This window comes from Massilia agilis, from assembly GCF_024756255.1.
In the GTDB taxonomy this organism is placed as follows: Bacteria; Pseudomonadota; Gammaproteobacteria; order Burkholderiales; family Burkholderiaceae_D; genus Telluria; species Telluria agilis.
The window spans coordinates 455,119-683,541 of the sequence record NZ_JANUHB010000001.1 but is presented as its reverse complement, the minus strand read 5'-3'; the positions used below and the strand labels follow the sequence as shown (position 1 = coordinate 683,541).

The window sequence follows — 228,423 nt, the reverse complement described above, 5'->3', positions numbered from 1 at the left end:
AGCGGGGTGGCGGTGTCGCGCGGGATCATCATGCCGATCGTGGACATGCGCGCCGCGTTTTCGGTACGGCCGGCGCAGCCACCGAGCCCGCTCACCGATGTGATCATTCTCAAGCTCTCGTCCGGAACCATCGGGATGGTGGTGGACGGGGTGTCCGGGGTGGTGAGCTTTGCGGTTGAGCAGATCACGCCGATTCCGGGCGCGAACGGGCAGGTCGAGTACCTGCTGGGACTTGGAAGGATCGAGGGCCGGCGCCTGATTTTGGTGGACATCGACCGGCTGATGTCGATTCATCGCGCCGCAAAGCAGCCCGAGAAGGTGGTGGCGTAGCGCCGGTAAAGGTAGGGTGGGCACTTGTGCCCACGCCGTAATGCCGTGCCGCGTGCTTATCGCGTGGGCACAAGTGCCCACCCTACGGCATCAGGCAGCCGCGGTTAAGCCTTCGAGCTGCTCCTGTAACTCCAGCCACTCGCCTTCAAGCTGCTCCAGGTCGCGGCTGCAGAACGCCTGGTCGGCCACCAGGTTCTTCAGCTCGTCCTTCTTGTCCGCTTCATAGATGCCTGGGTCGAGCAGCCTGGCGTCGACGTCGGCCTTCTTCGCATTGAGCTTGGCCATCTGCTCTTCCAGCCGCTTGATGCGCGACTCGATCGGCTTTCTCAATGCCGACAGGCGCTGGCGCTCCTCGGCCTCGAGCCGCTTCTGCTCCCTGCGATCTACTGCAGGAGCCGGCGTTGGCTCGGCCTTGGCGGCCACCGACGGCAAAGGCACGGCTTCTGCCTTGCCCAGCTTGGTCTGGAACAGCCACTCCTTGTAGTCGTCCAGGTCGCCGTCGAAGGGCTGCAGGCGGCCGTCGGCCACGATCAGGAACTGGTCGGTGGTGGCGCGCAGCAGGTGGCGATCGTGCGAGACCAGCACCAGCGTGCCCTCGAACTGCGCCAGCGCCAGCGTCAGCGCCTCGCGCGTTTCCAGGTCCAGGTGGTTGGTCGGCTCGTCCAGCAGCAGCAGGTTGGGCCGCTGCCATACGATCAGCGCCAGCGCCAGGCGCGCCTTCTCGCCGCCGGAGAACGGCGCGATCGGGCTGGTGACCATATCACCCGGGAAGTTGAAGCCGCCCAGGAAGTTGCGCAGCTCCTGCTCGCGCGTGGTCGGCGCGATCTTCATCAGGTGCCACAGCGGCGATTCGTCATGCCGCAGCATCTCCACCTGGTGCTGCGCGAAATAACCAATCGACAGGCCCTTGCCCAGCGTGGCCGTGCCCGACAGCGGCGCCAGCTCGCCGGCGATGGTCTTGATGAGGGTCGATTTGCCCGCGCCGTTCACGCCCAACAGGCCAATGCGCTGGCCGATCTGCAGCGAGAAGTTCACGCGGTGGACGATCGCCTTGCCGCCCACCTTGTCGCCATGCGCGTCCAGGATCGGGTAACCGGCTTCCACGTCCTCCATCACCAGGAGGGGATTGGGCGCGGACAGCGGCTCGCGGAACTCGAACGAGAACTCGGCCGCTGCGCGCAGCGGCGCCAGCTCCTCCATCTTGGCCAGCGCCTTCATGCGGCTTTGCGCCTGGCGCGCCTTGGTGGCCTTGGCCTTGAAGCGGTTGATGAACGATTCCAGGTGCGCCTTGGTGCGCTGCTGCTTTTCGTACGCGGCCTGCGCCAGCACCAGGTGCGCGGCGCGCTGGCGTTCGAAGTCGCTGTAGTTGCCCGAGTAGCGCTTGAGCTTGCGCTCGTCGATGTGCACCACCACGTTCACGATCCCGTCCAAGAAGTCGCGGTCGTGCGAGATGATGATCAGCGTGCCCGGGTAGCGCTTGAGCCAGTCCTCGAGCCAGATGATCGCGTCCAGGTCCAGGTGGTTGGTCGGTTCGTCCAGCAGCAGCAGGTCGGAAGGGCACATCAGCGCCTGCGCCAGGTTCAGGCGCATGCGCCAGCCGCCGGAAAAACTCGCCACCGGCTGCTGCATTTGTTCCAGCGTGAAGCCAAGGCCCAGCAGCAGCTGCTCGGCACGCGACTGCACGGTGTAGGCGTCGGCGTCGGCCAGGGCGCTGTGGACTTCGCCCATCGCGATGCCGTTCTCGGTCGTGTGCGGCGCCGCCTCCAGCTGTTCGAGTTCGGCCTGCAGCCGGCGCAGGTTGACGTCGCCGTCGATCGCATATTCGATCGCCGGGCGAGGCAGGGCAGGTGTCTCCTGCGCCACGTAGGCCATGCGCCACTTGGCGGGAAAGTCGATCTGGCCCTGGTCCGGATGCAGTTCATTGCGCAGCATCGCGAACAGGCTCGATTTGCCGGCGCCGTTGGCGCCGACCAGGCCAATCTTGTCGCCCGGGTTGAGCGTGAGGTCGGCATCCTCGAGCAGCGGCTTGGTGCCGCGCATGAGGCTGACGTTCTGGAATCGGATCATCGTGCTTTACTGGAGCTGGTCGGCGGTGAGCAGGAACACCTGGTCGTCGCCCGCGCTGGTGGACAGCCAGGTCAGGCCAAGGTGGCCGAATGCGGCTTCGGCGAATTCGCGCTCGTTGCCGATCTCGACCACCAGCACGCCGTCCGGCGTGAGCCGTTCGGCGGCACCGGCGACGATCTTGCGCACCAGGTCCATGCCGTCGGCGCCGCCGGCCAGCGCGATCTGCGGCTCGCGCAGGTACTCGGGCGGCAGCTTCTTCATCGACTCGGCATTCACGTACGGCGGATTGGTCACGATCAGGTTGTACTTCTTGAACGGCACGTTCTCGTACAGGTCCGACTCGATCGGGTTGACCCGGCCTTCCAGCTTGTAGTCGCGGATGTTACGCTCGGCGACCGCCAGCGCGTCCTTCGAAATGTCCACCGCATCGACCACCGCGTTGGGGAAGGCGTCGGCCAGCATGATGGCCAGGCACCCGGAACCGGTGCACAGTTCGAGCACGTTTTCCACCGCATCCGGATCGTTGACCCAGGGGCTGAACTGGTTGGGGATCAGCTCGGCGATGAAGGAGCGCGGCACCAGCACGCGTTCGTCGACGTAGAAGTTGTAGCTGCCCAGCCAGGCCTCGTTGGTGATGTATGCGGCCGGCACGCGCTCGGTGACGCGGCGCTCGATCACGGCCAGCACCGCCAGCACCTCGTCGTGCAGCAGCTTCGCGTCCAGGAAGGGTTCGAGCTTGTCGAGCGGGAGCTTGAGCGTGTGCAGGACCAGGTAGGCCGCCTCGTCGAAGGCCTCGGCGCTGCCGTGGCCGAAGAACAGCTTGGCGGCATTGAAGCGGGTGACGGCATAGCGCAGCAGGTCGCGCGGCGTGGTGAAGGAGTCGGTAGTCATGGCCATGTTCTCGTGTTATGACGCGCCGGACAGCAGGTTTTCCAGTGTGCGGCGGTAGATGTTCTTCAGCGGATCGATCGAGCGCAGCTCGATGTGCTCGTCGATCTTGTGGATGGTGGCGTTCGTCGGCCCGAATTCTATCACCTGGGGGCAGATGCGGGCGATGAAGCGCCCGTCGGAAGTGCCGCCCGTGGTGGACAGTTCGGTCTTGATGCCAGTCTCGGCCAGGATGGCCTCGCAGACCGCGGTGGACAGCGTGCCGTGCGGCGTGAGGAAGGGCAGTCCCGAGAGCGTCCATTCCAGGTCGTAGTCGAGCTGGTGGCGGTCGAGGATGGCGTGCACGCGCGCCTGCAGCGATTCGGCGGTGCTGGCGGTGGAAAAGCGGAAGTTGAAGTCCACCGTCAGCGTGCCCGGGATGACGTTGTTCGCGCCCGTGCCGGCATGGATGTTCGACGCCTGCCACGAAGTCGGCAGGTAGTATTCGTTCCCTTCGTCCCAGCGCTCGGCAGCCAGGTCGGCCAGGGCAGGGGCCGCCAGGTGGATCGGGTTGCGTGCGAACTGCGGGTAGGCGATGTGGCCCTGCACGCCTTTGACCACCAGTTTACCGGACAGCGAACCGCGCCGCCCGTTCTTGATCATGTCGCCCAGCACGTGTGCAGAGGTTGGCTCGCCGACCACGCAGTAGTCGAGCTCCACGCCACGCTCTTCCAGCAGGTCCACCACCACCGCGGTGCCGTCCACGGCCGGGCCTTCCTCGTCGCTGGTGATGAGGAAGGCGATCGAGCCTTGGTGATCGGCGTGCTCGGCCAGGAATTCTTCGGTGGCCACCACCATCGCCGCGATCGAGGTCTTCATGTCCGATGCGCCGCGCCCGTACAGCTTGCCGTCGCGCCGGGTCGGCGTGAACGGGTCCGACTGCCACTGCTCGCGCGGGCCGGTGGGCACCACATCGGTGTGGCCCGCGAACACGAACAGGGGCGACGCGGTGCCCTTGCGCGCCCACAGGTTGGTCACGCCGTTCGATTCGATGGTCTCGCAATGAAAACCGAGCGGCGCCAGGAGTTCGGCCAGGCGCTGCTGGCAGCCGGCATCCGTGGGCGATACCGACGGCCGCGCAATCAGCTCTTCCGTCAGCTGCAGGGTGCGCGAGGGCTTCATGCCGGCGCGCCTTCGAAGATGGCACGGTACTGCGCGTCCGAGAAGCCGACCGAGAACTTGCCATCATTATCGAGCACCGGCCGCTTGATGACGGACGGGTTGGACAGCATCAGCTCGAGCGCGCTGGCCTTGTCGGTCACGGCCGCCTTTTGTGCGTCGGTGAGGTTCCGCCAGGTCATGCCCTTGCGATTGACCAGCACTTCCCAGTCGAGCTGGCCGAGCCACTGCTGCACGGTGGCGCGTTCCAGTCCCTGCTTCTTGAAGTCGTGGAAGGTGAAGTCATGGCCGTGGTCCGCGAGCCAGGTGCGCGCTTTCTTGACGGTGTCGCAGTTGGGGATGCCGTACAGGGTTCGTTTCATGGGCAGGAATGGCTGTGCTGCCGGGGCGTGCGGGCGCGCCGGCGCGAGTGATTTGGGAAGCCGCGAGGATAGCACAGGTGCCTGTTTGCCAACGGATGCTTGTCATTGGGCGGACACATCTGTAGCCTATGCTACCTCCCACCCTTGTTTCTCTGTCAATACAGCATGTTCCGTCCCGCACCGCTCCTCCGCCTGCTCGCGCTCACCGCGCTGGTTGGCTCCGCTGTCACGTCCGCCTATGCAGCGGCTCCCGTCAAGTACGAACAACCCAAACTCGTGGTGGTCATGGTCGTGGATGGCCTGCCCAACGAACAGGTGATGCGCTACCGCGACCAGTTTGGCCAGGGCGGCTTTCGCCGGCTGATGGAGCAGGGCGCGTGGTTCACCAACGCCTTCCAGGCGCACGGGGTGACGGTGACGGCGGTGGGCCACACGGCCATTTCGACTGGCGCCTACCCGTACCGCCACGGCATCATCAACAATTACTGGTACGACGCCAATGGCAAGAAGGTGTACTGCACCGAGGACGGCCGCTACCACTACCTGGGCGACGGCGAAGAGACCCAGGAGCACGACGGCACCTCGCCTGCTAACCTGCGCGTGGACACCATCGGCGACCAGCTGCGCTATGCGACCGGCAACCAGTCCAAGGTCGTCACCGTGTCGGGCAAGGACCGCGGCGCGATCCTGCTGGCCGGGAAGACCGGCACCGCCTACATGTACATGGAAAAGACCGGCGCGTTCGCGACCAGCACCTTTTACATGAACGCATATCCCGCCTGGGCCGAACACTTCCGCGCCGCGCATCCGCAGGACCGCTACTACGGCCAGTCGTGGACAAAACTGCTGCCCGACGCCGCCTACGCGGGCGACGCGCCGTATGTGGAACTGGCCAACGGCAAGCAGAGCCGCTTCCCGTTCGTCTTCAAGAGCGACAGCGGCAAGCCGGACGCCAAATACTACGAAAGCCTGAAGGGCTCGCCGGCGGTGGACGAGCTGACGCTCGAATTCGCGCGCGCCGCCATCGAAGGCGAGAACCTGGGCCGCAACCCGGCCGGCGTACCGGACCTGCTGGGCGTGAGCCTGTCGGCGCACGACATCATCAACCACTCCTTCGGGCCGGAAAGCGTGATGTCGCACGACCACCTGCAGCGGCTGGACCGCATGCTGGCGAAGTTCTTCGGCTACCTCGACAAGCGCATCGGCCTGTCCAACGTGCTCGTGGTGCTGACCGCGGACCACGGCTTCACCAACTCGCCGGCGTTCTCGCAGGCGCGCCACATCGACGCGCTGCGGATCGATCCGGACAAATTGGTCTCGGGCCTGGACAAGACGCTGGCCGACGCGTACCACGTGAACAAGCTGGTCAAGAGCTCGATGCTGCCGGAGATCTGGCTGGATGATGGGCTGGTCGAGAAGAACGGCCTGTCGCGCGCGGACGTGGAGGCGCGCGCGGCGCGCTACCTGCTGGCGCAGCCGGGCATCGCGCAGGTGTACACGCGCACGCAGTTCGAGAACGGCGGCGTGGGCCCGACGCGGCTTGGCCTCTTGATGCAGCGCGCCTGGAACCGCCAGCTCTCGGGTGACCTGATGGTGGTGCCGCAGCCGTATTCGCTGTTCACCAAGTCGCTCACCAACGCGTCGCACGGCGCGCCGTACAACTACGACGCCAACGTGCCGCTGCTGATCATGGGCAGCCGCTGGATCAAGCCGGGCACGTACGCGGGCTACACCGAAATCGTGGACGTGGCGCCGACGCTGGCGCACCTGCTGCGTGTGCGCCCGCCCGCCGCGGCGGAAGGGCGCGTGCTCGAACAAGCGCTGCGCTGACAGGGGCATGCGGCTCTCGTTTTCGCGGAATGCTCGATTTCGCACGATTCCAGCCGATTACGCCCGATAGCGCTACGAAAGCGCGCGATTTGCGCTCGAAATCGCACGCTTTGACGCCGCAACCAGCCGATTTCAGCACGATTTCGGACGATACTCAGGCCACGATATCGGGTATATCGGTTCGGATATCGTTCGACTTCGCGCTGCGTTCGAGCGTTTTCGGGCCGGGAGCGCGCGATTGCGCAGCCAAATCGGGCGCTTTCGCAGGCATATCGCGCAAAATCGTCCGGAATCGTGCGTTATCGGGCGATTGAGAGAAATCCCAGGCCCGCACCCCGCAGGACAGGCTCAGTCCAGCGCGAGGATGTGGGGGACGAAATCACCGCGCTTGAGCACGGCCGTGCACGCCGCTACAACGGCCGGGTCGAGCTTGGTGCCGCTCATGTTGGCGATTTCGCTGGCCGCTTGTTCAATGCCGAGGGCGGGGCGATAGGGGCGGTCCGACGACATCGACTCCACGATGTCGGCCACGGTCAGGATGCGCGATTCGAGCAGGATCTGGTCGCCGCGCAGGCCACGCGGATAGCCTGAACCATCCAGGTACTCGTGGTGCTGGCGGATGATCTCCGCGATCGGCCACGGGAAGGTGATCTTCTTGAGCACGTTGTAGCCGGCCTCGGGATGCTGCTTGATGAGGGCAAACTCGGCAGCGTTCAGTCGCGCTGGCTTGGACAAGATCTCCGTGGGTACCTGGATCTTGCCGATGTCATGCACGATCGCACTCAGATACAAGGCCCGGACGCGTTCCTCGTCCAGCCGCATTTCTTTTGCGATCATCACAGCCAGCTCCGCCACATGCTGCTGGTGGCCGGCCGTGTAAGGGTCGCGTTGTTCCAGCACGGCGCCGATGCCGGCAAGGGACTCCTCCAATGCCCGTTCCAGCTTGTTGGCCTGGACGGCGACGTCGCGCAACGACTGGTCGTACGCTGCCTGCGTCCGGCGGGCCTGTACGCCGTAGGCGATCGAGTCGGCCAATTCTTCGAACAGGCGCGTCTCTTCGGCGTCGAAGGCTTCCTCGTCACCGGAATAGATCGTGAGCGCGCCGACCGTTTCCCCATCCATTTTCAGCGGGATGGCCGCCGACGAATGGATGCCGAATCCGGCCGCACGTTCGCGCCAGGGCGCAAAGGCAGGCCGGGCCCGCACGTGATTGGCGATCTGCGTGGTACCTGCCTGCAGCGCGAGGCCGGACGGGCCGTTGCCGTATGGCCCCGGCGCCCAAGTGACGACCAGGCCTTCGGCGTAGGGCGACGCCACGCCTGCGGAGGCGACGATCTGCACCGAGTGCGCCTCGTCATGCACTTTCCATCCGATCCAGCTCAGGAGATAGCGCGATTCGGAGGTGATGGCTTCGCATACTGCCTGCAGCATCTCCTGCTCGCTTTTGGCATAGACGATGGCCTTGTCACTAAGACTAATCGCCCGCAATGCCCAGTTGAGCTGCTTCGTTTCTTCGAGCAGGCGCCGTTGTTCGGTGATGTCGGCGTAGATGCCGACCACCCCTTCGACATTGCCGTCCGCATCGATCACCGGGGCCTTGGTGGTTTGCACCCAGCTCTGCTTCCCGCTCGGTGACACGTACGGTTCTTCCATCGTGATCGACGTCTTCTCGTCCATCACCTTGCGGTCAGCGTTGCGATAGCTTTCAGCAAGCTCTTTCGGGAAGAAATCCAGGTCCGTCTTGCCGTGGACATCCTCAGGCGTCACGCCGATGTCGGCGGCAAAGTTCGCATTGCACGCGACGAACACGGACTTCGCGTCCTTGATGAAGATCCGTTGAGGCAGATGGTTGACCAGCGCGTAGAACTTGTTTTCGTTCAGCTCCTTGGACTGCGCCACGATGACGGCGCGGAGCATGCGGATGTACTCGCCCTCGTAGTGGCGCACCAGCTCGTCCTCGCCAAAGACTCCGACCAGCTCGCCCTGGCTGCCGAGGATGGGAATGATGGCCACGCCAGGTTCGCGCAAGAGGCGCGCGGCTTCCGCGGACGACGCGCTCTCGCGCAGGGTAGCGGTGCAGGGGTGCATGAGATCGGCGATGCCCAGGCCAGCTTCGCCACGGCCAATGGTGCGCACGACATCCTTCTCGGTGATGATGCCTGCCGGAGCGTCGCCATCGACCACGATGAGGTAGCGCTCGCCGCTGGCGGCCATTTGCTTTAACGCGTCCTCCAGCGTCGAGGCGGGCGGCAAGCGGCCGAAGCGGGTGTTCATCAAGTCCCCGACGGTGGCCATCCCCAACAGGCCGGCAACGCCGTCGATCTTGCGGAAGTCCGACTCGCTCAGCATGCCGGCTGGCCGGCCGTGCTTGTCCACCACGGGCAGGTGGTGGATGCCGTGCGCGAGCATCAGCTGGAATGCCTCGTGGACTTCAGCGTCTGCGGCGACCGACATCACCTGGCCACTCATCAGCTCGGCCACCGCTTGCTGCGGCGCGATGCCTTTCGCCAGCTGGCGCACCAGGTCGTGCTCGGTCAGGATGCCGGCCACCTCCTCGCCGCGCATCACCAGCGCGCTGGAGGCGCCGGCGGCGGTCATCCTGGACGCCGCGTCGGCGAGGGTGGTGGTGTCGTTGACGATGACGAAGTCATCGCTCATCAGCGATGCGACCTGGTGTTCGGTAAATTTTTCCGAGAGCTTCATGGGTGAGTCAAAAGTTTTTCGTCGGCGCCGCCGGCCGGGCGGGCCAGCCACTGCCAGTCGCGCTCGATGAGCCTGACGCAGGCGTTGACGACATCGGCGTCGTATTGCAGGCCCTTGCCGGCACGCAGTTGTGCGATCACGCTGTCGATGCTGGCGGCACGCCGGAAGGGCCGGTGTGACAGCATCGCTTCCACGCTGTCGGCCACGCGAATGATCCTTGCCTCGGGCAGGATCTGGTCGCCCACCAGGCCGCGCGGGTAGCCGGAACCGTCCACGTTCTCATGGTGCTGGTACACGATTTCGGCAATCGGCCAGGGAAACTGGATGTCGCGCAGGATGTCGCGCCCTGCCTGTGCGTGCAGCTTGACGAGATCGAACTCTTCGGGCGAGAGCCGCCGTGGCCGCGTGAGGATTTCGGCCGGCACCTGGATCTGGCCAACGTCATGGATCATCGCGGCGATGCCAAGTCCTTCGAGGCGATGTTCGTCAAAGCCCAGCTCCCTGCCGATGGCAACCGCCAGTTCGGTGATGCGGCGCTCATGGCCGGCGGTGGACAGGTCGCGGTGCGCCATGGCCGAGGTCAGCGCGCCCACGGTCTGGTTCAAGGTCTGGCGCAGGGCCGCGTTGGTGTCGTCCAGCGACTTCTGTGCGCAGACCAGGTTGGCGAGCATGCTCTCCAGCTCGGCCGTCTTGGCCGTCACCTGCTGGCGCAGGCTGCGGTTCCATGCGGCCAGCAGCGCGCCGCCAACGCCGAGCGCGAGCAGGATGTATCCGGCGTAGCGCAGATAGATCGGCAATGCGGACGGTTCGATCCGGGTGCCGTACCAGCGCTTGTCGATCGCCTCGCGTTCCTGCGCGCTGATGTTGTCAAACCCCTGGCTCACCTGGCGATACAGCGCCTCGTTGCCTTTGCGGACGACCCAGTGGGCGCGGGCGGAGTACAGGGGCGGGGAGTGGCGAAATGCGTCCGTTTTGCGTAGCCTGTTCAGGAAATAGTCGGCTACCGGCTGCTGGGCGCAAAACAAGCGAATGTCGCCCTTCACGGCGGCGGCAATCATGGCCTGGTGGTTGGGGTAGCGCTTGAGCGTGTCGCCCTGTGCCGCGAGCTTCTCGCCGCAGGCGTCGCCTTGCGCGACGCCGACGACGAAACCGCGCGCGGTCGCTGCGTCCACGATGCCGGTCAGCTCCTGGCTGAAATACAGCATGACCTGGGTTTCGAAGTGCGGCGCCGAAAAATCGAAGCGCGCCTCGCGCGACGGGGTACGGATCAGCGCGTCGCCGATATCGGCCTGGCCGGACGCCACCGCTTCCTGCAACTGGTCAAATGGCAGCGGCAGCAATGTGACCGAGATGTCGTTGCGCTCACCCCACAAGGTCCACAGGTCCTTGAGGATGCCCGTGACGCCGCCGGCCTGGTCGGGAATGACCCAGGGCGGGAAATTGACGGGAACCGCGACCACCACCGCCGCTTGACGCGGCGCGGCAGGTTCGGGGGCGCTGTGCGCCGCAGCAGGAACAATCCCAAATAGAAATAAGGCGACGACGGCAGCCAGGACGGCTTGACCCAGGCGCCGTGGTTGGTGCGCGTACCAGCGCATTGGTTCACTCCCTGCACGCGTATCAAGCAAGCGCTTGAATAGGATGGCTTTCCGTTGAGATATGTTTCATCATAATCCGCGGGCGTACATATGGGCAAGTTTCTGTACATCGGGACAATACTTTTGGGTCAGTTCCGTGACAATCACGGCACAAGGGCCGCGAAACGGCGCCCGGCTGCGGTGCAGGTGCCGAACCACTGCGCACCCGGGCTGGTCTTAACCTGTGTGGAAGCAGGCGAGGCAAGCATGACATGCTCGGTATTGGCAGCGGCGGCGCTGTGCGCACTCATCGCTGGCTGCAGCGCGCCGGGGCCGCGCGAGGGTTACTACGTCACCCCGGTCGACATGCTGGATGTACTCGGCACGTATCCCTTATCCAACGGTGACACCTTGCGGATCACCCGCGAGCACAACCGGTACTGGGCGCAGACCGGGCGCATCGGCAAGGTGGAGATCGTGCCGGTCGATTCGCTCGTGTTCGCGGAAAAAGCAGGCATCCTGCGCTACACGTTCACGCCGCTGCCGTTCACGACCGAGGTGCGCATCGACGGCATGGCGCCGCCGAATGCGGTACGTGCGCTGACGCGGCGCCCCACCCCTTAGGTGTTGAGGGTGAACTCGGTGAACGAGGCGCCGTCCGGCTGGGCGTCCGGCTGGCTTTCTTCCTGCTTCTTTTCCGGCCCGTTGTTGAGCAGCCAGAGCAAGTTGGTGGCCGAGTCGGCGTTGGCGATCGCTTCTTCCTGCGCCACCTTGCCTTCCTTGACCAGGTTGTAGAGCGCGGTCTCGAAGGTCTGCGAGCCCGGCGACAGGCTCTTTTCCATCGCTTCCTTGATCTCGCCGATGCTGCCTTTTTCGATCAGGTCCGCGATGTAGCGGGTGTTGACCATGATCTCGACTGCCGCGTGGCGCGGGCCGCCACCGGCCGAGCGGACCAGGCGCTGCGACACGATCGCCTTGACGCTTGATGACAGGTCCTGCAGCAGCGCGGCGCGGTTTTCAATGGGGTAGAAGCTGATGATGCGGTTGAGCGCGTTGTAGCTGTTGTTCGCGTGCAGGGTGGCCAGCACCAGGTGGCCCGACTGCGCGTAGGCCAGCGCCGCCGCCATGGTTTCCTTGTCGCGGATCTCGCCGATCAGGATGCAGTCCGGCGCCTGGCGCATCGAGTTCTTCAGCGCGGTGTAAAAGCTCTTCGCGTCCGCGCCGATCTCGCGCTGGTTGACGATCGACTTCTTGTTCTTGAACAGGTATTCGATCGGGTCCTCGAGCGTGAGGATGTGGCCGGTCTTCTGCTCGTTGCGGTGGTCGAGCATGGCCGCGATGGTGGTGGACTTGCCCGATCCGGTGGCGCCGACCAGCAGCAGCAGGCCGCGCTTTTCCATGATCAGTTCGGCAAGCACCGGCGGCAGGCCCAGTTCGCCCAGCGGCGGGATGTTGGCCGGGACGAAGCGGAACACGGCCGAGATCGAGCCGCGCTGGCGGAACGCCGACAGGCGGAAGCGCCCGAGGTTGGGGACCGACACGCCCATGTTCAGCTCGTTCTCGTTCTCGAGCTCGGCCATCTGCTCGGGCGTGCAGATTTCGGACAGGAGGGAGTGGATGTTTTCCGGCTCCAGCTTGTGCTGGTTGATCGGGATGAGGTTCCCGTTGATCTTGATGTGCACCGGCGAGTTCACCGCGAAGAACATGTCCGACGCGTTTTTCTCTTTCATCAGCTGGAACAGGCGGTCCATTGCCATTGTCGTCTCTCCCTCGTTGTCGATTCTTGTTGTGTTCGTACCGCGTGGGCACAAGTGCCCACCCTACCGGCCCACGCGGTCAGCCAGGCTCAGAACCCGCGCAGCAGCTCGTTGATGCCCGTCTTGGCGCGGGTCTTGGCGTCCACCTGCTTGACGATCACGGCGCAGTACAGGCTGTACTTGCCGTCGCTGGACGGCAGGCTGCCCGACACCACCACCGAGCCGGCCGGGATGCGACCGTAGCTCACTTCGCCGGTTTCGCGGTTGTAGATCTTGGTGGACTGGCCGATGTACACGCCCATCGAGATCACCGAGTTCTCTTCGACGATCACGCCTTCCACGATCTCGGAGCGCGCGCCGATGAAGCAGTTGTCTTCGATGATGGTGGGGTTGGCCTGCATCGGTTCGAGCACGCCGCCGATGCCCACGCCGCCGGACAGGTGCACGTTCTTGCCGATCTGCGCGCACGAGCCGACCGTGGCCCAGGTGTCGACCATGGTGCCTTCATCGACGTAGGCGCCGATGTTCACGTACGACGGCATCAGCACCACGTTCTTGCCGATGAAGCTGCCGCGGCGGGCCACCGCAGGCGGCACCACGCGAAAGCCCCCCTTGGCGAAGTCCTCGGCGCTGTAGTTGGCGAACTTGGTGGGCACCTTGTCGTAGAACTGAATGTCGCCGCTGGCCACCGGCACGTTGTTCTCGAGGCGGAACGAGAGCAGCACCGCCTTCTTGATCCACTGGTTCACGAGCCAGCCGCCGGCTTCTTTCTGGGCCACGCGCAGGCTGCCGTCGTCAAGGCCGGCGAGCACGTGGGCGACGGCGTCGCGCAGTTCGGCGCTGGCGGACGATGCGTTGATCTCGGCGCGCTGTTCCCACGCGGTGTCGATGATGGTCTGGAGTTGTTGGGTCATGATGGATCTACAAGTTGAAAATGCTGGTGCGCCCGGCGTCAGGCGCGAATCGATTGGCAGTACTGGACGATGCGGTTGGCCGCTTCCAGTCCTTCGTCCACCCCGGCCACCAGGGCCATGCGGATGCGGTTGCGGCCGGGGTTGACCCCGTGCGCGTCGCGCGCGAGGAAGCTGCCGGGCAGAACCGTCACATTATATTCGGCGTACAGGCCGCGGGCGAATTCGGTGTCCGACAGGCCGGTGCGGCGCACGTCGGCCCACAGATAGAAGCCGGCGTCGGGCAGCTCCACGTCCATGACCGGCTTGAGCAGGGGCGTGATGAGGTTGAATTTTTCGCGGTACAGCGCGCGGTTCTCGGCCACGTGCGATTCATCGTTCCACGCCGCGATCGACGCGGCCTGGATCGGCGGGGACATGGCGCCGCCGCAGTAGGTGCGGTACAGCAGGAAGCGCTTGAGGATGGCCGGGTCGCCGGCCACGAAGCCCGAGCGCATGCCCGGCACGTTGGAGCGCTTGGACAGGCTGGAGAACACGACCAGGTTGCGGTAAGGCCGCTCTCCGCCGCTGCGCCCGAGCGCATGCGCCGCTTCCAGCGCGCCCAGCGGCGCCGTGGCGCCGTGGTAGATCTCGGAATAGCATTCGTCGGCCGCGATCACGAAGCCGTAGTGGTCCGACAGCGTGAACAGCGCTTTCCAGTCGGCCTGCGACAGGGTGGCGCCGGTCGGGTTGCCGGGCGAGCACACGTACAGCAGCTGCACCCGCGCCCACACGTCTGCCGGCACGCTTTCGTAATCGCAGCCGAAATTGCGGGCCGGTTCGGAATTGACGAAGTAGGGCTCGGCGCCGGCAAGGTAGGCCGCGCCTTCGTAGATCTGGTAGAACGGGTTGGGGCAGGCCACCAGCGCACCGGGGCGGCTGCCGTCGATGACGCACTGGGCAAACGCGAACAGCGCCTCGCGCGAGCCGTTCACCGGCAGCACCATGGTGGCCGGGTCGAGCGTGGGCACGCCGTAGCGGCGCTCGATCCAGCCGGCGATGGCCGCGCGCAGCGGCTCGCCGCCATGGGTGCTGGGATAGTGCGCCAGCCCCTCCAGGCCCTGGACCAGGGCTTTCTGGATGAATGCGGGTGTCGGGTGCTTCGGCTCGCCGATGCCCAGGCTGATCGGCGCGTAGCCGGGATTGGGCACGACGCCGGAGAAAAGTTGACGCAGTTTTTCGAACGGATAGGGGTGGAGCTTCTCGAGGTTTGGATTCACGACTGGTACCGGATCTTGGGCATGCGGATGGTTTGTTAATTATAGCGCCGATAAGTTCGGGCCAACGGCCCCCTTGTTGGTGTGGATTTGCAGTAAGATGTATGTGTCCAGAACGTAGTCACCCCAGAAGCAGACCCACCGTGCCGATCAAATACGCGAGAAGCCTCACCGGCCACCGGCGCACCGTCAGCGCCAACCGTCACCTCGGACTCACCCTGGCCTTCGTGGCCGGGGCTACCAACGCGGGCGGGTTCCTCGCTGTCAAACAGTACACATCCCACATGACCGGCATGGTGTCGTCCATGGCCGACAACCTGGTGCTGGGCGGCTATGAGCTGGTGTTCGACGCGGCCGGGGCGATCCTGTCCTTCCTGCTCGGTGCGGCGTGCACGGCGCTGATGGTCAATTACGTGCGGCGCCAGCGCTTGTACAGCGAATACGCGCTGCCGCTGCTGCTCGAGGCGACGCTGCTGCTGGTGTTCGGCGTGCTCGGCGCGCGGCTGCAGAGCGTGCAGGGGCTGTTCGTGCCGATCACGGTCATGCTCCTGTGTTTCATCATGGGTTTGCAGAACGCGGTCATCACCAAGCTGTCGCATTCGGAGATCCGCACCACGCACATGACCGGCAACCTGACCGACATCGGCATCGAGCTGGGCCGGCTGATTTACTGGAATGCGGACCGCGACCAGCCCAAGGTGCTGGCCAACCGGGCGCGCTTGCGCTTGCTGGGCTCGTTGGTGGTGTGCTTCTTCACCGGCGGTGTGGTTGGCGCGATCGGCTTTGCGCGCATGGGCTTTGTCTCGACCGTGCCGTTGGCGGCGCTGTTGTGCGTGATGGCGATCGTGCCAACGGTCGACGACCTGCTGCGCGTGATCGCCCGCATGCGGAAAAAGCGCGGACCGGCGCGCGGCTAGCCCGGCTCTGCCACCTCGACCGGCGCCGTGGCCACCACCCGGTTGCGGCCGGCGCGCTTGGCCTCGTAGAGCCGCCGGTCGGCCGCCAGCAGCAGGCCGCACAGGGATGCGTGGCGCGAGGGCAGCACGCTCGCCACGCCAATGCTCACCGTGACCCAGTTCGAGGTGGGCGAGCGCGGGTTGGAGATGTGCAGCGATTCGACATCCGCGCGGACCGCCTCGGCCAGCCGTGCCGCCGCCTCGGCCGGCGTCTCCCCGAACAGCAGCACGAACTCTTCGCCGCCGTAGCGCGCCGCCAGGTCGGTCGCGCGCGCCGCGTGCCGCTGCAGCACACCGGCCACCTGCTGCAGGCAGGCGTCGCCGGCGGCGTGGCCCAGCGTGTCGTTGTACAGCTTGAAATGGTCCACGTCGAGCATCAGCAGCGACAGCGGGGCGCCGCTGCGCAGCGCGCGTTGCCACTCCTTTTCCAGGAAGCGGTCGAACTGGCGGCGGTTGGGGATGAGGGTGAGCGGGTCGGCCATCGCGGCGCATTCCAGCGCCCAGGCCGAACGCTTGGACTGGAGCTGGGCACGCAGGCGGGCGCACAGTTCGGCCACCCGGGCGGGCTTGGTGACGTAATCGGACGCACCGGCCTCGAAGCCCGCCACGATGTCGTCCGTGCCCGCGCGCGAGCTCACGAAGATGACCGGGATGGTGGAGGTGGCCGGATTGGCTTTCAGGCGGCGGCAGGTTTCCAGCCCGTCGATGCCGGGCAAGGCCAGCTCCAGCAGCACCAGGTCGGGCTGGGCGCGCACGGCAAGGTCCAGCCCTTCCTCGCCGCTGCCGGCGGCAATGGCGTTGTAGCCGCGTTCCTGCAGCAGGCTGCGCAGGGCGTCGCGGCAGGCTGGCGCATGGTCGATCACCAGCACCGTTGCTTGTCGCGCAGTGGACTCGGTCCCCAGAACCGCCATGCCGTTGCCTCGCTCAGCCGTTGGTTTTGCGTCGAGAAAATCATACCGCGACGAAACCCGGTGCGGCGGGCAACCTATAAGAACTGATAGGGAATTGTTGCGGCGCGGGTAGCGGCGCGGGGAAGGCGGCGGACGCCGGGTGGCGTCCGCGCGGGGAGGGCTGGCTTACAGCATGTCCTTGATCAGCTTGCCGAGGATGGCGACACCCTCGCGGATGCGCTCCGGCGGCACCGTCACGAACGACAGGCGCAGCGTGTTGGTGGCGGCTTCGTTGGCGTAGAACGGCGCGCCCGGCACAAAGGCCACGCGGGCCGCGATGGCCTGGTCGAGCAGCTTGAGCGCGTCGATCTGCTTGGGCAGGGTGACCCAGATGAACATGCCGCCTTCGGGGCGGGTCCAGGTGGCCTCGGCCGGGAAGTGCTCGGCCAGCGCGTCGAGCATGACCTGGCACTGGTTGCCGTACAGCTCGCGGATGGTCGGGATGTGGCGGTCGAGGAAGCCGTCCTTGATCACCTCGTGCACCACCATCTGGGTGATCTGGGCGGTGTGCAGGTCGGCCGCCTGCTTGGCCAGCTCGAGGCGGCGCACCAGCGGCAGCGGGGCGCACACGTAGCCCAGGCGGATGCCGGGGGTGAGCACCTTGGAGAACGAGCCCATGTAGATCACGCCGTCCGGGTTCATGGCGACCATGCGCGGCATCGGCTCGCCCTTGTACGACAGCGCGCCGTACGGATCGTCCTCGATCAGCGGCAGGCCCAGGCGCGCGCAGGTTTCGACCAGTTCGCGGCGGCGCTCGACCGACAGCGTGCGGCCGGTCGGGTTCTGGAAGTTCGGCAGCGAGTAGAGCAGGCGGGCGCCTTGCGCCACCGCCTCGATCGACGAGGGCACCAGGCCATGGTCATCGGTGTCGACCGATTTGAATTCGGGGCGGTACACCGAGAACGCCTGCAGCGCGCCCAGGTAGCTGGGGGTTTCGACCAGCACGCGGCTGCCTTCGTCGATCAGCACCTTGCCCAGCAGGTCCAACGCCTGCTGCGAGCCCGAGACCATCAGGATCTGCTCGGGGACGATCTTGGAGCCTCCGGTGGAGAGATAGTTGGCGATCCACTCGCGCAGCGGCGGGTAGCCATCCGTGGGGCCGTACTGCAGCGCGACGCGGCCGTTGTCGGTCAGGACCTTGTCGTACGCCTCTTTCATGCGCTCCACCGGGAAGGTGGCGGGCGAGGGCAGGCCGCCAGCAAAGGAGATGATCTCCGGGCGCTGGGTGATTTTCAGGATTTCGCGGATGAACGAGCTTTGCAGCTGTTGGGCGCGCTCCGAAAAATGCCACTGGATGGGGTTGGGATTCTCGATTTTCATACTCATCTCACAGAAGGGACCGCAGGTGGTGCTGGGCCATTATAAGCCACGCTGGATAAGCGGGCTCGGGAAAGGCCGGCGCCTGGTGGGCTCCGGCCCGGGTTATTTATGCACTGCCATCACTGCGTTGAACGTACCACCGTCGTCCCGGCGCAGGCCGCCGAGGATTCGCCGGGACGACGAAGCTGGCTAATTAATTAAGCAATTTCCACGATCATTTCGATCTCGACACACGCGCCGCGCGGCAGCGAGGCCACGCCGAACGCCGAGCGGGCGTGCTTGCCGGCATCACCGAACACCTCGCCCAGCAGCTCGGAGCAGCCGTTGGTGACCAGGTGCTGCTCGTTGTAGTCCGGCGTCGAGGCCACCAGGCTCATGACCTTGACGATGCGCTTGACGCGGTCCAGGTCGCCGCCGCAGGCTTCCTGCAGGGTGCCGATCAGGTCGATCGCCACGGCGCGCGCCGCTTCCTGGCCCTGGGCGGTGGTCTTGTCCTTGCCCAAGGTGCCCGTGTTCGGGCTGCCGTCCGCGTTCTTGGCGATGTGGCCGGAAATGAAGACCAGGTTGCCGGTCTGTACATACATGACGTAGGCGGCGGCCGGGGTTGCCGGCGCGACCAGGGTGATGTTCAGTTCTTTGAGCTTGTCGTAGACGGACATGTGCTGTTCCATTGGGTTGAGGGTTGATGCAAAAGCGATATTGTACCTGCCCCGGGCGCGCCTTCGCAGCCGTTACGCTTGACGCAGGACGGCGCCGAACAGCGCCGCGTCCACGTTGCCGCCGGTGAGCGGCAGGCCGAGGCGGCTCGCCCGCAGCCGGCCCTGGTCGCGCAGCTGCAAGGCGCCTGCCAGCGCGGCCGCGCCGGCGCCCTCGGCCAGGTTGTGGGTGCAGGTGTAATACAGGCGCATCGCCCGGGCTATCTCGTCGTCGGTCACGGTGATGATGTCGTCCACCTCGCGCAGGATCAGGTCCAGCGAGGACTGCTCCGGCACGCGGCAGGCCACGCCGTCGGCCAGCACGGTCGAGACCGGGGCATCGACGCTGCGCCCGGCTGCGAACGACAGCGCATAGGCCGGCGCGTGGGCCGAGACCACGCCGACGATCTTCATGGCCAGCCCGAGGGCGGCGCGCGCGGCGATGGCGGCGCTGATGCCGGAACCCTGGCCGATCGGCACCAGCACCAGGTCGATGTCCGGTTGTGCGCGGAACAATTCGAGCCAGTAGCTGGCCACGCCCGCGACGATGTCCGGGTGGCAGGACGGGACCATGTGCAGGCCGTCGCGCTCGGCCAGGGCAAGCGCGTGTTCCCGGCTCTCGTTGAAATCGTCCCCGTGCTCGACCAGCGTGGCGCCAAAGCCGCGCATGGCCGCGTTCTTTTCCACGCTGTTCCCGCGCGGGACGACGATGGTTGCGGCCAGGCCGTTGCGGCGCGCGCCCAGCGCCACCGACTGGCCATGGTTGCCGCGCGTGGCTGCGATCACGCCCTTCACGCCGGGCTCGCGCCCGAGCAGGCGCTCGATATAAACGAGCGGCCCGCGCGCCTTGAACGCGCCGGTGGGGGTGTGGTTTTCGTGCTTGATCCAGGCCTGAACGCCCAGTTCCTGGTTCAGCAAGGGCCAGGTGTATTGCGGCGTCGGCTGCATCATGGCATAGACGATGGCGGCGGCCTGGTCGAGTTCGGGCAGGGTAGACAGTTGCATGGGCGGTTGCGGGCTCGTTGTTGTACAGGTATCCTAGCCGTAAATACCAGTACAGTCCCATTACACTTTTTCGGATAATTCTCGTGCTGTAACGGCGAAATGGCCAGTACACCTTGGCGGATCATCATGTTCATCATCGTCGCACTTGCATCCTATCTGGCGTTTTGGCCGGTGCCCATCGAGCCGCGGGCCTGGCAAGCGCCGCAGTCGCCGGGTTACACGGGTGTGCACGCCGCCAACAGCAAGCTGGCTGGCTTGCAACGCATCGCGCTGGACGGGGAAGCCGGCCCTGAACACGTTGCGGTTGGTCCGCACGGCAAGCTCTACGCGTCGGTCGCCAGCGGGCACATCTTGCGGATGAATGCCGACGGCAGCGGCAAGGAAGTGTTCAGCACCACCGGCGGCAGGCCGCTGGGCATTGCGTTCGATGCGTCGGGCGGCATGGTCGTCGCCGACTCGGTCAGGGGACTGCTGTCGATTGCGCCGGACGGCAGCCCGACGCTGCTGGCGAACGAGGCGGCCGGACAGGCGATCGGGGTGGCCAACGGGGTCACCGTGGCCGGCTCCGGCAAGTTCTATTTCACCGATACGTCGTCGCGCTTTCCTGGCGCGCAGTGGGGGCAGGAGGGCGCGTTGCTGGACGTGTTCGAACAGTCATGCACGGGCCGGGTGCTCGAATACGATCCCGGCGCCAGGGCGGCGCGCGTGGTCGCGCATGGCCTTTGTTTTGCCAACGGCATCGTGCTTTCCGCCGACGAGCAGTCGCTGTTCGTCAGCGAATCGACGCGCTACCGCGTGCTGAAAATCGCCGTAGCGGCCGCGCAGCTCGACGTGTCCGCGCCATCAAGCCAGGCAAGCGTGGTGCTGGACAAGCTGCCGGGCTATCCCGACAACCTGACGCGTGGACTGGACGGGCGGATCTGGCTGGGGCTGGCGGGCCCGCGCAACATGCTCGACCAGATGGCCGGCCACCCGTGGATGCGCAAGCTGGCGCTGCGCATCCCGCGCGTGCTGTGGCGCATGCCCAAGCCATACGGGCACGTGATCGCGTTCACCGAAGACGGCAAGGTGGTCGCGGACCTGCAGGACCCGAGCGGCGAAACGCGGACCACCACCGGGGCGACCGAAACGGTGGATGGGCTCTACATCCACAGCGTCGATGCAACGAGCATTGGCTGGCGCCCGCGGCAATAGGAGGACGGCAGATGGACAAGGTCGCATCGGCACTGGGCGCGCCGCTGTCGCGCGAATCGGGCGAATCGCTGTCGGACCAGATCGTGCGCGCGGTGGCGGCGCGCATCGACGACCGGCACCTGAGGAGCGGCGCGCGCATGCCGTCGATCCGCCAGTTCGCCAAGGCGCATGGCGTGTCGGCCTTCACCGTGGTGAACAGCTACGACCGGCTTGTGGCGATGGGCTACCTGGAATCGCGGCGTGGCGCCGGCTTTTTCGTGCGCGAGCGCGCGCCGCTGGCGCCGGAGCGCAAGCCGGCCGAGGCCAGTGCCCTGGGCCGGCCGCTCGATGTCGTCTGGCTGATCCGCAACCTGTTCCGCCAGGCGCCGCCGCAGTTCTCGCCTGGCTCGGGCGTGCTGCCGGCCGAGTGGCTTGCCGGCCCGGCCGTGTCGAACGCGCTGCGCGCCATCGGCCGCCAGAACAGCCATGGCCTGCTGGCCTACGGCACGCCGGCCGGCTTCCTGCCGCTGCGCCAGCAATTGCAGCGCAAGCTGGCCGAACTCGAGATCGCGGCCGGGCCGGATCAGATCGTGACCACCGTGGGCGTGACCCAGGCCGTGGACCTGGTCGCGCGCGAACTGTGCCAGAGCGGCGATGCCGTGTTCGTTGACGATCCGGGATGGTTCCTGATGTTTGGCTCGCTGTCGATGCAGGGGCTGAAGGTGATCGGCATTCCGCGCCTGGCGGACGGGCCGGACATTGCCCAGCTCGCGGCGCTGGCGGCGCAGCACAAGCCGCGGCTGTACATCATCACCTCGGTGCTGCACAACCCGAGCTCGACCTCGCTGTCGGCGGCCAAGGCGTTCCAGGTGCTGCGGCTGGCGCAGGAGCACGGCTTTACGATCGTCGAGGACGACGTCTACTGCGACCTGCACCCGGGAGCGCCCACGCAGCCGGTGACGCGGCTGGCGGCGCTCGACCAGCTGCAGCAGGTGATCTACCTGGGCGGATTCTCCAAGTCGATGTCGGCCAACCTGCGGGTCGGCTTCATCGCCACCTCGCGCGAGCGCGCGCAGCGGCTCACCGACCGCAAGATGCTGTCCACGCTGACCACCAGCGAGCTGACCGAACGGGTGGTGTACAAGATCCTGTCGGAGGGCGTGTACCGCAAGCACGCAGACCGCCTGCGCGCGCGGCTGGACGCGGCGCGGCCCAAGGCGCTGCGCGAGATCGAGGCGGTTGGGCTGCGCGTACCGACCGCGCCGCCTGCCGGCCTGTTCGTGTGGGCGGATGCCGGACGCGATACGAACGTGCTGGCCGAGCGGGCCATGGCCGAGGGCATCCTGCTGGCGCCGGGCAGCTTGTTTTCGCCCAGCCAGCTGCCGTCCACCTTCATGCGCTTGAACATTGCGGCGCTGGGAGAGCCAACGGTGTGGCGCTTTCTCCAGCGCGAGCTCGATCGGCAGCCGTAGGGTGGGCTCTCGAGCCCACGCGGATTTGTCACGCATCGCTTGCAACGGCGTGGGCTCGAGAGCCCACCCTACGAAGCGGCGCCGGCGCGCTGCCTGAACCAGTTGGCGCTTGCCTCGTCGGCCGGGAAGAACGACTCCAGCCGCAGTTCGTGCACGGTCACGTCGTGCGGCGTGCCGAGGGTGGTGATGGTGGTGAACAGGTTCAGCTCGACCCCGTCCTTGCGCAGCGTGAGCGGCAGGAAGGGCAGGGCGCGGCGGTCCAGGTTGGGCACGGCCGACGCTTCGCGCATGCCCGGCAGCGCGGTCAGCTCGGCCAGCAGCGCGGCCGCTTCGCTGCCCGGGCCGTCGCCCATCGCCTCGCGCTGCACCCACTGCAGCAGGTCGGCGCCCACTTCCTCCCAGTTGGCCAGCCACGGGCGCAGGCCGTTCGGGTCGAGCGTGAGCCGGATCACGTTGACCGAGCCGTCGCGCGGGATCGGGGCGTGCGCCGGCATGCCCAGGAACCAGCGCATCATCGCGGCCGCCGGTTCGTTGGCCATGACCAGGTTCCACAGCCGGTCCACCACCAGCGCCGGGTAGGGCGCCGCTTGCCGCAGCATGAAGTCGAGCGCCTGCTTGACCGCGCCCATCTCGGGATCGGACAGCTTGCGTTCCTGGTACGCGGGCGCGAACCCCGCCGCGAGCAGCATCACGTTGCGCTGCCGTAGCGGCACGTCGAGCGTGATGCCGAGCTTGAGGATGAGCTCCCGGCTTGGCTGCGCGCGGCCGCTTTCGAGGAAGGACAAGTGGCGCTGCGAAATGCCGCTTTCGGCCGACAGCCGCAACTGGGAAAAGCCACGCTTGGTGCGCCAGTAGCGCAGGGCGGCGGCAAAGTCGCTGAAATACTGGTCGGCAGGCGCCCTGGTGGCAGTGTCCATCGTGTCCCCTTTGCGGTTGTGGCAGCCATTCTCGCGCCTATTGCCGGATGAATTCAAGCAGGTCGGCGTTGACCCGGTCCATGTGCGTGATGAACATGCCGTGCGGTGCGCCTTCGTACACCTTGAGCGTGGCGTGGGGCAGCAGCGCCGCGCTGCGTTTGGCCGTCAGCTCCAGCGGACAGGTGGCGTCGGCGTCGCCCGCAATCAGCAGCACCGGAATGTCGATGCGCGGCAGGTCGGCCCGGAAGTCGGTGTGCGTCAGCGCCGCATGGCATTCGCGCAGCGCGTGCAGCGAGGCCGTGAAGACGAGCTGGCGCAGCCACCCCTTCATCCCCTGCGGCGTTTCCTCGTACACGAAGGGCACCATGTTGTCGTCCACCCACTGCGGCAAATCGCGCACCAGTTCTTCGTTGCGGAAGGTGTCGAAGTACGCCTGGTCGATGCCGTCCGGGTTGTCGGCGGTTTGCGGCAGGTAAGGTGTCACCGTACCCAGCAGGGCCGCGCGGGCGACGCGTGCGGTGCCGTGGCGGGCGAGGTAGCGCACGATCTCGTTGCAGCCCATCGAGTGGCCGACCAGGGTCACGCCGCGCAGGTCGAGCGTTTCGATGACGGCGGCGATGTCGTCGGCCAGGGTGTCGAAGTCGTAGCCGCGGCCCGGGTCGCCGGACCTGCCGTGGCCGCGCCGGTCGAAGGCGATGACGCGCATGCCGCGGTCGAGCAGGTGCATCATCTGGTACTGCCACGATTCGGAGGGCATGGACCAGCTGGCGACAAACAGCACCGGGCGGCCCTCGCCCCAGTCGCGGTAGAACAGTTCGGTGCCGTCGGCGGCGCGGATGGTGTTGGGGCGGCAAGTCGTGGTCATGGCTGCCTCCTTACGCCACGTTGTCCAGGAAGCCGGTGACGCTGGCAAGGCGTCCGTCACCGTCCAGCAGGCCGACGTCGGTCCCGCGTGCCACCGCCGCGCCGTCGGGCGCATGCAGCGTCCACGAAAAGCGCACCGCGTCGTGATGGCCTTCCGGCTGGCCGGCCAGCTGGAAGCGAAAGCCCGGGAACTTGTCCTGCACCGCGCCGATCAGCGTGTCGATGCCCAAGTGGCCGCTGCTGGCCGCCATCGGGTCGGTGTAGGTGGCCTCGAGCGTGAAAACCCGGGCCACCTGCGCGCGGCGCGCGACCGGGTCGCGCTCGTTCCAGGCTTGCAGGTATTGTTCGGCGATGCGGTTGGCGCTGTCCATCGTGATCTCCTTTGAGAGTGGGTTGTCGATGCAAGCCATTCTCCGGAGATCCGCGCGGTGCGGCGATTACGTCCCAGGTAATAGGATTTGGCGGCGAGCGCTCAGGCAATGCCGAGCTGGCGTGCCTGCGCGGCCGAGTCGCGCGCGCCCCAGCGGCGGGTGATCTTCTCGCCACTCACCTCGAACCACTCCATCGCCACCAGTTCGTAGGACTTGCCGGTCGGCTCGTGGCCGAAGGCGGGCGCCTTGAAGGTGCCGGTCTCGGTGAAACGCGCCACCACGGTGTTGCCCTCGGCGATCATTTCCTCGATGCGCAGCTGCATGCCGTAGCCCTCGATCAGCTGGCGCCAGATGGGCGACACTTTCTCGAACACCCCTTTGCCCATCACGCCCTGGATCTGCGCGTCCTCGGTGAACAGGGCACCCAGTGCGGCCAGGTCGCCACGGTTGAAGGCGTCCACATAGCGGCGCACGACGTCTTTTGGGTCTTTGCTCATCTCGTCTCCATGGTAAATACAGCAATTTTAGGGCATTCGCCTTTCTCGCGTGCAAACACCCCTTGAAACCGCTGTTGCCATCCCCATATCGCAACGGTCCGTTTAACCCGACATTACCACGAGGAAAACATGGCTGTTGCCGAAAAAGAAACTCTTGGCTTCCAAGCGGAAGTTAAACAACTGCTGCACCTGATGATCCATTCCTTGTATTCGAACAAGGAGATCTTCCTGCGCGAACTGATTTCGAACGCCTCCGACGCGGCCGACAAGCTGCGCTTCGAGGCGATCAACAACGACGCCCTGTACGGCAACGACCACGAACTGAAGATCAAGGTCACGTTCGACAAGGCGGCCCGTACCATCACCATTTCCGACAACGGCATCGGCATGAGCCGCGAGGAAGCGATCGCGCACCTGGGCACCATCGCCAAATCGGGCACCAAGGAATTCTTCAGCAAGCTCTCGGGCGACCAGCAGGCCGACGCGGCCCTGATCGGCCAGTTCGGCGTGGGCTTCTATTCGGGCTTCATCGTGGCCGACCGTATCACCGTCAACACCCGCAGGGCGGGCGTGGACGCGTCGCAGGGCGTGCGCTGGGAGTCGAGCGGCGAGGGCGACTACAGCGTGGAGCAGATCGACAAGCCGAACCGCGGCACCGACGTGATCCTGCACCTGCGCGAGGGTGAGGACGAGCTGCTGTCCGCCTGGAAGCTCAAGTCCATCATCCGCAAGTACTCCGACCACATCTCGATCCCGATCGAGATGCAAAAGGAAGAGTGGGACAAGGACAAGCAGGAGAGCGTGCTCCAGGACGAGTTCGAGACCGTCAACCAGGCCAGCGCGCTGTGGGCACGTTCCAAGTCCGACATCACCAAGGAGCAGTACGAGGAGTTCTACAAGCACGTTTCGCACGACTTCCAGCCGCCGCTGGCCTACACCCACAACCGCATGGAAGGCCGCAGCGAGTACACGCAGCTGCTATACGTGCCGAGCCACGCACCGTTCGACCTGTGGGACCGCAACAAGCGCGGTGGCATCAAGCTGTACGTCAAGCGTGTGTTCATCATGGACGACGCCGAGCAGCTGATGCCGACCTACCTGCGCTTCATCAAGGGCGTGATCGACTCGGCCGACCTGCCGCTGAACGTCTCGCGCGAGATCCTGCAGGAGTCGCGCGACGTGCGCGTGATCCGCGAGGGTTCGACCAAGCGCGTGCTGGGCATGCTGGAAGAGATGGCCAATGCGGACGAGCAGGAACAGAAGGACAAATACAAGACCTTCTGGACCGAGTTCGGCCAGGTGCTCAAGGAGGGCATCGGCGAGGACTTCACCAACAAGGACCGCATCGCCAAGCTGCTGCGCTTTGCCTCGACCCATAACGACAGCGACGTGCAGGACGTGTCGTTTGCCGATTACGTGGGCCGCATGAAGGAAGGCCAGGACAAGATTTACTACGTGACCGCCGAGAGCTTCAACGCGGCCAAGAACAGCCCGCACCTCGAAATCTTCCGCAAGAAGGGCGTGGAAGTGCTGCTCATGACCGACCGCGTGGACGAGTGGATGCTGTCGTTCCTGAACGAGTTCGAGGGCAAGGAGCTGGTGTCGGTGGCCAAGGGCGGCCTGGACCTGGGCAAGCTCGAGGACGAGGCCGAGAAGAAGGAACACGAAGAGACCGAAACCCAGTACAAGGAGCTGGTCGAGAAGATGAAGGGCGTGCTGGGCGAAAAAGCCAAGGACGTGCGCGTGACCTTCCGCCTGACCGATTCGCCGGCCTGCCTGGTGGCGGACGAGAACGAGTTGTCGGGCAACCTGGTACGCATGCTCAAGGCGGCCGGCCAAGAAGCGCCGGAATCCAAGCCCATCCTCGAGATCAACCCGAACCACCCGCTGGTCACGCGCCTGAAGTACGAGGACGCGGCAAGCCCGCGCTTTGCCGACTGGTCGCACATCCTATTCGACCAGGCGATGCTGGCCGAGGGCGGCAGCCTGAGCGACCCGGCGGCGTTCGTGAAGCGCCTGAACGAGATCCTGCTGGCGACGCCGGCGAAGTAAGTCATCTCGCAGTAAGTGAAACGGCCGGGCAGCGATGCCTGGCCGTTTTTTTGTTTGTGTCCCCCGAAACGTGTGGAAGCAGGCGCTGTTTGCGTGTTGGCCCAAATACGTCGTCCCGGCGCAGGCCGGGACCCATGCCGAGCTTGCCGCCACGCAGCTACCTCTGCCTCACGCGCAAGCTAACTACCGGCAAGTTCAGCTTGTTCCAGATCGAAGCGTGGCGCACGCCTGACGCCGCGCAGACTCCCGCCGAGCGGCTTCCCTATGCTTCAAGCGGCTGGTTCGCATCCACTTCACCCGCAGGAGACAGACATGCAGCTTGTTGCCGCCCTCAAGAAACTCTCGGCGCTCGTCGTGTGCAGCTTGCCGCTGCTCGCGCTTGCCGACCCGCGCTACGGCGTCACCGTGATCGGCACCACCGAGGGCTCGGCGCGCGGCATCAACAGCGCCGGGCAGGTGGTGGGCAATTTCAGCATCTCGGGCGGCACCACCCATGCTTTCCTGTACTCGGGTGCCAGTTTCTTCGACCTGGGCACGCTGGGTGGGGCCAGCAGCGCTGCGTGGGGCATCAACGATGCGGGGCAAATCGTGGGCTCGGCCGACAATGGCAGCGGTATCGGGCGCCCCTTCCTCTACAGCGGCGGCTCGATGAACGACCTGGGAACGCTGGGCGGGCAGGGCGGTTTCGCGTGGGCGATCAACAATGCGGGGCAGGTTGTCGGTGGCGCAGACACGGCAGGCGGTTCACAGCATCCATTCCTGTTCTCGGGCGGGACGATGCAGGACCTGGGCACCTTGCCGGCATCGTATGACCCGCCGGCCGCTGCGTTTGCGATCAACAACCACGGCATGATCGCAGGCGCCTCAGGCACGGGCGACTTCACCCCGCCCGAAACCGCGTATCACGGCTGGGTTCGCCAGGGGAGTGGCCCGCTGGTCGATGTTGGCACCTTCGGCGGCCAGTACAGCCGTGCCTATGGCATCAATGACCTGGGCGATGTCGTTGGCGTGGCCGCCACGGCAGAGCTGCATTTCGACAACGCCTTCCTGTATTCGAACGGCATCCTGACGCCGCTTGGCGTGCTCGGAGGAGGGTATGCGGAGGCATACGACATCAACAACCTGCGCCAGATCGTCGGTGCGGCCAGCGGTTGGGGCGTGAGCGGTGGCTTTTTGTACGAGGGCGGGGCCATGCTCGACCTGACTTCGCTGATCGACCCGGCATCCGGCTGGAGTGTCTTCGGCGCCTACGGAATCAACGATCTGGGACAGATCGCCGCCACGGTCTGCAAGAACCGGGAATGCTTTGCGGCGCGGCTCGACCCGCTCTCGCCCGTGTCGGAGCCGGGGCAGCAGGCGATGCTGTGGACGGGAGTGGCGCTGCTGGGGGCCGGGGCGCTGCGCCGGCGTGGCCGCGCCATGCGCCGCTGCGCGTAGGGTGGGCGGATTCCGCCCACGCGTTCAGTCGCACGCTGCTGCGCCGCGCTGTTCGGCCTTGCCTCGAACGCGTGGGACGAAGCTGGGCAGCCGAACGAGCTGCCCACTTGCCTTTATAACTCGGTGCGCAGCGCAAACAGCTCCGGGAACAGTACCACGTCGAGCATCTTGCGCAGGTAGCTCACCCCGGCCGTGCCGCCGGTGCCGGTCTTGAAGCCGATGATGCGCTCCACCGTGGTGACGTGGCGGAAGCGCCAGAAGCGGAACGACGTTTCCATGTCCACCAGCTTTTCCGCCAGCTCGTACAGGGCCCAGTGCTTTTCGGGCTCGCGGTACACTTCCAGCCACGCGGCCTTGACCGATTCGTCGGCCTGGGTCGCCTGGGTCCAGTCGCCCTCGAGCCGCTCGCGCGCGATCGCAAAGCCGCTGCGCGCCAGCAGCATCACCGCTTCGTCGTACACCGACGGCGCAAGCAGCTCGCGCTCGAGCGCCGCATGCACCTCGGGGTTCTTCTCGTGCACCGCCAGCATGTGGCGGTTCTTGTTCCCCAGTATGAATTCAAGCTCCCGGTACTGGTAGGACTGGAAGCCCGAGGACGCGCCCAGGTAAGGCCGGATCGCCGTGTATTCCGGTGGCGTCATGGTGGCCAGCACGTCCCATGCGTGCACCAGCTGGTCCATGATGCGCGCCACCCGCGCCAGCATCTTGAACGCCGGCTGCAGATCTCCCGCGCGGATCTGCGTGCGCACGGCCTGCATTTCGTGCAGCATCAGCTTCATCCACAGCTCGCTGGTCTGGTGCTGGATGATGAACAGCATCTCGTTGTGGTTGGGCGAGAGCGGGTGCTGGGCGCTCAGGATCTGGTCCAGGCCCAGGTAGTCGCCGTAGCTCATGGCCGAGCTGAAGTCCATCCGGGCGCCGTGCCACTGGGCCGGCTGCTGCTTGTCGCTACTGGTCATGGCATTCCTTTCAGGTGACGGCGCCGCGCGCGGCAGTGATGTCGTAGGCTTGGCGGTCGAGGATGTCCTTCAGTATCGCGACCGCGTCCCACACGTCGGCAAAGCGGGTGTACAGCGGGGTGAAGCCGAAGCGCATGATGCGCGGCTCGCGGTAGTCGCCGATCACGCCACGCGCAATCAAGGACTGCATCACCGCGTAGCCGTGCGGGTGCGTGAAGCTGACCTGGCTGCCGCGCCGGTCGGGCGCGCGCGGGGTGACCAGCTCCAAAGGGTGGCCCGCGCAGCGTGCTTCGACCAGGTCGATGAACAGGTCGGTGAGCGCGAGCGATTTGGCGCGCAGTGCCTCGATGCTGGTGCGCTCGAAGATCTCGAGTCCGCATTCGACCAGGGCCAGCGAGACCACCGGCTGCGTGCCGCACAGCGCGCGCTTGATGCCCTCGCCAGGCGCAAAGCCAGGCGCCATCGCAAATGGCGACGCATGGCTCCACCAGCCCGACAGCGGGTGCGAGAACGCGGCCTGGTGGCGCTGCGGCACCCAGGCGAACGCAGGGGCGCCAGGGCCGCCGTTGAGGTATTTGTAGGTGCAGCCCACCGCAAAGTCGGCGTTGGCGGCGTGCAGGTCCACCGGCACGGCACCGGCCGAGTGGGCCAGGTCCCAGACTGCCAGCGCGCCACGCTCGTGCGCCAGGCGCGTGAGCGCCGCCATGTCATGCATGTAGCCGGTGCGGTAGTTCACGTGCGTGAGCATGAGCACCGCGCAGTCGGCGCCGATCGCGGCCGGGAGCTCGTCTGGCGAGTCCACCAGCAGCAGGCGGTAGCCGCGGTCGAGCCACGCGGTCAAGCCTTCGGCCATGTAGATATCGGTCGGGAAGTTGGAGCGCTCGGTGACGATCACGCGGCGCCGCGGGTCGGCCCGCTCCTGCATCGCGAGCGCACTGGCCAGCACCTTGAACAGGTTCAGCGAGGTGCTGTCGGTGACGACGACTTCACCTTGTCGTGCGCCGATCAGCGGGGCGAGCCGGTCGCCCAGGCGGCCCGGCAGGTCGAACCAGCCGGCGGTGTTCCAGCTGCGGATCAGGTCCTGGCCCCATTCGCGCGCGACCACGGCCGCGGCGCGCTCGAGTGCGGCGCGCGGGCGGGCGCCGAGCGAATTGCCGTCCAGGTAGATCACGCCTTGCGGCAGGTCGAAGGCGTCGCGTAGCGGCGCGAGCGGGTCGGCGCGGTCAAGCGCCAGGCAGTCTTCGCGGGTGGTCGTGGTCATGCCGGGTCTTTCGATGCAAGTGGGCGCAGGATCGCGCGCACCGGGCTCGCGTCCATGCGGGCCAGTTTCAGGGGCAGGGCGATGAGCTCATAGTCGCCTTGCGCGATCTCGTCGAGCACCACGCCTTCCAGGATCGCCAGGCCGTGCGTGCGCACCGCGTGGTGGGCGTCCAGCGTCTTGGAGTCCTGCGGGTCGAGCGAGGGCGCGTCCGTACCGATCAGCGCCACGCCGTGCGCGGCGAGCAGCTCGATGGTGGCCGGCGCGATGGCCGCAAAGCGATCGTCCCACTGGCGTTGCGGCGCCTTGTCGTAGGTGCGCAGCAGCACGCGCGGCGGAATGGCCTCAAGCCAGGGCGCCACGTGCGCGGGCTCCACGCGCGCCACGCCGATGCAGTGGATGACGCGGCACGGGCCAATGTAGGGCGCCAGGCCCACCGCATCGATCGCCAGCCCGGCCGGATCGTAGTGCGAGGGCGCGTCGGTGTGCGCACCCAGGTGCGTGGTCATCGTCATGCGGCTGACGTGCACCGGGCAGCCGTTGCCGATTTCCCAGGTGGCGCTGGCCGCGAACCGGGTATCGCCGGGCCAGACCGGGAGATCGGCCGAGATCGTCGGGCTGATATCCCAGAGGGGAGGTGTGTGCATGCAGGACCCTTTTTTGAATGCTTGAAGCCTCAACAATCCGGCTTGAGGGATGCAAGTGTAGCAAGAAACCGCGCGGCAAAGGCAAGCGTCCGGGCAAGGCGGGCCAGGTGCACCGCCGAGTTCGGGAGTAAACTGCCATGTCAGCAGGAAGCCGGGCCGCGGTGCGGTCAATGGTTCGCACATGGTAGCCGCTGCCTTGCACATATCGACCGGCTTGCAAGGCAGCTCGACTTGGTACAGACCTTATTTCAACCCCACCCGGGTATTCGTGACACGCGGGTGGGGTTACGTGACGCGGTAAACCGCTTTCATCCCATTGTCGAGCGCGACCATCGCAGCCCGGCTAGAGTCGTGCCCGTCCCAACCACTACATTCGAATCCATGAAAGCAATAATCAGCGGCATTGCCGTGACCATCGCAATGTCGGCCGACTACGCTCACGCGGAAGACGCACAGGGCTACTGGAGTGGCAACATCGGTGGCGTGTTGCAGGTCATCGTACAGTTCGACAAACCCGCGAGCGGACCTTGGGAAGCGTCAATCTCGGTGCCGGCGCAAAACCTCAAGAGCAAGGTCGAGGATGTGGTCGTCACGCCCGACCGGATCGCGTTCGCGCTGCCGCGATTCAAGGCCAGCTACCAGGCCACGTGGAACGAGCAGGCGCAAGTCTGGACCGGCACCTGGACGCAGGGGCGCACCGCGCCGCTAGAACTGAAGCGAACCAGCGCCGACGCGTTGAAGCGGAAGCGGCCCCAGGAAGAAGCGATCGCTACGAGCCCGCCGCCATATAGTAGCCAGGAGGTCAGCTTCGACAACGAGACTGCCGGCGTCAAGCTGGCGGGCACGTTCTCCGTTCCGCACGGCCACGGGCCTTTCCCGGCGGTCGTACTGGTCCACGGTTCCGGCTCGATCAACCGTGACGCGGACGTCTTCGGTCACAAGCTCTTCCTGGTCCTGGCCGATTACCTCAACCGCCAAGGTATCGCGGTACTGCGCTACGACAAGCGCGGCGTCGGCAAGTCCACCGGTAAGCTGCGGGATGCGACCATGGCGGATCTGGCCGCCGATGCCGAAGCGGCGGTTCGATATCTGCGTGGCCGGCACGAGGTCGACACCCGGCACCTCGGCATTATTGGCCATTCGGAGGGCGGCATGATCGCGCCGCTATTGGCCTCGCGCGATCCGGCGCTCGGCTTCGTCGTCATGCTGGCCGGGCCCGGCATCCGCGGCGACCGCCTGCTGGTCGAGCAACTCGAGTTGCTGGCCAGGGCGCAGGGTCAGCCGGAACGAGAAATCGCCAGAGACCGCAAGCTGCATGAGGAGGTCTTCGCGGCGATGCTTGCCGAACCAAGCTTGGAAGCGGCGAACGCGAAAGCCCGTGCCATCGTGGAGGCAGCCGAGCGCCGGGGCGAGCAGGCACCCGGGCGCGGCGAGCTGTTCGTGCGGCGCTTCGGCACGCCGTGGTTTCGCGCGATGCTCGATTATGACCCGGCGCCCGCACTGATGGCGGTGCACCAACCCGTCCTGGTCCTGAACGGGACCCTCGATCTGCAGGTTCCGGCGTCGATCGACCTGGCCGCGATTCGCACCGCGCTGCGCGACAACCCACGCGCCGTCGTGAAGGAGATGCCGGGCCTGAATCATCCGTTCCAGATGGCGAAGACCGGTGCGCCGGCGGAGTACGTCGAGATCGAGGAAACGATGGCGCCGGTCGCGCTCGACACGATCGGCAGCTGGATCGCCGCGACGATACGCTGAGCGGACCGGCTAAAATACGGCAATGGAAACAATCACACGATCGCACCGAGACGACCAGCCACTGCCGGCCGGCATGGCGACGAAGCTCGGCGGATGGTCGGGCATCGCACGCCAGTATCCGGTGTTCAGCCGGACCTGGTTCGTCTACCGCATGCGCTCCTTCCTGGTGCCGATGGTGCTGCTGACACTGGTGCTGGCGCTCGTTGGTGCTACGTCGTCGGCGCGCTTGCAGCAGCTCAGGCTCTACGTCATGCTGGCGGCCGTGTGGGTGGTGGTGGCGCTGGGATTGTCGGTCGGCCGCGCGCTCGCGGTGCTCGTGTGCCGGCGGGGATGGACGGCCCAGCGCGAGGCTGCGGGCATCGTATGCGCGCTGCTGTCCGGCGTATTGCTCGTGCTGCCACTGACGCCGTACACGCGCGCTTCTCCGCCGCCGAATGCAACCACCCTCCCCAGGCTACAGGATGCCGGACGAGAGAGTGTGGCCGGGCTGATCAACCTCTTCAGCTGGTTCTTGATTCTGGTGTGGCTGGGCGGCGGCACCGACCTGCTGGCCTACTTCAAGCAGCGGCGCATGCTGCGCGAGGCGCACCTGCTGGGCGAAATGGCGCGATACAGGCACGAACGCAATGAGGTCGAGATGCAGCTCGCCGTGCTGGCGAGCCAGGTTGAGCCGCACTTCCTGTTCAACACCTTGGCGGGAGTGCGCGCCGCCATGCTATCCGATCCGGCCCGGGGCGTCGTCATCATCGACCACCTGGTCGACTACCTGCGCTCGACGATCCCGCAGTTGCGTTCGGATCGCGCCCACCAGTTCGTATCGCTCGGTTCGCAGATTGATGCGGCACGCGCCTATCTCGGCATCATCGAGGCGCGGCTGCCGCGGCTCAGTACCCGCATCGACTGTCCGGCCGAGCTGCGCGGCGTTGCGATGCCTCCGTTGATGCTCATCTCACTGGTCGAAAACGCTGTCAAGCACGGCATCGAGCTGAAGAAAGGTCCCGGGCTGATCGAGATCGCCGCCGCGCGCAGGACGACGGATCTTGCGGATGTGCTCGAGCTCTCGGTTGCCGACAATGGCCCCGGCTTCGGCGACGGTTCGACGGGCAACGGCATCGGCCTGGTCAATATCCGCCAACGGCTGAAGCACCTGTATGAAGGCGAGGCATCGCTGGCGCTGCGCATGCGCGAAGAAGGCGGCGTGGTGGCAACCATCGTGCTGCCCATCCGTGCCATGCTCGAAGGAGCGACCTGACATGCCCACCGCGATCATTGCCGACGACGAGGATCTGCAGCGCAGGGATCTGCAGCGCCTGCTCGCATTGGCCTGGCCAGAATTGGAGATCGTCGCCAGTTGCGAGGACGGCAGCGAGGCCCTCGACGCCATCGCGCGCCTACGCCCGGATGTCGCTTTTCTCGACATCCGCATGCCCGGCGCCAGCGGACTGGAAGTCGCCGGCGCGAGCGGCGGCGGATGCCGCACCGTGTTCACAACGGCCTACAACAGCCATGCGATCGAAGCGTTCGACCTGGGCGCCGTTGACTACCTACTCAAGCCGATTATCCCGGAACGGCTGGCGCAGACTGTTGCGCGCTTGCGCGAGCAGACGGGCCGCAGTCCCGATAGCGCCGATCTGCTGCGGGCAATGGCCGAGCTCGACCAGCATCTGCGTGCGGCCGCGCGCAAGCAGCGCATCCGCTGGATCAGTGCCACGAGTGGCAACACGATCAAGGTGATCGCGATCGACGAGGTGCTGTTCTTCGAGTCAGATACGCGCTACACGCGTGTGGTCAGTGCGACGGACGAAGGCCTGATCCGCAAGCCGCTCAAAGAGTTGCAGGCGGGCTTGGACCCGGACCAGTTCTGGCAGATCCACCGCGGCACGCTGGTCGCCGTACGCGCCATCCGACGTGCCCGCCGTGACGATTTGGGCAACATCACCGTCGATCTGCGTGACCATCCGGAGCAGCTGAAAGTTAGCCAGACCTACACCTGGCGCTTCCGTAACGACGTCATTTTTCGCGCACCTTAGGGCGTTGCACTCGCGAGTACCTGGCCCAAGCAGATATTCGCCAAGCGAACCTTTCACTCGCCTGTTCGCTCATCTGCTGTACGTCGAGAGCTTGCGGGGGGGGTAAGTCATTGAAATTAAACGAAATAAAAAAAATTCAAATTTTTTTTCAAAAAACCCTAAAGTTCCCGAAACTGGTGCCGTAAATGATCCCAGATGCCCCGGAAAGGGGTGTCAACACGGTTGAGTTGCAGAGTCACCTACAATTATTCAAAAGACTCTCTCGTCCAAGTACGCTCGCCGCACACCAACGGGTCACCAATAAATTTTCAAAAGACCCCTAAAGTTCCCGGACACGGGACCGTTTACCTCAGCAAGACGCCCCAAGGGTGACGAAAAATTTTTTGGCGCAACACTCAAGTTGGTCAAAAATTTGACGTAAATCAAAAAATTCAGCGATCGCAGGACGGCCCAAGGAGTTCATTCCGCCGTGTTGCGCACACTCGTTTTCCGTCCCTTTTCATAGGGGCGCGACCACGATCCGGCAGGGTTTGTCAGACAAACTCCTACGGGTCTTCTTCGTCTTTGCCGGACGAAAAATACAGACCGCAGCCTATAGCCCAAAAGTTTCCACACAGTCAGAATGTATCTCACTGGCAACACCAAGAACGCCAGACCAACACGGATACCGGAGAGAACAATGACTGCGAACGACATGATGGCTGAAATTCGCGACGCGAACCTGAGCTACCTGATGCTTGCCCAGCAAATGATCCGCGCCGACAAGGTCACCGCGATCTTCCGCCTGGGTATCTCGGCTGACATCGCCGACCTGATCGAAGGCATGAGCAATGCCCAGATCCTGAAGCTGGCTGGCGGCAACATGATGCTGGCGCGCTTCCGCTTCGACGACAGCGCCATCCTTTCCATGCTCACCAACTACAACAAGGACCGCGCGCTGGCCCAGTCGCACGCCGCCATCCTGATGGCCGGCCAGCCGGTCGAGGAAATCGCTTAAGCCATCACTTAAGTCGTCCTCGTTACGGAGCCTGCAATGAGCAAGAAAAGCGTCGTGTCGGAAGCGCAGGAGATTCAGCTCGCGATCGAGTTGATCCAGCTGGGCGCGCGCCTGCAACTGCTCGAGAGCGAAGTGTCGCTGTCGCGCGAACGCCTGCTCAAGCTGTACAAGGAACTGAAGGGCGTGTCGCCGCCGAAGGGCATGCTGCCATTCTCGACCGACTGGTTCCTGACCTGGCAGCCGAACATCCACTCCTCGCTGTTCATCAATATCTACAAATTCCTGGTCGATCACGCGGGTGCCACCGGCATCCAGGCGGTGATGAAGGCCTACAAGCTGTACCTGGAACAGATGCCGCCGGAAGCGGGCGAGGAGCCGCAGCTCTCGCTGACCCGCGCCTGGACGCTGGTGCGCTTCTTCCAGAGCGAGATGCTCACGCTGGCCCCCTGCAGTACCTGCAAGGGCAAGTTCGTGGTCAACGCGCTGGACCTGAACAAAGATTACCAATGCGGCCTGTGCCACGTGCCTTCGCGCGCCGGCAAGACCCGCAAATCCAAGGAAGCCGCGGCGCTGGGCGCGGCGTGATTCCTGCATCCCCACCGCGGGGCGAGCGATCCGCCCCGCGCCGCCTGCTTTCCATTCCGGCGCTGCGTGCGCTGCTGATCCAGTGTGCCTGCTTCCTGCCCACGCTTGCGGCGCTGTTCGTGCTCGCGCGCCTGGGCGCCGCTCCCGGCTACTGGCATGCCGCAGTGCTGCAAGGCGGGTTCGCCGCCATCGTGACCGCGCGCGCCGGCATGGCGCGCTGGTGGGTCCTGATCCAGTTCCTGTTCCCGGTGGCCGTGCTGCTGGCGCAGGCGCTGGCGCTGCCGCCCGCTGTGTTCCTGGCCGGCTTCGTGGTGCTGCTGCTCGTGTTCTGGTCCACCTTCCGCACCCAGGTGCCCTACTACCCGTCGGGCAGGGCGGTACGCGCCGAGGTGCTGGCGCTGCTGGCCGGGCGCGAGGCGCCGCGCGTGATCGACATCGGCAGTGGCCTGGGCGGGCTGGCGCTGGCGCTGGCGCGCGCGCGGCCCGATGCGCGGGTCGAGGGCATCGAGCTGGCGCCGCTGCCGTGGCTGGCAAGCCGCCTGCGCGCGCTGGTCTCCGGCAGCCGTGCGCGCTTCCTGCGCGGCGACTACGAGCGGCTCGACTTTGGTGACTACGACCTGGTGTATGCCTACCTGTCGCCTGCCGCGATGGATGGCTTGTGGCGCAAGGCGCGGCGCGAGATGCGGCCTGGCAGCGTGCTGGCCAGCTACGAATTCGCGATCGCCGGACAGGCGCCGGACCGGGTGCTGGTCCCGCAGGGCAGCACGCGCGCGCTATACATATGGTGTTTTAAACAGATTGACGGTCAGTAACTAATCGCTATTCTTGCGGCTGTGTCTCAATAACAAGGAAAAGCATGAAACTTCGTCAGTTTGTCGCGCTTGCGGCCATGGCCGCCGTTTCCCCTTTGTATGCGGCCGATGCGGCCAGCACCGCGGTGCTGAAGCAGGCCCTCGAAGCCCAGGGCGGCGAGCAGAAGCTGCGTGCGGTAAAGACCGTGGCCTTCGAGTCGTCCGGCTACCGCAACATGCTCGAGCAATCGGAGCGCCCGGAAGGCCCCTACCTGGTGGCCTTCCTCGACATCACCGAGCTGCACGATCACGAACACAGGGCACTGCGGCGCGACGTGAAGATGGCCGTGCCGCCGGCCCAGCAATGGAACACCAGCCTGGTCGTTTCCGGTGACATGGCCATGAACACGTTCGGCGCCAACCAGGTTCCCGGCAACAGCACCGACGTGAAGCGCGCCGGCGAATCGATGGCACTGAGCCCCGAGCGGGTCCTTCTTGCCGCCCTCGATGCCGCCGACACGCACCTGGAGGCCAGGCAGGTCCTCCACGGCGTGCCGCACCAAGTGCTCGCGTTCACGCTCGACGGCGCTCCGGTGCGCATCTACCTGAACCAATTCACCCACCTGCCGTTTGCGGTGGACTACGCGGGGCCGCTGGCGCACGCGGCCTACGGCGCCTACATTGGCGACGTCGTCCAGCGCGTCACCTGGACCTTCTGGCGGCTGGACAAGAGCGGCTTGCGCTACCCGATGCAATGGGACTACCAGCTCAACGGCCTGGCTGACCGCACGCTGATGCTGCGCAAGCTGAAGGTGGACGCGCCGTTCGATCCGGCGCTGACCGCGATTCCCGAGACCGTGGCGGCGCGGTACAAGCCCCAGGCGCCGGTGCCGGGGCCGGACACCACGCCGCTGGGCGCCAAACGCACCGAGATCGCGCCCGGGATCGTGCAGATCGAAGCGTCGTGGGACGTGGCGATCGTCGACCAGGGCGACGGCCTGGTCGTGATCGAGGCGCCGATTTCGTCGAACTACTCGAAGCAGGTGCTGGACGAGGCGGCGCGCCGCTATCCCGGCAAGCGCGTCAAGGCGGTGGTCAGCACCTCCGATTCATGGCCGCACCTGGCCGGCATTCGCGAATATGCCGCGCGCGGCATCCCGATCTACGCGCTCGGGCTGTCCGAGCCGATCGTGCGCCGCACCCTGGCCGCGCCGCACACCCGGCAGCCGGACAGCCTGCAGCGAGCGCCGCGCAAGCCCGAGCTGCACTGGGTGCGCGGCAAGACCGTGATCGGCTCCGGCCCCAACCGGGTCGAGCTGTACCCGATCATGGGGGCGACCACCGAGCGTCAGATGATGGCGTATTTCCCGCAGCATCGCCTGCTGTACGGCAGCGACCCGTTCCAGAAACGGCAGGACGGCAGCTATACCGCGGCCCAGCCGGTGAGCGAGCTGGTGCAGGCGGTCGCGCGCGAGCAGCTGGCCGTGGACCGCTTCTTCATGATGCACCTGCCCCCGGCGCCGTACAGCGAACTGCTGGCGGTGGAAGGCGAGGCGGATTGAAGGCTGTCAAGAGAGGGGTAGGAAAAGCTTTACATATGGCACTTTTAGGCGACATCCCGGCCAGTTTTGCTTGCCGGGAAGCCGTTCTCAAGCTATTGTATTTCCCTACCGTAAATATTTTTTGAATTCAATACAATTTCCGGCACCAGAACGGAAAACAATGCGTAGCGGGAGCAAGGGCACTTGTTAGTCATTATCGGATACGTCATCGTGCTCGGCGCGGTGTTCGGCGGCTTCGTGATCGAGGGTGGCCACCTCGCCGCGCTGTTCCAGCCGGTGGAGCTGCTGATGATCGGCGGCGCGGCCCTCGGTGCCTTCTTCGTCGGCAATAACGGCAAGACCGTCAAGGCGACCCTGAAGGCGCTCCCGGACATCTTCAAGGGCTCGCGCTACACGCGCGAGCTGTACATGGAGCTGATGTCGCTGCTGTTCGACGTGCTGTCCAAGGTGCGCAAGGAAGGCCTGATGTCGATCGAGGGCGACATCGAGGCGCCGGCCGAGAGCCCGCTGTTCTCCAAGTACCCGGCAGTGCTGGCCGACCACCATGTCATCGAATTCATGACCGACTACCTGCGCCTGATGGTCTCGGGGAACATGGACGCGTTCCAGATCGAGAACCTGATGGACAACGAGATCGACACCCACCACCACGAAGGCCTGGTGCCGGCCACCGCGCTCACCAAGCTGGGCGACGGCCTGCCGGCCTTCGGTATCGTGGCCGCGGTGATGGGCGTGGTGCACACGATGGAATCGGTGGGCATTCCGCCGGCCGAGCTGGGCATCCTGATCGCCAAGGCGCTGGTCGGCACCTTCCTCGGCATCCTGCTGGCCTATGGCTTTGTCGGCCCGCTCGGCAGCCTGCTCGAGCAGAAGCTGGAAGAGTCGTCCAAGATGCTGCACTGCGTGAAGGTGACGCTGCTGGCAAGCCTGAACGGCTACGCGCCGGCGCTGGCAGTGGAATTCGGCCGCAAGGTGCTGTACTCGACCGAGCGCCCGACCTTCGCCGAGCTGGAAGAGCACATCAAGAAGGCCAAGGCCAAGTAAGGGCGGCAGCGTGAACCACATGATCCTGCGGAGGACATATGGCCGATGAGGGACTGCGGCCGATCATCGTCAAGCGCGTGAAGAAGGGCCACGGCGGCCACCACGGCGGCGCTTGGAAGATCGCGTACGCCGACTTCGTGACCGCGATGATGGCGTTCTTCCTGCTCATGTGGCTGATCGGTTCGACCACCAAGGGCGACCTTGAAGGCATTGCGCAGTACTTCAAGACGCCGCTCAAGGTGGCCATGTCGGGCGGCTCGGGCAGCGGCGACAGCTCGTCGATCCTGCAGGGCGGCGGCAAGGACCTGACCAAGCGCGACGGCCAGGTCAAGCGTGGCGATGTCCCGGCCGACAAGAAGACCTACGACCTGGCCGCGGCCAAGGCCGCGCTCGAGCGCGAGGAGAACGGGCGCCTGCAGTCGCTCAAGGGCCGCATCGAAATGACCATCGAGACCAACCCGGCGCTGAAGAAGTTCAAGAACCAGCTGCTGCTGGACATCACCAGCGAGGGCCTGCGGATCCAGGTGGTGGACGAGAAGAACCGCCCGATGTTCCAGCTGGCCAAAGCCGAGCTGGAGCCGTACACGCGCGAGATCCTGCGCACCATCGGCGCCGTGCTCAACGACGTGCCCAACAAGATCGGCCTGTCCGGCCACACCGACGCCACCCCGTACATGATGGAAACCGGCTACAGCAACTGGGAACTGTCGGCCGACCGCGCCAACGCCTCGCGCCGCGAGCTGGTGATCGGCGGGATGAAGGACGACAAGGTGCTGCGCGTGGTGGGCCTGGCGTCGGCCGCGCCGCTGAACCGCCAGGACCCGTTCGACCCGATCAACCGCCGCATCAGCATCATCGTGCTGAATAAGCGCACCGAGGAGGCGATCATGCGTGACGCCGGCAAGCTCGAAGTGCCGGTGCAGGAAGCGGGCCAGGTGGCGGCGGCTGCCGCCGTGGCCGCGCCGGCAGCGAAGAATTAGGCCGGAGGAGACCCGGATGACGACCAGGAAGAAAATTTTGGGATCGCACGTGAAGCGCCTGCTGTCGGGCGTGTCGGATCACGGCCGCCGGCACCTCGCCGAGGTCGAGACCGACCTGCTGCAGACCGAGCTGCTGCTGGAGGAGGCGATCGACAAGCTGACCGCCGCCTTCCTCGCGATCCACGGCGCGGTCAGCGCGCGCCAGGCGTTGGTGGACCGGCTGCTGGCGGGCGAGCAGTTGTCCGAGGAAGAGCGCGGCGCGCTCGCGCGCATGTCCGACGAGATCGGCCAGCACGTGAACCGGGCCGTGACCAGCATGCAGTTCCAGGACATGACCGGCCAGCTGATCGAACGCAGCATCCGGCGTGTCATCGGGCTGTCGGAATTCCTCGGTACGCTGGGCGCCCATGGCGCCGGCATTGTGCCCGAGAGCGGCCACGAAGAGATCGTCGACCGGCTCGGCAAGGTCAGCACGGCGCTCGCCATCCAGTCGCTCGAGCTGCGCAGCGTGCTGCGCAAGTCGGTCGAGCAGAAGCACATGGAAAGCGGCGACATCGAGCTGTTCTGAAGACGCACGAAATAACAGAAGTGACAGAAGAATCAGGAGCAAACATGGCAAAAACAATTCTCGCGGTCGACGACTCCAGCTCGCTGCGCCAGATGGTGGCGTTCTCGCTGAAGGCGGCGGGCTACCAGGTGGTGGAGGCGGTCGATGGCCAGGACGGCCTGGACAAGGCCAAGCAGCAGGCCGTGGACCTGGTGCTGACCGACCAGAACATGCCGCGCATGGACGGCCTGTCGCTGATCAAGATGCTGCGTGGCCTGCCGGCCTACCAGAAGACGCCGATCCTGATGCTGACCACCGAATCGTCCGACGAGATGAAGTCCAAGGGCCGCGCTGCCGGCGCCAATGGCTGGCTGGTCAAGCCGTTCGACCCGCAACGCCTGATCGAGGTGGTCAAGAAAGTCATTGGCTAGCCGTGCGGCCGGCCATACACACGGACGTATCATGACCATCGACATCAGCCAGTTTTACCAGGTCTTCTTCGACGAGGCCGAAGAGCTGCTCGCCGAGATGGAGCGATTGCTGCTGGGCGTCGATGTCGAGGCGCCGGACGCCGAAGACCTGAACGCGATCTTCCGCACGGCGCACTCGGTCAAGGGCGGCGCGGCCACCTTCGGCCTGAACGACATGAGCGAAGTGACGCACGTGCTCGAGTCGCTGCTGGACCGCATCCGCAAGGGCGAGATGACGCTCACCGCGCAGCACGTGGACGCCTTCCTGTCCGCCAAGGACACGCTCAAGATGATGCTGGACGGGCACAAGAGCGGCGGCGAGGTGGACCAGGAGCAGGTGGCCAACGTGCGCATGGTGCTGCACGACCTGGCCGACGGCGTCGTGCCCGGCTCGAACCACCACGCCACGCCGTCGTTCCTGCATGCCGAAGCCAAGGTGGAGCACCAGGTCGAGGGCGCGCACCGCTACAAGATCGAACTGCCCGAGGTGCCGCAGCGCGACGTGAACGCGCTGGTGGACGAGCTGGGCCTGATGGGCCGGGTCCAGGTGACCCCGATCGAGGGCGGGCGCAGCGCGCTCGTGATCACCACCCGCGAAAGCCTGGACGACATCATCGCGATCTGCTCGTTCGTGCTCGAGCCGGAAGACCTGAAGGTGTTCGAGGCGCCGCCGCTCACCCCCGAGCAGCGCCGCATCGAGCAGGAAGAGCGCGCGCGCATCGAGAACGCGCAGGGCTACGGCTTCTTCGACCCCAGCGACGAGGTCGAGCAGGTGCAGGCCGAGCTGTCCGACGACGAGCGCGGCTACGGGTTCTTCCAGCCGATCGAGGTGATCCGCGCGCAAGCGGGCATCAAGCCCGAGGAACCCAAGCACACCGCCAGCACCGCGCCCGAACCGCTCGAGATTTCCGAGGTCGCGGCCGAGAAGAAGGCCGCCGCCAAGAAGGACGACAAGGCCGCGCACGCGCACGCCGAGTCGTCCTCGATCCGGGTCTCGGTCGAGAAGGTGGACCAGCTGATCAACCTGGTGGGCGAACTGGTCATCACGCAGGCGATGATCGAGCAGCGCACCTCGACCCTGGACCCGATGCTGCACGAGCGCCTGCTGGCCTCGGTGGGGCAGCTGACCCGCAACACGCGCGACCTGCAGGAAGCGGTGATGTCGATCCGGATGATGCCGATGGACTTCGTGTTCTCGCGCTTCCCGCGCATGGTGCGCGACCTGGCCAGCAAGCTTGGCAAGAAGGTCGATTTCATCACCCACGGCGCGGCCACGGAACTGGACAAGGGCCTGATCGAGCGCATCGTCGATCCGCTCACGCACCTGGTCAGGAATAGCATCGACCACGGCATCGAACTGCCGCAAGCGCGCCGCGACGCCGGCAAGACCGACGCCGGGCGCCTGTTCCTGTCGGCCGGCCAGCAGGGCGGCAACATCGTGATCGAGGTCGCGGACGACGGCGCGGGCCTGAACCGCGAGAAGATCCTGGCCAAGGCCAAGGCCAACGGGCTGGAGGTGTCGGACACGATGAGCGACGCCGACGTGTGGCAGCTGATCTTTGCCCCGGGCTTCTCGACCGCCGAAATCGTCACCGACGTGTCCGGCCGCGGGGTCGGCATGGACGTCGTCAAGCGCAACATCACCGCGATGGGCGGGGTGGTGGACATCCGTTCGGCCAAGGGCTTCGGTACCACCATCTCGATCTCGCTGCCGCTCACGCTGGCGATCCTGGACGGCATGTCGATCCGCTGCGGCTCCGAGATCTACATCCTGCCGCTGGGCTTCGTGGTCGAGTCGCTGCAGCCGGCGCGCGAGGACATCAAGGATATCGCCGGCCAGGGCCGCGTGCTCAAGGTGCGCGGCGAGTACCTGCCCCTGATCCCGCTGTACCAGATGTTCGGCATCGAGCCGCGCTACACCGACCCGTCCGAGGCGATCGTCGTGATCCTCGAGACCGAGGGCCGGCGCGCCGCGCTGTTCGTGGACGAACTGGTGGGCCAGCAGCAGGTCGTGGTCAAGAACCTGGAATCGAACTACCGCAAGGTGGCCGGGATCTCCGGCGCCACCATCCTCGGCGATGGCGGCGTGGCGCTGATCCTGGACGTCGCGGCGTTGCTGCGTTCGTCGCGCCAGCTCACCGACGACACCGTCGTTTTATAACTCTCTGCTTGTCAATCAAAGGAAGAAAGCCATGTCCACAGTCACCAACACCTCGTCGGCCGAAGCCCACGCACGCGACGGCGCCGGCAGCGAGTTCCTGGCCTTTACCCTCGGGTCCGAGGAATACGGCATCGACATCCTGAAGGTGCAGGAGATCCGCGGCTACGAAGCGGTCACCCGCATCGCCAACGCCCCCGAATTCATCAAGGGCGTGATCAACCTGCGCGGCATCATCATCCCGGTGGTGGACATGCGCATCAAGTTCAAGCTGGGCACCCCGGTGTACGACCAGTTCACGGTCGTGATCATCCTGAATATCGGCGGGCGCATCATGGGCATGGTGGTGGACAGCGTGTCGGACGTGACCACGCTCACCCCGGACCAGATCAAGCCCGCCCCGGAAATGGGCACCGCCTTCAATTCCGACTACCTGATGGGCCTGGGCACGGTGGACGAGCGCATGCTGATCCTGATCGACATCGACAAGCTGATGTCCTCGGGCGAGATGGGATTGATCGACAAGCTGGCGGCGTAAGCGCCGCAGGCGGCAGGCACAAGGCTTGGCCCTGGCCCGCCGGCCAGGGCAGGGGCGCATGCGGCCCCGATTGAAGAAGGTAAGGCAAAGTGCCGCAACAGACACACGAGACGACCAAGGAATTCGACTTCACGCGCCGCGACTTCGAGCGGGTGCGCGCGCTGATCTACAAGCGCGCCGGGATTTCGCTGGCCGACAGCAAGCAGGAGATGGTGTACAGCCGCCTGGCGCGGCGCCTGCGCGCCACCGGCATCGGCGCGTTCCACACCTATCTGGACGAGCTGGAGGCGGGACGCATGGACCACGAGTGGGAGTCGTTCACCAACGCGCTCACCACCAACCTGACCTCGTTCTTCCGCGAGGCGCACCATTTCCCGCTGCTGGCCGAGCACGTGCTGGCGGTGCGCGCGCGCGAGGGCGGGCAGCTGAACATCTGGTGCGCGGCCAGCTCCACCGGCGAAGAGCCGTATTCGATCGCCATGACGCTGTGCGAGGCGTTCAATACGCTCACGCCGCCGGCGCACGTGATCGCCACCGACATCGACACTAACGTGCTGGCCACCGCGAGCGAAGGCATCTACGGGCTGGACCGCATCGAGAAGATGGCGCCCGAGCGGCTGCGCCGCTTTTTCTTGCGCGGCAAGGGCAGCCACGAGGGCATGGTGCGGGTGCGCCCCGAGCTGCGCCAGCTGGTCACCTTCAAGCAGCTGAACCTGCTGGAGGCGAACTGGCATCTGCAGGGGCCGTTCGACGCGATCTTCTGCCGCAACGTGATGATCTACTTCGACAAGGCGACCCAGCGCGGCATCCTGTCGCGCTTCGTGCCCCTGATGAAACCGAGCGGCCTGCTGTTTGCCGGCCACTCGGAAAACTTTTTGTACGTGTCCGACGCGCTGCGACTGCGCGGCAAGACGGTGTACGAGCTTAACCATGCGTAGCCGGACCTGGACATGAACAGCAATTTCGCCACCAATGTGTACTACGACCGCACCTTCGACTGCGACGCGGCCAAGATCCTGCCGGGCGAGTACTACTACACCAACCGCGACATGCTGATCGTGACCGTGCTCGGCTCGTGCGTGGCGGCCTGCATCCGCGACCGCGTCACGGGCCTGGGCGGCATGAACCACTTCATGCTGCCCGACGGCGGCGACAACGGCCCGGTATCGGCCTCGATGCGCTACGGGACCTACGCGATGGAGGTCCTGATCAACGACCTGCTCAAGGCCGGCGCGCGGCGCGAAAGCCTGGAGGCGAAGGTGTTCGGTGGCGGCGCGGTGCTGCGCGGCTTTACCGCGATGAACGTGGGCGAGCGCAACGCCGCGTTCGTGACGCAGTTTCTCAAGACCGAAAAGATCCCGGTGCTGGCCGAGGACCTGAACGACATCTACCCGCGCAAGGTGTACTTCTTCCCGCACACCGGCAAGGTGCTGGTCAAGAAGCTGATGCAAACCCATAACGACACGCTGGCACGGCGCGAAGCCGACTACGCCAGCAGGCTTAAGGTCGCGCCGGTTGCCGGCGACATCGACCTGTTCTGACCTGAAAGGGACTGGAAATGAAGACCAAGGTGCTGATCGTCGACGATTCGGCGCTGATCCGTGCGGTGATGAGCGAGATCGTCAATTCGCAGCCGGACATGGAGGTGGTGGGCGTGGCGCCCGACCCGCTGGTGGCGCGCGACCTGATCAAGCGCACCAACCCCGACGTGCTCACGCTGGACGTCGAGATGCCGAAGATGGACGGCCTGGATTTCCTGGAAAAGCTGATGCGCCTGCGCCCGATGCCGGTGCTGATGGTCTCGTCGCTGACCGAACGCGGCTCGGAGATCACGATGCGCGCGCTGGAACTGGGCGCGGTGGACTTCGTGACCAAGCCGAAGATCTCGATCCAGTCGGGCATGCGCGAGTACACTGATGTCATTTGCGACAAGATCCGCGCCGCCGCGCGCGCCCGCATCAAGCCGCGCACGCTGCACCCGAACGCCCCAAGCCCGGTGCTGCCGGCCTTGAGGAGCCCGCTCACGTCGTCGGAAAAGCTGATCATCATCGGCGCCTCCACCGGCGGCACCGAGGCGATCCGCGAATTCCTGATGCAGATGCCGTCGGACTGCCCGGGCATCCTGATCACCCAGCACATGCCGGAAGGTTTCACCACCTCGTTCGCCAAGCGCCTCGATTCGCTGTGCAAGATCAGCGTGTGCGAGGCCGCCGGCAACGAGCGCGTGCTGCCCGGCCACGCCTACATCGCGCCCGGCCACTCGCACCTGCTGCTGGTGCGTTCGGGCGCGAACTACATGACCCGCATCGAGCAGAGCCCGCCGGTGAACCGGCACCGGCCGTCGGTGGACGTGCTGTTCCGCTCGGCGGCGCAGGCGGCCGGCAAGAACGCGGTCGGGGTGATCCTGACCGGCATGGGCAAGGACGGCGCGGCCGGCATGCTCGAGATGAAGCAGGCCGGCGCCTACAACTTCGCCCAGGACGAGGCGTCGTGCGTGGTGTTCGGCATGCCGCGCGAGGCGATCGCGGTCGGCGCGACCCATGAAGTGGGCGCGCTGTCGGCGCTGCCGGGGATGGTGCTCGGCCACCTCGCCGCGCAGGGCGGCCGGGCGTTGCGTGTTTGATCCGTGTGCGTCATTTCGCCCGCCATTTATGGCTTGAGGGCAACAAAAATGCTATCCTTTAGCCTGCTTCCCGGCAGCGCCGAAGTCCCCACCTAACCTGAGTAAAGAGAATCGACGGAGTATTACATGGCAGATCCCAAATTGCGTTTCCTGGTGGTAGATGATTTCTCGACGATGCGCCGCATCGTGAAGAATCTGCTCAAAGAACTGGGTTACGCCAACGTCGACGAGGCCGAAGACGGCGTCCAGGCGCTCGCCAAGCTGCGCAGCGAGCCGTTCGACTTCGTGGTGTCGGACTGGAACATGCCCAACATGGACGGCCTGACCATGCTGCAGAACATCCGCGCCGATCCCGCGCTGGCCAAGCTGCCGGTGCTGATGGTGACGGCGGAAGCGAAGAAGGAAAACATCATCGCGGCAGCCCAGGCGGGCGCCAACGGTTACGTCGTCAAGCCGTTCACGGCCGCGACGCTGGACGAAAAGCTGAACAAGATCTTCGAGAAGCTGGAAAAGGCTGCGTAATGGGTGAGCAAAACGGCGTCTCGGGCTCGAACGACGAGGTCCTGAGCCGCATCGGCCACCTCACGCGCGCGCTGCATGACAGCCTGCGCGGGCTGGGGCTGGACAAACTGATCGAACGCGCGGCAAGCGAGATTCCCGACGCGCGCGATCGCCTCGACTACGTGGCGCGCCTGTCGGAACAGGCCGCCCAACGCGTGCTGAACGCAACCGACGCAGCCAGCCCGCTGCAGGACCGGATCGACGCGCAGGCTGGCGAGCTGGCCGGCAAATGGCAGGCCCTGCTCGACGGCGGGACGGAAGGCGACTGGCGCGCTCTGGCCGCGCAGACCGTGGCCCAGCTGGGCCAGGCCAGGGAGGACGCGGCCGCAACGCGCAAGCACCTCATGGACATCATGATGGCGCAGGACTTCCAGGACCTGACCGGCCAGGTGATCGGCCGCGTGACCTCGATCGCGCAGAACCTGGAGCAGCAGCTGGTGGAGGTGCTGGTCGATTTCGCGCCGGCCGAGATCAAGCGCGACCTGGACAATGGCCTGTTGAACGGCCCCCAGATCAACCCCGAGCGCAACAGCGAGGTGGTGTCCAACCAGGGGCAGGTGGACGACCTGCTCGAGAGTCTCGGCTTCTGATTCGCGCCGGGCGACCAGCTCCTTCAAGCGATGCACCAGACTAACTTCATTGTCCGCGAACCGCTGCTCGATCCCAAGCAGCGCGTGATCGGCTACGAGCTGTCGTGGCAGCAGAACGGCCAGCAGGTGACCGAGGCCGACCTCGAGTCGCTGGTCGGCTTCGTCGCCGCGCACGTGGTGGACGAGGACGACGGCTGGCTGCTGCGCGAGAAGGTGCTGTTCCTGGACGCGGTGCCGGCCATGCTGTCCACCGACGCGCTGCACGCGCTGCCGCCGCAGCACACGGTCCTGACCATCCGGGCGCAGGAGCTGAACAACCGCGATACGCTCACCGCCATGCAGGCACTGCGCGCGGGCGGGGTGGGCCTGTCGATCCGCGGCGGCGACGCCGCGCTGCTGTCCAAGAACCTGTCGCGCATCGCTTCCTACGTCGAGGTGCGCTTCACCGGCGCGGACGTGGGTTCGCAGGCGCGCGCCTACGCTGCGGCCAAGCAGTCGTCGGTGCGCATGGTGGGGCGCCCGGTGACCACCTGGGCCGACTTCGACGCCTGCGCGGCGCTGGGGCTGGATGCATTCGTCGGCAAGCTGCACCTGACGCCGCGCGAGGGCATCGAAGTCAAGGGCATGAACCCGGCCCAGACCATCATCCTGCAGCTGATGCAGATGGTGCAGAACAACGAGGACATCCCGCGCCTGGAAGCGGTGCTCAAGCGCGACCCGGCGCTCATCTACAAGCTGCTGCGCTTCATCAACTCTGCCGGTTTCGGCGCCGGGCGCGAGGTGCAGTCGCTGCGCCAGGCGATCACGCTCCTGGGCTATGCGCCGCTGTACCGCTGGCTGACGCTGCTCCTGGCCACCGCCAGCAACAGCGGCTATTCGCCGGTGCTGATGGAGACCGCGGTGGTGCGCGCGCGCCTGTGCGAACTGCTGGGCATGAAGTTCCTGGCGCGCGGGGAGGGCGAGAACCTGTTCGTGGCGGGCATGTTCTCGCTGCTGGACCGCCTGCTCGGGCTGCCGATGAAGGAAGTGCTGGACACCGTGATGCTGCCGGACGAGGTGGTGCGCGCGCTGCTCACGCGCGGCGGCGTGTACGGGCCCTACCTGGCGCTGGCCGAGGCTTGCGAGCTCAATTCCAACCTGGTGGCGTCGCTGGCGCAGTCGCTGTCGATCAGCCCGGAAGACGTCAACAAGGCGCACCTGTCGGCGCTGGCGTGGGCGCAGAACGTGGCAGCCTGAGGCCGGCTGCGGGGCCTCTGCCCAATATCGCCTGAAACGTCGTCCCGGCGCAGGCCGGGACCCATGCTGAGTGTCCGTGCACTGCACAAGCCGCGTGAAGGTAGCTTCAGCATGGGTCCCGGCTTTCGCCGGGACGACGGTTTCGAGTTAACGGTATAAACGGTTTTGCGTGGCGCAGCGCACTTACTGGTGCGCCGTCGCGCGCCGGTGCGCCGCGTCGTGCTTTTCCATGATCGACTTGATCTGCTGCTGCTTCTCCGGCGTCATGTTCACGAACTGGCATCCGATCTGCACCTGCTCGCCCAGCAGGAAGGTGCGAAAGCGCCGCGCCAGCCGGATGACCAGGTCCACCACCATCGTGTCGTCGCCGATGTCCAGCCGTACCGCGTCGAGCTTCTTGCCGACCCTCAGGCCCATCGCCTGCTGCGGCGCCGCGCGCATGCCGACGCCGCCTGTCGAAAAATCGTACAGCTGCAGCACGCGCTTCTGGCTCATCAGGATGAAGGTGGCGGTGTAGTTGCCGCCCACCGGTGTCTCGTGGCGGCGCTCGGCGCGGCGGTTGAGCACCAGGCAGGTTTCGGGGAAGGTGGCCTGTACCAGCTGGCCGGTGGCGGACAGGTCGTGCCAGTCGTCGGGCAGCTCGAACTGCAGCTTGGCGTTGTTGCCCAGCGAGGCGACCAGCACCAGCTTGTGGTCGCGCGGCAGGGTGGCGCCGCCGGCCAGGTCGAGCACGAAATGCGGCAGCTCGGGATCGACCGACTCGATGCGCGCCATGACCGGCTCGCGCGCACGCGCCGCGTGGATGGTGATCGGCTCGCCCGATTCGGCCAGTTGCGTGAGCACCTCGCCAATGTCGAACGGGTCCCGCATCTCGTGCGGCTCGTCGGATGCGGCGATCAGGCCGACCGCGTCCGACGGCCGGGGCGGGCCCTTGCGGGTGGCGATGCGGGCGGTTTCGCTGTCGATCATGGTCGCGCCTCCTTCAGATTGAACCGTGCACAGCGCAATCGTGTCTCGATTTGACACTATTGCGCTTTCCTTAACGAATTGTATTACTTCCAGGAACTTTTCGGTGCACGGTTTTGGCGCGGGCGCTCAGATTTCGAGGTTATCGATCAGGCGGGTATTGCCCAGCTTGGCTGCGGCCAGCACCACGAGCGGGGTGCCCTGGGCCAGGTCGCCGGCTGAAGGCGGCTGCAGGTCGATGCGCTTGCGGATCGACACGTAGTCCGGCTTCCAGCCGCGTTTGGCCAGGTCGTCCATGGCCTTGTGCTCGAGCTGGAACACGTCCAGGTGGCCGGAACGCATCTCGTCGGCGACAAACTGCAGGGTGCGGTACAGCACCGGGGCCTCGGCGCGCTCGGCCTCGGACAGGTAGCTGTTGCGCGAGGACAGCGCCAGGCCATCCTCGGCGCGGAAGGTCTCGGCGCCGATGATTTCGGTGGGCAGGGCGAACTGGCGCGCCATGTTACGCACGATCATCAGCTGCTGGTAGTCCTTCTTGCCGAACACCGCCACGCGCGGCTGCACGCACGAGAACAGCTTGAGCACGACGGTGGTCACGCCGGTGAAAAAGCCGGGGCGGAACTCGCCTTCCAGCGTGTTGCCCAGGTCGTCCGGCGGGCGCACGCGGTATTCCTGCGGTTCCGGGTACATGTCCTTCTCGGTCGGCGCGAACAGCACGTACACGCCTTCCTTTTCCAGCTTCTCGACGTCGGCCTGGAAGGTGCGCGGGTACTTTTCGAAATCCTCGTTGGGGCCGAACTGCAGGCGGTTGACGAAGATCGACGCGACCACCGGGTCGCCGTGCTTGCGCGCCAGGCGCATCAGCGACAGGTGGCCCTCGTGCAGGTTACCCATGGTCGGCACGAAGGCGGTACGCAGTTGGCCGCGCAGCTGGTCGCGCAGTTCGTCAATGGTGGAGATGATTTTCATGGTGATGGTGTTGCGGTGAGATGGCGCGCTAGGCCGGCGAATAGGCCAGACGCACGTAGATAGGCGCGAACGGTTCGGCCTGGGTAATTTCGATCAGCGTTTCCTTGGCCAGTTCGAGCATGGCCACGAAGTGCACCACGACCACCGGCACGCCGGCGCCGGCCTCGAACAGGTCGGCGAACTCGACGAAACGCTCCGACTGCAGGGTCCGCAAAATCGCCGACATGTGCTCGCGCACCGACAGTTCCTGGCGGCTGATCTTGTGGTGCTGGGTCAGGCTCGCGCGCCGCATCACGTCCATCCAGGCGCGCTGCAGGTCCCACGGATCGACGTCGGGCCACACGGGCGCGTTGCCCTGCTCGACGAACAGGGAAGGGCGCCACAAGTCGCGGCCCTCCTGCGGCAGCTTGTTCAGTTCCAGCGCGGCGATTTTCATCTGCTCGTAATCCAGCAGGCGCCGCACCAGTTCGGCGCGCGGGTCGTCGCCCACGTCCTCGACCAGGTCGTCCTGGCGGCGCGGCAGCAGCATGCGCGACTTGATCTCGATGAGCATGGCGGCCATCAGCAGGTATTCGGCCGCCAGCTCCAGGTTGCTGCGCCGGATCTGCTCGACGTATTCGAGGTACTGCAGGGTGACCTGCGCCATCGGGATGTCGAGGATGTTGAAGTTCTGCTTGCGGATCAGGTACAGCAGCAGGTCGAGCGGACCTTCGAACGCGTCAAGGAAGACCTCGAGCGCATCGGGCGGGATGTACAGGTCGCTCGGCAGCTTGAGCACAGGCTCGCCGTACAGGCGCGCGATGGCCTCGGCGGCCACGTCGCCGGCTGCCGCCAGCGCCTCGGGCGGGGCGCCGGGTTCAAGCCCGTCGTCCGGGCCGGGGCCGGCCGGCGCGTCGAGCGCGGCCTGGTCGGGCAGCATGGCTGTGCTCCGCCGAAGGTGCTTAGACCTTGGTCTGGTACGGGTAGGCCTGCTGGCGGATGCGCGATTCGGCGATGCGGCGCTGCTCCTCCAGCGTGATCGGGGCTTTGTCCCACAGCAGGGCGCGGCCGGCCTGCTGGCGCTCGTCCATGCCCGGGGTCTTGGCCTTGAGCTCCTTGATGAACTTGGTGTGATCGGATTCGTACATCGAGTGTTGTTTAAACAGTGCCATGATTCGAAACAGTTGTGATGCGTTGGTTGGGGTTCGCAGGGTGGGCGGGTCTCCCGCCCACGCGTTCGGGCGGCGCATGCTCTGTTTGAACGCGTGGGCAGGAAACCTGCCCACCCTACGGGAAAGCGTTTATACCGTTATTTGTGCAGCGCGTTCAGCTGGCGCGCGATGATGTCGTGGTTCAGCCACAGCACCGGTGCGATTTTTTCGGACGCGCCGTGGAACATCAGCGGGCCGGCGCCTTCCAGCACCAGCGCCGACAGGTGGTCGGTGATCAGGGTCTTCTTGTCCTTGTGCAGGGCGGTGATCTCTTCCGATGTGCCGATCGCGATGTCGGCCAGCTCCGGCGTGTTATCCATCGGCCAGGCTTCGAAATTGCGGAACTTGGCGCTGACCGCGTCCTGGTTGAAGCGCTCGATCATGTCGAGCACCGACTGCAGAGTCACGCCTTCTTCCAGGCGCTCCTGGCAGATGGCCCACTGCTGGTCGGCCCAAGCGCCGCCGCCTTCCTTCTTCAGCGCGAGCAGCAGCGGGAACAGCGGCAGCTCGACGCCGACGAAGATGTCGGACGAATTGGTGCGGATCTCCGGGCAGTTGAACACGGTGACCGGCACGCCCTGCGCCCACGCCGCCTGCGCGATCGACTCCAGGCGCATCTTGGCGTAGCCCTGGGTGTAGTTGGTGTAGGTCTGCCAGGTGTACTGGCCGCCGATCAGGATCTCGGTGCCGTGGTAGCCGTAGGCGCTGTAGCGGACCTGGCCGCCGGCGCGGGTCACGCGCTCGCGGATCGGGGCGGACGCGTCGATCAGGTACTTGAGCGTGTTGGCCGTGACCTCGTCGAAGTTCATCAGGATCAGCTTGCCCAGGTCGCTGTCGAGCAACGCGCGCGAGGACACGAAGCGCTCGCCGCGGCCCTTGTAGATGCGGTTGGCGATGGCCAGGAAGGCCTTGATCTTGGGGATGCCGCCGGCCATGGTGTGGGCGAAGAAGACGTTGGCGCCTTCCGGCACCAGCTTGTCGATTTCGGCCATGACGGTTTTTGCCGATTCGGTGAAGCGGCGCACGCCGGCCTCGCGGCAGCGCTCGATGCGCGACCAGTCCAGCTTCTCTTCCTGCCAGTTCTTGAGGGTGACCCCGGACAGCTGCTCGGTCGGGTTCTGTTCGCCCTCGGGGGCGTCCATGTCGAAGCCTGCCATCAGCGGCACGTTGATGATCTTGCCGCCGAGGCGCTCTTGCGCTTCGGCCAGCTCTTCGTCGTTCAGTGCGCGCAGCACGCCATTGTCGTCGCGGCGGCCCACCGTGATACCGATGATCGTCATGCCGGCTTTGCGCGCCTCGTCGATCAGGCCGTTCACATAGCCGCGCCCGAACAGCTCGCCGAACAGGACGAAGACGTCGCCCTTGCGGAAGACGTTCGCTTGCGGAATGTGTCGCAGTGAGGTCAATTCGGTCATAGATTAATTACCACTCAAAAGGATGAAAGACCGGGAACGGCGGTACGGAGCCCCGGATTGTTATTCTTAAAAAAGCGCATTATAACGCCCATTGTCGCGCTCGAATTGATATCGCTTTGTTAATACAGGCGCCTGCCGGCAGGCTGCATGCCGCCCCGTCCGCCATCAGCGAATGCGCATGCCCGGCTTGGCGCCGGCGATCGGCTCGAGCACGTACAGGCCCGGATCGGCCTTCTCGTCCGCCGCCGAGGCGCACAGCACCATCCCTTCCGACACCCCGAACTTCATCTTGCGCGGCGCGAGGTTGGCCACCATCACCGTCAGCTTGCCGATCAGGTCTTCCGGCTTGTAGGCCGACTTGATGCCGGAGAAGACGTTGCGGGTGCGGCCTTCGCCCACGTCCAGCGTCAGGCGCAGGAGCTTGGTCGAGCCTTCGACTTCCTCGCAGTTGACGATCTTCGCCACGCGCAGGTCGATCTTGGTGAAGTCGTCGATGCTGATTTCCGGGGCCAGCGGCTCGATGCCGCCAGCCGGCGCGGCGTCGGCGGCGGCCGGCGCGGGGGCTTCGGCGGCAGGTGCCGGCTTGTCGAACAGGTCTTCGATCATCTTGGCGTCCACGCGCTGCATCAGGTGGCTGTAGGCGCCGATGGTGCGGCCGAGCATGGTCTCGTACACGGCGGCGCCGCGGGTATCGTTCCAGGTGAGCTTTTCATCGCCCAGGAATTCGGTCACACGCGCGGCCACGTTGGGCAGCACCGGCGCGAGCATGATGGTCAGCTGGCGGAACAGGATCAGCGCGGCGGTGCACACGTCGTGCAGCTCGGCGGTCTTCTCGGGGTCCTTGGCCAGCACCCACGGCTTGTACTCGTCCACGAACTGGTTGGTCACGTCGGCCACTTCCATCACTTCGCGCAGGGCCTTGCCGAATTCGCGGCTTTCAAACAGCGCGGCGATGCTGGCCTGGCGCTCGGCGCCCTCAACGGTCAGCGCGCGGGCGATCCACTGCTTCGCGTTGTCCGACAGGGTGGTGGCAAGCTTGCCGTCGAAGCGCTTGGCGATGAAGCCGGCGCAGCGGCTGGCGATGTTGACGTATTTGCCGATCAGGTCGGAGTTCACGCGGGCGACGAAGTCCTCGCCGTTGAAGTCCAGGTCCTCGACCTTGGAATTGAGCTTGAACGCCAGATAGTAGCGCAGCCACTCCGGGTTCATCTTCAGGTCGAGGTAGCGCAGCGGCGAGATACCGGTGCCGCGCGACTTGGACATCTTTTCGTTATTGACGGTCAGGTGGCCGTGCACCGCGACCTTGAGCTTGTCGATGATCGGGTGGCCCGAGAAATTGAGCATCGCCGGCCAGAACAGCAGGTGGAACGAGACGATGTCCTTGCCGATGAAGTGGATCTGCTCGGCGGCCGGGTCGCGCAGGAAGGCGTCGTAGTCCACGCCGGTCTTGCCGAAGTAGTTCTTCAGGCTGGCCAGGTAGCCGACCGGCGCGTCCAGCCACACGTAGAAGAACTTGCCCGGCGCGTCAGGGATCGGGATGCCGAAGTAGGGCGCGTCGCGCGAGATGTCCCAGTCGGCCAGCTTTTCGCCGTGCTCGCCCAGCCATTCCGAGACCTTGTTGACCATCTCCGGCTGCAGGCGGCCCGGGGTGTTGAGCCAGTCCTTGAGGAAGTGGAAGCAGCGCGGATCGGACAGCTTGAAGAAGTACTGCTCCGACGGCTTCAGGATCGGGGTCGAGCCGGTAAATACGGAGTACGGGTTGAGCAGCTCGGTCGGCTCGTAGGCCGCGCCGCACACCTCGCAGTTGTCGCCGTACTGGTCCTTGGCATGGCATTTGGGGCACTCGCCCTTGATGTTGCGGTCGGCCAGGAACATGCCCTTGACCGGGTCGAAGAAGCGGTCAACGGTGCGGGTTTCGATCAGGCCGGCGTCGCGCAGCTTGCGGTAGATGGATTGCGACAGCTCGACGTTTTCCGGCGAATCGGTCGAGTACCAGTTGTCGAACGCGATGTGAAAGCCGTCCAGGTACTGCTTGCGGCCGGCCGCGATCTTGGCCACGAATTCCTGCGGCGTGATGCCTTCCTTTTCGGCGGCGATCATGATCGGCGTGCCGTGGGTGTCGTCCGCGCCCACGAAGTGGACCTCGCAGCCCTGCATTCGCATGAACCGCACCCAGATGTCGGCCTGGATGTATTCCATCACGTGGCCAATGTGGAAGGGGCCGTTGGCGTAGGGCAGGGCGGTGGTGACGAACAGCTTGCGGGTCATGGTCGAAACGCTTATTTGGTTAGATGAAAAAAACATTTTACCAGCAAGATGGCCCTTTCCGCGCTGTGGGCATTGCCGCATTTTGCCATTCGGTCAAGGGCGGCGGGGCCGATTTGCGCTACACTTCGCGACAATATCATCCGGAGATTTCCATGAGCATCACAGTAGAAGACGTCAAGGCAGCCCTGGGCACCGTTATCGACCCTAACACCGGCAAAGATTTCGTGTCGTCCAAGGAGGTCAGGAACCTCAAGGTCGAAGGTGGCGCCGTCTCGCTCGACATCGAGCTGGGCTACCCGGCCAAGAGCCAGCACGCGGCCATCAAGGCGGCCGTCACCGAGGCGCTGGCCAAACTGCCGGGCGTATCGAGCGTGAACGTCAAGGTCGGCTCGACCATCCTGTCGCACGCAGTCCAGCGCGGGCTGAAAGTGATGCCGAACGTGAAAAACATTATCGCCGTGGCCTCGGGCAAGGGCGGCGTGGGCAAGTCGACCACGGCCGTGAACCTGGCGCTGGCGCTGGCCGCGGAAGGCGCCAGCGTGGGCGTGCTGGACGCGGATATTTACGGTCCGTCGCAGCCGATGATGCTCGGCATTAGCGGCCGCCCGGAAACCCTGGATGGCAAGACCATGGAGCCGCTGGAAAACCACGGCGTGCAGGCAACCTCGATCGGCTTCTTGATCGACCCGGACGAGCCGATGGTCTGGCGCGGCCCGATGGTCACGCAGGCCCTGCAGCAGCTCCTGGACCAGACCAACTGGAAGGACCTCGACTACCTGGTGGTGGACATGCCGCCCGGGACCGGCGACATCCAGCTGACCTTGTCGCAGAAGGTGCCGGTCACCGGCGCGGTGATCGTCACCACGCCGCAGGACATTGCGCTGCTGGACGCGCGCAAGGGCCTGAAGATGTTCGAGAAGGTCGGCATCCCGATCCTGGGCGTGGTGGAGAACATGAGCACCCACATCTGCTCGAACTGCGGCCACACCGAGGCGATCTTCGGCGAGGGCGGCGGCGAGAAGATGTGTCGCGATTTCGGCGTGGACTTCCTCGGCAAGCTGCCGCTCACCTTGTCGATCCGCGAGCAGACCGATTCCGGCCGCCCGACCGTGGTGGCCGACCCGGACGGCCCGGTCGCCCAGGTGTACAAGGAGATCGCGCGCAAGGTGGCGATCAAGGTGGCCGAAAAGGCCAAGGACATGTCCGCCAAGTTCCCGACCATCGTCGTCAAGAACGACTGACGGAGTGCGCGTTGCGGAACTGCGGGAGCGCCTGCTGGGCCTGGGCGCGCTGCCCGAGCACGCCCAGCGCGTGCTGCGCGACTGGGTGCAGTGCGCGCCGCACGAGCGCGGGCGGCGCCGCCCGGCGGACTACCTTCCCAAGCCGGTGCGCGAGGCGCTGCCGGCCATCGACGCCGAGCTGGCAAAGCTGGCGCGGGTGGTGAGCGAGCATCCCGGCGAGGACGGCTCGGCGCGCCTGCTGGTGGCGCTGGCCGACGGCCAGACGATCGAGAGCGTGCTGCTGCCGCGCGATGGCGTGTGCGTGTCGAGCCAGGTCGGCTGCGCGGTCGGCTGCCGCTTTTGCATGACCGGCCAAAGCGGGCTGCTGCGCCAGGTGACCAGCGGCGAGATCGTGGCGCAGGTGGTGCTGGCGCGGCGCCGGCGGCCGGTGAAGAAGGTTGTCTTCATGGGCATGGGCGAGCCGGCGCACAACCTGGACAACGTGATGGAGGCGATCGACCTGTTGGGCGTGGAGGCCGGCATCTCGCACAAGAACCTGGTGTTCTCGACGGTGGGCGATGCGCGCGTGTTCGAACGCCTGCCGCAAGGCCGGGTGAAACCGGCACTGGCGCTGTCGCTGCACACGACCAAACCCGCGCTGCGCGCCGAGCTGCTGCCGCGCGCGCCGCGCATCGACCCGCGCGACCTGGTGGAAGAGGGCGAGCGCTACGCGCGGCTGTCCTGCTATCCGATCCAGTACCAGTGGACCCTGCTCGATGGCGTGAACGACGGCCAGGACGAGCTGGACGCGCTGGTTGCGCTCTTGCGCGGCAAGTATGCGGTGTTGAACATGATCCCCTACAACGCCAACGACGGCCTGCCGTTCAGGCGTCCGTCGTGGGAAAAGGCGCGCGCGATCGCGGCGCATTTGCACGGCCGCGGCATCCTGACCAAGCTGCGCGATTCGGCCGGGCAGGACGTCGATGGCGGCTGCGGGCAGCTGCGGGCGCGCGCGCTCGATGGCGGCGCGCAGCCGGTGCGCCTGGCGCGCATGCGCTAGGGACGGGCCGGGCGGGCGGCGCCAAGCCCGCCCGTTACCTGGGGCCCGCGACGTGTGGGCTCAGAACTCTTCCCAGTCGTCGCCGCCGGCCACCACGGCCAGCTTCGGCTTGCGCGCCGGCGCGGCCAGCGCACTGGCGCGCGCGCCTGCGGGCGCGACCTTGCGCCCTGTCTTCGGCGCGGCGCGCGTCGGCAGGGACTGCACCTGCGCCTGCGCCTGCGCCTGGTTGATCTTGAAGACGCTCACCAGGTCCGCCAGCTTGGCCGCCTGGTCCTGCAGCGCGGTGGAGGCGGCGGCGCCTTCCTCGACCAGCGCCGCGTTTTGCTGGGTCGCCGCGTCCATGTCGGAGATCGCCTGGTTGACCTGGTCGATGCCGCTGGTCTGCTCCTGGCTGGCCGAGGCGATCTCGCCCATCAGGTCGGTGACGCGCTTGACGCTGGCGACGATGTCCTTCATGGTCGCGCCGGCCTGGTCCACCAGCTGGCTGCCGCGCTCGACCTTGTCGACCGAGTCGTCGATCAGCGCCTTGATCTCCTTGGCCGCCGACGCTGAGCGCTGCGCCAGGTTGCGCACTTCCGATGCCACCACGGCAAAGCCGCGGCCCTGTTCACCGGCGCGCGCTGCCTCCACCGCGGCATTCAGGGCCAGGATATTGGTCTGGAAGGCGATGCCGTCGATGACGCCGATGATGTCCACGATCTTGCGCGCCGAATCGTTGATCGCACCCATCGTATCGACCACCTCGGACACCACCTGGCCGCCCTTGCTGGCGACTTCGGAAGCGGTAGCGGCAAGCGTGTTGGCCTGGCGCGCGTTGTCGGCGTTCTGGCGCACGGTGCCGGTCAGTTCTTCCATCGACGAGGCGGTTTCCTCCAGCGAGCTGGCCTGCTGTTCGGTGCGCGCGGACAGGTCCAGGTTGCCGGCGGCGATCTCGCTCGACCCGTGGGCGATGGCCTCGGCGCCGGTGCGCACCTGCGACACGATGTCGGCCAGGCTGTTGTTCATGTGGCCAAGGGCGGTGAGCAGTTGGCCGCACTCGTCGCTCGAGGTGGCGCGGATTTCCTGGGTGAGATCGCCTTCGGCCACGCGGCTGGCCGCTTCGACCGCATTGCGCAGGGGGCCGGTGATGGCCTTCGCCTGGCGCCAGGCGAACAGCACGCCCAGGGCCAGCACCAGCGCGGTCAGCGCGACAATGCGGTTGACGCTGGCCTCTTCGATGGTGGCGATGTGGGTCGCTTCCGCGTCCATTTGGGAGCGCTGCAGGGCGATGAAATCACCCAGCATCTTTTCGTAGTCCTGGGCGGCGGGGACGAAACGCTTTTCGAAAATGGCGGCGGCTTCCTCGACCTGGCCGGCGGCCTTGGCCTTCATGATCTCGTCGCGCGCGCTGATGTAGGACTTGCGGATCGAGGAGACCTTGGCGTACAGGTCTTTTTCTTCCTGCGTGGTCAGCAGCGGCTCGAGGCGCTTGACGATCTCGGTGGACTTGCGCGAGCCCTCGGCCGCGCTCTTGCTGAAGTAGCCGGACAGCGAGGGGTCGGCGCTGCGGGCGATGGCGGTGGTGCGCATGATGCCCACCGAAATGATCTGGGCCCAGTCGCTCACCAGGCGTTCCTTTTGCACCGGCAACTCGGCCATGTTGTGGCTGGCATCGGCGATGCCGTTCAATTGCCACAGCCCGACGCCGGCGATAATGATTGCCATGAGCAGCATGGTCCCGTAGCCCATGGCAAGCCGTGCGCCGATTTTCAATCTCGAAAAGCTGTACATCACTCTACCCTTTGTCTTCGTTGTTCTGCCGCGCAAGCGGTGCCAGCGGATGGCTGCCGGTGCGCGTTGTCTCTCTCTTGGCGGAAGCGGGGAGGGCGGCAGCCCGGCCTGGCCGCTTGGCGCCGGCTGGCTGACGATTTCCCTGGTTCCTGTAGGGAGACTAGCTAAAGAATTTCCGTAGCGCAATCTCTGTGACTTTTGTGCCACTGTTTCCTTTAAGAATTGCGCTTTTGGCAAGGGTGGCTGGCGCCGGGTTTTCTGATGAGTTTCTGCGCGAAAATAAACTGAGCCGGAATTTCCGTACATAAACTGGCCACTGGCTTCCACATGCCGTGCCAGATCGGGATCCCGGATGAGCAAAGCGAGTGCGCAGTGGGCCGAGCGGTACCTGTCGGCCGTCCATTGGTTCATTCCCGCGCAGCTGCACGGCGCGGCGGTGCCATTTGGGCGCGCGCAAAACGTGGTCAACGCGGCGCTGGTGGCAGCCATGTCCGGGCCGTTCTACGCGCTGGCCTACCACCTGCTGGGCTTTGACGCGGCCGCCGCCGAGATCCTGGCCTGCTGCCTGCTGATGCTGGGCGCGCCGCTGGTGCTGCGCACCACCGGCAGCATCGTGGCCGCGCGCGAGACCTTCCTGTGCGGCGTGTTCTTCAACTTCAGCTGGCTGACCTGGCACCTGGGCGGCATCGGCGCGCCCACGGCCAGCTGGCTGATCACCGCGCCGGTGGTCGCCATGTTCCTGGGCGGCGCGCGCACCGCGCTGTTCTGGCTGGCGATGAGCTGCGCGGCGGCTGGCCTGGCCTACCTGCTGCCGGCGCTGGGCACGCCGCTGCCGCCGCATCCGGTATCGGAGATGGGACTGTTGTACCTGATCTGCGACCTCGGCCTGTACCTGGTGGTGGTGGTGTTCGTGCTGCTGTTCGAGCTGACCAAGAACCAGGGCTTCGAGAAGCTGGAGCAGGCGCTTGCGCTGATCAAGGAACTGGCGATCCGCGACGAGCTGACCGGCGCGCACAACCGGCGCCGGGTGCTGGAGCTGATCGCCAGCGAAAAAGAGCGCAGCGACCGCAACGGCCGCGGATTTTGCCTGTGCCTGCTCGACATCGACTTCTTCAAGCGCATCAACGACACCTATGGCCACGCGGCCGGCGACACGGTGCTGCGCGAGTTTGCGCGCACGGTGCAGTCGATGGTGCGCGGCACCGATACCTTTGGCCGCTACGGCGGCGAGGAATTCATGCTGATGCTGCCGGAGACGCGCGCCGAGGACGCGCTGATGCTGGCCGAGCGCGTGCGCGGCGCGGTCGAGCGCATGCGCGCGATCGACGGCGCGAGCGAGATTGCGGTCACGGTCTCGATCGGCGTGACCGAGTACCGCGCCGGCGAGGAGGTGGGGCAGGCGGTGGCGCGCGCGGACGAGGCGCTGTACATGGCCAAGTCCACCGGCCGCAACCGGGTGGTGCGGCACGGCAGCGACTGCACGGTGATGCAGCCGGGCGGGCCGGCGCGCCAGAGCAAGGCCAACCAGCACGACATGGGGCTGACGGTGGCGCGCCTGATCGACAGCGCGCAGTACGACCAGCTCACCGGGCTGCTCAACCGCAGGCTGCTGCGCGACCGCTTGCGCCACGCGATGGAGCGCGCCGACCGCAACCGGCACACGGTGGCCCTGATCCTCATGGACATCAACAACTTCAAGGAAGTCAACGACGCCCTGGGCTACGAAGCAGGCGACGCGGTCCTGGCCCAGGCCGGGGCGACCATTCGCGGCTGCCTGCGCGACAGCGACAGCGTGGCGCGCTGGGGCGGCGACGAGTTCGTGGCCCTGCTCGAGGACCTGGCGGTCGAGTCGGATGCGCAGGCCGTCGCCGACAAGATCCTGGCGCGCTTTGCGCAGCCGTTCAGGACCGGCGCGCACGAGTGCCTGATCACCATGTCGGTCGGGATCGCGCTGTACCCGGCGGCGGATTGCGACCTGGATGCGCTGCTCAAGCGCGCCGACATCGCGGTGCGCCTGGCCAGGCGCTGGGGCGAGAACAGCGTGCGGGTGTACTCGGCCGACGCCAGCGAGCCGCAGAGCGAACGGCTGGCGCTCAAGACCGGCATGCGCGAGGCGCTGCGCGAGGGCCAGCTGTTCATCGAGTACCAGCCGCAGGTGGAGCTGGCGAGCCGGCGCATCGTCGGCGTCGAGGCGCTGCTGCGCTGGCAGCATCCGGTGTACGGCCGGATCGCCCCCGACCGTTTCATCCCGCTGGCCGAGGAGACGGGCCTGATCGTGCAGATCGGCGAATGGGTGCTCAGGACCGCCTGCGCCCAGAACCGGGCCTGGCGCGAAGCCGGGCTGCCGGAGGTGCGCACGGCAGTGAACCTGTCGGCGCGCCAGCTCAAGGACCCCGACATCGTCGCGCGCGTGCTTCAGATCGTGGCCGACAGCGGCGTGCCGACGCGCTGCGTGGAGATCGAGATCACCGAGGGCACCCTGATCGAGGACCTGGCGGTGAACCGGGTGTTGATGAACGAGCTGCGCCAGGCCGGCGTGCTGGTGTCGATCGACGACTTCGGCGCCGGGTATTCGAGCCTGAACTACCTGTCCGAGCTGCCGGTGGACATTTTGAAAATGGACGGCATGTTCGTGCGCCGCCTTGGCGCCACTTCGGGGCGCGCGCGCTCGTTCGCGCTGGCCGAGTCGATCGTGGACATGGCGCACCGGCTGCAGCTGAAAGTGATTGCCGAGGCCGTGGAGACCGGCGAACAGCTGGCCGACCTGTGCGCGATGCGGTGCGACGCGGCGCAGGGCTACCTGTTCGCGCGGCCGCTCCCGCCCGACCAGTTGGGCGCGCTGCTGGCGCGCCAGTATGCCGTTCCCGCCGCGCCCGCGCTTGCCTGAGCCGCGCGCGGCCCCTGCCAAGGAGAGTCCCGTGCAAGAACCATCCGTGATCGACGAGGACGATGACGATATCGAAGCGCTGGCCGCATCCGGCGCGCTGGCCGGCACCGCAGCCCAGTTCGCGCAGCCGCGCGGGGCCGACCTGGTCCGCCGCACCGAGGCGCTGGAGGCGTGGTGCGCGACGCGCGCGGCCCACGGCGTGTGGCAGTACGCGCGCGCGCTCGACGGCGCGCCGGAGCCTGTGGCCAGCGTGCGCGAGGAGGGGCTGCCTGCCGCGCGCGGGATCAACTTCGCCTCGCAGGACTACCTGTCGCTGGCGTCGCACCCGGCGGTGGTGGACGCCGCCGCCCGGGCGCTGCACGACGCCGGCCCGCACAGCGCCGGGTCCGCCGTTTTGCTGGGGAACAGCCGGCTGTCGCTGGCGCTCGAGCAGGTGCTGGGCGCGGTGCTGCAGGCGCCGCACGTGACGCTGTTCCCGACCGGCTGGGGCGCGGCGTTCGGCGCGGTCACCGCGCTGGTGCATGCGCGCGACCACGTGGTGATCGACCAGCTGGCGCACGCATCGCTGCGGCAGGGCGCCGCGGCGGCCACGCGCAACGTGGCCCCGCACCGGCACCTCGATTGCGGCCACGTGCGCGAGCTGCTGGCGCAGATCCGCGCGCGCGATCTTGAAAACGGCATCCTGGTGGTGACCGAAGGGCTGTTCAGCATGGATTCGGACAGCCCGGACCTGCCGCTGCTGCAGCACCTGTGCCGCGATTACGGCGCCACGCTGCTGGTGGACGTGGCGCACGACCTCGGCGCGCTCGGGCCGAACGGGCTTGGCGTGCTGGGGCTGCAGAACATGGTGGGCAAGGTGGACATTGTGCTGGGCGCGTTTTCGAAGAGCTTTGCGTCCAACGGCGGCTTCGTCGCGAGCAGCTCGCGCGCGCTCAAGCGCCAGCTGCAGCTGTTCGCCGGCCCGCACCTGTTCTCCAACGCGCTCTCGCCGGTGCAGGTGGCGGTGGTGCTGGAGTGCCTGCGCATCGCGGCCTCGGGCGAGGGCGATGCGCTGCGTGCCGACGTGATGCGCAACGCCTGCGCCCTGCGCGCGCACCTGGCCGAAGCGGGCATCAAGTGTGGGGGTACGCCTTCGCCGATCGTGCCGGTGGTCGTCGGCAGCGAGCAGGTGGCGCGGCTGTCGGGCAAGCTGCTGGCGCGCCAGGGCGTGTTCGTGAACCCGGTCGAATACCCCGGCGTGCCGTTGGGCGCGGCGCGGCTGCGCCTGCAGCTGATGGCAAACCACAACCTGCAGCAGGTCAGGCGCGCCGCGCAGCAGATCGAGTCGGCACTGCACCGCGCCGGCGCCCTCGTGGACGGGGTGCGGCGGCACCAGGTAGCGGAGGTGCGGCGTGCTTGACCACAGCGGCAGTGGCGTACCTGTGCCGGTCTCGCGCCGGCTGGCGCTGCACGCGCGCGCAACGCCCACGCGCATCGCCTTCACTTTCCTGCGCGAGGACGGGCGGGCCGAGGACCTGGGCTATGGCGATCTGGCGCGCCAGGTCGAGCTGCTGGCCGGCCACCTGGCAGCGCGCGTGGGACCGGGCGCGCGCGCAGTGCTGCTGTACCCGCCGGGGCTGGAATTCGTCGTCGCCTTCTTTGCCTGCCTTGCGTCCGGTGTGGTGGCGGTGCCGGCGGCGATGGCCGATCGCCGGCATGCCGCACGGCTGCGCGCCTTGCTCCAGGATGCCGATCCGGCGGTGGTCCTGACCACGGGCGACTGCGCTGGCGCGGTTGGCGCCAGCGTGGCGCAGGCCGGGGCGGCGACGCTGGATTGCCTGGCCACCGACACCGTGAGGGCAGACGCGGCGGGGCCGCTGGCGGAACCCGATCCGGACGCGCTGGCGCTGATCCAGTACACCTCGGGCTCCACGGCGCAGCCGCGCGGGGTCGAGGTGACGCACGCGAACCTCGCCTGCAATGTCGATGCGATCGGCCAGGTGTTCGGCTTTGGCCCGGACAGCGTGATGGCCAGCTGGCTGCCGCTGTTCCACGACATGGGACTGGTGGGCAGCGTGGCCGCGCCGGCGGCGCTGGGTTTTCGCAGCGTGCTGATGGCGCCTGCCCAGTTCCTGCGCAACCCGGTGCGCTGGCTGCGCGCGATCGACGACTATCGCGCCACCTGCGCCGGCGCGCCGGACTTTGGCTGGCAACTGTGTGCGCGCCGGGTAAGCGAGGAGCAGAAGGCGGGGCTGGACCTGTCCAGCCTGAAGCTCGCGTACAACGGCGCCGAACCGGTGCGCGCGGCCACGTTGCGCCGCTTCGTGGATGCGTTTGCCGGCTGCGGCTTCCGGCCCGATGCACAGTTTGCTTGCTATGGCATGGCCGAGGCGACGCTGCTGGTGGCGGGCGGCCCGCGTGGCCGCGCGCCCCGGGTGCGCACGCTGTCCACGTCGGCGCTCGAACACAACCAGGTGCGCGAGGCGGCGCCCGGCACGCAGGATGCGCGCGAGATCGTCAGTTGCGGCCCGCCGGCGCCCGGGGTGACGCTGCTGGTGGTCGACGCCGACAGCTGCCTGCCGGTGCTGCCGCGGCGCGTGGGCGAACTCTGGGTCGCCGGGCCTTCGGTCGCGCGGGCGTACCGTAACCAGCCGGACCAATCCACGCAGGCGTTTGGCGCAATGCTGGCCGAGCAGCCCGGCGCCCCGTTGGCGGGCGGTTCGAGCCGATCCGGTGCGCTGACTGCCGGGCCGTTCCTGCGTACGGGGGACCTTGGATTCGTGCTCGACGGCGAGGTGCATGTCACCGGCCGCCTGCGCGACCTGGTCATCATCAACGGCAGGAACATCTATCCGCAAGACGTGGAGGAAGCGGCCGAGCGAGCGGCCGGCTGCGGCGCGCCGAACCGCTGCGCGGCATTCGCTGTGGAGACGCAAGGGCGCGAGCGGCTGGCCGTGGTGATCGAGGCCGACCGCGCGCTGGCACGCGCGCTGCAGGGCGGGCACGGCGAGGCCACGGCCGAGGCGCTGGCGCAGCAGGTGCGCGCCGCGGTGACCCGCCAGTTCGGGGTGGCCGTGGCGACGGTGGCACTGGTGGGGCCGGGCTGTTTTCCGCGCACCACCAGCGGCAAGGTGCAGCGCGCGCGCTGCAAGGCGCTGGCGCAAAGCGGCGCGCTGCCGCTGCTGTTTGCGCGCGGCGAGCGCCTGGGGCCCGCGCCTGCACCCGCGCCGCGTGTAGCAGCGCCGCCGCCGGGCAGGGCGCGGGCCGACGCCATGATCGCCTGGCTGCGGCGCTACGCGGCGCGGCGCCTGGATTCGCGGCTGATGGACGAACGCCGGACGGTGTCGCCGCACCTGGTGCTGGACCTGGGCAACGAAGGCTTCTTCGGCTTGCAGGTGCCGCAGGCGTATGGCGGGTGTGCGCTGTCGTGCGCGGACACGATGCGGGTGCTGCAGCAACTGGCCGCGATCGACCTGACGCTGGCCACCATGGTCGGGGTGCACAATGGACTGGGCCTGCGCCCGCTGCTGCAATACGGGCCCGAGGCACTGCAGCGCGAGCTGCTGCCGCGCTTGGCGAGCGGGCGCCAGCTGGCGGCGTATGCGCAGACCGAGCCGCAGGCCGGCTCCAATCCGCTGGCGATCCGCTCGCGCGCCCGGCGCGTGGACGGCGGCTGGCATCTGGACGCGGAAAAGCACCTGATCGGCTTGGGCGCCTGGGCCGGCGTTCTCACGGTGCTGGCCAAGGGCGTGGACCGCGACGGCTCACCGCTGGGCCCGATGGTGCTGCTGGTGCCGGAGGATGCGCCGGGGCTGGCGCACGGCCCCGAGGCGCTGACGATGGGCATGCGCGCGATGGTCCAGAACACGGTGCGCTGCGAGGGCGTGTTCGTGCCGGACGCGCGCGTGTTGCTGGCGCCGGGGGAGGGCATGCAGGTCGCGCACGACGCGATGGGCTTTGCGCGCCTGGGCGTGGGCGCGCTGTGCGTGGGCGCGATGAAGCGCTGCGCCCAGCTGATGGCCCGCTACGCGGCCCGGCGCGAGGTGGCCACCGGCAGGCTGCTGGACAACCCGGTCAGCTGCGCGCGCTTGCACGAACTCACCTGCGCGGTGTGGGCGCTCGAGGCGCTGGTGGAGGCGATTGCCGCGGCACTGGACGCGCGCGAACCGCTACCCCGGCATGCCTGCCTGGCCTGCAAATGCGTCGGCTCTGAACTGCTGTGGGAGGCGGCCGACTGGCTGGTCCAGATGCTCGGCGGGCGCGGCTACCTCGAAAACAACGCCGCGCCCCAGATGCTGCGCGACGCGCGCGTGCTGCGCATCCTGGAAGGCCCGACCGAGACGCTGTACATGCACCTGGGCGGTGCCGCCGCGCCCGACAGCGGCGCCGAGCGCTTCCTGGCCCACGGCCTCGGGCGGCCAAGGCTCGCGGCCGAACTGGGGCGCACGGTGGCGTCGATCCGCGAGCGCGCCGCCGGGGCGCGCCGGTTCGCCGGGGACGGCGCGCAGGTGCAAGGGCTCGACTACCGCATCGGCGAGCTGTGCGCGTTCGCCATTTTGCTGGGCGCCGCCGAACGCCGCGCGGCGGGCGACGAAGGCGGCGCGCAGGCCAGCGCGGCGCTGGAGTGGGCGCGGGCCCGCTACGACCGGGTGCGGCGCGCCATCGCGGCCGAGCAGGACGCGGCGCACGGCTACCCGTCGGCCAGCGTGCTGCTGGAACGGATCGGCGCGTACGCGCAAGCGATCGGCGACGTCGACCAGCAGCCGGCCGGGGTGGAGCAGTTGCCCGACCCGATGCTGCGCGCGGCGGACCTGCCGCAGCCGCCGGCGCCGGCCGCAAGTCCTGCTCTGGCGCCGCGCGCGGCGGGCGACGCCATGCGCCGGCTGGTGCGCGAGAGCGTGACCCGCTGGCTGGCCAGCGACGGCCGCCCGTCCATGCCCGCGTTCGGCGACGATACCCCGTTCGCGGAGTTGGGCATCGACTCGCTGGCGACGGTGCCGATCGCGCTGGAGATCGAACAGCGCGCCGCGGTGCCGGTGGTGCCGGAGCTGCTGTACGACTACCCGACCGTCAACGCGCTGGCTGCCTGGCTGGAGGCGCAAGGCGCGCCCGCCCAGGCGGGTATTTAGCAGGCCGCAAGGGCGGGTACGGCGCGGCAGCGCAGCTGCGGCAGGGTCGCGGTAAAATAGGCGTTTTACCAATTTGCATTACGCCATGACTGTCCGCACCCGTTTCGCACCGAGCCCGACCGGCTACCTCCATCTCGGCGGCGCGCGCACCGCGCTGTATTCGTGGGCCTACGCCCGCCATTTCGGCGGCACCTTCGTCCTGCGCATCGAAGACACCGACCTCGAGCGCTCCACGCCGGAAGCGGTGCAGGCGATCCTGGACGGCATGAAGTGGCTGGGCCTGGAACACGACGAAGGCCCGTTCTACCAGATGAAGCGCATGGACCGCTACCGCGAGGTGATCCTGACCATGCTGGAGCAGGGCACCGCCTACCTGTGCTACTGCTCGCCGGAGGAAGTGGAAGCGATGCGCGAGCGCATGCGCGCAGCCGGCGAAAAGCCGCGCTACGACGGCACCTGGCGCCCCGAGCCGGGCAAGGAACTGCCGCCGGTGCCCCCCGGCGTGCAGCCGGTGGTGCGCTTCAAGAACCCGCTCGAGGGGGAGGTGACCTGGAACGACGTGGTCAAGGGCCCGATCACGATCGCCAACAAGGAACTGGACGACCTGGTGATCGCGCGCCCGGACGGTACGCCCACCTACAACTTCTGCGTGGCGGTGGACGACTGGGACATGGGCATCACGCACGTGCTGCGCGGCGACGACCACGTGAACAACACGCCGCGCCAGATCAACATCCTGCGCGCGCTGGGTGCGCCGCTGCCGGAATACGGCCACCTGCCGATGATCCTGGGCGCGGACGGCGAAAAGCTGTCCAAGCGCCACGGTGCGGTGAGCGTGATGGAATACCCGGCCCAGGGCTACCTGCCCGAGGCCATGCTGAACTACCTGGCGCGCCTGGGCTGGAGCCACGGCAACGACGAGATCTTCTCGATGGAGCAGTTCACCGAGTGGTTCAACCTGGAGCACCTGACCGCTTCGGCCGCCCAGTTCAACAACGAGAAGCTGGCGTGGCTGAACAACCACTACATCAAGCAGGCCGACAATGGCCGGCTGGCCGAGCTGGCGCGCCCGGTGCTCGAGCGCGAGGGCGCGCGCCTGCTGTCCGGCCCGGATCTTGCGGCCGTGATCGGCCTGATGAAGGAGCGTGCCAACACCGTCAACGAACTGGCGGACGCGGCCATGCTGTTCTACCGCGAGCCGAAGTCCGACCCGGAACTGGTTGCCCAGCACTTGACCGACGCGGCGCGCACCGCGCTGGGCCAGTTTGCCGAGCGCGCAAAGAGCGTGGAATGGACGCGCGCGGCGATTTCGGCCATGGTCAAGGAAGTGCTGGCTGCCAACGGGCTGAAGATGCCGCAGCTGGCCATGCCGCTGCGCCTGGCCCTGACCGGGCAGCTGCAAACCCCGGCCATTGATGCGGTCGTGGAACTGTTTGGCCGCGACACCGTGGTCGAGCGCGTGGAAAAATTCATCTAAACGCAGGATGGCTATTTGCAGATTGCAAGACTGACGCTATAATCCTGCTTCTTCGCCGGTACGGGGGTATAGCTCAGCTGGGAGAGCGCTTGCATGGCATGCAAGAGGTCAGCGGTTCGATCCCGCTTACCTCCACCAACGTCGAAGAAGCAGTTAGCAGTCCAGGGTCCCCATCGTCTAGAGGCCTAGGACATCACCCTTTCACGGTGAGTACCGGGGTTCGAATCCCCGTGGGGACGCCAAGAATGATGTGGGCATGGCCCACGCGGCTGGAAAGAAGCGTAGGGTGGGCAGATTCTGCCCACGCGTTCAACCAGCCACAAAGTAGTCGTAGTAAAAGCAGTACCATGGGGGGTATAGCTCAGCTGGGAGAGCGCTTGCATGGCATGCAAGAGGTCAGCGGTTCGATCCCGCTTACCTCCACCACGAACAAATAGCAGTCCAGGGTCCCCATCGTCTAGAGGCCTAGGACATCACCCTTTCACGGTGAGTACCGGGGTTCGAATCCCCGTGGGGACGCCAAGAATTTGGCAGCCGCAAGGCGTAGGGTGGGATTCAGGCCCGCGTCTTCAGCCAGGGCGTAGGGTGGGCAGATTTTCTGCCCACGCGTTCAAGCGGCGGCAAAGCAGTTGTAGTAAAAGCAGTACCAAGGGGGGTATAGCTCAGCTGGGAGAGCGCTTGCATGGCATGCAAGAGGTCAGCGGTTCGATCCCGCTTACCTCCACCAAGGTTTTAGGTCCCCATCGTCTAGAGGCCTAGGACATCACCCTTTCACGGTGAGTACCGGGGTTCGAATCCCCGTGGGGACGCCAGGTTTGGCAGCGTGGGCAGTGAAGCCCGCGACGCAGTAGAATAGAAGCAGTAACAGTTTTAGGTCCCCATCGTCTAGAGGCCTAGGACATCACCCTTTCACGGTGAGTACCGGGGTTCGAATCCCCGTGGGGACGCCAGTTAAAAACCGGAGCAGACCACCGTGCATGCGCGGATAGGTGCTCCGGTTTTTCTTTGCCCGTTTGCCGCCGTGTAGCGCGCTACCAGCCGCCGCGCACGGTGCCAATGCCGAACGGCAGGCCGGGAATGCCGGGAATGCCGCCCTGCGCTGCGCCCAGCCCGACCGGCTGCCCGAACGCCGCCTCGCCCATGAGCCCGACCCCGCCGATGCCGCCGAGTGCGCCAAGGCCCATGCCGGCCATGCCCTGCAGCGACTGCTGTCCGCGCCGGTCGGCGGCCATCACCGACCACCCCAGGGCCACCAGCGCGTCCGGCAAGCCGTAGCCAATGCGCGTCTGTTCGCCCAGCGTGACCCGGCGCGCGCTCATGCGGATGACCTGGAACAGGCGCTCGACCCGGTCGGCGTTCGGCGCCCGGCCCGGCCCCTGGAACGCCGGATGATGGGCCAGCACCAGCGCGGCCAGGCCGGTCACGTGGGGCGCGGCCATCGAGGTGCCGTCCCAGGCCGCGAAATTGTTTGGCGGCACCGACGAGACGATGGCCACGCCCGGTGCGCACACGTCCACGCGCGGTCCGTAGCAGCTGAACCGCGCCGTGAAGAAGCCGTCCGCATCGACGTCGCCGTTCATGGTCTGGCTGTGGTAGCTGTCGGGCGGGAACTCGCCGGCCTTGCCGATCGCGGCCACCGCCAGCACATGCGGCGACGAGGCCGGGTACTGGACCGCGTCACCGCTGTTGCCCGCCGCGGCGATGCAGGCCACGCCGAAGCGCTTGGCGCGCAGGATCTGCTGCTCCAGCGCCTCGGACGGTTCGGTGCCGCCCAAACTCAGGTTGGCCACGTCGATCTGGTGTTCGATGCAGTATTCGAGCGCCTCGATCAATTGGCTCACCTGGCCGCCGGGGAACAGCTTGCAGACGTGGATTTCCGCTTCCGGTGCAAAGCCGCGGATGCCGAAGGTGGGGTCGGCGCCACCGATCACGCCCGAGCAGTGTGAGCCATGCCCAAGCTGGTCCTGGTTCCAGGCGCCCGGATCGGTGTCTTTATCGATGATGTCGAAGCCCACGCCGATCTGCCGCAGGTTGGTGTGGCTGGTGGCTACGCCCGAATCGATCACCGCGATCCTGACGCCGCGGCCGCGGAACTCGGGTGGCAGCTTGTCCATGCGCATGGCGCGCTGGCCCCAGCCGATGGTGTTTTGGCCCGGAAAGCCTGACAAGCCGCGCCACGCGGACAGCGGGCGCAGCGTGACAACGTTCGGCTCGGTCGCGGACAAGTCGGGGTCGCGCTGGTACAAGCTCCAGAAGTCCGATTTGGGCTTGACGTACAGGCCGCGCACCGTGTGCGGGTTTTCGCCGTACATGGTGATGGTGGCGGTGCCGTCCTGCCCGGTGACGCCGCTTGCCGGCAGCAGGCTGCCGAACAGCGAGACCTCGGCCTCGGGCACGGGCGCGCCGCTGCCGTCCAGCACCAGCACGGCAAGCGACATTGCCGGGCCGGCGGTCGGAGTGAGCGAGGCGACCAGGTTCGGCTGGCGCAGGGCCGGCTCGAACAGTTGCAGGTGCTGGTCGCGCTCGACCAGCAGGCGGCCCTGGCCCTGCAGGTGCAAGTCCTGCGCCTTCTGGTCGGTCATGCGCGCCACCAGCACGCCCTCGGCGTGGCCGCCGCCCATGCCCTCGGCCAGCGGGCTGGCCGCGCGGCGGTCGCCCACCAGGCCGACCACCTCGATATCAGGCGCGGCGCGCAGGGCTTGTTCGACCGTGCTCAGCGACAGCGGCTGGAAGGCCATCGGCAGCATGCCGAGCGGGCCCATCTGGACCATCGGCTGGCGTGGCGCGACCAGGAAACGCTTCTTGCGTTCGCCCACCACGTGGCCGCGCGGCTGCCGGCTGGCGGCCGTGCCGCTCTCGGGCGGCGCACCGGCGCCTTGCGGATTCTGCGGCGCCGCGCCTTGCCCCGGCTGCGCGCCCTGTCCGCTGGTTGGTTCCTTTGGCATGTGTATTCCTTTCGATTCAGGCCGGACCGTGACCGAACAGCGACAGCGGCCGGTCCGGTTCGATCATCAATTGGTTGGTGCTGCTGAAGCGTTGCGCGAGTTGTTGCGCGGTCGCCTCGTCGGTCTGGATGACCACCGTGTGCGGCTGCTGCGCCGGGCCGATGGCTTCGACCAGCTCGATGGCAGGCTCGCCCTGCAGGCCGGCGATGAAACCCTGTAGCGGCGCGCTGTCGCCGGCGGCGCGCACGATGTAGCGGTGCTGGTTGGGTGCTTGGGGCATGGCGTATTCCTCTGGTTTGAAAAACCTCCCGCAAGCACCGCGGGAGGCCCGGTTCAGTCTGCGATCAGTGCAGCGTCTGGCCGCCTTGGCCCTGCTGGCCGGCCTGCATGCCCTGGCCGATCCCCTGGCCCGGCTGGTACTGCTGCATGCCGCCCATGCCCCGGTATTGCGAGGCGATGGCCTGTTGCTGCAGCCAGTTGCTGTACGGGTCCGCGCCGAACGGCAGCATCTGGCCGAGCTGGCCGGCCGCGCCGCCGATCGCGCTGCCCAGCCCTTGCTGGCCGAGCCAGCCGCCCACGGTGGAGCCGATCGGCTGCGCATACTGGCCGAGCAGGTTGCCGAACCAGCCCTGCGGCTGCATCTGGCCGCCGCCCATGCCCGGCTGCTGGAATTGTTGTTGCGGTTGCTGTTGCTGTTGCTGTTGCTGCTGTTGCTGGATCTGCTGCAACTGCTGCATCAGCTGTTGTTGCAGTGCCTGGTGCAGCAGCGGGTGCGACTGCATGACGGTGTGCGCCAGCAGCGGATGCTGCAGCGCTTGCTGGAGCATGGGGTGCTGCTGCACCAGCTGTTGCGCAGCCTGGGGGTTCTGCAGCGAGGCCTGCAGCAGCGGGTGGGTGGACAGCAGCTGCTGCGCCAGCGCCGGCTGCTGCGCGATGGCCTGCAGCAGCGGATGTTGCTGGAGGAACTGACCGACGATCTGTGCGCCTTGCTGCCCGCCGCCGATGCCGCCGCCATAGCCCTGCATACCTTGCATGCCTTGCATGCCTTGCGGCTGGGCGCTGAACGGCAAAATGCCGCCGAGGAAGCTGCCGGCTGCCTGGCCGATCTGGCCGCCCAGCTGGGCGTTGCCAAGCCAGCTGCCGATGCCGCTGCCGATCTGGCCGCCGAGCGGAGCGCCGAAGGTGCTGCCAAAGAAGCCTTGCGGCTGGAACTGTGGTTGTCCGTACCCTGCTTGTTGGAACTCGTTCATGATTCACCCCTTCTTGTTCAATGTGAGTGCAGCCGCCGGCCATGGGGCCTGTCACGGTCGGTCACAAGCAGCTGTGCCCGACTCGCGTTCCCTTACGCACCACGGCAAACGGCAGCGTGCGATCAAGCGCCTCACCCATCCGGTAAGGTCAGGTGTGTCAGGCGGGAGGAAGAACGCTCAAGCGGACGAATCCGCCAAAGCGCAGCTGGTACGGGGTCTTGGACAGGGTGGGGTAGGTGAAGTTTTTCGACGGGCAGGGCAAAATCGTGCTTGCCTGCCGCTGCTTGCGATGCCGCAGATGAACGGCTGCCGGCCCTTGCGCGGCGGCGCGGCAAGCGTTAATCGCGCGCGGGTCGGGTAGAATGGCGGCCCGCGCTGCCCTGGCTCCATCGACATGTCCCACACTCCACGTACCCTGGTCATCTTTTGCAAAGTCGTCGACAACTACGGCGACATCGGCATCTGCTGGCGCCTGGCACGCCAGCTGCACCACGAGCACGCGCTTGCGGTCACGCTGTGGGTGGACGACCTGGCAAGCTTTCGCCGCATCTGCCCCGAGGTGGACACCGGCGCCGCGCTCCAGCAGGTGCAGGGCGTGGCGGTGCGCCACTGGCAAGGACAGGACGGGCAGTTCGATCCGGGCGAGGTGGCCGACATCGTCATCGAATTTTTCGGCGTGGACATTCCGCCCGGCTATGCCGAAGCGATGGCGCGGCGCGCACCGCGGCCGGTCTGGATCAACTACGAGGGCCTGAGCGCCGAGGAGTGGGTCGAAGGCTGCCACCGGCTGCCGTCGATGCATCCACGCCTGCCGATCACGAAGTATTTCTTCTTCCCTGGCTTTACCGGCAAGACCGGCGGCCTGCTGCACGAGGCCGGCCTGGACGAGGCACGCCAGGCGTTCCAGTCCGATCGCGCCGCCATGGCCGCGTTCCTGGCGCGCTTTGGCGTGACCGATGAGGAGATGGACACGCTCAAGGTCTCGCTGTTCTGCTATCCGCATGCGCCGGTCGCGGCATTGCTCAAGGCGTGGGAAGAGGAGGGCACGGCGCTGACCTGCCTGGTGCCCGAGGGCGTGGCGCGCGACGCGGTCGAGGCCTTCCTCGGCCAGCCGGCGGTGGCCGGCGCGTGCGGCAAGCGGGGGCCGGTCACGGTCCGGGTACTGCCGTTCGTGCCGCAGCCGGACTACGACAGGCTGCTGTGGGCCTGCGACATCAATTTCGTGCGCGGCGAGGATTCGTGGGTGCGCGCGCAATGGGCGGGGCGCGCCTTCATCTGGCAGATCTACCCTCAGGACGAGAACCTGCACCACAAGAAGCTGCGCGCTTTCCTGCAGCGCTACGCCGGCGGCCTCCCGAGCGTGGAGCACTTCATGCTGGGCTGGAACGACGCGGCCGCGGTCGGCGACTGGCAGGCCGCGTGGCTGGCGCTCAAGGAGGACTTGCCGGCCATCGCGCGGCGCAACGCAGCGTGGCAGCACGAGGTGTTGGAAAACGGCGACCTGGTCACGCAACTGCTCAGCTTTGCGCGCTCGGCCGGGTAGGCTGGCGCCGAAAAACATGGTATGATGCCCGGTTACTGCAACCTACAAATAAACGCATACACCCTATGAAACCCGCAAAAGAAATTCGTGTTGGCAATATCATTATGGTTGACGGCAAGCCCTTCATCGTGCTGCGTTCCGACGTCAACGGTTCGAGCCGCACGGGCTTCACGTACAAGTGGAAGATGAAGAATCTTCTGACGAACGCGCCGCTGGAAAACGTGTTCCGCGGCGACGACAAGTTCGACGTCGTCATTCTCGACAAGAAGCCGGTGACCTACTCGTACTTCGCCGACCCGCTGTACGTCTTCATGGACGAAGAGTACAACCAGTACGAAATCGAAGAAGAAAACCTGGGTGATGCACTGCACTACCTGAAGGATGGCATGGAGTGCGAGGCCGTGTTCTACGACGGCAAGGCAATCTCGGTCGAACTGCCGACCACCATCGCGCGCCAGGTCGTGTACACCGAGCCGGCCGTCAAGGGCAACACCTCGGGCAACGTGCTGAAAGACGCCCGCATCGAGAACGCCATCGAGTCGAAGCAGCACACCGTCCAGGTGCCGCTGTTCGTCAGCAACGACGACGTCATCGAAATCGACACCCGCACCAACGAGTACAAGCGCATCGTCCGCGCCTAATCTCGCCGCGCGCCGGCTTGCCGGCGTAAAGACACAAGAAAGCACGCCCGGTTCGCCGCGCGTGCTTTTTTCTTTGGTGGCCGCCGCGCCTCGCTTGGACCGACAATTTTGCTGCTATTCTGTTGCCTCTACAAAATTGGAGGCAGGAATGGATCGCAGGGATTTCGTTCGAATTGGACTGGCTGCCGGCGCCTTGGCTGGCGTGGCGAATGCGGACGCGGCGGCATTGCCGGCAGCAGGCAACGGCGCGCTGCTGGATGCGGGCGTGGCCGAACAGCAGGCGGCCATGAAGGCCGGCAAGCTGACTTCGCGCGCGCTGGTGTCGCAATACCTGGCGCGCATCGCCGCGATCGACAAGGCTGGCCCCAAGCTGCACGCAATCATCGAGCTGAACCCGGATGCGCTGGCGATTGCCGAGTCGCTGGACCGCGAGCGCGCCGCCGGCAAGCTGCGCGGCCCGCTGCATGGCATTCCTGTGCTCCTGAAGGACAACATCGCCACCGCCGACAAGATGTGCACCAGCGCCGGCTCGCTGGCGCTGGACGGCGTGCGCGCCAGCCGCGACGCGCATGTCGCCGCGCGCCTGCGCGAGGCCGGCGCGGTCATCATCGGCAAGACCAACCTGTCGGAGTGGGCCAACATGCGCTCGACCCATTCGATCAGCGGCTGGAGCGGACGCGGCGGGCAGACCAAGAACCCGTATGCGCTGGACCGCAACACCAGCGGTTCCAGCTCCGGTTCGGCGTCGGCCATTGCGGCTGGCCTGGCCACGCTGGCGGTGGGCACCGAGACCGATGGCTCGATCGTGTCGCCGTCCTCGACCTGCGGCATCGTCGGCATCAAGCCCACGCTGGGGCTGGTCAGCCGCAGCGGCATCATCCCGATCGCGCATTCGCAGGACACGGCCGGCCCCATGACCCGCACCGTGGCCGACGCCGCGCTGCTGCTGGCCGCGCTGGCCGGCAGTGACGCCAGCGACGCCGCCACCAAAGAGGCGAACGCGCGCGCCGCCGACTACGGAGCGGCCTTGCGCCGCGACGGCCTGCAGGGCAAGCGCATCGGCGTGGCGCGCAACTTCTTCGGCAGTAACGACGCGGTGGACGCGATCATCGAAAAGGAGCTCGAGATCCTGAAGGCGCAGGGTGCGACCCTGGTGGACGTGCAGGTACCCAACATCGACAAGTACGGCGACAGCGAGACCACGGTGCTGCTGTACGAATTCAAGCCGGACCTGAACGCCTACCTGGCCAACTACGCGCCGCACGCGCCGGTCAAGAACATGGCCGACGTGATCGCGTTCAACCAGCAGAACGCCACGCGCGAAATGCCTTACTTCCAGCAGGAGCACCTGGTTGCGGCCGAGGCCAAGCCCGGGCTCGACGCGAAGGAATACCAGGAGGCGCTGGCCAACAACCTGCGCTATTCGCGCGAGGAAGGCATCGACCAGGTGCTGCGCGAGCACAAGCTCGATGCGCTGGTGGCGCCGACCGGCGGCCCGGCCTGGGTGACCGATTACATCAACGGCGACCATTACGGCGGCAGCTTCTCGTCGCCGGCGGCGGTGGCGGGCTACCCGCACATCACGGTTCCGGCGGGCTACACGCACGGCCTGCCGGTCGGCATTTCGTTCGTGGGCACGGCGTGGAGCGAAGCGGCGCTGATCGGCATGGCCTACGCCTACGAGCAGGCGAGCGAGCGCCGCCGCGCGCCGACCTTCCAGGCAACCGTCACCATCAAACTCTGATCCGTCGTCCCGGCGCAGGCCGGGACCCATGCCGAGTCTCCAGGCCTGCAGCCCGGTTGGAAGCCTCTTCTAGCGACCGTTCTTCGCCTTGGCGAACACCGGCCCCCACAACGGGTGCCCGTGTTCGCCCGGCTCCAGGTCGAATTTCGGATCCAGCCTGATTGCGCGTTCGAACGCGCGCTGGCACTGCGTTGGCCTGCTGGTGACGCAGTAACTGAAGGCCGTGTACTTGAGCGCGGTGACGCGTGCGTTCACCGAGCCGTTGGCGATCTCGCGCGAGGACAGCCGCTTGATCGCGCCATTGAAATCGCCTTCGTTGTACAGATGGATTCCCTCGCGCAGGGCGGCCGGCTCGCGCGTGGCGGACAGGCTTTCGGCGCGCGGGTGCGGCTGGGCCGGCGTGCTGCCGAACAGGTCGGGCATGTCGGCACAGCCGGCCAGCAGGCTCGCCGCAAGCAGCGTGGGCAGGAAGATGATTCTCATGACATACACCTCAACGTGACCGTTGGCCAAAATCGACGTCGATGCGGCCGTTGCGGTTGTTTTCCGCATCGATGCGCAGGACGCGGTCGCGGTAGTTCGGGTTCACCACGCGCACGGTGTGCTGTCCCGGCGCCAGCCGCAGGTGCTTGAGCGGCGGGCTGATGCCGCGTTCGGCGCCGTCCACGTACACGGTTCCCCACGGCTTGACCACTAGTTTGTAGGTGACGGAGGGCGCTTGCTGCGCGTCGCGCGCAGGCGCTGCCGAGGGCGCAACGGGGCGGGCAGGGGGGCTGGCGGCTGGTTCCGGTTCGATGGAGCGCGTTGTCGGAGCCGGGGGCAGGGCCGTCGTGGCGTGGTCCGGCACGGCTGGCGTGGCGGCCGGCGAGGCTGGCGCAACCGGCGCGGAGGGAGCGGGCAGCACGTGTGCCGGCGCCGCGCCGGGGCTGGCGCTGTGCGACGCTGGCACCGTCTCCGGCAAGGTCAGCGCGACGTTGTCGCCGCCATCCGCGTCGCGCAGCAGCATCCACAGCGCCGAGGCTGCGGCCAGCAGCACCACGGCCGCCAGGCAGATCAGCATCCAGCGCTGCCATTTGTCGGGGCCGAAAATGCTCGTCGTGCGCGTGGTTTCGACGGGCGCAAAGATTGGCTCGGGCGTGGCATGCGGTATGACGGCCCCCAGCGCGACGATGCCGAGCAGGTTGCGCAGCTCGGCGATCGACTGCGGCCGCTCGGCCGGGTCGGGCGCGATGCACTTGTTGACGGCGCCAACCAGCGACTCGCTGAAGCCGTCCAGGGCCTGGGTGCGCAGCAGCGTGAGTGGCTGCGGCTCCCAGGTGATAGCGTAGTGCACGACTGCGCCGAGCGCCTGCACGTCGGCCGCCTCGCCCGGCTCGGTTGTGGCGCCGTCAGCGGGCAGCAGGACCGGGTCGCCGTGCGCGTCAAAGCCGATGGTGTCGGGCGAGATGGGCGCGTGCGGCTGCCTGAGCGCGTGGTGGCGTTCGAGCGCCTGCAGGATGTTGCGGAAGATCTTGCGGCACCAAACTTCGTTCACCTGCTCCGGCTGCTGCGACACCACCTGGCGCACCGTGCGCGCAAGCGTGGGAGATCGGATTGTGCTTGGACTGGTCATCATGCAAACCTCATTTGTTGCAAATAATGCCAGATTCCAGGCGGGCGTGTCGGTGGCCCGCTCAACCGTGCGCGCCTAGGCCTCGATGAAACGCATCCGGAAGTAACGCCCCTTGAACGCCCCGTATTCCGGACCCAGCGGGCTCCCGGCGGAAAGGCGCTCGAACGCCTGCGCCGCGGCCGGGCGCGCCAGCGCAACGTAGCTGGCGAACTGGGTGATGTCGATCTTGCCGACCTGCTCGCGCGTCAGGCCCGCTTCGCCGGTCAGCGCGCCCAACAGGTCGGCGGGGCGCAGCTTGTCCTTCTTGCCGCCGGCAATGCACAGCGTGACCATCGGGGCCGGCCCGGGCGGGGCGGCATCAGGCGGGGACGGCAGCGGGTGCCACTGCGCGGGGCTGCCCTGCAGTTCCTCCACGCGCGCCACCCACTTCTTGTCGCCCGGCGTGCACACCGAAACCGCCAGGCCCTCGCTGCCGGCACGCCCGGTGCGGCCGATGCGGTGCACGTACACTTCCGCGTCCTTGGGCATGCCGGCGTTGATCACCAGGTCCAGGTCCGCGATGTCCAGGCCGCGCGCAGCCACGTCGGTGGCCACCAGCACCTGGCAGCTGCGGTGCGCGAACAGCAGCAGCGTTTCGTCGCGTTCGCGCTGTTCCAGTTCGCCGAACAGGGCGCGCGCCGAAAAACCTTGCGCGCGCAGCGCTGCCGCCAGCTCTTCGCAATGCGCCTTGGTATTGCAGAAGACGATGGCGGAAGTGGGGCGCAGGCTTGCCAGCAGCGTCGCCACGGCGGCATCGCGCGCGTCGAAACCGACTTCGTAAAAGCGCTGTTCGATGCGCGCCGCCTGCTGGCCGCCTTCCACCGCCACTTCGAGCGGATCGCGCAGCAGCGCCGCGGTGGCGGCGCGAATGTCGTCGGGGTAGGTCGCCGAATACAGCAGTGTCTGGCGCCAGGCGGGGCAGTCGCTCGCGATCGCCGCGATATCCTCGTAAAAGCCCATGTCCGTCATGCGGTCCGCTTCGTCCAGCACCAGCGTGTTCACGCGCTTCAAGTCCAGCGTGCGCTTGCCCAGGTGGTCGCGGATGCGTCCCGGGGTGCCGACCACGATGTGCGCGCCATGTTCGAGCGAGGCCACCTGCGGGCGGAATGCCACGCCGCCGGTCAGCGTCAGGATCTTGACGTTGCCCACGCCGCGCGCCAGCCGGCGCAGCTCGCCCGCGACCTGGTCGGCCAGTTCGCGCGTCGGGCACAGCACCAGGCCCTGCACCGAGAACAGCGCCGGGTTGAGCCGGTGCAGCATGCCGATGCCGAACGAGGCCGTCTTGCCGCTGCCGGTGTGCGCTTGCACGATCAGGTCGCGCCCGGCCAGCGCGTGCGGCAGGCTGGCGGCCTGCACCGGCGTCATGGCGTGGTAGCCGAGATTGTTCAGGTTCGAGAGGAAGGGCGCCGCAAGCGGCAGTGTGGAGAAGGAGGTGGACATGCGGTCAGGCTGGTGCCCAGACCGGCAAGCCGGTCAGGTCGAGGTTGTCGTCGCGCTTCCACACCGGCAGGCCGGTGGCGTCGGTCTCTTCGAGCAGCTGGAGCTGCTCTTGCTTGAGTGCGACGCGGCGCGGGCGGGTGCCGGGCTTTTTGGGTTCAACGGATTGCGGCGGCAGCGCGAAGGCGTCTTCGAAGCCAGGCAGGTCGAATGTTGCGTTGTCTTTCTTGTCTCTCATCGGGCCGCGCTGCCACACAAAACAAAAGCCCGGCTGCGAGGGACAGTCGGGCCCAGTATTTGGTTGCGGGGACAGGATTTGAACCTGTGACCTTCGGGTTATGAGCCCGACGAGCTGCCAGACTGCTCCACCCCGCGTCTGATGCCCAAATTGTATCGCGTATGCGGCCCCGGCGCAAATCGGGAACGCGCGCCGGTCATACGGCAGCGTTGCGTTTTGCGCGCAAGCGCCACAGCGACGTCACTTCGCGCGAGCGGGCCGCGTGCAGCGGGTCGTCGGCGTCGCTGGCCTTGCCGTGCACCGGGCGCGTGTCCAGCCGCGCGATCACTTCAAGGCCGGCGGCATCGATCCAGCCCAGCAGCTGCTCGCGCGTGCGCAGGCCCAGGTGCTCGGCCAGGTCCGACAGGATCAGCCAGCCCTCGCCGTGCTCGGCCAGGTGCGCCGCCAGGCCGTCGAGATACGTGCGCAGCATGCGGCTATCCGGGTCGTAGATCGCGTATTCGATGGACGAACTGGGTTTGCCCGGCAACCACGGCGGATTGCAGACGACCAGCGGCGCGCGCCCTTCCGGGAACAGGTCGGCCTTGATGAGTTCAACCTGCGCGCCAACGCCCAGCCGTTCGATGTTCTCGCGCGCGCAGCCTAGCGCCCGCTCGTCCATGTCGGTACCCAGCACCCGCTTGATGCCGCGCTTTGCTAGCAGGGCCGCCAGCACGCCGGTGCCGGTGCCGATGTCGAACGCATGCTCCGCGCCCGGCGGCAGCGGCGCCTGCGCCACCAGGTCCACGTACTCGCCTCGCACCGGCGAAAACACGCCGTACCACGGGTGGATGCGCTCGCCGAGCGCGGGAATGAAGACGCCCTTGCGCCGCCACTCATGCGCGCCGATCAGGCCCAGCAGCTCGCGCAGCGAGATCACGAGGCGCTCGCCGCTGGCCGGCCCATACGCTTCAAGGCAGGCCTCGCGCACGTCCGGCGCGCGGCGCAGCTGGATCGCAAAATCGCCTTCGATCGGGATTAGCAGCATCGCCAGCAGGCGGGCGCGCTGCAGCTGGGTCAGGCGGTGGCGGTGGAACAGTTCGGCAGGGCTGGCGGCCGGCTTGGCGGTCCTGGCACGCTTGGCGCGTGCACCCTTGTGCTCGATGCGGCGCACCAGTGCCTGCAGCAGCTGGCGCGCGTTCTGGAAGTCGCCGCGCCACAACAGGCCCGTGCCCTCCAGCGCAAGCCGGTAGGCCACATCGGCCGGCATGGTGTCGTCGGCCAGCACCACCTTTTTGGGCGCGGGCCAGCCGCTTTCGGAGTGCCACAGGGCCGAGCGGTCTTCGCCCCCCTCAGTCCAGTGGATGCGCGCGGGTTCGCTCATCAATGGTGGTGGTGCCAGTCGATGCCGCCGGATTCGAGGAAGGACTTGACCGCGTCCGGGTTGCCGGTGGCGTGCAGCTTGACCTCGCCGCAGTCGCACACGCCCAGGTAGGGCTGGATGTGCGAGCAGGCCGACACTTTCTGCAGTTGGACCTTGACCGGCTTGGCGCACTTGGCGCACTTGAAGGTCAGGAAGCGTGCTGGTTTGGTCATGATGGATGAATGCGGAAAAGGGCGCATTGTAGCATCGGCTACTGCACCGAGATGGCGCTCGCGCCGCCGCCGGCCGGGCGCACCACGATCTTCGCCGCGATCCGCTCGGTCATCTCCTGCACGTGCGAGATCACCCCCACCTTGCGGCCCTGCGCCTGCAGCGCGTCCAGCGCATCCATCGCCACCCCGAGCGTGTCGCTGTCCAGGCTCCCGAAGCCCTCGTCGATGAACAGCGATTCGACCCGCACGCGGTTGGACGAGAGCGACGCCAGCCCCAGCGCCAGCGCGAGCGACACCAGGAAGGTCTCGCCGCCGGAGAGCGAATTGACCGGGCGGACCTCGCCGCCCATGTCCTGGTCGCGCACCATCAGCGCGAGCGAGGGACCGCCCGTGTTGACCACCCGTTCGAGCCGGTAGCGGCGCGCCAGTTGCGCCAGGTGGTGGTTGGCGTAACCGAGCAGCACGTCCAGCGTGAACTGCTGTGCGTAATTGCGGAACTTCTTGCCGTCGCTCGATCCGATGAGCTCCGACAGTTTGGCCCATTTTTGCTCCTCGGCCTGCTGGCGTTCGATCTCGGCCAGCAGGGCCTGGCCCTGCGCTCGCCGCTCGTCGTCCTGCGCGGCCTGCATGCGCAGCGCCGTGGCGCGTTCGAGCAGGGCGCCGCGTTCGAGATTGACCACCGCCAGCGCCGCTTCCACGTCGTCGGCGCTGGCCAGCGCATCGGGCAGCGCGCTGCCGGCGTGCAGCTCGCGCTGTGCACGGCGCTCGGCAAGCACGGTGCCGGCGCTTGCGGCCTGCGCGTCCAGTTCGGCCAGCGCGGCGCGCGCCCGGGCTACGTCCTCCTGCGTGGTGTGCAGCAGGGCGGCCAGGGCGGCGCTGTCGGCAACCGGTTCCAGGTCCGCATGCTGCCGGGCATAGTCATCGAGCCATGCGGACAGCTGCGCCGTGGCGGCGGTGGATGCGGCATGCAAGGCCGTGCGGCGTTCGTCGCACTGGATCACGCCGGCACGCGCGGCGGCTTCGCGCTGGGCGGCTTGGGCACTTGCCGCCTGCCGCTCCGCGAGCTTGGCGCGGGCCTGCCCGATCGCCTGTGCCAGGGTCTGTTCGACTTGCTGCACTGGCTTGCCGTCGAAGAGTGCGGCGCGCTCGCCCAGCTTGTCCTTGACCTGTGCGTCGGCACGCCGGAACTGGGCCGCAGCCTCGCTGGCCAGCCGCGCCGCCTGCCCGGCATTGGCTGCTGCGGCGGCAAGCTGGACCTCCAGCGTGGCGATCTCGTTGTCGCTGCGGGTGAGCCGGTGCGACTGTTCGGTCCACGCCTTTGCCTCGGCGGCGCGGCTCGCGCGGTAGGCGTTCGGGTCCTTGCGCCATCGGGCCTGCCAGCCGTCGCTGTCGGCCTGCGACAGTGGCTGCTCCAGTTCGCGCAGGATCGCGGCCAGGGCGCTTGCGGCGGCTTCCCGCTTTGCAGCAAGCGTGTCCAGCTCTGCCTTCAGGCGCGCCGCTTCCGCTTGCGCCGCATGGGCCGCTTCCAGCAGCCGGGCATGGCCGGTGCGCGCCTTGTCGCATGCTTGCTGGGCGTTGTCGCGCGCCGCGCGTGCACGCTGTGCCGATTGTTCGTGCCGGTCCAGTTCTGCGGCTTGGTCCCGCAGTGCCTGCTGTTGTGCGGCCAGCCAGCCGGTGCGCTCGTCTTCGCCCGGCGCGGCGTGTGCAAGCGGGTGTGCCTCCCACGCCCGCGACAGCTCGTCCAGGGCCGGGACAAGGGCCGCGCGCTCGGTGTCCAGCGTGGACAAGCGCTCGCGTGCGCCCGCTGCCGCCGTGCGCTGCGCCGCCTGCGCGGCCAGGTTGTCCTGTGCCGCAGCCCGGCAGCGCACCACCTCGGCGCGCAGGCCGTCGAGCACGGCCTGCAAGCGCTCGTCCTGGTGATGGTAGGGATGCTCCAGGGCGCCGCACACGGGGCAGGCCGCGCCGTCCGCGAGCTGGGCGCGCAGGCTGGCAACGCTGTCGGCACAGGCCAGCTCGGCGCCGGCGAGGGCGCGTTCGGCCTGTTCGGCTGCGCCGCCCAGCGCCTGCGCTTGTGCCGCCGCCGTGGCCAGCGCAGTTTCGGCCTGCTGGCGCGCACTTTCGGCAGCGGTGCGCTGCTCGTCCAGCTGTGCCATGCGCTTGCGCGTGGATGACAGTGCCGACCATGTCTTCTCGAGCGTGGCAAGCTGCTCGCGCCGCGCGTCCTGCGCCTGGCGCGCCTGGCGCAGGGCCGCGTCATCGAAGCCGGCAAGCGCGTCGCTTGCGCGCTGCAGGGCTAACTCGTGCTCGCGCAGCGCGGCTGCCGCCTGCTCGAGTGCCGTTGCCGCTTGCTGCCCGGCTTGCGCGTTCGCCTCGGCGTTGCGCCCGGCCGTGGCAAGGGCCGCCGCAGCATCGGCGTCGGCTTGCGCCGCGTTGGCCGCCTGTGCCAGCAGGTTGTCCCAGCGTTCCCACTGTGTGGCCAGCGGTTCGTGGTGCGCGTGCGCGGCAAGCCAGGCAACGCCGGCCTGCTGCGCGGCGACCGCCGCCGCGTGGGCGTCGCGCTTCGTTTGCAGGATTTGCGCCGCGTCGGCGGCGCCCCGCTGCGCCGACTCCATCGCCGTGCGTGCCTGGTCGAGGGCCGGGCTCAAGGCGACGATCGCGGCGTCCAGTGCTTTGGCCGCGTCGAGCGCCGGGGCGGCGTTGCGTTGCGCGGCTTCGGCCATCGCCAGCGCCTGCGTCGCTGCCGCCAGTTCGTGCGCGGCCTGCTGCTGTGCGGTGGTTGCGCTTTCGAGCTCGCGCTGGGCATGCCCGGCAGCGGACTGCGCCTGTGCCAGCTCGCGTTCCAGCCGCTGGGCCTCGGCGAGCAATGCGCGCGCCGGCTGCAGCGCTTCCAGTGTCGCCAGGTGGCGCCGGCGCTGCGCCGCCGCGTCCACGCGCGCACGCGCCTCGGCCAGCGCATCCTGCGCCGCCGCCTCGTTGCGGGTGAGCTTGGCCAGTTCGTCGTGCCAGCGCTTCTGCTGTTCGAGCAGCGCGCGGCGCGCATCCACCGCCTGCAGTTCGAGCTCGGCCTGGGCGCGGTCGGCGTCCAGCGTGGCGCGCGCCTCGGCGGACAGCGGCACCTGGCGCGACAGCTGCTGGCTGAGTACGCGCAGCGCCTCCTGCTCGCGCTTGCAGCGCTCGAAGGCGCGCCTGGAGATGTCGCTGTACACCGCGCTGCCGGTGAGGGTTTCGAGCAGTTCGCCGCGCTCGTTTTCGTCGGTGCGCAGGAAGGCGGAGAATTCGTTCTGCGCCAGCAGCACGGCGCGCGTGAACTGCTCGAACGACAGGCCGATGCGCTGCACGATCTCGCTTGCCACCTCGGACTTGGTGCCGCCCACCGGCGCCAGCTCGGGCAGGCGATGCAGCGTCATCGCGGCGGCCTGCAGCGGCCCGCCCGGCTTGTTGCGCGAGCGGCGCACGCTCCAGCGCGCGCGGTAGCGCAGGCCGTCGTTGCCCACGAAGTCCACTTCCGCATAGCCCTCGCCCGCGCCACGCCGCAGCAGGTTGCGCGGGTCCACGGTGGACACCGGTTCGCCGTTCACGTCCGGCAGCGCGCTGGCCCCGCGCGCGCTCTTGGGCAGGCGCGGGGTGGTGCCGTACAGAGCCAGGCACAGCGCGTCGAGCAGAGTGCTCTTGCCCGCGCCGGTCGGCCCGCTGATGGCGAACAGGCCGCTGGACGCAAGCGGCTCGGCTTCGAAATCGACGCAGAAGTCGCCCGCCAGCGAGGCCAGGTTGCGGCCGCCGATGCGCAGGATCCTCATGCCGCCTCCGTGGCGCCGGCCAGCATCAGCTCGGTGAACGCGGCCAGCTGCTCGGCCGGCGCCTCCTCGCCGTAGCGCTGTTGGTACAGGCGGCGGAAGATGTCGTCAGGCTTGAGCTGGGCCAGCTGGTCGAGCGTCATCGCATCATCCAGCGGCGCGGCGGTCGCCACCTTGCGCGTCGGTTCGATCTTGGCAAGGCGCACCGGCTTGCCGGCGATGGCGGCCTCGATTTGCGCGCGCAGGCCGGGCTCGGGGCCCTCGAGCAGCACGCGCACCTCGAGATAGGGCTGGGCGTGGGCCGGAAGCTCGGGCAGGTCGAGCGCTTCGAGCGCGGCCAGCACCTCGGCCAGCGGCGCGGGCGCTTGCGGCACGCGCAGCAGCTCCACCGCGCGCGGCACGCGGATCGGCGTGACCTCGCGCACCGCGCTGCCGTCAAGGTCGATGCGCAGCACCTGGTGCTGGTAGTTCACCTCGGAGAACGAAAGCGGCAGCGGGCTGCCGCTGTAGCGCAGGTGTTCCTGCTGGCCCACGCGCTGGGCCAGGTGCAGGTGCCCGAGCGCGGCGTACGCCACGCTAGCGCCGAACATCGTGGCCGGCAAGGCTTCGGTGCCGCCGATGACGATGCGCCGCTCCGAGTCCAGCGAAGCCTGCCCGTCCACCATGTGGCAGTGACCCATGGCGACGATCGCCTGGCCTTCAGCGCAGCGCGCGCGTGCCAGCTCGATCGCCTGGCGGTACAGCAGCGCCACGCCCTGCAGGTAAGGATCGCCTTCGCTCTCGCCCTCGGTCCGCGGCACGTCGCCGGGCCGCAGGAAGGGGATCGCCAGGCACCATGCCTGCACTTGGCCGGCGCGATCGGCCAGCGGCACCAGGAGGCGCGCCAGGTCGATTTCGCCGTCTTCGCCGCGCACCACGTGGCCGACCACGGTGGCGCCGTGCGCCTGCAGCAGCGGGGCGGGTGCCTCCAGCCGGCCCGGCGAATCGTGGTTGCCGGCGATGACCACCACCTGCAGCCACGGGGCGCGCTCGCGCGCCTGCTGCAGGAAACGGTACAGCTGCCGCTGCGACTGTGCCGACGGGTTGGCGTTGTCGAACACATCGCCCGCGACCAGCAGCACGTCGGCCTGTTCGGCCACGATGGTCTCGACCAGCCAGTCGAGGAAGCACTGGTGCTCGTAGCTCCGGTCGAAGTTGTGCAGGGTCTGGCCGAGGTGCCAGTCGGACGTGTGCAGCAGGCGCATGGGAATCGAAGGGAAGGGAAGCCGGCGCTACTATAGCTCAGCCATCGGGCCGCTGCCGAGAAAAAGTCGGGAGCCCTTGACCAGCGTTGACGAAACGTTATTACAATGCTGGCATGAGCGAACTGACCCTTTCCCCCGGCGCCGCGCGCGCCCTTCACCTTCATGCGCAGGGCATGCTGCAGCCGCGCCGGCGCCGCGCCACCAAGGCCGATGTGCTGGAGGCGATTCGGCGCATGGAAATGCTCCAGATCGACACCATCCACGTGGTTGCGCGCAGCCCGTATTTCGTGCTGTGGAGCCGGCTGGGCGATTACCGGCCCGAGTGGCTGGACCAACTGCTGGAAGAGGGCAGCCTGTTCGAATACTGGGCGCACGAAGCGTGCTTCCTGCCGATCGAGGATTACGGCCTGTACCGCCACCGCATGCTCGATCCCGGCGCGATGGGCTGGAAGTACTCCGAAACCTGGATGCGCGAGCGCGCCGCCGAGGTGGCCAAGGTGATGGACCACATCCGCGCCAACGGCCCGGCGCGCTCGAGCGATTTCGAGCGCACCGACGGCAAGGTCGGCGGCTGGTGGGAATGGAAGCCCGAGAAACGCTCGCTCGAGGTGCTGTTCACTTCGGGTAAGCTGATGATCGCGCGGCGCCACAACTTCCAGCGCATCTACGACCTGGCCGAGCGCGTGCACCCGTCGTGGGACGACAGCCAGGCGCCGGCGCTGCCCGAGGTGCGGCGCCAGTTCGTGCTGCGCGCGGTGCGCGCTTTGGGCCTGGCGCGCGCGGCCTGGATTCCAGACTATCACCGTACGCGGCGCCCCCATCCTGACCCGGACCAGCTGGTTGCGCGCGGCGAGCTGCTGCAGGCGCGGGTCGAGGGCTGGGACGACCCGGTCTATATCCACCCTGAGCATGAGCAGGCCGCGCGCGAGGCCGCGCAAGGCGCACTGGCGCCAACCCTGACCACCTTGCTGTCGCCGTTCGACCCGATCGTGTGGGACCGCCGCCGCGCGCTCGACCTGTTCGGCTTCGATTACCGGCTCGAGTGCTACACCCCGGCCGAAAAGCGGCGCTACGGCTACTTCACGCTGCCGATCCTGCGGCGCGGCGCGCTGGTCGGGCGGATCGACGCCAAGGCGCACCGCCGCCACGGCGCATTCGAGCTCAAGTCGGTGATCCTGGAGCCGGGCGCGCGCGTGAGCGAGCGCTTCACGCGCGACATTGCGGCGGCGCTGCAGCGCTGCGCGCGCTGGCACGGGTGCGCCTCGGTGGAAGTGACGCATGCCGAGCCGGCCGCGTTCGGGCGGCAGCTGGCGGCGGCATTGGGCGCGTGCGCCACCGACGACAAGGTGGCCGCATGACGCTGCCGGCCGCCCCCCTGCACGCCGTCGGCGCCGACGGCCAGCCGCGCCTTGGGCGCTACGCGGGACTGGCCGAGTCCTTCGGCTGGCACACGCTGGCCGAACCGTTCCGGCGCAGTGCGCTGTGGCGCCGGCTGCACCACAAGCGCTGGCATTTCGTCGGCATCGTGACCGACGAGGTGTACTGCGCCACGGCCCTGGTGCACGTGGGCTGGGGTTCGAGCGCGTTCGGCTACGTGTTCGAGCGTGCGACGGGCCGGGACATTGCCTGCTTCTCGTCGGTCGGCCTGCCCGGCATGGGGGCGCAGGTCGGCGCCAACGCGCGCGTGCCCGGGAGCTACCGTTCGTTCTCGGAGCGCATCGACATCCTGCCGGCCGGCACCGAGGACTGGATGCTTGGCCTGTCCGCGCGTGGCCTGCGCATCGACGCGGCCTACGGCGGTGCGGCCGCACACCTGCTCGCCATCGGCCCGGCCGAGGGCGGATCGGTGCACGCGACGCAAAAGTCGGGCGCCATGACCGTGGCCGGCGTGGCCGTGGCGGGTGGCCGCCGTTTCGTGCTCGACGAGGGGGTAGCGATCATGGACTATTCCAACGGCATGCTGGGCCGCAGCACCGGGTGGCGCTGGCTGTCGGCGCACGGGCCGGACGTGGGCATCAATTTGCAGCAGGGCTATTTCGGCGGGGCCGAGAACGCATTGTGGCTGGACGGTAAGCTGTTGCCGCTGGGCGAGGCCCGTTTCGACATGACGCCCGAAGGCCTATGCGTGCGCACCGCCGACGGCCTGGTGGAGCTGCATTTCACCCCCGACGGCGAGCGCCGCGACGACAAGCAACTGCTGGTGGCCAGCAGCCGGCTGCGGCAGCAGATCGGCGTGTTCGACGGCTGGGTGCGGGCAACGCCGGATGCTGCGCCGCGCGCGGTGCGGCGGCTGGCCGGCATGGTCGAGCAGCACCATGCGCGCTGGTAACTTTCTTCTGCTGACATGATTATGGCTGCGTGGCACGTTGCAACGCCCGGCGCGGCAACAGGTTGACGCAGCGTGTAGGACCAAAGGCTAGTGGTTTGCGAAATATCAAACCTTTGCTGTCGGGGCTCTTTACACTACTAGTTCCTGCGGGCCGATGACAATAATAAAATTCCTCAAAGGTCTGTTCAAAACGACATTCCCAACCCGGTTGCTTGCCGTTCTCCCGGCAGGTGCTTGCGTTGGCGAGAATTCTGGGAGGAGACAAGATGTTAACTGCGACCTATACGCTGGTAGCACTGTCTGTGGAGCAAACCAGCGTTCGTACCAGCCTTCAATCGCTTCAGAAGTTGCTCCAGTCCAATTTCCTCCAGCAAAGGGCGCTGACCCCGGCCCAGGTCGAGATGACGTGCGACGCCCTCAAGCGCCTGTACGAGTCTTGTCATTGGCGCAAGCTCGACAAGTTCCTGATCCCGGCGGTGCGGCGCGCCACCGGCGCGGCCGACAAGCTGATCGAGGAGCTCGACGCGCTCAGCCAGGCCGCGGCCGACGCCATGGCGGCGGCGCTGCGTGTGGTGGAGAGCGCCACGCTCGACAGCGAAGCCCGGGTGCGCCAGTTCTGCGCCGCGGTCGAGCAGTTCTGCGTCGCGCTGCTGGCGCGCATCGAGCGCGAGGAACGCGAACTGTTCGAACTGGCCGCCAGTGTCATTTCAGGCGAGGCCTGGTTCGCGATCGCCAACCAGATGCTGGCGCACGATGCCTACAGGCAAGAAAGCCGGGGTGGCGAGCGCTACCCGCGGCTGGGCCGCAACTACCGGCCGCGGCCCGAGCGGCTCCAGCGGCAAGGCCCGCCGATGTCCTTCGTGCACTGAGCCAGTGCGGGGGCGTTCCGCGCGCGGCAGCCCGGCCGCGCCAGGCCGCCCATCGTTCTTTGTTATGATGGGGGTTTTGGAAGTGCGACTTCATCATGTTCGAGTTTCTCTTCAAGCGCCCGGGCGACAACAAGCCGGGCGATCCGCCGGCCGGGCAGGCGGCGCCGCCAGCACAACAGGCGGCCACGGCGGCGGGCTCGCAGCGCGAGCTGCAGGCCGACAAGCTCCGGCAGCTGGGCGGTAACGAAGCCGCTGCCGTCGAGTTCATCCTCCAGTGCGAATTCTCCGAACTGCGGCTCGCTGCCGCCGAGTTCGTCCATTCCCCCGAACAGCTCGAGCGCGTCCACAGTGCGATGCGCAACACCGACCGGCGCGTGGCCAAGCTGGCGCAGTCGCGCCTGGATGCGATCCGCCACCACGAGTCCGAGCTGCGCCGCGCCCAGGCCGCCATCGAGCAGGCGCAGGCGCTGCTGCGCGACGAGCTGCTCACGCCGAACCACGTCGCTGAACTGGACCGCAAATGGTCGGTGATCGCGGCGCCCGAGCTTACCGGCCAGTTCGAGGCCGTGCGCGCCCAGCTCGGGCAGCGCCTGGAAGCGCAGGTGGCGCTGCAGCGCGCCATGATCGACCGCCTGGCGGCGCTGCGCGCGCTGGAAACGGCAGGCCTGACGGCCGACGAGATGCGGGCGCGGCTGGCCCAGATGGAGCAGGAACAGCAGGCCGCGCTGGCCGCGCCGGAACACGCGTCGCTGCCGCGCGCGCTGGCCTCGGAATTCGCCGCCGCGCATGCGCGCCTGGCATCGAACCTGGCCACGCTCGAAGAAGGGCAGGCCGCTCTGGCCGCGCGCGACGCCCAGCTGGCCGAGTGGCTGGCCGCCTCGCGCGAGTCGCTCCAGCCCGAGGCGCTGCGCAAGGCATGGCAAAAGCTGGGGCAGCCGCCGCGCGGCCCGGTACAGGAAGCGCAGCAGCAGCGTTTCGACGAGCTGCTGGCAAGCCTGCCGCAACCCGAGCGCAAGCATAAAGAACCGGCCAACCCGCCCGCGGCCAAGGCGCCGCCCAAGGGCGCCGACCAGCACTTCCTTGACACGCTGGACGCGATGGAAGCGGCGCTGCGCCAGGGCTCGCTCGGCACTGCGGCGGACCTGGACAAGGCGCTCAAGGACAGCCGCGACAAGGGAATGCGCCTGACCAGCGCGCAGGCCGACCGGCTGGCCCACGCGCGCGCCGAGCTCAAACGGCTCTCGGACTGGGCGCGCTGGGGCGGCAACGTCTCGCGCGAGGAGCTGGTCAAGTCGGTCGAGACCCTGTCCACCCAGCAGCTGTCGATGAGCGACCTGGCCAAGAAGGTGGGCAGCATGCGCGAGCGCTGGAAGGCGCTCGACAGCATCTCCGGCCCCGCGCCCAAGAGCCTGTGGGAGCGTTTCGACGCCGCCTGCACCGCCGCCTACGCGCCGGCCGCCGCGCACTTCAAGCACCTGGCCGACGAACGCCATGCCAATGCCGCGCGCGGCCAGGCCTTGCTGGACGAAGCGCGGGCCGAGGTCACGCGCCTGGAGCAGGGCACGGCCGAGTGGAAGCATGTGGCCGGCACCGTCCAGCGCCTGCGCACCGCATGGAGCCACCTGGGCGCCATCGACCGCAAGGACAAGAAACGCCTGGACCATGAATTCGCCGAGGTGCTGGGGGTGCTGCAAGGCCCGCTGGAAGACCAGCGCAAGGGCGAGGTGTCGCAGCGCGAAGAGCTGATCGACGAGGTGGCCGCGCTCGACCCGCACGACCGCCACGTGGTGGACGCGATGCGCGCGATCCAGCAGCGCTGGCAGGAGCACGCCCGCGCGCTGCCGCTCGAACGCAAGGACGAGCAGGCGCTGTGGCAGCGCTTTCGCGCCGCCTGCGACGCCGTGTTCGCGGCCCGCAAGGAGAGCGTGCATGCATTGGACGCCGAGCGCCGCGCGCACGAATCGGTGAAGGAAGCGATCTGCGCCCGCCTGGAAGAGGCGGCGCCGCAGGCCCAGCCTTCCACCGCCAGCAAGCTGCTGCGCGATGCCGCGGCCGAGTGGCATGCGGCCGGCCCGGTCCCACGCGCGCACGAGGCGCGGCTGGAAAAGCGCTACCACGACGCCATCGCGCTGGTGCAGCACCATGCCGACACCGCGCGCCGCGCCGCCGGTGTGGCCCAGGCCAGCGCCTTGCGCGAGCGCCTGCGCCTGATCCACGAGCTCGAGGCCGCCGTCGCCGACCCGGCGCTGGACGCCGCCGCCACCGACTGGCAGGCGCGCTGGGACCAGCTCCCGGCCGTGCCGGCCGACTACGACGCCGTGCTGCGCCAGCGTTTTGGCGACGCCCTCGCGGCCACCGCCGCGCCACAGGCCCAGGCCTACGCCCGCCTGCTCGAGCAGAACCGCGCCAAACTGTTGCATGAATTGCTCCGCCTTGAGATCATTGCAGGCGTTGACAGCGGTCCGGAGTTCGCGCGCGACCGGCTCAGGCTCCAGGTGGAGGTGCTGCAGTCCTCGCTCAAGTCGGGGCACAAGCCGGCCACCACGGCGGCCGAGCTGCGCCAGCTGTGCGCGCTGCCGGCGCTGACCGACGCGCGGACCGCGTCGCGCATCGAGCACCTGCTCATGCGGCTGGCCAAGGAGGGTAAATGATCGAAGTACGGGTGCAGGCCGGGGATTTCGACCTCGGCGCCGAGGTGGCGCGCCTGCGCGCGGGTGACGCGCGCGCCGGCGCGGTGGTGACCTTCGTCGGCACGGTGCGCGACATGAACGATGGCGCCCAGGTGGCCGGCATGGAGCTCGAACACTACCCCGGCATGACCGAACGCGCGCTGGAAGACATCGTCGAACAGGCGCGTGCGCGCTGGCCGCTGCTGGGCGCGCTGGTCATCCACCGCATCGGCCCCTTGCTGCCGCGCGACCAGATCGTGCTGGTCGCGGTCGCATCCAGCCACCGCGGCGAAGCCTTCGCCGCCTGCGAATTCATCATCGACTACCTCAAGACCGACGCCCCGTTCTGGAAGAAGGAAGCGACGCCCGACGGCGGGCGCTGGGTGGACGCCCGCGATTCGGACGACACCGCCAAGGCCAAATGGGCGGCCCGTTGAGCTGGCTGGCGGTGGGGGTGGGGGCGGCCATCGGCGCATGGCTGCGTTGGGGATTGGCCGTGTGGCTGTCGGACGTGCACGCCCACGTCCAGGTGGGCACGCTCACGGCCAACCTGGCCGGCGGCTACCTGATCGGCATCGGGCTGGCGTTCTTTTCCTCGCACCCCGGCCTGTCGCCGGAGTGGCGGCTGTTCGCGATCACGGGATTCCTGGGCGGGCTGACCACGTTTTCCAGCTTCTCGGGCGAAGCCATGATGCTGCTGCAGCGTGGCCAGTACGGCTGGGCGCTGGGCCACTCGGCCTTGCACCTGCTCGGCTCGATCGGCTGCTGCATCGCCGGCTACGCCACCTTCCGGGCGATGTCGTAGGGTGGGCAGGTCTCCTGCCCACGCGTCCAACTGAAGGATGCGTCGCCGCTATGCCTGCCCTGGCTGGACGCGTGGGCGGGAAACCCGCCCACCCTACGTGGGCCTGTCCAAAATGCCACCTTGAAAACCCGCAGCCCCATCCCAACTTTGCTTCCTAGTTAAAGAACACTCACTAGGGAGTATTACCATGCGGCAAGACAAACTGACGACCAAGCTGCAAGAAGCGCTGGCGGACGCCCAGAGCCTGGCGGTCGGCAACGACAATCCTTACATCGAACCGGTGCACCTCTTGGTGGCACTGCTGAACCAGGACGACGGCGCGGCGCGCTCGCTGCTGCAGCGCGCCGGCGTGAACGTGGGCGGCCTCACGAATGCCTTGAAGGGCGGGCTCGAGCGCCTGCCCAAGGTGTCCGGCACCGGCGGCGAGATCCAGGTCGGGCGCGAGCTGATGTCGCTCTTGAACCTGGCCGACCGCGAAGCGCAAAAGCGCGGCGACCAGTTCCTGTCTTCCGAAATGGTGCTGCTGGCCCTGACCGAGGATAAATCCGAGGCCGGGCGCCTGGCGCGCGAGCATGGGCTGGCGCGCAAGGCGCTCGAATCGGCGATCCAGGCCGTGCGCGGCGGCGAGTCCGTCAATTCGCAGGACGCCGAAGGCCAGCGCGAGGCGCTCAAGAAGTACACCCTCGACCTGACCGAGCGCGCCCGCATGGGCAAACTCGACCCGGTGATCGGCCGCGACGACGAGATCCGCCGCGCGATCCAGGTCCTGCAGCGCCGCACCAAGAACAACCCGGTGCTGATCGGCGAGCCGGGCGTGGGCAAGACCGCCATCGTGGAAGGGCTGGCCCAGCGCATCGTCAATGGCGAAGTGCCCGATTCGCTCAAGGGCAAGCGCGTGCTGTCGCTTGACCTGGCGGCCCTGCTGGCCGGCGCCAAGTACCGCGGCGAGTTCGAGGAACGCCTGAAGGCCGTGCTCAAGGAGTTGGCGCAGGACGAGGGCATGACCATCGTCTTCATCGACGAGATCCACACCATGGTCGGCGCCGGCAAGGCCGAGGGCGCCATGGACGCCGGCAACATGCTCAAGCCTGCGCTGGCGCGCGGCGAGCTGCACTGCATCGGCGCGACCACGCTCGACGAGTACCGCAAGTACATCGAGAAGGACGCCGCGCTCGAGCGCCGCTTCCAGAAGATCATCGTGGACGAGCCGAGCGTGGAGGCGACCATCGCCATCCTGCGCGGCCTGCAGGAGAAATACGAGCTGCACCACAAGGTCGAGATCACCGACCCGGCCATCATCGCCGCGGCCGAGCTGTCGCACCGCTACATCACCGACCGCTTTTTGCCGGACAAGGCGATCGACCTGATTGACGAGGCAGCCTCGAAGATCAAGATCGAGATCGACTCCAAGCCGGAGGTGATGGACAAGCTCGAACGGCGCCTGATCCAGCTGAAGATCGAGCGCGAAGCCGTGCGCAAGGAGACCGACGAGGCCTCGATGCGCCGCATGGAGCTGCTCGACGAGGAAATCGCGCGCCTGGAACGCGAGTACAACGATTACGAGGAAGTGCTCAAGGCCGAGAAGGCGATGGTGCAGGGGACCACCCACATCAAGGAAGAGATCGAGCGCATCCGCCAGCAGATGGAGGAAGCCAAGCGCCAGAGCAACTGGCAGAAGGTCTCCGAGCTGCAGTACGGCCGCCTGCCGGAACTGGAGCGCCAGCTCAAGCAGGCCGAGGACACCACGGTCAAGACCGAGGAAGCCAATCCCAAGCTGCTGCGCACCCAGGTGGGCGCCGAGGAAATCGCCGAGGTGGTCTCGCGCGCGACCGGCATTCCGGTCTCGCGCATGATGCAGGGTGAGCGCGACAAGCTGCTGCACATCGAACAGAAGCTGCATGAGCGCGTGGTCGGCCAGGACGAGGCGATCACCGCGGTGGCCGATGCGATCCGCCGGTCGCGCGCGGGCCTTGCGGATCCGAACCGGCCGTATGGCTCGTTCATGTTCCTCGGCCCGACGGGCGTGGGCAAGACCGAGCTGTGCAAGGCACTGGCCGCGTTCCTGTTCGATACCGAGGAAGCGCTGATCCGCATCGACATGAGCGAGTTCATGGAGAAGCACTCGGTGGCCCGCCTGATCGGCGCGCCGCCGGGCTATGTCGGCTATGAGGAAGGCGGTTACCTGACCGAGGCCGTGCGCAGGAAGCCGTACAGCGTGATCCTGCTGGACGAAATCGAGAAGGCGCACCCGGACGTGTTCAACGTGCTGCTGCAGGTGCTGGACGATGGCCGCATGACCGATGGCCAGGGCCGCACCGTGGACTTCAAGAACACGGTGATCGTGATGACCTCGAACCTGGGTTCGCACAAGATCCAGTCGATGGACAGCGACGACCCGGCGGTGGTCAAGCTGGCGGTGATGGCCGAGGTGCGCGGGCACTTCCGCCCCGAGTTCATCAACCGGATCGACGAGATCGTGGTGTTCCATGCGCTCGATGAGAAGAACATCGGCGTGATCGCCAAGATCCAGCTGCAGAACCTGGAACAGCGGCTCGAGAAGATGGACATGCGGCTGGACGTGTCGGAAGCGGCGCTGCAGAAGATCGCCGAAGCCGGCTTCGACCCGGTGTATGGCGCCCGTCCGCTCAAGCGCGCGATCCAGCAGCAGATCGAAAACCCGCTGTCCAAGGAGATCCTGTCCGGCCACTTCGGGCCGAAGGACACCATCCGCGTCGATACCCGCGGCGGCGAGCTGGTGTTCGACAAGGAGGTCGAGCTGGCCAAGTAAAACTTGGCCGTGGATGTGAAAACGCCCGATCCGCGCAAGCGGCCGGGCGTTTTTTTGTAGGGTGGGCGGCTCTGCCGCCCACGCGTCCAACCCGAGCCTGCGGTCACGCGCGCTTGCGCCTGACGAGTCCCATCAACCCCAGCCCGCCCAGCAGGATCGCCGCGCTGACCGGCTCCGGCACTTCGGTCGGCGGCGGCGTCACCGCCGTCGGCACCGCCTGCGAGAACAGGCTGCCCACCTTCTTCGTGCCGCCGCCGACGAAGAAGTTGACCTTCACGTTTGGCTCCGCCAGGTCCAGCTTGTTGCCGGCGAACGAGAACTTGAAGATCATGTCGTCGGCCAGCGCCACGTGCGTCCCCGACCAGCAGGCAACCTTGTTGGGCTGGCTGGCGCCGCTGCATTGGTTCGCATTCAGTTCGTTCCCTTGCAGGCTCCAGCCGGCGGCTGCGCCTGGGGCGGACAGCATGGTGGCCGAGGTGAAGGTCCCGATCGACGCGATGCCCAGCGCCCCGATCGTGGTGGCATTGGTCCAGTCGCCGGTCGGGTGCGCCGCGTCGATTTCCAGCGTCAGCACGTTGCCGCTCGTGGTCGCCGTAAACGTCACGCCCTGGAAGGTGACGACGCCGGCGTGGGCGGAGGTGAATCCTGCGGCCAACAGGATGGAAAGAATGGCCCGGGTGATGGTCTTCGTCAGCATTTTTCGGTTTCCTTTAGTGTTATTGTTGCAACCAAGATTGTCATTTTGAGTTGACACCAAAACACTACTCCAATTCTTTTTTTTAAGTATTCCTGCTGGAAATCAATCGTGCGCGCCAAGCCAATAGCCTGGGCCGCGCATCAAGCTGACGCGGCGGGCCCGCCGGCAGCAATCTCCCATTTTGGCTACACTTGCTGTTCAAAAAACAAATCAGGGGGAAACCACATGGCAGAAGCAAGCTTGCGCGACGACGCTCGGGTCATCGGATTGGTCGGTATCGCGCACGGCGTGTCGCACTTTTTTCACCTGATCCTGGCCGGGCTGTTCCCTTGGATTAAGGCCGCGTTCGGGTTGAGCTATGCCGAGCTGGGGCTGTTGATGACGGTGTTCTTCGTCGTCTCCGGCATCGGCCAGGCGCTGTCCGGCTTCATCGTCGATCGCGTGGGCGCGCGCGCGGTGCTGTTTGCCGGGCTGGCGCTGCTGGGCGCCAGCGCGCTGGTGCTGGCCAGCGCGCCCAACTACGCCTTGCTGCTGGCCGGCTCGATGCTGGCCGGCTGCGGCAACGCCGTCTTCCATCCGGCCGACTACACCTTGCTCAACCAGCGCGTGTCCAAGCCCCGGCTGGCGCACGCGTTCTCGGTGCACGGCGTGTCGGGCAACCTGGGCTGGGCCGCCGCGCCCGTGTTCCTCGCGGCCGTGGCCGCCTTGTCGAACTGGCGCGTCGCGCTGGTGGCCGCCGCGCTGATCCCGTTCGGCGTGCTGGCGCTGTTGCTGCTCAACCGCAGCGTGCTGCGCACCGTCGCCGCCCCGGCTCGGCCTGCCGCCCGGGAAGAGGGCGGTTCCTTCGATTTCCTGCGCCTGCCGCAAGTCTGGATGTGTTTTGGTTTTTTCTTCCTGACGGCGGTGGCGCTGGCCGGGATCCAGAGCTTTGCCTCGACCGCGCTGGTGGCCACCTACGGCATCTCGCTGGCCGCGGCCACGAGCGCCTACACCATCTATATGCTGGCTTCGGCAGGCGGCATGGTGATGGGCGGCTTCTTTGCCGCGCGCTCCAGCAACCATGACCGCACCATCGCGTTCGCCTTTACGCTGGCCGCCGTGCTGGCGCTGCTGCTCGCGGCCGGCGTGGTGCCGGGGCCGCTGGTGGTGGTGCTGATGGGCCTGATCGGCCTGGCCTCCGGCGTGGCCGGCCCCTCGCGCGACCTGTTGATCCGCAGCGCCGCGCCCAAGAATGCCACCGGCCGTGTGTTCGGCGTGGTCTATTCGGGGCTGGACAGCGGGCTTGCGCTCGGCCCCTTGCTGTTCGGCGCGCTGATGGATGCCAGCCACCCGGCCTGGGTGTTCGTCGGCATTGCGCTGTTCCAGGCGCTGGCTATCGCCACTGCCGTCACGGTCGGCACCCGCCGCACTCCCTCCCTGCAAAACGCCTGAACCGCCGCGGTTCGGCTTTCCCCGCGCGCCGCCCCGGCGCGCGTTCCCTGCGCTGACGCGCTCCTTTCGTTGCCTGCAGTCAACTCCCACGCCGCAGCAAAACCTACCATGGGTTGAACGGGTGATCGGGCTCGGCATTTCAGATCGCGGTTACCCCATTGCGCAATGCGAAAAATGGCGCCGAGAAATCGAAGCCACATATTCCATTTTGAGAAATTTCATTTCGCATCATGGAAGAGAGAAGCTAAGTATAGGAATTTAAAGCGAAAAATTTTAGTTGTGTGTCTTATAGAAGACCTGTGCTGCTGCGCACAAGCCGGCCTATCATTTGTATCAACGGATTCGGTTTTCCAACTTCGCTTACCTCATTAGGAGAAACACCATGGCAACTCGCGAACAGCAAATCTCGGCACTGAAAAAGGATTGGGAAACCAACCCCCGCTGGAAAGGCGTTGAGCGCGCCTACACCGCCGAGGACGTCGTGCGCCTGCGTGGTTCGGTCCAGATCGACCACACCCTGGCCCGCCGCGGCGCCGAAAAACTGTGGGACCTGATCAACAATGAAGCCTACGTCAACGCCCTCGGCGCACTGACCGGCAACCAGGCCATGCAGCAAGTCAAGGCTGGCCTGAAGGCCATCTACCTGTCCGGCTGGCAGGTCGCCGGCGACGCCAACCTGGCTGGCGAAATGTACCCGGACCAGTCGCTGTACCCGGCCAACTCGGTGCCGGCTGTGGTCCGTCGCATTAACAACACCTTCCAGCGCGCCGACCAGATCCAATGGTCCGAAGGCAAAGACGACATCGACTTCTTCGCCCCGATCGTGGCCGACGCAGAAGCCGGCTTCGGCGGCGTGCTCAACGCCTTCGAACTGATGAAGTCCATGATCGAAGCGGGCGCCGCCGGCGTGCACTTCGAAGACCAGCTCGCTTCGGTCAAGAAGTGCGGCCACATGGGTGGCAAGGTGCTGGTGCCCAGCCGTGAAGCAGTCGAGAAGCTGACCGCAGCCCGCCTGGCAGCCGACGTCATGGGCGTGCCGACCATCCTGGTGGCCCGTACCGACGCCGAAGCGGCCGACCTGCTGACCGCCGACGTGGACCCCAACGACAAGCCGTTCTGCACCGGCGAGCGCACCGTGGAAGGCTTCTTCCGCGTGAAACCGGGCCTGGAGCAGGCAATCTCGCGCGGCCTGGCCTACGCCCCGTACGCCGACCTCGTGTGGTGCGAAACTGGCAAGCCGGACCTGGCCTACGCCAAGGCTTTCGCCGACGCGATCCACGCCAAGTTCCCGGGCAAGATGCTGGCCTACAACTGCTCGCCGTCGTTCAACTGGAAGAAAAACCTGGACGACGCCACCATCGCCAAGTTCCAGAAAGAGCTGGGCGCCATGGGCTACAAGTTCCAGTTCATCACGCTGGCCGGCTTCCACGCACTGAACTACAGCATGTTCAACCTGGCCCACGGCTACGCACGCCGCGGCATGTCGGCCTTCGTCGAGCTGCAGGAATCGGAATTCGCCGCTGCCGAGAAGGGCTTCACCGCCGTCAAGCACCAGCGCGAAGTCGGCACCGGCTACTTTGACGCCGTGACCCAGACCATCCAGCAGAACCAGAGCTCGACCACCGCACTGCACGGCTCGACCGAAGACGAACAGTTCTTCGACGAGAAGAAGGTCGCCTAAACGGCTTTTGCAGGGTCTTCGCCGCAGCGGGTTGTCGTGCCCGCTGCGGCGTTTTTTCGTCCGTGCTTGGGACGGCGTGGCGTTCTAAGCGATAATGCCGGATTACGGACGGGATCCCACCTATGCTCAGCTATCGCCACGCCTTCCACGCCGGTAACCACGCCGACGTCCTCAAGCACTTCGTGCAGGTGCAACTGCACAAGTACATGAACCAGAAGGACACGGCCTACACCTACATCGACACCCACTCGGGCGCCGGGGTGTACGCGCTCGACAGCGACTACGCTTCCAAGAACGCCGAGTACGCGACCGGCATCGGCCCGTTGTGGGACTGCCGCGACATGCCCGAGCCGCTGGCCGAGTACGTGGACCTGGTGCGTGCGATGAACCCGAGTGGCAAGCTGCGCTACTACCCGGGCTCGCCCTACATCGCCGAGCAGATGGCGCGCGAGCAGGACCGCCTGCGCCTGTTCGAGCTGCATCCCACCGACAGCAAGGTGCTGGCCGAGAACTTCCGCAAGCTCGAAGCGCACAAGGCCGAGCAGGGCCAGCGCGCGCGCGGGCGCCGCGTGATGATCGAGCGCGGCGACGGTTTCCTGAGCCTGAAGGCCTTGCTGCCGCCACCGTCGCGCCGCGCGCTGGTGCTGATCGATCCGCCGTATGAAGTCAAGGACGACTACCGCCGCGTCAAGGATGCGCTGGACGAGGCGCTCGGCCGCTTCCCGTCGGGCATCTACGCAGTGTGGTACCCCGTGCTGCAGCGCATGGAGTCGCGCCAGTTCGCCGACAAGCTCAAGCGCCTGCCGGCCAAGGAATGGCTGCACGTCACGCTCACGATTTCCACCCCCACGCCGGATGGCGTCGGCCTGCACACGAGCGGCATGTTCATCCTGAACCCGCCGTACACGCTCGAACCGCTGCTGCGCCAGGTGATGCCTTACCTGGTACGGGTACTGGGCAAGGATGCCGCCGCCACCTTCCATATCGAAAAGGGCACGCAAGTGACCGGCGCCGCCGCCGCGCGCACCGGCGCGGGCCCGCGCCAGCCGGTCGGCAATGCGCGCCGCGCCAGCCCGCTGGCCGGCACCGGCAGCCTGCGCCTGCCCGGACAGTCGATGCGTGCGGACGAAGACCGGCAAAAGCCGGCCGGCCCGCAGCGCGAGGCAGCGCCGGGCAATCGCCAGGCACGTCCGGCGGCACAGGGCGCGCGCCAGGAGCGTCCTGCAGTGCAGGGCAGGGAAGGCCGGCCCGCTGGCCCGGCGCGCCCCAAAGGTTTTGCCGGCCCGGGCCGCGGCGGTGGCCGTCGCGGATAAGGCACGCGATTCGATGTCGAAATGCTAAGTTTGGCGTTTATGTAGTATATTCGGTATGGGCGCGCAAAAGACACAGGCCTGCCCTTGCCGCACCTTCCGGTGTAGCAACGTTTCCGGGAGTTTTTACATGCATGCCGAAGCAGTGGCAGTCTCGTCCACGCCCTCCGAAGAATTTTTCCTGGCGCGCCAGCCCATCCTTGGCCGCGACCAGCACCTTGTGGCCTTCGAGCTGCTGTTTCGCGCCGCCGGCGAGCACGACGATGCACAGATGACCAATGGCGCGGCCGCCACGGCCGCCGTGATCTCGCACGCCTCGCAACTGGGCATGGAGCAGGTCGTGGGCGACCAGCTGGCATTCGTCAACGCCGACGAAGACGTGCTGATGAGCGACTTCGTGCGTTTCCTCCCGCCGCATAAAGTTATCCTCGAAATCCTCGAAACCGTCAAGCCAACCGAGCGGTTGCTGGCGCGCGTGGCCGAGCTCAAGCAGCTCGGCTTCAAGTTCGCGCTGGACGACGTGGTGGACCGTTCCGCCGACGTGGAGCAGCTGGTCGAGCTGGTGGACGTGGTGAAGGTCGACTTGCAGGGCATCGACCACGCGCTCCTGCCCAGGCTGGCCGCCTCGCTGCGCAGGCCGAGCAAAAAGCTGCTGGCCGAAAAGGTCGAGACCGTGGACGAGTTCAACATGTGCATGGACCTGGGCTTCGACTATTTCCAGGGCTACTATTTCGCGCGCCCGGCCATCCTGTCGGGCAAGAAGATTTCGCCGTCAGAAATGGCGATTCTGCATTTGCTTGAGCTGATCAACTCCAAGGCGGACGAGCAGGCGGTCGAGTCTGCCGTCAAGCGCGACGCCCTGATCAGCCTGAACCTGCTCAGGCTGGTGAACAGCCGTGCCGCCGGCACCGGGCGCCGTATCGAATCGGTGACCGAGGCGCTGGCGCTGCTGGGCCGCAGCCAGTTGCAGCGCTGGCTGCAGATCCTGCTCTACACCGCCCCGGGCGGCCGCGTCGAGCTCAATTCGCCGCTGCTGCAGATGGCGACCACGCGCGGCAAGCTGCTCGAGCTGATCACGCAAAAAGTGCGGCCGGGCGACGCCGCCAGCGCCGAGCGCGCGTTCACGGTGGGGGTGCTGTCGCTGGCCGATGCGCTGTTCTCGATCCCGATGGGCGAGATCCTGTCGCGGGTCGAGGTGTCCGACGACGTGCGCGCCGCGCTGCTGGAGCGCACCGGCGACTTTGGCCTGATGCTGAAGGTGGCCGAAATGCTGGAAAACGCCGAGTGCGGCAAGGTGCTGTCCGGCTTGCTCAGGAAGCTGGGCCTGACCGTCAAGGCGATGCGCGAGATCGAGCTGGCGGCGTTCGAGTGGGTGCAGGAGCTGGCTTACGAGGTGCATTAAGCACTGCGCCAGGACTTGGCTGAGACATGTAGGGTGGGCAGGTTTCCTGCCCACGCGTTCAGCTAGTGCCAGCTTGGGTTGGACGCGTGGGCAGCAAGCTGCCCACCCTACGCGCTTACTGTCCGAGCAGTAAAAACACCGTCGGCTTCTTGTGGAAGTCCGGCCCCTTGCCCGCGGCCAGCGCCGCCTTCCACTTCGCCGCCGTCATCGTGCGCACCGACTCGCTCGCCAGCGACAGGTCGGTCGCCACGCACACCAGCGTCCCCGGCTGGCATGCCGCCACCAGCGCCTCCAGCATCGCCGCATTGCGATACGGCGTCTCGATGAAGAGCTGCGTCTGTTTTTCCTTGCGCGAGCGCTGTTCCAGCTCGCGGATCCGCTTGGCGCGCTGCTCCGCATCGGTCGGCAGGTAGCCGTTGAAGGCAAAGCTTTGCCCGTTCAGGCCGCTGGCCATCACGGACAGCAACAGCGACGACGGCCCCACCAGCGGGCGCACCGGCACCCCGTGCTGGTGTGCCAGGCGCACCAGGTCCGCGCCCGGGTCGGCCACCGCGGGCACGCCGGCTTCGGACACCAGGCCCGCGTCGCGTCCGGCCAGCAGCGGTTCCAGCAGGGCGGCGAGCGCTTGCGCCGGCGTGTTCACGTTCAGCTCGGCGATCTGGATTTCCTGCAACGGCCGGGCGAGCGGATGGCGCGCGCCGACCAGCTTCAGGAAGGCGCGCGTGGTCTTCGCGTTCTCGCCGACGAAATAGTCCAGGCGCGAGGCGATCGCCTGCACCTGTTCGGGCAGGATCTGGGCCAGTGCGTCAGGCTCGGCCGGGCCGAGGGTGTTGGGGATCAGGTAAAGAGTTCCAGGCATATCGGCAAAGTGTGAGCCGTCGTTCCCGCGCAGGCGGGAACCCATAGGCCGCGTGAATGCCGGCTCAGCATGGGTTCCCGCCTGCGCGGGAACGACGGGTGGGCTAACGATACAAATTACAGGTCAAAAAATGAAACACCGGCGCGGCGCAGCATGGTGGTCAGCGCAATCAGCGGCAGGCCGGTGAGCGCGGTCGGGTCGCTGCTGTCGATCCGCTCCAATAGCGCAATCCCCAGCCCTTCGTTCTTGGCGCTGCCGGCGCAGTCGTAGGGCTGTTCGATGCGCAGGTAGGCGTCCAGCTCGGCGTCGGGCAGGTCGCGAAACGCCACCACCACCTGCACGTCCTGCAGCTGCGCGGCCTGCTCCGGGTCCGCTACCCGCCCGTCCCACAGGCACAGCGCGGTGTGGAATACCACCTCGCGCCCGCGCATCTTTTGCAGCTGGGCCAGCGCCGCGGCGTGGCTGCCCGGCTTGCCGATCTGCTCGCCATCGAGCGTGGCGACCTGGTCCGACCCGATGACGAGGGCGCCCGGCGCCCTGGCCGCCACCGCGCGTGCTTTTTCGCGCGCCAGCCGCAGCGCGGTGTCGGTCGGCGCTTCGCCCGCCAGCGGCGTCTCGTCGATGCCGGGCGCGACCGCATCGAACGGCAGCTGCAGCCGCGCCAGCAGTTCACGCCGGTAGGCCGAGCTGGATGCGAGGATCAGGCGCGGGACAGGGGAACTTGGTATCATCTCGGGCGCTCAAAAGAATTCATAAGAAAAACAGATAGTTAGGCCATCCCCAGAAGCAAAGCCGATGAATACTTGAGCCTGTTGCAACAGCGTTTGCGCCAGGCCTAAAAAAACCGTGTAAGTCTTTGACTCTTCGGGGATAAGCCTGTTATTATCGCAGGTTTTCCGGGTCCGATTTCTCCAATGAGCGCTTTTGTCATCGACGCTTTCGAATTTTGTCGAAACAACGGCTACCGCGAAGGCGTCACGCCAGTCGCTGAAATGACCCGGTTGGCGGCCGATTGCGCCGATCAGACTGGCGAGATTCGCTGGTCGATCCAGGGCGGCACGACGCCGCAAGGCTACCCGTCGCTCACGCTGTCGGTGGCCGGCACCGTGCAGCTGGTGTGCCAGCGCTGCCTGCAGCCGTTTGGCTACGAGATCGATTCGTCCACCGTGCTGGTGCTCGGGCGCGACGACGAAGAGGCAGACGAGATCGAGGAGCTGCTCGATGACGAGCGCATCGACGTGATTGTCGGCAGCAACTGCTGCGACATCCGCGACCTGCTGGAAGACGAGGCCCTGCTGGCCCTGCCGCAGTCGCCGAAGCACGAGGTGTGCCCGGATACCAGCCTGCTGGACTCCGTCAAGGCCGAGAAGGTTTCGCCGTTCGCCGGCCTGAAGAACCTGAAATCCGAATAAGCGGTACTGAGCAAGCAGTACAAGAACAAGCAGTAAGTCAAGAACGTGTCAAACGCGTGCAGTAGTCGAGTACGTCTAGCAGTAAGTGAGTAGGGCAGCGTTTTAAACGTGATTCGGCAGAGATTGCCGATGGGATACTCGATGCGCATGTATTTGCAAGTCGAATGTGTTAGAATTTTAGAACTTATGTATTAGGAGTCATCATGGCAGTTCAGCAGAATAAGAAATCCCCGTCCAAGCGCGGCATGCACCGTTCGCACGATTTCCTCGTGGCGCCGAACCTGGCTGTCGAGCCGACCACTGGTGAAACGCACCTGCGTCACCACATCAGCCCGAACGGTTTCTACCGTGGCCGTAAAGTCCTCAAGACCAAGAACGACGAGTAATCGACGTTTGTCGTAACATGAAAGCGGTGCAACGTACCTGGTTGGCGTGGCGCCGCTTTTTCTTTGTCTTCGGCTGCAATCCAAGCTTGCACACCGTCATTTTGAATACCGCCGACCCTGGCTGGCCACGAGCCATGCGCAGGTCGATTTGCGCCGTCCGCTAGGTTTGAACTGCGGCACGACCCCGACAAATGACAATTAAAATCTCCATCGACTGCATGGGTGGCGATCACGGCCCCGCGGTCACGATCCCGGCAGCCATTTCCTTCCTCAAGCAGGAATCGGAAGCGGAACTCATTCTCGTCGGCCGCGAAGACGAACTTCGCGCCGAACTCAAGAAACAACATGCCGACAGCCACCCGCGCCTGTCGGTGAAAAACGCCACCGAAGTGGTGGCCATGGACGACCCGATCGAAGTGGCGCTGCGCCGCAAGAAGGATTCGTCGATGCGCGTGGCCATCGAGCTGGTCAAGGATGGCAGCGCCAACGCCTGCGTCTCGGCCGGCAACACCGGCGCGCTGATGGCCGTCTCGCGCTACGTGCTCAAGACCATGGCCGACGTCGATCGTCCCGCCATCTGCTCGATCCTGCCCAACGAAAAGGGTAAACCCACCTACATGCTCGACCTTGGCGCCAACGTCGATTGCGAGCCGCACCACCTGCACCAGTTCGCGATCATGGGCTCGGTGCTGTGCTCGGCCATGGAAGGCATCGGCAAGCCGACCATCGGCCTGCTCAACGTGGGTACCGAGGACATCAAGGGCAACGAAGTGGTCAAGGCCACCGCCACCCTGCTGCGCGCCGACCACGAGCGCGGCGCACTCAATTTCTATGGCAACATCGAAGGCAACGACATCTTCAAGGGCACGACCGACGTCGTGGTCTGCGACGGTTTCGTGGGCAACGTCACGCTCAAGGCGATCGAGGGTCTGGCGCACTTTTTCAAGTCGGCCTTCCGCGACAACCTGCTGTCGATGCTCGGCGCGCTGATCGCCTACAAGTCGCTCAAGAAGCTCAATCCGAAGAGCTACAACGGCGCGGGCCTCCTGGGCCTGAAGGGCCTGGTGTTCAAGAGCCACGGCGGCGCCGATGCCTACGGCTTCGAATGGGCGATCCGGCGCGCCTTCGATGCCGCCAAATACAACGTGCAAGAGCAGCTCTCGACGATGATCGCCGAGCTGATGCCCAAGTCCACCCCTGCCGAAGCGCCCGGCGCAACCATCAAGCAGAGTTCAGTATGACCGTGTACAGCAAAATCATCGGCACCGGCAGCTACCTGCCGGCAAGGCGTGTGACCAACCACGACCTGGCCGCGCAACTGGCCGCCAAGGGCATCGAGACCTCGGACGAGTGGATCGTCACGCGCAGCGGCATCTCCGCGCGCCACTACGCCGAACCGGGCCAGAATGCCTCGGACCTGGCGGTCGAAGCGGCCAGGAAGGCGCTCGACATGGCCGGCAAGAGCCCGGCCGACATTGACCTGGTGATCGTCGCCAGCTCCACCCCCGACTTCCTCGGCAGCTTCCCGAGCACCGCCTGCATCGTGCAGAAAAAGCTGGGCATGACCAGCGGCGGCGCGGCATTCGACGTGCAGGCCGTGTGCAGCGGCTTCGTGTACGCGGTGTCGGTGGCCGACGCCTTCATCAAGTCGGGCGCGCACAAGAACGTGCTCGTGATCGGCGCCGAAGTCTTCTCGCGCATCCTCGATTTCGCGGACCGCACCACCTGTGTGCTGTTCGGCGACGGCGCCGGCGCCGTGGTGATGACCGCCTCGAACGAGCCGGGCATCTTGGCCACCAAGCTGCACGCGGACGGCAGCCACGCCGACATCCTGTCGGTGCCGGGCAACCTGGCCGACGGCGCGCTGGCGGGCAGCGGCTACCTGTACATGGATGGCCAGGCTGTGTTCAAGCTGGCCGTCAAGGTGCTGGAAGAAGTGGCGACCGAAGCACTGGCAGCGGCGCAGATGCAGCCGTCGGACATCGACTGGCTGATCCCGCACCAGGCCAACATCCGCATCATGAAGGGCACCGCCAAAAAGCTGAAGCTGCCCGAAGAAAAGATGGTCGTGACCGTGGATCAGCACGGCAACACCTCGGCCGCCTCGATCCCGCTGGCGCTGGACCAGGCGGTGCGCGACGGCCGCGTCAAGCCCGGCCAGAACGTGCTGATGGAAGGCGTGGGCGGCGGCTTCACCTGGGGCGCGATCCTCGCGCGCATGTGATCTGACACGTAGGGTGGGCACTTGTGCCCACGCGGTGATGCGCGCCGCGTGACCGACCGCGTGGGCTCGAGAGCCCACCCTACAAATGCGGGATGCCCCGCAACGTCCAAAAAAACGAAAGAGATAACGATGACCAAATTCGCATTCCTCTTCACGGGCCAGGGCGCCCAGGCCGTCGGCATGCTGAACGGCTTTGCCGGCAACAAGGTCGTGGCCGACACCGTGGCCGAAGCCTCCGACGCGCTGGGCATGGACATCGGCAAGCTGATCGCCGAAGGCCCGAAGGAAGAGCTGGACCTGACCACCAACACCCAGCCGGTGATGCTGACCGCAGCCGTGGCCGTGTACCGCGCGTGGATCGCCGCGGGCGGCAAGGCGCCGTCCGTGGTCGCCGGCCACAGCCTGGGCGAATACTCGGCACTGGTGGCCGCCGGCGTGATCCCGTTCAAGGACGCCGTGCCGCTGGTGCGTTTCCGCGCCCAGTCGATGCAGGAAGCGGTCCCGGTCGGGCAGGGCGGCATGGCCGTGATCCTGGGCCTGTCGGCCGACGACGTGCGCGCCGTGTGCGCCGAAGCCCAGGCTGCAGTCCCGGGCGAAGTGGCCGAAGCCGTCAACTTCAACGAGCCGACCCAGATCGTGATCGCCGGCCACACCGCGGCCGTCGAGAAGGCCTGCGAGATCGCCAAGGCCAAGGGCGCCAAGCGCGCCATGAAGCTGGCCGTGTCGGCACCGTTCCACTCGTCGCTGCTCAAGCCCGCATCGGACCGCCTGCGCGACTACATGGCCAAGCTCACCTTCGCCGCACCGCAGATCGACGTGATCAACAACGTGGACGTGGCCGTGGTCAGCGACCCCGAGCAGATCAAGGACGCGCTGGTGCGCCAGGCGGCCGGCGCCGTACGCTGGGTCGAAACCATGCAGAAGATGGCGGCCAGCGGCGTGACCCAGGTGGTCGAGTGCGCGCCGTCCAAGACGCTGATCGGCATGGCCAAGCGCATCGATCCGGTGCTGGTGGGCGAAGCGCTGATGGATCAGGAATCGCTGGAACGTGTGTTGAGTGCTCTCAACCAGGCCTGAGGGGCCGCTGTAGTATCGTGACCGTCGTTTAAGAAAGAGGACATCAATGAACCTGGAAAACCAAATCGCCCTCGTCACCGGCGCTTCGCGCGGCATCGGCAAGGCCATCGCCCTCGAGCTGGCCCGCCAGGGCGCCAAGGTGGTCGGCACCGCCACCACCGAGTCGGGCGCGGAGGCGATCAGCGGCTACCTGGCCGAGTTCGGCGGCAAGGGCGTGGTGCTGAACGTGACCAACGCCGAGCAGTGCGGCGCGGTGATCGACGACGTGGCCAAAACCTTTGGCGCCGTCACCATCCTGGTCAACAACGCCGGCATCACCAAGGACCAGCTGGCCATGCGCATGAAGGACGAGGAGTGGGACGACGTGATCGCCACCAACCTGACCGCGGTGGGCCGCCTGTCGCGCGCGGTGCTGCGCGGGATGATGAAGGCCAAGCATGGGCGTATCATTAACATTACCTCGGTGGTCGGCGCGGCCGGCAATCCGGGCCAGATGAACTACGCTGCCGCCAAGGCGGGCGTGGCCGGCATGAGCCGCGCGCTGGCCCGCGAAATCGGCAGCCGCAACATCACGGTCAACTGCGTCGCGCCGGGTTTCATCGACACCGACATGACCAAGGCATTGGGCGAGGGCCAGCACGAGGCGCTGCTCACGCAAATCCCGCTGGGCCGCCTGGGCGCGCCGGAAGACATCGCGCATGCGGTCGCCTTCCTGGCCGGCCCGCAGGCTGCCTACATCACGGGCACGACCCTGCACGTGAACGGCGGCATGTACATGAACTGATGCAAACGCGCGCCGGTTCGGGCATAGTGCCTGGTACGAACCGGCGGGGCGTATGGCAGAGTTCCCGTCTTTTAGCAGTAATTGCGGCCGAATTGGCCGCAGACGTTGAAAATAGTTTTTCGGCGCGCAAACCTGATAAAATGCGCGCACTTTCCGCAACACATACCTAAATGGAGCCATAACATGTCGGATATCGAACAACGCGTTAAAAAAATCGTCGCTGAGCAACTGGGCGTTGCCGAAGCAGACATCAAAATCGACTCTTCGTTCGTTGACGATCTCGGCGCAGATTCCCTCGATACCGTTGAACTGGTGATGGCACTGGAAGACGAGTTCGAAATGGAAATCCCGGACGAGCAGGCCGAGAAGATCACCACCGTGCGTCAAGCCATCGAGTACGCACAAGCGCACGTCAAGGCCTAAGCTGTCCAGTTTCCAGGAGAATCGCTTGAGTTCACGCAACCGTCGTGTCGTCGTGACCGGCCTGGGCTGCGTTTCCCCGATCGGCAATACCATTGCCGATGCGTGGAGTGCAGCACTCGCAGGCAAGTCGGGCATCGCGAATATCACCAAGTTCGATGCGACCTCGTTCTCGACCCGCTTCGCCGGCGAGGTGAAGAACTTCAACGTCGAGGACTACCTGCCTGGCAAGGAAGGCCGCCACATGGATACGTTTATCCATTTCGGCATGGCCGCCGGCATCCAGGCACTGGCCGACAGCGGCATTGAAGTCACCGACGCCAACGCTGACCGCATCGGTGTCATCGTCGGTTCCGGCATCGGCGGCCTGCCGATGATCGAAGCCACCAAGGAAGAATACGACAGCCGCGGCCCGCGCCGCATCTCGCCGTTCTTCGTGCCGGCCTCGATCATCAACATGATCTCGGGCGACCTCTCGATCAAGTTCGGCCTGCGCGGCCCGAACCTGGCGATCGTCACCGCCTGCACCACCGGCCTGCACTGCATCGGCGCGGCGGCCCGCCTGATCGAGTACGGCGATGCCGACGTGATGATCGCCGGCGGCGCCGAATCGACCGTCTCGCCGCTGGGCCTGGGCGGCTTCGCCTCGGCACGCGCACTGTCCTCGCGCAACGACGATCCGGCAACGGCATCGCGTCCGTGGGACCGCGACCGCGACGGCTTCGTGCTGGGCGAGGGCGCCGGTGTGATGGTGCTCGAAGAGTACGAACACGCCAAGGCGCGCGGCGCCAAGATCTACGCCGAGGTGATCGGCTTCGGCATGAGCGCCGACGCCAACCACATCACCGCGCCGGTGGAAGATGGCAGCGGCGCGTCGCGCTGCATGGTGTCGGCCCTGAACTATGCCGGCATCAACCGCGACCAGGTCAACTACATCAACGCGCACGGCACCTCGACGCCGGCTGGCGACCTGGCTGAAGTGCAGGGCATCAAGCGCACCTTCGGCGACCACGCCAAGCGCCTGGTGGTCAACTCGACCAAGTCGATGACCGGCCACCTGCTGGGCGGCGCCGGCGGCCTCGAGTCGGTGTTCACCGTGCTGGCGATCCACAACCAGGTGTCGCCGCCGACGATCAACATCTTCAACCAGGACCCCGCTTGCGACCTGGACTTCTGCGCCAACGAGGCGCGCGAGATGAAGATCGACTACGCAGTCAAGAACTCGTTCGGCTTCGGCGGTACCAACGGTACCCTGGTGTTCGCAAAGGTCTGAGTTTTCTGAACCTTCCCAGCCCGCCCTTGTCAAAAAGGGTGGGCTGATCCGCCTGGCTGTGGCCGGCGCTTCTTAATTTTTCCCTCAGTACGTTTCCTCATGTCGATTGCGGTATCCGCCATCGTCGTGCCCTCGCGCCGCCTGCGTGCGCTCGTCGCGCTCTTTGGCTTGTGCAATGCGGCGGCCGCGCTCGCCGTGGGCGGCGTGCTGCGCGAACGCTTTGCGCTGGCGCCCCTGTCCGCGCTGTTTTTCCTGGTCGCAGCAGCATGCTTGCTGCATACCGCGGCGCGGCACGGAAAGACGCACCGGATTGATGTATCTGGACTCGGGCAGCTACGCCTGACGGTACAACAGGACGTGGACGTGCAGGATGCGAGCAGCGCGCCGGCGGCAACGGGCGTCGCGCTGGTGGCCGGTTCGACGGTATGGCCGCAGCTGATGCTGTTGCTGCTGCGCGCGGATGACGGCGCGCTCACGGTGCTGCCGGTCCTGCGCGACAGTGTTGCGCCGCAGCAGTTTCGCGCGCTCGCGGTGGCGCTGCGCGCTGCCGCTGGCCGCCACGGACAAGCGCCGGCACCGGATGCCGGCGTGCCGTACCGCCCATATGCAGGGGAACACAAAATACTTTGAACTTATTGCAGCGGGCCAACTCTTAAGCAACAGGGGGCGCCGCTGCAGCCAATGGGGCATGGTCAGTGACGACAGAACGCGAGTGTGATCAATTGCTGGTCGAACGCGTCCAGGCCGGCGACCGGCAGGCGTTCGACCTGCTGGTGGCCAAGTATCAGCGCAGGCTGATGCGGCTCGTGTCGCGCCTCGTGCACGACCCGGCCGAAGCGGAAGACGTGGTGCAGGAAACCTTCATCAAGGCGTTCCGGGCACTGCGGCACTTCCGTGGCGATTCGGCGTTTTATACATGGCTGTACAGGATTGGAATCAACACGGCAAAAAATTTTCTCGTCACACAGGGCAGGCGCGCACCCACCTCGACCGAGGCCGATGCCGAGCGCGCCGAAGCGTTTGACGATGCGGACAGCTTGCGGGACATAAACACGCCGGAGTCGGTGTTGGCCAGCAAGCAAATCGCTTATACGGTCAATGCCGCGATGGAAGCCTTGCCGCTCGAACTGAGAACGGCAATCGTCCTTCGCGAAATTGAAGGATTAAGCTACGAGGAAATCTCCGAAGTGATGGCCTGTCCCATAGGCACCGTGCGCAGCAGGATCTTCCGGGCACGCGAAGTCATCGCCGAGAAATTGAAGCCCTTGCTCGATTTCCCGGTTGACAAACGTCGGTAGGTAGCGATGATCTTAAGTAAGACCAGGTGATGTTTTGATCACTTACCTACGTGATGGATAAGATGGAAACCAACAAAAAAATCCGTGAGCACATCTCCGCCCTTTGTGACGGCGAACTACCGACAGGCGACCTTGAGCTGGCATTTGCCGGCCTGCATACGGCTGACGGCCATCACGCATGGGAAGTTTACCACCGAATCGGCGACGTGTTGAGGTCGCAGGGCGCGCAAGACCTGTCGCCGGGCTTCACCGAGCGCCTTGGCGCGCGCCTGGCGGCCGAGCCGCTGCCGTCGCGCCGCCGGGCCGAGGCCGTGGCCGAGATCGAGCCCAAGCCGGCTGTCGCCGTCGCGTCGCGGCCCTGAGCGCAAGATTCCGCCTCCACGTTTTCCCCGTAGGCTGGGCTCTCGAGCCCACCGTCCGTCACGCGGCGCGTGCACACGCGTGGGCACAAGTGCCCACCCTACGTCCGTCGCTCGGCCGGAATCAGAACGCCCGACCAGAACTACAGCCGACCGCCACCCAGCCCCGCGACACGGCACAGTGATTTCGCTTACCATAACGTCAATTCCCCACCCGATCGATTGATCCTATGACAAGCAAAACTCGTAGCATGGTCCTGTCGGCGTGCCTGCTTGCGGCCACCGGCGCCTCGTTCTCGCCGCATGCCGGCGCCGCCGCCCCGGTCACCGCGCCCGCCGTGACGGGGCTGCCCGATTTCGCCGACCTGGTCGAGCACGTCGGCCCGGCCGTGGTCAACATCCGCACCACCGAGCGCATCCGCCTGGGCCAGGGGCAGGGCGACGAGGAAATGCAGGAATTCCTGCGCCGCTTCTTTGGCCAGAACGCGCCGCGCGGCCGCCGTGGCGGCCAGCAGGAAGAGATCCAGCGTGGCGTCGGCTCCGGCTTCATCATTTCCCAGGACGGCTACGTGCTGACCAATGCGCACGTGGTCGAGGGTGCGGACGAGGTGACCGTCACGCTGACCGACCGCCGCGAGTTCAAGGCCAAGGTGCTCGGCACCGACATGCGCTCGGACGTCGGCCTGCTCAAGGTGGAAGCGAGCAACCTGCCGACCCTGCGCATCGGCGACTCGAACAAGATCCGGGTCGGCGAATGGGTGATCGCGATCGGCTCGCCGTTCAACCTCGAGAACACCGTCACGGCCGGCATCATCTCGGCCAAGGCGCGCGACACCGGCGAATACCTGCCGCTGATCCAGAGCGACGTGGCGGTGAATCCGGGTAACTCGGGCGGGCCGCTGATCAACATGCGCGGCGAAGTCATCGGCATCAACTCGCAAATCGCCACCTTATCCGGCGGCTACAACGGCATCTCGTTCGCGGTGCCGATCCAGGAAGTGATGCGCGTGGCCGACCAGCTCAAGAAGACCGGCCACGTCACGCGCGGGCGCCTGGGCGTGCAGATCAGCGAAGTGACGCGCGACGTGGCGCAGGCGCTGGGCCTGGAGAAGGCGCGCGGGGCCGAGGTGGCCATGGTCGAGCCGGGCGGTCCGGCAGAAAAAGCCGGCATCAAGGTCGGCGACATCATCCTGCGCTTTAACGGCCAGCCGATCGAGACCACGCGCGACCTGCCGCGCCTGGTGGGCGCATCCAAGGTCGGCAGCCGCGCCACCGTCACGCTGTGGCGGCGCGGCCAGCAGATGGAGGTGCCGGTCACGATCGTCGAGCTGCAGGACGAAAAGCCGGGCGCCAAGCCGCAGCAGAAAAAAGCCCCGGCCGAGACCAACGCGCTGGGCCTGCACGTGACCGACCTGACGCCCGCGCAGCGGCGCGAGCTCAAGTCCGACACCGGCGTGCTGGTCGAGGCGGCCGAGGGCAGGGCGGCAACGGCGGGCATCCTGCCGGGCGACGTGATCCTGCAGCTGGACAATGTTGAGATCAAGAGCGCGAGCCAGTTCAACGGCATCGTCGCCAAGCTCGACCCGAAGAAGGCGGTGGCAGTGCTGGTGCGGCGTGAAGACGTGACCCAGTACCTGGTCATCAAGCCGCGCCAATGACGGCCCGCTTCACGCTCTACTCGCGCAGCTGGTGCCACCTGTGCGAGGACATGCTGGCGGCCCTGCAGCGGCTGGCCCCGCCCGGCCAGCCGTTCGCCGTGGACGTGGTGGACGTGGACGCCGACCCGGCGCTGGTGGCGCGCTTCGACGAGCTGGTGCCGGTGCTGTACGGGCGCCTGGACGAGCCGGAGCTGTGCCATTACTTCCTCGACGAGGCGGCAGTGCGGTCCTACCTGGAGCGAAGCCCGCGCGCCGACCAGGCCGCACCGGTTTGATGCGTCGTTCCCGCGAAGGCGGGAACCCATAGACCGCCGGTCCGGCGCACAAGCAGCAGCACCCGCACCTCGTCGTCCCGGCAAAAGCCGGGACCCATGCCGAGCTTCCGAAGCAGTTGCGCGTAGAACAGCCGCGAACGAACCGAAGTCAGCATGGGTCCCCGCCTTCGCGGGGACGACGGGGCGGTGTTGGTGGAGGCTACATCCGCCGTCTCTGTTCAAGGTCAGCATGGGTCACGGCGGGGCCGCCGACTTTCGTCGGGACGACGGCTTGAGGGACGGGCGATAGCGTCCCCGCTTGAAATTCCCCCAAAAACAGCCATTTTCCCAGCCTGGGGCACCGGGAAACCCGGCTTTCTGCCCTGAAATCCGGTAAAATGCCTGGTCCGGAAAAGCTTCTGTCCACAGCACATCAGCTTCTCGCGTTTGATAAGGCGCTCGCCAGGGGATTGCCAATCCCTCAACGGAGCGCTTTTTTCGTATTGCGGGCAACAATGCGCGGCCAGGAATGCCGCCCCCACTTGGTTTTGAGTTAGTTAATGAACAACATACGTAACTTTTCCATCATCGCCCACATCGATCACGGTAAATCGACGCTGGCCGACCGCATCATCCAGATCTGCGGCGGCCTGTCGGACCGTGAAATGGACGAGCAGGTGCTCGACTCGATGGACCTGGAGCGCGAGCGCGGCATCACCATCAAGGCCCAGACCGCCGCGCTGCAGTACAAGGCGCGCGATGGCCAGACCTACAACCTGAACCTGATCGACACCCCGGGCCACGTGGACTTCAGCTACGAGGTGTCGCGCTCGCTGTCGGCGTGCGAGGGCGCGCTGCTGGTGGTGGACGCGAGCCAGGGCGTGGAAGCGCAGACCGTGGCCAACTGCTACACGGCGCTGGACCTGGGCGTGGAAGTGATCCCGGTCCTGAACAAGATCGACCTGCCGCACGCCGACCCCGACAACGCCAAGAAGGAAATCGAGGACGTGATCGGCATCGACGCCTCCGACGCCACCGTGTGCTCGGCCAAGACCGGCCTGGGCGTGGAGGACGTGCTCGAGGCGCTGATCGCCAAAGTGCCGCCGCCCAAGGGCGACCCGGAGGCGCCGCTGCAGGCCCTGATCATCGACTCGTGGTACGACAGCTATGTCGGCGTGGTCATGCTGGTGCGTGTGGTCAACGGCACTTTGCGGCCCAAGGACAAGATCCTCTTGATGTCCACCGGCTCCCAGCAGTTGACCGAGCAGGTGGGCGTGTTCAGCCCGCGTTCGGTGCAGCTGCCCGAGCTGTCGGCCGGCCAGGTGGGCTTTGTCATCGCCGGCATCAAGGAGCTGCACGCCGCGCGCGTGGGCGACACAATCACGCTGGCGCAAAAGCCGGCCGCCGCCCCGCTGCCGGGCTTTAAGGAAGTGCAGCCGCAGGTGTTCGCCGGCTTGTTCCCGGTCGAGGCCAACCAGTACGACGCGCTGCGCGACTCGCTGGAAAAGCTGAAACTGAACGACGCCGCGCTGATGTACGAGCCGGAAGTGTCGCAGGCGCTGGGCTTCGGCTTCCGCTGCGGCTTCCTGGGCCTCTTGCACATGGAGATCGTGCAGGAACGCCTGGAGCGCGAATTCGACATGGACCTGATCACGACGGCGCCGACCGTGGTGTACGAGGTGCAAATGCGCGACGGCACCGAGATCAAGGTGGACAACCCGTCCAAGATGCCGGAACCGTCGAAAATCGCCGAAGTGCGCGAGCCGATCGTGAACGTGAACCTGTACATGCCGCAGGAATATGTCGGTTCGGTCATGACGCTGTGTAACTCCAAGCGCGGCGTGCAGATGGACATGAGCTACCACGGCCGCCAGGTCAAGCTGCGCTACGAAATCCCGATGGCCGAGATCGTGCTCGACTTCTTCGACCGCCTGAAGTCCACCTCGCGCGGCTACGCCTCGATGGACTACGAGTTCAAGGAATACCGCGCCGCCGACGTGGTCAAGGTGGACATGCTGATCAACGGCGACAAGGTGGACGCGCTGGCGATCATCGTGCACCGCGCCAACGCCGCGTTCCGCGGGCGCCAGGTGGCGGCCAAGATGCGCGAGCTGATCCCGCGCCAGATGTTCGACGTGGCGATCCAGGCCGCCATCGGCGCGACCATCATCTCGCGCGAGAACGTCAAGGCGATGCGCAAGAACGTGCTGGCCAAGTGCTACGGCGGCGACATCACCCGTAAGAAGAAACTGCTCGAGAAACAGAAAGCCGGTAAGAAGCGCATGAAGCAAGTGGGCTCGGTCGAGATCCCGCAAGAAGCCTTCCTGGCCATCCTCCAAGTGGAAGAAAAATGAACCTGCAACCCATCCTTGGGAACTTTGCCCTGATCTTGTTCGTCGCAATGGTGGTTACCGGCGTGATCTGGTGCCTGGACGTGTTCTACCTGGCCAAGAAGCGCCGCGCCGCCGCCAACGCCGCACTGGCCGCCTATGATGCGCGCAACGCCAAGGCGACCGCCGACGGCATCAAGCTCGACAACGGCAACCGCGCCGCGATCGAGGCCGCCTTGCTGCGCCAGCCGACCTGGATCGAGTATTCGGGCAGCTTTTTCCCGGTGATCGCGCTGGTGTTCGTGCTGCGCTCGTTCCTGTGGGAGCCGTTCAAGATCCCGTCGTCGTCGATGGTGCCGACCCTGCTGGTGGGCGACCTGATCCTGGTGAACAAGTACGCCTACGGTATCCGCCTGCCGATCATCAACAAGAAGATCATCGAAGTGGGCAACCCGCAGCGCGGCGACGTGATGGTGTTCAAGTACCCGAAGGATCCCAGCCAGGATTACATCAAGCGCGTGATCGGCGTTCCGGGTGATAAAATCACCTACGAAAACAAGCGCCTGACGGTCAACGGCAAGCCGGTGGACTACCGCCCGATGGACGATTACCTCGACGACGAGCGTCCGGTGTACCACAAGCAATACATGGAAATGTTGCCTGGCGCGCAACACCGTATCCTGACCATGGAAGGACGGCGTACCCTCGACCTTGGCTCGGTGGACAATTTCCCGCATCGTGAAAATTGCGACTATTCGTACGACAAATTTACCTGTATCGTACCGGAGGGCAATTATTTTATGATGGGGGATAACCGGGACAACTCTGCCGACAGCCGTTACTGGGGCTTCGTGCCTGACCAGAACATCGTCGGCAAAGCGATCGCGATCTGGATGAACTTCAGCAATCCGAAGCGCATCGGCGGTATCCACTAAGTTCGACGGGGGAAGGGCACATGCAAGGACATAAGCAGTATTTCATCAACGCGGAGCGCGGGGTTTCGCTGTCGGGCCTGATTTTCGTGCTCGCGGTGCTGGGCGTGGCCGCCGTGTTTGCCTTGAAGCTTGTGCCAACGTACATGGAATACCGCACCATCCAGGACGCGATCGTCAAGGCCAAGGCCACCGGCGGCAGCGTGGCCGAGATGCAGCGCACCTTCGACAAGAATGCGGAGATCAACAACGTCAGCGCCATCAGCGGCCATGACCTGGTGATCACCAAGGACGGCGGCGAGCCGGAAATCAGCTTCGCCTACGAAAAGCGCGTGCCGCTGGCGGGCAACGTGAGCCTGGTCATCAACTATGCCGGCACCACCGACAAGAGCGGCGTCGTGGCCGCCCAGGCCGCCGCCAGTGCCAACTGATCGTGGGCGCGGCAAGGAAGTAAACCAACGATGAATCTTCAGTTATTGCAAACACGCCTAGGCTACACGTTCCAGGATGCTGGCCTGTTACAGCAAGCCCTGACGCACCGTAGCCACAGCAGTTTGCATAACGAACGGCTGGAATTCCTTGGCGACTCGATCCTGAACTGCGTGGTCGCCTCGGTCCTGTACGAACGCTTCAATACGCTGGACGAAGGCGACCTGTCGCGCCTGCGCGCCAACCTGGTCAAGCAACAGTCGCTGTACGAGATCGCGCAAAAGCTCGAACTGTCGCAGTTCCTGCGCCTGGGCGAGGGCGAGCTCAAGTCGGGCGGTTTCCGCCGCCCGTCGATCCTGGCCGACACGCTTGAAGCGCTGCTGGGCGCGATCTTCCTCGACGCCGGCTTCAACGCCGCGCGCGACGTGATACGCGCTTTCTACATCCCGATCCTGGAAACGGTCGATCCGCGCACGCTGGGCAAGGACGCCAAGACCCTGCTGCAAGAGTTTTTGCAGAGCAAGAAGATTTCGCTGCCGACCTATAACGTGGTGGCCACCCACGGCGCCGCGCACAGCCAGGAATTCGAGATCGAGTGCCTGGTGCCCAAGCTTGGCATCCAGGTGTTCGGCCGTGGCGGCAGCCGCCGCGCCGGCGAGCAGGCCGCGGCCCGGCTGGCGCTGGAGGCGGCCGAACAGGCACTGGTGAAGACGCCGTCCGCCACCCGCAAATCGCGCCCGCGCGCCGCACAGCTTAAACTGGCGGGTATCGCGACCATCCAGCCCGATGCTCCGCCCGTCGCCGAGCCTGCCAGCGCCCCCGCGCCGCAGGCCGCCGGCACCGAGAATACTGGCGCCAGGCCGGCCACCGACACCAAGCCCGCGTCCGGCGACGCCAAGGCGCAAAAACAAGCAGGAAGCAAGTCAGCATGAACGAGGGCAGCACCCATTCGGATTTTCGTTGCGGTTACATCGCGATCGTCGGCCGTCCCAACGTCGGCAAGTCGACGCTGATGAACGTGCTGATCGGCGCCAAGGTATCGATCACTTCGCGCAAGGCGCAGACCACGCGCCACCGCATCACCGGCATCCAGACCACGGACGACGCGCAGTACATCTACGTCGATACGCCGGGCTTCCAGACGCGCCACGCCAACGCGCTGAACAAGACGCTCAACAAGACCGTGTCGAACACGCTGACCGCGGCCGACGTGGTCCTGTTCCTGGTCGAAGCCGGCACCTTTGGCGCGGCCGACCAGCAGGTGATCGACCTGCTGCCCAAGAACGTGCCGGTGGTGCTGGTCATCAACAAGGCCGACCGCATGAAGGACAAGGCACAGCTGATGCCGTTCACGCAAAAGATCGCGGCGCTGCACCACTTTGCCGCCGTGGTCCCGGTGTCGGCCAAGCTGCGTTTCCAGGTCGATGCGCTCGAGAAGGAAATCCGCACCTGGCTGCCGCGTAACGAGCCGATCTTTGGCCCGGACGACATCACCGACCGCAGCGAGAAGTTCCTCGCCGCCGAGATCGTACGCGAGAAGGTGTTCCGCCTGTGCGGCGACGAGCTGCCCTACACCAGCACCGTGCTGATCGAGAAATTCGAGCAGGAAGGCAACCTGCGGCGCGTCTTCGCCGCCATCCTGGTCGAGCGCGACGGCCACAAGGCGATGATCATCGGCGCCAAGGGCGCGCGCCTGAAGGAAATCTCGACGGCCTCGCGCCTGGATATGGAAAAACTGTTCGGTGGACCGGTGTACCTGGAAATCTGGGTCAAGGTCAAATCCGGCTGGGCCGACAACGAAGCGGGCCTGCGCGCCTACGGCTACGAGTAAGCGCAGGGGGCCGACCCACGCGCATGTCCATCCTCGACGCCGACCTTCACCCCACCGAGCCTGCCGCAACGCCAGCGCCCGCGAAAAAGCGCAGCCGTGCGCCCGCGCGCGACAACCGCGTGGCCGGCCAGCCGTCCTTTGTACTGCACAGCTATCCGTACAAGGAAACCAGCCTCATCATCGACCTGCTGACCCGCGACTACGGCCGCATCGCGGTGGTGGCCAAGGGCGCCAAGCGGCCCATGTCGCGGCTGCGTGGCGTGCTGCAGACCTTCCAGCCCCTGTCCAGTTCGTGGAGCGGCAAATCCGAACTGCGCACCCTGATCGACGCCGAATGGGTCGGCGGCATGCTGCCGCTGGAAAAGACCGCACTGCTGTGCGGCTTTTACCTGAACGAACTGCTGGTCAAGCTGCTTGCACGCGACGACCCACATCCGGCCTTGTTCGATCATTACGTGGCGACCCTGAACGAGCTGGCCCACGGCGAGCCGGCGCAAATCGTCTTGCGAAAGTTCGAACGGGCCTTACTTAAGGAAACGGGCGTGGCCGCGGACCTGTCGCGCTCCACCACCACGCGCACGCTGGTCGACCCAGGCGCAGAATATGTCGTGGACCCGGAAAAGGGCGCGCGCGAAGCGACCCCTGGCGACACCTGGCCGGTGGTGTCCGGCAAGACGCTGCGCGACATGGAAAGCGACGACTACGCGGACCCGGCCACGCAGGCGCAGAGCAAACAACTGATGCGCTTTTTGCTGGCGTATCACCTGGGCGGCGCGCCGCTGAACACGCGCCAGATATTGATCGACTTAATGCAGCTATAAGAAAACCACCATGAGCTTCCTGCAACCTGCCGGTTCCGTCATCGACCTGGGCGTGAACATCGACCACATTGCCACCGTGCGCAACGCGCGCGGCACCGTCTATCCCGACCCGCTGCGCGCGGCCCTGTTGGCCGAGCAGGCAGGTGCCGACCTGATCACGCTGCACCTGCGCGAAGACCGGCGCCACATCAAGGATGCCGACGTGCTCGCGATCCGCCCGGAGCTCACCACCCGCATGAACCTGGAAGCGGCGGTCACGCCCGAGATGATCGACTTCGCCTGCCGCGTCAAGCCGGCCGACGTGTGCCTGGTGCCGGAGCGGCGCGAGGAAGTCACCACCGAGGGCGGCCTGGACGTGCTGCGCTACTACAAACAGGTCGAGGTGGCGGTGAAGCAGCTGGCGGGCGAGGGCATTCGCGTCTCGCTCTTCATCGACGCCGACGAGCAGCAGATCGAGGCGGCCGCCGCGGTGGGCGCGCCGGTGATCGAGCTGCACACCGGCCGCTACGCCGAAGCCGAAGACGACGCGGTGGCTGTGGAGCTGGAACGTATCCGCCAGGGCGTGCTGGCAGGCGTCAGGCGCGGCCTGCGCGTGAACGCGGGCCACGGCCTGCACTACACCAACGTGCAGCCGATCGCGGCGATCCAGGAAATCCACGAGCTGAACATAGGCCACGCGATCGTCGCACAAGCGCTGTTCACCGGCTGGGAACACGCGGTGCGCGAAATGAAGGCCATCATGGTGGATGCGCGCATGGGCGTGTCGCTGGACTGACGCGATGATCTACGGGATTGGCACCGACATCGTCCAGATCTCGCGCGTAGAGGCGGCGCTTGCGCGCAGCGGCGAGCGCTTCGCCGAAAAGATCCTGGGCCCGGAGGAGCTGGTGAAGTACCATGCGCGCCGCGCCAAGAACGAAACGCGCGGCCTGCGCTTTCTGGCCACGCGCTTCTCGGCCAAGGAAGCGTTCTCCAAGGCGATCGGCCTTGGCATGCGCATGCCGATGACCTGGCGCTCCGCGCAGATGTTGAATGCGCCGAGCGGCAAGCCGGTCATCGTCTGCAGCGGCGCGCTCGAAGAATTCATGCGCCAGAACCGCTTGACGGCCCAGGTCTCGATCAGCGACGAAGCCGACTACGGCGTCGCCTTCGTGATCGTCACGCAAACCCCGTAGGGTGGGCAGATTCTGCCCACGCGTTCAAGCGGCTTAAGAACCGCCGTAGAATTACACTGTGGGCTCGTTCAGCTGGCCACTGGCCAGCTTCACCCCACGCGTTCAAGCGGCTTAAGAACCGCCGTAAAATGACATGTGGGCTCGTTCAGCTGGCCACTGGCCAGCTTCACCCCACGCGTTCAACCGGCTTGAGCACAGCCACAAACACATGAGCGAATTGATCGACAGCCCCGACGCGCAGCCCGACGCGCGCGCACAAGTATTGGCCACGGTCGCCAAGCTGCCCGACCTGCCGGGCGTGTACCGCTATTTCGACGCCAACGACGCCGTCCTGTACGTCGGCAAGGCGCGCAACCTGAAAAAGCGCGTCTCGAGCTACTTCCAGAAGAACCTGTCCAGCCCGCGCATTGCGATGATGGTCGAGAAGATCGCGCGGCTCGAGACCACGGTGACCAACAGCGAGGCCGAAGCGCTGATCCTGGAAAACAACCTGATCAAGACGCTCAAGCCCCGCTACAACATCCTGTTCAGGGACGACAAGTCCTACCCCTACCTGAAGATCACGGGCGGCGACGTGCCGCGCATGGCCTACTACCGCGGCGCGCTGGACAAGAAGAACCAGTATTTTGGCCCGTTCCCGAGCGCGTGGGCGGTGAAGGAGTCGATGCAGATCCTGCAGAAGGTCTTCATGATCCGCACCTGCGAGGACAGCGTGTATTCGAACCGCACGCGCCCCTGCCTGCTGCACCAGATCGGCCGTTGCAGCGCGCCCTGCGTGGGCGCGATCACGTCCGATGAATACAAGATCGACGTGGACAACGCCGCCAAATTCCTGCGCGGGCGCCAGTCCGAAGTGCTCGAAGACCTGGAAAAGAAGATGCATGGCTACGCGGCCGAACTGAAGTTCGAGCAGGCGGCATCGGTGCGCAACCAGATCCAGTCGCTCTCGCGCGTGCTGCACCAGCAAGCGATGGAGACCACCGGCGACGCCGACGTGGACGTGATTGCCGTGGTGGTGCAGGGCGGACGCGCCTGCGTGAACCTGGCCATGGTGCGTGGCGGCCGCCACCTGGGCGACCGCGCCTACTTCCCGACCCAGGTGGGCGAAGCGCTGGGCGAAGTGCCCATCGAGGTCGAAGTGCTGGCCGCCTTCATGGCCCAGCACTACGCCGACAAATTCATCCCCAACACGCTGATCCTGAACATCGAGTTCGACCAGCCCGAGCTGATGATGGCGCTGACCGAGCAGTGCGGCCACCGCATCAACCTGATCTTCCAGCCGCAGGGGCAGCGCCGCCAATGGCTGGAGCTGGCGCAAAAGGGCGCCGAGATCGCGCTGGCGCGGCTCTTGTCCGAGCAAGGCTCGCAACAGGCGCGCACGCGCGCGCTGGCCGAGGTGCTCGGGCTCGACATGGAAGACCTGGACAGCATCCGCATCGAATGCTTCGACATCAGCCACACCGCGGGCGAGGCGACGCAGGCATCGTGCGTGGTGTTCCATCACCACCAGATGCAGAACGGCGAATACCGGCGCTTCAACATCAACGGCATCACGCCGGGCGACGACTACGCGGCGATGCGCCAGGTGCTCACGCGCCGCTACGAAAAGGTGGCGGCGGGCGACGGCGTGATGCCGGACGTGGTGCTGGTGGACGGCGGCAAGGGCCAGGTCGAGATGGCGCGTCAGGTGTTCGAAGAGCTGGGGCTCGACATCAGCCTGATCGTCGGCGTGGCCAAGGGTGAGGGCCGCAGGGTGGGCCTGGAGACGCTGATCTTCGCCGACGGCCGCGCGCCGCAGGAACTGGGCAAGGAATCGGCCGCGCTGATGCTGGTGGCGCTGATCCGCGACGAAGCGCACCGCTTCGCCATCACCGGCATGCGCGCCAAGCGCGCCAAAGCGCGCCAGGCGTCGCGACTGGAAGAGATCGAAGGCATCGGCGCCAAACGCCGCCAGAAGCTGCTGGCGCGCTTTGGTGGCCTGCGTGGCGTGATCGACGCCAGCATCGAGGATTTGATGTCGGTGGAAGGCATCAGCAGCACCCTGGCCGAAGAAATCTACCGCCAGCTGCACTAGGTAGGGTGGGCACTTGTGCCCACGCGGGGATACGTGACCGGGAGCGTGCCGCGGAAGGGTTTCGCGAGCCGCGTACCACCGCGTGGGTTCAAGAGCCCACCCTACGGCCGCGCGAACCCAACTGGTTTAAATGGCAATAGCAAGGTAGACTATCGCCGCATCGAACATACAGATAACCCCTGCCGCGCCCCTATGCCTTTCAACATCCCGATCCTCCTGACCTGGTTACGCGTCGCACTGATTCCGCTCGTGGTCGGGGTGTACTACCTGCCGGCGAGCTGGCTGCCGCAAGCGGACCGCGACCTGGCCGCCACCCTGGTCTTCATCGTGGCCGCCATCACCGACTGGTTCGACGGCTTCCTGGCGCGGCGCTGGAACGAGACCTCGGCCTTCGGCGCCTTCCTCGACCCGGTGGCGGACAAGCTGATGGTGGCCGGCGCCTTGCTGGTGCTGGTGCAGCTCGATCGCGTCAACGCGGTGCTGGCCTTCATCATCATCGGCCGCGAGATCACCATCTCCGCGCTGCGCGAGTGGATGGCCGAAATCGGCGCGCGCAAATCGGTCGCGGTCAGCTCGCTGGGCAAGATCAAGACTGCCGCGCAGATGGTCGCCATTCCGATGCTGCTGTTCCATGGCGAGGTGCTCGGCTTTGTCGATACCAGGCTGTGGGGCGATGTGCTGCTGTGGATTGCGGGCGTGCTGACGGTGTGGTCGATGTTCTACTATCTGCGCCGTGCGTGGCCGTTGATGAAAGAGAAATCGGGTGCCGTATGAGATTTGTTTCGAGGCATCCTTGACACACAGGATAGAACCTCTATAATGCCTGCCTGTTGCGAACGAAGCAGCACAGCAAGAAAGACGAAGCGGGAGTAGCTCAGTTGGTAGAGCGCAACCTTGCCAAGGTTGAGGTCGACGGTTCGAGACCGTTCTCCCGCTCCAACAAACTTGCAGTGCAGTTCGTTTGAAACGGTTGTCGCAGAAGGTTGGATTTTCTGAGATAATCGCTGCTCCGAGATGCGGGAATAGCTCAGTTGGTAGAGCGCAACCTTGCCAAGGTTGAGGTCGACGGTTCGAGACCGTTTTCCCGCTCCAAACCTCTCGGTCGCAGTAGCAGTAACTTGTTGCACCAAATGCGGGAATAGCTCAGTTGGTAGAGCGCAACCTTGCCAAGGTTGAGGTCGACGGTTCGAGACCGTTTTCCCGCTCCAGGATCCCAAGGGAAGCCCCGGCTTCCCTTTTTGTTGATATAGCCCATAGCCGGGCCTGTCAGCAAGACTTACGATCAAGTCTGGCGAGGTAGCAAAGAGGTTATGCAGCGGCCTGCAAAGCCGTCTAGACGGGTTCGATTCCCGTCCTCGCCTCCAGATTCTCCGATACGGGCCCCTTTGGGGCCCGTTTCATTTCGGGTTCGCGACCTCACGAAAATTGAGGTGCACCTCACCGTGATACGGCCAATTTGCCGCTGGCCGTTGACGCGCTGCGTTGACACCCTGCTGTTGCGGCTGGCAGATGTCCCCGCGGGACTGCCTTCGGACCTGCTCGCGCGTCGCCCCGACGTCCTGCAAGCGGAGGCGGTCGTGCGGTCGGAGACCGTTGGCGTCGCGCGGGCAAATTTCTTCCCCAGGATTAGTCTCACCGGCGCCCTGGGCACGGCCTCGCCCGCCTCCAGATTCTCCAGGCACGGGCCCGGTTGGGCCCGTACTTATTTGTAGTCCCGGCTGTAATCAGGTGAACTTGGCCGTCAACAGCATTTATATCTCAACCTGCGTCCCAAGTTCGATCACTCGATTGCTCGGGATGTGGAAATAGTCCGCTGCGTCCCGTGCGTTGCGCGACATGGCCACGAAAATGTGCTCGCGCCATGGCGACATGCCTGCGCCAGGCGTTGAGATGATGGTCTGCCGCGCCACGAAAAACGAGGTCTGCATCGTCTCGAACGGCAGCCCCTGCGCCGCGCACAGCGCCAGCACGCGCGGAATATCCGGTTCGTCCTTGAAGCCGAAGCGCACGTTCACCTGATAGCAGGCATGCCCGAGCGGCACCACCTCGACCCGCGACTCGTCCGGTACCCATGGCTCGTCCAACGTGTGCGCCGTCAGGAACACTACGCGCTCGTGCAGCACCTTATTATGCGACAGGTTGTGCAGCATCGCGTGCGGCACGCCGTCGCTCTCGCTGCGCAGGAACACGGCCGTTCCCGGCACGCGCGCTGGCGGCGCAATGAACAGCGATTCGAGGAAGGCGTTGAGCGGGATCGCGTGCTTTTGCAGGTTCTCGAAAACCAGCTGCCGCCCGCGCTTCCATGTGAGCATCACGGTGAACAGTATCGCGCCCAGCAGCAGGGGGAACCAGCCACCGTGCAGCACCTTGAGCACGTTGGCCGAGAAGAACGCGGCGTCGATGGCGAGGAAGAACGCGGTCGCGCCAAAACACAGCAGCAGGTTCAGCCGCCAGCGGTAGCGGATCACGAAATAGGTCAGCACGGTTGTGGCCAGCATGGTCGCCGTGACCGCGATGCCGTATGCCGCAGCCAGGTTGTCGGAAGAACCGAAACCGACGACTGCCAGCAGGACGGCGATCAGCTGGCCCCAGTTCACGGCCGGGATGTAGATCTGGCCGATCTCGTGTTCGGACGTGTGCATGATTTTCATCCGCGGCAGGAATCCCAGTGCAATCGCCTGCTTGGTCATCGAAAAGGTGCCGGAGATCGTCGCCTGCGAGGCGATGACGGTGGCGATGGTCGACAGCACCACCAGCGGAATCACGCTCCAGCTCCCCAGTTGCTGGAAGAACGGGTTTTCGATGGCCTGCGGGTTCGCCAGCAGCAGGCCGCCCTGGCCAAGATAGTTCAGCGCTAGCGCCGGGAAGGCTATCCCGAACCAGGCCAGCCTGATCGGCTTCTTGCCGAAATGTCCCATGTCCGCATACAAGGCTTCGGCCCCGGTAAACGCCAGCACGACGGCGCCGAGGGCGATAAACGCAATGACCCGGTTGTCGGCAAAAAAATGCAGGGCGTGCACCGGGTTGAGCGCGGCCAGGATGGCGGGGCTGCGCACGATATTCGCCAAGCCCATCATGGCCAGCGTGGCAAACCACACCAGCATGATCGGGCCGAACCAGCGGCCGATGCCGGCCGTGCCGTGCCGCTGCACGGCGTACAGCGATATCAGGATGATGACCGTCAGCGGGACCACGTAGGGCTTGAGCGCGGGCGTCGCCACTTCCAGGCCTTCCACCGCCGACAGCACCGAAATCGCGGGCGTGATCACGCTGTCGCCGTAGAACAGCGCGGCACCGAACACGCCGATCAGGAGCAGCGTGTGGCACAGCCGCGCCCGGCTCGTGACCGCGCCCAGCGCAAGCGCCATCAGGGCCATGATGCCACCCTCGCCGTGGTTGTCCGCCCTGAGCACGAGCGTGACGTACTTGAGCGAGACGATGATGGTCAGGCCCCAAAAGATCAGCGACACCACGCCCAGCAGGTTGGCCTGGTTCAGCGCCAGGCCATGGGTGGGATCGAAGACGGTCTTGAGCGAATAGAGCGGGCTGGTGCCAATATCGCCATAGACGACGCCGATCGCTGCGAGCGTCAGCCCGGTAAGCTTGTTGTGCTTTTGCGAAGAAGCCAAATGGTTGCTCTGTGAGATGCAAAGCCGCGAGTGTACCGGCAGCCGTATAAAAATTTTGTAAAAACTGGTCGGGATGTATACGCGGCGTTGGTGGCGTGAGCGCGTCCTTTTAGAAAATTTTATGCGCGGCGGACGATCATCCGGCGCGCTGCGCGCTGATCGCCGCCCACCTGGTGGTGGTCGCGCCGATGGCAGCTAAGCCGCGGGGCTTTCGCGGCTGGCGCCTGTTCCCGGCCTGAGAAGTGGGCGCGGCGAGCCTAGAAGAGCAGGCCCGCCTCGAACAAGCCGCGCACCTGCGACCCCTTGGTGCCGTCGCTGCCGAACGCGAGTCCGGGAGTAATGTGGCGCGCGCCGACGTAGGCGATCTCTGCGCGGGCAAAAAAGTTCTTGTACTGGTAAGTCGGCGTCAGCGTCAACGACCAGGCCGCGCTGCCCGGCCCGTACAGCAGGTTGGGCGTGCCGTCGGCCGCGCTGCCCGAGGTGTCGAGGTACTCGGCGCGCGCGGCCAGTTTGAAGCCCGGCACGCGCACAGCCGCCGGGGCGGCTTCGGACCCGAAGTCAAAGCTTGCCAGCACTGCGGCCCCATACGTCGACGCGGAATCGCTGGCGCCGAATTGCGGCAAGCGCGGCACATGGCTGTATTGCAGGTAGGGCTGGATGGTCCATGGTCCGGCGATGTGCGTGTAGATCAGGTTGTAGATCTGCTGGTTGTTCTGGAATAGCGGCGTGCGCACGGTGGACACCCCGGTTTCTTTGGTATTGCCCGCGCCGATAAACGCCAGCGTATTCGTCTTGTCGATGGCGTAGCTGGCGGACCCGGAGATCCAGCTCGGATGGCTGGAGTAAAAGCCGTCGTTGATGGACAAGGCGAATGTCCAGTCGCCCTGCGCATAGTTCACCTGCAGTCCCCGGTTCACGGCATTTTCCTGGTTCCACAGCAGGCCGCGCTGAATGTTCATGTTCTGGAATGTAAACGTACTTTCTGCGCCGACCAGCGTCGGCAGCTTGCCGATCATCACCGAGAAATTGTCGGTCGGCGCAAACTTCACATAGGCCTGCGGCACGAGCGTGTAGAGGGCAGGGCTCGCGTCCGCTGAACGGACGTAGGGCACGCCGGCTACCGGGATCGAGTAGAAGGCGCCCTGCACGAAAAACTGCACCGGTCCGTCCGCCTTGTTCAGGAAGAGCTGCACATTGTCGTCGTCAAAATGCCAGTGCCGGTCACCGGGCACCACGTTGGTCTGCCATTGGCCGAACCCGCTGATCACGCCGGTCGCATACACAGGACCGGCACTGTCCATGTCGATGCGGAACGGTCGCGGATTGGCGCTCAGGGTGACCGCCAGCGGTGGCTGCAGCGCAGGCGGCGTCTCCGCCTTGCCGGGCCCGCTGCCGTCGGCAGGCTCGGTTTGGGGCCAGGCTGGGATCGTGTAAGCGCCAAGGGCGGCTGCCAGTAACATGGCCCTGCAGCTGCCCCGGCGTTGGATGGCGTGTTGGCCTCCAGCATTGGAGACCAGCATTTCTGGTTTTGCTTTCACCCAGTCCTCCGTCAGGTTGTCGCGGCTGGAGGTTAGAGCGCACTTGACGGAAGAGGTGCCGATCATCCGTCGTTCGCGCGTCCGCCTTATATACAAATCCTTTATTCGCCGCCGCTGTCTTTTTAGAAAATCTTTATGTCTGCCGGCCTAGACTGGCTCGTATTGCAGCAGTAGCTGCGCATGACGACTCATGATCAAGACATGAAAATATCGATTTTCGCGGTGGCCCTCGTCGCCACCTTTGCCCTGCCCGTGTACGCACAAGAGGTTCAGCCTGAGCATGCGTTGAGCTTCAACGCGGCGCTTACCACCGACTACCGCTACCGCGGCATCTCTCAGACCCGGCTCGAGCCGGCCCTGCAAGGCGGCGCAGATTTCACCCACAACCCGAGCGGCTTGTATGCCGGCACCTGGCTGTCGAGCATCCAGTGGACCAGGGATGCAGGCGGCAGCGGCAACGTCGAGTGGGATGTGTATGCCGGCAAGCGCGGCCAGCTCGGCGCCGACCTCAGCTATGACACCGGCGTGCTCGGCTATATCTATCCGGCCAACGGCCTGAAAGCGGTCGCCGGCTTCGCCGACGCCAACACGGCCGAGGTGTACGGCCAGCTCGGCTACAAGGATTTCTACGCCAAGTATTCGTGGTCCCTGACCAACCTGTTCGGCTTTGTCGACAGCCACCACAGCGGCTACCTGGATATCGGCGCGAATGTCGGCCTGGCCGACGGTCTAGCCCTGAACATCCATGCAGGGCGCCAGCAAGTGCGCCACAACGGGCCGGCCAGCTACACCGACTGGAAGCTGGGCCTGTCCAAGGACTGGGGCATTGTCACCGGCGCGCTCGCGCTTGTCGGCACCAATGCGGGCCAAGCGGCCTACGCATCGCCGGCCAACGGCAAATTCCTTGGCAGGCAAGCGCTGGTGGCCAGTGTCAGCAAGACTTTCTGATCCCGGCGTTTACATCGCGTTTACGCCGGGTGAGCACTTCTTTACAAAAGATTTAGCGGCGGACCGCTATGCTCTTCAAACAACAAACGGACCATTCGAGGGATTCCATGGACATCGTCTTCATCGGTGCAATCGCCGCCTTTACCGCCTTGATCTGGGCCATGGCGGCCGGTTGCGCCCGACTGGGAGAGCACAAATGACGCTGTTTTACCTGATCGGCACGCTCGCGTCCGCCGGACTGCTGGTGTACTTGCTCTATGCGCTGTTCAAGGCGGAGGACCTGTAAATGACCACGCAATCGTATGCGCTGCTTGCGCTGTTCCTGGTCGTGCTGCTGGCGTTGTCCTGGCCGGTGGGGGCGCTGCTGGCGCGCGTCGCCGGCGACGGGCCAATCGCCGGCCTGGACTGGCTGCACAAGCTCGAGCGCGGCCTTTACCGTGCCGCCGGTGTGCGCGGCGATGAAGCCATGGGCTGGAAGGCCTATGCCGCCGCGCTGGTGGCCTTCAATGCACTCGGTACGCTGTTCGTGTACGCCTTGCAGCGCATCCAGCAATGGCTACCGCTGAATCCGCAGGGCCTGGCCAACGTCAGCCCCGACTCGTCCTTCAACACGGCGGTGAGCTTCGTCACCAACACCAACTGGCAAGGCTACAGCGGCGAGCAAACCATGAGCTACCTGTCGCAGATGCTCGGGCTCACCTGCCAGAACTTCTTTTCCGCCGCCACCGGCATTGCCGTGGTGTTTGCACTGGTCCGCGGCTTCTCCGCGCGGTCGGCCAAGTCGATCGGCAACTTCTGGGTCGACCTCACCCGCATCACCGCCTACGTGCTGGTGCCGCTGTCGGTCCTGTTCGCGGTGTTCCTGACGGGGCAGGGCGCGATCCAGAACTTTTCGGCCTACAAGGAGGTGCAGCTGGTCGAGCCGGTCACCTACACCCAACCGAAAAACGGTCCGGATGGCCAGCCGCTCAAGGACGCGCAGGGCCAGCCCGTGACCGAGACGGTGACCGCCACAACCCAGACCATCGCCATGGGACCGGTCGCGTCGCAGGAAGCCATCAAGATGCTGGGCACCAATGGCGGCGGTTTCTTCAACGCCAATTCGGCGCACCCGTACGAAAATCCGACCCCGCTGTCGAATTTCGGCCAGATGCTGGCCATCTTCCTGATCCCGGCCGGGCTCTGCTTCGCATTTGGCCGTATGGTGGGTGACCGGCGACAGGGCTGGGCGATCCTGGCCGCGATGACCGCGCTGTTCGTCGTCATGGCGGCCGGCGCCCTGTACGCGGAGCAGCAAGCCCATCCGGCGTTGCAGGCGATGGGCGTGGACCAGCACATGAGCGCGCTGCAATCGGGCGGCAACATGGAAGGCAAGGAAACGCGCTTCGGCATCAGCGCATCGAGCCTGTTCGCGGCGGTTACGACCGCGGCGTCCTGCGGCGCCGTCAATGGCATGCACGATTCGTTCACCCCGCTGGGCGGCGGCGCGCCGCTGCTCTTGATCCAGTTCGGCGAAGTGATCTTTGGCGGCGTCGGCTCCGGCCTGTACGGCATGCTGGTGTTCGCGATCATGGCGGTGTTCATCGCCGGCCTGATGATCGGCCGCACCCCGGAATACCTGGGCAAGAAGATCCAGTCGTACGAGATGAAGATGACGTCCATCGCCATCCTGGTCACGCCGGTGCTGGTGCTGGCCGGCACCGCGATCGCCGTCATGGCCAGCGCCGGCAAGGCCGGCATCGCCAACCCGGGCGCGCACGGCTTTTCCGAAATCCTGTACGCCTTCAGCTCCACCGCCAACAACAACGGCAGCGCGTTCGCCGGCCTGTCGGCCAACACGCCGTTCTATAACTGGATGCTGGCCATCGCCATGTGGTTCGGACGTTTCGGCGTGATCGTGCCGGTGCTGGCGATCGCCGGTTCGCTCGCCGCCAAGCAGCGCCTGCAGGTCACCGCCGGCACCATGCCGACGCACGGCCCGATATTCGTGTTCCTGCTGATCGGCGTGGTGGTGCTGGTAGGCGTGCTCAATTATGTGCCGGCGCTGGCGCTGGGCCCCGTCGTGGAGCATCTGCAGCTTTACGCACGCTAGAAACGAATAAAACGGACCGGAGTACTCATCATGTCTCAAACTCAAGTGACCACGGCGGAACTGCCATCGCTTCCCCTGCCGCCGGGCAAGCGGCTGTCGATGTTTGACACCAAGCTCATCGGGCCGGCGCTGGTCGACGCCTTCAAGAAGCTGGGCTTTCGCACGCAACTGCGCAGCCCCGTGATGTTCGTCGTCTACATCGGCAGCATCATCACCACCATGCTGTACGTGCAGGCGCTGTCCGGTACCGGCGAAGCCCCGGCCGGCTTCATCCTGGCCGCCGCGATCTGGCTGTGGTTCACCGTCCTGTTCGCGAACTTTGCCGAGGCGCTGGCCGAAGGCCGCAGCAAGGCGCAGGCGGCATCGCTGCGCGGCCTGAAGGAAAGCGTCATGGCCAAGAAGCTGGCCACGCCCAGGCACGGCGCCGGCTGGCTGCCGTGCACGGCGACCGACCTGCGCAAGGGCAACCACTTCCTGGTCGAAGCGGGCGACGTGATCCCGATCGACGGCGAAGTGATCGAAGGCGTGGCCTCCGTCGACGAAAGCGCCATCACGGGCGAATCGGCGCCGGTGATCCGCGAGTCCGGCGGCGACTTCTCCAGCGTCACCGGCGGCACGCGGGTGCTGTCGGACTGGCTGGTCGTGCGCGTGACCACCGATCCGGGCGAAACGTTCTTGGACCGCATGATCGCGATGGTCGAGGGCGCCAAACGCAAGAAGACCCCGAACGAGATCGCCCTCACCATCCTTCTGGTGGCGCTGACCATCGTGTTCCTGGTCGTGACGGCGACGCTGCTGCCGTTCTCGCTGTTCTCGGTCGAGGCGGCAAGGGCCGGCAAACCGGTGACCATCACGGCCCTGATCGCGCTGCTGGTGTGCCTGATCCCGACGACCATTGGCGGCCTGCTGTCGGCCATCGGCGTGGCCGGCATGAGCCGCATGATGCGCGCCAACGTCATCGCGACCTCCGGCCGCGCGGTCGAGGCCGCGGGCGACGTCGACGTGCTCCTCCTGGACAAGACCGGCACCGTCACGCTCGGCAACCGCCAGGCCGGCGCCTTCCTGCCTGCGCCCGGCGTGACCGAGCGCCAGCTGGCCGACGTGGCGCAGCTCGCGTCGCTGGCCGACGAGACGCCGGAAGGGCGCAGCATCGTGGTGCTGGCCAAGCAGCGCTTCAACATCCGCGGCCGGGAGCTGGAGCATGCCAACTTCCTGCCGTTTTCGGCCACCACGCGCATGAGCGGGGTCGATCTTGGCGATCGCACCATCCTCAAGGGCGCGGCGGACGCCGTGCGGCGCCACGTCGAGGCGCACGGCATGCCTTTCCCGCCCGAGGTCACGCATCTGGTCGAGGACGCGTCGCGCCGCGGCAGCACGCCGCTGGTGGTCGCCGACGGCGGCCGTGTCATGGGCGTGGTCGAGCTCAAGGACATCGTCAAGGGCGGCATCAAGGAACGCTTCGCGGAACTGCGCCGCATGGGCATCAAGACGGTGATGATCACTGGCGACAACAAGCTGACGGCGGCGGCGATCGCCGCGGAAGCCGGTGTCGACGACTTCCTGGCCGAAGCGACGCCGGAGGACAAGCTCAGGCTGATCCGGCAATGCCAGGGCGAAGGGCGCATGGTGGCCATGACCGGCGACGGGACCAACGACGCACCGGCGCTGGCCCAGGCTGACGTGGCGGTGGCAATGAACTCGGGCACGCAGGCCGCCAAGGAGGCAGGCAACATGGTCGACCTGGATTCGAACCCGACCAAGCTGCTAGAGATCGTCGAAATCGGCAAGCAGATGCTGATGACGCGCGGCTCGTTGACCACGTTCTCGATCGCCAACGACGTGGCCAAGTATTTCGCCATCATCCCGGCCGCTTTCGTGGGCACCTACCCGCAGCTCAAGGCGCTCGACATCATGCACCTGGCCAGCCCGGCCTCGGCGATCATGTCGGCCCTGATCTTCAACGCGCTGATCATCGTCTTTTTGATTCCGCTGGCGCTGCGCGGAGTGCGCTACCGCGCGATCGGCGCCACAGCCCTGTTGCGCCGCAACCTGCTGGTCTACGGCGTCGGCGGCATCGTCCTGCCGTTCATCGGCATCAAGCTGATCGACATGCTGCTGGCGGCATTGAACCTGGTCTGAAAGGAGTCCATCATGTCTTCCATTCTTCGTCCCGCGGCCGTCCTGTTCGGCGCGCTCACGGTGCTCTGCGGCTTGCTGTATCCAGCGGTGGTCACCGGCGTCAGCCACGTTGCGTTCCCCCACCAGGCCGAAGGCAGCCTGGCCGATGTGGGCGGCAAGCCGGTGGGATCGACCCTCATCGGGCAGCCGTTCAGCGCACCGGGCTACTTCTGGGGCCGGCCGTCGGCGACCGCGCCCATGCCCTACAACGCCGCCGGCTCGGGCGGATCGAACCTTGGGCCGACCAACCCAGCGCTCACCGACACCGTCAAGGAACGGGTCGCCGCATTGAAGAGGGCCGATCCCGCGAACCGGGCGCCGGTCCCGGTCGACCTGGTGACCGCCTCGGCCAGCGGGCTCGATCCCGAGATCAGCCTGGCGGCCGCGCAATACCAGGTGCACCGGGTGGCACTGGCCCGCAACATCCCGGAACAGCAGGTGCGCGCGCTGATTGACGCGCAGCGCCAGGACCGCGTGCTCGGGCTGTTTGGCGAGCCGCGCATTAACGTCCTGGCGCTCAACCTTGCGCTTGACCATAAGGTTGCGCGGCCGGAGTAAGATGAGCGCATGATTCTTCCGACCGACGAACAGCGGCGCGATCCGGACGCCTGGCTCGCGCAGGTGCAGGCGCAGGAGCGCCGGGCCGCGCGCGGCAAGCTGCGCGTGTATTTTGGCGCGTCGGCCGGCGTGGGCAAAACCTACGCCATGCTGCTGGCGGCGCGCGAACTCCAGGCCGCCGGCCGTACCGTGTTGGTCGGCGTGGTCGAAACCCATGGCCGTGCCGAGACCGAATCCTTGCTCAAGGGGCTCGAGGTCCTGCCGCGCAAAACCGTCGACTACCGGGGCAAGGCCTTGACCGAGTTCGACATCGACACCGCGCTGCAGCGCCATCCGGAACTGGTGCTGGTCGACGAACTGGCCCATTCCAATGTGCCGGGGTCGCGCCACCCGAAGCGATGGCAGGACATCGAAGAGCTGCTCGACGCCGGCATCGACGTGTTCACGACGGTGAACGTGCAGCACCTCGAAAGCCTGAACGACGTGGTCGGCGGCATCACCGGCGTGCGCGTGTCCGAGACCGTGCCTGACACCGTGTTCGACGCCGCCAACGAGGTCGTGCTGGTGGACCTGCCGGCCGACGAACTGCTGGCACGGCTGAAGATGGGGAAGGTGTACCAGGCCCCACAGGCCGAGCGCGCCACCCTGAACTTCTTCCGCAAGGGGAACCTGATCGCGCTGCGCGAACTGGCGCTGCGCCGCACCGCCGACCGCATCGAGGACGACGTGCGCGCGTACCGGGTCGAAAAGTCGATCGATACGGTCTGGAAGACGGGCTGCGCGCTGCTGGCCTGTATCGGCCCGGGAGCCGACGCCGAGCGCGTCGTGCGCAGCGCGGCGCGGCTGGCCGGGCAACTGGGCGCGGACTGGCACGCCGTGTATGTTGAAACCCCGGCCTTGCAGCGTCTGCCGGCGGCTGCGCGGGAAGCGACCTTGAAGGCGCTCAAGCTGGCGCAAGAGCTCGGCGCCATCACGGCCGTCCTGCCCGGCGCCGAATTCGCCGTAGCCGCAGTCGAGTATGCGCGCAGCCACAACCTGTCGAAGATCGCCATCGGGCGTGATCCCCGCGCGTGGCCGTGGCGCCAGGCGCGAAGCCGCAGTTTCGCGCGCCTTGCGCCGGACATCGACCTGATTGAGGTCGCGGAATCAAACGACAGTGGTGCCGCCGTTGCCCCGCCCCGGCGGCTGGCAGTCATCGGCAGCCACCAGCGCAAGCTTGATCACCTGTGGGCGGCGCTGGCAGCCCTCGGCATGGCGCTGGCCGCCACTCCCACGATCGCTTATCTCGACCTGGCTAACATCGCCATGCTGTTCCTGCTCGTGGTGCTGCTGGTGGCCGTGCGCTGGGGCCGCGGCCCGTCGGTCACCGCGACTTGTGTCGGCGTGGCGTGCTTCGATTTTTTCTTCGTCCAGCCGCGCTTCACCTTCGCGATCTCGGACTTCCAATACCTGGTCACCTTCACCGTCATGCTCGCCGTGGGCCTCATCACGGGCCACCTGACGGCCGGCCTGCGCTTCCAGGCACGGGTCGCGTCCCAGCGTGAGGCACGTGTGCGCGCCTTGTACGAGTTTGCGCGCGCGCTGTCCGGTGTCCTGCAGACGGAGCAGATCCATGAAGCGACACGCGAGACAATCCAGTCTTCGTTCGGCGCCCGCACAGTATTGCTGCTGCCGGACGCCGAGGGCCGCTTGCAGCTCGCGTCCGCCGAGGACGTTGCTGTCGCGGTCGATCTCGGGATCGCACAGTGGGCCTATGACCATGCGACCAACGCCGGCATGGGAACTGACACCTTGCCGGCCAGCGGCGTGTTCTACCTGCCGTTGATCGCGCCCATGCGCACGCGCGGCGTGCTGGCCCTCGAATCGGACGAACCGCGCTGGCTGCTGGTGCCGGAGCTGCGGCGCCAGCTCGACACATTTGGCGCGCTGGCCGCCATCGCGCTCGAACGCGTGCACTACATCGACGTCGCGCAGGACGCGCTCATCCGGATCGAGTCCGAGCGGCTGCGCAACTCGCTGCTGGCGGCGCTCTCGCACGATTTGCGCACGCCGTTGACGTCGCTGGTGGCGCTGGCCGAATCGCTCGCAGTGTCCGCGCCCTCGTTGTCGGAGCAGCAGCGCCAGATGACGCAGGCGCTGCGCGACGAGGCGACGCGCATGAGTACGATGGTCTCGAACCTGCTCGACATGGCGCGTATCCAGAGCGGCGAAGTGAAGCTGAACCTGCAGTGGCAGCCGATCGAAGAGGTGGTCGGGAGCGCGCTGCGCGCCTGCCGCTTTGCGCTGTCCGGGCATCAGGTCGTCACGCGTGTGCCGGCCGACCTGCCGCTGGTGCGGTTCGACGCCGTGCTGATCGAGCGCGTGCTCTGCAACTTGCTGGAGAATGCGGGAAAATATACGCCGCCGGGCAGTACGTTGACGCTGTCGGCTCAACTGCACGGGGTGTGGCTGAACATCCTCGTGGAAGATAACGGGCCCGGCCTGCCGCCTGGGCAGGAAGAGGCAATTTTCGAGAAGTTCACGCGGGGCGAGCGTGAGTCGGCCAAGCCGGGCGTAGGTCTGGGCCTGGCCATTTGCCGAGCGATCGTGGAGGCCCATGGCGGTACGATCGGGGCCAGCGCGCGTCCGGAGGGCGGGGCGGCGTTCCTGTTCACGCTTCCGCTGGGGATGCCGCCTGCCATGCCGGCACTGGATGACGAGTTGGAAAACGAGGAAGAGCGCGAGGAAGAGCGTGACTGATCTTGCGAGTGTAACGCTGCTGGTGGAGGATGAACCGCATATCCGCCGTTTTGTCCGGGGTGCGCTGGAGCACGAGGGGTGGCACGTGCACGAAGCGGACGGCTACCGGCGCGGCCTGATGGACGCCGGCACCCGAAAGCCAGACCTGGTCATCCTCGACCTCGGTCTGCCCGATGGCGACGGCGTCGACTTCATCGCCGAACTGCGCAGGTGGTCGGCGGTTCCGGTCATCGTGCTGTCGGCCCGCGTCAACGAAGTAGAAAAGATCCGTGCGCTCGATGCGGGCGCCGACGACTATCTCACCAAACCGTTCGGGGTGGGCGAGCTGCTGGCGCGTGTGCGGGCATCGCAGCGGCGCCAGCGCTCGCCCGCGGCCGACGATGCCGGCCGCATCAGCTTTGGCGACGTGACCGTCGACTTGCAGAATCGCCGCGTCACCAAGGCGGGTGTGGTGGTGCGGCTGACCCCGACAGAACACCGGCTGCTCGCAGTCCTCGTCGGTAATGCAGGCAAGGTCCTGACCACACCCCAGCTGCTACGCGCGGTCTGGGGTCCGAACCAGTCCGAGCACGCGCACTATCTGCGCATCTACATGGGGCACCTGCGCCACAAGCTGGAAGACGACCCGGCGCAGCCCCGTTTCATGATCACGGAAACGGGTGTTGGCTACCGCCTGCAGCTTCCGTGAACCGCCCGTTTTGCGCGAGCTCATGTGGTTATTTGAGCGAGCTCGTGAGGTGTTAACTGAGGTGCTATCGCAAGTGATTGATTTTAAAGGGCTGCAACGCCCTGCAAAGCCGTCTAGACGGGTTCGATTCCCGTCCTCGCCTCCAGAATCAGAACGGGCCCCGAGTGGGGCCCGTTTCGTTTTGGGGGCACACCGCGCGAACGGTGAGGTGCACCTCACTGTGCCCCCCGAATTCCCGCCACGCGTCCACTGCACCCCAGCTTCGGCCTTCTCTAAGGAAGCTGCCATAGTTGGCTATACTGCATGCGATGTCGATTCTGAAGGAACGTACGTGTTGAACCAATGGATGATTGCCTCCGCCGGTGCCCTGAAGACGCTGGTTTTCGTGCTGGACCTGGGAGGCACGTTTGTGTTTGCGCTCAGTGGCGCGCTGGCGGGTGTCAAACGCGGGCTCGATTTCTTCGGGATCGTCGTCCTGTCCTTTGCTGCGGCCAGTTCCGGAGGGATCGCGCGCGACCTGTTGATTGGCGCCACGCCGCCTGCTGCCATCAGCGACTGGCGGTACCTCGTGGTGGCCCTGTTCGCCGGCACCATGACCTTCTTTTGGCATGCCGCAATCGAGAAAGTGCATGATTCCGTCCTTGTGTTCGATGCCGCGGGCCTGGCCCTGTTCGCAGTTGCCGGCACACAAAAGGCACTGGCGTTCGACCTCAACCCCGTGATGGCTGCCGTCCTCGGGATGGTCACCGGCATCGGCGGCGGTATCGTGCGCGACGTGCTGCTCAATGAAGTGCCCGCCGTGTTGCGAGCCGAGATCTACGCCGTGGCCGCGCTGGCTGGCGCCATGGTCGTGGTGGTGGGCTACTTGTTGTCGTTGCCGACCACGGCAGTCGCGCTGGTCGGCGCCTTCCTCTGTTTCGCGATTCGCATGCTCGCCCTTCGGCGCAAGTGGCAGTTGCCGCGGGTACCGCGCGGGCGCTAGTACCTTTGTAATCGGGCACGCCGGCGGCAAGGGCTATACTGGATCGCATCTCCGTGATCGGGAGGCGTGATGAATATCCAGCATACGCAAGCCATCGACGGCGTCCTTTCACCTCTCAAGGGCCTGCTTCCTGCACTTGAGGCGCTCTACACCGATGTGCACGCTCATCCGGAATTGTCGATGCAGGAAGCGAGGACGGCGGCGCTGGCGGCGGATCGCCTGCGCGCCGCGGGCTTTGACGTCACGACCGGGGTGGGCAAGACCGGCGTGGTCGGTTTGCTACGCAACGGCCCGGGCCCGACCGTGATGCTACGTGCCGACATGGATGCGCTCCCGGTCCGCGAAATGACGGGCTTGCCGTATGCCAGCACGATCACCGCGCAGGACCGCGATGGCGCAACGGTTCCCGTGATGCATGCCTGTGGACACGACATGCATGTGGCCTGGCTGGCGGGCGCAATCGCTGTGCTGGCCCAGGCACGCCATGCCTGGAGCGGGACATTATTGGCAGTGTTCCAGCCGGGCGAGGAGACGGCGGAAGGCGCGCGGGCGATGATCGACGACGGCTTGTTTGCCCGGTTTCCGAAGCCGGATGTCGTGCTTGGCCAGCACGTCATGGTTGGCTGCGCAGGGGATATCGGCGGCCGGACCGGCACCATCACCTCCGCTGCCGACAGCCTGCAGATCCGCCTGTTCGGACGGGGCGCCCACGGCTCCATGCCACAGTCGAGCATCGATCCGGTGGTGATGGCTGCCGCAACGGTGCTGCGTCTGCAAACCATCGTGTCACGCGAACTTTCCCCCAACGAAGCGGCGGTGGTCACGATCGGCGCACTCCAGGCCGGGACCAAGGAAAATGTGATTCCGGACGAAGCGATCCTCAAGCTGAACGTCCGAACATACGACGAGAACGTGCGCAAGCGTGTACTGGGGGCCATTGAACGGATCGTCAATGCCGAGGCGGCAGCATCCGGCGCGCCCAAGCCGCCGGAAATAACCCCATTGGACAGCTATCCGATGGGCTCCAACGATGCCGATGCGAGCAAGCGCATCGTCGAGGCCTTCCGTGCCTATTTCTCGCCAGACCGCGTTCACGTAACGGGACCCACTTCAGCAAGCGAAGATTTCGGATCGTTTGGACAGGAGTGGCACGTCCCATCGGTATTCTGGTTCGTGGGTGGCGTCGACCCCGGGGTGTACGCCAAGGCCAAGGCCGCCGGCGAAATCAGCAAGATCCCAAGTAATCACAGCCCATATTTTGCGCCGGTAATTCACCCGACCTTGGAAACGGGCGTCCAGACACTGGTGGTCGCCACGCTGGCATGGTGCGGGCGTGGCGACGGTCTGCAGTGCGCGGCGTCACCGGACGACAGCAATAACACGCACGGCGGCGTGTAGCAGCAGGTTCAGCCCTGTCGCGCCAGTTCGGCCAACCGCTGGCAGTCCACAACCAGGCGGCGTTCGTCCACATTGGTCACGCCCAGCAGCAAACCGCGTGGTTGTGGGGCGTGCGCATACCAGGGGGACAACGGTGTTGGCGCAAGGCCGAACGACAGTGCACGCAGCGCAAGGTCCACGTCCGACACGGGAGTGCGTAGCCGTGCCAGCACCGCCATGCCCGCCGTCGCCTGCACATCGAGCACATCCGCGGCCACCTCGCGCAAACAGCGCACCAGCGCCTGCCGGCGCGCGGCATACAGCCGCTTCATGCGGCGCAGATGGCGAAGGTAATGCCTGTCACGCAGAAAACTGGCGACGGCGCATTGGATGGTCGCGGCCGGCGCCGGCGCCAGGCAGGCTGCCAGGTCGCCGAAGCGGGCCACCATGTCCGGCGGCACGACCAGGAAGCCCAGGCGCAAGGCCGGGCTGATCGTCTTGCTGAATGTGCCGCAGTGAAGCACTTGCCCGTCGTCGAGCGACGCCAGGGCCGGGGCGGCCCGACCTTCCAACTGCAGCTCACTCAAATAATCGTCCTCGACGATCCAGGCGTCGTTGCGGCGGGCCCATTCAAGCAATGCCAGCCGGCGGGCCAGCGACATCGTGACGCCAAGCGGCGCCTGTTGGCCCGGGGTGACGACAGCCAGGGCCGCATCGGCCGCGATACCAATGCCGGCCGCGATATCCAGTCCTTGATCGTCCACAGGGACCGACGCGGTGGCCATCCCTGCCAATGTCAGCGCGGTGCGCGTCAGTGGGAACCCGGGATCCTCGACCCAGGCCTTCTTGCCTTCCAGTCCGAGGCCGCGGATCGCCAGCCCGAGCGCTCCCGAAAAGCCGGCTGTGACCAGCACCTGCGACGGGCTGCATCGAATGCCACGGGCAATGGCCAAATAGGCCGCGATTTCGCGTCGTAAATCGGGCTCGCCACGGGGATCCGGGTAGCTGACCGCCGCCAGCGCAGTGCGGCGGGCCTCGCGGGTAACGATGCGCGACCACAGCTTATAGGGAAACGCATCCTGGGCGGGCACGCCCATCTGGAACGGCAGCGGCGGCTTGCCAAAGTCGCGGAAGAGATCGAGCATCGTTGATGGCCGCGGTGTCCATTCCGATGCACTGGACAGCGACGGGCGCTGCGCCACGCGCGTGCCGGCCGCGCCCAAGCCTACGGCCAGCTGCTCATCGATAAGTCGTTCATAGGCGATGCGCACCGTGCCACGCGAGACGCCCAGTTGCGCGGCCAGGTCGCGCCAGGAAGGCAGCTTTGCATTGGCCGCCAACTTCCCTGATTCAATGGCCTCGCGCACTGCAGTGTAGATCTGCGTCGCCAGGGGTGTCTTCTTGGAGCGGTCCAGACCGATGGAAAGGGAAGTCATCGTTCATGGTACATCGAAACGCGCAAATCTTGGCACTGTTTTTGGGCCACGCACGGGCGCAAGCTGTGGCCTGCGGAATCAACCGCGTGAACCAAACCCGAGCCGGCACGATCGCATGGAGCGATGGCCGCTCACCGAAAGGAGATATCGAATGACGCAGCGCATGGATTACAACGCGGCCACACCGGCCGGCATGAAGGCAATGGGCGGGGTCTACGGCCACATCCTGCAAAGCGGACTGCCGAAGTTGCTGATCGACCTGGTCTATCTTCGCGTTTCGCAGATTAACGGCTGCGCCTACTGCATCGACATGCACTCGCGTGACCTCTTGAAGGAGGGCCTCGCGCTCGAGAAGCTGGTCCTCGTTCCTGGCTGGCGCGAGGGCGGATCATTGTTCGATGCAACGGAACGCGCGGCACTTGCCTGGGCGGAGACCGTGACCCTGGTCGCAGAAACGGGTGTTCCGGACGAAGACTATCGCGCGGCCGCCGCAGTGTTCGGTCAACAACAGTTGGCTGATCTTACGATTGCGATTGGCCTGATGAATGCCTATAACCGGATGGCGATCAGCTTCCGGGCAGTCCCGGCAGCGGTGGCCAGCCATGAGCGGCGGTGATGCGATGAGCAACCCTGAGATGTTGGGCGTGAAGGTGCCGGACAGTAGCATCGCGCGCGACATTACCCAGCTCGTGTGTGACACCGAAAGCGACATGCTGTTCCAGCACTCGCGGCGCGTCTTCTATTGGGGCGCGATGATCGGGCAACGCATGGGCCTGAAGTTTGACCCTGAGCTGCTGTACGCCGCCGCCATGTTCCACGATATCGGCATCACGCCTCGTTACCACGAGAGCCAGCTCCGCTTCGAGGTGGACGGCGCGAACGCGGCGCGTGATTTCTTGCGTGGGCGCGGAATCGCGGCCGCCGACGTGGAGAAGGTGTGGCTGGCCATTGCGCTGCATACGACTCCCGGCATTCCCGAACACATGCATCCCGAGATCCGCCTGGTGCAAGCGGGCGCGGGAATGGACATGACTGGACGGGGATACGAAGATTTTACGGAGGAGGAGCGCGCGGCCGTTCTTACCGCCTGTCCCCGCGGCCATGATTTCGCACGGGACGTGATCGACACGTTTTATGACGGGCTAAAACATCGGCCTGCCAGCACCTTCGGCACGTTCAATGACGATTTTCTCGCAGCGAAGGATCCTGCCTTCAGGCGCGGCAATCTCTGCACCATCATTCTTGGATCACCCTGGCATTAATCGGTCCTGTGCTCGGTGCACGGCCGCCCAGCGAACCAAGCTTGTCCGGATTGCGCACCATATAGATCGCAGCGATGCGGCCATCGCGCAGCTCGAATGAACTGACCGAATCCGGAACGCCGTCGCGCCAGGTCAGCAAGCCCGGTTCGCCGTTGACCATGATGATCTCGTGGCGTCCTCGTTCGGTCCACTTGCGCTCGATGCCGGCCACCAGGCGCGCCACGCGTGCCGCGCCTGCCACGACGCGCACCGTGGCCCTGACCTTGCCGCCGCCGTCGCCGGTATAGGTGGCGTCGTCGGTGAGCAGGGCCAGCACCTGCTGCGGGTCGTGCGAGCGTGCCGCCTCGATGAATCGTCCCAGCAGTTCCAGGTGCGCTTCGCGCTCGACCGTAAAGCGTGGCCGCGCCGCGCGCACCCGCTCGCGCGCACGCTGCAGGATCTTGCGGCACGCGGCCTCGGTCTTGCCCACCATGGCAGCCACCTCGGCGTAGTCCACGTCGAATACCTGGTGCAGCAGGAATACCGCCCGTTCTTCCGGGCCAAGGCGTTCGAGCATCAGCAGGAAGGCGGTCGAGATGTCGCTTGCCAGTTCCACCGCCTCGGCCGGAGAAGCCGCCTGCGATTCGAGCAGCGGCTCGGGTAGCCAGGGGCCAACGTAACGCTCGCGCTCGGTCATCACGCCACGCAGGCGGTCGATCGACAGCCGCGTGACGACCGTGACCAGCCAGGCCTCCGGGGTGTGGGCGTCTTGCGCCCCGCGCATGTGCCAGCGCAGCCAGGCTTCCTGGACGATGTCCTCGGCTTCCGTGCGCAGGCCGAGCATGCGGTAGGCGATCCCGAACAGGCGCGGGCGCAGGTGGTGAAAGGTGTCGGTTGCGGTGTCCATGTCTCTCTAGACGGGTGATGTGCTGCGCGTGTGACAGGTCCGGGGAAAAATAATGCGTGGCCATCCTGTCACAAGACCGCCGTCACTGTCGTCTAAACAGTGCGAGCCGCTGGACGAAAGCCGCGTCCTGCTGGGATACAATGACACGAAGTTCAACATGAAGAAAGGAGGCCGCCGTGTGCAATTCAATCCTGCCGGGTGAAACGAGGGCCTTGCTTTCGACGTGGCGATCGCATGGGCGTCGCTCGGTGGATCATCCACATGTCATCGATCGAGCAAACGACTACCATGCAAGTCATACCTACCCTGTATTTTCCCGGCCTGTGCGCCGAAGCGATTTCGTTCTACCGTGAGCACCTTGGCGCCGAGGTGCTGTTCCAGCTGACGGCCGGCGGCGCGCAGCCGGAATATCTGCCGCCCGGAAGTCCCGGCAAGATCATCCGCGCCGGGCTGCGCATTGGCGACACCGTGGTGTACCTGTCCGAAGGCCATCATGGCGGCGTGCCTGCTTTCCAGGGCGTTTCGCTTGCGCTCCACCTGGCAAATCAGCACGAGGCCGCGCGCATCCTGCACGCTCTGGGTGCGGGCGGTTCCATCCGTGTCCCATTGCGCGAGACGGCTTGGGCTGATTCCTTCGGCGCTGTTACTGACCGCTACGGCGTGTACTGGACGGTGGAGGTTCAAGGGGCACGCCAGCGCGCTGTTTAGTTCCTCGTAGCGCGCAAGGAGAATGCCGCAATCGGCCGCGGCATTCTCGCCGCGCCTGCACCCCGGCGCCAGCGTCAGGCCGGGCTGTCTTTCATGTACACCAGCCCCCAGTTGTGCCCATCGAGGTCTTCGAACCCATAGCTGTACATGAAGCCATAGTCCTCCGGCGGGTGCGGGGCCTTGCCGCCGTTGGCGATGGCCCTGGCCACCAGCTCGTCCACCTCCTGCTGGCTCTCGCAGCTCAGGCAGAGCAGCGCTTCGGTTTGCTCGTGCGCGTTGATGATGGCCTTCCTGGTCAGGGTCTTGAAGAAGTCCTCGGTCAGCAGCATCGCGAGAATGCTGTTCTCCGAAATCACCATGGCTGCGCCATGCTCGTTGGTGAACTGCGGGTTGAACGTATAGCCCAGCGCGGAGAAGAAGGCTTTTGACTTCTCCAGGTCCTTGACCGGCAGGTTCACGAAAATCTGCTTGTTCATGGTGATTCCTTTTCAGGGGTGAAAATACCTTGTCGAACGGGGAAGCATGAAATCGACACGCGGCGCCGCAATTTTTCGATCTGATGCGCCGCCTTGCAGGATTGTCATCAAACTGACACAGCCGTTCGCTACATTCTTGGCCATCCGCGGCAGAGCGCCGCTACCGTCTCTACGACCAAGGAGCCACAGAATGACCCAAGACCACGACCTGTCCCGCCGCCGCATTATGCGCCTGTTCGGGGCAGCCCCAATGCTGCCGTTCACTTCGTTTGGCGCCGGCGCGTTGCTCGCCGGCTGCGGCAGCGACAATGGCCCGGTTGCCGACGCCACGCCGCCCGCGCCCGTCAACCTGGCCAGCGTCACCTTCAGCGCCACCCCCGCGCCGACGCTCGCCAACGCGGCTGCCATGGCCACCACCAACGTGGCCTCGACCATGACGGTCAGCTTCAGCGACAGCAGCAAGATCGATTTCAAGCTGTCCTACCAGCCCTTCTTCATCACGGGCGACATGGTCGCGGACGGCAAGGGCGGCAAGATCCTGGCCGGCGGCTACTATGACATCAACAACAAGCCGATCATGGACACCACGGTGGCCGGCAAGGAGCGCCAGTTCTTCTCCGATTCGCCGGACGGCACCTCGCTGCTCTCCGTCCCGAATGCGACGGTGCCCGGCGTGAAGGGCAATACCGTGTTCGCGGTGGTGCAGTTCGAGTACACCACCTGGGCCCAGGACGGCGTGACCGGCATGTACGGCCGCCTGCCGTCGCCGATCGCGATCCTGACGCTGGATCAGGACCGCACCACCGGCAAGCTCTCGCTGGTGAAGTACTACAACGTGGACACCTCGGGCGCCAACGGCCTGTGGATCACCTGCGGCGCCAGCCTGTCGCCGTGGGGTACGCACCTTTCGAGCGAGGAATACGAGCCGAACGCATTCACCGCCGATACCGACGCCCAGTTCAAGGCATTCAGCAAGAACCTGTACGGTAGCGAGACCGCGGCCAAGGCCTACAACTACGGCCACCTGCCGGAAGTGACGGTCAACCCGGACGGCACCGGCTCGATCAAGAAGCACTACTGCCTGGGCCGCATCTCGCACGAGCTGGTGCAGGTGATGCCGGACAACCGCACCGTGTTCATGGGCGACGACGCCACCAACAGCGGCTACTTCGTGTTCGTGGCGGACCGCGAGAAGGACCTGTCCTCGGGCACGCTGTACGTGGCCAAGGTCGGCGCCGGCTTTTCGCTCGACCCGGCAGCGCCGGCAGCGCCGCTCACCTGGATCAAGCTCGGCTCGGCCACCAGCGACGAGATCCGCGCGCTGGCCAACTCGCTCAAGCCGACCGACATCATGTCGCTGAAGACGGCCGACCCGCAGGACCCTGCCTACAAGAAGATCGTCGTCAACGGCAAGGTCGAGTGGATCAAGATCAACGCCGGCATGGAAAAGGCCGCCGCCTTCCTCGAAACGCACCGCTACGCCGCATTCGTGGGCGCGTCGATGGGCTTCACCAAGATGGAAGGCACGACTGTCAACATCAAGGGCAAGGTGGCTTACTCGGCGCTGCAGAACTGCGTGACCTCGATGGTCGCCGGGCACGCGCTGAATGTGCCGGGCAACGGCATCTCGATTCCCAAGATGCTCGATGCGGGCGCGGTGATGGCCTTGAGCCTGAAAGGCGGGCAGACGGATACGGACGGCGGCGCGATCAACAGCGAGTGGATGCCGGCCGATACCAAGGCGCTCCTGGTGGGCGAGGACCTGGCTGCAGCGGACGCGCTGGGCAACACCGCCAACCCGGAGCGCATCGCACAGCCGGACAACCTGAAGTTCTCGGAAAAGATGCGTACCCTGTTCATCGGCGAGGACAGCAGCCAGCACGTGACCAGCTTCCTGTGGGCCTACAACGTCGACACGAAGGTGCTGACCCGCCTGATGTCGGTGCCGGCCGGCGGCGAATCGACCGGCCTGCATGCAGTCGATGAGCTGAACGGCTGGACCTACATCATGAGCAATTTCCAGCACCCGGGCGACTGGGGCTCGGCCCACGCCGGCGTCAAGGCAACGCTCGACCCGCTGGTGCGCGCGAACTACAAGGACAAGTTCGGCGCGGCGGTCGGCTACCTGACCGCGGACGTGAGCCAGGTGAAGCTGGCGAAAGCGTAAGCCTCACCGGTTGAGGCTTCAAGGCGATCGCGCACGGCAACGGGCGCGATCGCTAGCGCTCGTGCGCGACGCGCGCCGCGAGCATCTCGAGCAGGGCCAGCCCGAACGGCCAGTCGCCCAGCTTCGATTCGGCGTTGATGTGCCCAAGGGCGCCAGCGTTGACGAATTCGCTTCCCCATTGCTGGGCCCAGTCGCGCGCGCCGCCGGCCGACAACCACGGGTCATTTTCGCTGCCGACCACCACCGACGGCACCGGCAGCGGGCCGAGCGCAAGCGCGCGCTGCAGGCCGAACTTGGCCGGGTCCGCCGGCGCGACCAGCAGCGCGCCCGCCAGCTGGGGAACGCCGGCCGCAATGCGGTGCACGGTTGCAAGGCAGCCGAAACTGTGGGCGACCACGATCGTTGGCCGCGCCGAGCGCTGCAAGGCATCGGCCACCTGCGCCGACCAGGCAGCCAGGTCCGGGCAGTCCCAGTCTCGTTGCCCGATCCGCTCGAACCAGGGATGCAGCGTTTGCCAGCGCGTCTGCCAGTGGCCCGCGCCGCTGCCATTGAGCCCCGGCGCGACCAGCACGCGAAAATCCTGCAACTGCGAACCCATCTCGTCTCCTTACCGCTGCATGCCCCAGCGCCGCACCGTCAGTCTTTCAATGGTGCCGAACACGAGGTTTTCAACCACCAGGCCGACGATGACGACCACCGCGAGCCCGGCAAACACCTTGTCGGTGTAGAGCTCGTTGCGGTTCTGAAAGATGTACCAGCCCAGCCCGCGCTCGCCAGACGTGCTGCCGAAGACAAGCTCGGCGGCGATCAGCGTGCGCCAGGCAAACGCCCAGCCGATCTTCAGGCCGGACAGGATCGACGGCAGCGCGGCCGGCACCAGCACCTGCCACACCAGCGCCAAGCCGCGCAGGCCGTACTGGCGTCCGGCCATGCGCAGCGTCTCGGGCACCGCGCGAAAGCCGGCGTAGGTGTTCAGGGCCAGCGGCCACAGCACCGAATGGACCAGCACGAACAGCAGGCTGGCCTTGCCCAGTCCGAACCACAGGAGCGCAAGCGGGAGCAGGGCGATCGCGGGCAACGGGCTGAGCATCGAATTCAAGGTGTCCAGCAGCTCCTGGCCCAGCCGCGTGGTCGCCGCCAGCGCGCTCAAGGCCAGCGCGCAGGCGGCCCCGATCAGGTAGCCTTGCAACAGTATGCCCAGCGAGGCGGCCAGGTTGCCGGCGAGCTCGCCCGAAGCAATGCCGGATGCCAGCGCCCTGGCGGTGGCGACGAAGCCGGGCAGCATCAGCTCGTTGCCCTGCCAGCGCGCGGCAGCCTCCCACAGCACGGCCAGCGCCGCCAAAATCAGCAGCCGGCGCGCCACCGTCACATGGGCCGCGCGCAGTAGCGGGGATGCAGGTGCGGCGTGCGGTGGCGCGGCGTCCGGCACGCGCTCGTATTCAGGCCGGATCGGCGGGGACAGCGGCGCGTTCATCGTACGCCCCCGATCGCGGCATCATGCGCGGCAGCGTGTGCTTCCTGGGCCCCGAACAGCAGGCCATGCACGCGCCGCACGGCTGCCTGGAACTCGGCGCCGGCGCTGTCCAGGTCGAACTGGTGGCTGTTGATCTCGGCGCGCACCTGTCCCGGGTGCGGCGACAGCAGCAGCACCCGGTTGCCCACCACCAGCGCCTCTTCGATTGAATGGGTGACGAACAGCAGGGTGAAGCGCACCTCGTCCCACAACGCGGCCAGCAGCTCCTGCATGCGGCGCCGCGTGAGCGCGTCGAGCGCCGCGAACGGTTCGTCCATCAGCAGCACTTCCGGCTGCATCGCCAGCGCCCGTGCAATCGCGACGCGCTGTTTCATGCCGCCCGAGAGCGTGTGCGGATAGGCGTCGGCACAATGCGCCAGCCCGACCTTGTGCAGCCAGTAGCTGGCCGCGGCCTTGGCCTGGGCGCGGCTCGCGCGGCCGCTGGCCAGCAGCGGGAACATCACGTTTTGCTCCACCGTTTTCCATTGCGGCAGCTGGTCGAATTCCTGGAACACGGCAATGCGATCAGGACCGGGGCCCAGTACCGGCTTGCCGTCCAGGCTGATGCTGCCTTCGGCCGGCGCCACGAAGCCACCCACAGCCTTGAGCAGCGTCGACTTGCCGCAGCCGGAAGGCCCGAGCAGGACGAAACGGTCGGCGCGGTGCACGTCGAAGCTGACGCGGTGGGTGGCGCGCACGGTGCGCCCGGCGGCGTTGTATTGCAGCGTCAGGCCGCGTGCGCGCAGCAGCGGTTGCGAGACCTGCAGGGCTTGCACGTTCATGTTGTGTGATCCTTGTCAGCTGCCGTTGGCGGTGGCGGCATCGTCGAAGAAGTAGTCGCGCCAGCTGCGCGGCTGGTGCTTGATTGCCCCGATCCGGTACAGGAACTGCGCCAGCGTGAAGGTGTTTTGCGGGACCACGGTGAACTGGACCTGCGGGTCCTTGATGGTCTTCACCAGCAGCGCGCGGTCGATGCCGCCCTTGTTGACGCGCAGGTAGGCATCGGCTGCGGCCTCGGGATTGGCGCGGATGAACGCCGCCGCCTCGGCCAGTGCCGCGACAAACGCGGCGTAGGTCTTCGGGTTCTCGGCGCGGAACTTCTCGGTCGCGTACAGCACCGTGGCCGAGCTGGGGCCGCCCAGCACGTCGTATGAGTTCAGCACCACGTGCGCGCTGCGGTTCTGCGCCAGCTCCTGGTCCTGGAACGGTGGCGAGGCGAAGTGGCTGGTGATTTCGGTCTTGCCGGCGATGACCGAGGCGGCGGCGTCCGGGTGCGGCAGCGCCTGGGTCAGGCGGTCGAGCCGGTTGAATTCCTTCTCGCCCCACTGTTTTGCGACGGCCAGCTGCAGGATGCGCGCCTGCACCGACACCGTGACCGCCGGCAGGGCAATGCGGTCCTTGTCCGTGAAATCCGCCAGCGTGCGCACCGCCGGGTTGTTGCTGACCAGGAGGTAGGGAAAACTGCCGAGCGATGCCACGCCCTTGACGTTCTGGCGGCCGTGGGTGCGGTCCCATACCGTGAGCAGGGGCGCGACGCCGGCGCCGGCCACGTCGATGGCGCCCGAGAGCAGCGCATCGTTGACGTTGGCGCCGCCGGACAGCCTGGTCCACTCGACCTGGATGTCGACGCCGCGCGCCTTGCCCTGCTTTTCGATCAGGTGCTGGTCCTGCGCCACGTTCAGCAGCAGGTACACCACGCCGTACTGCTCGGCGATGCGCAGCTTGCCCTCGGCGTGGGCGCTGGCTGCCGATAGCAGGGAGGCCGCGAGCAGGACCGGCGCGAGCGCACGGCGCAGCCCTTGTGTAAAGGAAGAACGGGACGTCATGGTCAGGCTTTCGTGATCAGGTAGAAGGGGGTATCGCCCTCGATGGTGGTGCGGTACAGCTTGCGGCGCTGGTTGTCGGGGCAGCCGGTGGCCAGGTGCATGACCGAGCGGTTGTCCCAGAACAGCAGGTCATGCGGCTGCCAGCGGTGGCGGTAGATGAATTCGGGGCGCACCGAATGGGCGAACAACTGGTCCAGCAGGTCGCGGCTCTCGTCTTCCGGAATGCCCAGGATGCGGGTGGTGAAGTGTTCGCTGACGAACAGCGCGTTGCGGCCGTTTTCCGGGTGGGTGCGCACGATCGGGTGCGCCACCGGCTTGACCTCGGCGACCTGTTCAAGCGTCAGCGCCGGGCGCCAGGGGCTGCGCTCCCGCAGCTCTTCGTAGTTGGCCAGGTAGCTGTGCTCCGCATGCCGCCCTTCGACGGCCCGGCGCAGCGCCAGCGGCAGCTCGTCCCAGGCCCGGTGCATGTTGGCGAACAGCGTGTCGCCGCCGGTGGCCGGCAGCTCCTGCGCATGCAGCATCGAGCCCAGGCTCGGCAGCGCCTTGTACGACAGGTCGGAGTGCCACATGCGCCCGGCGTCGCCAAGGCCGATCGGCTTGCCGTTTTCCTTGATGTTTGAGACCACCAGGATCTCCTCGTGGCCGGGCAGCTGGAACTGGCGCAGCACATGGATCTGCAGTGGGCCGAAGCGGCGGCTGAAGGCGATCTGCTGCTGCGGCGTGATGTGCTGGTCGCGGAACACCAGCACATGGTGGTCGAGGTGGGCACGGTGGATGCGCGCGAATTCTTCGTCGGGGAGCGGCGCGTGCAGGTCCAGGCCGAGCACCTCGGCGCCGAGCGCCGCATCGAAGCGGCGGATCGCGACCGGCGCGTGCGCTAAAACGGATTGGGGGAGGGCAGACATGATGATTCGCTGGCAGTTGTGACCTGGGCCATTCTAGGTATGCCAGGCAGCCAGGCCAACGAATCAAAACGCGCATCGATAGACGCGCCGCGCATCAGGCCGGAAGTGTTTATCGATATGCGTTTTTTGCCGGGTTGATGCCCGGCTCCGGCCTACAGCGCGCGCGTTCCCGCATTGACCATCTCGGCCGGGTAATAGCGGCGGTAGGCGTTGAGCAGCGCGTGGTTGCGGTTGGCGGCGCGGATCGCTTTTTCAAGGATCTTGCGGTCCGCCTCCGGGATGCGATTGGACAGGTACAGTCCGCCGTACGTCCACGGCAGTTCATCGAGCGGTTCGATCCGCAGGTTGGTCGCGATGTCGCTCACCCGCGGATCGACGACGGCCGCGCCGTACAGCGCGCTGGCGGGCATGATCGTCACGTCGGCCATGTTTGCTTTCAGCAGGCGCGCGACCTCGAGCGGATCCTTTTCCACGAGCAGCCGATGCTGGTCCTTCAGCTGATCGACCGCTTGCCTGTACGCCGGGCCGTAATCGAAGCCGCGCACCGCAGCCACGCGCAAGGCCGGCGTGGCCAGCAGTTCGGCCAACGAGTGGATGGCAGGGCGCGTGCTCCCCTTGAGCGACACCATGACTGACCTGGTTTGTACCAGCGGAATGAAAACGCCGAACTGATCGCGCTTTTCCGAGTGCGTGGAAGCGAGCATCACGTCCGCGTCGCCCTGTTCGAACATGAATTCGAGGCGCGCGCGCGGGACCTGGGGCATGTGCAGCCGGCAGCCCGCGCTGGCGGCTACCTGCTCGATGAACTCCACGAAGGCGCCGCCCGCCTTGTCGCCGTCCAGGGTCACCGAGAATCCCATGGGCGCGACCGGGACCTCCAGCGGGCGCGAGCAGCCGGCACTGGCCATCGACGATGCTATCGATAAAAGCAAAACTGTTAACAATCGAACGAGAGCCATCTGTTACTCAAAGGTTGAATGCGATCTGCCGCGTATTGTATCCGGTGCGAATGTCGTCAATTGCTGGCAATAGCAGAGTTTAACCCCGCAATTCGCCTTCAAGTGTCACGAATTGTTGCTTGGTGCACAGAAGCGGGGCGGCGCGGCCCGCAAGCCGCGGGTTGATTTCAACGGTGCAACACTTGATAGAATGCAGCCCATGCGTACCTCATTTGCCCTCGCCATGCTTGTCTTGTCCCTTGCCTTGTCCGGTTGCGGCACCCTGCGCACCGCCAGCCAGCTGGAGGACGGCGCCGGCGCCGAGGCCGCCCGCCTGTGGGACCGCTGGATCGAGGCCGGCGGCGACATCGCCACGACCACCACCTGGTCGCGCAAGGTCGCGCCCGGCGTTTCGGTCGCCGAGGTCGAGGAAGCGCTGGCCAGCGTGGCCGCCGAGGACAACGTGAAGGAGGTCGGCATGCTGCCGCTGTCGCGCGAGCTGGAAGCGCGCACCGGCAAGCCACAGCGCTTCCTCAAGGTCTATTCCTACTGCAACCCCGAGACCGCGCGCCAGATGGTGGACTTCAGCCCGGCCATGGCGGCCTACCTGCCATGCCGGGTCACGCTGGTCGAGCAGGCCGATGGCCTGTGGCTGTACACGCTCAACCTGGACATGCTGATCCACATGGGCCGCAAGATGCCGCCGGAGCTGCGCGCCTCGGCGCTGCGCATGCGCGGCACGATGGTCAAGTTGCTCGATCGCGGTGCGCGCGGGGAGTTCTGAGGAGCAAAAAATTTCTTGACATAAATTATGAAAACTCGGCAATATGCGCATATAGTCATATAGTAAATCGTGCGGCACGTATCGCACGAATGAGGAGACGAAGTGCGCCGTTGCCTGGTGTTGGTGGTCATGTTGCTGGCCGTTTGCGGCCTGCCGTTGGCGCAAGCCGCGGAGTCGATCGCGCTCACGCCGGTGCGCATTTCGGCACATGCCTGGATGTTCCAGGGCGAGGCCGGCATGGCCAGCCAGGCCAACAAGGGCTTCATGTCCAACGCCGGCTTCATCGTCACCGGCGACGGTGTGGTCGTATTCGACGCGCTCGCCACCCCTGTGCTGGGCCAGGCGATGGTCGATGCGATCCGCAGGATCACCACCGAACCGATCCGCCGCGTCATCGTCAGCCACTACCACGCCGATCACTTCTATGGCCTGCAGGCGCTCAAGGCGCAGGGCGCGCAGGTCTGGGCCCACGCCAATGGCAAGGCCACCCTGGCATCGGACGACACCCGCAGCCGCTTCGAGCAGCGCGTTGCCGACCTGGCCCCCTGGGTCAATCGCGACATGAAGCTGCTGCCGGCCGACCGCTGGCTGGCGCTCGCGCCCGGCGGCGAAGAGCGCTTTGCGATGGGCAAGCTGCATTTTCGCGTGATCGATTCCAGCGGCGCGCATTCGCCCGAAGACATCATGCTGTACGTCGAAGAGGACCGCCTGCTGTTTGCGGGCGACCTGTTCGTGACCGGCCGCATCCCGTTCGTCGGCACGGCCGACAGCGCGCGCTGGCTGGCGGCGCTCGATACCATGCTCGCGACCGATCCCGCGATCGCCGTTCCCGGCCATGGCGCGGCCTCGCGCACACCCGCCACCGACATCGCCTTCACACGCGACTACCTGCGCTTTTTGCGGCAGACGATGGGCGACGCGGTAGCGGCCATGACGCCGTTCGACGAAGCCTACGCGGCGACCGACTGGAGCCGCCTGCGCGATTATCCGGCGTTCGAGCAGGCCAACCGCATCAACGCTTACAACACTTACCTGCGCATGGAGCGCGAAAGCCTGGCGCCGCGCCAGCCGTGAAGGAGAGGACGATGAAAATAGTGCGCATCCTGGTTCTGGCCCTGCTGGCATGGGTCACCTTTGGCGCGGCGGCACGGCCGCTTTCGACGGGCGCCGCGCCCGCGCCGCGCGAGGAAAAGGTGGTGTACCACATCACCGACGCCAAGCTCGCGACGGGCGCGCTGAACAACATCCGCAACCACCTCAAGGCCAGTCCGGGCGTGAAGATCGTGGTGGTGGCCAACGGCGCCGGCATCGATTTCCTGCTCGAGGGCGCCACCAACGCCAACGGCAACCCCTACGACGCCACGGTGCAGGAGCTGGTCATGCGCAACCGCGTCGAATTCAGGGTCTGCAACAACACGCTGGAAGCACGCCACATCGACAAGAGCCGCGTGATCCCGGAAGCGACCATCGTGCCGTCCGGGGTGGCCGAGGTAACACGCCTGCAGCTGGAGGGATATGCGTACCTCAAGCCGTGACCGCGCCGCCGCCGTTGCCGGGGCCTTTGCTTTGCCTGTAACATCAGCGCTTTCATCGTCCCCCCAAGCAAACATGGATTCGAGCGGCAGCCAGGAGCTGGAACAGCTTTTCGAGGAAGTCTCGCATTACTTTGCGCTGCTGTCGCAACCGACGCGGCTGAAGATCCTGTACGCCGTGTGCCAGGGCGAGCGCTCGGTCAACGACATCGTGGCGCAAGTCCAGTCCACCCAGGCCAACGTGTCGCGCCAGCTGAACATGCTGTACCGCGCGCGTATCCTGGCGCGCCGCAAGGATGGCGCCCAGGTGTACTACCGCATCGAGGACCAGCGCACCGTTGAGCTGTGCAAGTCGGTCTGCGGGCGCGTGGCGGCACGCAGCGGCCGCGAAGTGCCCGGCGTAACAAGCTGAAGTTTTCAGTAGCAAGTGGTTCCAGAGTTTTTTGCAACAAACATATGCTGATATAGGCATATGCGCACATAACGATAGTTTGGTGGAGACGAGATGACAGACCGCAGCAAAACAGGACGCGTGCTGCGCGCGCCCGAGCACTTTGTCGACCCGGGGCTGGCCCAGGCCATCACCCGGGACGGACTGAACGAAGAACGGCGCGGCTTTTTGCGCAAGGGCTTCCTGGCCGCCAGCGCCGCCGTCGGCGCCGCTGCCGCCACTCCGGCGCTGGCGCAGGTGGGCGAGGGCGACCCGGCCATCCTGACCCTGCCGCCGCATTCGACCTCGTTGGGCAAACCGGTCGCGGCCAACCCCTACGGCGTGCCGTCCAAATACGAAGGCAACCTGCAGCGCCGCGAATCGCCGGGCCTGACCCGGGTGTCGCAGGCGTCGGTCGCGTTCACCCCGCTGCAGGGCCTGTTCGGCATCATCACGCCGAGCGGCCTGCACTTCGAGCGCCACCACCAGGGCTGGCAAGACATCGACCCGGCCCAGCATCGCCTGATGATCAATGGCCTGGTCAAGCAGCCCAAGGTGTACACGATGGACGACCTGATGCGCCTGCCGTCGGTCTCGCGCATGCACTTCATCGAATGCGGCGCCAACACGGCCATGGAATGGGGCAACGTGGCGGTGCCGACCGTGCAGTACTCGCACGGCATGCTCAGCTGCAGCGAGTTCACCGGGGTGCCGCTGTCGGTGCTGCTGGAGGACTGCGGCTTCGACAAGAAGAACGGCAAGTTCGTGCTGGCCGAAGGCGCGGACGGCTCGTCGATGACGCGCACGATCGACATGTCGCGCGCGCTGGACGACGTGCTGGTCGCATGGGGCATGAACGGCGAGATGCTGCGCCCCGAGAACGGCTACCCGCTGCGGCTGGTGGTGCCGGGCGTGCAGGGCGTCTCGTGGGTCAAGTGGCTGCGCCGCATCGAAGTGGGCGACCAGCCCTGGGCCAGCAAGGACGAAGCGGTGCACTACATCGACGCGATGCCGGACGGTTCCTACCGCCAGTACACCTCGATCCAGGAATGCAAATCGGTGATCACCACGCCGTCGGGCGGCCAGACCCTGGTCGGCCAGGGCTTCTACAACATCACCGGCCTGGCCTGGTCCGGGCGCGGCAGGATCAAGCGGGTGGACGTGTCGGCCGACGGCGGGCGCACCTGGCGCACCGCGCGCCTGGAAGGCCCGGTGCTGCCCAAGTGCCTGACGCGCTTTAACATCGACTGGGTGTGGGACGGCGGCCCGTGCGTGCTGCAGTCGCGCGCGGTGGACGAAACCGGCTACGTGCAGCCGAAGATCAACGAGCTGCGCGCGGTACGCGGTACGCGCTCGATTTATCACAACAACGCAATCCAGTCGTGGCAGGTGGCCGCATCGGGGGAGGTATCCAATGTCCAGGTCTACTAAGCTGCTGCTGGCACTGCTGCTGGCGGCCGGCGCCGCGCAGGCGCAACAACAGTTCCCCCACATCGGCCGCCCGGCCACGCCCAAGGAGGTCGCGTCCTGGGACATCGACGTGCGCCCCGATTTCAAGGGCCTGCCCAAGGGATCGGGCACGGTGGCCAAGGGCATGCAGGTGTGGGAAGGGCGCTGCGCTTCCTGCCACGGCACCTTTGGCGAATCGAACGAGGTGTTCACGCCGATCATCGGCGGCACCACCGCGGACGACATCAAGACCGGCCACGTGGCCGCGCTCAAGACCAACCGCCAACCGCAACGCACCACCATCATGAAGGTGGCCACTGTCTCCACGCTGTGGGACTACATCCACCGCGCGATGCCGTGGACCGCGCCCAAGTCGCTGTCCACCGACGAGGTGTACGCGGTGGTAGCCTACATCCTGAATATGGCCGAGATCGTGCCGGATGACTTCACGCTGTCCGACCAGAACATCGCCGAGGTGCAAAAGCGCATGCCCAACCGGAACGGCATGACCACCGCGCACGGCCTGTGGGACGTGAAGGGCAAGCCGGACGTGCACAGCGTGGCCTGCATGAAGAACTGCGCGCCAACCGAGCTGCATTCGACCCTGCCGGAGGTGTCGCGCAATGCGCACGGCAACCTGGCGCAGCAGAACCGCACGTTTGGCCCGGTGCGCGGGGTGGATACCACCGGCAAGCCGGCGCCGGCCGCCGCGGCAATCGCGCCGGCCCGCTCGCCGGCATTGGCGATCGCCGAGCAGAACGCTTGCCTGGCCTGCCATGACATGAAGAACAAGCTGGTCGGCCCCGGCTTTGCCCAGGTGGCCGAGCGCTACAAGGGCGACGTGAAGGCGCCGGCCGCGCTGGCGGCCAAGATCAAGGCCGGCGGCAGCGGCAACTGGGGCCAGGTGCCAATGCCGCCGCAGTCGCAGCTCAAGGACCTGGAAGTGCAGCAGCTGGTGGCCTGGATCCTGGGCGGCGCCAATTAATCAGGAAGTACGACGACAGTCGCGCGCCGCGCAAGCGGCTTTACAACGAGGAGAGCAGATGAACCAAAAACGACGCGAACTGTTGCGCATTGCAACAGTGATGGGCCTGGCGATCAGCGCCGGGATCATCAAGCCCAACGCAGCCATGGCTGCAGACTGGAACAGCAGCGGCTTCGATGCCAAGAGCCTGGCCGACGCACTCAAGACCATCGGTGCGGAAGGCGCCGCGATCAGCGCCGACGTCGCCGTCAACGGCCCGGCCATCGCCGAGAACGGCGCGGTGGTGCCGGTGCAGGTGACCAGCAGCCTGCCGGGCACCGAGTACATGGCGATCCTGGTGGAGAAGAACCCGAACCCGCTGTCGGCCGCGTTCACGCTGCCGGCCGGTACCGAAGCGGCGATCAGCACCCGCATCAAGATGGGCGGCACCTCCAACGTGCACGCGCTGGTCAAGGCCAACGGCAAGTGGTTCATCGCCAGCAAGGAAATCAAGGTCACGCTGGGCGGCTGCGGCGGCTGATGCCGGCGCCACCATCCATCCGTCAACCAAACAATCAAGGAATCGAACATGGGTAACCCGATGCGCATTCGCGCAAGCGCCAGCGGCGACGTCGTCGAAGTCAAAGTCCTGATGCGCCACGACATGGAAACCGGCCAGCGCAAGGACGCTGCCGGCAACGTGATCCCGGCCCACTTCATCCAGAAGCTGGTCGCCAAGTGCAACGACAAGGTGGTGCTCGACTGCCTGCTGGGCACCTCGGTCTCGAAAGACCCCTTCCTGTCGTTCAAGTTCAAGGGCGGCAAGCAGGGCGACAAAGTCAGCATCAACTGGGTCGACAACACCGGCGACAGCCGCACCGACGAAACGGTCGTCGCGTAAGCAACCACCACCGCAGGCGTTTGGCCAGGGCGGCGCAGAACCGCCCGGCCGCACTTCAAGGAGAGAACATGAGACGCACAAGCATGTTGTTGACCGGCGTGGCCGGACTGGCTGCAGCCAGTTTCGCGCTGGCGCAGGACCAGGGCGACGAGATCGCGAAGTACCGCGAGCTGCTGGCGGACGGCAATCCCGCCGAGCTGTGGGAAATGCGCGGCGAAGAGCTGTGGAAGGCCAAGGCCGGACCGAAGCAGGTGTCGCTGGAAGCCTGCGACCTGGGCAAGGGCCCGGGCGTGGTCAAGGGCGCTTACGCCGAGCTGCCGCGCTACTTCAAGGACACCGGCAAGGTGATGGACCTGGAGCAGCGTCTCATGCATTGCCGCATGACCCTGCAGGGCTTGAGCGCGGAGCAGGCGAGCGCAACGCCGTTCGGCAGCACCGGCAAGCCGTCCGACATCGAGCCGATGGTGGCCTACATCACGGCGCAGTCGCGCGGCGTGAAGATGAACGTTTCCACCCGCCACCCGCAGGAAAAGCGCGCCTACGAGATCGGCAAGCAGCTGTTCTTCTACCGCGGCGGCTCGCACGATTTTGCCTGCGCCACCTGCCACAGTGCCGACAAGATGCGCATCCGCATGCAGGACCTGCCGAACCTGACGGCCAAGAAGGACGCCCAGTCGGCCTACACCAGCTGGCCGGCCTATCGCGTGTCGCAGGGCGAAGTGCGCACCATGCAGCACCGCCTGAACGACTGCTTCCGCCAGCAGCGCTTCCCCGAGCCGATGTACGCATCGGAAGCGATCACCGCGCTGACCATGTTCCTGGCAGCCAATGCCAACGGCGGCGTCTATAACGGCCCCGCGCTCAAACGCTAAGGAGACTGCGATGAACCAGTTGAAGATGGGGGCCGCGCTGGCCCTGCTGCTGGGCTGCGGCACGGTGTTCGCGGCGGAGAACTATGCGGCCGCTGCCGCCAGCCTGCTCAAGTCCGATTTCAAATCCAAGGGCCCGGCCACGGTGGAGCGCGTGGGCAACCGCGACGACGTCCAGCAGGCCTGCAGCGCCGACAAGCCGCTGGCGAGCGCCAAGGCGCAGGCGCTCCAGGCGGCGCAGCTCAAGACCGTCAAGGAGCCGGCCGACGGCAACTACCTGGGCGACTGGAAGGCCGGCGAGAAGATCGCCCAGAATGGCCGCGGCATGCAGTGGTCCGACAAGGTCGGCAGCGAAAACGGCGGCAACTGCTACGCCTGCCACCAGCTGACCAAGGAAGAGATCTCGTTCGGCAATATTGGCCCGTCGCTGTACCAGTACGCCAAGCTGCGCGGCACCAGCGCCGAGATCGTGAAATACACCTGGGCCAAGCTGTACAACGCGCAGGCCTTCAATGCCTGCTCGCGCATGCCACGCTTCGGCCACAACGAGGTGCTGACCGAACAGCAGTTGAAGGACGTCATGGCGCTGCTGCTCGACCCGCAATCGCCAGTCAACAAGTAAGCAAGGGAACGCAATGGGTCTGAATCGCCGTGAATTCCTGCAAGTGATGGGCATCGCCGCGGCCGGCGGCATGGCGCTCGATGCGCCAGCCGCGCTGGCCGCACCGTCCGCAGGCCAGCTGTACGACGTGCCGCGCTTTGGCAATGTGCACTTCCTCCACTTTACCGACTGCCATGCGCAGCTCAAGCCGATCTATTTCCGGGAGCCGAGCGCCAACCTGGGCGTGGGCGCGGCCAGCGGCCACGTGCCGCACCTGGTCGGCGAGCAGCTGCTGCGCCAGACCGGCCTGAAGCCCGGCAGCGCCGCCGCCCACGCCTTCACCTGCCTGGACTTCGAGAAGGCTGCGCACACGTACGGCAAGGTGGGCGGCTTTGCCCACCTGTCCACGCTGGTCAAGCGCATGAAGGCCGGCCGGCCGGGCGCGTTGCTGCTCGATGGCGGCGACACCTGGCAGGGCTCGGCCACGGCCTTGTGGACGCGCGGCCAGGACATGGTGGACGCCTGCCTGGCGCTGGGCGTGGACGTGATGACGGCGCACTGGGAGATGACGCTGGGCGACCAGCGCGTGAAGGAAATCGTCAATAAGGACTTCAAGGGCAAGGTCGATTTCGTCGCGCAGAACATCAAGACCACGGACTTCGGCGACCAGGTGTTCCCGCCCTACGTGATCAAGGAAATGAACGGGGTGCCGGTGGCCGTGATCGGCCAGGCCTTCCCGTACACCCCGATCGCCAACCCGCGCTACATGGTCCCGGAATGGAGCTTCGGCATCCAGGACGAGAACATGCAGGCCATGGTGGACGAAGCGCGCGCCAAGGGCGCCAAGGTGGTGGTGGTGCTGTCGCACAACGGCATGGACGTGGACCTGAAGATGGCCTCGCGCGTGCGCGGCATCGATGCCATCCTCGGAGGCCACACGCACGATGGCGTGCCGCAGCCGGTGATCGTCTCCAACGGCGGCGGCAAGACGCTGGTGACCAACGCCGGCTCGAACGGCAAGTTCCTCGGCGTGCTCGACTTCGATGTCCGCGACGGCAAGGTCTCGGATTTCCGCTACAAGTTGCTGCCGGTGTTCTCGCGCTTCTTGCCTGCCGACCGCGAGATGGAAGCGCTGGTCACCCGCGTGCGCGCGCCGTTCGAAGCAAAGCTGAACGAACAGCTTGCGGTCACCCAAGGCACGCTGTACCGGCGTGGCAACTTCAACGGCAGCTTCGACCAGCTGATCATCGATGCGCTGCTGGAATCGAAGGGCGCCGACATCGCGTTCTCGCCGGGCTTCCGCTGGGGCACCTCGCTGCTGCCGGGCAGCCCGATCCTGATGGAACACCTGATGGACCAGACCGCGACCACCTATTCGTACACCACGCTCACCGAAATGACCGGCGCCACCATCAAGACCGTGCTGGAAGACGTGGCCGACAACCTGTTCAACCCCGACCCGTACTACCAGCAGGGCGGCGACATGGTGCGTGTGGGCGGCATGACGTATGCGATCGAACCGGCGGCGAAGATCGGCGCGCGCATCCAGGACATGCGCCTGAACGGCAAGCTGATCGAGGCCGACAAGAAGTACAAGGTGGCCGGCTGGGCGCCGGTGGCCGAAGGCGCCAGCGGCACGCCGGTGTGGGATGTCGTCGCTGGCTGGCTGCGCGACAAGAAGACCGTGGCGCCGCGCGCCATCAACACGCCACGCCTGATCGGGGTGCAGGGCAATCCGGGGCTGGTTGCATGAAGTTCCGCGCCGCCCGCTGGCTCAGTTGCCTTGCCGGGTTGGTGTTAGCCGGGGCCGCCCACGCGGCCACGGTGCCGGCGCCCGGCCAGCAGGTGGCGCTGCCGCAGCTGGCCGCGGCGGCCGGTGTGTCTCCCTCGCTCATGCAGGGCAAGGTGGTGGTGGTCGCGTGGTTCGCGTCCTGGTGCCCTTACTGCATGCACGAAGCGCCGCAACTGCAACGCCTGTTCGCGGCCAACCAGGACCGTATCGTGGTCGTCGGGGTCAACGTGGAAAAGGGCGACCCCGGGCAGGCGGCCAAGGTGAAAGAGTGGGTTGCGCGCTTTGGCTGGACCTTTCCCGTGGTGCTGGACGGGACGGCGCTGGAACGCGTGACCGGCAAGCCCAAGGGCATACCGTCGATGGTGGTGCTGGGCCGCAGCGGTGTGGTCCACCAGGTCGAGTCGGGTGAAATGCTGGACGAGGACTTCGAAGACATCGCCGCGTTTGCACGGCGGGAGGTGCCATGAACTGGCGCCGTGCCTTCGCCGCGCTGGCTCTGCTGGCAGCCGGCAGCGCCAGCGCCAGCGCTGCACCGTCGCTCGCCCCGTTGGCCGACTGGGAGGCCGATAGCCGCCTTGCCGCGCGTGCGGGCCGCCCGCTGGTTCTGTTCTTTACCTTGCCCGGATGCCGCTTTTGCGAGGACGTGCGACAGCGCTACATGCTGCCGCTGGTGCGCCAGGGCCAGTTGGTGCGCGAAGTCGTGATCGGCAGTGCGCAGCCGGTCGCGGGTCTGGCCGATGCAAGCGCGCAGGATGCGGTGGCGCGCAAGTTCGGCGTGCGTTTCGCGCCGGTCGTGTTGCTGGTCGATGGACAGGCGCGCAAGCTGGCCGACCCCATCATGGGCGGCGATACCGCGGGCTTCTACGGCGGCTACCTGGACAACGCGTTCGAGCAGGCGCAGCGCGCGCTGGGGCGACGGGCAGACTGAAGCCACCCGTGCCGTGCGGGCTCGTGTGCTAGCATTGCCGCTTTGCAACTAGAACCAGACACGGAGACAATTGATGCAGGTCGCAGCACGGCTTTCCGCACTCGCACTGGCGCTTGGCGCCGCCTTTGGCACCCCCTTTGCCACCGCCCAGACTTCCACCACCGCAGCCGAGGTGGCGCGCCTGCTGGCCAGCCCCGCGTTCAAGACCGCTGCGGCGACGCTCGACAAGGAGCATGGCCGCATCGTCGAAGACGGCATCAGGCTGGCCGAAATCCCGTCGCCGCCGCTGAAGGAAGCGGTGCGCGCGCAGGCCTACGAGAAGATGTTCAGGGAGGCGGGCCTGGCCGACGTGAAGATCGACGAGGAAGGCAACGTGCTGGGCATCCGCAAGGGCGCGCGCGGCGACGGCAAGTTCGTCGTGGTGTCGGCCCACATGGACACGGTGTTCCCGGCCGGTACCGACGTCAAGGTCAAGCGCGAGGGAACCAAACTACGCGGGCCCGGCATCGGCGACGACACCATGAGCCTGTCGGTGCTGCTCGGCTTTATCCGCGCCATGAACGCCGCCCACATCAAGACCCGCGACGACATCCTGTTCGTCGGCACCGTTGGCGAAGAAGGTCCGGGCGACCTGCGGGGCGTGCGCTACCTGTTCACCAAGGGCCAGTACAAGGACAGGATCAAGTCCTTCTTCTCGGTCGAGTCGGGCGGCGTGGACAGCATTACCAATGCGGGCGTGGGCTCCAAGCGCTACCACATCACCTTTAATGGACCGGGCGGCCACAGTTTCGGCGCCTTTGGCCTGGTCAACCCGATGTTCGCGCTGGGGCAGGCGGCGAGCGAGTTCTCGCGCACCAAGGTGCCGGCATCGCCCAAGACCACCTACAGCATTGGCCTGATCGGCGGCGGCACCTCGGTCAACTCGATTCCCGTGTCGGCGTGGATGGATGTGGACATGCGCTCGGAGTCGCTGGTTGAACTCAAGCGCGTGGAAGACCGGCTGCTCAAAGTCGTGCAGGAGGCAGCGGACGGCGAGAACTTCGCCCGCTCGACCAAGGAAGGCAAGATCACCGTGGAGGCAAAACTGATCGGGGACAGGCCGGCTGGCAGCACGGCTGTCGATTCGCCTTTCGTGCAGACGGCGGCGGCAGCGGTGGAAGCAGGTGGCTACAAGGTGGCGTACCGCAGCAGTTCCACGGACTCGAACATGGCGATGAGCCTGGGTATTCCGGCGCTGACGATCGGCCGCATGGGCCCGGACAAGGGCGGCCGCGCGCACTCGCTGGACGAGTGGATCGATGTGGAGAAGGGGCCGATGGTGAAGGCCATGACGACCTGCCTTTCGATCATTCTGGCGACCACCGGGGTGGAGACGGACGCGCGATAAGACTGGTAGGGTGGGCTCTCGAGCCCACGCGGTGTTCACGCGGCGCGTGTGTGACGCGTGGGCTCGGGAGCCCACCCTACCGATAATCAGGCGCCCAGTTCAGCGGCCAACTGCGGCACGACCTCGAACAGGTCGCCCACGATCCCGTAATCGGCCACCGAGAAAATCGGTGCTTCCGGATCCTTGTTGATCGCAACGATCACCTTCGAATCCTTCATGCCGGCCAGGTGCTGGATCGCGCCCGAGATGCCAACCGCAACGTAGAGCTGCGGCGCGACGATCTTGCCGGTCTGGCCTACCTGCCAGTCGTTCGGCACAAAGCCGGCATCCACCGCAGCGCGCGACGCGCCCATGGCTGCGCCCAGCTTGTCGGCCAGCGGCTCCAGGATCTTGAAGTTCTCGCCCGAGCCCATGCCACGGCCGCCGGACACGATCACCTTCGCGGCGGTCAGCTCCGGACGGTCGGACTTGGCCAGCTCGCGGCCCACGAACGAGGACTTGCCGGTGTCGCCAACCGGCGCCAGCGTCTCGACCGAGGCCGCGCCGCCGGTAGCGGCAGCGGCATCGAAGCCGGTGGTGCGCACGGTGATCACTTTCACCTTGTCGCTCGACTGCACGGTGGCGATGGCGTTGCCTGCATAGATCGGGCGCTCGAAGGTGTCCGGCGAATCGACCTTGGTGATTTCCGAAATCTGCGCCACGTCCAGCTTGGCGGCCACACGCGGCAGCACGTTCTTGCCGAATGCGGTGGCGGGAGCGAGGATGTGCGAGTAGGCAGCGGCGACGGCGAGCGCCTGTTCGGCCACGTTCTCGGCCAGGCCGTCGGCAAAGCAGGGCGCGTCGGCAACCAGTACCTTGGACACGCCGGCGACCTGTGCGGCCTGCTGCGCGCTGGCGCCGCAGTTGGCGCCCGCGACCAGGACGTGGACCTCGCCGCCGCACTGGAGCGCGGCGGTGACGGTGTTGAGCGTGCTTCCCTTGAGCGAAGCGTTGTCGTGTTCAGCAATGACGAGTGCGGTCATGATGGTTCAGGTCTTTCGATTCAGATTACTTTGGCTTCGAGGCGCAGCTTTTGCACCAGCGTGGCGGCATCCGGCACCTTGATGCCTGCCGAGCGTTTGGCCGGCTCCACCACCCTCAAGGTCTTCAGGCGCGGCGCCACGTCCACGCCCAGGTCGTCCGGCTTGACGGTGTCGAGCACCTTCTTCTTGGCCTTCATGATGTTGGGCAGCGTGACGTAGCGCGGTTCGTTCAGGCGCAGGTCGGTCGTCACCACCGCCGGCAGCTGCAGCGCCACCGTCTCCAGGCCGCCATCCACCTCGCGGGTCACGATGGCTTTGCCACCATCGATCTCCAGTTTCGAAGCGAACGTCGCCTGCGGCCAGCCGAGCAACGCAGCCAGCATCTGGCCGGTCTGGTTGCAGTCGTCGTCGATGGCTTGCTTGCCCAGGATGATGAGCTGGGGCTGCTCCTTGTCGGCCAGCGCCTTGAGCAGCTTGGCCACGGACAGCGGCTGCAGCTCGGCGTCGGTCTCGACCAGGATGCCGCGGTCGGCGCCGATGGCCATCGCCGTGCGGATCGTCTCCTGGCACTGCGACAGGCCGCACGAAATGGCCACCACCTCGGTCGCCTTGCCGGCTTCCTTCAGGCGCGTGGCTTCCTCAACGGCGATCTCGTCGAACGGGTTCATCGACATCTTCACGTTGCCGATATCGACGCCCGAGCCGTCGGATTTGACGCGCACCTTGACGTTGTAGTCGACCACGCGTTTGACCGGAACCAGGACTTTCATTTTCATCTCCCTCAGATTTTTTGTGATGGCGTCAGATGACGCCCTTGTCGCGCAGCGCCTTGATCTCTTCCTCGGCCATGCCGCCCAGCGTGGACAGCACGTCCTGCGTGTGCTGGCCGAGCAGGGGCGGGGCGGTGCGATAGGCGATCGGCGTGCCCGAGAACTTGATCGGGTTGGCCACGGACGGCACTGTGCCCGACTGCGGGTGCGGCAGGTCCACCTTCATCTTGCGGTGCTTGACCTGCGGATGCTCGAAGGTCTGCGCGATGTTGTTGATCGGGCCGGACGGCACGCCGGCCGCTTCCAGCGGGGCCACCCATTCGGCGGTGGTGCGCGTCAGCAGCACTTCCTGCAGCATGGGTACCAGCACTTCGCGGTTCCTGACCCGGTTGGCGTTGGTCGCAAAGCGCTCGTCCGTGGCCAGTTGCGGGCAGCCGGCGATGTCGCAGAACTTGGCGAACTGGCGGTCATTGCCAACCGCAAGGACCAGGTGGCCGTCGCTCGAGCGGAACACCTGGTAGGGCACGATGTTGGCGTGCGCATTGCCCTGGCGCTTGGGGATCGCGCCGGACACCAGGTAGTTCATGTTCATGTTGGCCATGGCCGCCACCTGCACATCCAGCAGCGCCATGTCGATGTACTGGCCCTCGCCCGACTTGTGACGGTTCTCCAGTGCCGCGAGGATGGCGACGCTCGAATACATGCCCGTCATGAGGTCCGAAAAGGCGACGCCAAGCTTTTGCGGGCCGCCGCCAGGGAGGTCGTCGCGCTCGCCGGTGATGCTCATCAGGCCGCCCATGCCCTGGATGATGAAGTCGTAGCCGGCAAAGGTGGACATCGGGCCGGTTTGGCCGAAGCCGGTGACCGAGCAGTACACCAGGCGCGGATTCAGTTCCTTCAGGTGGTCGTACGACAGGCCGTAGCGCGCCATGTCGCCCACCTTGTAGTTCTCGATGAAGACGTCGCTCTCAAGCGCGAGCTTGCGCACGATGGCCTGGCCCTCGGGCGTCGAAATGTCCAGGGTGACGGATTTCTTGCCGCGGTTGGCCGACAGGAAGTAGGCCGACTCGCGCGTGTCCTTGCCGTCCTGGTCCTTCAGGTAGGGCGGACCCCAGGCGCGGGTGTCGTCCCCGCTGCCCGGGCGCTCGATCTTGATCACCTCGGCGCCGAGGTCCGCCAGCAGCTGGGAGGCCCAGGGACCGGCGAGGACGCGCGTCAGGTCGAGGACGCGGATATGTGACAGTGCTCCCGACATGAGAGGTTCTCCTTTCAGACTCGTTCGATGACGACGGCCAGGCCCTGGCCAACGCCGATGCACAGGCTCAGGACCGCATAGCGGCCGTTGCGGCGTTCCAGTTCGCGCGCCGCGTTCAGCGCCAGGCGCGCGCCCGATGCGCCGAGCGGGTGGCCGACCGCGATCGCGCCGCCGTTCGGGTTCACGCGCGGGTCGTCGAACGCCACGCCCATCAATTTGAGGCAGCCGAGCATCTGGGCCGCGAAGGCTTCGTTGATCTCGATGACGTCCATGTCGGCCAGCGTCAGGCCGGCGCGCTCGAGCGCTTTCGGGATCGCGTAGGCCGGGCCCACGCCCATGATGCGCGGCTCCACGCCAATCGCGGCGCCGGCCAGGATGCGTGCCATCGGCTTGGCGCCGGCCTTCTCGCCCACGGCGCGGCTGCCGATGAACATGGCCACCGCGCCGTCGTTCACGCCCGAGGCGTTGCCGGCGGTGGTCACGCCGCCTTCGGACAGGGCCCTCAGTTTCGACAGCGATTCAAAGGTGGACTCGGGGCGGGGATGTTCGTCTTCCGAAACGACGCGCGGCGGGGTCTTGCGGCCGGTCGGCACTTCAACGGGCATGATCTCGCCGGCCAAAAAGCCGCTCGCGCGCGCCGCTTCGAAGCGCGCTTGCGACAGGGCGGCAAAGCGGTCGACGTCTTCGCGGTTCAGGTCCAGGTCGCGCGCCACGTTGTCGGCGGTCTCCGGCATCGTGTCGTTGCCGTATTGCGCGGTGATGCGCGGGTTGGGGAAGCGCGCGCCGATGGCCGAGTCGAACACCTTGAAGTCGCGTCCGAAGGCCGACTCGCTCTTGGCCACGACGAACGGGGCACGGCTCATGCTCTCCACGCCGCCGGCGATATAGAGCTCGCCTTCGCCGCTGGTGATGGCACGCGCGGCATCGAGCACCGCGGCCAGGCCGCTGGAGCACAGGCGGTTGACGGTCTGGCCGGGAATGGTGTGCGGCAGGCCGGACAGCAGCACCGCGTGGCGCGCGATGTTGCGGCTGTCTTCGCCGGCCTGGCAGGCGCAGCCGAGGATGACGTCCTCGATCTGCCCCGCTTCGAACGGCGAGGTTTCCACCAGCTTGCGGATCACGGAGGCGATGAGGTCGTCCGGACGAACCGGGGCCAGCGCGCCGGCGACACGGCCGAAGGGGGTGCGCAGGCCGGAGTAGAGATAAGCGTCGAGCATTTATTTGTTCCTTGAGGTAGGCGTAGGGTGGGCTCTCGAGCCCACGCGGTTGCACGCGCCGCGTGTACACGCGTGGGCACAAGTGCCCACCCTACGAGTTCAGTTATCGGGTGTAAGCAGCGACACCCCCAGCATGGCGCGGCGCTTGAGCCACGGGCTGGGACGGTAGCGCGGGTCGCGGTAGAAGTCGAACAGGCCATCCAGGATGCGCAGGATGGTCGGCGCGCCCAACGCGTCGCCCATCGCGAGCGGACCTTTCGGGTAGCCCAGGCCAAGCGTGACTGCCTTGTCGATGTCTTCCGGCGTCGCGATGCCTTGCTGCGCGATGTCCGCGCCAATATTGACGATGGTGGCGACCACGCGCTGGCACACCAGGCCCGCGCTGTCGCGCACCACCGAGACCGGCACGCCGTCGGACGCGAACAGCCCGTGGGCGGCGTCACGGAAGGCGTTGGCGGTCAGCGGCGTGGTCATCAGCGTGCGGCGGCCGGCCAGGAACAGCGGATCTAGCGCCACGGTACGGGCCGGGTCGAGCTGCGCGGCGACGGCGCAGCTGGTGGCATCCTGCCCCACCGGCAGCACCAGGCACAGCGAGCTCTCGGCAGGGCGCTCGCCCGTGTCGCGTGCGGCGCCAAGCTGGTCGAGCAGCTCGCTCACGGCAGGGAAGGCCGCTGCATCCGCCGCGCCCAGCCACACCGGGGTAGAGGTACGTGGCGGCACCGCGGCTTCGGCCACGTCCTGCTTTTGGCCGTCTTCGTAGCGGTAGAAGCCGCGCTGGCTCTTGCGGCCCAGCAGTCCGGCGGCCAGGCGCTGGCGCGCGATGGGCGAGGGGCGGAAGCGCGGTTCCTGATAATACTGGTCGTAGATCGATTCCATCACCGGCTGCGACACGTCCAGCCCGGTCAGGTCCAGCAGCTCGAACGGACCCATGCGAAATCCCGCGGCCTGGCGCAGGATGCGGTCCACTTCCGGATGCGGCGCGATGCTCTCGCCCAGGATGCGCAGCGACTCGGTCAGGTAGCCGCGGCCTGCGTGGTTGACGATGAAGCCGGGGGTGTCGCTGGCGCGCACCGGGGTGTGTTTCATCTGGCGCGCGATCGCGACCAGCTGGTCGGCCACCGAGGCGTCGGTCAGCGGGCCGGCGATCACCTCGACGATCTTCATCAGCGGAACGGGGCTGAAGAAGTGGAAGCCCGCCACGCGGCCGGGCGCCTTGCAGGCCGCCGCAATCGCGGTGACCGACAGCGACGAGGTGTTGGTCGCCAAAATGCAGTCCGGGCCGACCACGGCCTCGAGCTGCCGGAACAGTTCCTGCTTGACGTCGAGCTTTTCGACGATCGCCTCGACCACGGTCGTGCACGGGGCCAGGTCGGAAAGCGACGCGGCGACGGACAGGCGCGCGCACGCATCCGCGACGTCCTGCGCGCCGATCTTGCCTTTGTCGGCGAGCTTTTGCAGCGTGGCGGCGATGGCGGTGCGCGCTTCTTCGGCGCCGCCCGGGCGGCTGTCATGCAGGATCACGGGAATGCCGCCCTGGATGGCGATCTGGGCGATGCCGCGGCCCATCAGGCCGCAGCCGACGATGCCGAGGAGGGAAGTTGAACTCATTGCTTATTGTCCTGTGTAGCTGGGTTTGCGTTTCTCGAAGAAGGCGCGCATGCCTTCCTTCTGGTCCTGGCTGGCGAACAGCAGGTGGAAGGCTTTCCGCTCGAGCATCAGCGCGGCGTCGAGCGAGGCATCTTGCCCCGCAAGCAACACTTCCTTGATCTGGGCCGCGGCCAGCGGCGGCATGGCGGCGATGGTGCGCGCCAGTTCCAGCGCGCGTTCCTGCACCTTGGCGTCTTCCACCACCTCGCTGGCCAGGCCCGCGGCAAACGCTTCGCGGCCGCTGATCGGCAGGCCGGTCAGCAGCATCTTCATCGCCTGGAACTTGCCGATGGCGCGGGTCAGGCGCTGGGTGCCGCCGGCGCCGGGCATGATGCCGACCTTGATTTCGGGCTGGGCGAACGAGGCGTTCTCACCGGCCACGATGATGTCGGCATGCATGGCGAGCTCGCAGCCGCCGCCCCAGGCATAGCCGTTGACCGCGGCGATCACCGGCTTGGGACAGCCGGCGATGGCCTGCCACAAGCGTTGCACCTGGCGCAGGTGCATGTCGATCGCGGAAGCCTCGGCGATGTCGCGCAGGTCGGCGCCCGCCGCGAAGACCTTGTCGCCGCCGGTGACGATGATGCAGCGGATGTCGGGGTCCTGGCCGAGGGCCGTGAAGTGCTCCGCCAGTTGCTGGCGTACGGACTGGTTGAGCGCATTGCGTACTTCGGGACGGTGAATGCACAGGCTGGCGATGCCCGGTTCCGGGCGGGAGAGGAGAATCTCTGTCATGGTGAGGTGGTTCGCACCGCGAACCGTGGGTTCGCAAAAGGATGAATGCCAGCCAGAATATTTAAAGTTTTCCGGCTTGTAAAGGGCCGGGCCGCGCGGCTCGGTTTTCGAGCAAGCAGCGGTCCGCTTGGCGGAACGGGCCGCGTGCAATCAATGCACGGTTGACAATTTTTCGTGGCGAAAAAGCCGCGTGGTTCGCAGTGCGAATCAGCGGTTTGAAAATACTTGACATCATCAGAAATGATATGACAGCATCCGTTCCCATAAAGACCGGCGAAACCCACGGCAACAAACACAAAACAGGAGCAGTCATGAGCGAAACCGATATCGAACATTTCGACGATGATGGGCAGGGGAAGGACCGTCAATTTGTGACTGCGCTGGCGCGCGGACTGGAACTGCTGCGCTGCTTCAAACCGCGGGAACGGTACCTCGGCATCACCGAACTGGCGCGCCGTTCGGGCATTCCCAAGCCGAGCGTGTCGCGGCTGGCGGGCACCCTGGCCAAGCTCGGCTATCTCGATTTTTCGGCCGAGCTGGGCAAGTACCGGCTGGGCGCCGGCGTGCTGTCGCTGGGCTACTCGATGCTGTCGAACGTGGATGTGCGCGAGGTGGCCAAGCCGTTCATGCAGGAGCTGGCCGAGCACTCGCAGGCGTCGGTGTCGATCGGCATGCGCGACCGCCTGAGCATGGTGTACGTGGAATCGATCCGCAGCAGTTCGCCGATCATCCTGCAGCGCGGCATCGGCACCCGCCTGCCGATCGCGACCACCGGCATGGGCCGCGCCTATCTGGCCGGCCTGCCCGAAGAGGAACGAAATTTTTTGCTGGACCAGATCCGGCTGCGCGCCGGCACCGAGTGGCCGCAGGTCAAGGCCGGCATCGAGCAGGGCCTGCGCGATTACGCCGAGCGCGGCTTTTGCATTTCGATGAGCGACTGGGACAAGGCCACCTCCGGCGTGGGCGTCCCGTTCACCAATCCCGACGGAACGGTGATCGCCTTCAACTGCGGTGGTCCGGCCTTTATGCTCACCCGCGAGCTGCTCGAGAACGACATCGGGCCGCGGCTGGTGCAACTAGTTAAACGTGTTAGCGGCGCAATGGGCCGCATTTAGAAGGAAGAAGCATGATTCGCGATCAAGAAACCCTCAACGTCCTGCTCGACACCCTGTCCCGCTTCGTGCGCGAACGGCTGGTGCCGGCCGAGAACGAGGTGGCGGAAACCGACCAGATCCCGGCCGACATCGTGGCCGAGATGCGGGACATCGGCCTGTTCGGCCTGTGCATCCCCGAGGAATACGGTGGCCTGGGGCTGACGATGGAAGAGGAGGTGCTGGTCGCCTTCGAGATCGCCAAGACCTCGCCGGCGTTCCGCTCGCTGATCGGCACCAACAACGGCATCGGCTCGCAGGGCCTGATCGTGGATGGCACCGAAGAACAGAAGAACCACTACCTGCCCAAGCTTGCCTCGGGCGAACTGATCGCGTCGTTCGCGCTCACCGAGCCGGGCTCGGGTTCGGACGCGGCCTCGCTGCGCACCAGCGCGCGTCGCGATGGCGACCACTACATCATCAACGGCACCAAGCGCTTCATCACCAACGCGCCGGAAGCGGGCGTGTTTACCGTGATGGCGCGCACCAACCCGGACGTCAAGGGCGCCGGCGGCATTTCGGCCTTCATCGTCGAGAAGGGCACGCCGGGCCTGGTGATCGGCAAGACCGACAAGAAGATGGGCCAGAAAGGCGCGCATACCAGCGACGTCATCTTCGAGGATTGCCGCGTGCCGGCCGCCAACATCATCGGCGGCAAGGAAGGCGTCGGCTTCAAGACCGCGATGAAGGTGCTGGACAAGGGGCGGCTGCACATCGCCGCCATCTGCGTGGGCGCCGCCGAGCGCATGCTCGACGATGCGCTGCGCTACGCCATGGAGCGCCAGCAGTTCGGCAAGCCGATCGCCGATTTCCAGCTGATCCAGGCCATGCTGGCCGACAGCAAGGCGGAAATCTACGCGGCCCGTTCCATGGTGCTCGACGCGGCCCGCCGCCGCGACAGCAAGCAGGATATTTCGACCGAGGCCGCGTGCTGCAAGATGTTTGCCTCGGAAATGTGCGGCCGCGTGGCCGATCGCGCGGTGCAGATCCACGGCGGCGCCGGCTATGTCTCGGAGTACGCGATCGAGCGCTTCTACCGCGACGTGCGCCTGTTCCGTATCTACGAGGGCACGACCCAGGTCCAGCAGCTGGTTATCGCCCGCAACATGATCAAGAACGCGCAGATGTAATCCCGAATTTGCAATTGTCGCGCGGTGCTTCCAACGCCGCGCGTGTCTTTTCCCGGAGGAGAAATGGAAGTAGCAGCAAACCGCGCGGTAGTCACCGCGGAAAATCAAAAAATATGGGTTGCCGTGTTCATCTTTGCGTTCCTGGCACTGATGATCGATGGGGCGGACCTCATGTTCCTGTCATATAGCCTGTCCAGCCTGACCAAGGAATTCGGGCTCACCAAGGTGCAGGCCGGCACCCTGGGCAGCGTCACCCTTGCCGGCATGGCCATCGGCGGCATCTTCGGTGGCCTGGCCTCGGACCGTTTCGGCCGGGTGCGCACCGTGGTTGCCACCATCATGCTGTTTTCGGTGGGTACCGCGGCACTGGGCACCACCCACAGCTTTGAACAGTTTGCCGCGTTCCGCTTCCTCGCCTCGCTCGGCCTGGGCGCCGTGTACGTGGTGTCGAACACGCTGATGGCCGAATACGTGCCGACCGAGCGCCGCACCACGGTGCTGGGCAGCCTGCAGGCCGGCTGGTCGGTCGGCTACGTGGTGGCCACGCTGCTGGCCGGCTGGATCTTGCCGACCTACGGCTGGCGCTGGCTGTTCTACATCGCGATCATCCCGGTGGTGCTGGCCGTGCTGATGCAGCGCATCGTGCCGGAACCGGCCTCGTGGGTCGCATCGCGCCAGAAACTGGCTGCCGACAAGGCCGCCGGCATCGTCAGCCGCGTCAAGAAGGAAAGCGCGATGAAGATCATCTTCGCGCACCCGGGTCACCGCCGCATGTTCATCATGTGGTCGCTGGCCGCCGGCTTCCTGCAGTTTGGCTACTACGGCGTGAACAACTGGATGCCGACCTATCTTGAAAAAGAACTGCACATGAACTTCAAGGCGATGACCGGCTACATGGTCGGCACCTATGTCGCCATGATCCTGGGCAAAGTCGTGGCCGGCTGGATGGCCGACAAATTCGGCCGCCGCGCCGTGTTCGCCTTCGGTGCGCTGGGCACCGCCGTGTTCCTGCCGGCGATCGTGTTCTTCCATTCGCCGGAAAACATCGTGTACCTGCTGATCGTGTTCGGCTTCCTGTACGGCATTCCGTACGGCGTGAACGCCACCTACATGACCGAAAGCTTCGAGACCTCGATCCGCGGCTCGGCCGTGGGCGGCGCCTACAACGTCGGCCGCATTGGCGCGGCGGTGGCTCCGGCCTGCATCGGCTACCTCGCCACCAACGGTTCGATCGGCCTGGGCTTCCTGGTGATGGGCGCGGCGTACTTCCTGTGCGGTATCGTGCCGGCGCTGTTCATCAAGGAAAAACAGTACGACCCGCAGCAGTAATACCACTGCCTGTTTTGGCCGGCCCCTGCATCGCGCTCGGGCCGGCTTTGTCTTTTATATGGAGCAGCCATGACCATTTCGCTATCCACTTCCCAATTCCAGCCGACCGAGATGTATTTCCTGCTGCGCGACTCCGTCGTGCCGCGCCCGATTGCCTGGGTCTCGACCGTGTCGGCGGACGGGGCGCCGAACATTGCCCCGTTCAGCTTCTTCAACGTCGTTTCGCCGTATCCGCCGGTGCTTGGCTTCAGTTGCGGGCCGCGCGGGGACAACCATGCAGGCGCGTGGATACCGAAGGACACGTACACCAATATCCTGGCAACCCGCGAGTTCGTGGTGAACATCGTGCCCGAGCAGCTGATGGACGAAATGGTCCGCACGGCGGCCGACCTGGCGCCGGGCGACAGCGAGTTTCGTTATGCCGGCCTGGCCGAGGCGCCCAGCGCCATCGTCAAGCCGCCGCGTGTGGCGCGCGCACCGGTCGCGTACGAATGCAAGCTGTACGACATCGTGGATGCCGGCGCGAACAAGTGGATCATGGGCAGCGTGGAGTACGTGCACATCGACGAGGCGGTGTACGTGGGGCGCAAGGGCGAGCAGGACCACCGCATCGACCTGCTGGAAAGGCTCGAGACCCGGCCGGTGGGGCGGCTCGGGCGCGCCAATTACGTGCGGGTGCGCGAGGTGGAAACCCGCTTGCGCCGCGACGGGCCGAACAGCTGAGTATCTGGCGCGGCGGCGCATCTCATGCCGGCCGCGTCGCGTCGCCCCGGCAATCCGGCATTGCCACATGGCCGGCCGGCTCCCTTTGTTCCAAAAACAGACATTCGGTCACGTGTAAGTATTGCCTTTCGGAAATGGTTGATCTATTATCCATTATTGCCCTACGGCAATTCTGTTTAAAGATGAGAAACTAACCAGGGACGAACATGAGTGAGCTTGCAGCCAAAGGCGACGGGGAATTCCTCGCCTTTGCACTGGGCGGGGAAGAGTACGGCGTCGCGATCCTGAAGACGCAGGAAATACGCGGCTATGACGCCGCGGCGGTGACACGCATTGCCAATGCGCCGGAATACATCAAGGGCGTGATCAACCTGCGCGGCAGCATCGTTCCCATCGTGGACATGCGCATCCGCCTCAACCTGGGAACCCCCACCTATGACCAGTTCACCGTGGTCATCATTCTCAACATTCGCGGAAGTGTGGTCGGCATGGTGGTCGATCGCGTGTCCGACGTCATTGCGCTATCGCAGGCGCAAATCAAGCCGGCGCCGAGCATGGGCACTGCCTTGAATGTCGATCATCTCATCGGCATCGGTACGCTGGACGAGCGCATGGTGGTTCTGCTCGACATCGATGCGCTCATGTCGGGGACCGACACCGGGTTCATCGAAAAGATGGCCGCTTGAGTCCCCGGTAAGTAGGGAACAGGTGGCTATCGCATCTTTTCTGCGGTTCCTGGGCCTGCGGGTGCGCCGGGCGCCGCCGGCGACGCAAGCTGGCGCGGAAGTGGAAGCGCTGCGTGCACAGGTCGCGTCGATGCAGGCGCGCTTCGACCTGATCCGCCAGGCGACCAGCGACGGCCTGTGGGACATGGAAATCTGCAGTGCCGATCCGATCGATGGCGACAACCCGTTCTGGTGGTCCGACCAGTTCCGGCGCCTGCTCGGCTTTAGCGACGAACGCGATTTCCCGAACGTGCTTCGCAGCTGGTCGTCCCGGTTGCACCCGGACGACGCCGGCCCCACCCTGGCGGCCTTTGCCGCCCACGTCCATGACCGGACCGGCAGGGCGCCGTACGACGTGACGTACCGGCTGAAGTGCCGCAACGGCGAGTACCGATGGTTCCGCGCCCAGGGCAAGACGATCCGCGCTGCAGACGGTACCCCGCAACGGGTCGCAGGCGCGCTCACCGATCTCACCGACCGCAACGCCATCCTTGGGCTGAAGCGCTTTTCCGAGGATATCATCGCCAACCTTCCGGTCGGACTCATCGTCGCGGACGAGAGCCTGCGCATCATCCGGGTCAATCGCGCGTTCCTGGAAATCTTCGGGATGCAGCAGGAGGGCAGTGCGCTCGCGCGCGCCCTCGATGCCGTTTTCCGCAACCCTGGGTTGCGCGAGGAGGCCCAGCGCGTCCTGCGGGACGAGTCGACACGCCAGGGCATCGCAACGGAGTGGGGCGGCAAGCGCTTGCGGGTTGCGCTGGCAGGAATCCGCGACGCGGAAGAACGGCGCCGCTTGCTGGTGATCACCGAAGACGTGACCGAGAAGCAGCGGCTGCGCGAGGAAGCGCGCGCGCATGTGGCCCGCGAGCGCGACCAGCTGTCGCTGCTCGACAAGGCCACCGACGCCATTCTCGTACGCGGCATCGACCACCGCATCCAGTTCTGGAACAAGAGCGCGGAGCGGCTGTACGGATGGACGTCGAAGGAGGTGCTGGGACGGTCGGAGGTGGAACTGTTGTATGAGGAGCCGTCCCAGTTCGCCACGCTCACCGGCGAATTGCTCGAGCACGACGAATGGCGCGGCGAACTCGTGCACCGGCGCAAGGACGGCAGCAGCTTCGCGGTCGAAAGCCATTGGACGCTGGTGCGCGGCGAAGACCAGCAACCCCAGTCGGTCCTCGTGATTAACACCGATATCACCCAGCGAAAGGCGACGGCGGAGAAGATCGAATATCTGGCGCTGTATGACATGCTGACCGGCCTGCCGAACCGCAGGCTGTTTGCCGACCGGGTGGAACAGGCGCTCATGAACGCGCAGCGTCATCGGCGCACGCTGGCTGTCATGTTCATGGACCTGAACCGCTTCAAGGAAATCAACGACACGCGCGGCCACGGGGTCGGCGACCAGGTGCTGGTCAAGGTGGCCACGCGGTTTCGGGCAGCATTGCTCGGTGACGAGACACTGGCGCGCCTGGCAGGCGACGAATTCGTGGTGGTGGCCCAAACCGACGACGCGCACGCGGGCGTCCTCATCGCGGAGCAGCTCGAACAAGCGCTGGCCGAGCCGGTCGTCACCAGCGGCGGGACCTTTTCCGTTGGCGTGAGCATCGGCATCGCCTTCTATCCCAGCGACGGCACCACCAGCGAGGACCTGCTCAAGTGCGCCGACATTGCCATGTACCGCGCCAAGGCAACCGGGGCGGGACACGTCTGCTATCGGCCTGAGATGGGCTCGGAGCTGGCCGAGCGGATGGAGCTGGCCAGGAAACTGCAGCGCGCGCTGAGCGAGGATAAGCTGGAGCTGCATTACCAGCCGAAGGTTTGCCTTCGCACCGGCAAGCTGGTCGGCGCGGAGGCGCTGCTGCGCTGGCATGACCCGGAACGCGGATGGATCAGTCCCGCCACGTTCATACCGGTGGCCGAGGCGCGCGACATCATCGGCGTGCTCGGCAAGTGGGTGTTGCGCCAGGCGTGCCGCCAGCTGAAAGCATGGCAGGACGCGGCGCTCGCCTTTCCCGGACGGCTCGCGGTCAACGTCTCCGCGCGCCAATTGGACGAGGCGGGCGTGGCCGACAGCATCCAGGCAATCGTTCGGGACGAGGGCCTGGCGCCGTCCGACCTCGAACTGGAGCTGACCGAAAGCGGCGTGATGCATCACGTGGAACGCGCGATCGAGATCATGAAAACGCTCAAGCGCGCCGGCTTTGCGCTCGCGATCGACGATTTCGGTACCGGCTATTCATCGCTGTCGTACCTGAAGCGCCTGCCGGTGGACAAGCTGAAGATCGACATGGCGTTCGTGCGCGACATGCTCAAGGACCACCACGACCGCACGATCGTGACGACGATCATCGGCATGGCGCGCAACCTCGACCTGGACGTGATCGCGGAGGGCGTGGAAGAAGTGGCACAGGCCGAAACCTTGCGCGCGATGGGCTGCGACGAGGCGCAGGGTTACTACTTCGGCCGACCGGTCACGGCAGAGGTGTTCGCCCAACAATGGCTGACGCCGGCGATGCAGGCTGCCTGCGTGGAGTGAGCGCGGCCAGCCGCCGTGCGGGGCGCGCCGGTGTTGGCGCTATACTGCGCGGATGCGCATTCAGCTTTTCTCCGATATCCATCTCGAAACCGATCCCGATTTCTTCCCCAGGATTGCCGACGACACGGACGTGGTCGTCCTGGCGGGCGACATCGGCTCCTACCAGCAGGGCTCGCGGCTGCAATCGGACGACTTTGGCCTGTCGCGGTTCGTGCCCTCGCGCCCGGGCGTGCGTGTGCTCTTCATTCCGGGTAACCACGAGTTCGACGGGCTCGAATACGTCGAGGCCTACCAGCGCCTGCGCGAGATTTGCGCGCAGCTCGGCATCCTCTGGCTCGACCGCGAGGTCGTCACGCTCGGCCACGTGCGCTTTGTCGGCACCACCCTGTGGACCGATTTCGATGCGCTGATCCGCGACGAGCCCGACCTGTCGCGCCAGATGAAGCTGCGCACCAAGGCGTTCCGCGCGGCCAACTGGTATTTGAGCCGCAATTCGACCTTCGTGGCGGGCGAACCGGTGCTGGCGGAGTCGATTCGGGACATGGCGCTGGAATGCCAGGACTGGCTGCGCGCGGCGCTGGCCGCTCCGTTCGACGGCAAGACGGTGGTGGTGACGCATCACGCGCCGAGCCTGAAAAGCGCCGACCCGCGCTATGGCCTCACGCCCGGTACCGCCGGCTTCTGCAACTCGCTGGACGATCTGTTCCCGTACGTGGACCTGTGGATGCACGGGCACCTGCACTGCATGAACGACTACCTGGTCGAGGGCCGCGACAACGGACGCCCGTGGTCCTGCCGCGTGGTGGCCAACCCGCTCGGCTACCAGCGCAAGGGCGAGCAGGCAGCCTTTCGCGAAGACCTGGTCATCGAGCTATAGCCGGGATCCTTCGATCGTCAGCGCCAGGTCGTCGCCAGTTCTTCGGTGGCTTAGGCAGGCCGGTTGGAGGCCAGGTCCCAACCGCCAATTGTGCTGCCGCCGGAACCGCCACCAATTTTTTGTTGTGTGTAGGTGTAATTCGTTTTCGAGAATTTTAGTGACACTTGTTCCTGCAGGAACCCGCCCGCGTCGATCCCGGGATGAATTGAGCCTATGAGCACGTTCGTCAGCACGATCTGATAGTACTTGATCGGCGTGCCGTTGCCATCGGCTCGCATAAATTCAAAAGTCGCTTTCGGAATCGTCTTCCCCATGGCGCAGTGCTGCGCCAAGATCGGCGAGGCCAGATCGACGAGCTTGGTGAAGACGACGTCTTCCATTTCCACACGTTCCGCAGTATGCCCCCCACTCGTTGACGCCGTGGCACTCCGCGGCTGGACGATTCCCCAATGCACTGACTGGCATTCCATCCAATCTTTGTGCTTGTCATCTTGGGATTCGCCTTTGATTCCGTCAATTTGCAAATAGACGTCCGTAGCCATGCTCTTCTCCCTAGTTGTCGAACTATCCCTGCAATGGTGGACGAACACAGCTGGGTCTGCTTGAGATGCATCAAATGTCAGCTTTGTCGAAATGATAAATTGACGCCTTCCCTCCGTGAAGGAGTCCGTGATGGCACCGAAGACGCTTGATTCGAGCGCAAGGCCGAACGCTCAAATGAAGATGAGCCCAGATGCACTTTCAGAGATGCGCAATACCGAAAAGGTTGTCTTGAGGTATTACAACGATTTGGGGAGGAGAAAAGGAAATTGCACTTGGGGTATCGGATTCAAGGCACACAAAGGAATCTGCACGCCGGCGGAGCTGAAGCGCATGGTGAGCGCTCCGTCGGTCGACGTCGAATACGCCAAGCGCGTTGCAGAGGCGGAGCGGCGCGTCAAGGTAAAGGTCAAGGTTGAACTGAGCCAGGCGCAGTTTGACGGGCTGGTCAGCTTTACATACAACACATCAAATAGCGCGAACGAACGAGTCTATCGCGCCCTGAATGACCATGATTTCCCCCAAGCCGCCCGGATAATTTCTGAATCTGTCATGGTAAAGGACCGGAATAAATGGAAATTGGCCCCGGGCCTGATACCGCGACGCGCCAAAGAAAGCGCGCCATTTCGGGTTGCAGCGGATGCCGATAATTCGGCAGGAAGACGCGAGTAGGGGCGAGTGATGTCATCTCTCCGATGCTCCACTTTGCGTCACCACGTCCAAGCGGCAGCGATGGCGACCGCGATTGGGCTCGCCGCCAGCGCCCCATCCTATGCTGGCCAGGCAGGACACGAAATAATCGGAAACTGGAAGTTCACGTCTGTCCTTGATGGCGTCGACATTGCGCAGATGGACGAAAAGCAAGCACAACATTTGCTTGGTCGAGTTATGACCATACGAAAGGACGGAATTCGATTTGGCGACGAAAGATGTGGGGCGGACGATTTTGAAGTTAAACGGGTTGAGCCAAATTTATATCTGGACAGCGAGGCACGGATAAGCGCGGCGAAATTGTACTTGCCGAACCCGGTCACCGTGGTCGATACCGGGTGTACGCAGGTCTTCATCAAGAAGCCAAACAAAGTTGTAATATTTTGGAATGGCTTCTTTTTCGATGCGGTAAGAGTTCCTGATTCGCCTGGCAGTAAGCACCGCTAGCAGGTGCAAAAATAAGAATATGCGCGCCGCCTTCCGCCAGGATCTCGCATAAGTTGGCGCGACCTATTCGATCGTCAGCGCCAGGTCGCGCCCCGCGGTGGCGCTGTGGCCGGCAAAGTCCGCCGCAAAGATCCTGAGCACGTAGTCCCCCGGCGCCAGCGCGTCGGTCTTCCAGCTGCCGGGCGCCACCTGGCCGTCGCGCAGCGTGTTGGTGATGGCATAGGCAAAGCGCGTGAGCTTGCTGCCATAGACGGTGATGCCGCTCTGCGGCGCGTAGAGCAGCTTGACCGCCTCGCGGTTGCGCGGCAGGCGGTTGTACACCTGCGTGATCAAGGGCTGCTCGAATCCGGCGAGCGGCTTGCCTTCCGCGTCCAGCAACTGGTAGCCGAGCCGGTACAGGCCCAGCCGGCGGCGCGCCAGGTTGTCGTCCATCTGGTCGTAGGCATCGACCACGATCTGCAGTGCGCCGGCCGAACGCGGCACCAGCAGCCGCTTGCCGCGCCGCGCGCGCAGCGGGTGATTGCCGCTGTCGTACAGGGTTACGCTGTCGATGTGCGGGGCGATGCTGTCGCTGATCCCGACGAAGGGCAGGGCGAGCGGATTACCGTGCGGGCCGCCGGGGTAGTACTCGAGGTGGACGTGCGCCATGCCGTTGACCGTGCCCAGCACGTCGCCCACCGCGAAGCGGGTGCCGCGCCGCACGCGCACCCGCTGTGCCTTGCCGCGCTCGTCCCGCTGCACGTCAAAGCGCGGGTCCAGCGCGCGGCCGCGGGTGTCGCGCCCCACCCGCATGTGCACGTACGACAGGGCACCGACGCCGATGCCTTCGCTCAGCGTGCCGAAGCCCCAGTTCGCGAGCGGATCGGTCACCTTCGATGGCGCGACCGCCAGCACCGGCTGGCCGACGTCGGCGCGCACGTCCAGGCCCGCGTGGAAGTGGTCGCGGTTTTCGCCATCGTAGCTGCCGCGCACCTCGCCCATCAGCCCCACCACTTCGTGCTTGCCGAACTGGGGAGCGAGCGGCCAGGGCATCGGTTCCGTGCGCGCGGGTTCCGGCGGCGCAGCCTGGGTCGCCGGCATCTTGTCCGGACGCGCCGCGCCGAGGCGCTGGATGCGCAGCGCCAGTGCGTCCGCCACCAGCAGGCTGCCATCGTGCTGCAGGGCCAGGCCGCGCGGGCCGTACAGGCGCACCGCGCCGTCGCTGCCGTACTCGGATGCGAGCGCCGCGTCGGCATGGCGCAGCGCGTGGTAGGTGCCATCCTGCGCCAACTGCAGGATGCGTCCGCCCGAGCTGGCTGCAACGTAGAGATAACCGTCCCGGGTCAGCGCCAGCCCCACCGGCCGGCGCAGGATGGGGCGGCGTTCTTCCTCGGGCGCGGCGGCAAAGGTGCTGACCGTGCCGTCCTTGCCGATCTTGCGGATGGCGTTGTTGCCGGTGTCCGCCACGTACAGCGTGCCGTCGCGCGCTACCGCGATTGCGGTCGGCGTGTCGAAGGCGGCATCGCCGGCCGGGCCGTCCGCCTGGCCCGGATGGCCGGCACCGGCCACCGTGGTGACGCTGCCATCGGGCGCGATGCGACGGATGCGGTCGTTGTAGGTGTCGGCCACGAACACGTTGCCGGCGCCGTCCACCGCCAGCCCCACCGGACCGTTGAAGCGGGCCTGGTCGCCCTTGCCGTCGGCAAAGCCTGCCGTGCCGTTGCCGGCGATGGTGCTCACGCCACCGTCAGGCGCAATGCGCCGGATCGCGTGGTTGCCGGTGTCGGCCACGTACAGGTTGCCCTTGCTGTCGAAGGCCAGGGCAGAGGGCGTGTTGAACGCTGCCTGCGCGCCCGGCCCGTCGGCGAAGCCCTCGCGCCCGCCGGCTATCGTGGTCACCGCGCCGTCCGCGCCGATGCGTTTGATGCGATTGCTGTCGCCACCGTCGGCCACGAACACCGCGCCGTTGGCGTCCACCGCCAGGCCGAACGGGTCGCTGAAGCGGCTCTCCGCCGCCGCGCCGTCGCCTGCAACGGTGGAAATCCAGGCCTGCCAGTCCGGCTTGGTACGCCCGCCCAGCGGGTGCAGCACGGCCTGCAGCGCCCGCTGGCCCGTGCCTGGCGCCTGCCAGGCACGGTAGGCAAAGACGCCGATGAGCGCAACGACGATGGCGCCGATCCCGGCGATGATGATTTTTCGGTTCAATTGCTTTGGTGAAACGGAATGTGAAAGCAGCAAGATTACCCGAAAGGTGATCCGGGCGCCGCCCGGCGGCGGCTCGCGCGACAATCATGGGGGACTCAACCGAACCGGGGTGCATGTTGGAGAAACCGCTCGTCTGCACGATCGGCCACGCGACGCGGCCGATCGAGGAATTCATCGGCCTGCTCAAGGAGAACGGCATCGGCTGCCTGCTCGATATCCGCACGGTGCCGCGCTCGCGCCACAATCCGCAGTTCAACCGCGACACGCTGCCCGGGTCGCTCGCCGCCGCGGGGATCGAGTACCGGCATATTGCGGGACTGGGCGGGCTGCGCCACGCGCGCGCCGATTCGCCGAACAAGGGCTGGCGCAACGCGTCGTTCCGCGGCTATGCCGACTACATGCAGACGCCCGAGTTTGCGCACAATGTCGATGAGCTGGCCGCGCTGGCGCAGAGCGTGCCGTGCGCGCTGATGTGCGCCGAGGCGGTGCCGTGGCGTTGCCACCGTTCGATGGTGGCCGATGCGCTGGTGGTGCGCGGCATCCCGGTCGAGCACATCATGGGACCGCACAAGCGCAAGCCGCACGCCCTGACCCCGTTCGCGCAGGTGGACGGCACGCGCATCACCTACCCGGCGCCGGAGGGCGAGGCCTGAGTCAGTGCGCCATCAGCACCGGCATGGTCATTGCGCGCAACACGGTGTCGGTGGCGCCGCCCAGCAGCAGCTCGCGCAGGCGCGCGTGGCCGTAGCAGCCCATCACCAGCAGGTCGGCGCCGGTTTCGCCGGCCAGCGCAAGCAGGGCCAGTCCGGCATCCACGTTGGCATGCCGGACCAGCACCTCGGCCTTGACCCCATGCCGCGCGAGCCAGGCGGCCAGGTCCGCCACGGGATGCACGCCGTCGGGGCTGTCCAGCTGCGGCGGGTCGAACATCGCCACGGTGACCTGCTCGGCACGCGCCAGGATGGGCAGGGCACTCGCCACGGCGGCCACTGCCTCGTTGCTGCCGTTCCAGCCGACCAGCGCGCGCCGGCCGGCCGGCCCACCGGTGCTGGTGTACGGGACCACCAGCACCGGGCGCGCGCAGTTGAGCACCACGTATTCGGGCAGGTCGGCCACGACCAGCGAGGTGGATTCGGCCGGGTCGTTCTGGCTGACCACTACGAGGTCGCAGAACGCTGCGCGGCGCGCCAGGCCGTCCTCGGGCAGGTCGCTGACGAGCTGGCGCTCCCAGCTGGGCACGGCGGCAGAGCGCACGATGTGCTCGAATTCGTCCAGGCAGCGGTTGGCGCCGGCGTAGATCGGGTCGAGGTAGCCGTGGATGATGTCACCCGGCGTGCTGGGATACTCCGCGCAGACGTGGCGCGAGATGCCGGTGGTGGAGATGCCCACCAGGTGCGCGCCAAAGTCGCTGGCCAGGCGCGCGGCGCAGGCAATGCGGTTGGCGGCGTGCGCGGACGGGTCGGCATGGACGAGGATGGTTTTCCATTCCATTGCCGTTCCCGCTCAGATGACGCGCTGCAGCGGGCGCGTGCGGCCCCGGCTTGCGCAACAGGCCCGGGTGGCCGTGCGCGGGATGGTGGATCTGGGCGCGGCGAGCAAGGCCTGGTCGATCGCGGGCCGGTGCATGCGCAGGAAACGGGCGAGCAACACGACCGCCTCGCGCGCCAGCACGGCGTCGCCGCTTTCGATGCGCGAGGCGGCCTGGTGCAGGGCACACAGCACGCGCGCATGCGCTTCGCGGTGCTGGCGCAGCGCGCGGCAATTGGTCGCTTCCATCACCTGTTCCTCGACGCGGAACGACTGCTCGAGGGCGGCCACCAGGTTGACGAAACACTCGGCTGCTTGCTCGTCGGTGGCGCAGGCGAGCGCGTTCATGCGCTGCGCCACGGCGCGGCGGCCTGCGCTGATTGCGGCCGCGAGCGGCCGTGCGTTGGTGGGTGATGCCGGCAGATCCATTTGTGCCCTCGTTCCAAAGCGGTTAGAAGGCGCGCGGGCGGCCGGGTTCCACGCTTATGATGCGGCGGCGCCGTGGGCGCTGGCGGCGGAAAGAATCGAGCGGTTGCGTCCGCTTCCCTTGGCGAGATAGAGCGCGTCGTCGGCATCCCTGAGCAAGGACTCCCAGTCGCCCATTGAAGGATGGAGCACGGCGACACCGATGCTGATCGTGAAGGACAGCGTGCCCTTGCCGCTGTCCACGCGCTGCGTCTCCACGCTCCTGCGCATGCGCTCGGCGCAGGCCATCGCTTCCTCGGCGCCGGTTTCGGGCATGATGCAGACGAATTCCTCGCCGCCGAAGCGCCCCAGCAGGTCGGCCTCGCGCAGGCTGCCCATGCAGGTCTTCACCAGGTGCCGCAGCACGTTGTCGCCGGTTGCGTGGCCGTACAGGTCGTTCACGCGCTTGAAGTGGTCGATGTCGATCATGGCCACCGCCAGCGGGTGGGTGTGGCGCCGGGCCAGGGCAACGGCACGCTGCCCCAGTTCGGCCAGGTAGCCGCGGTTGGCGGCGCCGGTGAGGCTGTCGTGGCGCGCGTTGTGCAGCAGCCGCTGCTCGGAACGGAAGGCCTGGCGCCGGAAGGCCCCGACCACGACCATGATGGCGGCGGCCAGCGCCACGGCAAACCCATAGAGCAGGGCCGAATTGATCAGGCCATACGGCGACAAGCTGGCTGCACCCAGCACCAACAGCAGCAGCGACGGCACCAGCAGGATGCGCACGAAGGCGGCGCCGGTGAGCGCCACCAGCGGCACCAGGAACACCGAGGCGGCAATGCCCGCCAGCCCGAGAAGGATGCCGTTGGGCAGCAGCGAGGCCGCGACGATCATTGCGCTGGCGTGCGTGGCATAGACGAAGCCGGCGCGCTGCACGGCGCTCCAGCGCAGGCGGTGCTGGCGGTAGCCAACCGAGCCGAGCAGGACCAGCGCAATGCGCACCGGGGCAGTGAGGGCGACCCTGCCCGGCGCGATCCAGTAGTCCCACAGCACGAACAGGATCACGGTGGCGCCGAACAGGGCGCCGCAGGCGGGCAGCATGTTGGCCACCGTTGCATTGTGATGTGTTTCAAGCGCGTGCTCGTCGTGTTCGGGCAGGCGCTCGCCCAAGGGTATGCCGAACGGCATGATGCCCTCCTGCCGGTCCATGGGTGAGAGACCACGGCGGCGGCGGTGAGTTCGGACAGACGTGCTGCTCGGCCTCAGGCGTTTGTCGTGGCGGGGGCGTGCGTGGTACGGTATGCTGGTCGGGTGATTGAAGGGCAGGCAATGGCAGAGGGCAGGCTGGAACAGCAGGCGGCGCTGGTCGGGGCGCTGGCCGCGCAATTGCGCGCGGCCGGGGTGGCGGTGGCGCTGTACGAAACCCACGTGTCATGGGTGCTCGTGGCCGGGGCAGACGCGTACAAGATCAAGAAGGCGCTCAGGCTGGAGTTCCTCGATTACGCCACGCTGCCCTTACGCCGGCACTATTGCGAGCAAGAAGTCGCGCTGAACGCCGCGCTTGCGCCGGGCTTGTATCTGGGCGTGGCCGAGATTGGCGGCACCCCGTCAGCGCCACGGCTTGGCGCGGCGCCAGCCATCGAGGTGGCGGTGCACATGCGCGCCTTTCCGCAGTCCGCCTTGTGGAGCGAGCGGGTGGCGCATGGCCAGCTTGGGGTGGCCGAAATCGACCAGTTTGCCGCGCTGCTGGCGCGGTTCCATGCCGGCGCTGCCCGGGCCCCGTCCGGCTCGCCGTGGGGCGAACCCGGCGCGATCGCGCGGGCCGGAGAGCGCAACGTGGACGAGCTGCTGCCCTTGGCCGGGGGCAGTGCGCAGGTTGACCGGCTGGGCCGGTGGCGGCGGGACGAAGCAGTGCGGCTGGCGGGGTGCTTCGAACAGCGGCGGCGTGCCGGCGCAATTCGCGCCTGCCATGGAGACCTGCATTGCGCGAACATCCTCACGCTGGACGACAGGGTGATGGCGTTCGACTGCATCGAGTTTGACGCCGCGCTGCGCTGGATTGATGTGCTGCACGACCTTGCCTTCACGCTGATGGACTTGCACCAGCGTGGCCAGGGGCGGCTGGCGGCGCGGCTGCTGAACGGGTATCTGTCCGAGGGCGGCGACTACGCGGGGCTTGCGGTGCTGCGTTACTACGTCGTCGAGTGCGCCCTGGTGCGCGCCAAGGTTGCCCTGTTGCGCGCGCGGCAAAGCGAGCCCGGGGACGGCGAGGCGGGGCGCCTGCTCGACACCGCGCTTGCGGCGGCCAGTACGCGGCGCGGGGCGGTGATCGTGATGCATGGATGTTCGGGCAGCGGCAAGTCGAGCATTGCGCGCGAGCTGGTCGAGGAACTGGGCGCGGTGCAGATTCGGTCCGATGTCGAGCGTGGCCGCACGGCCGGCGTCGATCCGCACTGCTACGACCGTGCAAGCAGCGACGCGGTCTATGCGCGGCTGCGGGTGCTGGCCGGTGCGGTGGTGGATGCTGGTTATCCGGTAGTCGTCGATGCCTGCCATCTTGCGCGGGCAGAGCGCGACGCCTGCGCACGGCTGGCGGACGAACATGGTGTCCCATGGGTCATCGTGGACGTGAGGGCCAGCGTGGCAACGATGCGCGCGCGCATTGTGCAGCGGCGCGCGGCGGGGCGTGACCCGTCGGAGGCGGACGAGGGCGTGCTTGCGCTGCAGCTTGGTAGCGCCGAGCCGCTGGACGCGTCGGAGATGGCGCGCACGGTGGTGGTGGATACGGAGTCGGCGGGCGCCGTTGAAAGGCTGCGGGCAAACGTGGAGCGCTTGCTGTCGGGTTGACTAAGGCAGACAGGAGTAGGGTGGGCAGATTCTGCCCACGCGTTCAACGACAGCTTGCCGTGCCGATCAGTGTGCGCTGGCCTGTCTGCGTTGGCTGAACGCGTGGGCAGGAGGACCTGCCCACCCTACGCCACGTGACGTCGCGGGGCACGGATCGGGGCCGTCGTGGCACTGCGTTCCTCACGCCGCCGCGCACCGAATGTGCTCCTCCGCCAGCTGCAAATACTGCCCCGCGCGCCGCATCCAGTGCGGCGAATGCCGGAACCGTTCGTCCAGCAGGTGCCGCGCGGCGATCAGTGCGCGGGTGCTGGCGCGGCAGCTCTGGTAGAAGTGCAGCAACTCGCCCGGCACGGCGTCACCGGACAGCGCGGCATATTCCTGCAGCAGCGTCTGGCCGGCCACGCGCGACCCCAGACGCTCGCACTCCATGGCCAGGAACGCAAGCTCGTCGGCCGGATCGCCCAGGCGCAGCATGCGCGAAAACTCCAGGCAATCGATCACCGCGACCGGCTCGCCAAGGAAGACGTGTTCCGGCCGCAGGTCGCCATGGCCTTCGATAATGCAGCCGGAAAGAACCCGTTGATCCAGCAGCGCCGCCAGCCGGTCCAGCGCCGCGTGCTGGTCGCGGGCCAACTGGCGCACGTGGCCGGACGGCAGCCCGTACAGCGGCGAGGCCAGTCCGCGGCGGTTCGCTTCGATCTGCAGGCGAAACCGTTCGCGCCAGGCGGCGCGGTCCACCGCTTCGGGATCCAGGCTGCGGTAAAACGCCACCAGGCGCGCGGCCAGGCGGCGCAGGTCGCCGTCGGCCAGCGTGCCGTGCGCGAGGGCGTAATCGAGCATGCGCTCGGCCGGCAGCCGCCGCATGCGGACCAGCCAGTCCACGATGCTGCCGCGCCCGTCGATGCCCAGGTGGCCGCGCCGGTCGCAGGTGAGGGTGGCCAGGCCCAGGTAGATGCCGGCCGCCAGCCGTTCGTTCAGCTTGACTTCGGCCAGGCAAAAGCGGTGGCGCGCGGTGAGGGTGCGAAAGTCGAGCAGCTCATGCCGCACCGGCTTTTTCAATTTGTAGACGTGATGGTCGAGCAGGAACACCCACGACATGTGGGTTTCGAGTGCCTCGACCCGGAAGGTGGGTTCGGGGTAGTTGCCCGGCGCACGCAGGAAGGCGACCTTCGCTTCGAGCCCGGGCGTGGTGCGGCGTGGGGGCGGCCCGCAGGCGGGCCGCGCCCAGTTCACTGGCTTGCTGCGGCCGAGCTCTCCGGCACGTGCAGCTTGCCGTTCTCGGCGCGGGGCCGCAGCACCATGACCGGGATCGTGGAGTAGGCCAGCACGTTCTGGGTGACGCTGCCGGCCAGCAGCTTGGACAGCCCGCGGCGGCCGTGCGAGGCCATGAAAATCAGGTCGCAGCCCTGTTCCTTGGCCACATGGATGATTTCGTCGGCCGGCGCCATCGACACCGCGGTCAGCGCCGTGCATTCCAGGCCGGCGGCACGGGCGGCCTTGGCCACCTTGTCCACGGTCTGCTGCGCCAGTTCCTGCAGGGTGCGGGTTTCGAAGCCGGGGTCGATCACCATCGCGCCTTCGGCGGCAGGGACCATCGGATACGGTTCGGCGATCGACAGCGCGACGATCTGCGCTTGGCACAGGCGGGCAAAGTCGATGGCGGAGGTGACGGCCTGGTTGGACAGCTCGGAACCGTCGGTGGGGACGAGAATCTTCTTGTACATGGTTGTGTGCTCCTCGAAAGTGCCTGGTCAGTCTGTGCGCCGCGTCACGGGAAGTCCTTGATGTACGTCAAATCCTCCATTGCTGCAAGCGCGGCTGCAGGCCGGTCAAAATCGAAAGCTGCGCCCGGGTGGACGTGGCATCGGAACATGACAGGAGAGCAACATGGCCACCAACCTGACCCGGTTCGACCCGATCGGCGAACTGCGCCGCATGACGCCGCTGCGCGCCTTCGAGGACATTTTCAGCGACCTGGCCCCGCGCGGCGGCGCGCGCGACCTGCAGGAAATACCGATGATCGGGCTCGACGTGTCCGAGAACGACCAGGCCTATACGGTGCGCGCCGAAATCCCGGGTGTCAAGAAAGAGGACATCAAGGTCGAGGTGCAGGGCAACCGCGTCTCGATCAGTGCCGAAACGCGGCGCGAGGACCAGCAAAAGCAGGGCGAGCGCGTGGTGCGCAGCGAGCTGTACTATGGCCAGCAGCAGCGAACCTTCACGCTCGACCAGGACGTGGACGACGCCAAGGCGAGCGCCCGCTATGTGGACGGCGTGCTGGAGCTGAGCCTGCCCAAGAAGGCGCCCGGCGGCGCCAGCAAGGTGCAGGTGAGCTGAGCGCGGGCCCGCTTTACAAGCCCAGCTTGCCCGTGCGGTCGGCGAGCCGGCTGTGGCCAGGCGCGCTTGCCGGCCCCGGCCGCGCGAGCGCCACTGCGGACAAGCGCGACCGGCCTTTGACGCTCTGCACCAGGGCCAGGTAGGCCATCAGCAGCACCGGCAGGGCCAGCCAGTACAGGGTGGGCAGGGGCACAAAGCCGAGCACGGGCGCCAGCGGCGAGCTTGGCAGCCAGAGTCCAAGCAGGCAAACCAGCATGGTGGTCGCCAGCAGGGCGTTGCTGGGCCGGCTCTGGACAAAGGGCAGTTGGTCGGTACGGATCACGTGCACCACCAGCGTTTGCGACAGCAAGGACTCGACGAACCAGCCGGTCTGGAACAGGGCCGGCTGGCTGGACGCGCCCAGCACGAACCACAGCAGGCCGAAGGTGGCGTAGTCGAACAGCGAGCTGACCGGCCCGAGCACGAACATCGCACGCCGGATGTCCGCCGTGTGCCAGCGGCGTGGCTGGCGCAGGAAGTCAGGATCAACCCGGTCGCTGGCCAGCGCCGTTTGCGACACGTCGTACAGCAAGTTGTTGAGCAGGATTTGCAGCGGCGCCATCGGCAGGAAGGGCAGCAGCAGGCTGGCGCCAACCACGCTGAGCATGTTGCCGAAGTTGGAGCTGGCACTCATGCGCAGGTATTTCACGATGTCGCCGAACACGCTGCGTCCCTCCAGCACGCCGCGGTGCAGCGCCACCAGGTCCTTTTCGAGCATGATGATGTCGGCCGACTCCTTGGCGATGCTGGCGCCGCTGTCCACCGAGATGCCGACGTCCGCGCTCTTGAGCGCAATGCTGTCGTTGATGCCATCGCCCAGGTAGCCGACCACGTGGCCGGCGTCCTGCAGGGCGCGGATGATGTCGGCCTTCTGTTGCGGCGTCACCTTCGCGAACACTGAGCCGGCTTCGGCGCGGGCGGCAAGCTGGGCCGGGGTGATGCCGTCCAGGTCGTGGCCGAGCACGGGCGCCTGTACCGCCAGCCCGACGTGCCGGCACACGCTGTAGGTGACTGCGTCGTTATCGCCGGTCAGCACCTTGATCGCGATGCCGGCCTGTTCCAGGGCGCGCAGCGCGGCGGCGGCGGTCTCCTTGGGCGGGTCGAGGAAGGCAATGTAGCCAGCCAGCACCAAGTCGCGCTCGTCTTCGGTTGTCAGGGTGTGCGGCCCGGGCGGCAGTTCGCGCACCGCAACCGCGATCACGCGCATGCCGTCTTCGTTCAGGCGCCGCACCACGTCCGCCAGCACGACGCCGTGGGCCGACTCGAGCGGCTGGTGGTCGTTCTCGCGCTGCACATAGCGGCAGGCCGCCAGCACTTCCTCCACCGCGCCCTTGCAAATCAGGAGCCGCTGGCCGTTCGGGCGCGCCAGCACCACCGACATGCGCCGCCGCGCAAAATCGAACGGCAGCTCGTCCACCTTCACGTAGCCGGCGCCCTGGCGCAGGTGCTGCACCTGCGCGTGTTCCAGCACGGCCAGGTCGAGCAGGTTGTGCAGGCCGGTCTGGTGGAAGCTGTTGAGCCAGGCATATTCCAGCACGCGCTGCGAATCGTTGCCGTCGATGTCGACGTGCCTTTCCAAAATGACGCGGTCCTGGGTCAGCGTGCCGGTCTTGTCGGTGCACAGCACGTCCATGGCGCCCAGGTTCTGGATGGCGTTCAGGCGCTTGACGATCATGCGCTGCCCGGCCATATCCAGCGCGCCGCGCGCCAGGTTGATCGTGACCACCATCGGCAGCAGCTCCGGCGTCAGCCCCACGGCCACCGCGACTGCGAACAACAAGGCTTCGAGCCAGTTGCCCTTGTCCAGGCCATTGACCAGGAACACCAGCGGCATCATCACCAGCATCGCCCGCAGCATGAGCTGGACGAAGCGGTCCATGCCACGGTCGAAGTCGGTGAGTTCGCGCGCGCCGGCGGCAGCAGCCGCAATGGCGCCAAAGCTGGTGTGCCGGCCGGTGATCGCGACCACCGCGGTGGCGCTGCCCGACAGCACTGTGCTGCCCATGAAGGCGATGTTGGGCAGGTCCGGCAGGCTGTCCGGCGGCTGGTCGACGGGGACGGCGAATTTTTCGACCGGCATCGATTCGCCGGTGAACGCGGCCTGGCTGACGAACAGGTCGCGCGATTCCAGCAGCCGCAGGTCGGCCGGCACGCTGTCACCGGCTGACAGCTGGACCAGGTCGCCCGGCGCCAGGCTGGCCAGGGCTTCCTCGTGCCGCTCGGCGTTGCCATCCGGGCCGGGCCGCAGGACGGTGACGGTGGTCCGCACCATCGCAGCCAGCGCCGCGGCGGCTTTGTCGGAGCGGTATTCCTGCACAAAGGTCAGCAGCGACGACAGCACGACGATGACGGCAATTACCAGCGCCGGCAGGGCCTGGCCGCTGACCAAGTTCAATATGGCCAGGCCAAGGAGCAGCAGTGACAGGGGACTGGCCAGCACGTGCACAAAGCGCAGCGCGGCGCCCAGGCGCGGCGCGACCGCGACCGCGTTTGGCCCGTACAACCCCAGCCGGCGGGCAGACTCATCCGCCGTAAGGCCCGCGCGTGCGCTCGACAGGGCCGCCAGTGCCGCCTCGGGCGCAAGCCGTGCCAGCTCCGGCAGGGCTGGAACCGGTGCGGCGTGGCCGGGGCCGGGCGGCTCAGGCGCACGCATCTACGGCGTGATCGCGACCTTGAGCACGCCGTCGCGTTGCGCGCCGAACAGCTCGTAAGCCTGCTCGATGTCGGATAACCGGAAGCGGTGCGTGACCAGGGGCTTCAAATCCACCCGGCGCGCGCCGATCACATTCATCAGCCGGCGCATCCGTTCCTTGCCGCCGGGGCAGAGCGTGGTCACGATCTTCTGGTCGGCCAGGCCGGCCGCGAAGGCGTCCATTGGCAGCGCCAGCTTGCCCGAGTACACGCCCAGGCTCGACAGGATGCCGCCCGGCTTGAGCACGCGCAGGCAGCTTTCGAAGGTCTGCTGGGTGCCCAGCGCCTCGATCGCCACGTCCACGCCGCGCCCGCCGGTTTCGCGCATGATCTCGGCCACCGGGTCGGCGCGGTGGAAGTCGATCAGGTGGTCCGCGCCCAGCCGGCGTGCCATGTCGAGCCGCGTGTCGATCCCGTCCACCGCGAAGATCCGGGTGGCGCCGCGCAGGCGCGCCCCGGCGGTGGCGCATAACCCGATGGGCCCTTGCGCGAACACGGCCACGGTGTCGCCAATGCGGATGCGTCCGCTTTCGGCGCCGCCAAAGCCGGTGCTCATGATGTCCGGGCACATCAGCACTTCCTCGTCCGACAGCTCGTCCGGCACTGGCGCGAGGTTGGCGTTTGCGAATGGCACCACCACGTACTCGGCCTGGCAGCCATCGATGGTATTGCCGAAGCGCCAGCCACCGGTGGCGTGGCCGGTGCACTGGGCCTGGTGCCCGTCCAGGCAGAAGTTGCATTGCCCGCAGGGCGTGATGGCGCCGGCGATGACGCGCTGGCCGACCTGGATGCCGTTCACGCCCGGCCCCAGCTCGGCCACCGTGCCAACCAGCTCGTGGCCGATGGTGCGCCCGGGGTCAACCCGGTATTCGCCCTTGAGGATGTGGATGTCGGTGCCGCAGATCGTGGTGGTCGTGACCTTGACCAGCGCCTCGCCGGGACCCGGGGTGGGCACGGGCTTTTCGTCGAGCACGATGCGGCCGGGGCCGCGGAACACCGCTGCTTTCATCATGCGCATGGTGGTCTCCTGTTCAGTGGCGGAGCGCATATGGTTTCGACCCGACGTGGGCGGCGTGGTTTGCGCGCCGCTTTGTGCCCGGTCAAATGCTGGACGCAGCACCTGCATAGGCTTGACACCTGATGCCACGGAGGTGCGATGGAGCGAGCGGCGTCGGCGCTGCTGACGGACCTGTACCAGCTGACCATGCTGCAATCGTACCACCGCAGCGGCATGGATGCGCAGGCGGTGTTCGAATTCTTCGTGCGCAGCCAGGGGCCGCGTTCGTTCCTCGTGGCTGCCGGCCTGGCGCAGGCGCTCGACTACCTCGGCACACTGGCAGTCGATCCGGTGGAGGTGGAGCAATTGCGCGCGCTCGGGCGCTTCGATCCCGGGTTCCTCGCTGCGCTGGCGGGCTTGCGCTTTACCGGCGACGTCGACGCGGTGCCGGAAGGCACGATCGTGTTCGCGGGCGAGCCATTGCTGCGCGTGCGCGCGCCGCTGCCGCAGGCCCAGCTGGTCGAGAGCCGGCTCGTCAACCTGTTGCATTACCAGACCATGGTCGCGTCCAAGGCGGCGCGCTGCGTGCTCGCCGCGCGCGGCAAGCGGCTGGTCGATTTCGGCATGCGCCGTTCGCACGGGGCGGAAGCCGCGCTGCTGGCCGCGCGCGCCACCTGGCTGGCCGGCTTCGACGGCACGGCGACGCTGCAAGCCGGCCTGCGCTTCGGCATTCCCGTGTTCGGCACGATGGCGCACTCGTTCGTGCAGGCGCACGCCAGCGAGCAGCAGGCCTTCGAGGCCTACGCCGGCGCCTGCCCGGAGCATGTCACCTTCCTGATCGACACCTACGACACCGAGGCCGCCGCGCGGCTGGTGGCGCAGATCAGCCCGGGCCTGGAACGGGCCGGCGCGCATGTGGAGGCGGTGCGCATCGACAGCGGCGACCTGGGCGAGTCGGCGCGCCGCGTGCGGGCCATCCTCGACGAGGGCGGCTGCCGGCACATCGGCATCTTCGCCAGCGGCAACCTGGAAGAGGCGCAGGTCGATGCGCTCGAGCGTGCCGGCGCGCCGATCCAGGGCTATGGCGTGGGCACGCGCATGAACACCTCGGCCGACGCGCCCTACCTGGACTGCGCGTACAAACTGGTCGATTACGCGGGGCGGCCGACCTTGAAGCTTTCGTCCGGCAAGGCTACCTGGCCGGGCGCCAAGCAGGTATTCCGGCGCCACGGGCCGCGCGGCGAGATGCTGTCGGACCTGGTCGCGCTCGAGGGCGAGCAGGACAGCGGATTGCCCCTGCTGCAACCAGTGATGCGCGCCGGCCGCCGCATCGATGCGCACGGCGGCTTGCCGGCCGCGCGCGCATTGCTGCGCACCCAGCTCGATGCGCTGCCGGCGCCGCTGCGGCGGCTTGACGAAGTGGCTGCCTATCCTGTGATCGTGTCCGAGGCCTTGGACGCGCTGGCGCGGCAGGTGCGCGCGAGCCTGAACCCGGCGCCGCGCCAGCCTGCGCACGGCTGATGTGGCGCAAGCCCGGCCTGGCGCGGCACCCTAAGCTGTGTCCATCGCCGAACCGGCTGTCCCGTCATCCCATGCTCACCGATACCTTGCAACTCTTCGTGTTGAATGCCAGCCGCCAGTTCGGCGAGCAGGTCGCGCGCTGGCTCGGGGTGGCGCCGGCTGCGCACGAAGAACGCGAGTTCGGCGATGGCGAGCACAAGGCGCGCGCGCTCGACAACGTGCGTGGCAACGACGTGTTCGTGGTGCAGTCGCTGCATGGCGATGGCAACTTCAGCGTCAACGACAAGCTGTGCCGGCTCCTGTTCTTCATCGGCGCGCTCAAGGACGCGGCCGCCGCGCGCGTCACGGCCGTGGTGCCCTACCTGGCTTATGCGCGCAAGGACAGCAAGACCAACCCGCGCGACCCGCTCACGCTGCGTTACATCGCCACGCTGTTCGAGGCGGTGGGCACCGATTCGCTGCTCACGCTCGACGCGCACAACCTGGCGGCCTTCCAGAACGCCTTCCGCTGCGGCACCGAGCAGCTCGACGGGGCAAACCTGTTCGCCAAGCACTTCATGCCGCTGCTGCACGACAGCGAGGTGGTGACGGTGTCGCCGGACACTGGCGGCGCCAAGCGCGCCAACCGCTTTCGCAAATGCCTGGAGGCGGGCCTGGGCAAGCCGGTCGGCACCGCCTTTTGCGAAAAATACCGCAAGGCCGACAAGCTCACCGGCGAACTGCTGGTGGGGGAGGTGGCCGGCAAGACCGCCATCTTGTACGACGACATGGTCAACAGCGGCCACACGCTGGCGCGCGCCGCCCAGGCCTGCCGCCAGCAGGGCGCCACGCGCGTGTTTGCCGCCGCCAGCCACGGGCTGTTCAGTCCGGGCGCGGCGCACGTGCTCAATGGCGCCGGCCTCGATGCGGTGGTCGTCACCGACAGCGTGGCACCGTTCCGGCAGGACCAGAGCCTGCCCGAGCACCTGACCGTGCTCAGTTGCAGCGCGCTGTTCGCGGAAGCCATCCGGCGCATGCACAACGGTGGTTCGGTCTCGGAGCTGTCGGCATGGTGACGCCACCTGCGCCACCGCGGGTGAGCGTGATCCTGCCAACCTACGGCCACGCGCACTTCATTGCCCGCGCGCTGGACAGCCTGTTGGCGCAGTCGCTGGCCGCGTGGGAAGCGATCGTGGTGGACGACGGCGCGGACGACGACACTGGTCTCGCGGTCGAGCCCTTCCTGGCCGATGCGCGCATCCATTACGTGCGGCGCGAGGCCAACGGCGGGCTTGGCGTCGCGCTGAACACGGGCCTGGCGCAGGCGCGCGCGGCGCTGCTGGCCTACCTGCCGACTGACGACGTGGTGTACCGCGACCACCTCGCCCAGCTGGCGGCCTGCCTGGACGACGAGCCCGACGCCGTGCTCGCATTTTCTGGCGTGCGCCATCATTACAACCGCTACGCCTTGGGACCCGTTCACGGCAGCTGGCTCCAGCTGGTGCAATGCATGCACCGGCGCACCGCCCTGCGCTGGACCGAGCGCGACGAGCTGGAGTCCGACGACCTCGAACGGCTGTTCTGGGGCCGCCTGCGCGCGCTTGGGCGCTTTGCCGGCACCGGGCAGGTCAGCTGCGAATGGGTGGATCACCCGCTGCAGCGGCACAAGCTGATGCAGGAACCGCTGGGCGGCATCAATCCGTTCCGCGCCTTCTACCGCGTGAGCCAGCCACTGCGGTTTCACACCAGCTGCGGCAACGCTATCGACGAGGTGGAACAGTACCGCGCCCAGCGCATGCGGCCGGCATCCACGCCATCGCCCGACGGCTTGAGCATCGTGCTGGCCGGAGAACTGGCCTACAACGCCGACCGGGTGCTCGCGCTGGAGGAGCAGGGGCACCGGCTGTACGGGCTGTGGACGCGCACTCCGTACTGGTTCAACACCGTCGGCCCGCTGCCGTTCGGCCACGTCACCGAGCTGCCGCAGCGCGGCTGGCGCGAGGCGCTGGCGCGCATCCGGCCGGACATCATCTACGCCCAGCTCAACTGGCAAACGGTCCCGTTCGCACACGAGGTGCTGATGGCCACGGCCGGCATCCCCTTCGTCTGGCACTTCAAGGAGGGACCGTTCATCTGCCTGGAAAAGGGAAGCTGGCCGCAGCTGGTCGAGCTATACCGCTACGCCGACGGCCGCATCTTCAGCAGCCCCGAAATGCGCGACTGGTTCGACACCGTGGTGCCCAAGCTGTCCACCACGCGTCCGTGCCTGGTGCTGGACGGTGACCTTCCCAAGCGCGACTGGTTCACGCAGACGCGTTCGCCCTTGTTGTCCGCGCGGGACGGCGAGGTGCACACGGTGGTGCCCGGCCGGCCCATCGGCCTGCACCCGCCCACGGTCGCCGAGCTGGCGCGGCACAAGGTGCACCTGCACTTCTACGGCGACTTTACGCACGGCCAGTGGCGTGACTGGATCGCCCAGGCCAAACAGCTGGCGCCTGGCTACCTGCACCTGCACGCCAACGTTGACCAGGCGTGCTGGGTGGAAGAGTTCTCGCGCTACGACGCCGGCTGGCTGCACGCCTTTGCCAGCGACAACGGCGGCGAACTGCGGCGCGCCAACTGGGACGACCTCAACTACCCGGCGCGCATCTCCACGCTGGCGGCGGCCGGCTTGCCGATGATTCAGCGCGACAACGAGGGCGCGGTGGTCGCCACGCAGGCGCTGGCGCGGCGCTTCGGCCTGGGCCTGGCGTACCGCTCCATCGACGAGCTCGGCGCCATGCTGCACGACGGCCAGCGGATGCGCCAGTTGCGCGAGCAGGTGTGGTCGCAGCGGCTGCAGTTTTGTTTTGACACCCATGTGCCGGCGCTCGTGGCGTTCTTCCGGACCGTGATCGAGCTCGCGGAACCGGGGCCGCGCCGGCCGGCTTGAGCAGATGGTAGCGGCCGGCAGCCGGTGGTCGCAGTCGGGCGCCGTCGGTGGCTCGCGGTGGCTGGCAGCGGCTGGCACGGCCATGCCGGTGCCAGGGCGCCGCGCGCGGCGCCCAGATGGCGCATGGCCCGCCATGCCAAAGCTCTGTGAGCGGTTTGTTGAAAGTGGGACTAATCCGACGCCATCAGCACCTCTGCGGCCGGTTGCGCGGCAGGGTGCTCGGCGTCTGCTTGACGCGCGCTGGTATCGGGCGCCGCGGGGGAGGCGGACACCGGGCTGGTTGCCGCAGGGTCCGCATGTTTGACAAGTTTTGCGTCGGCCCGCTGGGCGTCCGTGCGCGCGGCTTTGGCCTGCTGTGGTTGGGCGTTTCTTGCCGCCTCTTGCCTTTGCTGTTCCAGCACCTGCGGGATCGCAGCGCCGGTCAGCACGCCGAACGGGGACGCGATGGCGCAGGCGGGCAGGGCGAGCAGCAAGGTGGCAAGACGCGCTTTCATGTCATCTCCGGGATTTGCAACTGGAAATATTAATCCTTTTTTTGAGCAGGAGCTGCCCCAGCGCTCAAACATGTGCAAAAAAGTTCAATGCCCTGTATGCGCATCCAGTCCAAGCACGTCGCCGCGCGGGTAGCCCCAGCCAGGCACCGCGAACGTGCAGCCGCCAGCCGACAACCCGGGCGCCACCGACAGGGTCGAAAAATTCACGCCGCCCGGCGGGCCGAAGCGGGCATCGGTGGCCAGGTCGTCCTGCAGGGACGGCGCGCGGGCAAAGCGCAGCCAGGCGTCCACCCGGCAATCCTCTTGCTGCAGCGCGCGCAGCCGGGCGAGCGGCATGCTCTGCGCCCACTGCCAGGCCAGGCTGGCTGGTCCCGCTGGCGTCCCGGCGGCCGGGGCCGGGCCTGCGATACGGGCGGGGCAGGATTGCGGTGGCACCAGCTCCGGCGCAAGGCTGATTAACCCGCGCCGCAGCCGCAGCTGGCCGGCCTGCCGGTCCAGCTCCACCGCCACGAACGACCAGCAAACCGGGTTGGCCGGAAAGGCCGACATGGCCGCGTCCACCAGCTCGCCCTGCCGGGGCTGGGTGGCCACCAGCGCGCGCGCGCTCCGCACGGCCAGCCCCTGGCTCGCGACAAACAGCGCGGCCAGCGCAAGTCCCAGCCCCAGCGCGCTGCGGCCCCGCACGCGGCTGCGCCATTGCAGCCAGGCGAGCGTCACGCCGGCCAGCGCCAGGCCGGCCAGCGATCCCCACTGCAAGAAGCCGAGCGCCGTGAACAGGACCGGCAACGCCACCAGCATCGCCAAGGCGGCCCGCCGCGCGATTCCCGGACCGGCGAGTACGGCAAGCGGGGCGCCGAGCACGATCCAGAAGACAGGCTCGACAATGAACACCATGTCGCCGTATAGCCAGCGCGTATCGAACGGGAAAAAGGGATGCACGCCATACACGTTCAGGTAATCCATGCCCAGGTGCAGCGCCAGCCCGGCCGCGACCAGGCCGACGGTGGCGCGCAGCGTGGCCCGGCTTTCCCGCAACAGCGCGCGGGCGGCGGGCCACAGCCACAGCAGCGCCAGCAACAGTAGCGCCTGCGGCAACAGGCCGGCCAGCGTGTGCGTGTGGCCGCGATGTTGCAGCAGGTAGCCGAGCGGCTGCGGCGCCAGCGGCGTCAGCACCAGGTCGAGGTCGGGGAAATTGCTGGCCACCCAGCACGACACCAGCAGGAGCCGGTGGCGGGTGCGGGCCCGCCCGGGATCGGGCTCGGGCGCGAGACTGCGGTCGACAAGTTCTGCCAGGGCGAGGCCGGCAAGCGAGTGGCTGATGTTATCCATCCCGCAATATTACCTGTCGGGTGGCGTGGGGAGGCAGCGCCGTGGCCCGCTTGCCGGGTCTTTTACGGCCGCGTGTCGCCGCGTGGGCACGGTGTTCCCACCCTACGCGTCCTGCTTGTTACGCTCCAGCACGAATGCTGCCACCACGCCCACGAAGCCCTCCGGCAGCACGAGCTCGTGGCAGCGCGCCGGCAGCGCCAGCCCGCTCCACTCGGTGAGCTGGCGGCCGTGGCATTTCAGGCGCGCCTCGTGCTCGGTCCACGCGCGCGCCAGCAAGGCGGGGCGCCGCTCGGGCGCGCTGGCTTCGAGCAGGTCCAGCACGTGCGGCGGCAGGTAGTCGCGCGCCACCTGGCGCCAGTCCGGCGCCTCCTGCACCCGCATCAGGTCCACCCCCGCCAGGCCGCGCGTATGAATCGCGGCCACCGACAATGGGCCGTCATGGCTGATCGAAATCCCGGGCGGCGCCATGCCCGCCGCGCCCAGAAACGACACGGCGGGCGCACGCCCGGCCGAAAAATGGATCATGATCTGGTCCACCGCCAGCCCGTACAGCTGGGCCAGCGCCTCGCACAGCGCCTGCCGGGTGCGGCGGCGCGCCGCCTGCCGCTCGCCGTCCCCACGCACGCCGATCACATACAGGCCGTTTTCCCGTGGCGCCAGCTGTGCCGGCCACCATGCCACTTCCACTGGCGCTTCCATCATGACCTCGCCAGCGCGGCTGGAAGGCCGGCCCAGCTGGTCGCGGCCGGAATATGCTCGCCCTTCATCACCAGCGTGAGCGGACCAAGGCGCGCATTGTCGCCCACCCGCGCGCTGTACAGCACGGCGCTCCTTGGGCCCAGGTACACGCGGCTGCCGATCTCCACGTGGTCGATCTTCATCACGCGGTCCTCGAACAGGTGCGTTTGCGGGCACGACAGCGCATTCAGTTCGCTGTAGTCGCCAATGTTCACGCAGTCGAATTCGGTGATGTCGGTCGTATCCATGTACACCCCGCGGCCGATGCGGCAGCCCAGCAGCCAGAACGCCAGTGGCAGCCATGGCGTGCCGCGCAGGTAGCGCATGAAGTTGGGCACCGCGATGCCCTCGTACAGGTTGGTCACGCCTTCGGACAGCCACACGAACGGCGTCCACATCGGCGCGGCGCGCTTGCGGTAGCGGCCCAGCAGCACCCACTTGAGCAGCGCCACCAGCAGGTAGTTGCCCACGCCGTAGGCCAGGCCGACCAGCGCCAGGTCCAGTACCACCTCGCCCCAGCGGCCGGCGCCGGCGATCGGCATCAGGTCCAGCACCACAGTGTAGCCGACCGCGATCACCACCGCATGCGGCGCGACGATGCGAAATCCCTCGACCAGCGCGCGGCCCAGCCGGCGCAGCGGCGACGGCCGGTAGGTCAGTTTTTCCGGGTAGCCGCTGACCTGCTCGCGCGCCGGCAGGTGGATCGGGGGCGAACCCAGCCAGGTGTCGCCGCTCTTCATCTGTGCGTTGCCTGGCGCGTGCGTGTGCACGCCCACCAGCACGTGCTCGGGCAGCACGGTGCCGTCCGGGATGTAGCTGCCGTTGCCCACGAAACTGCGGTGCGACACCACGGTCGGCTGCATCGTCATCCAGCCGCCGTCGATCTGTTCGTCGCCCAGCATCACCGCGTCGGCGATGAAGGTCTCGTCGCCGAGCGTGAGCATGTCGGGAACCACGCCCAGCGCGGTCGAGATCTCGGCATCGCGCCCGACCTTGGCGCCCAGCAGCCGGTACCAGAACGGCGCGAACACGGTCGCGTAGATCCCGTGCAGCACGTTCAGGCTCGACTCCTGGATATGGCTGACCAGCCACTTGGCGCAGTAGGTCCGGCTGTGGATCGGCGAGCGCCCCGGCGAAAGGCGCGGCAGCGCGCCCCAGCGGATCGCGGCCGAGACCAGCGCCGTGAGCACGATCAGCACCGCGCTCGCCGGGAAGGCCAGCACGAAGTAGCGCGCCAGCTGGATGGTCACGCTCGAACCCTGCAGCCAGTGCAGCTTGTCCTGCTCGTCGAACCAGTCGATCAGCACGAAGCTCGGGAACACCGGCATGAAGAACAGGGTGGCCACCGCCACCATGCCGGTGACGAAGAATGCCGCCTCGGCCGCCAGCCGCGCCTTCGACACGCGCGGGCGCGGCGGCAGGCTGGCCGGATCGAATGCGCCCGCATCCACCGCGGGCGAGCCGCTCCACACGCGCCCATCCGGCACGGCGGCGCCGTCGGGCAGCGCCGACTGGCCCTCCAGGTGGCCCTGCCTGCCCACGCGCGTGTTCCCTTCCAGGATCGCGTACGAGGCCACGCAGGCGTCGTCGTCCAGGCGAATCGCGCCCAGGCGCAGCCAGCCGCGCTCCACGCGCGCGTTCTCGAAGTTGACCGCATTGCCGACGCTGACGTTGTCGCCGATCGACAGCAGCTCCGGCGCGCGCAGCGTCATCGATCCGATCACCACGTCGCGCCCGACCTTGGCGCCAAGCGCGCGCAGCCACCAGTTGTACAGCGAGGACCCCGACAGCAGGTAGCTCGGCGCCGACTCGACCAGCCGGTCCGCCAGCCACCAGCGGTAATAGGTCACGCCCCACAGCGGGTACGAGCCCGGCTTCAGGCGGCCGGCCACCAGCCACTTGCCGGCGATCGCCACCGCGAACTCCATCAGCGTGGCGAGCAGGAACACGAGGATCGAGGCGGCGATCGCGCGCGCCACCGAGTCGCCCGGGTCGCCGGTCAGGAAGTGGTAGGTGAAGAACGGCGCCAGCCACTGCGCCATGCGCAGCGTCACCAGGCCCGGCACCGCGGCCAGCTGCGCCAGCCCGCACAGCCAGCGCTTGCCTGCCGGCGGCGGCGTCCATTCTTCCTGCGCGCTGCCGGTGCCGGCCGATTCGCCCAGGGCGGCGGCGATCAGGCCGATTTTGCGCTGCTGGTAGATGTCGCGCACGGTCATGTGCGCAAAGCGCGGATCGGCGCGCAGGCTCGACGCCAGGCGCGCCGCAAAGAACGAGTGGCCACCCAGGTCGCTGAAGAAGTCCAGCTCGCGCCGGATCGGCTGGCCCGGGAACAGCTTCCCGAGCGCGGCAAACAGCGCTTCCTCGGCCGGCGTCTCGGCAATGTCCGAGTCGGCCGCATCGCCCGCCGGCGGCGCCGACAACGGCATCGCCTTGAGCGCCTTGCGGTCGATCTTCCCGGAGGTCAGGCGCGGCATCTCGGCCAGCTGCTCGAAACGGCTGGGCACCATGTACGGCGGCAGCCGCGTCGCCAGCTGCTGGCGGAGCGCGGACGGCGCCAGCGCCTCTTCGCTCGCGCCGTGCTTGGGCACCAGGTAGGCGACCAGCCGGTCGATGCCGTCGTCGCGGCGCAGCAGCACGGCGGTCGTGCCCACGCCTTCCAGTTGCGCCAGTACCGCTTCGATCTCGCCGAGTTCGACCCGGAAGCCGCGGATCTTGACCTGGTCGTCGGTCCGGCCCAGGCACACCACCTCGCCATCGTCGAGGATGCGCGCCAGGTCGCCGGTGCGGTACAGGCGTGCGTCGTGGTCGCCGACGGACCAGGGATTGGGCAGGAATTTTTCGGCGGTCAGGTCGGGCCGGCCCAGGTAGCCGGCGGCCAGGCCCGGCCCGGTGATGCACAGTTCGCCCGTCTCGCCGCGCGGCAGCAGCGCCAGGCCGCCCGGCTCGCCGCCGGCCGCAATCACCAAGAGGCCATAGTTGGGCAGCGGCTTGCCGATCGTGACCGGGCGCCCCGGCGCCAGCCGCGCCAGGCTGGCCGACACCGTGGCCTCGGTCGGCCCGTAGGTATTGAACATCTGGCGCCCGGGCCGCGCGTAGCGCTCCACCACGGTCTCGGGGCACATCTCGCCGCCCAGGTTAATCAGGCGCAGTGACGGCACGTCTTGCGCGAACAGGGCCAGCAGGGTCGGCACCGCGTGCAGCACCGTGACCCGGTTCTCGTCCAGCAGGCGCGGCAGCGCCTCCGGGTCGCCGGCCGCCTCGCGCGGGCCGATCCACAGCGTGGCGCCGACCAGGTACGAGATCCAGATCTCTTCGAACGACATGTCGAATGCCACGGAAAAGCCCTGGTACACCCGGTCGCTCTCGCGTACGCCCAGCACCTCGTTCTCGCTGCGCAGGAAGTGGCAGATGCTGCGCTGGCTGATCAGGATGCCTTTCGGCTTGCCGGTCGAACCCGATGTGTAAATGACATAGGCCGGCGCGTCTGGCGACACCGCGCCGCGGCGCTGCGCCACGAAGCCCTCCGGCGGCGCGGCCAGCAGGTCTTCGGCGGTGAACAGCGGGCGGTCCAGTTGGGCCAGCTGCGGCGCCATGCCGGCGCTGCTGACCAGGCCCGCGGCCCGGGCGTCTTCCATGCACACCAGCAGCCGCTCGGCTGGTGTGTCGGCATCCACCGGCAGCCAGGCGGCGCCGGCCTTGGCGATTGCCGCCTGCATGACCAACAGTTCGATCCCGCGCGGCAGCCACAGGCCCAGGATGTCGCCGGGCCGGATGCCGGCCTCGAGCAGGCGCGCGGCGGCCAGGCCGGCCAACCGGTCCAGTTCGGCATAGGTGATCTGGCGCTCGCCCTCGATCAGCGCAACCTGGCCGGGCACACGCCGGGCGGTCGCTTCGAGCAGGTCAGCAAGGATTTCTTCGCGCAGCAGTTCGGGCTGCGCCGGGCCGTACAGCACTTCAGGATGCCGTTCTGCAAGGGTGAGGTCACTCATCAACGGCGGGGAATTTGAAACAGGCACATCCGTGAGAGCGTACAGCATTTCGCTCGCGCGTGAGGCTTGGCCACGGACTTTTTCTTCTACAAGCATGTTTTAGAGAATTTTTTGATCTAGATCAAGAATACGAGTCTGACATCAGGCTTACACTGCGGCACTTTCAGTGCTCCCGGGCAATAAGGATAGTTGTGCGCGAAAACATGCCGGTGACGGCGACCGAGTACCTGCTGCGGGACGGGCAGTGCATCGTGTCCAAGACCGACACCAAGGGGCGCATCACCTACGTCAACCCCACCTTTGTGGAGGTGAGCGGGTTTTCGGAACAGGAGGTCCTGGGCAAGGCGCACAACATCGTGCGCCACCCGGACATGCCCCCCGAAGCTTTCGCCGACCTGTGGAAAACGCTCCAGGCCGGCCAGCCGTGGACCGGACTGGTGAAAAATCGCCGCAAGAATGGCGATTTCTATTGGGTTGTTGCCAATGTGGTACCGGTTCGCGAAGGTTCGCGCACGGTTGGCTACATGTCGGTACGCACCAAGCCGGCGCGCGAGCAGGTCGAAGCCGCCGACGCGCTGTACCGCCGGATGCGCTCGACCCCGGCCCATGGCATCGTCCTACGGCATGGCAAGGTCGCGCCCACCGGGTTGCGGGCGCGGATTGCCGCCTTGCGTGGCCTGCCGTTCAGCGACCGGCTCGCGCTCCTGATGGGTGGCCAGGCCGTGCTGATGGCTGCGCTCGCCGTGGCCGCCGGCGACACGCTGTGGCGCGTGCTCGCGGCACTCGGCGCCGCCGTGACGCTGGCAGCGTGGTATGACTTGCGGCGCAGCCTGGTGCGGCCGCTCGCCGCCGCCACCGATGCCTTGTACGCGATGGCCGGCGGCGACCTGGGCCACGCCTGTCCGCAGGGCGGCAGCGACGACATCGGCCGGCTGCTGGCCGCGTTGCGCCAGCTGAACGTGAACCTGACCGCGCTGGTCGGCGACGTGCGCGTGAACGTGCGCTCGATCGAGGGCGCGATGCGCGACATCGCGGCCGGCAATGCCGACCTGGCCTCGCGCACCGAGTCGCAGGCCGCCAGCCTGGAACAGACCGCCGCCAGCCTGCAGCAGATCGCGGCGGCGGCCGGGCAGGCCACCGAAAGCGCGCGCCGCGCCGACGAGATGGTCAGCGGCGCGGCCGGGGTGGCCAGCCGCGGCGGCCAGGCGGTGGAGCGCGTGGGCGCCACGATGGGGCGCATCAGCACCTCGGCCAGCCGCATCGTGGACATCATCGCGCTGATCGACGGGATCGCGTTCCAGACCAACCTGCTGGCGCTGAACGCCTCGGTGGAGGCGGCCCGGGCAGGCGAGGGCGGACGCGGTTTCGCGGTGGTGGCGGACGAGGTGCGCGCGCTGGCCCAGCGTTCGGCCGGCGCGGCGCGCGAGATCAAGGCGCTGATCGAGGAGTCGGCCATGCAGGTCGAGCAGGGCAGCGCGCTGGTGGACGAAGCCGGGCGCACCATGCGCGACGTGGTGGTGGCGGTGCAGGGCGCGGTGGCGGTCATGAACGACATCAGCCGCGCCAGCGCCGAGCAGCACGACGGCATCGACCAGGTCAATGCGACAATGGGCGCGCTCGATACGATCACGCGCCAGAACGCCGCGCTGGTCGAGGAATCGGCGATGGCCTCGTCCAGCGTTGCCGAAGACGCAACACGGCTGGTGCGGGCGGTCGCGCTGTTCAAATTGGCGGAAGAAGGTTACATGCCCACTCCGACTCCGACATATTTGATGCACGTCAAGGAACTGGCTGAGCCGGATCAATAAACTTTTACATAATCGACCCGAGCCGCACCCTGCGGCCGGCATCCAGCAGGAGCCTCCCACAAATGCACTCAAACGTCATCCCGGTCGCGGCCAGCCCGTCGTATTCGGCTGCCTACCAGTCGGTTGAATTCGATGCAGAGCTCCTTGGCCGGCTGGCCAAGTCTGGTCCCCGCTATACCTCCTACCCGACCGCCGACCGTTTTTCCGAGTCGTTCGGCTACCGCGATTACCTGCAGGCGGTCGCAGGCGTGCGCACCCGGGGCGGCGCCAAGCCGCTGTCGCTGTACCTGCACATCCCGTTCTGCGATACCGTCTGCTACTACTGCGCCTGCAACAAGATCGTCACCAAGAACCGCGAAAAGGCCGCCACCTACCTCGCCTACCTCAAGCGCGAAGTGGAGATGCAGGGCCTGCTGTTCTCGGGCATGAACGAAGTCGAGCAGCTGCACTTCGGCGGCGGCACCCCGACCTACCTGTCGGATGCCCAGATGGGCGAGCTGATGGCCCACCTGCACCGGCTGTTCCGCTTCGCGCCGGACGGCGTGGGCGAATACTCGATCGAGGTGGACCCGCGCACCGTGACGCCCGAGCGCGTCCATTCGCTGCGCGAGCAGGGCTTCAACCGCATCAGCCTGGGCGTGCAGGACTTCGACCCCGAGGTGCAGAAAGCGGTCAACCGCATCCAGCCGGAAGGCGAGACCCGCTCGGTGATCGACGCCGCCCGCGGTGCTGGCTTCCGTTCGGTCAGCGTCGACCTGATTTATGGCCTGCCGCGCCAGACCGTCAAGACCATCGGCGAGACGCTCGACAAGGTCGTCGCCTGCAGCCCGGACCGCATCGCGGTGTACCACTACGCGCACATGCCGCACCTGTTCAAGCCGCAGCGCCGCATCAATGAGTCCGAGCTGCCGTCGAGCGACGCCAAGCTGGCCATGCTGTCGCTGTGCATCGAGCGCCTGTCCAAGGCCGGCTACGTGTACATCGGCATGGACCACTTCGCCAAGCCGACCGACGACCTGGCGGTGGCACAGCAGCAGGGCCGCCTGCACCGCAACTTCCAGGGCTATTCGACCCACTCGGACACCGACCTGGTGTCGTGCGGCGTGTCGGCCATCAGTTCCGTGGGCGCCACCTACAGCCAGAACGTCAAGACGCTCGACGCCTACTACGACCTGCTCGACCGCAACGAGCTGCCGATCGCGCGCGGCATTCGCTTGACGATGGACGACGCGCTGCGCCGCACCCTGATCCAGAAGCTGATGTGCCAATTCGAAGTGTGCATTCCGGCGCTCGAGCAGGCCTTCCCGATCCAGTTCGACCAATACTTCGAGAGCGAGCTGGCGCAGCTGCGCGAGCTCGAACGCGATGGCCTGGTGACGCGTGACGCCGAATGGATCACGGTGACCATGAAAGGGCGCCTGTTGATCCGCAACGTGTGCATGGTGTTCGACCGCTACCTGGCCTCGCGCGGCAACGGGCCGCGCCACTCGCAGACCATCTGAGCGGCGCATGGCCGGCATCAACCTGTTCCCCATGTTCATGGTGGGCCTGCTCGGCAGCGTCCACTGCGGCGCCATGTGCGGCGGCATCGTGAGCGCGCTCTCGCTCGCGCCGGCGCGCGCGAGCACGCCCGCGTTCCCGGTGCCGGTGCGCACGGTGACGCTGCAGTCCAGCCTGCCCAACGTATTCGCCTACAATGCGGGGCGCATCGGCAGCTACATGATCGCCGGCGCGCTGGCCGGTGGCGCCGCCGGCAGCGCGCGCTCTCTCGCCGGGCTGCCGGCGCTGCAGGCGGGCGGCTTCTGGCTCGCCAACCTCATGCTCATCGCGCTCGGCCTGTACCTGATGGATGCCTGGCGCGGCCTGGCCTGGTTGGAGCAGGGCGGGCGCGCGCTGTGGCGCCACGTGCAACCGCTGATGCGCCGGGTCGGCCCGCCCGACACCCCCGCCAAGATGCTCGCCACCGGCTTTTTGTGGGGCTGGCTGCCGTGCGGGATGGTGTACAGCGCGCTGGTGACGGCGATGCTGACCGGCTCCAGCGCTGCCGGCGCCTCCGTGATGCTGGCGTTCGGCCTTGGCACGCTGCCGATGCTCGTTGCGCTGGGCGCGGCCGGGGCCCAGGTGCGCGCCTTCCTGGCGCGGCGCGCCGTGCGCGTGGCCAGCGGCGTGGTGGTGCTCGGGTTCGGCGTGCTGGGCCTGGTGCGCGCGGCCGGCGGCCTGCCGCAAAGCTGGCTGCACACCCTGTGCATCACGCCGGGAGTGGGCGCGTGAACGCGGTCCCGAAACCGGTGGCGTGCTTCCACTGCGGCGAGCCGGTGCCGGCCAACAGCCGCTGGGAGGCGAACATCGACGGCAAGCCGCGCCCGATGTGCTGCCCCGGTTGCGCTGCCGCGGCCCAGGCCATCGCCGACGGCGGCTTTGCCGACTATTACAGCACCCGTACCGAATACGCCGCGCGCCAGGAAGACGCGGCCGCCGATGCGCCCGAGCTGGCCCTGTACGACGAGGATCCGCAAGCCACCGAGGCCGTGTTCTCGGTCGAAGGCATGCGCTGCGCGGCCTGCGTGTGGCTGATCGAGCGGCGCCTGGCCCACCTGCCGGGCGTGGCCGACGTGGCCCTGAACGTGGCCACCGAGCGCCTGCGCGTGCGCTGGGAGCCCGGCCAGTGCAAGCCCAGCGACATCGTGCGCGCGGTGCGCGCGATCGGCTACGGCGCCTATCCTTACGACGCGAAACAGCACGGCGAGCAGCTCGAACGCGCCCGCAAGAAGCTGTTCCGCCAGCTGTTCATCGCGGGCCTGGCGATGATGCAGGTGATGATGTATGCGGTCCCGGTCTACATGGCCACCGACGGCACCATGGACGCCAGCATGGAGGCGCTGATGCACTGGGCCTCGTTCGCGCTGACCGTGCCGGCCGTGTTCTACTCGGCCCAGCCGTTCTTCCGCGGCGCCTGGCTCGACCTCAAGCGCGGCATGCCGGGCATGGACGTGCCGGTTGCGCTGGGCATCGGCGCGGCCTTCGTGGGCAGCCTGTGGGCGCTGGTGACGCGTTCGGGCGAGGTGTACTTCGACTCGATCACGATGTTCATCTTCCTGCTGCTGGGCAGCCGCTATTTCGAGCTGGGTGCGCGCCGCAAGGCCGCGCGCGCGCTCGAGGGCCTGCAGCGGGCGCTGCCGGCGTCGGCGCTGCGCATGCCCGGCTATCCGGTTGAACGCGCGACCGAGCTGGTGGCGGCCGGCGCGCTGCAGCCGGGCGACCTGATCCTGGTGCAGCCGGGGCAGGCGGTGGCCGCCGACGGCGTGATCGTCGAGGGTGCGACCGAGGTGGACCTGGCGCTGTTGACCGGCGAGAGCCGCACCCAGCGCAAACACGCCGGCGACGAGCTGCCTGGCGGCGCGGTCAACGCGGCGCAGGCGATCGTGCTGCGCGTGACCACCGCTGCGCGCGACAGCACGCTGGCGCTGCTGGTGCGCCTGGTGGAACGAGCAGGGCAGGGCAAGCCGCAGCTGGCGCTGTGGGCCGACAAGGTCGCCGCCTGGTTCGTGGCCGCGCTGCTGGTGCTGACCGTGATCGTGTTCGCGGCCTGGCACGTCATCGACCCGTCGCGTGCCTGGGCGGCCGCCATTGCCGTGCTGGTGGTCTCGTGCCCGTGCGCGCTGTCGCTGGCCACGCCCACCGCGCTGGCGGCGGCCACCGACCGCCTGCTGCGCCGTGGCGCGCTCGCCGTGCAGCCGCACGTGCTCGAGACGCTGGCGCGCGCCACCCATGTGGTATTCGACAAGACCGGCACCCTGACGCTGGGGCGTCCGGAACTGCGCCGCACGGTGGCGCTGGACGCGGCGGGCGAAGGGGAATGCTTGCAGCTGGCCGGCGCGCTGGAAGCGGCCAACGCGCACCCGATCGCGCTGGCGATCCGCGCCGCGGCCGGCCCGGTGCTGGCGGCGGCGCAGGAACTGGAATATGTGGTCGGCGAGGGTGTCGAAGGAACGATCGCGGGTGTGCGCTACCGGCTGGGCAGCGCGGCGTTCGTGGCAGGTTTGGCGGGGAGCCAAGAGCCGGCGGGTGGCGATACCGGCGCCACCCGCGTCTGGCTCGCTGCACCGGGCCGCTGGCTGGCCCGGTTCGAGCTGGCCGACGGCTTGCGGCCTGAAGCGCGCGAGATCGTGCGCCGCTTCCACCAGGCCGGCCAGACGGTGGTGCTGCTCTCCGGCGACCAGCAGGAAGCGGCCGCCGCCGTGGCTGCCGAGCTCGGCATCGACGAGGCGCTGGGCGGGCAATTGCCACAACAAAAGCTCGACTACGTGCGCGCTTTGCAGCAAAATGGCGCGGTGGTCGCGATGGTGGGCGACGGCGTCAACGACGCGGCGGTGCTGCGCGGCGCGGACGTGTCGTTTGCTATGGGCAACGGCGCGGCGCTGGCCCAGCTCAATGCCGATTGCGTGCTGCTCGGCGACGGCCTGGGTCCGCTGGCCGATGCCGCCGATACCGCGCGCCGCACCCTTGCCGTGATCCGCCAGAACCTGGCGTGGGCCACGGTGTACAACCTGGCCGCAATCCCGGCCGCCGCCTTCGGGCTGCTCAATCCCTGGCTGTCCGGTATCGGCATGGCGGCCAGCTCCGCCCTTGTGGTGGGCAACGCATTACGCCTCAGAAGGGGAAAGTGATCATGGAAGCGCTGTATTTACTCGTGCCGCTGAGCATCATCACGGTAGGCATCGCGATCTGGGTGTTCTTTGGCGCGTCCGACAGCGGCCAGTTCGACGACCTCGAAGGGCCGGCCATGCGCATTCTCCGCGACGACGACCACGCGTAACCGGTAGCGCGTAGCGTGGGCAGATTCTGCCCACGCGTTCAGCCCGTGCGAGCTGCCGCCCGCGGCCTGGGCGGCAAAGGCGAGGCCCTGCGGCTTCGCCCCTCAAATCTGCGGCGGCGCGCCCGTCGCCCGTCGTTGTTCTTTTTCTAACATCTCCTGGCATTCGATGCAGGTCTGCACCGTTGGCGTAGCCAGCAGGCGCTGCTCTCCGATCTCGCGCCCGCACTCGACGCAAATGCCGTAACCGCCCGACTCCAGCCGCCCCAGCGCGGCGTCGATGGCGTGCAGCAGCGCGCTCTCGTGGTCGGCCAGGTGCTCCTCGTTGTGGCTGATCATCTCGGCCTGCGGCCGGTCCTCGTTCTGCGCCGTGTGTGCGCCCGGGCCGATGGCAGGGTCGTCGCCGTACACCCGCGCGCGCACCGCGCCCAGCAGGTCCTCGCGGCTCTTGGTGAGCTTGCGCTCGACTTCGGCATGGAGTTGGGGGGAAATAGGCATCAGAATCGTCCTGTGAGCTTTAGTCAAAGCGTCCACACCGAGTGTGGCGGGCTAGCCTGTCCAGATTCTTGATGCATCTCAAAACTGCGGTCGCAAAATTCGGGAACTAAGAGCGAATATTGTTGCATGGGGACACATTCCCATAACTCAAGTGTTGCCGAACAATTTGATTCACATCAAGGATTTTTGCGGTGCGGAAAACTACTCTGCTACCGTCATCTTTTTGAATCCTTTCAGGAGAGCATCTTGGACAGCAGTCTAAACTATAACTACAAGATCGTGCGCCAGTTTGCGATCGCCACCGTCCTCTGGGGCGTGGTCGGTATGCTGGTGGGCGTCTTCATCGCGGCCCAGCTCGCATGGCCCGCATTGAACTTCGACACCCCGTGGCTGACCTACGGTCGCCTGCGTCCGCTGCACACGAACGCCGTGATTTTCGCGTTCGGCATCAGCGGTCTGTTTGCCACTTCGTACTGGGTTGTCCAGCGTACCTGCCAGGTGCGTCTGTTCTCCGACAAGCTGGCCGCCTTCACCTTCTGGGGCTGGCAGCTGGTGATCCTGTGCGCGGCCGTGTCGCTGCCGCTGGGCTACACCCGCGGTAAGGAATACGCCGAGCTGGAATGGCCGATCTCGATCCTGATCGCAGTGGTGTGGGTTGCCTACGCTGTGGTGTTCTTCGGCACCATCATCAAGCGCAAGGTCCAGCACATCTACGTGGCGAACTGGTTCTTCGGCGGCTTCATCCTGGCCGTGGCCATCCTCCACATCGTCAACGGCATGTCGATGCCGGCTTCGTTCATGAAGTCGTACTCGATGTACGCCGGCGTGCAGGACGCCATGATCCAGTGGTGGTACGGCCACAACGCAGTGGGCTTCATCCTGACCGCGGGCTACCTGGGCATGGTGTACTACTTCATCCCGAAACAGGCCGAGCGTCCGGTGTACTCGTATCGCCTGTCGATCGTGCACTTCTGGGCACTGATCTTCACCTACATGTGGGCCGGTCCCCACCACCTGCACTACACCGCGCTGCCTGACTGGACCCAGTCGCTGGGCATGGTCTTCTCGCTGATCCTGCTGGCACCGTCGTGGGGTGGCATGATCAACGGCATCATGACGCTGTCGGGCGCCTGGTACAAGCTGCGTTCCGACCCGATCCTGAAGTTCCTGATCGTCTCGCTGTCGTTCTACGGCATGTCGACCTTCGAAGGCCCGATGATGTCGATCAAGACCATCAACTCGCTGTCGCACTACACCGACTGGACCGTGGCCCACGTGCACGCCGGCGCCCTGGGCTGGGTTGGCTTCATCACCATGGGTTCGATCTACTACCTGATCCCGCGTCTGTCGGGCAAGAAGCAGATGTACAGCGTCGGCCTGATCGACCTGCACTTCTGGCTGGCCACCATCGGCATCGTGCTGTACATCGCCTCGATGTGGATTGCCGGCGTGATGCAGGGCCTGATGTGGCGCGCAGTGAACCCGGACGGCACCCTGACCTACACCTTCGTCGAAGGCGTCAAGGCCACCTTCCCGTACTACGTGATTCGCGTGACCGGCGGCTCGCTGTACCTGACCGGCATGCTGATCATGGCCTTCAACACCTGGAAGACCATGGCCGGCACCAAGTCGGTGGACCAGCCGATCCCGGCACTGAAACCGCATGACCACGCCGCTGAAACCAGCGCCGCCGTCCACGCTTGAAGCAGGAGAGAAGCATGAAATTTTCGCATGAGTGGATCGAGAAGAACGCCGCGCTCTTGATCGGTCTGATTGTCCTGGTCGTCTCGGTTGGCGGCCTGGTCGAAATCGTCCCGCTGTTCTTCCAGCATTCGACCACCGAGCCGGTGGCCGGCTTGAAACCGTACTCGCCGCTGCGCCTGGCCGGCCGCGACATCTACATCCGCGAAGGCTGCTACAACTGCCACTCGCAGATGATCCGTCCGTTCCGCGCCGAGACCGAGCGCTACGGCCACTACTCGGTCGCCGGTGAATACGTGTACGACCACCCGTTCCAGTGGGGTTCCAAGCGCACCGGCCCGGACCTGGCCCGCGTGGGCACCCGCTACTCGGACGAGTGGCACCGCACCCACCTGAACAACCCGCGTGACGTGGTGCCGGAATCGAACATGCCGGCCTACCCGTGGCTGTCGCAGAACAAGCTGAACCCGGCCGACATCGTGCCGAAGATGCATGCGATGCAGCGTATCGGTGTGCCCTACACCGAGCAGGAAATCAAGGATGCGCCGACCGAACTGGCCGACAAGACCGAACAGGACGCGCTGATCGCTTACCTGCAGGGCCTGGGCACCCAGATCAAGACGAGGAACTGAGATGGGATTTTTCGACACCGCGAGCAGCGTGATGACGGTGGTCTCGTTCATCACCTTCATCGGAATCATGTGGTGGGCGTTCACGCCCGCCAACCGCGGCAATTTCGAGCAGGCGGCCAGCCTGCCGTTCGCCGAGGACGACAAGGCAGCAGGGGAGAGTGCACATGTCTGACTTTATTAACGAGTTTTGGAATTACTACGTCGCGCTGATCACCATCGCGAGTATCGCCGGCTGCGCGATCCTGCTGTGGACCCAGTCGCGCTTCAAGGTCAAGCTGGACGAGAACGGCAAGCCGCAGGCGACCACCGGCCACGTCTGGGACGAGGATCTGTCCGAGCTGAACACCCCGATGCCGCGCTGGTGGATGATCATGTTCTGGCTGACCATCCTGTTTGGTGTGATCTACCTGGCCCTGTACCCGGGCCTGGGCAGCTACGCCGGCAAACTGGGCTGGAAATCGACCTCCGAGTACCAGGACGAGCTGAAAAAGGCTGACGCCGAGTACGGCCCGCTGTTCGCCAAGTACGCCAGCCAGGACCTGAAGGCAGTGGCCGCCGACCCGCAGGCCCACGCCATCGGCGAACGCCTGTTCCTGACCTACTGCGCGCAGTGCCATGGCTCGGACGCCCGCGGCAACAAGGGCTTCCCGAACCTGACCGACAACGACTGGCTGTACGGCGGCGCGCCGGAAACCATCAAGGAGACCATCATGAACGGCCGCCATGGCCAGATGCCCTCGATGGCCGCCGCACTCGGTTCGGACAGCGACGTCGAAGCCGTTGCCCACTACGTGCGCAGCCTGTCGGGCCTGACCGCCGACCCGGTCAAGGTCGCCTACGGCAAGCCCAAGTTTGCTGCCTGCGCCGCCTGCCACGGCATGGATGCGCACGGCAACCAGATGATCGGTGCGCCGAACCTGACCGACAAGACCTGGCTGTACGGCGGCAGCGCCGAGACGATCATGGAAACCATCCGCAAGGGCCGCAACAACACCATGCCGGCCTGGGGCGAGTTCCTGGGCGAGAAGAAGGTGCATGTGCTGGCTGCCTACGTGTGGAGCCTGTCGAACAACCCGGCGCAAGCCGCAGCAGCGCCGGCAGCGCAATAAGTTATGAACGCGCCCAAAGAAGCGGTCATCAAGATGTACACCAAGGGCGAGGATATCTATCCTCGCGAGGTGAAGGGCCGCTACGCAACACTGCGTTGGCTGTGTGTCTGGCTGACGCAGCTTGTGTTCTACGGGTTGCCCTGGCTCCAATGGAACGGCCGCCAGGCCGTTCTGTTCGACCTGACGGCCCGTAAGTTCTACTTATTTGGACTGGTGCTGTGGCCGCAAGACTTCATCTACCTTGCGGGCCTGCTCATCATCTGCGCCTACGGGCTGTTCCTGGTAACAGCCGTCGCAGGGCGGGTGTGGTGCGGCTTCGCCTGCCCACAAACCGTATATACAGAAATATTCCTGTGGATCGAACAAAAGATCGAGGGCGCGCGTAGCGCCCGAATTCGTTTGAATCGCCAGCCTTGGAATGCTGAAAAGATTGCCAAAAAGAGCGCCAAGCACGCCGCCTGGGGCGTGGTCGCGCTGTGGACCGGCTTCACCTTCGTCGCCTACTTCACCCCGCTCAAGGCGCTGGTGAACGAACTGGTCAGCTGGTCGTTCGGCCCGTGGGAGACCTGGTGGATCTTCTTCTACGCGTTCGCCACCTACGGCAACGCCGGCTTCATGCGCGAGCAGGTGTGCAAGTACATGTGCCCGTACGCCCGCTTCCAGAGCTCGATGTTCGACCACGACACGCTGGTCATCACCTATGACGCCAAGCGTGGCGAACCGCGTGCGCCGCTCGGCAAGAAAGCCGCGAACGGGGCCGCAGGCGACTGCATCGACTGCTCGATGTGCGTGCAGGTCTGCCCGGCCGGCATCGACATCCGCAATGGCCTGCAGTACGAGTGCATCGGCTGCGCCGCCTGCGTGGACGCCTGCAACAGCGTGATGGACAAGATCGAGAAGCCGCGCGGCCTGATCCGCTACGCGACCGAGCACGCGCTGGTAAACGGCTTGACCAACAAGCAGGCAGCCAAGCGCGTGTTCCGTCCGCGCGTGCTGATCTACACCGGCCTGTTGGGCCTGATCATCACCGCGTTCTTCGGCACGCTGGCGCTGCGCACCCCGCTCAAGATGGACGTGATCCGCGACCGCGGCTCGATGGGGCGCGAGGTCGAGGATGACCAGATCGAGAACGTGTACCGCCTGCAGATCATGAACACCGGCGAGTCGTCGCACCGCTTCAAGCTCAAGGTCGAAGGCCTGGAGGGCGCCAAGGTGGTGGAGAACGACGTGATCGAGGTGCCGGGCGCAACCACGCGCGGCGTCGCAGTGCGCGTGCGTGTCCCCGAACACGCAGGCAAGCACGGCTCGAACAAGATCGAGTTCGAACTGACCGGCATCGACGACCCCTCGCTGCATGTCGAGGAAAAGGCCGTCTTCATCGTGCCCAGATAACCGAAGGAGCAAATCATGAATCCGAATTCGCAAACCCTGGGCTCGATGCCGCAGCCGCCGTGGTACGCGCAGCGCTGGCCGTGGCTCCTGATGCTCGGCCCCGCCACCGTGGTGGTGGCCGGCGCGGTCACCACCTGGCTGGCGGTGACCCGTCCGGATGCGCTGGTGGTGGGCGACTACTACAAGCAGGGCCAGGCCATCAACCAGGACCTGCGCCGCGACCGCGTGGCGGCCGGCATGCGGCTGGAAGTGCAGATGCGCTTCGACCCGCAGGCGGGGCGACTGGAAGGCACGCTCACCGCTGCCGGCCGCCCGTTGGGCACGCCGTTCAAGGTGATGCTGGCGCACCCCACCATTCCCGAGAAGGACATGACGCTGGAAGCGGTTCCCGATGCAACCGGCCACTTCTCGATCGTCCTGCCGGCGCTCGAACGCGCGCACTGGCAGGTGGTGGTCGAAGCTGGCCAGAAGGACTGGCGCCTGGCCCACAGCTGGGACTGGCCGAAGCACCGCGAGCTCGACATCAAGGCCGACGCTCGCTAAGCGCAGTTTCGCAACATGAGGTTCCTGCGGGGAGCCTGGCCAGCCGCGGTGGTGGCTGCCCCCACCCCCGCCGTACCCGGGTAACGGCCCGGGCCACCCGCAGGGCCTCATCGATGCGAACATCCCGCCGCTCCGATTTTCCCCGTAGGGTGGGCAGATCCTGCCCACGCGTCCAGCCTGCCGCTGCGCTGCCCAACGCGCCGTCTGGCCCCTCCGTCAATACAGACTCGTCCCCGGTTCCGTGCTAGATTCTGAGCGGCAATTCCTCATTGCCAACTATCAGAATAACCACTACGCCTAGAGAGACGCCCGATGTCCACCTTCCGCCCGCGCGCCCTGCGCACCGCGCTCGCCACCCTGTTCGTTCCCCTGATGCTTGGCGCGGCCCTGCCGCCGGTTGCGCTCGCCGAGCCGGCCGTCAAAGCGGCCGCCGTCAAGCCCAATGCCGCCTTCAACCTGTGGGCCGACAAGTTCGCCGAAGACTGGGTGCGCCTGAACCCGCAGCTGGCGACCAGTACCCAGTACTTCTCGGGCAAGGAACAGGACGCGCTCGACCGCCAGCTGACCCCGATCACCGATGCGCAGCGCCGGAAGGTGCGCGCGCTGGCCCGCGCCGGCATCGCCAGGCTGGACAAATTCCTGGCCGGCCCGCTGGACGGCGACCAGCGCATCTCGGCAGCGACCATGCGCTGGTCGCTGCAAAAGACGGTCGAGGGTGAACGCTTCGAGGACTATAACTTCATCTTCTCGCAGTTCAGCGGCGTGCACGTTTCGCTGGTCAATTTCATGACCCAGACCCACCCGCTGCGCCGCGCCGCGGACGTGGACAGCTACCTCGCGCGCCTGGACCAGGTCGCCACCCGCATCGACGAAGCGCTGGCGCGCGGGCGCGCCGCCGCCGCCCGCGACCTGATCCCGCCGCGCGTGATCCTCGAACGTGCCCAGGACCAGGTCAACATCTTCCTCAAGCCGGAAGCGGCGCAGAACGTGCTGGTGACCTCGCTGGAAAAGCGCAGCGCGAGCCTGTCGGACCTGGGCCCGGAGGCGCGCGCCGCCGCGATCGCCCGCGCCACCCGCGTGGTGCAGGAGAAGATCATTCCCGCCTACGCCCGCGTGAAGGACTTCATGGCCGAGATCCACCCGCGTACCGGCAACGTGGTGGGCATCTCGCGCCTGCCCGATGGCGCTGCCGCCTACCAGCACTACCTGTCCAACTTCACCAGCACCAGCCTCACCGCCGAGCAGATCCACGCGATCGGCCTGCGCGAGGTCGCGCGCATCGAAGCGGAGATGGACAAGCACCTGCGCGAGCTGGGCTACAGCGAGGGCACGGTCGAAGCGCGCATGAAGCAGCTCGACGCCACCTTCCAGCCGAAGGGGGAGGGCGACCCGCGTCCCGAGCTGCTGGCGCGCTACGCCGGCATCGTCAAGGACGCGCAGGCCCGCAGCGAAAGCCTGTTCAACCTGAAGCCTGCCGCACCGGTGGAAGTGCGGCGCGAACCGGCGCTGACCGAGCCATCGGCCTCGGCGCACTATTCGCTGCCGGCGCCGGACGGCAGCCGCCCGGGCATCTTCTGGGTCCCGATGCGCGGGCCCAAGTTCGACATGATCCGCATGCGCAGCCTGTCGTACCACGAGGCGGTGCCGGGCCACCACTTCCAGCTCGCGATCCAGCAGGAGCAAAAAGGGCTGCCGAAGTACCGCGCCAACCGCATCTTCGGCGGCGGCAGCGCGCACAGCGAAGGCTGGGGCCTGTACGCGGAGCGCCTGGCGGTGGAGCAGGGCTGGTACCAGGGCGACGTGCCCAGCCTGTTGGGCGCGCTCGGCTCCGAACTGTTCCGCGCGCGCCGGCTGGTGGTGGACACCGGCATGCACGCCAAGGGCTGGACGCGCGAGCAGGCGATCGACTTCGGCATCAACAAGGAAGAGGTGGAGCGCTACATCGCCTGGCCGGGCCAGGCCAACGCCTACATGATCGGCATGCTGCGCATCCTCGAGCTGCGCGAGGAGGCAAAGACGGCGCTCGGGGCCAAGTTCTCGCTGCCGGCCTTCCACGACGTGGTGCTACGCACCGGCTCGGTGCCGCTGGACGTGCTGGGCGACGTGGTGCATCGCTGGATCGAGCAGCAGAAAAACACCTGACGCCATCTCGCCACTACCCTTTGTACCGTCGTCCCCGCGAAGGCGGGGACCCATGCTGAGTATTAAAGCCGCGGGCTCGCACATTCGGCATGGGTTCCCGCCTGCGCGGGAACGACGTATCTTAGGCTAACAAATAAAAAGGGGTTCCTGCCTGCGCATGGAACCCCTTCGTTTTTTATGCGGCCGGCATCACGCCATCGGGCTGCACTGCTCCGTCCCCGCCGCCATGGCCTTGAGCTTGCCCGGATCGAGCAGCGTCACTTCGCGCTTGTCCACCGCCAGCCAGCCCTGCTTCTTAAAGCGCGACAGCAGCCGGCTGACGCTCTCGATGGTCAGGCCCAGGTAGTTGCCGATATCCTCGCGCGACATGCGCAGCTGGAAGGTGTTGGGCGAATAGCCGCGTGCGGCGTAGCGGGCCGACAGGTTGATCAGGAACACCGCAAAACGCTGCTCGGCACGCATGTTACCCAGCAACAGCATGACATTCTGCTCGCGCGTGATTTCCTGGCTCATGATGCGGTGGAAGTGGCGCAGCAGCGCCGGCACCTCGCCGAACAGCTCTTCGAGGCGGTGGAACGGGATCTCGCACACCTCGCTGTCTTCCAGCGCGACCGCATCGCAGTAGTGGCGGTCGCCGCTGATCGCGTCCATGCCCAGGAGCTCGCCTGCCATCTGGAAGCCGGTGATCTGCGCTTCGCCCGCGGCATTGATGTGGTAGGTCTTGAAGTGCCCGAAGCGCACCGCATACAGGTTGCGGAACGGCTCGTTCATCTTGTACAGCGGCTCGTCGCGCTCGAGGCGGCGGCGCTTGCCGATGATCTGGTCGAGGCGGTTGATGTCACAATCCTCGAGGCCCATCGGCAGGCAAAGCTGGTGCATGCTGCACGCAGCGCAACTCTTCTTCAACGCGGTGACGTTGAGCGTAGTGGGGTCTGCCGAGAACGTGAGAGGTTGGGGCATACGGTAAAAAAAAGGTGTGGGATCGAACAGATTATAACGGCCTCGTCGGCCGCCTGCCGGGAAAATTGTCGGCGTCCTTGTATCTCGGGAAACAAAACTGTGGCGAAATCGCCCGGGTGGCTTGACAACTTCGCCAGCCTTCTCCGCCGCGCGCGCCGGATCGGGAGGACCGGCAACCGTGCGCGCCGCCGCCCGTGGTAGATTTTGCACGGGTCGCGAAGGGGGAGAGCTCATGTTCGGACTGACGGCGGTGGACCTTGCGCGCTTGCAATTCGCGTTCACGATGTCCTTCCACATCCTGTTCCCGGCCATCACCATTGGCCTGGCCAGCTACCTGGCCGTGCTCGAACTGTGCTGGCTGCGCACCGGCCGCCAGGTCTTTCTCGACCTGTACCACTACTGGATCAAGATCTTTTCGGTCAACTTCGGCATGGGCGTGGTGTCGGGCATCGTCATGGCCTACCAGTTCGGCACCAACTGGAGCTTCTTTTCCGAGTTCGCGGGCGGCGTTGCCGGCCCGCTCCTGAGCTACGAGGTGCTGACTGCGTTCTTCCTGGAAGCGGGCTTTCTCGGGGTGATGCTGTTCGGGTGGAACCGGGTCGGCCCCGGCCTGCATTTCCTGGCCACCTGCCTGGTCGCGCTGGGCACGCTGGTGTCCGCCACCTGGATTTTGGGGGCCAACAGCTGGATGCAGACCCCGCAAGGCTACGAAATCGTCAATGGCAAGGCGATCCCGGTGGACTGGATCGCGGTGATCTTCAACCCCTCGTTCCCGTACCGGCTGATGCACATGGCCGTGGCCGCTTTCCTGTCCACGGCGCTGTTCGTGGGCGCGACCGGCGCCTGGCATCTGCTCAAGGGCAATGACCAGCCGGCCGTGCGCACCATGCTGTCGATGGCGATGTGGATGATGACCATCGTGGCGCCGATCCAGGCGGCGATCGGCGACGCGCACGGGCTCAACACGGCCGAGCACCAGCCGGCCAAGGTTGCCGCCCTCGAAGGGCACTGGGAAAACGGGCCGCCCGAGCAGGGCATGCCGCTGATCCTGTTCGGCATGCCCGACATGCAGCACGAACGGACCAATTACGCGCTGGAAGTGCCGCACCTGGGCAGCGTGATCCTCACCCACAGCTGGAACGGGCAGCTCAAGGGTCTCAAGGCCTTCCCGCGCGAGCTGCGGCCCAACGCGCTGATCGTGTTCTGGAGCTTTCGCCTCATGGTCGGGCTGGGCCTGTTGATGATCGCGCTCGGCTTCTGGAGCCTGTGGTTGCGGCGGGGAGGGCGCCTGTTCGGCAACCGCGCCTTCCTCAAGGCGGCGGTGGCGATGGGCCCGGCCGGACTGGTGGCGCTACTGGCCGGCTGGGTCACCACCGAGGTCGGGCGCCAGCCATGGGTCGTGTACGGCGTGATGCGCACCGCCGATGGCGCCTCGGCCCACGGGGTGGCGCCGCTCGCGCTCACGCTGCTGCTGTTCGTGGTCAGCTATGTGTTCGTGTTCGGGGCCGGCTTTGCCTACGTGCTGCGGCTCGCGCGCAAGGGGCCGCAGCGGTTCGACATGCGCCAGCCGCCCGAGGGCGGGCCCGGCCGCGAGCGTACCCCCATGCGCCCGCTTTCGGCGGCCGAAGAGGGCCCGGACGAGGGCCTGCCGCTGCCCGCCGCCAAGGGCGCCACCGGGAGCTGACCATGGGTGTGGATACTGCCTCGATCTGGGTCGTCATCATCTTTTTCGCGGTGTTCATGTACGTCGTCATGGACGGCTTCGACCTGGGCATCGGCATGCTGTTTCCGTTCGTGCGCCATCGGCACGACCGCGACGTGATGATGAACACCGTCGCCCCGGTGTGGGACGGCAACGAGACCTGGCTGGTGCTGGGCGGCGAGACGCTGCTGGCGGCCTTTCCGGTGGCGTACTCGATCATCCTGTCCGCGCTGTACCTGCCGCTCATCTTCATGCTGGTGGGCCTGATCTTTCGCGGCGTGGCCTTCGAGTTCCGCTTCAAGGCGCGCGAGCACGAGCGGCATATCTGGGACAAGGCCTTCATCGCCGGTTCGTTCGTCGCGGCATTCTTTCAGGGCGTGGCGCTGGGCGTGTTCCTGGAAGGCATCCCGGTGTCCGGCCGCACTTACGCCGGCGGCGTGCTGGACTGGCTGGCGCCGTTCCCGCTGCTGGCCGGGGCAGGGGTGATCCTCGCCTACGCGCTGCTGGGCAGCACCTGGCTGATCATGAAGACGGAAGGGGAGCTGCACCGGCGCATGATCGAGGTGGCGGCGCCGCTTGCGGGGCTGGTGCTGCTGGCGATCATCGCGGTGAGCATCTGGACCCCGCTGCGCCACCACGACGTGGCCGAACGCTGGTTCAGTTTCCCCAACATCGTGTTCCTGTCGCCGGTGCCGCTGCTGGTGCTGGCCGCGCTGGCGGTGCTGGTGCATTCGCTGCGGGGCGCGCCGCACCGGGTGCCGTTCCTGATGGCGCTGTCGCTCGTGTTCCTGGGCTACAGCGGCATGGCGATCAGCATCTGGCCGCACATCGTCCCGCCCACGATCACCATCTGGGAAGCCGCGTCCTCGCCCTCCAGCCACGGCTTCCTGCTGGTGGGCACGCTGTTCATCATCCCGTTCATCCTGATGTACACGGCATGGTCGTACTGGGTGTTTCGCGGCAAGGTACGCACCTCGGAGGGCTACCACTGATGCGGCCACGCATGCGCCTGTGGCTGGGCCGCGTGGGCTGGCTGGCCGCGCTGTGGGCGGGCGGGGTGGCGGCGCTGGCCGCCGTTGCGCTGCTGCTGCGCGTACTGATGCAGGCGGCCGGCATGCACCGCTAGCCACGCGCCAGGACCGCCGATTTTATCGGTGATTTCCGTGCACGCCAACCGTGCGCGCCTCGGACAGGGGACTGGATAAACTTCCCATGTACCTTTGCTAACGGGAGAACTGCCAGTGCACGTGCAAACTGCGCAACCCGGCCAGCGCGATGCAGGCACGCTTGGCGTGCCGCTTCCCCTGCCCGGCGAGGACCAGGCGCGCGCCGACCTTTACGGTCTGCTTGCGCGCCTGCTGTTTGTCCCGCCGGATGCCGGCCTGCTGGCCGCGCTGGCCACGGCCGAGCCGATTTGCGCAGACGGCAGTGCGGCGCCGCTGGAGCAGGCCTGGCACAAGCTTGCGCTGGCGGCCTCGGTCACCGAGGCGGACGCGGTGGCGGACGAGTTCAACGCGCTGTTCGTCAGCATCGGCACGCCCCGGCTCAATCCCTACGAATCGTTCTACCTGTCCGGCTACATCAACGACAAGCCGCTGGCCGACCTGCGCGCCGACCTGGCCGGGCTGCGCCTGGCGCGCGCCGGCAACGCGGGCGAGTTCGAGGACCATCTGGGCGCCATGTGCGAGACCATGCGCATCCTCGTCACCGGCGCCCCGGGCCTGCCGCGCCAGCCCTTGTCGCGCCAGAAGTGGTTTTTCGAGCGGCACATCGCGCCCTGGCATGCGCGCTGCCTGGCCGACATCGCGGCCGACGAACAGGCCAGCTTCTACCGGCTGGTGGCCGCCTTCGCGCAGGCATTTTTCGCGGTCGAGGCCGAAGCCTTTGCATTCGAGGAGAGCATCGATGACTGAGCAAGAGCAGCACGGGGCCACCGCCGCGCCGGCCGGCCCCGATCCGCAGCGCCGTGGCTTTCTCAAGGCGCTGCCGCTGGGCGCGCTGGCTGCCGCCGTCGGTGGCGTCAGGGCGGCCGAACCTGTCGCGGCGGCCGCGCCGGCGCCGGCAACGCAGGCCAGCGGCGGCTATCGTGAAACCGAACACATTCGACGTTATTACCGTACCGCCGCCTACTGGTGAGCGCGGCGAAGGAGTGGGCCATGTCCCTGGTGAAGATCACGCGTGAAAGCGGCGCAAAGCGCAGGAAATTCCTCGTTGGCGCGGGCGTCGCGGCGGGCGCCGGCGCCCTGGCGCGGCACCTGCCGTTCCGGGTGATCGAGCCGGTCTCCGCCGCCGACCCGGCGCCGCCGCCGGCCAGCAGCAACACGGTTGTCAAGCATACCGTCTGCAGCCACTGCTCGGTCGGCTGTTCGGTCGATGCGGTCGTCACCAACGGCGTCTGGGTGCGCCAGGACGCCGCCTTCGATTCGCCGATCAACATGGGCGCCCACTGCGCCAAGGGCGCCTCGGTGCGCGAGCACGCGTTCGGCGAAAAGCGCCTGCGCTATCCCATGAAGCTGGTTAATGGAAAGTACGAACGCATCTCGTGGGACCAGGCCATCAACGAGATCGGCGACAAACTCATCCAGTTGCGCCAGCAGGCCGGCCCGGACGCGCTGATGGTCATCGGCAGCAGCAAGCACAACAACGAGCAATCGTATCTGCTGCGCAAGTGGGTCTCGATGTGGGGCTCGAACAATTGCGACCACCAGGCGCGCATCTGCCACTCGACCACGGTTGCCGGCGTGGCCCAGACCTTCGGCTACGGCGCGATGACCAACTCGTTCAACGACCTGCACTACAGCAAGGCCGTCATGTTCATCGGCTCCAACCCGGCCGAGGCACACCCGATCTCGATGCTGCACTTCCTGCACGCCAAGGAGCTGGGCGCCAAGATGATCGTGGTGGACCCGCGCTTCACCCGCACCGCGCGCTTTGCCCACCACTACGTGCGCGTGCGTCCGGGCACCGACATCCCGCTGGTGTGGGGCATCCTGTGGCACATCTTTAACAACGGCTGGGAAGACAAGGAATACATCGCGGCGCGCACCTGGGGCATGGAAGACGTGCGCAAGGAAGTGGCCAAGTGGACGCCGGACAAGGTCTCCGACGTGACCGGCGTGCCCGAGGCCACGGTGCGCATGGCGGCCGAGGTGCTGGCCAAGAACAAGCCGTCGTCGGTGGTCTGGTGCATGGGCATCACCCAGCACCACATCGGCACCGCCAACGTGCGCGCGCTGTGCATCCTGCAGCTTGCACTGGGCAACATCGGCGTGCAGGGCGGCGGCGCCAACATCTACCGCGGCCACGACAACGTGCAGGGCGCCACCGATGTCGGCCCCAACGGCGAGTCGCTGCCCGGCTACTACGGCCTGGCCGAAGGCTCATGGAAGCATTTCGCCAACGTGTGGGGGGTGGACTACAACTGGCTGCTGTCGCGCTACGGCTCCAAGGAGCTGATGGAAAAGCCTGGCATCACCGTGTCGCGCTGGTTCGACGCGGTCAACGAGCAGAACCAGTACATCGACCAGCCCAGCAACCTGCGCGCCGTGTTCTACTGGGGCCACGCGCCCAACAGCCAGACGCGCCTGCCGGACATGAAGGCGGCGATGCAAAAGCTCGACATGCTGGTCGTCATCGACCCCTATCCGAGCATGACCGCCTCGATGCACGGCCGCGAGACCGGCGTGTACCTGCTGCCGGCGGCCTCGCAGTTCGAGACCCAGGGCTCGGTCACCGCATCCAACCGCAGCCTCCAGTGGCGCGAGCGGGTGATCCAGCCCATCTTCGAGTGCAAGACCGACCACGAGATCATGTACCTGTTCGCCAAAAAGTTCGGCTTTGCGGACGAGCTGTGCAAGAACATCAAGGTGGTCAATAACGAACCGGTCATCGAGGACATCCTGCGCGAGATTAACCGCTCGTGCTGGACCATCGGCTACACCGGCTGCTCGCCCGAGCGCCTGAAG

The 228,423-nt window shown here is 66.5% G+C and carries 203 protein-coding genes, 12 tRNA genes and 1 pseudogene (2 of these 216 cut by a window edge); 142 read left to right on the top strand and 74 right to left on the bottom strand.

What is annotated here, in order from left to right; all coding sequences use genetic code 11:
* Positions 1-330, top strand: the 3' portion of a protein-coding gene (locus NX774_RS03075; protein WP_258820668.1) for a chemotaxis protein CheW. The gene continues 150 nt to the left of window position 1, outside the view; the window shows 330 of its 480 coding nt (coding positions 151-480); its start codon lies off the left edge, out of view; its stop codon occupies positions 328-330.
* A 90-nt stretch (positions 331-420) separates the two neighbouring features.
* Here NX774_RS03075 and NX774_RS03070 read toward each other — a convergent pair whose 3' ends face one another.
* From NX774_RS03070 to NX774_RS03055, 4 genes are read right to left on the bottom strand one after another with little or no spacing between them, the layout of a single operon-like run.
* Positions 421-2,397: an ATP-binding cassette domain-containing protein gene (locus NX774_RS03070; RefSeq protein WP_258820667.1), complete on the bottom strand. Its 1,977-nt coding sequence runs from the start codon at positions 2,395-2,397 to the stop codon at positions 421-423.
* Positions 2,398-2,403: 6 nt separating this feature from the next.
* Positions 2,404-3,288: a 50S ribosomal protein L3 N(5)-glutamine methyltransferase gene (prmB, locus tag NX774_RS03065; protein ID WP_258820666.1), complete on the bottom strand. Its 885-nt coding sequence runs from the start codon at positions 3,286-3,288 to the stop codon at positions 2,404-2,406.
* Positions 3,289-3,303: 15 nt separating this feature from the next.
* On the bottom strand, positions 3,304-4,446 hold the full coding sequence (gene dapE, locus NX774_RS03060) for a succinyl-diaminopimelate desuccinylase (protein ID WP_258820665.1): 1,143 nt from the start codon (positions 4,444-4,446) through the stop codon (positions 3,304-3,306).
* A complete protein-coding gene (locus NX774_RS03055; RefSeq protein WP_258820664.1) occupies positions 4,443-4,805 on the bottom strand; it encodes an ArsC family reductase in 363 nt (120 codons plus the stop codon). The genes dapE and NX774_RS03055 overlap by 4 nt, the downstream gene beginning before the upstream one ends.
* Positions 4,806-4,970: 165 nt before the next feature.
* Here NX774_RS03055 and NX774_RS03050 point away from each other — a divergent pair, with 165 nt between their 5' ends.
* Complete coding sequence (locus NX774_RS03050; RefSeq protein WP_258820663.1) at positions 4,971-6,635, top strand: alkaline phosphatase family protein; 1,665 nt, start codon at positions 4,971-4,973, stop codon at positions 6,633-6,635.
* Between the two features lie 348 nt (positions 6,636-6,983).
* Here the strand turns inward: NX774_RS03050 and NX774_RS03045 are convergent, their stop codons facing one another.
* A complete protein-coding gene (locus NX774_RS03045; RefSeq protein ID WP_258820662.1) occupies positions 6,984-9,338 on the bottom strand; it encodes a CBS domain-containing protein in 2,355 nt (784 codons plus the stop codon).
* Complete coding sequence (locus NX774_RS03040) at positions 9,335-10,798, bottom strand: HD domain-containing phosphohydrolase (RefSeq protein WP_258820661.1); 1,464 nt, start codon at positions 10,796-10,798, stop codon at positions 9,335-9,337. Before NX774_RS03040 ends, NX774_RS03045 begins: the two co-directional genes overlap by 4 nt.
* Positions 10,799-11,026: 228 nt before the next feature.
* On the opposite strand from NX774_RS03040, the gene NX774_RS03035 reads away from it, so the two are divergent.
* Positions 11,027-11,539 (top strand): hypothetical protein, encoded by a 513-nt coding sequence (locus tag NX774_RS03035; protein ID WP_258820660.1) that lies wholly within the window; start codon positions 11,027-11,029, stop codon positions 11,537-11,539.
* Here the strand turns inward: NX774_RS03035 and NX774_RS03030 are convergent.
* The 3 genes from NX774_RS03030 to dapC all read right to left on the bottom strand — a co-directional run bounded on the left by NX774_RS03030 (position 11,536) and on the right by dapC (position 14,842).
* The gene (locus tag NX774_RS03030) at positions 11,536-12,672 is read right to left on the bottom strand and encodes a PilT/PilU family type 4a pilus ATPase (RefSeq protein ID WP_258820659.1); all 1,137 of its coding nucleotides are present in this window, start codon (positions 12,670-12,672) and stop codon (positions 11,536-11,538) included. The genes NX774_RS03035 and NX774_RS03030 overlap by 4 nt on opposite strands.
* A gap of 89 nt (positions 12,673-12,761) precedes the next feature.
* The gene (dapD, locus tag NX774_RS03025) at positions 12,762-13,586 is read right to left on the bottom strand and encodes a 2,3,4,5-tetrahydropyridine-2,6-dicarboxylate N-succinyltransferase (protein ID WP_258820658.1); all 825 of its coding nucleotides are present in this window, start codon (positions 13,584-13,586) and stop codon (positions 12,762-12,764) included.
* A gap of 38 nt (positions 13,587-13,624) precedes the next feature.
* On the bottom strand, positions 13,625-14,842 hold the full coding sequence (gene dapC / locus NX774_RS03020) for a succinyldiaminopimelate transaminase (protein ID WP_258820657.1): 1,218 nt from the start codon (positions 14,840-14,842) through the stop codon (positions 13,625-13,627).
* Positions 14,843-14,982: 140 nt separating this feature from the next.
* On the opposite strand from dapC, the gene NX774_RS03015 reads away from it, so the two are divergent.
* Positions 14,983-15,756, top strand: a complete 774-nt coding sequence (locus NX774_RS03015) for a YoaK family protein (protein ID WP_258820656.1) — start codon at positions 14,983-14,985, stop codon at positions 15,754-15,756.
* Here NX774_RS03015 and NX774_RS03010 read toward each other — a convergent pair.
* From NX774_RS03010 to NX774_RS02995, 4 genes are all read right to left on the bottom strand, one after another.
* Positions 15,753-16,706: a diguanylate cyclase gene (locus NX774_RS03010; protein WP_258820655.1), complete on the bottom strand. Its 954-nt coding sequence runs from the start codon at positions 16,704-16,706 to the stop codon at positions 15,753-15,755. The genes NX774_RS03015 and NX774_RS03010 overlap by 4 nt on opposite strands.
* 165 nt (positions 16,707-16,871) lie before the next feature.
* The gene (locus NX774_RS03005) at positions 16,872-18,065 is read right to left on the bottom strand and encodes an aminotransferase-like domain-containing protein (protein ID WP_258820654.1); all 1,194 of its coding nucleotides are present in this window, start codon (positions 18,063-18,065) and stop codon (positions 16,872-16,874) included.
* A 197-nt stretch (positions 18,066-18,262) separates the two neighbouring features.
* Positions 18,263-18,724, bottom strand: coding sequence for a RidA family protein (locus tag NX774_RS03000; protein WP_258820653.1), 462 nt, complete (start codon positions 18,722-18,724; stop codon positions 18,263-18,265).
* A 72-nt stretch (positions 18,725-18,796) separates the two neighbouring features.
* Positions 18,797-19,765 (bottom strand): threonine dehydratase, encoded by a 969-nt coding sequence (locus tag NX774_RS02995; RefSeq protein WP_258820652.1) that lies wholly within the window; start codon positions 19,763-19,765, stop codon positions 18,797-18,799.
* Positions 19,766-19,891: 126 nt separating this feature from the next.
* Between NX774_RS02995 and NX774_RS02990 the strand changes: the two genes are divergently transcribed.
* Complete coding sequence (locus NX774_RS02990) at positions 19,892-20,959, top strand: SMP-30/gluconolactonase/LRE family protein (RefSeq protein ID WP_258820651.1); 1,068 nt, start codon at positions 19,892-19,894, stop codon at positions 20,957-20,959.
* An 11-nt stretch (positions 20,960-20,970) separates the two neighbouring features.
* Positions 20,971-22,410, top strand: a complete 1,440-nt coding sequence (locus NX774_RS02985; protein WP_258820650.1) for an aminotransferase-like domain-containing protein — start codon at positions 20,971-20,973, stop codon at positions 22,408-22,410.
* Between the two features lie 68 nt (positions 22,411-22,478).
* Here NX774_RS02985 and NX774_RS02980 read toward each other — a convergent pair whose 3' ends face one another.
* From NX774_RS02980 to NX774_RS02965, 4 genes are all read right to left on the bottom strand, one after another.
* Positions 22,479-23,327: a helix-turn-helix domain-containing protein gene (locus NX774_RS02980; RefSeq protein ID WP_258820649.1), complete on the bottom strand. Its 849-nt coding sequence runs from the start codon at positions 23,325-23,327 to the stop codon at positions 22,479-22,481.
* 37 nt (positions 23,328-23,364) lie between these two features.
* The gene (locus tag NX774_RS02975) at positions 23,365-24,192 is read right to left on the bottom strand and encodes an alpha/beta fold hydrolase (RefSeq protein WP_258820648.1); all 828 of its coding nucleotides are present in this window, start codon (positions 24,190-24,192) and stop codon (positions 23,365-23,367) included.
* 10 nt (positions 24,193-24,202) lie between these two features.
* The gene (locus NX774_RS02970) at positions 24,203-24,562 is read right to left on the bottom strand and encodes a nuclear transport factor 2 family protein (protein WP_258820647.1); all 360 of its coding nucleotides are present in this window, start codon (positions 24,560-24,562) and stop codon (positions 24,203-24,205) included.
* Between the two features lie 101 nt (positions 24,563-24,663).
* On the bottom strand, positions 24,664-25,059 hold the full coding sequence (locus NX774_RS02965) for an ester cyclase (RefSeq protein ID WP_258820646.1): 396 nt from the start codon (positions 25,057-25,059) through the stop codon (positions 24,664-24,666).
* Positions 25,060-25,188: 129 nt separating this feature from the next.
* Here NX774_RS02965 and htpG point away from each other — a divergent pair, with 129 nt between their 5' ends.
* Both htpG and NX774_RS02955 read left to right on the top strand, forming a co-directional pair.
* Positions 25,189-27,111 (top strand): molecular chaperone HtpG, encoded by a 1,923-nt coding sequence (gene htpG, locus NX774_RS02960; protein ID WP_258820645.1) that lies wholly within the window; start codon positions 25,189-25,191, stop codon positions 27,109-27,111.
* 312 nt (positions 27,112-27,423) lie between these two features.
* Positions 27,424-28,548: an HAF repeat-containing protein gene (locus tag NX774_RS02955; RefSeq protein ID WP_258820644.1), complete on the top strand. Its 1,125-nt coding sequence runs from the start codon at positions 27,424-27,426 to the stop codon at positions 28,546-28,548.
* A gap of 113 nt (positions 28,549-28,661) precedes the next feature.
* Here the strand turns inward: NX774_RS02955 and kynA are convergent, their stop codons facing one another.
* The 3 genes from kynA to kynB are packed head-to-tail and all read right to left on the bottom strand — an operon-like array spanning position 28,662 to position 31,412.
* The gene (gene kynA / locus NX774_RS02950; protein WP_258820643.1) at positions 28,662-29,507 is read right to left on the bottom strand and encodes a tryptophan 2,3-dioxygenase; all 846 of its coding nucleotides are present in this window, start codon (positions 29,505-29,507) and stop codon (positions 28,662-28,664) included.
* Positions 29,508-29,517: 10 nt separating this feature from the next.
* The gene (gene kynU / locus NX774_RS02945) at positions 29,518-30,768 is read right to left on the bottom strand and encodes a kynureninase (RefSeq protein ID WP_258820642.1); all 1,251 of its coding nucleotides are present in this window, start codon (positions 30,766-30,768) and stop codon (positions 29,518-29,520) included.
* Entirely contained in the window at positions 30,765-31,412 is a 648-nt protein-coding gene (gene kynB / locus NX774_RS02940; protein WP_258820641.1) for an arylformamidase, read from the bottom strand. The genes kynU and kynB overlap by 4 nt, the downstream gene beginning before the upstream one ends.
* A gap of 381 nt (positions 31,413-31,793) precedes the next feature.
* Here kynB and NX774_RS02935 point away from each other — a divergent pair, with 381 nt between their 5' ends.
* From NX774_RS02935 to NX774_RS02845, 19 genes are all read left to right on the top strand, one after another.
* Complete coding sequence (locus tag NX774_RS02935; protein WP_258820640.1) at positions 31,794-33,170, top strand: alpha/beta hydrolase family protein; 1,377 nt, start codon at positions 31,794-31,796, stop codon at positions 33,168-33,170.
* Positions 33,171-33,243: 73 nt separating this feature from the next.
* Entirely contained in the window at positions 33,244-34,422 is a 1,179-nt protein-coding gene (locus NX774_RS02930; RefSeq protein ID WP_258820639.1) for a sensor histidine kinase, read from the top strand.
* Position 34,423: 1 nt separating this feature from the next.
* On the top strand, positions 34,424-35,200 hold the full coding sequence (locus NX774_RS02925) for a LytR/AlgR family response regulator transcription factor (RefSeq protein WP_258820638.1): 777 nt from the start codon (positions 34,424-34,426) through the stop codon (positions 35,198-35,200).
* Between the two features lie 679 nt (positions 35,201-35,879).
* Positions 35,880-36,197: a flagellar transcriptional regulator FlhD gene (gene flhD, locus NX774_RS02920; RefSeq protein ID WP_258820637.1), complete on the top strand. Its 318-nt coding sequence runs from the start codon at positions 35,880-35,882 to the stop codon at positions 36,195-36,197.
* Positions 36,198-36,233: 36 nt separating this feature from the next.
* Complete coding sequence (gene flhC / locus NX774_RS02915) at positions 36,234-36,782, top strand: flagellar transcriptional regulator FlhC (RefSeq protein WP_258820636.1); 549 nt, start codon at positions 36,234-36,236, stop codon at positions 36,780-36,782.
* The gene (locus tag NX774_RS02910; RefSeq protein WP_258820635.1) at positions 36,779-37,594 is read left to right on the top strand and encodes a methyltransferase domain-containing protein; all 816 of its coding nucleotides are present in this window, start codon (positions 36,779-36,781) and stop codon (positions 37,592-37,594) included. The genes flhC and NX774_RS02910 overlap by 4 nt, the downstream gene beginning before the upstream one ends.
* A gap of 44 nt (positions 37,595-37,638) precedes the next feature.
* Positions 37,639-39,135, top strand: coding sequence for an MBL fold metallo-hydrolase (locus tag NX774_RS02905; RefSeq protein ID WP_258820634.1), 1,497 nt, complete (start codon positions 37,639-37,641; stop codon positions 39,133-39,135).
* Positions 39,136-39,318: 183 nt separating this feature from the next.
* On the top strand, positions 39,319-40,179 hold the full coding sequence (motA, locus tag NX774_RS02900) for a flagellar motor stator protein MotA (protein ID WP_258820633.1): 861 nt from the start codon (positions 39,319-39,321) through the stop codon (positions 40,177-40,179).
* A 38-nt stretch (positions 40,180-40,217) separates the two neighbouring features.
* Positions 40,218-41,159, top strand: coding sequence for a flagellar motor protein MotB (gene motB / locus NX774_RS02895; RefSeq protein ID WP_258820632.1), 942 nt, complete (start codon positions 40,218-40,220; stop codon positions 41,157-41,159).
* A gap of 16 nt (positions 41,160-41,175) precedes the next feature.
* Positions 41,176-41,727, top strand: a complete 552-nt coding sequence (locus NX774_RS02890) for a chemotaxis protein (protein ID WP_258820631.1) — start codon at positions 41,176-41,178, stop codon at positions 41,725-41,727.
* Positions 41,728-41,771: 44 nt separating this feature from the next.
* Positions 41,772-42,137, top strand: coding sequence for a response regulator (locus NX774_RS02885; protein WP_258820630.1), 366 nt, complete (start codon positions 41,772-41,774; stop codon positions 42,135-42,137).
* Positions 42,138-42,168: 31 nt separating this feature from the next.
* Positions 42,169-44,337: a chemotaxis protein CheA gene (gene cheA, locus NX774_RS02880; protein ID WP_258820629.1), complete on the top strand. Its 2,169-nt coding sequence runs from the start codon at positions 42,169-42,171 to the stop codon at positions 44,335-44,337.
* 31 nt (positions 44,338-44,368) lie between these two features.
* Positions 44,369-44,872, top strand: a complete 504-nt coding sequence (locus tag NX774_RS02875; protein WP_258820628.1) for a chemotaxis protein CheW — start codon at positions 44,369-44,371, stop codon at positions 44,870-44,872.
* An 89-nt stretch (positions 44,873-44,961) separates the two neighbouring features.
* Positions 44,962-45,810, top strand: coding sequence for a CheR family methyltransferase (locus NX774_RS02870; RefSeq protein WP_258820627.1), 849 nt, complete (start codon positions 44,962-44,964; stop codon positions 45,808-45,810).
* Positions 45,811-45,822: 12 nt separating this feature from the next.
* Positions 45,823-46,413, top strand: a complete 591-nt coding sequence (cheD, locus tag NX774_RS02865; protein WP_258820626.1) for a chemoreceptor glutamine deamidase CheD — start codon at positions 45,823-45,825, stop codon at positions 46,411-46,413.
* A 17-nt stretch (positions 46,414-46,430) separates the two neighbouring features.
* Positions 46,431-47,495 carry a protein-glutamate methylesterase/protein-glutamine glutaminase gene (locus NX774_RS02860; RefSeq protein WP_258820625.1) on the top strand — a complete coding sequence of 355 codons (1,065 nt, stop codon included), beginning with the start codon at positions 46,431-46,433 and terminating at the stop codon, positions 47,493-47,495.
* A 126-nt stretch (positions 47,496-47,621) separates the two neighbouring features.
* A complete protein-coding gene (gene cheY, locus NX774_RS02855; RefSeq protein WP_258809869.1) occupies positions 47,622-48,017 on the top strand; it encodes a chemotaxis response regulator CheY in 396 nt (131 codons plus the stop codon).
* Positions 48,017-48,646, top strand: a complete 630-nt coding sequence (cheZ, locus tag NX774_RS02850) for a protein phosphatase CheZ (protein WP_258820624.1) — start codon at positions 48,017-48,019, stop codon at positions 48,644-48,646. Before cheY ends, cheZ begins: the two co-directional genes overlap by 1 nt.
* A 30-nt stretch (positions 48,647-48,676) precedes the next feature.
* Complete coding sequence (locus NX774_RS02845; RefSeq protein ID WP_258820623.1) at positions 48,677-49,882, top strand: EAL and HDOD domain-containing protein; 1,206 nt, start codon at positions 48,677-48,679, stop codon at positions 49,880-49,882.
* A 183-nt stretch (positions 49,883-50,065) separates the two neighbouring features.
* On the opposite strand, the gene NX774_RS02840 is transcribed toward NX774_RS02845, so the two are convergent.
* The 6 genes from NX774_RS02840 to metG form a co-directional block, all read right to left on the bottom strand.
* A complete protein-coding gene (locus NX774_RS02840) occupies positions 50,066-50,851 on the bottom strand; it encodes a flagellar regulator YcgR PilZN domain-containing protein (RefSeq protein ID WP_258820622.1) in 786 nt (261 codons plus the stop codon).
* Between the two features lie 126 nt (positions 50,852-50,977).
* Positions 50,978-51,817, bottom strand: a complete 840-nt coding sequence (panC, locus tag NX774_RS02835; RefSeq protein ID WP_258820621.1) for a pantoate--beta-alanine ligase — start codon at positions 51,815-51,817, stop codon at positions 50,978-50,980.
* A 28-nt stretch (positions 51,818-51,845) separates the two neighbouring features.
* Complete coding sequence (locus tag NX774_RS02830; RefSeq protein ID WP_258820620.1) at positions 51,846-52,736, bottom strand: segregation and condensation protein A; 891 nt, start codon at positions 52,734-52,736, stop codon at positions 51,846-51,848.
* Between the two features lie 22 nt (positions 52,737-52,758).
* A complete protein-coding gene (locus tag NX774_RS02825) occupies positions 52,759-52,968 on the bottom strand; it encodes a DUF3460 family protein (RefSeq protein ID WP_258820619.1) in 210 nt (69 codons plus the stop codon).
* A 137-nt stretch (positions 52,969-53,105) separates the two neighbouring features.
* Positions 53,106-54,422, bottom strand: coding sequence for an enoyl ACP reductase FabMG family protein (locus tag NX774_RS02820; RefSeq protein ID WP_258820618.1), 1,317 nt, complete (start codon positions 54,420-54,422; stop codon positions 53,106-53,108).
* Positions 54,423-54,587: 165 nt separating this feature from the next.
* Positions 54,588-56,690: a methionine--tRNA ligase gene (metG, locus tag NX774_RS02815; protein WP_258820617.1), complete on the bottom strand. Its 2,103-nt coding sequence runs from the start codon at positions 56,688-56,690 to the stop codon at positions 54,588-54,590.
* 152 nt (positions 56,691-56,842) lie between these two features.
* On the opposite strand from metG, the gene apbC reads away from it, so the two are divergent.
* Together apbC and NX774_RS02805 are read left to right on the top strand one after the other, a co-directional pair.
* A complete protein-coding gene (gene apbC, locus NX774_RS02810) occupies positions 56,843-57,931 on the top strand; it encodes an iron-sulfur cluster carrier protein ApbC (RefSeq protein WP_258820616.1) in 1,089 nt (362 codons plus the stop codon).
* Positions 57,932-57,935: 4 nt separating this feature from the next.
* Complete coding sequence (locus NX774_RS02805) at positions 57,936-58,970, top strand: RNA methyltransferase (RefSeq protein WP_258820615.1); 1,035 nt, start codon at positions 57,936-57,938, stop codon at positions 58,968-58,970.
* Between the two features lie 60 nt (positions 58,971-59,030).
* Here the strand turns inward: NX774_RS02805 and NX774_RS02800 are convergent, their stop codons facing one another.
* A complete protein-coding gene (locus tag NX774_RS02800) occupies positions 59,031-60,740 on the bottom strand; it encodes a methyl-accepting chemotaxis protein (protein WP_258820614.1) in 1,710 nt (569 codons plus the stop codon).
* Positions 60,741-61,092: 352 nt separating this feature from the next.
* Between NX774_RS02800 and NX774_RS02795 the strand changes: the two genes are divergently transcribed.
* From NX774_RS02795 to NX774_RS02740, 11 genes are all read left to right on the top strand, one after another.
* Positions 61,093-63,627 carry a putative bifunctional diguanylate cyclase/phosphodiesterase gene (locus NX774_RS02795; protein ID WP_258820613.1) on the top strand — a complete coding sequence of 845 codons (2,535 nt, stop codon included), beginning with the start codon at positions 61,093-61,095 and terminating at the stop codon, positions 63,625-63,627.
* Positions 63,628-63,658: 31 nt separating this feature from the next.
* Positions 63,659-65,026, top strand: a complete 1,368-nt coding sequence (locus NX774_RS02790) for an aminotransferase class I/II-fold pyridoxal phosphate-dependent enzyme (RefSeq protein ID WP_258820612.1) — start codon at positions 63,659-63,661, stop codon at positions 65,024-65,026.
* On the top strand, positions 65,019-68,735 hold the full coding sequence (locus tag NX774_RS23460) for an AMP-binding protein (protein WP_370660396.1): 3,717 nt from the start codon (positions 65,019-65,021) through the stop codon (positions 68,733-68,735). Before NX774_RS02790 ends, NX774_RS23460 begins: the two co-directional genes overlap by 8 nt.
* A gap of 85 nt (positions 68,736-68,820) precedes the next feature.
* Positions 68,821-70,212, top strand: a complete 1,392-nt coding sequence (gene gltX / locus NX774_RS02775; RefSeq protein WP_258820611.1) for a glutamate--tRNA ligase — start codon at positions 68,821-68,823, stop codon at positions 70,210-70,212.
* A 62-nt stretch (positions 70,213-70,274) separates the two neighbouring features.
* A tRNA-Ala gene (locus NX774_RS02770) sits at positions 70,275-70,350 on the top strand.
* A 28-nt stretch (positions 70,351-70,378) separates the two neighbouring features.
* A tRNA-Glu gene (locus NX774_RS02765) sits at positions 70,379-70,454 on the top strand.
* Positions 70,455-70,562: 108 nt separating this feature from the next.
* A tRNA-Ala gene (locus NX774_RS02760) sits at positions 70,563-70,638 on the top strand.
* 20 nt (positions 70,639-70,658) lie between these two features.
* Positions 70,659-70,734 (top strand) — tRNA-Glu (locus tag NX774_RS02755).
* Between the two features lie 129 nt (positions 70,735-70,863).
* Positions 70,864-70,939, top strand: a tRNA-Ala gene (locus NX774_RS02750).
* Between the two features lie 9 nt (positions 70,940-70,948).
* Positions 70,949-71,024, top strand: a tRNA-Glu gene (locus tag NX774_RS02745).
* Positions 71,025-71,086: 62 nt separating this feature from the next.
* Positions 71,087-71,162: transfer RNA gene (locus NX774_RS02740), tRNA-Glu, on the top strand.
* An 81-nt stretch (positions 71,163-71,243) separates the two neighbouring features.
* Here the strand turns inward: NX774_RS02740 and NX774_RS02735 are convergent.
* The 3 genes from NX774_RS02735 to NX774_RS02725 all read right to left on the bottom strand — a co-directional run bounded on the left by NX774_RS02735 (position 71,244) and on the right by NX774_RS02725 (position 74,407).
* A complete protein-coding gene (locus tag NX774_RS02735; protein WP_258820610.1) occupies positions 71,244-73,157 on the bottom strand; it encodes a S8 family serine peptidase in 1,914 nt (637 codons plus the stop codon).
* Between the two features lie 16 nt (positions 73,158-73,173).
* Positions 73,174-73,437 (bottom strand): hypothetical protein, encoded by a 264-nt coding sequence (locus NX774_RS02730; RefSeq protein ID WP_258820609.1) that lies wholly within the window; start codon positions 73,435-73,437, stop codon positions 73,174-73,176.
* 64 nt (positions 73,438-73,501) lie between these two features.
* Positions 73,502-74,407: a hypothetical protein gene (locus tag NX774_RS02725; RefSeq protein WP_258820608.1), complete on the bottom strand. Its 906-nt coding sequence runs from the start codon at positions 74,405-74,407 to the stop codon at positions 73,502-73,504.
* Positions 74,408-74,801: 394 nt separating this feature from the next.
* On the opposite strand from NX774_RS02725, the gene earP reads away from it, so the two are divergent.
* The 3 genes from earP (at position 74,802) to NX774_RS02710 (ending at position 78,335) form a co-directional block, all read left to right on the top strand.
* Positions 74,802-75,950: an elongation factor P maturation arginine rhamnosyltransferase EarP gene (gene earP / locus NX774_RS02720; RefSeq protein ID WP_258820607.1), complete on the top strand. Its 1,149-nt coding sequence runs from the start codon at positions 74,802-74,804 to the stop codon at positions 75,948-75,950.
* Positions 75,951-76,015: 65 nt separating this feature from the next.
* Complete coding sequence (locus tag NX774_RS02715; RefSeq protein WP_258820606.1) at positions 76,016-76,591, top strand: elongation factor P; 576 nt, start codon at positions 76,016-76,018, stop codon at positions 76,589-76,591.
* A 148-nt stretch (positions 76,592-76,739) separates the two neighbouring features.
* On the top strand, positions 76,740-78,335 hold the full coding sequence (locus NX774_RS02710; RefSeq protein WP_258820605.1) for an amidase: 1,596 nt from the start codon (positions 76,740-76,742) through the stop codon (positions 78,333-78,335).
* Positions 78,336-78,404: 69 nt separating this feature from the next.
* Here NX774_RS02710 and NX774_RS02705 read toward each other — a convergent pair whose 3' ends face one another.
* The 9 genes from NX774_RS02705 to NX774_RS02665 all read right to left on the bottom strand — a co-directional run bounded on the left by NX774_RS02705 (position 78,405) and on the right by NX774_RS02665 (position 88,274).
* On the bottom strand, positions 78,405-78,818 hold the full coding sequence (locus tag NX774_RS02705; protein ID WP_258820604.1) for a TssQ family T6SS-associated lipoprotein: 414 nt from the start codon (positions 78,816-78,818) through the stop codon (positions 78,405-78,407).
* A gap of 10 nt (positions 78,819-78,828) precedes the next feature.
* Positions 78,829-79,950, bottom strand: coding sequence for a PEGA domain-containing protein (locus NX774_RS02700; protein WP_258820603.1), 1,122 nt, complete (start codon positions 79,948-79,950; stop codon positions 78,829-78,831).
* Positions 79,951-80,022: 72 nt separating this feature from the next.
* Entirely contained in the window at positions 80,023-81,426 is a 1,404-nt protein-coding gene (gene dbpA, locus NX774_RS02695; protein WP_258820602.1) for an ATP-dependent RNA helicase DbpA, read from the bottom strand.
* A 4-nt stretch (positions 81,427-81,430) separates the two neighbouring features.
* Positions 81,431-81,661, bottom strand: a complete 231-nt coding sequence (locus NX774_RS02690; protein ID WP_258820601.1) for a hypothetical protein — start codon at positions 81,659-81,661, stop codon at positions 81,431-81,433.
* A gap of 60 nt (positions 81,662-81,721) precedes the next feature.
* Positions 81,722-81,798 (bottom strand) — tRNA-Met (locus NX774_RS02685).
* Positions 81,799-81,857: 59 nt separating this feature from the next.
* Positions 81,858-83,024 carry a 50S ribosomal protein L11 methyltransferase gene (locus NX774_RS02680; RefSeq protein ID WP_258820600.1) on the bottom strand — a complete coding sequence of 389 codons (1,167 nt, stop codon included), beginning with the start codon at positions 83,022-83,024 and terminating at the stop codon, positions 81,858-81,860.
* Entirely contained in the window at positions 83,024-83,236 is a 213-nt protein-coding gene (locus tag NX774_RS02675) for a hypothetical protein (RefSeq protein ID WP_258820599.1), read from the bottom strand. The genes NX774_RS02680 and NX774_RS02675 overlap by 1 nt, the downstream gene beginning before the upstream one ends.
* 38 nt (positions 83,237-83,274) lie before the next feature.
* The gene (locus NX774_RS02670; protein WP_258820598.1) at positions 83,275-87,033 is read right to left on the bottom strand and encodes an AAA family ATPase; all 3,759 of its coding nucleotides are present in this window, start codon (positions 87,031-87,033) and stop codon (positions 83,275-83,277) included.
* Positions 87,030-88,274 carry an exonuclease SbcCD subunit D C-terminal domain-containing protein gene (locus NX774_RS02665; protein WP_258820597.1) on the bottom strand — a complete coding sequence of 415 codons (1,245 nt, stop codon included), beginning with the start codon at positions 88,272-88,274 and terminating at the stop codon, positions 87,030-87,032. The genes NX774_RS02670 and NX774_RS02665 overlap by 4 nt, the downstream gene beginning before the upstream one ends.
* A 113-nt stretch (positions 88,275-88,387) precedes the next feature.
* Between NX774_RS02665 and NX774_RS02660 the strand changes: the two genes are divergently transcribed.
* From NX774_RS02660 to clpB, 7 genes are all read left to right on the top strand, one after another.
* Complete coding sequence (locus tag NX774_RS02660; RefSeq protein WP_258820596.1) at positions 88,388-89,632, top strand: winged helix-turn-helix domain-containing protein; 1,245 nt, start codon at positions 88,388-88,390, stop codon at positions 89,630-89,632.
* Positions 89,629-90,603: a DUF2804 domain-containing protein gene (locus NX774_RS02655; RefSeq protein ID WP_258820595.1), complete on the top strand. Its 975-nt coding sequence runs from the start codon at positions 89,629-89,631 to the stop codon at positions 90,601-90,603. The genes NX774_RS02660 and NX774_RS02655 overlap by 4 nt, the downstream gene beginning before the upstream one ends.
* A gap of 266 nt (positions 90,604-90,869) precedes the next feature.
* Positions 90,870-91,472 (top strand): hemerythrin domain-containing protein, encoded by a 603-nt coding sequence (locus tag NX774_RS02650; protein ID WP_370660395.1) that lies wholly within the window; start codon positions 90,870-90,872, stop codon positions 91,470-91,472.
* A 95-nt stretch (positions 91,473-91,567) separates the two neighbouring features.
* Positions 91,568-94,123 (top strand): DUF349 domain-containing protein, encoded by a 2,556-nt coding sequence (locus NX774_RS02645; protein ID WP_258820593.1) that lies wholly within the window; start codon positions 91,568-91,570, stop codon positions 94,121-94,123.
* Positions 94,120-94,578, top strand: a complete 459-nt coding sequence (gene moaE, locus NX774_RS02640) for a molybdopterin synthase catalytic subunit MoaE (RefSeq protein ID WP_258820592.1) — start codon at positions 94,120-94,122, stop codon at positions 94,576-94,578. The genes NX774_RS02645 and moaE overlap by 4 nt, the downstream gene beginning before the upstream one ends.
* On the top strand, positions 94,563-94,946 hold the full coding sequence (gene crcB, locus NX774_RS02635) for a fluoride efflux transporter CrcB (RefSeq protein ID WP_258820591.1): 384 nt from the start codon (positions 94,563-94,565) through the stop codon (positions 94,944-94,946). Before moaE ends, crcB begins: the two co-directional genes overlap by 16 nt.
* A 187-nt stretch (positions 94,947-95,133) precedes the next feature.
* Positions 95,134-97,734, top strand: coding sequence for an ATP-dependent chaperone ClpB (clpB, locus tag NX774_RS02630; RefSeq protein ID WP_258820590.1), 2,601 nt, complete (start codon positions 95,134-95,136; stop codon positions 97,732-97,734).
* A gap of 103 nt (positions 97,735-97,837) precedes the next feature.
* Here clpB and NX774_RS02625 read toward each other — a convergent pair whose 3' ends face one another.
* Positions 97,838-98,431, bottom strand: coding sequence for a PEP-CTERM sorting domain-containing protein (locus tag NX774_RS02625; protein WP_258820589.1), 594 nt, complete (start codon positions 98,429-98,431; stop codon positions 97,838-97,840).
* Positions 98,432-98,656: 225 nt separating this feature from the next.
* Here NX774_RS02625 and NX774_RS02620 point away from each other — a divergent pair, with 225 nt between their 5' ends.
* The 4 genes from NX774_RS02620 (at position 98,657) to NX774_RS02605 (ending at position 104,255) form a co-directional block, all read left to right on the top strand.
* A complete protein-coding gene (locus NX774_RS02620; RefSeq protein WP_258820588.1) occupies positions 98,657-99,862 on the top strand; it encodes an MFS transporter in 1,206 nt (401 codons plus the stop codon).
* A gap of 382 nt (positions 99,863-100,244) precedes the next feature.
* Positions 100,245-101,543 (top strand): isocitrate lyase, encoded by a 1,299-nt coding sequence (gene aceA / locus NX774_RS02615; RefSeq protein WP_258820587.1) that lies wholly within the window; start codon positions 100,245-100,247, stop codon positions 101,541-101,543.
* Between the two features lie 122 nt (positions 101,544-101,665).
* Positions 101,666-102,856, top strand: coding sequence for a 23S rRNA (adenine(2030)-N(6))-methyltransferase RlmJ (locus NX774_RS02610; protein ID WP_258820586.1), 1,191 nt, complete (start codon positions 101,666-101,668; stop codon positions 102,854-102,856).
* 127 nt (positions 102,857-102,983) lie between these two features.
* Positions 102,984-104,255, top strand: a complete 1,272-nt coding sequence (locus tag NX774_RS02605) for an EAL and HDOD domain-containing protein (RefSeq protein WP_258820585.1) — start codon at positions 102,984-102,986, stop codon at positions 104,253-104,255.
* 115 nt (positions 104,256-104,370) lie between these two features.
* On the opposite strand, the gene NX774_RS02600 is transcribed toward NX774_RS02605, so the two are convergent.
* The gene (locus tag NX774_RS02600; protein ID WP_258820584.1) at positions 104,371-105,114 is read right to left on the bottom strand and encodes an SAM-dependent methyltransferase; all 744 of its coding nucleotides are present in this window, start codon (positions 105,112-105,114) and stop codon (positions 104,371-104,373) included.
* A 116-nt stretch (positions 105,115-105,230) separates the two neighbouring features.
* On the bottom strand, positions 105,231-105,845 hold the full coding sequence (locus tag NX774_RS02595) for a Maf-like protein (RefSeq protein WP_258820583.1): 615 nt from the start codon (positions 105,843-105,845) through the stop codon (positions 105,231-105,233).
* Between the two features lie 183 nt (positions 105,846-106,028).
* On the opposite strand from NX774_RS02595, the gene NX774_RS02590 reads away from it, so the two are divergent.
* From NX774_RS02590 to NX774_RS02455, 28 genes and pseudogenes are all read left to right on the top strand, one after another.
* Complete coding sequence (locus NX774_RS02590) at positions 106,029-106,526, top strand: YceD family protein (protein WP_258820582.1); 498 nt, start codon at positions 106,029-106,031, stop codon at positions 106,524-106,526.
* Positions 106,527-106,729: 203 nt separating this feature from the next.
* A complete protein-coding gene (gene rpmF, locus NX774_RS02585; RefSeq protein WP_028104096.1) occupies positions 106,730-106,912 on the top strand; it encodes a 50S ribosomal protein L32 in 183 nt (60 codons plus the stop codon).
* 191 nt (positions 106,913-107,103) lie between these two features.
* Positions 107,104-108,153 carry a phosphate acyltransferase PlsX gene (gene plsX / locus NX774_RS02580; protein ID WP_258820581.1) on the top strand — a complete coding sequence of 350 codons (1,050 nt, stop codon included), beginning with the start codon at positions 107,104-107,106 and terminating at the stop codon, positions 108,151-108,153.
* Positions 108,150-109,136 (top strand): beta-ketoacyl-ACP synthase III, encoded by a 987-nt coding sequence (locus NX774_RS02575; protein ID WP_258820580.1) that lies wholly within the window; start codon positions 108,150-108,152, stop codon positions 109,134-109,136. The genes plsX and NX774_RS02575 overlap by 4 nt, the downstream gene beginning before the upstream one ends.
* Positions 109,137-109,265: 129 nt before the next feature.
* The gene (fabD, locus tag NX774_RS02570) at positions 109,266-110,213 is read left to right on the top strand and encodes an ACP S-malonyltransferase (protein ID WP_258820579.1); all 948 of its coding nucleotides are present in this window, start codon (positions 109,266-109,268) and stop codon (positions 110,211-110,213) included.
* Positions 110,214-110,259: 46 nt separating this feature from the next.
* Positions 110,260-110,997: a 3-oxoacyl-ACP reductase FabG gene (fabG, locus tag NX774_RS02565; protein WP_258820578.1), complete on the top strand. Its 738-nt coding sequence runs from the start codon at positions 110,260-110,262 to the stop codon at positions 110,995-110,997.
* A 183-nt stretch (positions 110,998-111,180) separates the two neighbouring features.
* A complete protein-coding gene (gene acpP / locus NX774_RS02560; protein WP_036168404.1) occupies positions 111,181-111,420 on the top strand; it encodes an acyl carrier protein in 240 nt (79 codons plus the stop codon).
* 25 nt (positions 111,421-111,445) lie between these two features.
* The gene (fabF, locus tag NX774_RS02555) at positions 111,446-112,690 is read left to right on the top strand and encodes a beta-ketoacyl-ACP synthase II (protein WP_258820577.1); all 1,245 of its coding nucleotides are present in this window, start codon (positions 111,446-111,448) and stop codon (positions 112,688-112,690) included.
* 99 nt (positions 112,691-112,789) lie between these two features.
* Entirely contained in the window at positions 112,790-113,320 is a 531-nt protein-coding gene (locus NX774_RS02550) for a protein YgfX (RefSeq protein WP_258820576.1), read from the top strand.
* Between the two features lie 65 nt (positions 113,321-113,385).
* Complete coding sequence (gene rpoE / locus NX774_RS02545; protein ID WP_258809917.1) at positions 113,386-113,988, top strand: RNA polymerase sigma factor RpoE; 603 nt, start codon at positions 113,386-113,388, stop codon at positions 113,986-113,988.
* A 62-nt stretch (positions 113,989-114,050) separates the two neighbouring features.
* Positions 114,051-114,350 (top strand): sigma-E factor negative regulatory protein, encoded by a 300-nt coding sequence (locus NX774_RS02540; RefSeq protein WP_258820575.1) that lies wholly within the window; start codon positions 114,051-114,053, stop codon positions 114,348-114,350.
* Between the two features lie 227 nt (positions 114,351-114,577).
* Complete coding sequence (locus NX774_RS02535) at positions 114,578-116,005, top strand: DegQ family serine endoprotease (RefSeq protein WP_258820574.1); 1,428 nt, start codon at positions 114,578-114,580, stop codon at positions 116,003-116,005.
* Positions 116,002-116,280, top strand: coding sequence for a glutaredoxin family protein (locus NX774_RS02530; RefSeq protein WP_258820573.1), 279 nt, complete (start codon positions 116,002-116,004; stop codon positions 116,278-116,280). The genes NX774_RS02535 and NX774_RS02530 overlap by 4 nt, the downstream gene beginning before the upstream one ends.
* Positions 116,281-116,819: 539 nt before the next feature.
* On the top strand, positions 116,820-118,613 hold the full coding sequence (lepA, locus tag NX774_RS02525) for a translation elongation factor 4 (RefSeq protein ID WP_258820572.1): 1,794 nt from the start codon (positions 116,820-116,822) through the stop codon (positions 118,611-118,613).
* On the top strand, positions 118,610-119,524 hold the full coding sequence (gene lepB / locus NX774_RS02520) for a signal peptidase I (RefSeq protein ID WP_258820571.1): 915 nt from the start codon (positions 118,610-118,612) through the stop codon (positions 119,522-119,524). The genes lepA and lepB overlap by 4 nt, the downstream gene beginning before the upstream one ends.
* 20 nt (positions 119,525-119,544) lie before the next feature.
* A complete protein-coding gene (locus NX774_RS02515) occupies positions 119,545-119,952 on the top strand; it encodes a DUF4845 domain-containing protein (protein WP_258820570.1) in 408 nt (135 codons plus the stop codon).
* A 30-nt stretch (positions 119,953-119,982) separates the two neighbouring features.
* Positions 119,983-120,882 (top strand): ribonuclease III, encoded by a 900-nt coding sequence (rnc, locus tag NX774_RS02510; RefSeq protein WP_258820569.1) that lies wholly within the window; start codon positions 119,983-119,985, stop codon positions 120,880-120,882.
* Positions 120,879-121,781 carry a GTPase Era gene (gene era / locus NX774_RS02505; RefSeq protein WP_258820568.1) on the top strand — a complete coding sequence of 301 codons (903 nt, stop codon included), beginning with the start codon at positions 120,879-120,881 and terminating at the stop codon, positions 121,779-121,781. The genes rnc and era overlap by 4 nt, the downstream gene beginning before the upstream one ends.
* 23 nt (positions 121,782-121,804) lie before the next feature.
* Positions 121,805-122,602: a DNA repair protein RecO gene (recO, locus tag NX774_RS02500; RefSeq protein WP_258820567.1), complete on the top strand. Its 798-nt coding sequence runs from the start codon at positions 121,805-121,807 to the stop codon at positions 122,600-122,602.
* 10 nt (positions 122,603-122,612) lie between these two features.
* Entirely contained in the window at positions 122,613-123,377 is a 765-nt protein-coding gene (gene pdxJ / locus NX774_RS02495) for a pyridoxine 5'-phosphate synthase (RefSeq protein WP_258820566.1), read from the top strand.
* Positions 123,378-123,381: 4 nt separating this feature from the next.
* A complete protein-coding gene (gene acpS, locus NX774_RS02490; RefSeq protein WP_258820565.1) occupies positions 123,382-123,777 on the top strand; it encodes a holo-ACP synthase in 396 nt (131 codons plus the stop codon).
* A gap of 208 nt (positions 123,778-123,985) precedes the next feature.
* Complete coding sequence (gene uvrC / locus NX774_RS02485) at positions 123,986-125,851, top strand: excinuclease ABC subunit UvrC (protein ID WP_258820564.1); 1,866 nt, start codon at positions 123,986-123,988, stop codon at positions 125,849-125,851.
* 192 nt (positions 125,852-126,043) lie between these two features.
* Positions 126,044-126,625: a CDP-diacylglycerol--glycerol-3-phosphate 3-phosphatidyltransferase gene (gene pgsA / locus NX774_RS02480; RefSeq protein WP_258820563.1), complete on the top strand. Its 582-nt coding sequence runs from the start codon at positions 126,044-126,046 to the stop codon at positions 126,623-126,625.
* Between the two features lie 89 nt (positions 126,626-126,714).
* Positions 126,715-126,790 (top strand) — tRNA-Gly (locus NX774_RS02475).
* Positions 126,791-126,867: 77 nt separating this feature from the next.
* A tRNA-Gly gene (locus NX774_RS02470) sits at positions 126,868-126,943 on the top strand.
* Positions 126,944-126,983: 40 nt separating this feature from the next.
* Positions 126,984-127,059: transfer RNA gene (locus NX774_RS02465), tRNA-Gly, on the top strand.
* Between the two features lie 82 nt (positions 127,060-127,141).
* A tRNA-Cys gene (locus NX774_RS02460) sits at positions 127,142-127,215 on the top strand.
* Positions 127,216-127,353: 138 nt separating this feature from the next.
* A pseudogene (locus NX774_RS02455) lies at positions 127,354-127,512 on the top strand (TolC family protein); the annotation flags it as partial.
* A gap of 90 nt (positions 127,513-127,602) precedes the next feature.
* Here the strand turns inward: NX774_RS02455 and NX774_RS02450 are convergent.
* Together NX774_RS02450 and NX774_RS02445 are read right to left on the bottom strand one after the other, a co-directional pair.
* Positions 127,603-129,480: a potassium transporter Kup gene (locus tag NX774_RS02450; RefSeq protein ID WP_258820562.1), complete on the bottom strand. Its 1,878-nt coding sequence runs from the start codon at positions 129,478-129,480 to the stop codon at positions 127,603-127,605.
* A 257-nt stretch (positions 129,481-129,737) separates the two neighbouring features.
* Positions 129,738-131,084, bottom strand: a complete 1,347-nt coding sequence (locus tag NX774_RS02445) for an outer membrane beta-barrel protein (protein WP_258820561.1) — start codon at positions 131,082-131,084, stop codon at positions 129,738-129,740.
* Between the two features lie 135 nt (positions 131,085-131,219).
* On the opposite strand from NX774_RS02445, the gene NX774_RS02440 reads away from it, so the two are divergent.
* From NX774_RS02440 to NX774_RS02400, 9 genes are all read left to right on the top strand, one after another.
* Positions 131,220-131,966 (top strand): TorF family putative porin, encoded by a 747-nt coding sequence (locus NX774_RS02440; RefSeq protein WP_258820560.1) that lies wholly within the window; start codon positions 131,220-131,222, stop codon positions 131,964-131,966.
* A gap of 196 nt (positions 131,967-132,162) precedes the next feature.
* Positions 132,163-132,252: a potassium-transporting ATPase subunit F gene (locus tag NX774_RS02435; RefSeq protein ID WP_258820559.1), complete on the top strand. Its 90-nt coding sequence runs from the start codon at positions 132,163-132,165 to the stop codon at positions 132,250-132,252.
* Entirely contained in the window at positions 132,253-134,058 is a 1,806-nt protein-coding gene (kdpA, locus tag NX774_RS02430; RefSeq protein ID WP_258820558.1) for a potassium-transporting ATPase subunit KdpA, read from the top strand.
* 99 nt (positions 134,059-134,157) lie between these two features.
* Positions 134,158-136,197, top strand: a complete 2,040-nt coding sequence (gene kdpB, locus NX774_RS02425) for a potassium-transporting ATPase subunit KdpB (RefSeq protein ID WP_258821431.1) — start codon at positions 134,158-134,160, stop codon at positions 136,195-136,197.
* Between the two features lie 12 nt (positions 136,198-136,209).
* Positions 136,210-136,794 (top strand): potassium-transporting ATPase subunit KdpC, encoded by a 585-nt coding sequence (kdpC, locus tag NX774_RS02420; RefSeq protein WP_258820557.1) that lies wholly within the window; start codon positions 136,210-136,212, stop codon positions 136,792-136,794.
* Positions 136,795-136,803: 9 nt separating this feature from the next.
* Positions 136,804-139,533 (top strand): two-component system sensor histidine kinase KdpD, encoded by a 2,730-nt coding sequence (gene kdpD, locus NX774_RS02415; protein WP_258820556.1) that lies wholly within the window; start codon positions 136,804-136,806, stop codon positions 139,531-139,533.
* A complete protein-coding gene (kdpE, locus tag NX774_RS02410; RefSeq protein WP_258820555.1) occupies positions 139,526-140,221 on the top strand; it encodes a two-component system response regulator KdpE in 696 nt (231 codons plus the stop codon). The genes kdpD and kdpE overlap by 8 nt, the downstream gene beginning before the upstream one ends.
* A gap of 331 nt (positions 140,222-140,552) precedes the next feature.
* Positions 140,553-141,203 (top strand): trimeric intracellular cation channel family protein, encoded by a 651-nt coding sequence (locus tag NX774_RS02405; protein ID WP_370660394.1) that lies wholly within the window; start codon positions 140,553-140,555, stop codon positions 141,201-141,203.
* 69 nt (positions 141,204-141,272) lie between these two features.
* The gene (locus NX774_RS02400) at positions 141,273-142,601 is read left to right on the top strand and encodes a M20 family metallopeptidase (protein WP_258820554.1); all 1,329 of its coding nucleotides are present in this window, start codon (positions 141,273-141,275) and stop codon (positions 142,599-142,601) included.
* 8 nt (positions 142,602-142,609) lie between these two features.
* Here the strand turns inward: NX774_RS02400 and pdxR are convergent, their stop codons facing one another.
* The gene (gene pdxR / locus NX774_RS02395) at positions 142,610-144,016 is read right to left on the bottom strand and encodes a MocR-like pyridoxine biosynthesis transcription factor PdxR (RefSeq protein ID WP_258820553.1); all 1,407 of its coding nucleotides are present in this window, start codon (positions 144,014-144,016) and stop codon (positions 142,610-142,612) included.
* Between the two features lie 151 nt (positions 144,017-144,167).
* On the opposite strand from pdxR, the gene NX774_RS02390 reads away from it, so the two are divergent.
* Both NX774_RS02390 and NX774_RS02385 read left to right on the top strand, forming a co-directional pair.
* Entirely contained in the window at positions 144,168-144,632 is a 465-nt protein-coding gene (locus NX774_RS02390; RefSeq protein ID WP_258820552.1) for a carboxymuconolactone decarboxylase family protein, read from the top strand.
* Positions 144,619-145,278, top strand: a complete 660-nt coding sequence (locus NX774_RS02385; RefSeq protein ID WP_258820551.1) for an HD domain-containing protein — start codon at positions 144,619-144,621, stop codon at positions 145,276-145,278. The genes NX774_RS02390 and NX774_RS02385 overlap by 14 nt, the downstream gene beginning before the upstream one ends.
* Here NX774_RS02385 and NX774_RS02380 read toward each other — a convergent pair.
* Positions 145,253-146,164, bottom strand: a complete 912-nt coding sequence (locus tag NX774_RS02380) for an RNA polymerase sigma-70 factor (RefSeq protein WP_258820550.1) — start codon at positions 146,162-146,164, stop codon at positions 145,253-145,255. The genes NX774_RS02385 and NX774_RS02380 overlap by 26 nt on opposite strands.
* Before the next feature lie 261 nt (positions 146,165-146,425).
* On the opposite strand from NX774_RS02380, the gene NX774_RS02375 reads away from it, so the two are divergent.
* Entirely contained in the window at positions 146,426-146,872 is a 447-nt protein-coding gene (locus NX774_RS02375; RefSeq protein WP_258820549.1) for a VOC family protein, read from the top strand.
* 74 nt (positions 146,873-146,946) lie between these two features.
* Here the strand turns inward: NX774_RS02375 and NX774_RS02370 are convergent, their stop codons facing one another.
* Complete coding sequence (locus NX774_RS02370; protein WP_258820548.1) at positions 146,947-147,348, bottom strand: VOC family protein; 402 nt, start codon at positions 147,346-147,348, stop codon at positions 146,947-146,949.
* 190 nt (positions 147,349-147,538) lie between these two features.
* On the opposite strand from NX774_RS02370, the gene NX774_RS02365 reads away from it, so the two are divergent.
* Entirely contained in the window at positions 147,539-149,515 is a 1,977-nt protein-coding gene (locus NX774_RS02365) for a PhoX family protein (protein WP_258820547.1), read from the top strand.
* Positions 149,516-149,567: 52 nt separating this feature from the next.
* On the opposite strand, the gene NX774_RS02360 is transcribed toward NX774_RS02365, so the two are convergent.
* The 6 genes from NX774_RS02360 to NX774_RS02335 all read right to left on the bottom strand — a co-directional run bounded on the left by NX774_RS02360 (position 149,568) and on the right by NX774_RS02335 (position 154,667).
* Positions 149,568-150,113 (bottom strand): RBBP9/YdeN family alpha/beta hydrolase, encoded by a 546-nt coding sequence (locus tag NX774_RS02360; protein WP_258820546.1) that lies wholly within the window; start codon positions 150,111-150,113, stop codon positions 149,568-149,570.
* 9 nt (positions 150,114-150,122) lie between these two features.
* Entirely contained in the window at positions 150,123-150,989 is an 867-nt protein-coding gene (locus tag NX774_RS02355) for an ABC transporter permease (protein WP_258820545.1), read from the bottom strand.
* Entirely contained in the window at positions 150,986-151,810 is an 825-nt protein-coding gene (locus tag NX774_RS02350; RefSeq protein ID WP_258820544.1) for an ABC transporter ATP-binding protein, read from the bottom strand. Before NX774_RS02350 ends, NX774_RS02355 begins: the two co-directional genes overlap by 4 nt.
* Before the next feature lie 15 nt (positions 151,811-151,825).
* Positions 151,826-152,854, bottom strand: coding sequence for an ABC transporter substrate-binding protein (locus tag NX774_RS02345; RefSeq protein ID WP_258820543.1), 1,029 nt, complete (start codon positions 152,852-152,854; stop codon positions 151,826-151,828).
* A 2-nt stretch (positions 152,855-152,856) separates the two neighbouring features.
* The gene (locus NX774_RS02340; protein ID WP_258820542.1) at positions 152,857-153,759 is read right to left on the bottom strand and encodes a TauD/TfdA dioxygenase family protein; all 903 of its coding nucleotides are present in this window, start codon (positions 153,757-153,759) and stop codon (positions 152,857-152,859) included.
* 152 nt (positions 153,760-153,911) lie between these two features.
* Entirely contained in the window at positions 153,912-154,667 is a 756-nt protein-coding gene (locus NX774_RS02335) for a substrate-binding periplasmic protein (protein WP_258820541.1), read from the bottom strand.
* Positions 154,668-154,917: 250 nt separating this feature from the next.
* Here NX774_RS02335 and NX774_RS02330 point away from each other — a divergent pair, with 250 nt between their 5' ends.
* From NX774_RS02330 to NX774_RS02265, 14 genes are all read left to right on the top strand, one after another.
* Entirely contained in the window at positions 154,918-155,481 is a 564-nt protein-coding gene (locus NX774_RS02330) for a DUF302 domain-containing protein (RefSeq protein WP_258820540.1), read from the top strand.
* 102 nt (positions 155,482-155,583) lie between these two features.
* A complete protein-coding gene (locus NX774_RS02325; protein WP_258820539.1) occupies positions 155,584-156,555 on the top strand; it encodes an MBL fold metallo-hydrolase in 972 nt (323 codons plus the stop codon).
* Between the two features lie 11 nt (positions 156,556-156,566).
* On the top strand, positions 156,567-157,016 hold the full coding sequence (locus tag NX774_RS02320) for a DsrE family protein (protein ID WP_258820538.1): 450 nt from the start codon (positions 156,567-156,569) through the stop codon (positions 157,014-157,016).
* A 73-nt stretch (positions 157,017-157,089) separates the two neighbouring features.
* Entirely contained in the window at positions 157,090-157,425 is a 336-nt protein-coding gene (locus tag NX774_RS02315; RefSeq protein ID WP_258820537.1) for an ArsR/SmtB family transcription factor, read from the top strand.
* A gap of 93 nt (positions 157,426-157,518) precedes the next feature.
* Positions 157,519-158,874, top strand: a complete 1,356-nt coding sequence (soxC, locus tag NX774_RS02310) for a sulfite dehydrogenase (RefSeq protein ID WP_258820536.1) — start codon at positions 157,519-157,521, stop codon at positions 158,872-158,874.
* On the top strand, positions 158,858-159,877 hold the full coding sequence (locus NX774_RS02305) for a c-type cytochrome (protein ID WP_258820535.1): 1,020 nt from the start codon (positions 158,858-158,860) through the stop codon (positions 159,875-159,877). Before soxC ends, NX774_RS02305 begins: the two co-directional genes overlap by 17 nt.
* A 58-nt stretch (positions 159,878-159,935) precedes the next feature.
* Positions 159,936-160,397, top strand: coding sequence for a thiosulfate oxidation carrier protein SoxY (gene soxY, locus NX774_RS02300; protein ID WP_258820534.1), 462 nt, complete (start codon positions 159,936-159,938; stop codon positions 160,395-160,397).
* A 48-nt stretch (positions 160,398-160,445) separates the two neighbouring features.
* Entirely contained in the window at positions 160,446-160,757 is a 312-nt protein-coding gene (soxZ, locus tag NX774_RS02295) for a thiosulfate oxidation carrier complex protein SoxZ (RefSeq protein WP_258820533.1), read from the top strand.
* A gap of 68 nt (positions 160,758-160,825) precedes the next feature.
* Entirely contained in the window at positions 160,826-161,629 is an 804-nt protein-coding gene (gene soxA, locus NX774_RS02290) for a sulfur oxidation c-type cytochrome SoxA (RefSeq protein WP_258820532.1), read from the top strand.
* 10 nt (positions 161,630-161,639) lie between these two features.
* Entirely contained in the window at positions 161,640-162,248 is a 609-nt protein-coding gene (gene soxX / locus NX774_RS02285) for a sulfur oxidation c-type cytochrome SoxX (protein ID WP_258820531.1), read from the top strand.
* A 13-nt stretch (positions 162,249-162,261) separates the two neighbouring features.
* Positions 162,262-163,980 carry a thiosulfohydrolase SoxB gene (gene soxB, locus NX774_RS02280; RefSeq protein ID WP_258820530.1) on the top strand — a complete coding sequence of 573 codons (1,719 nt, stop codon included), beginning with the start codon at positions 162,262-162,264 and terminating at the stop codon, positions 163,978-163,980.
* Positions 163,977-164,486 carry a TlpA family protein disulfide reductase gene (locus NX774_RS02275; protein WP_258820529.1) on the top strand — a complete coding sequence of 170 codons (510 nt, stop codon included), beginning with the start codon at positions 163,977-163,979 and terminating at the stop codon, positions 164,484-164,486. Before soxB ends, NX774_RS02275 begins: the two co-directional genes overlap by 4 nt.
* The gene (locus NX774_RS02270) at positions 164,483-164,947 is read left to right on the top strand and encodes a thioredoxin domain-containing protein (RefSeq protein WP_258820528.1); all 465 of its coding nucleotides are present in this window, start codon (positions 164,483-164,485) and stop codon (positions 164,945-164,947) included. The genes NX774_RS02275 and NX774_RS02270 overlap by 4 nt, the downstream gene beginning before the upstream one ends.
* A 73-nt stretch (positions 164,948-165,020) precedes the next feature.
* Positions 165,021-166,334, top strand: coding sequence for a M20/M25/M40 family metallo-hydrolase (locus NX774_RS02265; RefSeq protein WP_258820527.1), 1,314 nt, complete (start codon positions 165,021-165,023; stop codon positions 166,332-166,334).
* 86 nt (positions 166,335-166,420) lie between these two features.
* Here NX774_RS02265 and NX774_RS02260 read toward each other — a convergent pair whose 3' ends face one another.
* From NX774_RS02260 to NX774_RS02235, 6 genes are all read right to left on the bottom strand, one after another.
* On the bottom strand, positions 166,421-167,356 hold the full coding sequence (locus NX774_RS02260) for an electron transfer flavoprotein subunit alpha/FixB family protein (RefSeq protein ID WP_258820526.1): 936 nt from the start codon (positions 167,354-167,356) through the stop codon (positions 166,421-166,423).
* 20 nt (positions 167,357-167,376) lie between these two features.
* Positions 167,377-168,126, bottom strand: coding sequence for an electron transfer flavoprotein subunit beta/FixA family protein (locus tag NX774_RS02255; RefSeq protein WP_258820525.1), 750 nt, complete (start codon positions 168,124-168,126; stop codon positions 167,377-167,379).
* Between the two features lie 31 nt (positions 168,127-168,157).
* Complete coding sequence (locus NX774_RS02250) at positions 168,158-169,381, bottom strand: CaiB/BaiF CoA transferase family protein (RefSeq protein ID WP_258820524.1); 1,224 nt, start codon at positions 169,379-169,381, stop codon at positions 168,158-168,160.
* 14 nt (positions 169,382-169,395) lie between these two features.
* Entirely contained in the window at positions 169,396-170,598 is a 1,203-nt protein-coding gene (locus tag NX774_RS02245) for a 3-oxoadipyl-CoA thiolase (RefSeq protein ID WP_258820523.1), read from the bottom strand.
* A gap of 99 nt (positions 170,599-170,697) precedes the next feature.
* Positions 170,698-172,206 carry a 3-hydroxyacyl-CoA dehydrogenase gene (locus NX774_RS02240; protein WP_258820522.1) on the bottom strand — a complete coding sequence of 503 codons (1,509 nt, stop codon included), beginning with the start codon at positions 172,204-172,206 and terminating at the stop codon, positions 170,698-170,700.
* A 3-nt stretch (positions 172,207-172,209) separates the two neighbouring features.
* Entirely contained in the window at positions 172,210-172,980 is a 771-nt protein-coding gene (locus tag NX774_RS02235) for an enoyl-CoA hydratase (protein ID WP_258820521.1), read from the bottom strand.
* Positions 172,981-173,291: 311 nt separating this feature from the next.
* Here NX774_RS02235 and NX774_RS02230 point away from each other — a divergent pair, with 311 nt between their 5' ends.
* The 7 genes from NX774_RS02230 (at position 173,292) to NX774_RS02200 (ending at position 181,454) form a co-directional block, all read left to right on the top strand.
* Positions 173,292-174,095, top strand: a complete 804-nt coding sequence (locus tag NX774_RS02230) for an IclR family transcriptional regulator (RefSeq protein WP_258820520.1) — start codon at positions 173,292-173,294, stop codon at positions 174,093-174,095.
* Positions 174,096-174,106: 11 nt separating this feature from the next.
* Complete coding sequence (locus NX774_RS02225) at positions 174,107-175,261, top strand: acyl-CoA dehydrogenase family protein (RefSeq protein ID WP_258820519.1); 1,155 nt, start codon at positions 174,107-174,109, stop codon at positions 175,259-175,261.
* 63 nt (positions 175,262-175,324) lie between these two features.
* The gene (locus NX774_RS02220) at positions 175,325-176,590 is read left to right on the top strand and encodes an MFS transporter (RefSeq protein ID WP_258820518.1); all 1,266 of its coding nucleotides are present in this window, start codon (positions 175,325-175,327) and stop codon (positions 176,588-176,590) included.
* A 69-nt stretch (positions 176,591-176,659) separates the two neighbouring features.
* Positions 176,660-177,313: a flavin reductase family protein gene (locus NX774_RS02215; protein ID WP_258820517.1), complete on the top strand. Its 654-nt coding sequence runs from the start codon at positions 176,660-176,662 to the stop codon at positions 177,311-177,313.
* 206 nt (positions 177,314-177,519) lie between these two features.
* Positions 177,520-177,999, top strand: coding sequence for a chemotaxis protein CheW (locus tag NX774_RS02210; RefSeq protein WP_258820516.1), 480 nt, complete (start codon positions 177,520-177,522; stop codon positions 177,997-177,999).
* 22 nt (positions 178,000-178,021) lie between these two features.
* Positions 178,022-180,577, top strand: coding sequence for a bifunctional diguanylate cyclase/phosphodiesterase (locus NX774_RS02205; RefSeq protein ID WP_258820515.1), 2,556 nt, complete (start codon positions 178,022-178,024; stop codon positions 180,575-180,577).
* 52 nt (positions 180,578-180,629) lie between these two features.
* Positions 180,630-181,454 (top strand): metallophosphoesterase, encoded by an 825-nt coding sequence (locus NX774_RS02200; protein WP_258820514.1) that lies wholly within the window; start codon positions 180,630-180,632, stop codon positions 181,452-181,454.
* 50 nt (positions 181,455-181,504) lie between these two features.
* On the opposite strand, the gene NX774_RS02195 is transcribed toward NX774_RS02200, so the two are convergent.
* On the bottom strand, positions 181,505-181,996 hold the full coding sequence (locus tag NX774_RS02195) for an Hcp family type VI secretion system effector (RefSeq protein WP_258820513.1): 492 nt from the start codon (positions 181,994-181,996) through the stop codon (positions 181,505-181,507).
* A 130-nt stretch (positions 181,997-182,126) separates the two neighbouring features.
* Here NX774_RS02195 and NX774_RS02190 point away from each other — a divergent pair, with 130 nt between their 5' ends.
* Both NX774_RS02190 and NX774_RS02185 read left to right on the top strand, forming a co-directional pair.
* Positions 182,127-182,666, top strand: a complete 540-nt coding sequence (locus NX774_RS02190) for a lysozyme (RefSeq protein WP_258820512.1) — start codon at positions 182,127-182,129, stop codon at positions 182,664-182,666.
* Between the two features lie 60 nt (positions 182,667-182,726).
* A complete protein-coding gene (locus tag NX774_RS02185; protein WP_258820511.1) occupies positions 182,727-183,152 on the top strand; it encodes a hypothetical protein in 426 nt (141 codons plus the stop codon).
* Positions 183,153-183,215: 63 nt separating this feature from the next.
* On the opposite strand, the gene NX774_RS02180 is transcribed toward NX774_RS02185, so the two are convergent.
* Positions 183,216-185,336, bottom strand: a complete 2,121-nt coding sequence (locus NX774_RS02180; protein WP_258820510.1) for a gluconolaconase — start codon at positions 185,334-185,336, stop codon at positions 183,216-183,218.
* Positions 185,337-185,449: 113 nt separating this feature from the next.
* On the opposite strand from NX774_RS02180, the gene NX774_RS02175 reads away from it, so the two are divergent.
* Positions 185,450-185,989, top strand: a complete 540-nt coding sequence (locus NX774_RS02175; protein WP_258820509.1) for a DUF488 domain-containing protein — start codon at positions 185,450-185,452, stop codon at positions 185,987-185,989.
* A gap of 1 nt (position 185,990) precedes the next feature.
* On the opposite strand, the gene NX774_RS02170 is transcribed toward NX774_RS02175, so the two are convergent.
* From NX774_RS02170 to NX774_RS02160, 3 genes are read right to left on the bottom strand one after another with little or no spacing between them, the layout of a single operon-like run.
* The gene (locus NX774_RS02170) at positions 185,991-186,827 is read right to left on the bottom strand and encodes a universal stress protein (RefSeq protein ID WP_258820508.1); all 837 of its coding nucleotides are present in this window, start codon (positions 186,825-186,827) and stop codon (positions 185,991-185,993) included.
* Between the two features lie 12 nt (positions 186,828-186,839).
* On the bottom strand, positions 186,840-187,292 hold the full coding sequence (locus NX774_RS02165) for a hemerythrin family protein (protein ID WP_258820507.1): 453 nt from the start codon (positions 187,290-187,292) through the stop codon (positions 186,840-186,842).
* A 54-nt stretch (positions 187,293-187,346) separates the two neighbouring features.
* Positions 187,347-188,453, bottom strand: coding sequence for a GGDEF domain-containing protein (locus tag NX774_RS02160; RefSeq protein ID WP_258820506.1), 1,107 nt, complete (start codon positions 188,451-188,453; stop codon positions 187,347-187,349).
* Between the two features lie 141 nt (positions 188,454-188,594).
* Here NX774_RS02160 and NX774_RS02155 point away from each other — a divergent pair, with 141 nt between their 5' ends.
* Positions 188,595-190,112 carry a bifunctional aminoglycoside phosphotransferase/ATP-binding protein gene (locus tag NX774_RS02155; protein WP_258820505.1) on the top strand — a complete coding sequence of 506 codons (1,518 nt, stop codon included), beginning with the start codon at positions 188,595-188,597 and terminating at the stop codon, positions 190,110-190,112.
* A 180-nt stretch (positions 190,113-190,292) separates the two neighbouring features.
* Here the strand turns inward: NX774_RS02155 and NX774_RS02150 are convergent, their stop codons facing one another.
* Complete coding sequence (locus NX774_RS02150; protein ID WP_258820504.1) at positions 190,293-191,345, bottom strand: hypothetical protein; 1,053 nt, start codon at positions 191,343-191,345, stop codon at positions 190,293-190,295.
* Entirely contained in the window at positions 191,342-191,836 is a 495-nt protein-coding gene (locus NX774_RS02145) for a universal stress protein (protein WP_258820503.1), read from the bottom strand. The genes NX774_RS02150 and NX774_RS02145 overlap by 4 nt, the downstream gene beginning before the upstream one ends.
* A gap of 163 nt (positions 191,837-191,999) precedes the next feature.
* On the opposite strand from NX774_RS02145, the gene NX774_RS02140 reads away from it, so the two are divergent.
* Positions 192,000-192,449 carry an Hsp20/alpha crystallin family protein gene (locus tag NX774_RS02140; protein WP_258820502.1) on the top strand — a complete coding sequence of 150 codons (450 nt, stop codon included), beginning with the start codon at positions 192,000-192,002 and terminating at the stop codon, positions 192,447-192,449.
* Between the two features lie 13 nt (positions 192,450-192,462).
* Here the strand turns inward: NX774_RS02140 and mgtA are convergent, their stop codons facing one another.
* Both mgtA and NX774_RS02130 read right to left on the bottom strand, forming a co-directional pair.
* Positions 192,463-195,141 carry a magnesium-translocating P-type ATPase gene (mgtA, locus tag NX774_RS02135; RefSeq protein ID WP_258820501.1) on the bottom strand — a complete coding sequence of 893 codons (2,679 nt, stop codon included), beginning with the start codon at positions 195,139-195,141 and terminating at the stop codon, positions 192,463-192,465.
* On the bottom strand, positions 195,142-196,197 hold the full coding sequence (locus NX774_RS02130; RefSeq protein ID WP_258821429.1) for an NAD(P)-dependent alcohol dehydrogenase: 1,056 nt from the start codon (positions 196,195-196,197) through the stop codon (positions 195,142-195,144).
* A gap of 138 nt (positions 196,198-196,335) precedes the next feature.
* On the opposite strand from NX774_RS02130, the gene NX774_RS02125 reads away from it, so the two are divergent.
* From NX774_RS02125 to NX774_RS02115, 3 genes are all read left to right on the top strand, one after another.
* On the top strand, positions 196,336-197,697 hold the full coding sequence (locus tag NX774_RS02125) for a nicotinate phosphoribosyltransferase (RefSeq protein ID WP_258820500.1): 1,362 nt from the start codon (positions 196,336-196,338) through the stop codon (positions 197,695-197,697).
* 71 nt (positions 197,698-197,768) lie between these two features.
* Complete coding sequence (locus NX774_RS02120; RefSeq protein WP_258820499.1) at positions 197,769-198,752, top strand: ribose-phosphate diphosphokinase; 984 nt, start codon at positions 197,769-197,771, stop codon at positions 198,750-198,752.
* Positions 198,746-200,608, top strand: coding sequence for a glycosyltransferase family 2 protein (locus NX774_RS02115; RefSeq protein ID WP_258820498.1), 1,863 nt, complete (start codon positions 198,746-198,748; stop codon positions 200,606-200,608). The genes NX774_RS02120 and NX774_RS02115 overlap by 7 nt, the downstream gene beginning before the upstream one ends.
* Positions 200,609-200,778: 170 nt before the next feature.
* On the opposite strand, the gene NX774_RS02110 is transcribed toward NX774_RS02115, so the two are convergent.
* The 4 genes from NX774_RS02110 to NX774_RS02095 form a co-directional block, all read right to left on the bottom strand.
* Positions 200,779-201,102, bottom strand: coding sequence for a hypothetical protein (locus tag NX774_RS02110; RefSeq protein WP_258820497.1), 324 nt, complete (start codon positions 201,100-201,102; stop codon positions 200,779-200,781).
* Between the two features lie 84 nt (positions 201,103-201,186).
* Positions 201,187-202,431 carry a metal-dependent hydrolase gene (locus NX774_RS02105; protein ID WP_258820496.1) on the bottom strand — a complete coding sequence of 415 codons (1,245 nt, stop codon included), beginning with the start codon at positions 202,429-202,431 and terminating at the stop codon, positions 201,187-201,189.
* A 102-nt stretch (positions 202,432-202,533) separates the two neighbouring features.
* Positions 202,534-203,133, bottom strand: a complete 600-nt coding sequence (locus NX774_RS02100) for a 4'-phosphopantetheinyl transferase family protein (RefSeq protein ID WP_258820495.1) — start codon at positions 203,131-203,133, stop codon at positions 202,534-202,536.
* Positions 203,130-207,158, bottom strand: coding sequence for a Pls/PosA family non-ribosomal peptide synthetase (locus tag NX774_RS02095; RefSeq protein ID WP_258820494.1), 4,029 nt, complete (start codon positions 207,156-207,158; stop codon positions 203,130-203,132). Before NX774_RS02095 ends, NX774_RS02100 begins: the two co-directional genes overlap by 4 nt.
* Before the next feature lie 191 nt (positions 207,159-207,349).
* Between NX774_RS02095 and NX774_RS02090 the strand changes: the two genes are divergently transcribed.
* The 5 genes from NX774_RS02090 (at position 207,350) to ccoS (ending at position 213,782) form a co-directional block, all read left to right on the top strand.
* Positions 207,350-208,966 carry a methyl-accepting chemotaxis protein gene (locus NX774_RS02090; protein ID WP_258820493.1) on the top strand — a complete coding sequence of 539 codons (1,617 nt, stop codon included), beginning with the start codon at positions 207,350-207,352 and terminating at the stop codon, positions 208,964-208,966.
* 62 nt (positions 208,967-209,028) lie between these two features.
* Complete coding sequence (gene hemN, locus NX774_RS02085) at positions 209,029-210,468, top strand: oxygen-independent coproporphyrinogen III oxidase (RefSeq protein WP_258820492.1); 1,440 nt, start codon at positions 209,029-209,031, stop codon at positions 210,466-210,468.
* Between the two features lie 7 nt (positions 210,469-210,475).
* Positions 210,476-211,237: a sulfite exporter TauE/SafE family protein gene (locus NX774_RS02080; RefSeq protein WP_258820491.1), complete on the top strand. Its 762-nt coding sequence runs from the start codon at positions 210,476-210,478 to the stop codon at positions 211,235-211,237.
* Positions 211,234-213,633, top strand: a complete 2,400-nt coding sequence (locus NX774_RS02075) for a heavy metal translocating P-type ATPase (RefSeq protein WP_258820490.1) — start codon at positions 211,234-211,236, stop codon at positions 213,631-213,633. Before NX774_RS02080 ends, NX774_RS02075 begins: the two co-directional genes overlap by 4 nt.
* Positions 213,634-213,635: 2 nt before the next feature.
* On the top strand, positions 213,636-213,782 hold the full coding sequence (ccoS, locus tag NX774_RS02070) for a cbb3-type cytochrome oxidase assembly protein CcoS (protein WP_258820489.1): 147 nt from the start codon (positions 213,636-213,638) through the stop codon (positions 213,780-213,782).
* Between the two features lie 102 nt (positions 213,783-213,884).
* Here ccoS and NX774_RS02065 read toward each other — a convergent pair whose 3' ends face one another.
* Positions 213,885-214,277, bottom strand: a complete 393-nt coding sequence (locus NX774_RS02065) for a TraR/DksA family transcriptional regulator (protein WP_258820488.1) — start codon at positions 214,275-214,277, stop codon at positions 213,885-213,887.
* Positions 214,278-214,523: 246 nt separating this feature from the next.
* Here NX774_RS02065 and ccoN point away from each other — a divergent pair, with 246 nt between their 5' ends.
* From ccoN to NX774_RS02030, 7 genes are all read left to right on the top strand, one after another.
* Complete coding sequence (ccoN, locus tag NX774_RS02060; protein ID WP_258820487.1) at positions 214,524-215,981, top strand: cytochrome-c oxidase, cbb3-type subunit I; 1,458 nt, start codon at positions 214,524-214,526, stop codon at positions 215,979-215,981.
* Between the two features lie 14 nt (positions 215,982-215,995).
* Positions 215,996-216,610 (top strand): cytochrome-c oxidase, cbb3-type subunit II, encoded by a 615-nt coding sequence (ccoO, locus tag NX774_RS02055; RefSeq protein ID WP_258820486.1) that lies wholly within the window; start codon positions 215,996-215,998, stop codon positions 216,608-216,610.
* 1 nt (position 216,611) lies between these two features.
* Entirely contained in the window at positions 216,612-216,782 is a 171-nt protein-coding gene (locus NX774_RS02050; protein WP_258820485.1) for a cbb3-type cytochrome oxidase subunit 3, read from the top strand.
* Positions 216,775-217,719, top strand: a complete 945-nt coding sequence (gene ccoP / locus NX774_RS02045; protein ID WP_258820484.1) for a cytochrome-c oxidase, cbb3-type subunit III — start codon at positions 216,775-216,777, stop codon at positions 217,717-217,719. Before NX774_RS02050 ends, ccoP begins: the two co-directional genes overlap by 8 nt.
* A gap of 3 nt (positions 217,720-217,722) precedes the next feature.
* Complete coding sequence (gene ccoG / locus NX774_RS02040) at positions 217,723-219,111, top strand: cytochrome c oxidase accessory protein CcoG (protein ID WP_258820483.1); 1,389 nt, start codon at positions 217,723-217,725, stop codon at positions 219,109-219,111.
* Positions 219,112-219,126: 15 nt separating this feature from the next.
* Positions 219,127-219,654 (top strand): FixH family protein, encoded by a 528-nt coding sequence (locus tag NX774_RS02035; protein WP_258820482.1) that lies wholly within the window; start codon positions 219,127-219,129, stop codon positions 219,652-219,654.
* A gap of 312 nt (positions 219,655-219,966) precedes the next feature.
* Entirely contained in the window at positions 219,967-221,796 is a 1,830-nt protein-coding gene (locus NX774_RS02030; RefSeq protein ID WP_258820481.1) for a DUF885 domain-containing protein, read from the top strand.
* Positions 221,797-221,985: 189 nt separating this feature from the next.
* Here NX774_RS02030 and fnr read toward each other — a convergent pair whose 3' ends face one another.
* Positions 221,986-222,756, bottom strand: a complete 771-nt coding sequence (gene fnr, locus NX774_RS02025; RefSeq protein ID WP_258820480.1) for a fumarate/nitrate reduction transcriptional regulator Fnr — start codon at positions 222,754-222,756, stop codon at positions 221,986-221,988.
* 232 nt (positions 222,757-222,988) lie between these two features.
* On the opposite strand from fnr, the gene NX774_RS02020 reads away from it, so the two are divergent.
* The 6 genes from NX774_RS02020 to NX774_RS01995 all read left to right on the top strand — a co-directional run.
* Positions 222,989-224,440 (top strand): cytochrome ubiquinol oxidase subunit I, encoded by a 1,452-nt coding sequence (locus NX774_RS02020; protein WP_258820479.1) that lies wholly within the window; start codon positions 222,989-222,991, stop codon positions 224,438-224,440.
* 2 nt (positions 224,441-224,442) lie between these two features.
* Positions 224,443-225,450, top strand: a complete 1,008-nt coding sequence (cydB, locus tag NX774_RS02015; RefSeq protein WP_258820478.1) for a cytochrome d ubiquinol oxidase subunit II — start codon at positions 224,443-224,445, stop codon at positions 225,448-225,450.
* On the top strand, positions 225,450-225,584 hold the full coding sequence (locus NX774_RS02010; RefSeq protein WP_258820477.1) for a DUF2474 family protein: 135 nt from the start codon (positions 225,450-225,452) through the stop codon (positions 225,582-225,584). Before cydB ends, NX774_RS02010 begins: the two co-directional genes overlap by 1 nt.
* A 115-nt stretch (positions 225,585-225,699) precedes the next feature.
* Positions 225,700-226,371, top strand: coding sequence for a TorD/DmsD family molecular chaperone (locus tag NX774_RS02005; RefSeq protein ID WP_258820476.1), 672 nt, complete (start codon positions 225,700-225,702; stop codon positions 226,369-226,371).
* The gene (locus tag NX774_RS02000; RefSeq protein ID WP_258820475.1) at positions 226,364-226,594 is read left to right on the top strand and encodes a formate dehydrogenase; all 231 of its coding nucleotides are present in this window, start codon (positions 226,364-226,366) and stop codon (positions 226,592-226,594) included. The genes NX774_RS02005 and NX774_RS02000 overlap by 8 nt, the downstream gene beginning before the upstream one ends.
* Before the next feature lie 20 nt (positions 226,595-226,614).
* Positions 226,615-228,423: the 5' portion of a formate dehydrogenase subunit alpha gene (locus NX774_RS01995; RefSeq protein ID WP_258820474.1), read on the top strand. 1,017 nt of this gene lie beyond the right edge of the window; only the first 1,809 of its 2,826 coding nucleotides appear in the window; it begins with the start codon at positions 226,615-226,617; the stop codon falls past the right edge of the window.

What these genes read in the sequence shown, in the direction of transcription:
- NX774_RS03070 (WP_258820667.1), bottom strand. Translation starts at nt 2,397, where the DNA reads ATGATCCGATTCCAGAACGTCAGCCTCATGCGCGGCACCAAGCCGCTG.
- prmB (WP_258820666.1), bottom strand. Translation starts at nt 3,288, where the DNA reads ATGACTACCGACTCCTTCACCACGCCGCGCGACCTGCTGCGCTATGCC.
- dapE (WP_258820665.1), bottom strand. Translation starts at nt 4,446, where the DNA reads ATGAAGCCCTCGCGCACCCTGCAGCTGACGGAAGAGCTGATTGCGCGG.
- NX774_RS03055 (WP_258820664.1), bottom strand. Translation starts at nt 4,805, where the DNA reads ATGAAACGAACCCTGTACGGCATCCCCAACTGCGACACCGTCAAGAAA.
- NX774_RS03050 (WP_258820663.1), top strand. Translation starts at nt 4,971, where the DNA reads ATGTTCCGTCCCGCACCGCTCCTCCGCCTGCTCGCGCTCACCGCGCTG.
- NX774_RS03045 (WP_258820662.1), bottom strand. Translation starts at nt 9,338, where the DNA reads ATGAAGCTCTCGGAAAAATTTACCGAACACCAGGTCGCATCGCTGATG.
- NX774_RS03035 (WP_258820660.1), top strand. Translation starts at nt 11,027, where the DNA reads ATGGGCAAGTTTCTGTACATCGGGACAATACTTTTGGGTCAGTTCCGT.
- NX774_RS03030 (WP_258820659.1), bottom strand. Translation starts at nt 12,672, where the DNA reads ATGGCAATGGACCGCCTGTTCCAGCTGATGAAAGAGAAAAACGCGTCG.
- dapD (WP_258820658.1), bottom strand. Translation starts at nt 13,586, where the DNA reads ATGACCCAACAACTCCAGACCATCATCGACACCGCGTGGGAACAGCGC.
- NX774_RS03010 (WP_258820655.1), bottom strand. Translation starts at nt 16,706, where the DNA reads ATGGCGGTTCTGGGGACCGAGTCCACTGCGCGACAAGCAACGGTGCTG.
- NX774_RS03005 (WP_258820654.1), bottom strand. Translation starts at nt 18,065, where the DNA reads ATGAAAATCGAGAATCCCAACCCCATCCAGTGGCATTTTTCGGAGCGC.
- NX774_RS03000 (WP_258820653.1), bottom strand. Translation starts at nt 18,724, where the DNA reads ATGTCCGTCTACGACAAGCTCAAAGAACTGAACATCACCCTGGTCGCG.
- NX774_RS02995 (WP_258820652.1), bottom strand. Translation starts at nt 19,765, where the DNA reads ATGCAACTGTCTACCCTGCCCGAACTCGACCAGGCCGCCGCCATCGTC.
- NX774_RS02990 (WP_258820651.1), top strand. Translation starts at nt 19,892, where the DNA reads ATGTTCATCATCGTCGCACTTGCATCCTATCTGGCGTTTTGGCCGGTG.
- NX774_RS02985 (WP_258820650.1), top strand. Translation starts at nt 20,971, where the DNA reads ATGGACAAGGTCGCATCGGCACTGGGCGCGCCGCTGTCGCGCGAATCG.
- NX774_RS02980 (WP_258820649.1), bottom strand. Translation starts at nt 23,327, where the DNA reads ATGGACACTGCCACCAGGGCGCCTGCCGACCAGTATTTCAGCGACTTT.
- NX774_RS02975 (WP_258820648.1), bottom strand. Translation starts at nt 24,192, where the DNA reads ATGACCACGACTTGCCGCCCCAACACCATCCGCGCCGCCGACGGCACC.
- NX774_RS02970 (WP_258820647.1), bottom strand. Translation starts at nt 24,562, where the DNA reads ATGGACAGCGCCAACCGCATCGCCGAACAATACCTGCAAGCCTGGAAC.
- NX774_RS02965 (WP_258820646.1), bottom strand. Translation starts at nt 25,059, where the DNA reads ATGAGCAAAGACCCAAAAGACGTCGTGCGCCGCTATGTGGACGCCTTC.
- htpG (WP_258820645.1), top strand. Translation starts at nt 25,189, where the DNA reads ATGGCTGTTGCCGAAAAAGAAACTCTTGGCTTCCAAGCGGAAGTTAAA.
- NX774_RS02955 (WP_258820644.1), top strand. Translation starts at nt 27,424, where the DNA reads ATGCAGCTTGTTGCCGCCCTCAAGAAACTCTCGGCGCTCGTCGTGTGC.
- kynA (WP_258820643.1), bottom strand. Translation starts at nt 29,507, where the DNA reads ATGACCAGTAGCGACAAGCAGCAGCCGGCCCAGTGGCACGGCGCCCGG.
- kynU (WP_258820642.1), bottom strand. Translation starts at nt 30,768, where the DNA reads ATGACCACGACCACCCGCGAAGACTGCCTGGCGCTTGACCGCGCCGAC.
- kynB (WP_258820641.1), bottom strand. Translation starts at nt 31,412, where the DNA reads ATGCACACACCTCCCCTCTGGGATATCAGCCCGACGATCTCGGCCGAT.
- NX774_RS02935 (WP_258820640.1), top strand. Translation starts at nt 31,794, where the DNA reads ATGAAAGCAATAATCAGCGGCATTGCCGTGACCATCGCAATGTCGGCC.
- NX774_RS02930 (WP_258820639.1), top strand. Translation starts at nt 33,244, where the DNA reads ATGGCGACGAAGCTCGGCGGATGGTCGGGCATCGCACGCCAGTATCCG.
- NX774_RS02925 (WP_258820638.1), top strand. Translation starts at nt 34,424, where the DNA reads ATGCCCACCGCGATCATTGCCGACGACGAGGATCTGCAGCGCAGGGAT.
- flhD (WP_258820637.1), top strand. Translation starts at nt 35,880, where the DNA reads ATGACTGCGAACGACATGATGGCTGAAATTCGCGACGCGAACCTGAGC.
- flhC (WP_258820636.1), top strand. Translation starts at nt 36,234, where the DNA reads ATGAGCAAGAAAAGCGTCGTGTCGGAAGCGCAGGAGATTCAGCTCGCG.
- NX774_RS02905 (WP_258820634.1), top strand. Translation starts at nt 37,639, where the DNA reads ATGAAACTTCGTCAGTTTGTCGCGCTTGCGGCCATGGCCGCCGTTTCC.
- motB (WP_258820632.1), top strand. Translation starts at nt 40,218, where the DNA reads ATGGCCGATGAGGGACTGCGGCCGATCATCGTCAAGCGCGTGAAGAAG.
- NX774_RS02890 (WP_258820631.1), top strand. Translation starts at nt 41,176, where the DNA reads ATGACGACCAGGAAGAAAATTTTGGGATCGCACGTGAAGCGCCTGCTG.
- NX774_RS02885 (WP_258820630.1), top strand. Translation starts at nt 41,772, where the DNA reads ATGGCAAAAACAATTCTCGCGGTCGACGACTCCAGCTCGCTGCGCCAG.
- cheA (WP_258820629.1), top strand. Translation starts at nt 42,169, where the DNA reads ATGACCATCGACATCAGCCAGTTTTACCAGGTCTTCTTCGACGAGGCC.
- NX774_RS02875 (WP_258820628.1), top strand. Translation starts at nt 44,369, where the DNA reads ATGTCCACAGTCACCAACACCTCGTCGGCCGAAGCCCACGCACGCGAC.
- cheD (WP_258820626.1), top strand. Translation starts at nt 45,823, where the DNA reads ATGAACAGCAATTTCGCCACCAATGTGTACTACGACCGCACCTTCGAC.
- NX774_RS02860 (WP_258820625.1), top strand. Translation starts at nt 46,431, where the DNA reads ATGAAGACCAAGGTGCTGATCGTCGACGATTCGGCGCTGATCCGTGCG.
- cheY (WP_258809869.1), top strand. Translation starts at nt 47,622, where the DNA reads ATGGCAGATCCCAAATTGCGTTTCCTGGTGGTAGATGATTTCTCGACG.
- cheZ (WP_258820624.1), top strand. Translation starts at nt 48,017, where the DNA reads ATGGGTGAGCAAAACGGCGTCTCGGGCTCGAACGACGAGGTCCTGAGC.
- NX774_RS02845 (WP_258820623.1), top strand. Translation starts at nt 48,677, where the DNA reads ATGCACCAGACTAACTTCATTGTCCGCGAACCGCTGCTCGATCCCAAG.
- NX774_RS02840 (WP_258820622.1), bottom strand. Translation starts at nt 50,851, where the DNA reads ATGATCGACAGCGAAACCGCCCGCATCGCCACCCGCAAGGGCCCGCCC.
- panC (WP_258820621.1), bottom strand. Translation starts at nt 51,817, where the DNA reads ATGAAAATCATCTCCACCATTGACGAACTGCGCGACCAGCTGCGCGGC.
- NX774_RS02830 (WP_258820620.1), bottom strand. Translation starts at nt 52,736, where the DNA reads ATGCTGCCCGACCAGGCCGCGCTCGACGCGCCGGCCGGCCCCGGCCCG.
- NX774_RS02825 (WP_258820619.1), bottom strand. Translation starts at nt 52,968, where the DNA reads ATGGCACTGTTTAAACAACACTCGATGTACGAATCCGATCACACCAAG.
- NX774_RS02820 (WP_258820618.1), bottom strand. Translation starts at nt 54,422, where the DNA reads ATGACCGAATTGACCTCACTGCGACACATTCCGCAAGCGAACGTCTTC.
- metG (WP_258820617.1), bottom strand. Translation starts at nt 56,690, where the DNA reads ATGACCCGCAAGCTGTTCGTCACCACCGCCCTGCCCTACGCCAACGGC.
- apbC (WP_258820616.1), top strand. Translation starts at nt 56,843, where the DNA reads ATGAGCATCACAGTAGAAGACGTCAAGGCAGCCCTGGGCACCGTTATC.
- NX774_RS02800 (WP_258820614.1), bottom strand. Translation starts at nt 60,740, where the DNA reads ATGTACAGCTTTTCGAGATTGAAAATCGGCGCACGGCTTGCCATGGGC.
- NX774_RS02795 (WP_258820613.1), top strand. Translation starts at nt 61,093, where the DNA reads ATGAGCAAAGCGAGTGCGCAGTGGGCCGAGCGGTACCTGTCGGCCGTC.
- gltX (WP_258820611.1), top strand. Translation starts at nt 68,821, where the DNA reads ATGACTGTCCGCACCCGTTTCGCACCGAGCCCGACCGGCTACCTCCAT.
- NX774_RS02735 (WP_258820610.1), bottom strand. Translation starts at nt 73,157, where the DNA reads ATGCCAAAGGAACCAACCAGCGGACAGGGCGCGCAGCCGGGGCAAGGC.
- NX774_RS02730 (WP_258820609.1), bottom strand. Translation starts at nt 73,437, where the DNA reads ATGCCCCAAGCACCCAACCAGCACCGCTACATCGTGCGCGCCGCCGGC.
- NX774_RS02725 (WP_258820608.1), bottom strand. Translation starts at nt 74,407, where the DNA reads ATGAACGAGTTCCAACAAGCAGGGTACGGACAACCACAGTTCCAGCCG.
- earP (WP_258820607.1), top strand. Translation starts at nt 74,802, where the DNA reads ATGTCCCACACTCCACGTACCCTGGTCATCTTTTGCAAAGTCGTCGAC.
- NX774_RS02715 (WP_258820606.1), top strand. Translation starts at nt 76,016, where the DNA reads ATGAAACCCGCAAAAGAAATTCGTGTTGGCAATATCATTATGGTTGAC.
- NX774_RS02710 (WP_258820605.1), top strand. Translation starts at nt 76,740, where the DNA reads ATGGATCGCAGGGATTTCGTTCGAATTGGACTGGCTGCCGGCGCCTTG.
- NX774_RS02705 (WP_258820604.1), bottom strand. Translation starts at nt 78,818, where the DNA reads ATGAGAATCATCTTCCTGCCCACGCTGCTTGCGGCGAGCCTGCTGGCC.
- NX774_RS02700 (WP_258820603.1), bottom strand. Translation starts at nt 79,950, where the DNA reads ATGATGACCAGTCCAAGCACAATCCGATCTCCCACGCTTGCGCGCACG.
- dbpA (WP_258820602.1), bottom strand. Translation starts at nt 81,426, where the DNA reads ATGTCCACCTCCTTCTCCACACTGCCGCTTGCGGCGCCCTTCCTCTCG.
- NX774_RS02690 (WP_258820601.1), bottom strand. Translation starts at nt 81,661, where the DNA reads ATGAGAGACAAGAAAGACAACGCAACATTCGACCTGCCTGGCTTCGAA.
- NX774_RS02680 (WP_258820600.1), bottom strand. Translation starts at nt 83,024, where the DNA reads ATGAGCGAACCCGCGCGCATCCACTGGACTGAGGGGGGCGAAGACCGC.
- NX774_RS02675 (WP_258820599.1), bottom strand. Translation starts at nt 83,236, where the DNA reads ATGACCAAACCAGCACGCTTCCTGACCTTCAAGTGCGCCAAGTGCGCC.
- NX774_RS02670 (WP_258820598.1), bottom strand. Translation starts at nt 87,033, where the DNA reads ATGAGGATCCTGCGCATCGGCGGCCGCAACCTGGCCTCGCTGGCGGGC.
- NX774_RS02665 (WP_258820597.1), bottom strand. Translation starts at nt 88,274, where the DNA reads ATGCGCCTGCTGCACACGTCCGACTGGCACCTCGGCCAGACCCTGCAC.
- NX774_RS02660 (WP_258820596.1), top strand. Translation starts at nt 88,388, where the DNA reads ATGAGCGAACTGACCCTTTCCCCCGGCGCCGCGCGCGCCCTTCACCTT.
- NX774_RS02655 (WP_258820595.1), top strand. Translation starts at nt 89,629, where the DNA reads ATGACGCTGCCGGCCGCCCCCCTGCACGCCGTCGGCGCCGACGGCCAG.
- NX774_RS02650 (WP_370660395.1), top strand. Translation starts at nt 90,870, where the DNA reads ATGTTAACTGCGACCTATACGCTGGTAGCACTGTCTGTGGAGCAAACC.
- NX774_RS02645 (WP_258820593.1), top strand. Translation starts at nt 91,568, where the DNA reads ATGTTCGAGTTTCTCTTCAAGCGCCCGGGCGACAACAAGCCGGGCGAT.
- moaE (WP_258820592.1), top strand. Translation starts at nt 94,120, where the DNA reads ATGATCGAAGTACGGGTGCAGGCCGGGGATTTCGACCTCGGCGCCGAG.
- crcB (WP_258820591.1), top strand. Translation starts at nt 94,563, where the DNA reads ATGGGCGGCCCGTTGAGCTGGCTGGCGGTGGGGGTGGGGGCGGCCATC.
- clpB (WP_258820590.1), top strand. Translation starts at nt 95,134, where the DNA reads ATGCGGCAAGACAAACTGACGACCAAGCTGCAAGAAGCGCTGGCGGAC.
- NX774_RS02625 (WP_258820589.1), bottom strand. Translation starts at nt 98,431, where the DNA reads ATGCTGACGAAGACCATCACCCGGGCCATTCTTTCCATCCTGTTGGCC.
- NX774_RS02620 (WP_258820588.1), top strand. Translation starts at nt 98,657, where the DNA reads ATGGCAGAAGCAAGCTTGCGCGACGACGCTCGGGTCATCGGATTGGTC.
- aceA (WP_258820587.1), top strand. Translation starts at nt 100,245, where the DNA reads ATGGCAACTCGCGAACAGCAAATCTCGGCACTGAAAAAGGATTGGGAA.
- NX774_RS02610 (WP_258820586.1), top strand. Translation starts at nt 101,666, where the DNA reads ATGCTCAGCTATCGCCACGCCTTCCACGCCGGTAACCACGCCGACGTC.
- NX774_RS02605 (WP_258820585.1), top strand. Translation starts at nt 102,984, where the DNA reads ATGCATGCCGAAGCAGTGGCAGTCTCGTCCACGCCCTCCGAAGAATTT.
- NX774_RS02600 (WP_258820584.1), bottom strand. Translation starts at nt 105,114, where the DNA reads ATGCCTGGAACTCTTTACCTGATCCCCAACACCCTCGGCCCGGCCGAG.
- NX774_RS02595 (WP_258820583.1), bottom strand. Translation starts at nt 105,845, where the DNA reads ATGATACCAAGTTCCCCTGTCCCGCGCCTGATCCTCGCATCCAGCTCG.
- NX774_RS02590 (WP_258820582.1), top strand. Translation starts at nt 106,029, where the DNA reads ATGAGCGCTTTTGTCATCGACGCTTTCGAATTTTGTCGAAACAACGGC.
- rpmF (WP_028104096.1), top strand. Translation starts at nt 106,730, where the DNA reads ATGGCAGTTCAGCAGAATAAGAAATCCCCGTCCAAGCGCGGCATGCAC.
- plsX (WP_258820581.1), top strand. Translation starts at nt 107,104, where the DNA reads ATGACAATTAAAATCTCCATCGACTGCATGGGTGGCGATCACGGCCCC.
- NX774_RS02575 (WP_258820580.1), top strand. Translation starts at nt 108,150, where the DNA reads ATGACCGTGTACAGCAAAATCATCGGCACCGGCAGCTACCTGCCGGCA.
- fabD (WP_258820579.1), top strand. Translation starts at nt 109,266, where the DNA reads ATGACCAAATTCGCATTCCTCTTCACGGGCCAGGGCGCCCAGGCCGTC.
- fabG (WP_258820578.1), top strand. Translation starts at nt 110,260, where the DNA reads ATGAACCTGGAAAACCAAATCGCCCTCGTCACCGGCGCTTCGCGCGGC.
- acpP (WP_036168404.1), top strand. Translation starts at nt 111,181, where the DNA reads ATGTCGGATATCGAACAACGCGTTAAAAAAATCGTCGCTGAGCAACTG.
- NX774_RS02550 (WP_258820576.1), top strand. Translation starts at nt 112,790, where the DNA reads ATGTCGATTGCGGTATCCGCCATCGTCGTGCCCTCGCGCCGCCTGCGT.
- NX774_RS02540 (WP_258820575.1), top strand. Translation starts at nt 114,051, where the DNA reads ATGGAAACCAACAAAAAAATCCGTGAGCACATCTCCGCCCTTTGTGAC.
- NX774_RS02535 (WP_258820574.1), top strand. Translation starts at nt 114,578, where the DNA reads ATGACAAGCAAAACTCGTAGCATGGTCCTGTCGGCGTGCCTGCTTGCG.
- NX774_RS02530 (WP_258820573.1), top strand. Translation starts at nt 116,002, where the DNA reads ATGACGGCCCGCTTCACGCTCTACTCGCGCAGCTGGTGCCACCTGTGC.
- lepA (WP_258820572.1), top strand. Translation starts at nt 116,820, where the DNA reads ATGAACAACATACGTAACTTTTCCATCATCGCCCACATCGATCACGGT.
- lepB (WP_258820571.1), top strand. Translation starts at nt 118,610, where the DNA reads ATGAACCTGCAACCCATCCTTGGGAACTTTGCCCTGATCTTGTTCGTC.
- NX774_RS02515 (WP_258820570.1), top strand. Translation starts at nt 119,545, where the DNA reads ATGCAAGGACATAAGCAGTATTTCATCAACGCGGAGCGCGGGGTTTCG.
- rnc (WP_258820569.1), top strand. Translation starts at nt 119,983, where the DNA reads ATGAATCTTCAGTTATTGCAAACACGCCTAGGCTACACGTTCCAGGAT.
- era (WP_258820568.1), top strand. Translation starts at nt 120,879, where the DNA reads ATGAACGAGGGCAGCACCCATTCGGATTTTCGTTGCGGTTACATCGCG.
- recO (WP_258820567.1), top strand. Translation starts at nt 121,805, where the DNA reads ATGTCCATCCTCGACGCCGACCTTCACCCCACCGAGCCTGCCGCAACG.
- pdxJ (WP_258820566.1), top strand. Translation starts at nt 122,613, where the DNA reads ATGAGCTTCCTGCAACCTGCCGGTTCCGTCATCGACCTGGGCGTGAAC.
- acpS (WP_258820565.1), top strand. Translation starts at nt 123,382, where the DNA reads ATGATCTACGGGATTGGCACCGACATCGTCCAGATCTCGCGCGTAGAG.
- uvrC (WP_258820564.1), top strand. Translation starts at nt 123,986, where the DNA reads ATGAGCGAATTGATCGACAGCCCCGACGCGCAGCCCGACGCGCGCGCA.
- pgsA (WP_258820563.1), top strand. Translation starts at nt 126,044, where the DNA reads ATGCCTTTCAACATCCCGATCCTCCTGACCTGGTTACGCGTCGCACTG.
- NX774_RS02445 (WP_258820561.1), bottom strand. Translation starts at nt 131,084, where the DNA reads ATGATCGGCACCTCTTCCGTCAAGTGCGCTCTAACCTCCAGCCGCGAC.
- NX774_RS02440 (WP_258820560.1), top strand. Translation starts at nt 131,220, where the DNA reads ATGAAAATATCGATTTTCGCGGTGGCCCTCGTCGCCACCTTTGCCCTG.
- NX774_RS02435 (WP_258820559.1), top strand. Translation starts at nt 132,163, where the DNA reads ATGACGCTGTTTTACCTGATCGGCACGCTCGCGTCCGCCGGACTGCTG.
- kdpA (WP_258820558.1), top strand. Translation starts at nt 132,253, where the DNA reads ATGACCACGCAATCGTATGCGCTGCTTGCGCTGTTCCTGGTCGTGCTG.
- kdpB (WP_258821431.1), top strand. Translation starts at nt 134,158, where the DNA reads ATGTTTGACACCAAGCTCATCGGGCCGGCGCTGGTCGACGCCTTCAAG.
- kdpC (WP_258820557.1), top strand. Translation starts at nt 136,210, where the DNA reads ATGTCTTCCATTCTTCGTCCCGCGGCCGTCCTGTTCGGCGCGCTCACG.
- kdpD (WP_258820556.1), top strand. Translation starts at nt 136,804, where the DNA reads ATGATTCTTCCGACCGACGAACAGCGGCGCGATCCGGACGCCTGGCTC.
- NX774_RS02400 (WP_258820554.1), top strand. Translation starts at nt 141,273, where the DNA reads ATGAATATCCAGCATACGCAAGCCATCGACGGCGTCCTTTCACCTCTC.
- pdxR (WP_258820553.1), bottom strand. Translation starts at nt 144,016, where the DNA reads ATGACTTCCCTTTCCATCGGTCTGGACCGCTCCAAGAAGACACCCCTG.
- NX774_RS02390 (WP_258820552.1), top strand. Translation starts at nt 144,168, where the DNA reads ATGACGCAGCGCATGGATTACAACGCGGCCACACCGGCCGGCATGAAG.
- NX774_RS02385 (WP_258820551.1), top strand. Translation starts at nt 144,619, where the DNA reads ATGAGCGGCGGTGATGCGATGAGCAACCCTGAGATGTTGGGCGTGAAG.
- NX774_RS02380 (WP_258820550.1), bottom strand. Translation starts at nt 146,164, where the DNA reads ATGGACACCGCAACCGACACCTTTCACCACCTGCGCCCGCGCCTGTTC.
- NX774_RS02375 (WP_258820549.1), top strand. Translation starts at nt 146,426, where the DNA reads ATGTCATCGATCGAGCAAACGACTACCATGCAAGTCATACCTACCCTG.
- NX774_RS02370 (WP_258820548.1), bottom strand. Translation starts at nt 147,348, where the DNA reads ATGAACAAGCAGATTTTCGTGAACCTGCCGGTCAAGGACCTGGAGAAG.
- NX774_RS02365 (WP_258820547.1), top strand. Translation starts at nt 147,539, where the DNA reads ATGACCCAAGACCACGACCTGTCCCGCCGCCGCATTATGCGCCTGTTC.
- NX774_RS02360 (WP_258820546.1), bottom strand. Translation starts at nt 150,113, where the DNA reads ATGGGTTCGCAGTTGCAGGATTTTCGCGTGCTGGTCGCGCCGGGGCTC.
- NX774_RS02355 (WP_258820545.1), bottom strand. Translation starts at nt 150,989, where the DNA reads ATGAACGCGCCGCTGTCCCCGCCGATCCGGCCTGAATACGAGCGCGTG.
- NX774_RS02350 (WP_258820544.1), bottom strand. Translation starts at nt 151,810, where the DNA reads ATGAACGTGCAAGCCCTGCAGGTCTCGCAACCGCTGCTGCGCGCACGC.
- NX774_RS02345 (WP_258820543.1), bottom strand. Translation starts at nt 152,854, where the DNA reads ATGACGTCCCGTTCTTCCTTTACACAAGGGCTGCGCCGTGCGCTCGCG.
- NX774_RS02340 (WP_258820542.1), bottom strand. Translation starts at nt 153,759, where the DNA reads ATGTCTGCCCTCCCCCAATCCGTTTTAGCGCACGCGCCGGTCGCGATC.
- NX774_RS02335 (WP_258820541.1), bottom strand. Translation starts at nt 154,667, where the DNA reads ATGGCCAGTGCCGGCTGCTCGCGCCCGCTGGAGGTCCCGGTCGCGCCC.
- NX774_RS02330 (WP_258820540.1), top strand. Translation starts at nt 154,918, where the DNA reads ATGCGTACCTCATTTGCCCTCGCCATGCTTGTCTTGTCCCTTGCCTTG.
- NX774_RS02320 (WP_258820538.1), top strand. Translation starts at nt 156,567, where the DNA reads ATGAAAATAGTGCGCATCCTGGTTCTGGCCCTGCTGGCATGGGTCACC.
- NX774_RS02315 (WP_258820537.1), top strand. Translation starts at nt 157,090, where the DNA reads ATGGATTCGAGCGGCAGCCAGGAGCTGGAACAGCTTTTCGAGGAAGTC.
- soxC (WP_258820536.1), top strand. Translation starts at nt 157,519, where the DNA reads ATGACAGACCGCAGCAAAACAGGACGCGTGCTGCGCGCGCCCGAGCAC.
- NX774_RS02305 (WP_258820535.1), top strand. Translation starts at nt 158,858, where the DNA reads ATGTCCAGGTCTACTAAGCTGCTGCTGGCACTGCTGCTGGCGGCCGGC.
- soxY (WP_258820534.1), top strand. Translation starts at nt 159,936, where the DNA reads ATGAACCAAAAACGACGCGAACTGTTGCGCATTGCAACAGTGATGGGC.
- soxZ (WP_258820533.1), top strand. Translation starts at nt 160,446, where the DNA reads ATGGGTAACCCGATGCGCATTCGCGCAAGCGCCAGCGGCGACGTCGTC.
- soxA (WP_258820532.1), top strand. Translation starts at nt 160,826, where the DNA reads ATGAGACGCACAAGCATGTTGTTGACCGGCGTGGCCGGACTGGCTGCA.
- soxX (WP_258820531.1), top strand. Translation starts at nt 161,640, where the DNA reads ATGAACCAGTTGAAGATGGGGGCCGCGCTGGCCCTGCTGCTGGGCTGC.
- soxB (WP_258820530.1), top strand. Translation starts at nt 162,262, where the DNA reads ATGGGTCTGAATCGCCGTGAATTCCTGCAAGTGATGGGCATCGCCGCG.
- NX774_RS02275 (WP_258820529.1), top strand. Translation starts at nt 163,977, where the DNA reads ATGAAGTTCCGCGCCGCCCGCTGGCTCAGTTGCCTTGCCGGGTTGGTG.
- NX774_RS02270 (WP_258820528.1), top strand. Translation starts at nt 164,483, where the DNA reads ATGAACTGGCGCCGTGCCTTCGCCGCGCTGGCTCTGCTGGCAGCCGGC.
- NX774_RS02265 (WP_258820527.1), top strand. Translation starts at nt 165,021, where the DNA reads ATGCAGGTCGCAGCACGGCTTTCCGCACTCGCACTGGCGCTTGGCGCC.
- NX774_RS02260 (WP_258820526.1), bottom strand. Translation starts at nt 167,356, where the DNA reads ATGACCGCACTCGTCATTGCTGAACACGACAACGCTTCGCTCAAGGGA.
- NX774_RS02255 (WP_258820525.1), bottom strand. Translation starts at nt 168,126, where the DNA reads ATGAAAGTCCTGGTTCCGGTCAAACGCGTGGTCGACTACAACGTCAAG.
- NX774_RS02250 (WP_258820524.1), bottom strand. Translation starts at nt 169,381, where the DNA reads ATGTCGGGAGCACTGTCACATATCCGCGTCCTCGACCTGACGCGCGTC.
- NX774_RS02245 (WP_258820523.1), bottom strand. Translation starts at nt 170,598, where the DNA reads ATGCTCGACGCTTATCTCTACTCCGGCCTGCGCACCCCCTTCGGCCGT.
- NX774_RS02240 (WP_258820522.1), bottom strand. Translation starts at nt 172,206, where the DNA reads ATGAGTTCAACTTCCCTCCTCGGCATCGTCGGCTGCGGCCTGATGGGC.
- NX774_RS02235 (WP_258820521.1), bottom strand. Translation starts at nt 172,980, where the DNA reads ATGACAGAGATTCTCCTCTCCCGCCCGGAACCGGGCATCGCCAGCCTG.
- NX774_RS02230 (WP_258820520.1), top strand. Translation starts at nt 173,292, where the DNA reads ATGAGCGAAACCGATATCGAACATTTCGACGATGATGGGCAGGGGAAG.
- NX774_RS02225 (WP_258820519.1), top strand. Translation starts at nt 174,107, where the DNA reads ATGATTCGCGATCAAGAAACCCTCAACGTCCTGCTCGACACCCTGTCC.
- NX774_RS02220 (WP_258820518.1), top strand. Translation starts at nt 175,325, where the DNA reads ATGGAAGTAGCAGCAAACCGCGCGGTAGTCACCGCGGAAAATCAAAAA.
- NX774_RS02215 (WP_258820517.1), top strand. Translation starts at nt 176,660, where the DNA reads ATGACCATTTCGCTATCCACTTCCCAATTCCAGCCGACCGAGATGTAT.
- NX774_RS02210 (WP_258820516.1), top strand. Translation starts at nt 177,520, where the DNA reads ATGAGTGAGCTTGCAGCCAAAGGCGACGGGGAATTCCTCGCCTTTGCA.
- NX774_RS02200 (WP_258820514.1), top strand. Translation starts at nt 180,630, where the DNA reads ATGCGCATTCAGCTTTTCTCCGATATCCATCTCGAAACCGATCCCGAT.
- NX774_RS02195 (WP_258820513.1), bottom strand. Translation starts at nt 181,996, where the DNA reads ATGGCTACGGACGTCTATTTGCAAATTGACGGAATCAAAGGCGAATCC.
- NX774_RS02190 (WP_258820512.1), top strand. Translation starts at nt 182,127, where the DNA reads ATGGCACCGAAGACGCTTGATTCGAGCGCAAGGCCGAACGCTCAAATG.
- NX774_RS02185 (WP_258820511.1), top strand. Translation starts at nt 182,727, where the DNA reads ATGGCGACCGCGATTGGGCTCGCCGCCAGCGCCCCATCCTATGCTGGC.
- NX774_RS02175 (WP_258820509.1), top strand. Translation starts at nt 185,450, where the DNA reads ATGTTGGAGAAACCGCTCGTCTGCACGATCGGCCACGCGACGCGGCCG.
- NX774_RS02170 (WP_258820508.1), bottom strand. Translation starts at nt 186,827, where the DNA reads ATGGAATGGAAAACCATCCTCGTCCATGCCGACCCGTCCGCGCACGCC.
- NX774_RS02165 (WP_258820507.1), bottom strand. Translation starts at nt 187,292, where the DNA reads ATGGATCTGCCGGCATCACCCACCAACGCACGGCCGCTCGCGGCCGCA.
- NX774_RS02160 (WP_258820506.1), bottom strand. Translation starts at nt 188,453, where the DNA reads ATGCCGTTCGGCATACCCTTGGGCGAGCGCCTGCCCGAACACGACGAG.
- NX774_RS02155 (WP_258820505.1), top strand. Translation starts at nt 188,595, where the DNA reads ATGGCAGAGGGCAGGCTGGAACAGCAGGCGGCGCTGGTCGGGGCGCTG.
- NX774_RS02145 (WP_258820503.1), bottom strand. Translation starts at nt 191,836, where the DNA reads ATGTACAAGAAGATTCTCGTCCCCACCGACGGTTCCGAGCTGTCCAAC.
- NX774_RS02140 (WP_258820502.1), top strand. Translation starts at nt 192,000, where the DNA reads ATGGCCACCAACCTGACCCGGTTCGACCCGATCGGCGAACTGCGCCGC.
- mgtA (WP_258820501.1), bottom strand. Translation starts at nt 195,141, where the DNA reads ATGCGTGCGCCTGAGCCGCCCGGCCCCGGCCACGCCGCACCGGTTCCA.
- NX774_RS02130 (WP_258821429.1), bottom strand. Translation starts at nt 196,197, where the DNA reads ATGCGCATGATGAAAGCAGCGGTGTTCCGCGGCCCCGGCCGCATCGTG.
- NX774_RS02125 (WP_258820500.1), top strand. Translation starts at nt 196,336, where the DNA reads ATGGAGCGAGCGGCGTCGGCGCTGCTGACGGACCTGTACCAGCTGACC.
- NX774_RS02120 (WP_258820499.1), top strand. Translation starts at nt 197,769, where the DNA reads ATGCTCACCGATACCTTGCAACTCTTCGTGTTGAATGCCAGCCGCCAG.
- NX774_RS02115 (WP_258820498.1), top strand. Translation starts at nt 198,746, where the DNA reads ATGGTGACGCCACCTGCGCCACCGCGGGTGAGCGTGATCCTGCCAACC.
- NX774_RS02110 (WP_258820497.1), bottom strand. Translation starts at nt 201,102, where the DNA reads ATGAAAGCGCGTCTTGCCACCTTGCTGCTCGCCCTGCCCGCCTGCGCC.
- NX774_RS02105 (WP_258820496.1), bottom strand. Translation starts at nt 202,431, where the DNA reads ATGGATAACATCAGCCACTCGCTTGCCGGCCTCGCCCTGGCAGAACTT.
- NX774_RS02100 (WP_258820495.1), bottom strand. Translation starts at nt 203,133, where the DNA reads ATGATGGAAGCGCCAGTGGAAGTGGCATGGTGGCCGGCACAGCTGGCG.
- NX774_RS02095 (WP_258820494.1), bottom strand. Translation starts at nt 207,158, where the DNA reads ATGAGTGACCTCACCCTTGCAGAACGGCATCCTGAAGTGCTGTACGGC.
- hemN (WP_258820492.1), top strand. Translation starts at nt 209,029, where the DNA reads ATGCACTCAAACGTCATCCCGGTCGCGGCCAGCCCGTCGTATTCGGCT.
- NX774_RS02080 (WP_258820491.1), top strand. Translation starts at nt 210,476, where the DNA reads ATGGCCGGCATCAACCTGTTCCCCATGTTCATGGTGGGCCTGCTCGGC.
- ccoS (WP_258820489.1), top strand. Translation starts at nt 213,636, where the DNA reads ATGGAAGCGCTGTATTTACTCGTGCCGCTGAGCATCATCACGGTAGGC.
- NX774_RS02065 (WP_258820488.1), bottom strand. Translation starts at nt 214,277, where the DNA reads ATGCCTATTTCCCCCCAACTCCATGCCGAAGTCGAGCGCAAGCTCACC.
- ccoO (WP_258820486.1), top strand. Translation starts at nt 215,996, where the DNA reads ATGAAATTTTCGCATGAGTGGATCGAGAAGAACGCCGCGCTCTTGATC.
- NX774_RS02050 (WP_258820485.1), top strand. Translation starts at nt 216,612, where the DNA reads ATGGGATTTTTCGACACCGCGAGCAGCGTGATGACGGTGGTCTCGTTC.
- ccoP (WP_258820484.1), top strand. Translation starts at nt 216,775, where the DNA reads ATGTCTGACTTTATTAACGAGTTTTGGAATTACTACGTCGCGCTGATC.
- ccoG (WP_258820483.1), top strand. Translation starts at nt 217,723, where the DNA reads ATGAACGCGCCCAAAGAAGCGGTCATCAAGATGTACACCAAGGGCGAG.
- NX774_RS02035 (WP_258820482.1), top strand. Translation starts at nt 219,127, where the DNA reads ATGAATCCGAATTCGCAAACCCTGGGCTCGATGCCGCAGCCGCCGTGG.
- NX774_RS02030 (WP_258820481.1), top strand. Translation starts at nt 219,967, where the DNA reads ATGTCCACCTTCCGCCCGCGCGCCCTGCGCACCGCGCTCGCCACCCTG.
- fnr (WP_258820480.1), bottom strand. Translation starts at nt 222,756, where the DNA reads ATGCCCCAACCTCTCACGTTCTCGGCAGACCCCACTACGCTCAACGTC.
- NX774_RS02020 (WP_258820479.1), top strand. Translation starts at nt 222,989, where the DNA reads ATGTTCGGACTGACGGCGGTGGACCTTGCGCGCTTGCAATTCGCGTTC.
- cydB (WP_258820478.1), top strand. Translation starts at nt 224,443, where the DNA reads ATGGGTGTGGATACTGCCTCGATCTGGGTCGTCATCATCTTTTTCGCG.
- NX774_RS02010 (WP_258820477.1), top strand. Translation starts at nt 225,450, where the DNA reads ATGCGGCCACGCATGCGCCTGTGGCTGGGCCGCGTGGGCTGGCTGGCC.
- NX774_RS02000 (WP_258820475.1), top strand. Translation starts at nt 226,364, where the DNA reads ATGACTGAGCAAGAGCAGCACGGGGCCACCGCCGCGCCGGCCGGCCCC.